Here is a 230,686-nt window from a genome sequence, read left to right on the forward strand (position 1 = left end):
CGTGCTGACCCAGGCCCGGCGCCTGCAGGGCCAGCCGCTGCTCGACGGCCCGCCGTTGCGGGCGCTCTACCTGGGCGGCGGTACACCGACGATCCTCTCGGCCCCGGATCTTCATCGCCTGGTCAGCGAACTGCGTGGGCTGCTGCCGCTGGCCCCCGATTGCGAGATCACGCTGGAAGGTCGCATCCTCGCATTCACCGAGGACAAGATGCGCGCGGCCTTCGACGCCGGGGTGAACCGGGTCTCGCTCGGCGTCCAGACCTTCGATGAACCGATTCGCCGCAGCCTCGGACGCAAGGCGAGCAAGCAGGCGGTGATCGCCACGCTGGAGACGCTGGTCGCGTTCGACTCCGGTGCGATCGTGATCGATCTCATCTATGGGCTGCCGGGGCAGACCTTCGAGACCTGGGCGGAAGATCTGCGGTTGGTCGAGGCCATCGGCCTGGACGGCGTCGACCTCTATGGGCTTAACCTGATCCCGGGCACGCCGTTAATGACGGCCATCGACAAGCGCAAGCTCGATCCAGTGCCGCGCCAGGATCTCGGCGTGTTCTACGCCTCCGGTGCCGAGGCCATGGAGCAGGCCGGATGGGAGGCGATCTCCACTTCCCACTGGCGCAGCCCGGGCCTGCGCGAACGCTCGGTCTACAACTACCTCAGCAAGACCGGCGCCGAGTGCATCGCCTTGGGCGCCGGGGCGGGCGGAGCGCTGGGCGGCGTCGGCTACCGCCTGATTCCGACCGTCGAGGCCTATGCCAAACAGTTGGACCAGGGGCAGCTGCCCATCACGAGCATGTTCCGCGCACGGCAGGATGCCCCCCTGATCAACGTGATCCGGGCCGGCATGGAGCGCGGCAGGCTCGATTCGACGCAGGTGCGCGCCGTCCCCGGCGGCGACGCCGTCATGGACGACCTGGAGCCGCTCTTGGCCCACTGGTCGCGGGCCGGGCTGCTCGCGCCCCGCCAGAGGTTTTTCGATCTGACTGTCGCCGGCCGTTTCTGGCAGGTGGCGATGACCCAGCGAATTATCGGATTCCTGGACCACCCGCAGCGCCGGCCCATGGCGGCACTGCTACGCGAAGAGGGCGCCAAATGAACGACGTTATCCCGGCCCGCCGCATCGAGGCCACCCTGGCCGAATCGCCAACCGCTCCACTCGAAACCATCGCCGAGCGAGCCGGTGTCACGGTCGCCGACGTGGTTCGGCGCCTGCCCGCCGGGGAGGCCGTTTGCGTCGATGGCGAGCACTTCGTCGAGGTCATGAAAGAACTCACCCACTGGGGCGAGATCACGTTTATCGTCAACACCGGCGACGTGATTCTCGAGGCCCGTGGCGAGGTGCCCGAGGGGAGCGTCGGGCGCGGTTTCTACAACCTCAACGGCAAGCCGATCGGGGGGCATCTGAAGGCGGATGCCTGCGGGATGATCGCCTTCGTCTCGCGCCAGCTGTTCGGCTCGCCCACGCGCTCGATCCAGTTCTACGGCCACGCCGGCCACTGCCTGTTCAAAGTCTATCTCGGGCGGGACGAGGAGCGGCAGATCAAGGCCGACCAGGTCGAGAAATTCGTCGCGCTGCGTGAACAGCTGGCCTGCTGAGGAATGGCGGCAATGAATCCCGACGATGCGAAACCTGGCGAGTTGCCGCGACGGCTCGCGGACCGTCATCTGTTCTGTTTCGGCTGCGGCTACAGTGCCGGGCGCCTGGCCCGGGAACTCCTTGCGGCAGGCGCCCGGGTTTCCGGCACGAGCCGGACCCCGTCAGGCGCGGACCGGCTCGACAAGCTCGGCATCACCGCCCACGTCTTCGACGGCTCCAAGCCGCTCCCCGCAGCGGCGTTCGACGGGGTCACCGACGTCCTGTCCTCGATCCCGCCCGGCGAGGACGGGGATGACGGCGTGCTGACGGGCCACGGCAGAATCCTTGCCGGCCTGCCGACGCTGGGCTGGACGGCGCTCTTGTCTACCACCGGGGTGTATGGCGATACGCGCGGGACGTGGATCGACGAAAGCGCGCCCACCGACCCCCGCACGCCCGGCAACGAGCGGCGCGTCGCCTGCGAGGAACGCTGGCTGGCCTGGGGCTGCGCCCACGGCAGGCCGGTGCAGATCTTCAGGCTGCCCGGCATCTACGGCCCGCACCGCTCGCCATTCGCCCGGCTGCGTACCGGGGAGGCCCGCCGGATCGTCAAGCCGGGCCAGGTGTTCAACCGCATTCACGTGGACGACATTGTCGCTGCGCTGCTGCTGGCCATGCGGGCGCCGAGAGCCGGGCCGGTATTCCACCTGGCCGATGACGAGCCGGCACCCGCGGACGAAGTACTGACCCATGCCGCCGCGCTCCTCGGGCTGCCCCCGCCGCCCGCGGTGCCGTATGACGCCGCGGACCTGCCGCCCATGGCCCGGCACTTCTACGAGGAATGCAAGCGCCTGTCCAACGGCCGGGTGCGGCAGGAACTCGGCTTTGTGCCCCGTTACCCCACCTACCGCGAGGGCCTGGCTGCGATTCTCGATGAGGAGATCTCCCGATGATACGTGTCCTTTTCTTGTTGATCGCCACCTTCGCTGCCGGTGGCGCGGCGATGGCGGCCGAGCGCGTGATCTCGATCGGCGGATCAGTCACCGAAATCGTCTACCTGCTGGAGCAGCAGGACCGGCTGGTCGGGCGCGACACCACGTCCAGCTTCCCCGCGGAAGCCGGGTCACTGCCAGATGTGGGTTACAAGCGCGCGTTGTCGCCGGAAGGCGTCCTGTCGCTCGATCCGGACCTCGTGCTGGCGGAAGAGGGCAGCGGTCCGCATGAAACGATTACCGTGCTGGAGAACGCTCGAGTCCGTTTCGTCACCGTGCCTACCGGTTATGGAGCGGAAGCGATCCGCACCAAGATCGAAATCGTGGGCGATGCCCTGGGCGTGCCGGACCAGGGCCGGCAGCTCGCCGACCGGATTGAGGCCGAGCTCGAAGCGGCGGTGGCGGCGGCCAGCACCGACCGCCCCGCGCGGGTCCTCTTCATCCTGTCGATGCAGGGGGGGCGGATCATGGCCGGCGGTCTCGACACCAGCGCGGACGGCATCATCCGGCTCGCCGGTGCCGAGAATGCGATGACCGGTTTCACCGGCTACAAACCACTGACCGACGAGGCCGTGATCGCCACCGCGCCGGACGTGATACTGATGATGGACCGCGCCATGGCCGGCGACGAGACAGGCGGCAACCACGGGGTAGAGAATGAGGTCTTGTTCAATCATCCCGGCCTGGCGGCAACCCCGGCTGCCGAAAGACAGGCGGTGGTGCGCATCGATGGGCTGCTGTTGCTCGGTTTCGGACCGCGCACCCCCGAGGCGGTACGCGCCCTGACCTCGGCGCTGGCGGATTTCGATGAAACCGGCTGATCACCCGTCGGTGCCCGTGTGAACGAGACGGTTATCAGCCCCGGATTGACCTGGCCCGGATCGAGCGGCGCCGGAGATCGACGGCGGCTCGCGGCGCGCACCAGCCTGGCGCTGATCGTTTTGCTGCTCCTCGTCAGCATAGTGAGCCTGGGTATCGGCGCGGCGGATGCTTCGTTCTGGCACAGCCTGGTCACCGTGGCCCGCGGCGATGAGCTGAGCGCGCTGGAGCGTGTCATCCTGTTCGACATCAGGCTGCCGCGCCTGGCGATGGGCTTGCTGGTCGGTGCCGCCCTGGCGGTCTCGGGTGCAGTGATGCAGGGCTTGTTCCGCAACCCGCTGGCCGATCCCGGGCTGGTCGGCGTCGGTGCAGGCGCCGGCCTGGGCGCGATCATTGCGATCGTGCTGGGCGCCTCGTTGCCTGCCGCCGTGAGCCTCGCGATCGGGCACTACATCGTGCCGGTGGCTGCATTCATCGGGGGATGGGTGGCGACCCTCGTCCTGTACCAGGTATCGACCTCACGGGGACGGACCTCGGTAGCGATGATGCTGCTGGCCGGGATCGCGCTGGGGGCGCTCGCTGCAGCGTTGTCCGGCATCCTGGTCTACCTGGCGAATGACGCGCAGCTGCGTGATTTGACCTTCTGGGGGCTCGGCTCGCTGGCCGGTGCGACCTGGGGCAAGCTGATGGCCGCCGCGCCGCTGATACTGCTGGCGATGGCCGCAGCGCCTTTCCTGGCGCGCAGCCTCAACGCCCTGGCGCTGGGTGAAGCTGCCGCGGCGCACCTCGGCATCCCGATCCAGCGCATGAAGATGCTGGCGGTGGTCGTCGTGGCGATGGCGACCGGGGCGGCCGTCGCGGTATCGGGCGGAATCGGTTTCATCGGCATCGTGGTGCCGCACCTGCTGCGCATCAGCGTCGGTCCGGACCACCGCTACCTGCTGCTCAACTCGGCGCTGCTCGGCGCCAGCCTGCTGGTGCTCGCCGATACCATCAGCCGCACCATTATCGCCCCGGCCGAGCTGCCGATCGGCATCCTGACCGCGGTCATCGGCGGGCCTGTCTTCATCTGGATACTGCTGCGAAATCGCGGCCTGCTGAACTTGTGAATCGTATATGCTGCATGCGACCCGACTCGAAGTTTCATTGAGCGAGCGTCCCATCCTCCGGGATGTGGAATTCCGCGCGCGACCCGGCCAACTGACCGCGATCGTCGGTCCCAACGGCTCCGGCAAGACCACGCTGCTGCGCGCGCTGACCGGCGAAACGCCGTTCACCGGGCGGGTCGAGCTGGACGGCGACGACATCACGGCGCTCAAGCCCTGGCAACTGGCCGCGCGCCGAGCGGTACTGCCGCAGGCCACTCGCCTGGCGTTCCCCTTCACGGTGCTCGAAGTCGTCCGGATCGGACTCTCCTGCGGCCGTGAAGGCGGGCGGGAAAGCCTCGCCGAAGCCGCCCTCGCGCGCGTCGGCCTCAGCGGCTTCGAGGGCCGCTTGTTCCATGAGCTCTCCGGCGGCGAACAGCAGCGCACCCAACTGGCGAGAGTGCTGGTGCAGGTGTGGAATCCGGTGGCCGACGGCCTGCCGTGCTGGCTGTTTCTCGACGAACCCGTAGCCAGCCTGGATATCGGGCAACAACTCGAGGTCATGCGCCTGGCACGCGACTTCGCCACGGCCGGCGGCGGCGTGATCGCCGTCATGCACGACCTCAACCTGACGGCGATGTTCGCCGACAGCGTGGCGGTTATGCGGGAGGGCCACCTGATGCAACAGGGCCCCCCGGGGGAGGTGCTCACGGATGGCTGCCTGAGCACGGCGTACGGCTGCCGTGTGCGAGTCAACGTCGCCCCGACTGCGGGTGCGCCATTCCTGTTACCGCATGCCTGCGCTGAAGCGCCTCGATTCGAACGATCGGCGCCCGGGCCTTGAGAGCCGAGCCTGCAGAGTTTTTCGCCATCGACCCACTCGAAAATGGAGAGCAATGACCATGTACATCGCAATGAACCGGTTTCACATTCGTCCGGGCGAGGAAGAGGCCTTCGAGACCATCTGGAAGCAGCGCGAAAGCCGCCTGCGTGAACTGCCTGGATTTCGCTCTTTCCGCTTGTTGCGTGGGGACAGCCAGGAGGGATTCACGCTCTTTGCCTCGCACACGATCTGGGATTCAGAGGCCGCGTTCCAGGCATGGACGAAATCCGAAGCATTTCGCCAGGCGCACAAGAATGCCGGCGACCACAACCACGTCTACCTGGGGCATCCCAAGTTCGAGGGATTCAAAGAGGTACCGGGTACGGCCGAGTCTGCGGAGTAGATGCCGGGCCGGGGAATCGCTCGGCGTCAGAAGCTCGCATCCCTGAGGGATTCGAGACAAATTGGATGCGAGGGGTTTGCAAGATCTGCGTGATCGGAGCAGTCATTCCGTTGATGGTCGCCGCCGGTGGCGGCCGGAAAGCGAGCCGCATCCCGCCCGGGGCGCTGTGTTCTTGTTAACTCTGGGGCGCGCCGGCCGCCGCGCGGAGAGAACGTCTGACCGCGGCCAGCCGTTGGTTTAGCGGCAAGGCCTTCAGGGTCTCCAGGGGCTTGTAGGGTGCCCCCTGGATCACTGCGCCTTGCGGGGAGCAGTTGTATACCTCTGCCCTGGCGGAAGAAATCAGGTTCTCGAGGCAGCGCTGAAAGGACAGAAACTCCTTCGTCGTCGGACGCTCGATGCCGTCGTTGCAGGCAAGCGCCCCGGCGGTGATGGCATCGGCAATATCTGAACCACCCGCAGCATGGGAATGATCCCCGATAAAGCAGAGGTCCTGCCCGATGAGATAGAGCGGCGCGCAGCCCAGATGCATGGCCAGATCCAGGGCGAAGGCCCCCACGGTCGTCTTGCCGGGCGCCAGCGCACGGGCGTCATCGCTGGAGTCGGCGGACCGAACCAGGAAACACCGGCCTTTGAAGTAGTCATGCACCAGGACGGAGGCCGAATCGAGTATCGCCAGGGGCGCCGCGGGGTCTGCATCCGAAAGCCGTTGCCAGATCTCTGGGCGGTTCTGCCCATCCATCTCGACCCAGAGGTCGGGGGCGATGCCCAGCTCCCTGAAGAAGGATCCGTTTCTGCCCGATGAGAAAAGCAGGCACCGGCCCCGGAGTTCCCGAAGCAGGGGGGCCGCCTCGCGCAGGGAGGGTCCGCCCATCAGGATCAGGCAGGGTATACCTTGTGCGATACCCGAGGCTTCGGCGAGCAGGTCCCGCAAGCCCAGGTCACGGTTGTGCCGCATATTGCTGGTCAGCTCGTCGCCCGTCGAGGCATTGTTCATGCGCACTTGCAGGTCTATCAGCCAGCGCCGCAGAAACGGCAACCCGTCTGGAATGGTATGGATCGAAGGCGGATACCAGCGAACGATCACGTGCGCGGGAAGGTCGGCCAGCACCCTTTGCACTCCATTTGCCGAGCGGGGCAGATGCAGGGAGAAGCGAGGGCCGAAGCGCTCCTCCAGGGCCTTTCGTGTCAGGACGTTTTCCGCATGCGCCATGACGCCGGGGGCACACTCGAGAACCGTCAGTGTCCTCACTTCGGTCTGCTCGAGAATGGCCTGGGCAAGGCGCATGTCGGGGAGTCCGTAAAGGAGATAGTCTCCTTCTTCTGCAAAATTCTGTTTAGCGAACAGCTCGTAGAAGACTGGTTCGCCGCACCGGCTCGTGAGTTGCCGCCGCACCCCGTCCCGCGTGAAAAAGACGGTGCCGTCTGAAACGGAAAAACCATCACTCATCGGGACCACCGGAGAGTTCTCTGTGCAGTATTTCAAGCAAGGGCTGCACATCGAGCAGCAGGATGTCGCAGAGCGCGACCGTATCTTCACGCTGCAAGGCAGTGAGCAGCGGGTCGAGTTGCGCGGCAAGAAGGGGAATGGGATAGATGCTCAGGAGCTCGGCGTACCCGTCGGTAAAGGTGGTGAGGGCACGATAGCCCTCACCCTCGCTGCCATTGGTATAGAGCAGGCGCACCACCTCCTCGGCGGCGCCATGAAGCGCGGCAATGGCTTCAAGATTCGGATTCACGGCGTTGTCTCGCAGGCGAGATTCGACCGCCGCAAGCCAACGAACAGACCGGTTGTTCTGCCTATACGCACCTTCGCCGGGCTGCCCTGTTTGCAAACATCGTCAGGACAGGGGCCGGATCATCACTTTGCGCCACTTGATGACGCCGCCCGGGATGCCGCCGGCGCCTGCCGCGTATTGAAGTGAGATCGGCCCTTCCTTGAAGTCGTCGTTCGCCATCCGGACGGTAACCTGGCCGTTGAGTTCGACGACCGCTTCGGAACCCTGGATCCGGATCTCGAACGTATTCCACTTCCCACCGGCCTTGGGAAAGGGTTCCTCAAGCGCGGCGAAGCCGACGATGGCGCCGGTGCTGTATTCCTGTACCGGGCGCTGGTCGAAGATATTGACTTCGTAGGCATTGGCGAAGCCGATCTGCTCAGGATTCTGGGCGCGGAGGAAGATGCCACTGTTCGTGGTGTGGTCGGCCCAGAACTCGGCATAAACCTCCACGTCTTGGTAGGCACTCTTGGTCACAAGGTGACCGCCCGCGCCGTGATCGGCCAGGATCGCGCCGTCCTCGGCGCGCCAGTTGGCATCGCCGATGCTGTTGAAGTTTTCCAGACCCTTCTCACCCTCGATCAGGGTAATCCAGTCATCCGCAATCGATGCGCTCGTGAATCCGCCCGCCAGCAGCGCACCGGCAGCAATCGCCGCCCTCAGCGACACCTTCATATCGCAACTCTCGTCGAGCTGGGCTCTCAAGTTAGACCTCATAGACCTCGTAGGGCAACGCTACCACGGGGAATTGAGAGCGCAAAGCCCGGCAAGTCAGGGCTGCACACAACGCACGCCGGCGAAGCCCCGGGAACAGTGAAATCGGTCAGAACAACGTGTAGATATCCGGCGCCACCGCAGAGCCCTGCGCGAGCGCGACCAACCCGCCGAGCAGCAACAGCACGACGATGATCGGCGCAAGCAGGTCGGCCTGGTCTGCGGGCGCATCTTCAAAGCCGCTGATGCCGACGCCGACGAGGCGCAGGGCCTGGCCCGGGGCGACCAAGAATGATAATCCCCAACCGGGATCGGTTGAGGTTGAGCTTCTGGTGGAGGCGGCGGGAAGGCTCGGCGGCTGCGCCGCCTCGTCCCTCGCTCTGCTCGGGACCGCCGTCGCTGCGCGACGACGTCCTGCGCTCGCCTGAGGCTCGCTGGTCGAACCCTGACGCGGGTTCTCATCCACACCGCCCCGCGAATCAAAGCAAGAAGGCCACCCTTTCGGAGTGGCCTTCTTGCTTTGATTGGTGGAGGCGGCGGGAATCGAACCCGCGTCCGCGAGCCCTCCGCCCGGAGGTCTACATGCTTATTCACGTCTATTGTTTTAACCGGCTGCTACCCGACGGACAGGGAAAACAGACGGCGATCCCTCGAGAGATTTAACCGCTCGGCCCCGGGCGGGCTTTGCGGCGATCTTGTGAGTTATGACGCCTGAAATCTGGTGCTCACAAGCACGCGTCCAGTCAGACGGCACCCTACCGGGTTTTAGGCGGCGAGTGCGTAGTTGTCGTCGTTGGCAACTAAAGTTTGCAAAGTGTTTTACGAGGTCCCTGCACCTCGGCATGCACCCCGGGTTTTGCGACACACGTCGAAGCCATGTCGCCCCCAGGTAATCGTCAGACCGGGATTCTACGCCGAAGGTTCCCGGGGGGCCAGCCAGCCCGTCGAATGCTGTAGCATCAGCAGCGCCAGGGTTCCGCTGGTTCCGCGGGGGCGAGGAGGGCGCGTGGTTCACGAACGGCGCTATCGGGCGTTCATCAGCTACAGCCACGCCGACAAGGCGGTGGCCAAGTGGCTCCACCGCGCGCTCGAGCGCTATCGGCTGCCGTCCCGGCTGGTCGGGGAACAAACCGAAACAGGTCCTGTGCCAGCCCGGCTGACCCCTATTTTTCGCGATCGTGACGAGATCTCGGCTGGGGCCGACCTGTCGGACACGCTGCGGCAGGCGTTAGCGGATTCAATGTTCCTCATCGTGGTCGCTTCGCCCGATGCCGCGGCTTCCCGCTGGGTGAACGAGGAAGTCCGCCTCTTCAAGAGCATGCACGGCGAAACGCGGGTGCTCGCTTTGATCGCGGCAGGTGATCCCGGCGAACGGGGCACCAGCGGGGTATTCCCCCCGGCGCTCCGCTTCAGGGTGGACCCGGAAGGCCAGGTGACCGACAACCCGACCGAGCCGGTCGCCGCCGATCTCCGTGCCGGCGCGGACGGCAGGCGCCTGGCCAAGCTGAAACTGGTCGCTGGCCTGACCGCGCTGCCGCTCGATGCGCTGGTCCAGCGCGAAAGTGCCCGGCGACAGCGGTGGCTGCTCGGACTCTCGAGCGCCTCGTTGGCGCTGGTGGCGGTCATGGTCGTGCTGACGGTGGCCGCGATCCAGGGACAAAGGGAGGCCGAGCGCCAGCGGGCCGAGGCGCAGGCCGAGGCCGCCAAGGTGCGGGCCGTGAACCAGTTCATGCGCGACACGCTGAGTGCGGCCAACCCGTGGGGAGCCGGCTACGACGTTTCGGTGGTCGAGGCGCTGGACCAGGCGTCGGACAAGATCGCCGCTGCATTCGTCGAGCAGCCCGAGGTCGAGGCCGAGGTGCGCCAAACCATCGGCAACGCCTACAACAATCTCGGGCGCTACGACCGCGCGAGGCCGCTGCTCGTGGCCGCCGCCGAGGCACGCATCCGGCTCCTCGGCGGGGATGACCCGGAGACCATCGAGACACTGGCGGCCCTGGCCCAGCTCGCCTGGCGGGAGTCGCGTTTCGACGAAGCCATTGAGCGCACCGACGAGCTGCTTGAGTTGCGCCGCGGGGTGTTCGGTGATCCGAGTCCGGAGGTGGGGACGACCCTGGATTTCCTCGGCCGGCTGCTGACCGACGCCGGACACTACGAGGCGGCGGACCGGGTGACGGAGGAGGCGCTGGCAATGAGCCTCGCGTTGCATGGCGAACAGTCGCTTGAGGTCGCCGCGTGCTACCAGACCAAGGCGGTCCTGGCGCAGATCGCGCATCAGGACTATGCCCTCGCCGAGGCGTTGAGCCGGCGGGAGATCGAGATCCGGCGGGCGGTGAGCGACACCGACACCATGGAGACCGCCTCCGCGCTCAACAACCTCGGCATTTTCGTCATGCTCCAGGGCCGGCTCGAGGAGGCGCAACCGATCCTTGAGGAGGCCGTTGCGCTCGATCGCCGGCTCGGCGGGGCGCAGCACCCCGAGCTCGCCAGGGCGCTCGAGAACCTCGGCAACGTCCACTACCGGCTCGGCAACATCGATCGCACGCTGGAGCTCCTCGCGGAGGTGATTGCGATTCGCCGGGAGGGTCTCGGCGACGACAACCCCGAGGTTGCCCGCACGCTGCACAATCGGGGGATGGTGCTGAGCAGGGCCGGGGACCTCGAGGGCGCCGAGGCGGCGCTGCGGGACGCGGTCGCCAGGATGGAACGGGCCTACGGTCCCGACCACCCGGACGTGGCTTCCGGTCACCGGAGCCTCAGCTACGTGCTGCAGCTCGGGGGCAAGCTCGACCTGGCCGAGGCCGAGTTGCGGACCGCCCTCGCCATCGCCGAGCGAGCCTTCGCCGCGGCGAGCCCCGGGCTTGCGGGCTACCGCCAGGCCCTGGGCGGGCTGCTGGTCACGCGGCAGCGCTACGAGGAGGCCGAGCCGCTCTTGCTGGCGGTGCACGCGTCGGCGCTCGCGTCCGACGGCGCGGGCAGCCAGCGAGCCGTGGCCACCGCCGGCGCGCTGGTGGCGCTCTACGAGGCCTGGGGCAAGCCGCAGCAGGCGGAGCCCTTCCGGCCCCGGTGACCTCTGCGGCCGGTGCCACGCCAGGCAAGCAAACGACCTGAATAAAACTCGGTAAATCCCTGTTATTAAAGACCTAACCCGAGTGTTTCATGATCCGCGCTTTCTGCCGCTGCCAGTCGCGGTCGCGCTCGGCGTGGCGCTTGTCATGCTGCTTCTTGCCCTTGGCCAGGCCGATCTCCAGCTTGGCGCGGCCTTTCTTCCAGTACAGCTTCAGCGGCACCATGGTGTAGCCGGCGCGTTCCACGGCGCCGATCAGCCGGTCGATCTCCCGCCGCTGGAGCAGGAGCTTCCGGCTGCGACCCGCATCGGCATGCACATGGGTCGAGGCGGAGGTCAGCGGCGTGATATTGGCGCCCACCAGCCAGATCTCGCCTCCGCGCACCACCACGTAGGCCTCGCTGACCTGGGCCCGGCCGGCCCGGAGGCTCTTCACTTCCCAGCCTTCGAGCACCAGCCCGGCTTCCTGGCTCTCCTCGATGAAGTAGTCGTGCCGCGCCTTCTTATTGAGCGCAATGGTCGAGCTGCCGTCGCCGGAGGCCGTCTTGTTCCTGGGTTTGTTCATCGATTCGTCTGGAGATCCTGTGCTGGCTCGCCGGGCCCCGGGATCCGGCGCGGTTGCCGGGGACGTGGATTTAATCCAAAATCGCCCGCCTTTGAAAGCGCAGGGTTTTCCGCCCCATGGCCAAGCGTACCTCGCTCCACGGCCTCTGGTCGTCCCGGCTGGCCTTTATCCTGGCGGTCAGCGGCTCGGCCGTGGGTCTCGGCAACATCTGGAAGTTTCCATATGTGGCCGGGGAGAACGGCGGCGGCGCCTTCGTCCTGTTCTATCTCCTGTGCGTGGCGCTGATCGGGCTGCCGATCATGATGGCCGAAATCCTGATCGGCCGCCGGGGCCGCCGCAATCCCGTCGCCACCATGCGCATCGTCGGCGAGGAGGAGGGCAGCCGCCCCAGCTGGGCCCTGGTCGGCATCATGGGGGTCGTGGCGGGCATCATCATCCTCTCTTTCTACAGCGTGATCGCCGGCTGGTCGCTCTCCTACATCGCACACGCCGCCCTGAACCGCTTCGACGGCGCCGACGCGGACCTGGTCAACGGCCTGTTTGGCGGCATGCTCGGCAACTGGAAGGTGCTGGCCCTGTGGCACACGCTGTTCATGATCATCACCGTCTGGGTGGTAGCGCGCGGCGTCGAGCGCGGGCTGGAGCGCGCGGTTCGCTTCCTGATGCCGTCCCTGGCAGTGCTGATGGTGGCGCTGCTCGGCTACGCCATTATCAATGGTGATTTCCGCGCCGGCGTGGCCTTCCTGCTCGAGCCCGATTTCTCCAAGCTCACCGGCGAGGGCATGCTGGCCGCGCTGGGGCAGGCCTTTTTCAGCCTGAGCATCGGCATGGGCGCGATCATGGCCTATGGCGCTTACCTGCCCGAAGGCACCTCCATCGCCAATACCTCGATCTCGGTGGTGCTGGCGGACACAGCCATGGCGCTCCTGGCGGGGCTGGCGATTTTCCCCATCGTGTTCGCTCACGCCATGGACCCGGCCGCGGGCCCGGGGCTGATTTTCCAGACCCTGCCGCTGGCCTTCGGCAACATGGTCGGCGGCCACCTGTTCGGCACCCTGTTCTTCGTGCTCCTGACTTTCGCCGCCTGGACCTCGTCCATCGGCCTGATCGAGCCGGCCGTGGCCTGGAGCGTCGAGACCCACGGGCGCAGCCGCGCCGTCTCGGCGACGGTGATCGGCGTCATCATCTGGGCCCTGGGCTTCCTGACCATCCTCAGCTTCAACGAGTGGGCCGACATCAAGCTCTTCGGGCGCAACCTGTTCGAGAATCTCGATCACCTGTCGAGCAATATCCTGCTGCCGCTCGGCGGGCTCTTCATCACGGTTTTCGCCGGCTGGGTGATGTGCAAGAACTCGACCGCGGAGGAGCTGGATCTCGGCACCGGCACAGCCTACCGGGCGTGGCGCTTCCTGGCCCGCTGGGTGGCGCCGGCGGCCGTGCTGCTGGTCTTCCTGCACGCCACGGGCCTGCTCCAGTTCCTCGGCGTCACGACTTCCTGAGGCCCGGGCATGGAGCCGCAGGAGACCATGGAGGTCGAAGTCGCCTACGCGCGTCCCGAGCGCCAGCTGATCCTCAGGGTCGAGGTGCCCGCGGGCACCACCGCGCTCGAAGCGGCGCGCCTCTCGGGCATCGAGGAGCAGTTCCCGGAGATCCGGCTGGACCAGAACCGGATGGGGATCTTCGGCAAGCTGTGCAAGGGGGATCGCGTGCTCAACCCCGGGGACCGGGTGGAGATCTACCGGCCCCTGCTGGCCGACCCCCGCGCTGCGCGGCGCGAGCTGGCGGCGGCGGGCAAGAGCATGGGGAAGGGCGGCCGGGACGGGGACGACTGAGGCTCAGGCGTCGAAATCGGTCGGCCGCCCGGATTCGTCGATCTCCTCCGGCCGTTCGATCCGCACCACCTTGCCTTCCTCGAACCAGACCGTCAGCCGGCTCTTCACCTCGTGGCGGGTGCGGCCCACCTTGAAATAGAAGACGTAATCCCAGCGCTCGGTATTGAAGGGGTCGGCGATCATCGGGGTCCCGATCAGGAAGCGCACCTGGCTCTGGGTCATCCCGACTTCGAGCTGGTCCACGGCCTCCGCCTCCAGGTAGTTGCCCTGCTGGATGTTCATCCGGTAGGGCCGCAGGGAGAAGCCTTGCAACGCGGTACAACCGCCCAGCATGGCGACGGCGAGGACCAGGGCGAGACGGCGAGTGGGCGTCATGTGAGAAACCACGATTGGGATGTTTTCACGGGGTGGGTGATAATAACGAAACTCAAGTGCAATTACCGCTGGAGCAGGTCATGGAGTCGAAGGAACTCAGGAAGGTCGGACTGAAGGTCACGCTGCCCCGACTGAAGATACTCGAGATCCTGGAGGCGCATCGCGAGCACCACATGAGTGCCGAGGACGTTTACAAGTACCTGCTCGAGTCGGAGGCCGACATCGGCCTGGCCACGGTCTATCGCGTCCTGACGCAGTTCGAGACAGCAGGGTTGGTCCGGCGCCACAACTTCGAGGGCGGCAGCGCCGTGTTCGAACTGGACGACGGCGCCCACCACGACCACATCATCTGCCAGCAGTGCGGCCACGTGGAGGAGTTCTTCGATCCCGTGATCGAGGAGCACCAGGACAAGGCGGCCGCCAAGTTCGGCTTCACCGTGGCGGACCACACGCTGGTGATCTACGGCACGTGCACCCGCGAGAACTGCCCGAACCTCGCCGACCGCGAGGCCCGCGAGGCCGGCCTCGGCGCCTGATCCGGACGCTCCCGGGATTCATTCCGCGCGGCCGGCCCGCTTGCGCATTTCCTGGGCGTGAGCGCGCGTGGTGGCGGTGATTTCAACCCCGCCGAGCATGCGCGCCAGCTCCTCGACCTTTTCCGCCTCGGTCAGTTTCTTCAGCGTCGTCCGGGTGACCTCGCCGTCGGTCAGCTTGACCACGCGCAGGTGATGGCTCGCCTGGCTCGCGACCTGGGGCAGGTGGGTCACGCACAGCACCTGGGCGCGCGCGCCCAGCTCCGCCAGCCGGCGCCCCACGATCTCGGCCACGCCGCCGCCCACGCCCGCATCCACCTCGTCGAAGACCATCACGGGGATCGGCCGCTCGGTCTTGGCCGCCACCTGGATCGCCAGGCTGATGCGGGACAGCTCGCCGCCGGAGGCGACCCTGGCGACTGCGGCAGGCGGCTGGCCCGGGTTCGCCGTCACCCGGAACTCGACTTCGTCTAGCCCGTGCGGCTGGCACGGTCCGTCCGCAGCATGTTCCACCGCGACCTCGAAGCGCCCGCCGGGCATCCCCAGCTGGTGCATCAGCGCCGTGACCCGGCTGGAAAAGTCCTCGGCGGCCTCGGCGCGGGCCCGCCCGAGCCCTGCCGCTTGCCGGCGGTAATCGGCCTCCGCCGCAGCCACCAGGCCGTCGGCCTGGCCCAGCCGGACTTCGGCCTGCTCCAGTTCCTCGATCTCCTGCTCCAGCGCATCCCGCCGGGCCGGCAGCGCGTCGGCTTCGACCTGGTGCTTATGGGCCAGGCTCTTGAGGCCTTCCAGGCGCTCCTGGACGGCATCGAGGCGAGCGGGATCCATTTCCAGGTCGCCGAGATAGCGCCGCAGCTCGGCCGCGGCCTCGGACAGCTGGATCTCGGCCTCGGCGAGCAGGCGATGCGGGCCTGCCAGCCGCGCATCCAGCCTGAGCAAGGGCTCCAGCGCCTCGGCGGCGCGGCTCACGGTTTCGTGCGCGGCGCCGGCATCGTTCTCGTAGGCCAGCTGCAGCGCGGCGCCGGCGCCCTCGGCCAGGCGCCCGGCGTTCGCGAGCTGGGAAAACTCGGTCTCGAGGCGGGCCCCCTCGCCGGCCTCGGGGGCGAAGGCGGCCAGCTCGCGGAACTGGTAGCGCAACAGGTCCAGGCGCTGGTCGCGGTCATGCCCGGCGGCCTCGAGCCGGTCACGCTCGGCCGCGGCGTCGCGCCAGCGGCGCCAGGCGGCATAGGTGGCCGCCGGCAGTCCGGGATCGGCCAGGCGCGCGTCCAGGAGCTCCCGCTGGACGGCCGGACGGCCCAGCGACTGGTGCTCGTGCTGCCCATGGATGTCCACCAGCATCTCGCCCAGCTCGCGCAGCGTCTGGAGAGTCGCGGGCGCGCCGTTGATCCAGGCGCGGGACCGGCCCTCGGCCCCGATGACCCGTCGCAGCACGCACTCGTCGTCGGCGTCCAGCTCGTGCCCGGCCAGCCAGGCGGACGCGTCCGGCAGCCCGGCAAGGTCGAAAGTGGCGGTGATCTCGGCCCGCTGGGCGCCATGGCGCACGGCGGCGGCGTCGGCCCGATCGCCCAGGACGAGGCCCAGCGCATCGACCAGGATGGACTTGCCGGCGCCGGTCTCGCCGGTGAGCACGGTCAGGCCGGGGCCGAGCTCCAGCGCGACCTCGTCGATGATGGCGAAATTGCGGACCGAGACGCTGGTCAGCATGGCTCAGCCGTCGGGCGCGCCGTCGAAACGGCTCTGGCTGCCCCGTCCCCAGTGGAGCTTGGAGCGCAGCAGCCGGAAGTAATCGTGCCCGCGCGGGTGGATCAGCACCACCCGCTCCTCGGCGGCGCCCACCGACAGCCGTTCGCCGGCCGCCAGGTCCCCGAGCGCGATGCCGTCGCAGGACACCTCGGCCCGCGTGTCCGGCCGCGGCAGCACCCGGACCTCGATGCGAGCGTCCGCACGCACCACGATCGGGCGGTCCGAGAGGGTATGGGGGCAGATCGGGACCAGCGTGATGGCTTCCAGGCTGGGATGGACGATCGGACCGCCACCGGACAAGGCATAGGCCGTGGAGCCGGTCGGCGTGGCAATCACCAGGCCGTCGCCGCCGTGGGTGTTCACGTAGACGCCGTCGATCCAGTTCTCGAAGTCCAGCATCCGGCCGGTGTCGCGCTTCTGCAGCACCACGTCGTTGAGCGCCAGCGCCCGGCGGGGCGGGCCGCCGTTGTCGATCACGGCCTCGAGCATCAGCCGGCGCTCTTCTTCGTAGTCGCCGGCCAGGACCTCGTCGAGGCGCCGGACCATCTCGCCGGGCGTGATGTCCGCCAGGAAGCCCAGCCGGCCCCGGTTGATGCCGAGCAACGGCACGTCGCGCCCGGCCACCAGGCGCGAGGCGTAGAGCATGGTTCCGTCGCCGCCCACCGCGATCACCAGGTCGGCGGCCGCGCCGAGTTCCAGCTCGCTCACCGGCTCCACGGCAACGTCGGGGAAGTCCATCTTGATGGCCGGGTCGAGCAGGATCCGCACGCCCGCCGCGCCGAGATGGCGGGCCAGGATGAGCATCGAATCGCCGACCCGGGGGTCGCGGTACTTCCCGGTCAGGGCGATGGTCTTGAAGCTGCGGCTCATGCGGGTTCCGAGGGGTTCACGCGGCGGTTTCTTGTAGCATGAAGCGCCGGGTGCGGGCCAGCGGCGAAAGCGCGCCTTGACGCGGTAAATTTTGCGTTGCTAACTTGCCTTGATGTCCACCCGAACCCTCGACGCCGATCTGTCGGACCGCGCCAGGCACCTGCTCAAGGTGCTGGTGGAGCGTTATATCCGCGAGGGCCAGCCCGTCGGCTCACGCACTTTGTCGCGGGACTCGGGTCTCGATCTCTCTCCCGCCACCATCCGCAACGTCATGGCCGACCTCGAGGAAATGGGGCTGGTGGTTGCGCCGCACACCTCGGCCGGCCGCGTGCCCACGCCGAAGGGTATCCGGTTGTTCGTGGACGCGCTGCTGAAAGTGCAGCCCATGAGCGACGCCGACATCCGGCGGCTGCAGGCCGAAATGGAGGCCGTGCGGACCGGCGACGGCGACATCGTGGGCTCGGCCTCCAGCATCCTTTCGGCGCTGACCCGCATGGCCGGCGTGGTGACGATGCCGCGCCGCAGCCAGGCGGCCCTGCGCCAGGTGGAGTTCCTGCCGCTGTCGGACAAGCGCATCCTGGCGATCCTGGTGATCGACGAAAAAGAGGTGCAGAACCGGATCCTCCACATGGACCGCGACTATGGCGCCGACGAACTCAGGCTCGCCGCCAACTACCTGAACGAGCAGTTTGGCGGCCAGTCGCTGGCCTCCGTCCGGGACAAGCTGCTCGAAGAGCTCGCCGATACGCGCGAGACCATGAACAGCATGATGCAGGAAGCGATCAGCATGGCGCGCCAGGCTTTCCAGACGGTGGACGAGCCCGGCCAGGGTTTCGTGCTGGCGGGCGAGACCAACCTCATGCAGTTCGCCGAGCTTTCCAACGTGGAGCGGCTGCGCAGCCTGTTCGAGGCCTTTGCCCGCCAGCGCGACATCCTGCACCTGCTCGACAAGTGCCTGGCGGCCGAGAGCCTGCAGATCTTCATCGGGGAGGAGTCGGGCTACCGGATGCTGGAGTCGGTGAGCGTCGTGGCCAGCCCGTATTCGGTGGAAGGCGAGGTGGTCGGCGTGCTCGGCGTGATCGGCCCGACGCGCATGGCCTACGACCGGATCATCCCGATCGTGGACATCACGGCCCGCCTCCTGGGCTCGGCCCTCAACTCCCGCGACTAGCGCCCCAAAAGGAGACGGCGCCCGCAGGCGCCGTCCGGTAGTGGTCATGGCAAGCGCGGCTCAGCCCTGCGGCAGGATGACCTGGTCGATCACGTGGATCACGCCGTTGCTGGCCATGACGTCGGCCTGGACGACGGTGGCGCCGTCGACCTTCACCTGGCCGTCGGCGACGGCGATGCTGACCTTGGCGCCGTTGACGGTGGCGGCCTCGGTGATCTTGACGACCTCGCTCGCCGGCACGTTGCCGGGGACGACGTGATAAGTCAGGACGGCAACCAGCTGGTCGCGATTCTCGGGCTTGAGCAGCGATTCGACGGTACCCTCGGGCAGCGCTGCGAAGGCCGCGTCAGTCGGCGCGAAAACGGTGAAGGGGCCTTCGCCTTTCAGCGTCTCGACCAGGCCTGCGGCCTGGATCGCGGCGACCAGCGTGGTGAAAGACCCGGCCGCGACGGCGGTGTCGACGATGTCGGCCTTCTTGCCGTAGTTCGGATAGGCGTTGGCGCTCAGGCTTCCGACGGCGAGCAGGGCCGCAGAGGCAAGCAGGGCGGTGAACTTGGTCATGATTGAAGCTCCTGGATAGGGTCGAGAGGGTCGTGGATAATTGCGAGTGCTCGGGTGGGGCTTTCGCCAGGTGGCTGCCGCCCGGATTCAGCGCCGCGCCGGACCAGACCCCCCCGCAGGCAGCCGTGGCGGGCCCGGGCGACTTGATTTCTCGCGTCGCGGCCCAAGATTGGACTGGGGAACAAGATATCGTTGCTGACGCCGGCCGCTCCAGGGGAGCGCTGCCGGGCGAGCGAGCATGGAGACCAGGCGATGAGCGACCACGACAAGGACCTGCAGGCGGAAGAGATCACGGGCGGCGGCAGGGGCGCGGGCGAGAGCGCCGCCGCCGGCGATCACGCCGCGCGGGCGGACCAGGCGGAGCAGGCGGCAGTGGACCTGCGCGAGCAGCTGCTGCGCGCTGCCGCGGAGCTGGAGAACGTCCGGCGCCGGGCCGCCAGGGACGTCGAGAGCGCCCACCGTTATGGCATCGAGCGCTTCGCGCGCGAGCTGCTGGCGGTGGTCGACAGCCTCGAGATGGGGCGTGACGCGGCCCGTGCCGCCGGCGAGGGCGGGGCGGTCGCCGAAGGCATGGACGCGACGCTGCGGCTGCTGCTGCAGGTGCTCGAGAAGTTCGGCGTCACGGCCGTCGAGGCGGCCGGCCGGCCTTTCGATCCCGAGGTCCACGAGGCCATCATGACCCAGCCGAGCGCCGAGGCCGCGCCGGACACCGTGCTCGCCGTGGTCCAGTCCGGCTACCGCATCCACGACCGGCTGCTGCGGCCGGCCCGGGTGATCGTGGCCCGGCCCCCGGAGGCCTGAACATCTCGAATAACCTCGAATAACCCCTTGAAAGTCGTGATCGGGCCCCCATTACCTGAACAGGCGGGCCGCACGGCCAGACGCAAGCATTGCAACCGGAGACTTTGACATGGGCAAGGTGATTGGAATCGACCTCGGGACCACGAACTCCTGCGTGGCCATCATGGAGGGCAAGACCCCCAAGGTCATCGAAAACAGCGAGGGTGACCGGACGACACCGTCGACCGTGGCCTTCACCAAGGACGGCGAGGTGCTCGTCGGCCAGCCGGCCAAACGCCAGGCGGTCACCAATCCCCAGAACACGCTGTTCGCGGTGAAGCGGCTGATCGGCCGCCGCTTCGACGACCCGGTCGTGGCCAAGGACCGCGACATGGTGCCCTACAAGATCATCGAGGCCGACAACGGCGATGCCTGGGTGGCGGCGGGCGACAAGAAGATGGCCCCGCCGGAAGTGTCGGCCCGCGTGCTGATGAAGATGAAGAAGACCGCCGAGGACTACCTGGGCGAGCCGGTCACCGAGGCCGTGATCACGGTGCCGGCGTATTTCAACGACTCCCAGCGCCAGGCGACCAAGGACGCGGGCAAGATCGCCGGTCTCGAGGTCAAGCGCATCATCAATGAGCCGACCGCGGCGGCGCTGGCGTACGGGCTGGACAAGCAGCGCGGCGACCGCAAGGTGGCGGTGTACGACCTCGGCGGCGGCACCTTCGACATCTCGATCATCGAGATCGCGGAGGTCGACGGCGAGCACCAGTTCGAGGTGCTGGCGACCAACGGCGACACCTTCCTCGGCGGCGAGGACTTCGACCTGAAGGTCATCCAGTACCTGGCCGACAGCTTCGAGAAGGAGAGCGGCATCGACATCCGCAAGGATGCCCTGGCCATGCAGCGGCTCAAGGAAGCGGCCGAGAAGGCCAAGATAGAGCTGTCCTCCTCACAGCAGACCGAGGTCAACCTGCCGTACATCACCGCCGACGCCAGCGGGCCGAAGCACCTCAACATCAAGCTGACCCGGGCCAAGCTGGAGTCGCTGGTCGAAGACCTGGTGCGGCGGACCATCGAGCCCTGCAAGGTGGCGCTGAAGGATGCCGGGCTCAAGGTCGGCGACGTGGACGACATCATCCTGGTGGGCGGCCAGAGCCGCATGCCCAAGGTGCAGGAAGCGGTGAAGGACTTCTTCGGCAAGGAGCCGAAGAAGGACGTCAACCCCGACGAGGCCGTGGCCATCGGCGCCGCCATCCAGGCCGGCGTGCTCTCCGGCGAGGTCAAGGACGTGCTGCTGCTAGACGTGACCCCGCTGTCGCTGGGCATCGAGACGCTGGGCGGCGTGATGACCAAGCTGATCGAGAAGAACACCACTATCCCGACGAAGGCGCACCAGGTGTTCTCGACCGCCGAGGACAACCAGACGGCCGTGACCATCCACGTGCTGCAGGGCGAGCGCGAGCGGTCCGTGGACAACAAGTCGCTGGGTCGCTTCGACCTGACCGACCTGCCGGTGGCCCCGCGCGGGGTGCCGCAGATCGAGGTCACCTTCGACATCGACGCCAACGGCATCCTCAACGTGTCGGCCAAGGACAAGGCGACCGGCAAGGAGCAGAAGATCGTCATCAAGGCCTCCAGCGGCCTGAGCGACGAGGAAATCGAACAGATGGTCAAGGACGCCGAGGCGCATGCGGCCGAGGACAAGAAGTTCCGCGAGCTGGTCGACACGCGCAACCAGGCCGAGGCCCTGATCCACTCCAGCGAGAAATCGCTCAAGGACCTGGGCGAGAAGGTGCAGGCCGAGGAGCGGGCCAGGATCGAGTCCGCCCTGTCCGACCTCAAGGACGCGGTCAAGTCGGACGACAAGGCGCGGATCGACGCCAAGGCGCAGGCCCTGGCCGAGGCCTCGGCCGGCGTGATGCAGCGGGTCTACGCCGAAGAAGCCCAGGCGGGTGCGGCCGAAGGCGCCGCGGGCGAGCAGCCCGAGGGCGCGCGGCCGGCGGACGAGGACGTGGTCGATGCCGAGTTCGAGGAAGTCAAGGAAGACGACAAGAAGTAGGATGCAATGATCACCGGCACGCTCCCGGCCAGCCGGGGGCGTGCCGTTGCCTGGTTCAACCACGGAGCGCCGGATGGCGAAGCGCGACTACTACGAGGCCCTGGGGCTGGCCCGGAACGCCACCGAGGCCGAGCTCAAGAAGGCCTACCGGCGCCTGGCGATGAAGTACCACCCGGACCGCAACCCGGACGACCCGGAGGCGGAAGCGGCCTTCAAGGAAGTGAAGGAGGCATGGGAGGTGCTCAAGGATCCGCGCAAGCGCGCGGCCTACGACCAGTTCGGGCATGCGGGCGTCAGCGGCGCGGGGGGCGGTCCCGGCGGCTTCGAGCCCGGTGATGCCTTCAGCGACATTTTCGGCGAAGTCTTCGGCGACATCTTCGGCGGGGGACGCCGCGGCGGCGGCCGGGCGCGCGTGTTCCGTGGCGCCGACCTGCGTTACGAGCTGGAACTCGAGCTCGAACAGGCCGTCTTCGGCGACACCGTGACCATCAGCCTGCCGCTGGCGGCCGAGTGCGGCACCTGCCACGGCACCGGCGCGCGGGCAGGTTCTTCGCCCGTCGGCTGCCGCACTTGTGGCGGACGCGGTTCCGTCCGGCTGCAGCAGGGCTTCTTCGCGGTCGAACAGACCTGCCCGGCCTGCCGGGGGCAGGGCACCGTCATCGAGGATCCCTGCCCGGACTGCCAGGGCGAGGGCCGGGTGCCGGAGACCAAGACGCTGTCGGTCAAGATTCCGCCCGGCGTGGACAGCGGTGACCGGATCCGGCTCGGCGGCGAAGGCGAGGCCGGCCGGAACGGCGGGCCGCCCGGTGACCTGTACGTGGAAGTGCTGGCCCGGCCGCATCCCATCTTCGAGCGCCGCGGCGCCGACCTGGCCTGCGAGGTGCCGATCGGCTACGCGGTCGCCGCGCTGGGCGGCGAGGTCGAGGTGCCGGCACTGGGCGAGGAGTCGGCGGTGAAGGTCAAGATCCCCGAAGGGACGCAAAGCGGCCGGGTGCTGCGCCTGCGGGGCCGCGGCGTGCGGCCCGTGCGCGGCGGGCCCCAGGGCGACCTGATGGTGCACGTGGTGGTGGAGACGCCCGTGGGCCTGAACAAGCGCCAGAAAGAGCTGCTGCAGGCCTTCGAGGCGAGCCTGCGCGACAGCGGCCGCAGCCACAGCCCGCGGGAACAGGGCTGGATGGACAAGGTTCGCGGCTTCTTCGACCGGTTGAGCTCATGAGCAAGACGATCCCGATCGCGATCCTGGGGGCGAGCGGCCGCATGGGCGCCACGCTGCTCCGTTGCCTCGCCGACTACCCGCAGCTGGTCCTGGTCGGCGCCTCGACTGCGCCCGATTCCGGGCTGGCCGGGCGCGACGCAGGCGAAGCCGCCGGCCTGCCGGCCGCGGGGGTCCGGCTCGTAGACCAGGCCCGGGACGCGCTTCCCGGCGCTGCGGTGGCCATCGATTTCACGCTGGCTGCGGCCGTGGCCGGCAACGCCGCGGCCTGCAAGGCGGCTGGAACCGGGCTGGTTTGCGGCGTCACGGGGCTGGACGAGGCGGCGCGTGCCGCGCTGACGGACGCGGCCGGCGCCGTACCCGTCTTGTGGGCCCCGAACATGAGCGCCGGCGTGGCCGTCCTCGAGCGACTGGCCGCCCTGGCGGCCGCGGCCCTGGGCGATTTCGACGCCGGCGTGCACGAGGTGCACCACGCGGCGAAGCGCGACGCGCCCTCGGGGACCGCGTTGGCGCTCGGCCGTGCCGTGGTGGCCGGCCGGGGGCGGCCGGCGGCCGATGCGGAACCGGACGGGCAGCTCAGGGCGCCGGGGCTGGCCTATGCGGCCGAGCGGCTGGGCGACGTGGTCGGCGAGCATACCGTGACCCTGGCGGGGCCGGGCGAGCGGGTCGAACTGGTGCATCGCGCGACCGACCGGGCGATCTTCGCCCGGGGCGCCCTACGGGCCGCAGCGTGGCTGGCCGGCCGCCCCGCCGGCCGGTACGAGCTGGGCGAGGTCCTGGGGCTCGGACGCGTGGACACTCTGGCAAGCGGTCAGTAAACTATCGTCTTCAGGCGTTGGCCTGATCTCACCCGAAGCGAACTTGGTCCCGCCGCCAGCAGGGCCGGGCCTCCTCCGGGTCAAGAGCGGGAAGGGACCAGCGCGGGCCCGACCCGCTTTTTAGCATGCGCGCGAGAAAAAAACCGGGAGATGAAGTGACGCAGCCGGCAGTCCTGGGACTAGAAGACGGCACGGTCTTTCGCGGCCGCTCGATCGGCGCGCCCGGCGAGACCGTCGGGGAGGTCGTGTTCAACACCGCCATGTCGGGGTACCAGGAGATCCTCACCGATCCCTCCTACGCCCGCCAGATCGTCACGCTCACGTACCCCCATATCGGCAACACCGGCACCAACCCCGAGGACTACGAGTCCGACCGGGTCTACGCCGCGGGCCTGATCATCCGCGACCTGCCCCCCCTGGCCAGCAGCTACCGGCGCAACGAGTCCCTGCCCGAGTTCCTGCAGCGCGAAGGCGTGGTGGCCATCTCCGATCTCGATACCCGCCGGCTGACGCGGCTGATCCGCGAACGGGGCGCGCAGGGCGGCTGCATCCTCGCCGGCAGCGACGATGCCGACCTGGCCGTGGCCCGGGCAAGGGAATTCCCGGGGTTGAAGGGCATGGACCTGGCCCGGGTGGTGACCACCGGCGAGCCCTACGAATGGACCGAGAGCGTCTGGCGCCATGCCCAGGACGAGATCGCGGCCGCACCGCAGGCGGTGCATCGCGTAGTGGCCTGGGACTTCGGCATCAAGCGCAACATCCTGCGGCTGCTGGTGGATGCCCGCTGCCGGGTAACGGTGGTGCCGGCCATGACCCCGGCGGCCGAGGTGCTGGCGATGAAGCCCGACGGCGTGTTCCTGTCCAACGGTCCGGGCGACCCGGAGCCCTGCGACTATGCGATCGCGGCCACCCGCGCCTGCATGGAGGCCGGCGTGCCGGTCTTCGGCATCTGCCTCGGCCACCAGATTCTCGGCCTCGCCGGCGGGGCGCGCACGCTGAAGATGAAATTCGGCCATCACGGCGCCAACCACCCGGTGCAGGACCTCGACACCGGGCAGGTGCTGATCACCAGCCAGAACCACGGCTTCGCGGTGGACGAGGCGACGCTGCCGCCGAACCTGCGCCCGACCCATCGCTCGCTGTTCGACGGCACCCTGCAGGGAATCGAGCGCACCGACTGCCCGGCGTTTTCCTTCCAGGGCCACCCCGAGGCGAGCCCGGGTCCGCATGACCTGCGGCCGCTGTTCCGGAAATTCATCGCGATGATGGAGGGCGCGCGGCATGCCTAGGCGCACCGACCTCGAGAGCATCCTCATCATCGGCGCCGGTCCGATCGTCATCGGCCAGGCCTGCGAATTCGATTACTCCGGCGCCCAGGCCTGCAAGGCGCTGCGCGAAGAGGGATACCGGGTCATCCTGGTGAATTCCAACCCGGCCACCATCATGACGGACCCGGATACGGCCGACGCGGTGTACATCGAGCCGGTCGACTGGCGGGTGCTGGAGCGCATCATCGAGAAGGAACGGCCCGACGCGCTGCTGCCGACCATGGGCGGCCAGACGGCGCTGAACGCGGCCCTGGACCTGGTGGCCCACGGCGTGCTCGAGAAGTACGGCGTGGAGCTGATCGGCGCGTCGCGCGAGGCCATCGACACGGCCGAGGACCGCGACCTGTTCCGCAAGGCGATGATCGAGATCGGCCTCGAGGTGCCGAGCTCGGCCGTGGCGCACAACATGGACGAGGCGCGCGCCATCCAGGCCGAGATCGGCTTCCCGACCATTGTTCGCCCGAGTTTCACTCTCGGCGGCACCGGCGGCGGCATCGCCTACAACGCCGAGGAGTTCGAGACCATCGTCGAGCGCGGTCTCGACCTGTCGCCCACTAACGAGGTGCTGCTCGAGGAATCGGTGCTGGGCTGGAAAGAGTACGAGATGGAGGTGGTGCGCGACCGCAAGGACAACTGCATCATCATCTGCTCGATCGAGAACTTCGACCCGATGGGCGTGCACACCGGCGACTCGATCACGGTCGCGCCGGCGCAGACGCTGACCGACAAGGAATACCAGCGCATGCGCGACGCCTCGATCGCGGTGCTGCGCCGGATCGGCGTGGAGACGGGCGGCTCGAACGTGCAGTTCGCCGTCAATCCCGAGGACGGCCGCTTGATCGTCATCGAGATGAACCCGCGCGTGTCGCGCTCCTCGGCGCTGGCCTCGAAGGCGACGGGGTTCCCCATCGCCAAGGTGGCCGCCAAGCTGGCGGTCGGTTACACCCTGGACGAGCTGCAGAACGATATTACCGGCGGCGCCACGCCGGCTTCTTTCGAGCCCACCATCGACTACGTGGTCACCAAGATCCCGCGCTTCACCTTCGAGAAGTTCCCCGACGCGGACCCACTGCTCACCACCCAGATGAAATCGGTGGGCGAGGTGATGGCCATGGGCCGCACCTTCCAGGAATCCCTGCAGAAGGCGCTGCGCGGCCTGGAGACGGATTGCACCGGTCTCGACGAGCAGGTGGAGGCGCCCTGGGACGAGCCGACCATGCAGCGGATCGAGCGCGAGCTCCGGTTCCCCGGCGCGAACCGGATCCTGTACGTGGGCGACGCGTTCCGCGCCGGCTGCGATGTGGAGACGGTCTTCAACTGGTCGCATATCGACCCCTGGTTCCTGGCGCAGCTCGAGGAACTGGTGCGGGAGGAGGCCATGGTCCGGGCAGGCGGCATGGAAGGGCTCAGCCGCGAGCGGCTGTGGCGGCTGAAACGCATGGGCTTTTCGGATGCGCGGCTGGCGCGGCTGGTGGGCGAGAAGGAAGCGGCGGTGCGCGCGCGGCGCCTGGAGTTCGGGCTGCGGCCGGTCTTCAAGCGCGTCGACACCTGCGCCGCGGAGTTCGCCACGACCACGGCTTACATGTACTCGACCTACGAGGAAGAGTGCGAGGCCGCACCCGGCGACCGGCGCAAGATCATGATCCTCGGCGGCGGTCCGAACCGTATCGGGCAGGGCATCGAGTTCGACTACTGCTGCGTCCACGCCGCCCTGGCGCTCAGGGAAGCGGGCTTCGAGACCATCATGGTCAACTGCAACCCGGAAACGGTGAGCACCGACTACGACACCTCGGACCGGCTGTACTTCGAGCCGCTGACCTTCGAGGACGTGATGGAGATCGTCGAGCTGGAGAAGCCCGAGGGCATCATCGTCCAGTTCGGCGGCCAGACGCCGCTCAAGCTGGCCCGCAAGCTCGAGGCCGCGGGCGCGCCCATTATCGGCACCAGTCCCGACTCCATCGACCTGGCGGAGGACCGGGAACGTTTCCAGCACCTGGTGGAGGACCTGGAACTGCTGCAACCGGCCAACCGCACGGCGCGCAACGTCGAGGACGCCGTCCGGCTGGCGGAAGAGATCGGCTATCCGCTGGTGGTCCGGCCTTCCTATGTGCTCGGCGGGCGGGCCATGGAGGTGGTGTTCTCGGAGTCCGAGCTGCGCACCTACATGCAGTTCGCGGTCAAGGTTTCCGAGGACAGCCCGATCCTGCTCGATCGCTTCCTCGACCATGCGGTCGAGGTGGACATCGACATCGTCAGCGACGGCGAGACCGTGGTGATCGGCGGCATCATGGAGCATATCGAGCAGGCCGGCGTGCACTCGGGCGACTCCGGCTGCTGCCTGCCGCCGAACACGCTCGACCCTTCGCTGCAGGAGCAGCTGCGCGACCAGGTGCGGCGCCTGGCGCGGGCCCTCCAGGTCAAGGGCCTGATGAACACGCAGTTCGCCATCCAGAACGGCCGGATCTACCTGCTCGAAGTGAATCCGCGCGCCTCCCGGACCGTGCCGTTCGTGTCCAAGGCGACGGGCCGGCCGCTGGCCAAGATCGCGGCGCTGTGCATGGCCGGCATCAGCCTCAAGGACCAGGACGTGTCCGGCGAGCGCCGCCCGGACTATCTCTCCGTCAAGGCCTCGGTGTTCCCCTTCGCCAAGTTCCTCGGCGCGGACCCGATTCTCGGCCCGGAAATGAAGTCGACCGGCGAGGTCATGGGCACGGGCCGCTTCTTCGGCGAGGCCTACGCCAAGGCGCAGCTGGCGGCGGGCGTCAAGCTGCCGCGCGGCGGCACGGCGCTGATCAGCGTGCGCGACCAGGACAAGGACGGGGCGGTCGAGCTGGCGCGGATCCTGGTGGACCGGGGTTTCGAGCTGGTCGCGACTTCCGGGACGGCCAAGGCCATCCAGGACGCCGGCGTGGACTGCCGGGCCGTCAACAAGGTGCGCGAGGGCCGGCCCCACATCGTCGACATGATCAGGGACGGCGAGATCAGCCTCGTCGTCAACACCACCGACAATCGCCAGGCGATCCGCGAATCGCACTCTATCCGGCGCGAGGCCGTGCATCGGAAGGTGACTTACTACACGACCATCTCGGCGGCCAAGGCGACCTGTGTAGCCCTGGACCACCTCGACGCGACCGACGTGAACCGCCTGCAGGACCTCCACCTGGAGATCAGCCCATGACGAAGGTGCCAATGACGGCGGGCGGCGCCGCGCGGCTCCGGGAAGAGCTGACCCGCCTGAAGAACGTCGAGCGCCCGCGCATCAGCGCGGCGATCGGCGAGGCCCGGGCCCATGGCGACCTGCGCGAGAATGCCGAGTACCACGCGGCGAAGGAGCAGCAGGGCATGGTCGAGGCGCGCATCCGGGACCTGGAGTACAAGCTGTCCCATGCCGACATCATCGACCCGGCCGGCATCAACGCCGGCGGCCGGGTCGTGTTCGGCGCCACTGTGGAGCTGTTCTCGGAGGCCGAGGACGCGGAGCTGCGCTACCAGATCGTGGGCGAGGAGGAGGCCGATATCCGCGCGGGACGGATTTCCATCGCCTCGCCGATCGCGCGGGCCCTGATCGGCAAGAGCGAGGGCGACGAGGTGCAGGTCCAGGCGCCTGGCGGCGACCGGGTTTACGCCATCCTGAAGGTTGAATATATCTGATGGTGGGGACAGTCCCCGGGACTGTCCCCAGTCAGGCGAGCGGAATGCGCCGCTGTTCCGGGTTCGGCCGCCACAGCAGCGCCACGTGGCCGATGCGCTGGACCAGCTCGGCGCCGGATGCCTCGCACAGGGCCTCGATCATCGCGTCGCGATCCGCCCGCGCCGCGGCGCGCACCCGGACCTTCACCAGCTCATGGTGGGCGAGCGTAGTGTCGAGCTCGGCGAGCAAGCCGGGGGTGATCCCGGCGGCGCCGGTCAGGAGCACCGGCTCGAGCGCGTGCCCGAGACGTCGCAGGTGTTTTTTCTGTTTTTCAGTCAGCGACATATGTTGATTACTTCATGTGATCTATCAATGGGCGACCCGGGGCTGCCGGACGCTGCAGGCCGCGAACGGCTAGTCTAGCAGGCGGCGCCCGGCGGGAAGAGGTGAACCAGGCATGAGCGGACGGACCCGTCGGGGGCGGCGCTGGATGGATGAACACGTCGCCGACCCTTATGTGCAAAAGGCACAGCAGGAAGGGTGGCGCTCGCGGGCCGTGTACAAGCTGCAGGAGATCCAGGAGAAGGATCGCGTGCTGCGCCCGGGCCTCGCGGTCGTGGACCTGGGGGCGGCGCCAGGCGCCTGGAGCCAGTACGCCGCGCGCGAGGTGGGCCGACGGGGGCGAGTCATCGCGGTGGACCTCCTGCCGATGGATCCGGTGGCCGGCGTGGAGTTCATCCAGGGCGATTTCCGGGACCAGGCGACCCTCGACGCCCTGCAGACGGCGCTTGGGGCCGGCAAGGCCGACCTTGTATTGAGCGACATGGCCCCCAATATCAGTGGCATGGCCAGCGTCGACCAGCCGCGGGCCATGTATCTCGCGGAACTGGCGCTGGATTTCGCCCGCCAGCACCTCGCCCCGGGCGGCGGCGCGGTGATCAAGGTGTTCCAGGGCGAGGGCAGCGACGCGCTGGTGGCCGCAGCCAGGCGGATGTTCGAAACCGTCCGCCAGCGCAAGCCGAAAGCATCGAGGGACAGGAGCCGGGAATTCTACCTGGTGGCAGGAAACTACCGGGTCATGTAGTGTCTAACCGAAACGGGCCATGACCCCGTGCCGGGACTTGAGGAGCAGTTTCGTTGAATGACCTAGCCAAGAACATCGTCCTGTGGATCGTGATCGCCGTCGTGCTGTTGACCGTCTTCAACAGCTTCGGCAACGCGCCGCGCGTCGCTCAGGACATCCCATATTCCGCCTTCCTGGAACGCGTCGAGGACGGCTCGGTGTCCGACGTGGTGTTCGAAGGTGACAAGATCAACGGCACCTTCACCAGCGGCGAGCGGTTCACTACGTTCAGCCCGGAGACGGACAACCGCGCGCTGATCGGCGAGCTGAAGGCGGCCGGCGTGAGCTTCCGCTCGGCGCCGCCGCAGCGGCAGTCCTTCCTGATGCAGCTGTTCATCTCCTCGTTCCCGATCCTGTTGCTGATCGCCGTCTGGATCTACTTCATGCGCCAGATGCAGGGCGGGGGCGGCGGCCGCGGGGCCATGTCCTTCGGCAAGAGCCGGGCGCGCCTGCTGGGCGAGGACCAGGTCAACGTCACCTTCTCCGACGTCGCCGGCGTGGAGGAGGCCAAGGACGAAGTGAGCGAGATCGTCGATTTCCTCAAGGATCCGGCCAAGTTCCAGCGCCTCGGGGGCAAGATTCCCAAGGGCGTGCTGATGGTGGGTTCGCCCGGCACCGGCAAGACCCTGCTGGCGCGGGCCATCGCGGGGGAGGCCAAGGTGCCGTTCTTCACCATCTCGGGCTCCGACTTCGTCGAGATGTTCGTCGGCGTGGGCGCCTCGCGGGTCCGCGACATGTTCGAGCAGGCCAAGAAGCACGCCCCCTGCATCATCTTCATCGACGAGATCGACGCCGTCGGCCGCCATCGTGGCGCCGGCCTGGGCGGCGGTCACGACGAGCGCGAGCAGACGCTGAACCAGCTGCTGGTGGAGATGGACGGCTTCGAGGGCAACGAGGGCATCATCGTCATCGCCGCCACCAACCGGCCGGACGTGCTCGACCCCGCGCTGCTGCGCCCGGGGCGCTTCGACCGCCAGGTGGTCGTGCCGCTACCCGACGTGCGCGGCCGCGAGCAGATCCTGAAGGTGCACATGCGCAAGGTGCCGCTGGGCGACGACGTGCGCCCGGCCATCATTGCGCGCGGCACGCCGGGCTTTTCGGGCGCCGACCTGGCCAACCTCGTGAACGAGGCCGCCCTGTTCGCGGCGCGGGCCAATCGCCGCACCGTGACCATGGAGGAGTTCGAGAAAGCCAAGGACAAGATCATGATGGGCGCCGAGCGGCGTTCCATGGTCATGAGCGACGCCGAGAAAAAGCTCACTGCCTACCATGAAGCGGGCCACGCCATCGTGGGCCTGAACGTGCCGGATCACGACCCGGTTTACAAAGTGAGCATCATCCCGCGCGGCCGGGCCCTGGGCGTGACCATGTTCCTGCCGGAAGAGGACCGTTACAGCTTCAGCAAGCGGCGGCTCGAGAGCCAGATCGCCTCGCTGTTCGGCGGCCGCATCGCCGAGGAGCTGATTTTCGGCGCCGATGCCGTGACCACCGGTGCTTCCAACGACATCGAGCGGGCCACCGGGCTGGCGCGCAACATGGTCACCAAGTGGGGCCTGTCCGAACGCCTGGGCCCGCTGGCCTACAGCGAAGACGATGGCGAGATCTTCCTGGGGCGCTCGGTGACCCAGCACAAGCAGGTCTCGGACGTGACGGCGCATGCCATCGACGAGGAGATCCGGGCGATCATCGACAACAACTACCGCCGGGCGCACCAGATCCTCGAGGACCACATGGAGAAGCTGCACACCATGGCCGATGCCCTGGTGAAGTACGAGACCATCGACGAGCAGCAGATCAGGGACATCATGGCGGGCAAGGAACCGCGTCCGCCCAGCGACTGGACGGACAATCCGCCGCCGGTGCCGGAAGAGGAGCGGCCGGCGCAGCGGGACGACGACAAGGGTGCGACACCCATCGCCGGCCCCGCCAGCCAGCACTAGGCCGGACGACCAGCCAGGGCCGGGAGGGCTTGATGCCTTCCCGGCCCTTCTTTTTGCGACGTCCTATGCAGCTCGCCGGCGCTGCCGGGGCTATCATGCATCTCATGTCTTCCCGCACGCTGCAGCTCCGGACCCGGACCCTGGACCTTGCCAGCCCGGTCGTGATGGGGGTTCTCAACGTGACCCCGGACTCCTTCTCCGACGGCGGCCGTTTCAGCATGCCGGGGGCGGCCCGGGCGCACGCGCTGGCAATGGCCGCCGACGGGGCGGCGATCATCGATATTGGCGGCGAGTCCACGCGCCCCGGCGCCCGGCCGGTGTCGGCTGAAGACGAACTGGCCCGGGTGCTGCCGGTGCTGGAGGCGCTGGTCGCGGCCGCCGCGCCGCCGGTATCGGTCGATACCACCAAGCCCGGGGTGATGCGTGCTGCCGCTGCAGCCGGCGCCGAGCTCATCAACGACGTGAACGCGCTGCGAGCCCCCGGGGCGCTCGCGGCCGCAGCGGACAGCGGCTGCGCCATCTGCCTCATGCACATGCAGGGCAAGCCGCGCACCATGCAGGCAGCACCGCACTACGACGACGTGGTCGGCGAGGTCTACGATTTTCTTGCGCGGCGCGTCGAGGCGTGCATCGCGGCCGGCATCGAGAGCTCGCGGCTGGCGCTCGACCCCGGCTTCGGCTTCGGCAAGACGCTGGACCACAACCTGGCGCTGATGCGGCACCTGGGGCGCTTCACCGGCCTCGGCCTGCCGGTGCTGGTCGGCGTCTCGCGCAAGTCCATGATCGGCGCGGTCACGGGCCGGCCGGTCGACCAGCGCCTGGCCGGGGGGCTGGCGCTCGCCGCGCTCGCAGTCAGCGCCGGAGCCGCTATCATTCGCAGCCACGACGTGGCCGCGACGCGCGACGCGCTCGCCATGACGGCAGCCGTGCTGGCCGCCGATGACCAGGGAGAACAGGGATGAGCAGGAAATATTTCGGGACCGACGGCGTGCGCGGCACGGTCGGCGCGCCGCCCATGACGGTGGATTTCGCCCTGCGGCTGGCCAGCGCGGCCGCCCGGGTGCTGGCGCCGGAAGGCGGCACCGTCCTGATCGGCAAGGACACCCGCCTGTCGGGCTACATGTTCGAAGCGGCACTGGAAGCCGGCTTCACCGCAGCCGGGGTCAACGTGCTGCTGGCGGGACCGCTGCCGACCCCGGGCGTGGCGTACCTGTGCCGCGAGCTGGGCGCCGAGTTCGGGCTGGTGATCAGCGCCTCGCACAACCTCTACGACGACAACGGCATCAAGATTTTCGCAGCCGGCGGCGAGAAGCTGACGGACGAGCAGGAGCGCGCGATCGAGGCGCTGCTCGACGAGCCGCCGTTGACGCGGGAGTCGGCCGCGCTGGGCCGGGCCCGGCGGGTCGACCAGGCCCGCGTGGACTACCAGGAGTTCTGCAAGACCATGCTGCCGGCGGGCGCCGACCTGGCCGGCATCAAGCTGGTGGTCGACTGTGCTCATGGCGCGGCCTACAAGGTGGCGCCGCGGGTGCTCGCGGAGCTCGGCGCCGAGATCATCCCCATCGGCTGTTCGCCGAACGGGCGCAACATCAACCAGGGCTGCGGCTCGACCCAGCCGGAACTGCTGGCGACCACCGTCAAGGGCGTCGGGGCGCGGCTGGGCATCGCGCTCGACGGCGACGGCGACCGCTGCGTGCTGGTGGACGAGCGCGGCGAACTGGTGGACGGCGACCAGCTGCTCTACCTGCTGGCGCGCGATGCGGGCGCCCGGGGCGAGCTGCGCGGCCCGGTCGTAGGCACGGTGATGAGCAACCTCGGCCTGGAGCAGTCGCTCGGGCGGCTGGGCATTCCCTTCCGCCGCGCCGCGGTCGGCGACCGCTACGTGATGGCGCTGCTCAAGGAGGAGGGCGGCCAGCTCGGCGGGGAAACCTCGGGCCATATCATCAACCTGGCGCGGACCTCTACGGGCGACGGCCTGGCCACGGCCCTCCAGGTGCTCGAGGTGATGCGCCATACCGGCAGCCCGCTGTCCGAGCTGGTGGCCGGCATGCCGCGGCTGCCGCAGGTCATGATCAACGTGCGGGTGTCCCGCCGGATCGACCCGCGGGCGGCGTCCGGGGTGCCCGAGGCGCTGGCGGCCGCTGAGTCCGAGCTGGGCACCGACGGCCGCATCGTGCTGCGGGCTTCCGGCACCGAGCCGGTCATCCGCGTAATGATCGAGGCGGTGGACGCCATGCAGGCCCGCGGCCTTGCGGAACGTCTTGCCGAGGTCGTGCGGATCGCGGCCGAACATTGATTTCCCCGGGGGCTGCGGCTAAAGTGCCGCGCCTCCACGGCCCGGGAGTGACTGATGAGAAGGAAACTGGTCGCAGGTAACTGGAAGATGCACGGCTCGCGTGAGCTGACGCGGACGCTCGTGTCCGGCCTGGCCGCCGAGTTCGGCGCCGCGGCGCCCTGCGACATGGCCGTGTGCCCGCCTTACCCGTACCTCGAGGAAGCCGCCCGGGCCGCGGCCGGCAGCCCGGTGGCGGTCGGCGCCCAGGATGTTTCCGACCAGGACCAGGGGGCCTACACGGGCCAGGTGTCGGCCGCGATGCTGGCCGAGCTCGGCTGCCGCTACGCCATTGTCGGCCACTCCGAGCGCCGCACGCTGAATGGCGAGAGCGACGAACTGGTGGCCGCGAAGTTCAGGGCCGCCCAGGGACAGGGCCTGGTGCCCATCCTCTGCGTCGGCGAGAGCCTCGAAGAACGGGAGGCCGACGAGACTGAGGCGGTGGTCGGGCGGCAGCTGCGGGCCGTGCTTGCGGCGGCCGGGATCGGGGCCTTCGAGCAGGCGGTGATCGCGTATGAGCCCATCTGGGCCATCGGCACCGGGCGCACGGCTTCGCCGGAACAGGCGCAGGCGGTGCACGCATATATCCGTGGCTTACTCGCGGCGGAAAATGCTAAGATTGCGGACTTCGTGAAGGTGCTGTACGGCGGTAGCGTCAAGGCCGCCAATGCAGCCGATATTTTTGCCATGCCGGATGTCGACGGTGGGCTCGTGGGCGGCGCCTCGCTCGAGGTCGAGGGCTTCGCGGGCATCTGTCGCGCCGCCGGCTGAGTTACGGATACCAGGACCAGATGCTGCAGACCTTAGCTACCGTGAGCCATGTCTTCCTGGCCGTGGCCATTATCGTCCTCGTGCTGCTCCAGCGCGGCAAGGGCGCCGATGCCGGCGCGGCCTTCGGAGCGGGCGCGTCCGGGACCGTGTTCGGTTCCCGGGGCACGACGTCCTTCCTCAGCCGGACGACAGCCGTGCTTGCGACCCTGTTTTTCATTACGAGCCTCGGGCTCGCATACCTCGCCGGTCAGCGGACGGAGCCGGACAGCATTCTCGAGCGCGCGCCGGTGACGGCGCCGGCCTCGACTGAGATGCCCAGCGCCATCCCGACGCCGGCCCAGGACGGCGACTTGCCTGCCTTGCCGGCAGACGAGCCGCCGGCCAACGAGCAGGCGCCGCCGCCACAGTAAGCGGCGACGCCAGCGGGATCCTCGGTTTTTCGTGCGGATGTGGTGGAACTGGTAGACACGCTGTCTTGAGGGGGCAGTGGCGCAAGCCGTGTCGGTTCGAGTCCGACCATCCGCACCACCTACCAGGAACTTTCTCGAATTGAGGGGCTTATGAGCCTCTCGAGCCGATCCAGCGGCACCTTGCGGTGAGACCCAGGGGCGACAGGGCGCGCCCTGCAATAAAAGGTTCACCTTCTACCGGGACAATCCGGGTCCGATGAACGCTCTGCCCGGCGCCACCGACCTGATGCGCCTGTTTGCGTCCTCGGCGCTGACGTTCGGCTGGCTGAGCCTGTCGCTCCTGGCCCGCCAACTGGCCCATCTCAAGCTCGCCGCCTTCGCGCTCTCCATCCTGCTCTTGCCCCTTCTCGCCGGCCTGCAGCTGGTCCACTGGCTGTGTCTTCTGCTCGACGAGGTGTTCTGCCGGGGCTACCGCGAGGCGCGGGTGGAAAGCCCGGTGTTCGTGCTGGGCATTCCGCGCAGCGGCACGACCCTGGCGCACCGGGTGCTGGCCGAGGATCCGCAGTTCACCACCTTCACCACCTGGGAATGCGTGCTGGCGCCGGCGGTGATCCAGCGGCGGCTCCTGCGCTGGGCCGGGCGCGTGGACCGGCGGCTGGGAGGTCATGCCCGGCGGCTGCTCGACGGCATCATCGGCCGCATCGCCACCGGCCTGGACGGCATCCACCCGGTTGCGCTGGACGCGCCGGAAGAGGACTACCTGGCGCTGCTGCCGGCGCTGGGCTGTTTCCTGCAGGTCGTGCCGTTCCCGTTCTCGCGCCGGGGCTGGCGCCTGGGCCGCCTGGACCGGGACATGCCGTCCGCGGAACGCCAGCGCCTGCTGCGGTTCTACCGCGCCCTGGTCCAGCGCCACCTGTACGCGGCCCCGCCGGGCAAGCGTTTCCTGTCCAAGAACGCGGCGTTCGCCTCCTGGGCCGGGAGCCTGGCGGAAACCTTCCCGGATGCGCGCTTCATCGCCTGCCTGCGCGAGCCGCTGCAGGTCGTACCCTCCCAGCTGTCGGCCCTGGCCGGCGGCTGCAGACTGTTCGGACACCGCGCGGACGACCCGGTCTTTGTCGAGCGCCTGATGTCCACCCTGGAGCACGGCTATCACCATCTCATGGACTTCGCCGCGGACCGGCCGGGGCGGGCAGTCGTGGTGACGGAACCGGAGTTGCGTGAGCGCCTGGCGGCGACCTTCGAGGAGGCCTATCGGCAGCTGGGACTGGCGTGCTCGCCGGGATGGCAGGCTCGCCTGAGGCAGCGCGGCGGTGCGGCGCGTCGTTTTCGCTCGACCCACCGGCCGACACCCGCCTGCTTCGGGCTCTCCGCGGAGGGCATTTTGCGCCGGTTCCGCAGTGTCTACGGGCGGTCGGACACACCTTTCGGCCGGGAGGCAGCATGATGAGCGCACACGCCGACTACATCCGTCCCGTCCCTACGCCGCGCCTGCCGCTGAAGCTGGTGGTGGTCTCGGATGCCCTGCCCGAGCGCAACGGGGTTGGGACCTACTATCACGACCTCGTCGCAGCGCTCGCGGGGCGCATTGAGCATGCCGAGCTCATCTGTCCCGACCCCACGCGGGGCTGGCGGGGCAGATTCAGCCTTCCCCTCCCCGGGGACGCGACCCAGAGCGTCTGCCTGCCGCCGCGCCGCCGGCTGCTGGGCTATCTTGAATCGCTGCGTCCGGACGTCATCGTCGTGGCCACGCCGGGACCCTTCGGCACGACGGCGATCACTGCCGCCCGGCGACTCGGGGTGCCTGTCATCGGCGGCTACCACACGGACCTGGACCAGCTGGCCAACCTCTACTGGACCCGGCCCTGGAGCCGTTTGTTCGGCCGGGCCAGCCAGAGGGTGCTGGAGCGACGCAGCCGTTCGGTCTTCGCGGCCAGCCGCGTCGTGGTGGCCAACAGCGAGCCCATGGCCGCAGGGGCGCGACGCTTCGGTGCGGGCCGGGTTGCGGTCATGGGCACGCCGCTGGGCGGGCGGTTCCTGGCTGATCCGCCAGCGGCCGCCGGACACCGCCTCGACGAGGTGCTTTTCGCCGGCCGCCTGGCGCCGGAGAAGAACGTCGAGGCGGTCGTCGCCGCGGCGCGCCGGCATCCGCACATCCGGTTCCGGCTGGCCGGCGACGGCCCCCTGGCGGGCACGGCCCGCGCGGCCTGCGCAGAACTGCCCAACCTCCAGTGGCTTGGCTGGCAACCACGTTCCGCCCTCCCGCAGCTGATGGACGAGGCGGACGCCGTGGTGCTGCCTTCCCGGGTCGAAGGTTTTGGCACGGTGGCGCTGGAGGCCATGGTCCGGGGCCGGCTCGCGGTGGTCTCGTCGCGCTGCGGGATCCTCGACTGGGACGACCTCTCCCACGGTCTTTTCGCCATGGGCGCCGCGGAGTCTCTCGAGCACGCCCTAGGACGCCTGGAACGGATGCCGCCAGAGCTCCGGCTGGCCCTCGCCCGGCGTGGGCGAAAGGCCGCCGGCGCATTTTGCGATGCCATCATCCGGGACTGGGTGGCGCTGGTGGACGAGACCGTCCGTGGCTGAGTCGGCGCCGGCGCTGTTGTCCGTCCACGACGTGATGCCGGCGACGCTGGGGCAGGTCGAGGACCTGGTCGGGCTGGTACGGCGACGCCATGCGGGCCCGGTGACGCTGCTGGTGGTGCCTGGCGCCGGCTGGAGCGAAGGCAGCCTGTACCGCCTCAGGAGACTGACTGACGCCGGCTGCGAAGTGGCCGGGCACGGCTGGAGCCACCGGGCGGCCCGGGTTCGCGGCCTGCACCATCGGTTGCATGCGGCGCTGATCTCGCGGGGGGTGGCCGAACACCTGGCGCTGGACCGGGACGGCGCCCGCACCCTGGTCCAACGCTGTTACGACTGGTTCGCCGAGCAAGGCCTGCCGTCGCCGACGCTCTATGTGCCGCCGGCCTGGGCTCTCGGCCCCCTGGATCCGGCCCGGGACCGAGACCTGCCGTTCCAGCTATGGGAGGACCTCGGCGGGATCAGGTATGCCGGCCGCACTGGCCGGCGGTGGCTGCCCCTGGCGGGGTTCGAGGCGGACACCCGGCTGCGGGCAACGGTGGTACGGATGGTGAATCGACTCGGCTTCCAACTCGCCAAGGGGTCCAGGCCGCTGCGCTTCGCCATTCACCCCGGCGATCTCGACCTCATGCTGGCCGCCGAGCTCCGGGCGGGCCTCGACCGCATCGACGGCCTGCTTTCCTATCGCGACCTTCTGCCAGGCGGGGCCACAGCGCGCGCAGTTTACTGTACGCCGCCGACGCCTTCCTGACCTCCCTCGCGGGGAAACCGGCGCCGCCGGGACCGCGAACTTCATCTCCGAGGGGAATCATCCCGGCGCCGCTGCTGCGTCGCGGCGCAGGCTGGTAGAATAGTCCGCTCCCAGTGGCCGCGAGCCCGGCGGCGCGGCGTCGAACAGGAACCGGAATGCTCGAGAACTACCTCCCCATCCTTGTTTTCCTGGTCATCGCTTCGGTCCTCGGCGCGACTTTGCTCGCGGCCGGGTTCGTCCTTGGTCCGCGGCGGCCGGACGAGGCCAAGAACTCGCCCTACGAGTGCGGTTTCGAAGCCTTCGAGGACTCGCGCATGAAGTTCGACGTCCGCTATTACCTCGTCGCCATCCTGTTCATCATCTTCGACCTCGAAATCGCCTTTCTCTTCCCGTGGGCGGTCTCGCTCGACCAGGTCGGGGGCTTCGGCCTCCTGGCCATGGCGGTATTCCTGCTGATCCTCGTCGTCGGCTTCATCTACGAGTGGAAACGGGGGGCGCTGGAATGGGATTGAACGACCCCGTGCCCGCCGCCCTGGGCAAGAGCCAGAAGCCCGGCATCGTCACGACCACGGTCGATGCGGTGGTGAACTGGGCCCGCACCGGCTCCATGTGGCCGATGACCTTCGGGCTGGCCTGCTGTGCCGTGGAGATGATGCACGCCGGCGCAGCGCGCTATGACCTGGACCGTTTCGGCATCATCTTCCGGCCCAGCCCGCGCCAGTCCGACGTGATGATCGTGGCCGGCACGCTGGTCAACAAGATGGCGCCCGCGCTGCGCAAGGTCTACGACCAGATGTCGGAGCCGCGCTGGGTGATTTCGATGGGCAGTTGCGCCAACGGCGGCGGCTACTACCACTATTCCTATGCGGTGGTGCGCGGCTGCGACCGCATCGTGCCGGTGGACGTTTACGTGCCGGGCTGCCCGCCGACGGCCGAGGCGTTGCTGTACGGCATCCTGCAGCTGCAAAAGAAGATCAGGCGGACCAACACCATCGCGCGATGAGCAGGAAGACCGAGACACTGGCGGCGCGGCTGCGGGAGCAGCTCGGTGAGGAGTTCGAGCTCGAGCTCGGGCCCGGCATCGAGCTCGGCATCACCGTGCCGGCCGGGCGCCTGGTGGAAATCGCCACCATGCTGCGCGACGCGCCGGGGCTCGAGTTCGGCATGCTGGTGGACCTGGCGGGCGTCGATTACCTGACCTACGGCATGGAGGAGTGGAAGACGCTCCAGGCGACGGCCTCCGGCTTCAGCCGCGGTGTCCGGCGCGGGTCGCCGCCGGTCTCCCCGGATACGCCCCGGCGCTTTGCCGCCGTCTGCCAGCTGCTGTCGCTAACCCGCAACCACCGGCTGCGGCTGCGCTGCTACGCGCCGCCGGGCGACCCGCCGCGCCTGCCGACGCTCACCGAGGTCTGGCCCGCGGCGGACTGGTTCGAGCGCGAGGCCTTCGACCTGTTCGGCATCCTGTTCGACGGCCATCCGGACCTGCGCCGGATCCTGACCGACTACGGCTTCATCGGCCATCCCTTCCGCAAGGACTTCCCGCTCACCGGCCAGGTAGAGGTGCGGTACGACGCCGAGCAGCAGCGGGTGGTGTACGAGCCGGTGCAGATCGAGCCCCGTACCCTGGTGCCGCGCGTGATCCGGGACGATCATCGCTATGACCCGGCCATGAAGGACTGAGGTCATGGCCGAGATTCGCAACTTCACCCTGAACTTCGGCCCCCAGCACCCGGCCGCGCACGGGGTCCTGCGGCTGGTGCTGGAGATGGACGGGGAGGTCATCCAGAAAGCCGACCCGCATATCGGCCTGCTGCACCGGGCCACCGAGAAGCTGGCCGAGAGCAAGCCCTACAACCAGTCCATCGGCTACATGGACCGACTGGACTACGTCTCGATGATGTGCAACGAGCATGCCTACGTGCTGGCCATCGAGCGCCTGCTCGGGATTACGCCGCCGCCGCGCGCCCAGTACATCCGCGTCATGTTCGACGAGATCACCCGGATCCTGAACCACCTGATGTGGCTCGGGGCGCACGGGCTCGACATCGGCGCGATGACCATGTTCCTGTACTGCTTCCGGGAACGGGAAGACCTGATGGACTGCTACGAGGCCGTCTCGGGCACCCGCATGCACGCGACCTACTACCGGCCCGGCGGGGTCCATCGCGACCTGCCGCTGGAAATGCCGCGCTACCAGGAATCGAAGTTCCGGAGCAAGAAGGAAGTCGCGCGCCTGAACGAGGCGCGCTCGGGCTCGCTGCTGGATTTCATCGAGGACTTCACGGCGCGCTTCCCGGCCTGCGTGGACGAGTACGAGACCCTGCTGACCGACAACCGCATCTGGAAGCAGCGCACTGTCAACATCGGCGTGGTAGCGCCCGAGCGGGCGGTCGCCCTCGGCTTCACCGGGCCGATGCTGCGCGGTTCCGGCGTCGAATGGGACCTGCGCAAGAAGCAGCCCTACGAGGTCTACGACCAGCTCGATTTCGACATCCCGGTGGGCGTGAACGGGGACTGCTACGACCGTTACCTGGTCCGCATCGAGGAGCTCCGCCAGTCCAATCGCATCGTGCGCCAGTGCGTGCAGTGGCTGCGCGAGAACCCCGGCCCGATCTCGGTCGACAACCACAAGGTCGTGCCGCCAAGGCGGGTGGAGATGAAGGGCGACATGGAATCGCTGATCCACCATTTCAAGCTCTATACCGAGGGCTATTGCGTGCCCGCGGGCGAGGTCTACGCGGCCGTCGAGGCGCCGAAGGGCGAGTTCGGCTGCTATCTCGTGTCGGACGGCGCCAACAAGCCCTACCGGGTGAAGCTGCGCGCGCCGGGCTTCGTGCACATGGCGGCGCTGGACGAGATGGTGCGCGGCCACATGCTGGCCGACGTAGTGGCGATGATCGGCACGATCGACGTGGTATTCGGGGAGGTGGACCGGTGAGCGAGGCCGGCGTGCTGTCCGCGCACGTGCGCGAGGAGATCGATCGCTGGGTGGCGCGCTTCCCGGAGGGGCGGCAGCGTTCCGCGGTGCTGGCCGCGTTGCGGGCGGCCCAGCATGAGAACGACGGCTACCTGACACCGGAGCTGATGGACGGGATCGCCGCCTATCTCGAGCTGCCCCCGGTGCAGGTCTACGAGGTGGCAACTTTCTACTCGATGTTCGAGACCGAGCCCTGCGGGCGGCACCACGTGTCCGTCTGCACCAATGTCTCCTGCATGCTGCGCGGCGCCGACGAGCTGCTGCGCCATGTGGAGAGCCGGCTGGGCATCAAGGTGGGCGAGAGCACGCCGGACGGGCGGGTTTTCCTGAAGCGGGAAGAAGAGTGCCTGGCGGCCTGCTGCGGAGCGCCCATGATGATGGTGGACCATGTCTACCACGAGAACCTGACGCCCCGGAAGATCGACGAAATCCTGGAGGGACTCGACTGATGGAGCGGCCGCTCAACCAGGTCTGTTTTGCGCCGCTGGCCCGGGAGGGCTCGTGGACGCTGCCGGTCTATGAGGCGCTCGGCGGCTACCAGGCATGGCGCCAGATTCTCGCCGAGCGTCCGGCGCCGGCGATGATCATCGAGGAGATCAAGGCTTCCGGCCTGCGCGGCCGCGGCGGCGCAGGGTTCCCGACCGGGTTGAAGTGGAGTTTCATGCCCAAGGACCCGGACCTGCAGAAATACGTGGTCTGCAACTCGGACGAGAGCGAGCCCGGCACCTGCAGCGACCGCGACATCCTGCGCTACAACCCGCACGCGGTGGTGGAGGGCATGGCCATCGCCGGCTACGCCATGGGCGCGACCGTCGGCTACAACTACATCCGGGGCGAGTTCCTCGCCGAGCCGGTGCCGCGTTTCGAGGCGGCCGTACGGGAGGCGTACGAGGCGGGGCTGCTCGGCAAGGACATCCTCGGCTCGGGCGTGGACTTCGACCTGTATGCCTTCGTCGGCGCGGGCGCCTACATCTGCGGCGAGGAAACTGCGCTGCTGGAGTCGCTGGAGGGCAAGCAGGGCAAGCCGCGCTTCAAGCCGCCGTTCCCGGCCAACAAGGGCCTGTACGGCAAGCCCACGACCATCAACAACACCCAGACCTTCGCCTCGGTGCCGGCCATCATGCGCCAGGGGGCCGCCTGGTTCTCGGAGCTGGGCGTGGAAGGGTCGGGCGGCACGGCGATCTTCTCCGTTTCCGGCCACGTCGAGCGGCCGGGGAATTTCGAGGTGGGGCTGGGGATTCCCTTCGCCGAGCTGCTCGAACTGGCCGGCGGCGTCTGGCGCGGCCGCAAGCTCAAGGCGGTGATCCCGGGCGGGTCTTCTGCGCCGGTGCTGCCGGCCGAGCTGATCATGGGCGCCAGCATGGACTTCGATTCCATCAAGAAGGCCGGCTCCATGCTGGGCTCGGGCGCCGTCATGGTGATGGACGAGACCACCTGCATGGTGCGGACGCTCGAGCGCATCTGCCGCTTCTACCACATGGAATCCTGTGGCCAGTGCACGCCCTGCCGCGAGGGCACCGGCTGGATGCACCGGGTGGTGCAGCGCATCCTGGCCGGCCAGGGGCGCAGCGAGGACCTCGACCTGCTCGACGGCGTCTCGCGCCGCATCGAGGGTCACACCATCTGCGCCTTCGGCGACGCCGCGGCGTGGCCGGTGCAGAGCTTCATCCGGCATTTCCGGCCGGAGTTCGAGTACATGATCCAGCACCGGGGCCGCAGCATCCTCGAGGGCGCCGCCGGGACGCAGGCCGCCTGATGAGCGACGACATCATCAATATCGAGGTCGACGGCGTGCCGGTGCAGGCACGGCGCGGCCAGATGATCATCGAAGTGACGGACGCCCGGTCGGTCTACGTGCCGCGTTTCTGCTACCACCCGAAGCTGAGCATCGCCGCCAACTGCCGGATGTGCCTGGTCGAGGTGGAGAAGGCGCCCAAGCCGCTGCCGGCCTGCGCCACGCCGGTGATGGAGGGCATGAAGGTCTTCACCCGTTCCCCGCGCGCCATCGCGGCCCAGAAGGCCACCATGGAGTTCCTGCTGATCAACCACCCGCTGGACTGCCCGATCTGCGACCAGGGCGGGGAGTGCGAGCTGCAGGACCTGGCGATGGGCTTCGGCTCGGACGTGTCGCGCTTCACCGAGCGTAAGCGGATCGTCAAGGACAAGAACCTGGGCCCGCTGGTCTCCACCGACATGACGCGCTGCATCCACTGCACTCGCTGCGTCCGCTTCGGCCAGGAAATCGCCGGCATCCAGGAGCTCGGCACCATGGGCCGGGGCGAGGATACGGTCATCGGCACCTACATCGAGCACAGCGTCGATCACGAGCTGTCCGGCAACATCATCGACGTCTGTCCCGTCGGCGCGCTGAACAACAAGCCCTATCGCTATCGTGCGCGGGCCTGGGAAATGACCCAGCACGAGACAGTGTCGCCGCACGATTGCGTCGGCGCGCAGCTGTTCACCCACACCCTGCGCGGCAAGGTGATGCGCAACGTGCCGCGCGAGTGCGAGGACATCAACGAGACCTGGGCCGCCGACCGGGATCGCTTCGGCTGCCACGGCCTGTATGCCGAGGATCGCCTGGAGCGCCCCCAGTTGCGGAACGCGGCCGGGGAATGGGAGGAGGCCAGCTGGGAGGACGCCCTGCTGCGCGTCACCGAAAGCTTCAAGGGTCGCCGGCCGGAGCAGCTGGGCTTCCTGGCGGCGCCCGGCAGCACGCTCGAGGAGCACTTCCTGCTCGCGCGCCTGGCGCGCGGCCTGGGCAGCTCGAATGTCGACCACCGGCTGCAGCGCCGTGATTTCTCCGGCCAGGCGCACGACCCGGTCGTCCCGGGTCTAGGGCTGCCGCTGGCCGAGGTCGATGCGCTCGCCGCCGTCCTGGTCATCGGCTCGGCCCTGCGGCAGGAGGCGCCGATCCTGGCGCACCGGCTGCGCAAGGCCGCGCTCGCCGGGGCGCAGGTAGGCTTTCTCAACGCCGAGGCGCTGGAATGGCGCTTCCCGGTCAGCGCCGAGATCGTCGCCCCCGCGGGGTCCCAGGCGCGGGCGCTGGCGGAAGTGCTTGCCGCGGCCTGCGGCGACGACTTCAGCGCCTTGCCGGCGGACCTGGCCGGGCAGCTGCGCGGGCTCGAGCCCGGCGAGGGGGCGCAACGGCTGGCCGCGGCGCTGCACGGCGAAGGGCGCCGGACGGTCTGGCTCGGCCTGCAGGCCCAGCGGCATCCTGCTTACGCTGAGCTGCAGGTACTGGCGGCCGCGCTCTGCGGCGTCACCGGCGCGACCCTGGGCTATCTCTCGGAGGGCGCCAACAGCGCCGGCGCCTGCCTGGCAGGAGCGCTGCCGCACCGGGACGTGGGCGGCGTGCCGGCGGCACAGCCCGGCCGGGATGCGGGCGCGCTGCTGGGCGGCGGCCTGGAAGCCGTCCTGCTCCTGGGCTGCGAACCGGAGCTCGACGCGGCCGCCGGCGAGGACGCACTGCCGGCGCTGGCGGAGACCGAGTTCGTCGCCTGCCTGACGCCGTTTGCGACTCCGGCCATGCGCCGTTATGCCGACGCGCTGCTGCCGGTCGGGACCGCCTACGAGACCTCGGGCACTTTCGTCAATTGCGAGGGCCGCTGGCAGAGCTTCACCGGCGCCGCGCGGCCGGTGGGCGAGGCCCGGCCCGCGTGGAAGGTGTTGCGGGTGCTTGGCACCCAGCTCGGGGTCGAAGGTTTCGACTACATGTCGTCCGAGGACGCGCGTGACGACCTGCGCGCGCGTCTCGAGGCCGCCACCGCGGGCACGCCCGAGCTGGGGCTGCGCGCGGTGCGACTGGAGCAGGCGGGCGCCTGGCGGGAGCCGAATCCCTACGCCACCGACCCGCTGCTGCGGCGCTCGCGCCCGTTGCAGGAGACCAGGATCGGCGCTGCCGGGGGGAGACGCTGGCCATGACGGACCTCTGGTACGGCCTGCCGGCGGAACTGCAGCGGACGCTGGTCGTCACGTCGCAGGTGCTGTTGCTCGTGGTGCCGCTGATCCTGAGCGTGGCCTATCTCACCCTGGCGGAGCGCAAGGTCATCGGCTGGATCCAGAACCGGATCGGCCCGAACCGCGTCGGGCCGAAGGGCCTGCTGCAGCCTTTTGCCGACGTGCTCAAGCTGCTGTTGAAAGAGATCGTGATCCCGGCGAAATCGAGCCGGTTCCTGTTCGTCATCGCGCCGCTCCTGGCGATCGTGCCGGCGTTCGCGACCTGGGCGGTGATCCCCGTGAGCCCGGAGTTCGTGCTGGCGGACATCAACGCCGGCGTGCTCTACGTGCTCGCGCTGACCTCGATGGGGGTCTACGGCATCATCCTCGCCGGCTGGGCCTCCAACTCCAAGTACGCCCTGCTCGGCGCGATGCGCTCCGCTGCCCAGATCGTCGCCTACGAGATCGCGATGGGCTTTGCGCTGGTCGGCGTCCTGATGGCCGGCGGCAGCCTCAACCTCGGGGAGATCGTGCGGGCCCAGGAAGGCAGTATCCTGCACTGGTTCTGGCTGCCGCTGCTGCCGCTGTTCGTGATTTATTTCATCTCGGGCGTCGCGGAGACCAATCGCGCGCCCTTCGACGTGGCCGAGGGCGAGTCCGAGATCGTCGCGGGCTTCCACGTCGAGTATTCCGGCATGGCCTTCGCGGTGTTCTTCCTGGCGGAGTACGCCAACATGATCCTGATCGCGGCGCTGTCCGCGACCTTCTTCCTCGGCGGCTGGCTGTCCCCGCTGCAGGGCATCCCGGGGCTCGACGGCACGTTCCTGGCGGCGCCGGGCTTCTTCTGGTTCGCCCTCAAGACGGCCCTGTTCCTGTTCCTTTTCCTCTGGTTCCGCGCCACCTTCCCGCGCTACCGCTACGACCAGATCATGCGGCTGGGCTGGAAGGTGTTCATACCCCTGACGATCGTCTGGCTGTTCGTCCTTGGTGCGCTGGTGTGGTTCCAGGTCGGCCCGTGGTTTGACTGATGAAGACTTTTCGCACCCTTGCCAAGACGCTGTTTTTGACCGAGCTCCTCGCCGGGCTCCGGGTCACGCTCCGGAACCTGTTCCGGCGCAAGGTCACCGTCCATTACCCCGAAGAGAAGGCGCCGCAGTCGCCGCGCTTTCGCGGGCTGCACGCGCTGCGCCGTTATTCGAACGGCGAGGAGCGCTGCATCGCCTGCAAGCTGTGCGAGGCGGTGTGCCCCGCGCTGGCCATCACCATCGAGAGCGATGTCGGCGAGAACGGGCTCAGGCGCACCACGCGCTATGACATCGATTTGTTCAAGTGCATCTATTGCGGCTTCTGCGAGGAGGCCTGCCCGGTGGACTCGATCGTCGAGACCCGGATCCACGAGTACCACATGGAGAAGCCGGGCGAGAACATCATGACCAAGGAAAAACTGCTGGCGATCGGCGACAAGTACGAGGCGATGATCGCCGCGGACAAGGCTGCCGACGCGGGCTATCGCTAGGACGCCACCGGTGATCGAAGCCGTCATCTTCTACTTCTTCGGCGCGGTGCTGCTGGGCGCCGCCATCGGGGTCATCGCCTCCCGCAATCCGGTGCATTCGGCGATGTTCCTGGTCCTGTCGTTCTTCACCAGCGCGTTCATCTGGCTGCTGCTGGAGGCCGAGTTCCTGGCGATCGTGCTGGTGCTGGTGTACGTCGGCGCGGTGATGGTGCTGTTCCTGTTCGTGGTGATGATGCTCGACGTCGCGCCGGATCGCCTGCAGGGCGGCTTCACCGCGTACGCGCCCCAGGCGCTGGTGATCGTGGCCCTGGTCGTGGCGATGCTCGGCGTCGTGCTCTGGGCCCAGCCCGGGCAGCTCAGCATGCTCGAGGCGCCGCCGCGGGCGCCGCCCGACGCGAGCAATACCGAGGCCCTGGGCGCCGTGCTCTACACCGAGTACGTCTACGCCTTCGAGCTGGCCGCCGTGCTGCTGCTGGTGGCGATCGTGGCGGCGATCGTGCTGACCATGCGCAAGCGTCCCGGCCTCAAGGCCCAGGACGTGCCGGCCCAGCTGGCGGTGCGGCGGGAGGAGCGGGTCCGCCTGGTGCGGATGAAGCCGGAGCGCGACGAATGATCGGCCTGTCGCACTACCTGACGCTCTCCGGGATCCTGTTCACCCTCGGTATCGCCGGGATCTTCATCAATCGCCGCAACCTGATCCTGCTCCTGATGTGCGTGGAACTGATGCTGCTGGCGGTGAATTTCAATTTCATCATCCTGTCGCGGTTTCTCGACGACATCGCGGGGCAGGTCTTCGTGTTCTTCATCCTCACCGTGGCGGCCGCGGAGGCCGCTATCGGGCTCGCCATCCTGGTGGTGCTGTTCCGCAGCAGGCCCAGTGTCCAGGTGGACGAGCTGGACTCGATGAAGGGCTGAGGCATGCAGAACGTCTATCTCGCCATCGTCCTCGCCCCCCTGCTCGCCGCCATCGTCGCCGGGCTGTTCGGCCGCCAGGTCGGGCGGGCCGGCGCGCACACGGTGACCATCCTCGGTGTCGCGATCTCCTTCGTCCTGTCGGCCTGGGTGCTGTGGGGGCTGCTGGCCGGCAGCATCCAGCCCTACAACGGCACAGTCTACGAGTGGGCGGTGGTGGACGGCGTGCGGCTCGAGGTCGGCTTCCTGGTCGACCGGCTGTCCGCCCTGATGATGACGGTGGTGACCTTCGTCTCGCTGTGCGTGCACGTCTACACCATCGGTTACATGCACGACGACCCCGGCTACCAGCGGTTCTTCAGCTATATCTCGCTGTTCACTTTCGCCATGCTGATGCTGGTCATGGCCAACAATTTCCTCCAGCTGTTTTTCGGCTGGGAGGCGGTCGGCCTGGTCAGCTACCTGCTGATCGGCTTCTGGTACAAGAAGCCCAGCGCGGTCCACGCCAACATGAAGGCCTTCCTGGTCAACCGCGTGGGGGATTTCGGCTTCCTGCTGGGCATTGCCGGCGTGCTGTTCTGGTTCGGCAGCCTGGATTACGCCACCGTGTTCGAGCGCGCGCCGGCAGTGGCCGGGACCCAGGTCTCGATCTTCGCCGGGTCCAGCTGGTCGGTGCTGACGCTGGTCTGCATCCTGTTGTTCATAGGCGCCATGGGCAAGTCGGCCCAGGTGCCGCTGCACGTCTGGTTGCCGGACTCGATGGAAGGCCCGACCCCGATTTCGGCCCTGATCCATGCCGCCACCATGGTCACCGCCGGCATCTTCATGGTGGCGCGCATGTCGCCGCTGTTCGAGCTCTCCACCACGGCCCTGTCCGTGGTGCTGGTGATCGGGGCGACCACGGCGTTCTTCATGGGCCTGCTCGGGCTGGTGCAGAACGACATCAAGCGCGTGGTGGCCTATTCGACCCTCTCCCAGCTCGGCTACATGACGGTGGCGCTGGGCGCCTCGGCCTACGCCGCCGGCATCTTCCACCTGGCGACGCATGCCTTCTTCAAGGCGCTGCTGTTCCTCGCCGCCGGCAGCGTGATCATCGCCATGCACCACGAGCAGGACATCCGCAAGATGGGCGGGCTCCGGCGCTACCTGCCGGTTACCTACTGGACCGCGCTTCTGGGGTCGCTCGCCCTGATCGGCTTTCCCGGCTTCTCCGGCTTCTTCTCCAAGGACGCCATCATCGAGGCCGTCCATCATGCCGAGCTTCCCGGCGCCGGGTACGCCTACGCCTGTGTGCTGGCCGGCGTGTTCGTCACCGCGCTGTACAGCTTCCGCATGTTCTTCCTGGTCTTCCACGGCGAGGAACGATTCGACGCGCCCACCCGCAGCCACCTGCATGAGCCCCCGCTGGTGGTCACCGGCCCGCTGGTGGCCCTGGCAGTGCCCTCTGTCGTGCTGGGCTGGCTGGCCATGGAGGCGGTGCTGTTCGGGGGGTTCTTCGGCGACGCCATCTTCGTGCTGCCGGAGAACGACACGCTCGCTGCGCTGGCCGGGACCGCGGGGACCGCGACGGCGATGCTGGCCCACAGCGTCGTGACGCCGACCCTGTGGCTGGCGCTGGCGGGCCTGGCGACGGCCTGGTTCCTGTACCTGAAGCGCCCGGACCTCCCGGGCCGGATCGCCGCGCGCCTGGCGACACCGCGGCAGGTGCTGGAGCAGAAGTACTATTTCGATGCCGTGAACGAGCACCTGCTGGCCCCGCTGGCCCGCGGCCTCGGCGGGCTCCTCTGGCGCACGGGCGACGGCGCCATCATCGACGGCGCGCTGGTCAATGGTTCCGCTCGCCTGGTGGGCTGGTTGTCGGGCGTGGTGCGGCGCCTGCAGAGCGGCTACCTCTACCACTATGCCTTCGGCATGTTCATCGGCCTCGGCCTGATCCTGGCCTGGCTCGTGCTCGGCATCGGGCGGGGGTAGGGCGATGTCCTCCAGCTTCCCCATCCTCAGCGTGCTGGTCTGGCTGCCGATCCTCGGCGGCCTCGCCGTGCTGGCCATCGGCGACCAGCGGGCAGCGCTGGCCCGGCCGGTGGCGCTGGCGATTGCGGTGCTCACCTTCCTGGCCAGCCTGCCGCTCTGGACCGGCTTCGACCGCGACACCGCGGCCATGCAGTTCACCGAGCGCGCGCCCTGGATCGCGGCCTTCGATGCCTGGTATCACCTCGGCGTGGACGGCATCTCCATGCCGCTGATCCTCCTGACCACTTTCATCACCGTGCTGGTGGTGATCGCGGGCTGGGAAGTGATCCGCACCCGGCCGGCCCAGTACCTGGCCTCCTTCCTGGTGCTCGAGGGCGTGATGATCGGCGTCTTCGCCGCGGTGGACGCGCTGCTGTTCTACGTCTTCTGGGAAGCCATGCTGATCCCGATGTTCATCATCATCGGCATCTGGGGCGGCGCGCGGCGCGTCTACGCGACCCTGAAGTTTTTCCTCTACACCTTCCTCGGCTCGGTCTTCATGCTGGTCGCCCTGATCTACCTGCGGATCGAGAGCGGCAGCTACGACATCCTGGCCATGCACCAGCAGCCGCTGGGCATGAACGCGCAGGTCCTGATCTTCCTGGCTTTCCTCGCCGCCTTTGCCGTGAAAGTGCCGATGTGGCCGGTGCACACCTGGCTGCCGGATGCGCACGTCGAGGCGCCGACCGGGGGCTCCGTGATCCTGGCCGCGATCATGCTGAAGATGGGCGGCTACGGCTTCCTGCGCTTCAGCCTGCCGATCACGCCGGATGCGTCCCAGTCGCTCGACTGGCTGCTGATCGGCCTGTCCCTGGTGGCGATCGTCTATATCGGCTTCGTGGCGCTGGTGCAGCAGGACATGAAGAAGCTCATCGCCTATTCGTCGATCGCGCACATGGGCTTCGTCACGCTCGGGTTCTTCCTCGCCTGGCGGATCATCGCCAACACCGGCGGAATGGACGGCATCGTGATGGGCCTGCAGGGCGGCATGGTGCAGATGATCTCCCACGGCCTGATTTCAGGGGCGCTGTTCCTGTGCGTGGGCGTGCTCTATGACCGCATGCACAGCCGCGACATCGCGGCCTACGGCGGCGTCGCCAATACCATGCCGGTGTTCGCCGCCTTCATGGTGCTGTTCGCCATGGCCAACGCCGGCCTGCCGGGGACTTCGGGCTTCGTCGGTGAGTTCCTCGTGATCCTCGCCAGCTTCAAGGCGAGTTTCTGGTACGCGCTGCTGGCCGGCACCACCCTCGTGCTCGGCGCGGCCTACACGCTGTGGATGGTCAAGCGCGTGCTGTACGGGGAAGTGGCCAACGAGCGGGTGGCGGCCCTGGCCGACGTCAACCGGCGCGAATTCCTGGTGCTGGCGGTGCTGGCGGTGGCGGTCCTGCTGCTCGGCGTGTGGCCCGCGCCGCTGATCGACGTCATGGCGACGACCCTCGAGGCCCTCGCCGACCACGTGGTGCAGTCGAAGCTATGAATGCCCTGAGCCAGTTTGCGCCCGCGAGCGCAGAGATCTTCCTGACCTTCGCCGCCTGCACGGTGCTGCTGGTGGACGTGTTCCTGCCGGACCGGTACCGCGTCTGGAGCTATTTCCTGGCGCTTGCGGCGGTGGCCGGCACCGCCCTGGTCCTCGTCGCCACCGCCCCGGCCGAGCCGGTCGTGACCCTCAGCGGCGCGTTCGTGGCCGATTCGCTGTCGCAATTGCTCAAGCTCTTCACCTGCGCCGTGGTGGCCGTGACCTTCCTCTACGCCAAGGACTACCTGCGGGCACGATCGCTGTTCCAGGGGGAGTACTACGTGCTCGGGCTGCTGGCCATGCTCGGCATTTTCGTGATGATCTCGGCCCACAGCATGCTCAGCCTGTATCTCGGCCTGGAGATCATGTCACTGTCGCTGTACGCGATGGTGGCCTTCAACCGGGAGAGCCCGCTGGCGGCCGAAGCGGCGATGAAGTATTTCATCCTCGGCGCCATCGCCACGGGCTGCTTCCTCTACGGCACCTCCATCCTCTACGGGGTCACCGGCTCGCTGGACCTGGGCGAGATCTCCCGCCGCGCGACGGCGCTGGACGGGCTCGACGTCCACCTGCTGGTGGCGCTGTCCTTCATCCTGGTCGGGGTGGCCTTCAAGTTCGGCGCGGTGCCGTTCCACATGTGGCTGCCCGATGTCTACCAGGGCGCGATCACGCCGGTGACGCTGTTCATCGGCACCGCGGCCAAGATCGCCTCGCTGGCAATGATTTTCCGGGTGCTGGTGGACGGCCTTGGGCCGATGCATGCCAGCTGGGCCGACATGCTGGCGGTACTGGCCGTGCTGTCGATGGCCGTGGGCAACGTGGTCGCCATTGCCCAGACCAACATCAAGCGCATGCTGGCTTACTCGACGATCTCCCATGTCGGCTTCATCCTGCTCGGCGTGCTCGCGGGCACGACGTCCGGTTACCAGGCCGCTGTGTACTACACGCTCGCCTACGTCATCATGGCGGCGGCAGCTTTCGGCATGATCATCCTGCTCAGCCGGGCCGGCTTCGAGGCGGAGGCGCTGGAAGACTTCCGGGGCCTCAATGCGCGCAGTCCCTGGTTCGCCGCCATCATGTTGATCGTCATGTTCAGCATGGCGGGGGTCCCGCCGCTGCTCGGCTTCTACGCGAAGTTCTCGGTGCTGGCGGCGGTGATCGAGGTCGGCCGGACCTGGCTGGCGATCGCCGGCGTGGTGTTCTCGGTGATCGGGGCTTTCTATTACCTGCGCGTCGTCAAGCTGATGTATTTCGACGAGCCGGTGGAGCACGCGCCGCTGGTCGCGGGCAGCGACCTGCGCCTGGTGCTGAGCGTGAATGGGCTGCTGGTGCTCGCGCTCGGCATCTTCCCGCAGGCGCTGCTCGCGATCACCGCGGTGGTGCGCTAGGCCGGCTTCACCCGGTCCCCTTGCACTGCCGCAAAGCCTTCCCTAGAATACCGGGTCTGCGGATGCGGGGTGGAGCAGTCTGGCAGCTCGTCGGGCTCATAACCCGAAGGTCGCAGGTTCGAATCCTGCCCCCGCTACCAAGCTTTTCGGCGGAAAAGGCCCCCTTGGGGCTTTTTCTTTATCCGGGCCCCGGTAAAGGGCCCGGAACCGGCCCCGAAGGCGGGGCGTACAGGTGGGCCGCAGGGCCCATTTTTTGTTTGTAAGACATTGATGCTGAAAGATAAGTTGCTTGAGTTGCTGGCGCCCGAGGTGGCGGCGCTGGGCTACGAGCTGGTGGAGCTGGACGCTCCGGGGACCGGCGGCTCGGGCACGCTGAGAATTTATATCGACCGTGAGGGCGGCATCACCGTCGACGACTGCGAGCGAGTCAGCCATCGGATCAGCGGCGTGCTGGACGTGGAGGACCCGATCCCCGGGCATTACGTGCTCGAGGTGTCGTCGCCGGGGCTGGACCGCCCGCTGCGGACCGAGACGCATTTCCGGCGGCAGCTGGGCCACGTGGCAAAAGTGGTGCTGGCGCCGGGGCGACCGGGGCGGCGGCGCTACAAGGGCCGGATCGCCGGGATCGAGGATGGTGTGCTGGCATTAGAGGTGGATGGCGAGCGGGTCGACCTGGCGCTGTCCGATATTGAATCCGCCCGGCTGGTGCCGGAGTTCTGACGCGGGAATCGGGTCAACAGAAATGAACAAGGAAATCCTGCAGGTTATCGAACAGGTGTCGGCCGAAAAGGAACTCGACAAAGAGATCATTTTCGAGGCCCTGGAGATGGCATTGGCGACGGCGGCGCGCAAGCAAGTCGGCGGCGAGGACATCGACACACGGGTGTCGATGGACCGAAAGTCGGGCGCGGTGCAGACCTTCCGGCGCTGGAAGGTCTTCGCCGACGATTCCACCGAGCTGGAGACTCCGAGCAAGGAGCTTCGCCTGGAAGACGCGCTCGAGATGGATCAGGCAGCCGAAATCGGCGGCTACGTGGAAGAGCCGCTCGACGTGACGCCCTCGGGCCGTATCCTCGCCCAGACGGCGAAGCAGGTCGTGGTGCAGAAGGTGCGCGAGGCCGAGCGGGCCCAGGTGGTGGAGGAGTTCCGGGAGCGCGTCGGCACGCTGATCGGCGGCATCGTCAAGCGCGTGGACCGCAACGGCGTGTTCGTGGACCTGGGCGGCAATGCCGAGGGCTTCATCGCGCGGGAGGAAATGATCCCGCGCGAAGCCGTGCGGACCCAGGACCGGATCAAGGGTTACCTGCGCGACGTTCGCTCCGAACCGCGCGGTCCACAGATCTTCCTGTCCCGGACCGCGCCGCAGTTCATCGTCGAGCTGTTCAAGCTCGAAGTGCCGGAAGTGGGCCAGGGCCTGATCAAGATCCTGGGCGCGGCCCGCGACCCCGGCCATCGCGCCAAGATCGCGGTGAAGAGCCTCGACCAGCGGATCGACCCGATCGGCGCCTGCGTCGGCATGCGGGGCTCCCGGGTGCAGGCGGTATCCAACGAGCTGGCCGGCGAGCGAGTGGACATCATCCCCTGGGACGACAACCCGGCCCAGTTCGTGATCAACGCCATGTCGCCGGCCGAGGTGGTCTCCATCGTCGTGGACGAGGAGGCGCACAGCATGGACGTAGCCGTCGAGGAGGAGAAGCTCTCCCAGGCCATCGGGCGCGGCGGGCAAAACGTGCGGCTCGCCAGCGAGCTCAGTGGCTGGGAGCTGAACGTGATGACCGCGGCCGAGGCCGAGGAAAAGAGCGAATCGGAGTCCCGCAGCCTGATCGACAATTTCAAGACCCAGCTGGACGTGGACGAGGAAGTCGCGGTGATCCTGGTGCAGGAGGGTTTCTCCAGCATCGAGGAGGTCGCCTATGTGCCGGCCGCGGAGCTCGTTGCCATCGAGGAGTTCGACGAGGACATCGTCGAAGAGCTGCGCAACCGGGCGCGCGACGTGCTGATCACCCAGGCGATCGTCAAGGAAGAGAAGCTCGACCAGTCCGAGCCGGCCGACGACCTGCTGGAGCTCGAGGGCATGGAAAAGGGCATCGCCTACGCCCTGGCCGCCCGCGGCATCCGCACCCGTGAGGAGCTGGCGGAGCAGGCGACGGACGACCTCGAGGAAATCGAGGGGCTGGACCCGGAACGCGCCGGCAAGCTGATCATGGCCGCCCGCGCGCATTGGTTCGAGAGCGCCGAAGAGAACGGTTGAACACGAGGTTCGAAAATATATGGCCGACGTCACTGTTGCCCAATTCGCTGAAGTCCTGAAAGTGCCCGTCGACCGGCTGCTCACGCAGCTGGAGGAAGCCGGCATTCCGGTGGAGGGCGCAGAGGACAAGATCAGCGACGAGGCCAAGCTCGAGCTGCTGACTTACCTGCGGGAAAGCCATGGCCGCGAGGCGCCGGCAGCCACGCCGCGGAAGATCACTCTCAAGCGCAAGACCCAGAGCGAGCTTCGCCAGCCGGTGGGCCAGGGTCGCGCCCGCACGGTGAACGTCGAGGTGCGGAAGAAGCGCACTTACATCAAGCGCGACGTGCTCGAGGAGCAGGCGCGCCAGCAGCAGGAAGAGCTCGATCGCCAGCGCCAGGCAGAGGAAGAGGCCAAGCGCAAGGCCGAGGAAGAGGCCCTGCGTTCCTCGGAGGAGGAGCGGCGCCAGCGCGAAGAAGAGCAGCAGCGCCTCGTGGCCGAGGAACAGGCCAAGCGCGAGGCCGAGGAAGAGGCGCGGCGGACCGCCGAGGCCGAGGCCCGGGCAGCCGCCGAGGCGGAGGCCCAGGCTGCCGCCGAGGCGCGCAAGCGCAGCGCCGAAGAGGACCGCAAGCGGCGCGAAGCCGAGCGCGCCGGCCCGCGGCGGGGCACCCAGGCCGACGAAAGCGCCACCCGTTATGGCCGCAAGGAACTGCATGTCGCGGGCGACAAGTCCGGGCGCCGCCGCAAGCGCGCCACCACCGGCCGTCGCGCCGGCGCCACGCAGATCGAGCGCCAGGGCTTCGAGCGCCCGACCGCGCCGGTCAAGCGCGAGGTCGCGATCCCCGAAACCATTACCGTCTCGGAGCTGGCGCAGAAAATGGCCGTCAAGGCGACCGAGGTGATCAAGACCATGATGGGCATGGGCGCCATGGTCACGATCAACCAGGTCATCGACCAGGACACGGCGTTGATCGTGGTCGAGGAAATGGGGCACACGCCGAAAGTCCTGAAAGAGAACCAGATCGAGGAAGTGGTTGAAGCGGCCTCCAGGAGCGCCGGCGACGTCGAGCCCCGCTGGCCCGTGGTCACCATCATGGGCCACGTCGATCACGGCAAGACGTCCCTGCTCGATTACATCCGCCGCAGCCGCGTGGCCGCCGGCGAGGCGGGCGGCATCACGCAGCACATCGGCGCCTACGTGGTCGAGTCCGCCAAGGGCCGCATCACCTTCCTCGACACTCCGGGCCACGCAGCCTTCACCGCCATGCGGGCGCGCGGCGCCCAGGCCACGGACGTGGTCATCCTGGTCGTGGCCGCGGACGACGGCGTGATGCCGCAGACCGTAGAAGCCATCCAGCATGCGCGCGCGGCTGGCGTGCCGATCGTGGTCGCGGTCAACAAGATCGACAAGCACGGCGCGGATCCCGAGCGCGTCAAGAGCGAACTGGCGCAGCAGGACGTCATCCCCGAGGACTGGGGCGGTGACACCCAGTTCGTCAACGTTTCCGCCCATACCGGCGAGGGCGTCGAGGCCCTGCTCGAGTCGGTCGCCCTGCAGGCCGAAGTGCTGGAGCTCAAGGCAGTCCCCACCGGCCCGGCCAAGGGCGTGGTGATCGAGTCGAGCCTCGAGAAAGGCCGTGGCGCCGTGGCCACGGTGCTGGTCCAGCAGGGCACCCTCAATCCGGGCGACGCAGTGCTCGCGGGCCGCGAATACGGCCGCGTGCGTGCGATGTTCAACGAGCTCGGCAAGCCGCTGAAGGAGGCCGGGCCTTCCACCCCGGTGCAGGTCCTGGGCCTGTCGGGCACTCCGATGGCCGGCGACGACGTCGTCGTCCTGCCGGACGAGCGCAAGGCGCGCGAGGTCGCGCTGCATCGCCAGGGCAAGTTCCGCGACGTCAAGCTGGCGAAGCAGCAGGCGGCGAAGCTCGAAGACGTGTTCACCCAGATGGAAGAGGGCGAGACCAACAGCGTCCAGCTGCTGATCAAGGCCGACGTCCAGGGCAGCGCCGAGGCGCTCCGCGACGCCATGACCCGTCTTTCCAGCGACGAGGTGAAGGTCAACGTCATCGGCAGCAACGTCGGTGGCATCACCGAGTCCGACGTCAACCTGGCAGCGGCCTCGAACGCCATCATCATCGGCTTCAATACGCGGGCCGATGGCGCGGCGCGAAACGCCATCAAGGAGACCGGCGTCGACGTCCGCTACTACAGCATCATTTACGAGGCCATCGACGACGTGAAACAGGCGATCACGGGCCTGCTGTCGCCGGAGATTCGCGAGCAGATCGTCGGCGTGGCCGAGGTGCGCGAGGTGTTCAGCTCGCCGAAGTTCGGCCAGGTGGCCGGTTGCCTGGTGACAGAGGGCGCCGTGCGGCGGAACAACCCGATCCGCGTCCTGCGCGACAACGTCGTGATTTTCGAAGGCCAGCTCGAATCGCTGCGCCGCTTCAAGGACGACGTCAACGAGGTCAAGTCCGGCACCGAATGCGGTATCGGCGTGAAAAACTACAACGACGTCCGCGTCGGCGACCAGATCGAGTGCTTCGAGCGGGTCGAGATCGCCCGGAGCATCTGAGGTCCAATGCCCAAGGAGTTCTCGCGCAGTCGCCGGGTCGGCGAGCAGATGCAGCGCCTGCTGGGCGAGGTGCTGCTGCGCGACGTCAAGGATCCGCGCGTGCAGGGCGTGAGCATCACTGCGGTCGACGTGTCGCGTGACCTCTCGCACGCCACGGTATGGTTCAGCCTGCTCGACCCGGAGGCGGATCCGGCGCCGGCTGGCGAGGCCCTGGCCCGGGCCGCGGGACTGATCCGCGGCAAGCTCGGGCGCGCCATGTACATTCGCCAGGTCCCGGCGCTGCATTTCCGCCATGACGAGAGTCTCGAGCGGGGCGCACGCTTGTCCCAGCTCATCGACCAGGCCGTGGCGACCGACAAGGACAGGCACGGCGACGATGAATGAGACCTGCGCGCCAGGACACGCGCGGCCGGTGGCTGCGCCGGACGGCGTGGTCCTGCTCGACAAGCCGGTCGGCTTGTCCTCGAATACCGCCTTGCAAAGAGTCAAGCGCCTGTTCGGCGCGCGCAAGGCAGGCCACACCGGCAGCCTCGACCCGCTGGCCAGCGGCCTGCTGCCGATCTGCCTGGGCCAGGCTACGCGTTTCTCGGGCTACCTGCTCGAGGCCGCAAAAGGCTACGAAGTGCGCGGCCAGCTGGGCGCGCGCACGGCCACCGGCGACGCCGAAGGCGAGGCCGTGGAATCGTGCGCCTGGGAGCACGTGGGCCAGGATGCCTTCGAGCGGGCCTTGGCCGCTTTTCGCGGCCCGATCCACCAGGTGCCGCCAATGTATTCCGCCCTCAAGCAGGGCGGCGAGCGGCTCTATCGCAAGGCCCGGCGCGGGGAAGAGGTCGAGCGCCCCGCGCGCCAGGTCGAAATCTACCGGCTGGAGCTGCATGACTGGCAGCCGCCCGGGTTCTCGTTCCGGGTGGACTGCTCGAAAGGCACCTACGTGCGGACGCTGGTGGAGGATATCGCCGCGGCAGCCGGCAGCTGCGGGCACGTCACGGCCTTGCGTCGCGTACGCGCAGGCCCGTTCGACGCCGCCGGGATGCGGACCTTCGAGGAACTGGATGAACTCGCCGCACGCGGCCCCGCGGCGCTGGCGGCCGTCGTGCTCGCCCCGGACGCGGCCTTGCCCGACCTCCCCGCGCTGGCGCTGCCCGCCGGTGACGTGCACCGGCTGCGGTGCGGCCAGGAGCTCGAAGGCGTTGCCGGTGAGCGGCCCGGGCCGGTGCGGGCATACGGCCCGGAGGGCTTCATCGGCGTGGCGGAGCGCGATGCCGCCGGCAAGGTCCGGGCGCGACGGCTGCTGAGCACGGCGGACGAGCAGCTAAGGTGACGAAGATAAAGGGTTTTTACATCTCGCAGGCTTGTTCCATACCGTGCTGACGGGATAGAATGGCCTGCTTTTCATACGGTCAATAGCAGAGAAGGTTTTCAGGAGATAGCAGATGCCTCTGTCGGTCGAGCAGAAGAAGGAAATCATCAAGGAGTACGGTCGCGGCAACGCCGACACTGGCTCTCCGGAAGTGCAGGTCGCCCTGCTGTCCGCGCGGATCAGCGAGCTCACTGAGCATTTCAGCACTCACAAGAAGGACCACCATTCGCGGCGTGGTCTGCTCAAGCTGGTCAACCAGCGGCGCCAGCTGCTGGACTACCTGAAGCGGAAGGACATCGGCCGCTACCAGGACCTTATTTCCCGTCTCGGCCTGCGTCGCTGAGTATCTTCCAAGCCCGGTCGTGGGGACCGGCAGAAAACAGGCGAAGAAAGTGAATCTGACTCCTATCAAGAAAACCTTCCAGTACGGTGCCCATACGGTCACTATCGAAACCGGAGAAATCGCGCGCCAGGCCGATGCTGCGGTCATGGTCAACATGGGCGACACCGTGGTGCTCGTCACGGCGGTGGGCCGCAAGCAGGCGGCGGAGAACCAGAAGTTCTTCCCCCTGACCTGCAACTACCAGGAAAAGACCTATGCCGCGGGGCGTATCCCCGGCGGGTTCTTCAAGCGCGAAGGGCGGCCGACGGAAAAAGAGACGTTGACTTCCCGCCTGATGGATCGGCCGGTCCGTCCTCTGTTCCCGAAGGGCTTTCTGAACGAAGTCCAGGTGATCTCGACCGTGATGTCGGCCAATCCCGACATCGATCCGGACATCCCGTCCTTGATCGGCGCCTCCGCGGCCCTCTCGCTGTCCGGCCTGCCGTTCGGCGGCCCGATCGGGGCGGCCCGGGTGGGGTATATCGATGGCGAGTACGTGCTCAATCCGACCAACACCCAGCTGGCCGAGTCGAAGCTCGATCTCGTGGTCGCGGGTACCGCCCATGCGGTGCTGATGGTCGAGTCCGAAGCCAAGGTGCTGCCCGAGGACGTGATGCTCGGGTCCGTGGTGTTCGGGCACGAGCAGATGCAGGTGGTGATCAATGCCATTAACGAGCTGAAGGCCGAGGCAGGCAAGCCGGCCTGGGACTGGACGCCGCCGGCCAGCAACGATGACCTTGCCGCGGCCGTGGCCGCCGAGGCCGAGGCGGCGCTGAACGACGCCTACCTGATCACCGTCAAGCAGGACCGCTACGCCAGGGTCGACGAGATCAAGACCGCGGTGAAGGAAAAGCTCTGCGGCGGCGACGAGCCGGCCTGGACCCCCGAGGAGGTCAAGGACGCGCTCAACAGCCTCGAAAGCCGCATCGTGCGCGGCCGCGTCATCCGCGGTGAGCCGCGCATCGACGGGCGCGACACGCGCACCGTGCGCCCGATCCAGGTCCGCACCGGCGTGCTGCCGCGTACCCACGGTTCCGCGCTGTTCACGCGCGGCGAGACCCAGGCGCTGGTGGTCACCACGCTCGGCACCGGCCGGGATGCCCAGATCATCGACGCCTTGTCGGGCGAGTTCCGCGAGCCGTTCATGCTGCATTACAACTTCCCGCCGTTCTGTGTCGGCGAGACCAGCTTCATGCTGGGGCCGAAGCGCCGCGAGATCGGCCACGGCAAGCTGGCCCGCCGTGCGGTGCAGGCCGTTTTGCCCGACATGGAGGACTTCCCCTACGTGCTCCGCGTCGTATCCGAGGTGACCGAGTCCAACGGCTCCAGCTCCATGGCCAGCGTCTGCGGCGCCAGCCTGGCGCTGATGGACGCCGGCGTCCCCGTCGCGGCCCCGGTGGCCGGCGTGGCCATGGGCCTGGTCAAGGAGGGCGACAGCTACGCCGTGCTGACCGATATCCTGGGCGACGAGGACCATCTCGGCGACATGGACTTCAAGGTGGCGGGCACCTCGGACGGTGTTACCGCCCTGCAGATGGATATCAAGATCGACGGCATCACCAGCGAGATCATGTCCAACGCGCTGGCCCAGGCCCGCGACGCGCGCCTGCACATCCTCGGTGAAATGAACAAGGTCATCGACAAGCCGCGCGAGAAGATGTCCGACTGGGCGCCCACCATCATCGCCTTCAAGATCGACCCCGAGAAGATTCGCGAGGTCATCGGCAAGGGCGGCTCGGTCATCCGCCAGATCACCGAGGAGACCGGCGCCACGATCGATATCGACAACGACGGCACCGTCCGAATCGCGTCGGTGGACGGCGAGTCGGGCCGCGAGGCACGCCGCCGCATCGACCTGATTACCGCCGACGTCGAGGTCGGCCAGGTGTACGAGGGCAAGGTCGCCCGCCTGATGGATTTCGGCGCTTTCGTCACCATCCTGCCCGGCAAGGACGGGCTGGTGCACATCTCCCAGATCTCCGACGAGCGGGTCGAGCGCGTCAGCGACAAGCTGAAGGAAGGCGACGCCGTGCGCGTGAAGGTGCTCGAGGTGGATCGGCAGGGCCGCATCCGCCTGAGCATGCGCAACGTCGACTGAGTCTAAAAAAAGCCCCCGTCGTTGCCGGCGGGGGCTTTAAAACGGACGCTTGGAAGCGACCAAATGGAGGAGTCGTCAGAGATGATGCGTCGCATCAATTGACGCGATGCACAATATCAACCCCTCCAGGCGCTGTCAACACTCCCCGCGACGCGGATTCAGCGCTTCCCGCCCCGACCCGATGAGCCCGGGCGGTCGTCGTCGTCGTCCCGCGACGAGGCGAAGTTGCGGAAGATCTCCTCCTGGAGGGCCTTCCAGCGCTGGAAGTTCTTCTGGGCGATACCCGCGACCATCCCCACCGGATCCAGTCCGACCACTTCCTTGACCCGGTCGCGCAACTGCTGCTGCTGGCTCATGAAGAGCCGCAGGCTCTGGTCCAGGTAGCCGCCGACCATGCCCTGCATGGCGCTGCCGTAGGAGCGGATGATCTGGGAGAGAAAGTCCCGGCTCATGATCGGTTCGCCGCTCTGCTCCTGCTCGCTGATGACCTGGAGCATGATGCTGCGGGTGATGTCCTTGCCGGTCTTTTTCTCCACCACCACGAAGTCGACCTTCTCGACGACCAGCCGCTTGATGTCGGACAGGGTGATGTACCTGCTTTCTTCCGTGTCGTAGAGACGGCGGTTGGGATACTTCTTGATGATCCTGGGCTCGCTCATGAGGGCTCCGTAATATGCGGCCGTAGGCTGGCCGGTGGCGGGCTGCTGACTCCTAAAGATAATCCATTTTGCAGTGCAGCTAAAGCTTTGCAGGCGCCGGTATGCTGCGGCGCCCGGCCAGATGCTGCGGGTCCCAGCGGCCCACGGCCCAGGACCACTGCTCCGCCGGGGGCGCGCCGCGCAGCGCGTCGGGCGGCGCGAGCCCGAGACTGTCGAGCGCCAGCCACGCCAGTTCACCGGCGCGGCGCAGGTCCAGGGCCGCGGCGCCTGTCTGCTTGCTGAGCTTTTCGCCCGTCGGCGTGACGATCACCGGCAGGTGCATGTAGCGTGGCCTGGGCAAGCCCAGCAGCTGCTGCAGCCACAGCTGGCGGGGCGTGGAGTCGAGCAGGTCGATGCCCCGCACGATGTCGGTGATGCCGGCGTCTGCATCGTCCACCACCACCGCGAGCTGGTAGGCGATCAGGCCGTCCCGGCGGCGCACCACGAAGTCCCCGGTTTCGGTTTCGAGCTGCTGGCTGAACCAGCCCTGCAGGCGGTCGTCGATCCCGAGCTCGTCAGCCGCGGTCCGGACCCGCAGCACCGGGGCGCGATCGGTCCCGAGGCCGAGTTCCCGGCAGGTGCCCGGATACCGCCGGTCTTCCGGGCGCCCACGGCCTGCGTTGGCCGCGGCGATGTCGGCCCGGCTGCACTCGCAGGCATAGGCCCAGCCGCTCTCGTGCAGACGCGTGAGGGCGGCGTTGAAGGCCTCCTGCCGGCAGCCCTGGAAGGCCACGGGGCCGTCCCAGTGCAGCCCGAGAATATCCAGGGCGCGCAGGATGGCCTCGGTGGCGCCGGGCTGTTCACGCGGCGGATCGATGTCCTCGATGCGCAGCAGCCATTCCCCGCCGGCCGCGCGGGCGTCCAGCCAGCTGGCGGCGGCCGCCAGCAGGGAACCGAAATGCAGGGGGCCGGTCGGGGAGGGGGCGAAACGCCCGCGGTAGGCGCCGACAGGCGGCTCCGCGGGGCTTGGCTGGCCGGTGGGAAGCTCAGCGCTCGTCGCGGTCGCGATACTGCTTTTCGGCGAGCTCACGGCGCTCCTGGGCTTCGACCGTGAGCGTCGCCACGGGACGGGCTTCCAGGCGGCGCAGGCCGATCTCTTCGCCGGTCTCCGAGCAGAAACCGTACGTGCCGTCCTCGATGCGCTGCAGGGCCTGCTCGATCTTCTTCAGCAGCTTGCGTTCCCGGTCGCGGGTGCGGAGTTCGAGGCCGAATTCGGATTCCTGGGTCGCGCGATCATTCGGATCGGGGAAATTAGCCGCCTCATCCTTCATGTGATGGACCGTGCGGTCGACTTCCTCCATCAGTTCCTGCTTCCAGGCGTCCAGGATCTGGCGGAAGTGCTCCAGCATCCGGTCGCTCATGTAGTCCTCGCCCGGGGCGGGCTGGTAGGGCTTGAACGACTTCAGCGGACCGGAGAATGCAAAGCTCGGTTCCGGGCGCTCGGGGTTGATGGCCAGCGGCTTCTTGGCGCGACTGCGGCCGGGGGCTCTCTTCTGTGCCGGCGCCTTCTTGGCGGCAGGCTTTCTCCTGCTCACCGGCTTCTTGGCCGCAACCTTCTTCGCCACCACCTTCTTGGTCGCCGGCTTCTTGGCTGCGGCTTTCTTCGCCACCACCTTCTTGGTCGCGGACTTCTTCTTGCTCACCGGCTTCTTGGCTGCAGGCTTCTTGGCTGCAGGCTTCTTGGCCGCGGCCTTCTTTGCCGCAGGTTTCTTGGCAGCAGGCTTCTTCGCCGCCGGCTTGCTGGCCGCGGTTTTCTTCTTGCTGGGAGCCTTTTTGGCCGCGGTCTTCTTCTTGCTCGCGGCCTTCCTGGCGGGGGCCTTGCTGGCGGCAGCCTTGCGGGCGGCGGGCTTCCTGGCAGAGGTCTTCTTCACTGAAGTTGTCTTCTTCGCAGCAGGCGCCTTCTTGGTCGCCGTCTTCTTCTTGCTGCTCTTTCTCGCGGGCATCATGGCCTCCCGGCGGATGGCGAAATCTGGTGCTGTGGGTTGGACCCGACGCGCGGTATCTGGCGCGCCCGGGTCAGCGATACAAACTGCGCTTTTTAGCCCGTTTCGCGTCCGGAGTCCAGCCCCGGGGGGGATCAGGGCAGCTCCACCCGGACAGGCGGGGCCCAGCCGTCCTGGCGGTGCTCGGCGACCACGGTGGTGTAAAGTCCACCGCGCACGTTGAAGATCGCCGTGACCCGCATGAAGCGCGGCGCCAGCCGGTCGCAGAAGTCCTGGAGCATCCGGTTAGTGACGGCTTCGTGGAACGCGCCTTCATCGCGGAAGCTCCACATGTAGAGCTTCAGTGACTTGAGCTCGACACAGCGCTCGTCCGGGACGTATTCGACGAGAATCTCGGCGAAGTCGGGCTGGCCCGTCTTGGGACAGAGACAGGTGAATTCCGGGATCCGGATCCGGATGGTGTAGTCCCGTTCCGGGGAAGGGTTGGGGAAGGTCTCGAGGTCCCGGTTGGGCATGGCGTCAGCGCCCAGGGCGCGCAATTCAGACACGATGGAACTCCTTTTGCGGGGGCCGCCCGGAGGCCGGCGCCAGGCCCGCAGCGACTGGAATTGAATGCGAATTACTTTACACTAGCCCGGTTGTGTCAATCACGCGGCGCGAACCGCCTGGAATCTCCCCTGCATGCGTCTCAGCAAGATCAAGCTGGCTGGCTTCAAGTCTTTCGTCGACCCCACCACGATCCATTTCCCGAGTAACCTCGTGGGGGTCGTCGGGCCCAATGGCTGCGGCAAGTCCAACGTGATCGACGCCGTGCGCTGGGTGATGGGCGAGAGCTCGGCGAAGCACCTGCGCGGCGACGCGATGACCGACGTGATCTTCAATGGCTCGACCGGGCGCAAGCCGGTCGGCACGGCATCCATCGAGCTCCTCTTCGACAACTCCGACGGCGCGGCGGGCGGCCAGTACGCCGGTTTCGGCGAGATCTCGGCCCGGCGCGTGCTGTCGCGCGACGGCACCTCGACCTATTTTCTCAACGGCGCCCGCTGCCGCCGCAAGGACATCACCAACCTGTTTCTCGGCACCGGTCTCGGCCCGCGCAGTTACGCCATCATCGAACAGGGCATGATCTCGCGGCTGATCGAGGCGAAGCCCGAGGAGTTGCGGACCTACCTCGAGGAAGCGGCGGGGATTTCCAAGTACAAGGAGCGGCGGCGCGAGACGGAGACGCGGATCCGCCACACCCGGGAGAACCTGGAGCGGCTGAACGACCTGCGCGAGGAGGTCGAGAAACAGATCCGCCACCTCCAGCGCCAGGCGCGGACCGCCGAGCGCTACCGCGAGATGAAGGCGGGTGAGCGGCGCCTGGAAGCCGAGCTGCTGGCGCTGCGGCTGGGTGGGCTGGAGGCGGAAGCGTCCCGGCACCGGGCGCTGCTGGCAGAGGGCGAGAACCGGCTGCAGGAAGCGGTAGCGGCGTTGCGCCGGGTGGAAGCCGAGCTCGAGGCGGCGCGGGAACGCCATCGCGAGGACAGCGAGGCGCTCAACGTGGTCCAGGGCGACTACTACCGCGTCGGCGCCGAGATCGCGCGGGCCGAGCAGTCCATCCAGCATGCCCGGGACTTGCGCCACCGGCAGGGGCAGGAACTGGAGCAGGCCGAGCAGGGGTTGCTCGAGATTCACCAGCACATCAACCGGGACCAGGACACGCTCGCAGAGCTGAACCGTGTCCTGGGAGAGCTCGGCCCGGAACTGGAGTCTGCGCGGAGCAGGGAAGCTGCCTCCGCCGAGGCGTTGCGCAGTGCCGAGCAGGCCATGCAGGACTGGCAGGCCGGCTGGGACGAGTTCAATCGCGAGGCGGCCAACGCCCGCGAGGTCGTGGAGGTGGAACGGGCTCGAATCGAGCAGCTCGACGGCCAGCTCGCACGGTTCGCGGATCGCCGGCGCCGCTTGCAGGAAGAGCACGGGCGGCTGCAGGGGGAGACCGGCGAGGTCGATCTCGAGGCCATGGACCGGGAGCTCCAGCAGGCGCGGGAGCGCGAACAGGCGGCCCAGCAGCAGGACGAGGCCGTCCGGGACGAAATCCTCGCGCTGCGCGAGGAGGACGCCACCCTGGTCACGCAGCTCGACGAGGGGCGCAATGCGCTGCAGACGCTGCGCGGCACACTGGCTTCCCTGGAAGCGCTGCAACAGGCGGCCCTGGGGCGCGACGGCGGCAAGCTGATCGAGTGGCTGGACGGACAGGGCCTGGCCGGGCGCCCGCGCCTGGCCGAGAAGCTGGCGGTCGAGCCGGGCTGGGAGCGTGCCGTCGAGACCGTGCTGGGCGATTACCTCGAAGCGGTATGCGTGGAAGGCCTGGACGAGATCACCGGGGCACTGGACCAGCTGACCCAGGGCGCGGCGAGCTTCGTGGAGTTCAATGCGGGCGCCGGCGAGGCGGTCGGCGAGGACCTGCTCGCCCACAAGGTCCAGGGCGGCGCCGGCGCCCGGAGCCTGTTACGGGGCGTGCGGGCCGTCGAGGACCTTGGCGCCGCGCTCGCCCTGCGCAGCGACCTGCGGCCCGGTGAGTCCGTGATCACCCGGGACGGGATCTGGCTCGGGGCGAACTGGCTCCGGGTCAACCGGGCCGAGGATCCGCATGCAGGCGTGCTGGCGCGGGAGCAGGAGATTCGCGAGTTGCGCGCCTCGCTCGGCGGCACGGCCTACGAAGTCGAAGAACTTGTGGCCCGGCATGAGGAAGTCCAGGCCCGCCTGGCCATGCTCGAGTCCTCCCGCGAAGAAGTCCGCCAGCGGGCGGCGGAGGCCCACCGCAGCGCCGCCGGCCTGCAGGCGGGGCTCGACACGGCCCGGTCGCGCATGGAGCAGGCCGGCAACCGTCTCCAGGCGCTGGCCCAGGAGCTGGGGGAGATCGAAACCCAGCAGGCGGAAATGGAGGAGAGTGTCCGCCAGAGCCGGGCGCGGCTGCAGCAGGGTATCGACTCCATGAGCGATTTCGAGGCCCGCCGGCTCGCGCTGGAGGAGGAACGCGCCCAGCTCAGGGCGACCCTGGAGTCGGCACGCGACCAGTCCCGCGCGGACCGGGCTGCGGCACAGGAGATCGCCATCCGGGTCGAGTCACGGCGCTCCAGCCTCGATTCGGCCAGCGTCAGCATGCAGCGCTTCCAGGAGCAGGTGGCACGCTTCAGCGCCCGCAAGCAGGAGCTCGAGCGGCAGCTCGACGCTGGGGTCGAGCCGCTCGCCGAGCAGGAGGCCAGGCTAGCGAGCATGCTGGCGGACCGGGTCCAGAGCGAAGAGCGACTCGCCGCGGCCCGTCGCAAGGTCCAGGAGGTGGAGGCGACGCTACGCGAGCAGCAGGACAACCGCAGCGTGCGGGATACGACCGTGGCCGAGGCGCGGGAAAGCGTCGAGGCCGCACGACTGGCGGCGAACGAGAACCGCGTGCGGCTGCAGACCGCCGTCGAGCAGTTCACGGCCACCGGCTTCGAGCTCGAGACGCTGCGGGCCGAACTGCCCGAGGATGCAGCCATCCCGGACTGGGAAGAGCGCCTGGCGCAGCTGGCGACAAAAATCGAACGGCTCGGCCCGATCAACCTGGCATCGATCGACGAGCTCCAGGAGCAGACCGAGCGCAAGAGTTACCTGGACGCCCAGCTGGCGGACCTGAACGACGCCCTCACCACGCTGGAGAACGCGATCCGCAGGATCGACCGGGAGACCCGGGCCCGTTTCAAGGACACCTTCGACGAGGTCAATGCCGGAATCCAGGAGATTTTCCCGCGCCTGTTCGGCGGCGGGCATGCCTACCTGCAACTCGAGTCGGACGACCTGCTGGAAGCGGGGGTCACCGTGATGGCGCGGCCGCCTGGGAAGCGGATCAGCACGATTCACCTGATGTCGGGCGGGGAGAAGGCGCTCACCGCTGTCGCGCTGGTGTTCGCGATCTTCCAGCTCAATCCTGCGCCCTTCTGCATGCTGGACGAGGTGGACGCGCCGCTCGATGACGCGAACGTGGGCCGCTTCTGCGATATAGTCCGATCGATGTCCGAAAAGGTGCAGTTCATTATCATCACGCACAACAAGACCACCATGGAGATGGTGAGCCAGTTGACGGGCGTGACCATGCACGAGCCGGGCGTGTCGCGCCTGGTGGCCGTCGATATCGAGGAAGCCGTGCGGATGGCGACCGCCTGAGGCGGGATGGAGGAGGCAGGTGCCTGAGCTTCGCTGGATACTCACTGCGGTCGGCGTTGTCGTCATCGTGGGCGTCTACCTCTGGAGCCGGCGCCAACGCGACGACGAGGACGACGCGCCGGGGCGGCGCGAACCGCGGCTCGGCGACCAGGAGGCACCGTGGGACCCGCTGGAAGGTCCGGCGGAGCAGCCTGAAGCGGAGTTCGACAAGCCCGCGCGGCAGCGTCGCGCTGCGGCGGAAGCGGACCCTGACGGCTCTCCCGGGGCGGCCGAAGGCGGGGACCAGCTGATCGTGGCGCTCCGGTTGCGGGCGCGGCAGCCCGAGGGTTTCGACGGCTCGGACCTGGTCAAGGCCTTCTCCGCCGAGGGCCTGGAGTACGGCAAGTTCGGCGCCTTTCACGCCCTGGACGAACGGCGCCGCAGCCGCTTCCTGGTGGCCAGCCTGGTGGAACCGGGCAGCTTTGAAATCGAAAAGATGCACGAGCTCCGCTGTCCCGGCGTATCCATGTTCATGGTGCTGCCAGGAACGCGCGAGCCGCTCTCGGCGCTGGATGCAATGTTCGGCTGTGCCCGCCGACTGGCCGACCGGCTGGACGGCGAAGTCCTGGACGACAAGGGCAACGCCCTGACCATGCAGCAGGCCGGCTGGCTGCGCGAGAAGGTCGTCGAGTTCCATCGACGCAGCAAGCTGGCCGGCGATACTCCCCCAGACCCGGTCACGTGAGCGAGCCGGGCGGACAGGCCGCCGCCCGCGCCGCGGAGCTGCGGGAGCGCCTGGACTATCACAATTATCGCTACTACGTCCTGGACGACCCGGAAATCCCGGACGTCGAGTACGACCGGATGTTTCGTGAGCTCGAGGCGCTGGAAGCCGAGCACCCCGAGCTCCGCACGCCGGACTCCCCGACGCAAAGGGTGGGCGGGGCCCCCGTCGAGGGTTTCGGCGAGGTCCGGCACCTGGTGCCGATGCTGTCGCTGGAGAACGCCTTCACCGCGGACGAGCTGCAGGCCTTCGACCGGCGGGTGCGGGAACGGCTGGAGACGGATGACCAGATCAGCTACGCGGCCGAAACCAAGCTGGACGGCATGGCCATCAGCCTGCTCTACGAGGACGGCCACCTGGTTCGCGGCGCGACCCGCGGAGACGGGCAGACCGGCGAGGACGTCACCCATAACGTCCGCACAGTCGAGTCCATTCCCTTGCGCCTGCGCGGGAAGGGCCATCCGCCCAGGCTCGAGGTCCGCGGCGAGATCTACATGCCGAAGGCGGGTTTCGCTTGCCTGAACGAACGGCTGGCGGCAAGCGGGAGCAAGACCTTCGTCAATCCGCGCAACGCGGCGGCCGGCACGCTGCGGCAGCTGGACCCGAGGGTCGCAGCCCAGCGCCCGTTGGAGTTCTTTGCCTACGGTGTCGGCTACTGCGAGGGCGCCGAGCTGCCGGAGCGCCACAGCGAAGTGCTGGAGATGCTGAAGGGCTGGGGCGTGCGGGTCTCTCCGCTGAACCGTGTCGTCCAGGGGGCGGCGGGATGCCAGGCGTACTACGACCAGATGCTGGGGGAACGTGACGAGCTGCCCTACGAAATCGATGGTGTCGTATTCAAGGTCGACAAACGCACCCAGCAGCAGGCGCTCGGGTTCGTTTCGCGGGCGCCGCGCTGGGCCGTAGCCTTCAAGTTCCCGGCCCAGGAAGTCACCACCGTGGTGCGGGGCGTCGACTTCCAGGTCGGGCGGACGGGCGCGCTGACACCGGTTGCGCGGCTCGAGCCGGTGTTCGTCGGCGGCGTCACCGTCAGCAATGCGACGCTGCACAACATGGACGAGATCGAGCGCAAGGATGTCCGGATCGGCGATACCGTTATCGTCCGGCGCGCCGGTGACGTGATTCCCGAAGTCGTCCGGGTGCTGCACGAACGGCGCGAGGGGCATCCTGAGCCCGTGGAGTTGCCCGCGAAGTGCCCGGTGTGCGGGTCCGACGTGGTTCGTCCGGAGGGCCAGGCCGCGGCGCGTTGCTCCGGCGGGCTTTTCTGTGCCGCTCAACGCAAGGAAAAGCTGAGACACTTCGCTTCCCGCCGGGCCATGGACATCGAGGGCCTCGGCGCCCGCATCATCGAGCAGCTGGTCGAGGAGGGCGTGGACGGCAGGGAGGTTCAGACCCCGGCCGACATCTATGCCCTGACGACAGATGAACTCGCCGGCCTCGAGCGGATGGGCGAGAAATCGGCAGCGAATCTCGTTGCCTCCATCAGCCGCAGCAAGGACACGACCTTCGCGCGGTTCCTGTTCGCACTGGGCATCCCAGAGGTAGGCGAAGTCACCGCAGCGAGCCTGGCGCGGCATTTCGGCAGCATCGACCGGCTGGCCGAGGCTGAAACGGACGACCTGGAAGCCGTGCCGGATGTCGGCCCCGTTATTGCGCAGCATGTGCATGAGTTTTTTCGGCAGCCGCATAACCTTGATGTGATAGCGGCACTTCGAGCGCGTGGTGTAAACTGGCCCGCGATCGATTACGAGCCCGACGTGCTCCCGCTTGCGGGCAAGAGTTTCGTCTTGACTGGGGCGCTCGAAACGATGACCAGAGACGAAGCCAGGGACAGGATCCAGGCCGCCGGTGGCAAGGTTACCGGCAGCGTGTCCGGCAAGACGGATTACGTAGTCGCTGGAAAGGACCCTGGCTCCAAATTGGACAAGGCGGAGCAACTGGGCGTCACCGTCCTGAATGAATCCGAATTGTTGGAGTTATTACCCGACGCTTAATGCGGCTTGCGTCGGGCTCATCGACCTTACCGGACACTCGCAAGAATGCCATACGCCATAAAACAGGCAGTTTTGACTGCGTGCCACCAGTTGCTAAAGCCGGTAGCGCGCATGCTGATTAGGCACGGGGTCGGATATCGGGAATTTTCTGAGGTCGCGAAAGCCACATTCGTCGAGGTGGCGAGTGATGATTATGGTATTCGGGGTAGAAAGACGAACATGTCGAGAGTCGCCGTTATGACGGGGCTCTCGCGAAAAGAGATCAAGCGTATCCGGGATGCCCGTTCCTCTGGCGAGTTGACGTCAATAACGAATGCAATGCGCGCCCGTAGACCAGAGCAGATCTTAACTATCTGGCATACCGATCCTGATTTTCAGGACCGCGATGGGCGACCGAAACCCATACCTCTCGATGGCGCCAATGCTTCGTTCATGGCTCTTGTAAGTCGCGTTGGCGGAGACATACCCCCGAAAGCGATGCTAAACGAGCTATTGCGCGCCGGTTCAATCGCACAGGAAGGCGAACGCTTTCGGGTACTTTCAGAGTCATACGTCCCGGAACCTCATGATCCAGAAGCGATCCTCTTAGGAGGAGGGGCTCTCCGCCACTTGGCAACAACTATTAACTACAACCTTGGAAGCGAAGATCCAGAGAGGCGTTTCTTTGAGCGCCGAGTCTATTCCGACCGGTTAGCGGATGGGCAAAGAGCAAAGTTCAAGAAACTTGCTCGAGAGAAGTCTGATCTACTCCTACGAGATTTCCATGCATGGCTTACCGAGCGCGAGAGCGCGCCCGAAGATCTTGAAATTGGGGACTCGAATTCAGTGATTGGTGTTGGCGTATACTTCTTCGACGACGCGGTTGAGCCTGATGATTCAAGCGAGTTGAGATAATTTGCGTAGAAAGAAAAAAACGGGGCGCCGAAGCGCCCCGTTTTATTGCCTGAGGTTTCTTTAACCTCGATTTCTATCGTGGATGTACCAAAGACGCTTTATCTAGCGTTGTCCAGATCCGTCAATCCCAAAAATGGCAACGCCTGAACCATCAATACCCCTGATGGTGACCCAGGCACCTGAGCCATCGATCCCGCGCTGACCGGAGCCATCGATGCCGCGCTGGCCCGAACCGTCGATGCCAAAGGTCGCGACGCCGGAACCATCGATGCCGCGCTGGCCCGAACCGTCGATGCCAAAGGTCGCGACGCCGGAACCATCGATGCCGCGCTGGCCCGAACCGTCGATGCCAAAGGTGGCGACGCCGGAACCATCGATGCCGCGCTGACCGGAGCCATCGATGCCAAAGGTCGCGACGCCGGAACCATCGATGCCGCGCTGACCGGAGCCATCGATGCCAAAGGTCGCGACGCCGGAGCCATCGATGCCGCGCTGGCCCGAACCGTCGATGCCAAAGGTGGCGACGCCGGAACCATCGATGCCGCGCTGGCCCGAACCGTCGATGCCAAAGGTGGCGACGCCGGAACCATCGATGCCGCGCTGGCCCGAACCGTCGATGCCAAAGGTGGCGACGCCCGAACCATCGATGCCGCGCTGACCGGAGCCATCAATCCCTCTTACCAGGAAGGTCATGTCGCCCGAGAAAGTCGCAACCCCATCGATAACCAGCGCGGATCCCGACGTGGGCTGGGTACCGACAACGACGGCGAGTTTGCCTCGGCTAAGTCGGGACCAATCTGCAAATCGGTGGTGATGACCTGCGTCCAGCTTCAGTTTGCCAAGTTTGGTGCCGGACTTTGCTGCCCCACTAGAATTCAGAATACCGCTAGCGATCACGATCGAACTGCCCGGAGCGTAGACGCGGGCAAGCTTGGCGACGCGTGATACGCGTAGTCCTCCATCGCTGGACAGAGAGCCAAAGACCGCGACGTAATCAGATGGAAGCAAACCTACTTGCCGAGACGAGATCTCAATCCACGTGCCGAGGATGCTGATTCGGCGGCCGTTCGCGCTTATCCGCTCGACGGGCCCAGCGAACAGGAGGCCACGGAGTGTAGTGCCCTGAGTGACTTTCGAGGAAACCTGCGGCTTGCCGCCGTGGCTCGAGTTTGACGCTTGGGCGTGGTGTGGCATTGCAAAACCGATAGCGCCAACCGCAAAGACCGCTGCGGCAAGACTAACTGCCTTGCCCAGCCAGATTCGTTTCGATATCTCAATCATTGCTAATTTTCCTCGGGATAGTTGGTGTCTTTTTCGAACCAATACACGCCAATGCCAACGTGCTTGGCATCTGGAGATTCATTGAAAGGCTTATAGGTCTCGCCTGATTGACGTCGTCGTTTGCGGATCTCTTTGAGCTGTTCATTGAGCCAGCTATCAAGACGGGCAAGGAACGACTGTCCTTCCTCCTTGGCTAGTTCCCTAAAACCGTCAAGGAGAGGCCCCGATAGGGGCTCATGGGTATACATTCGGCGTTCGAAATGGGGCGGTCCGATTCGATTCGGATTCAGGTTGAAATCCAACGTTTCAGCTAGGTCATGAAGCACCCAACTCATACGTTCGATGCTCTCAGGCCTGAGGCGCCCCGTGATGTAGGGTCGATTAGTAAGCTTGGCGCGCCCAGAGGAAGTGATGTCTACGACGCCGACTCGCTTTAATTCCTCCAGCGCTTCGTCGGGAGGCGTCTTTACTGCAAATCTTCGTACGAGGTCGGGGAAGGTCTGCTCACCCGGCGTCAGCGGCAATTCCTTGGGGACACCATAGGGACCGGCAAAGTCTCGTTGCCAGCCAGCGATCAGGCGGCCAATTAACGTCAGTTTGCTCAGCTCTTCCGCGGCTCCGACGGCCAGAGTCGCCTTGATCCGTTCGGCCTGATCTCTGGGAAGTCCGCTAAGAATGGCCAATTGCGAGGCGGAATTCGTCGCAGCGGGGTGCAGATCCTTGGCGCATTCGGCGATGGCGCGCCGGAGTGCATCATGAAGGTCTTCATATGCCAGCCCATGTCGCAGCGCCATTCGCACGATGGGGAGCATCAGGTTCCGGAAGCCAGCGAGGTAGACCGCACGAAAGTTATTGCTCGCGGAAGCGGCGAAGCGATCGAACCTCGATTGGGCGTTAGGGCTCTGCATACGAATGACGAACGTCCTGAGCGCTTGCGGGGAACGGCAAGAAAACCGGGGCGCCTTTGGCAGCCGGATTTGACTATAACCAGCCATCTTTTCTGGTCAAATATTCAACATATTGCAGCTGTGATCCCGGCTGGATTACTGGCAGGGCGGTTTCGATAAAGCGGACTTGTCAAGAGAAAAAACGCGAGTATTCAGGAGATAAGAGTAAGTACTTGCGAAGGTGGTGAAGTACGCTCAGGGCGTGATTGGAACGCGATTATGTCAAATACCGGCTCAGAGGGCCTTGAAGGGTGAGGAACGGGGTTAAGCTCGAAATCGAGGCTCACCCGGCAGCACCTGCTCGCGATGCCGGAATCTGCGCCGAATCCCAAGGATTTCCGTAAGCGGCGACGACCAGACCCAAGATCGAGGGATCAGGGCATCGGATCTTCGAGCCTTGGAACCCGGGCACCCAGGGCGCCCATAGGTGGCTCACGCGCTTGGCGTGGTACACGTCGCTCCGGGCAGGGCGTTGCGCTATACCCGCAGCAGGTTATGTAAAACTGTGAACGAGCTCACGGTTTCGAGTGCAAGAGTTTGGATTTAGTCACACTTTTGGCACGCACTCTCGTCTTGGCGCCGACCAGCCCGGCGGGTTCATGACGAGATGGTGCGCTGCAGCACAGGAAATTGCGCGGAGGACTCAGAGCTCGTCCGGGCTGAACGCCTGGACCGCGAGGGCATGGATGTCGGTTTCCATCAGTTCCCCCATGGCGTCGAACACGAGGCGGTGCCGGGCGATCCGGGAAAGGCCCTGGAACGCGGGCGAAACGATCATCACGCGGAAATGGCCCCGACCGTCGCGGGCGCCCGCATGACCAGCGTGTAGCCGACTTTCATCCTCGATCTCCAGGAGCTCCGGCTGCAGCTGTGTTTCGAGGCGTTGGCGAATCTTCTCCACGCGGTCCTGAGTCATCGAGAAATACCTCATTGGCGGCGGCCTTCCCGGCTAGAATGTGCGCCATGGCCGATTTGATAGAGATCCACCCGCAAAACCCCCAGGCGCGTCTCGTTCGCGAGGTCGCGGACATGATCGAGTCCGGGGGTATTGTGGCGTACCCGACGGACTCTTCCTACGCCTTCGGCTGGGCCATGGGCAACAAGAGTGCACAGGAGCGCATTCGGCGCCTGAAGCACCTGGACAAGCACCACCATTTCACCCTCGTATGCGAGGGCCTGTCGGAGCTGGCCAGTTACGCCCGGGTGGATAACCAGGCCTATCGCCTGTTGCGCGCGCTGACGCCGGGGCCGTACACCTTCATCCTGCCGGCGACCCGCCAGGTGCCCAACCGGCTCCAGCACCCGAAGCGCAAGACCATCGGGATCCGCGTGCCGGCCAACCCCATTGCGCTGGCCCTGCTGCGCGAGCTGCCCGAGCCTTTGCTCAGCACGACCCTGCAGCTGCCCGAGCAGGACGAGCCGATGAACGAGCCGTGGGAAATCCGGGAACTGCTCGACCACGAGCTCGCCGCGGTCGTCGACGGCGGGCCCTGCGCCCTGGACTCGACTTCGGTGGTCGACCTCACCGGGCCGGTCCCGGTCGTCGCCCGGGTTGGCCTCGGCGATGTGAGCCACCTGGAAACGGCCTGACTCAGGGCGTGATCGCTTCTCTATAATAGGCCGATGCAACAGCTTTCCCTGCTCCAGATCCTCGCGGTCGCGGCCATCCCGGTGCTCTTCGCCATCACCCTGCACGAGGTGGCGCACGGGTGGGTGGCGCGGCGCTTCGGCGACCGTACTGCGGAGATGCTCGGCCGCCTGACGATCAATCCTCTCAAGCACATCGACCCGATCGGCACGGTCGTCGTCCCGGCGCTGGCGCTGGCGACGACCGGGTTCCTGTTCGGCTGGGCCAAGCCGGTGCCGGTGGCCATGCGCAACCTGCGCAATCCGCGGCGCGACATGATGTTCGTTGCCGCCGCGGGGCCCGGCGCCAACCTGGTGATGGCGCTGTTCTGGGCCTTCTTCACCAAGCTGGTCGCGATCAGCGGGCTCGAAGGGATGAGCGCGCAGTTCTTCCTCACCATGGGCCAGATCGGCGTGTTCATCAACGTGATCCTGGCGGTGTTCAACATGCTGCCGATCCCGCCGCTCGACGGCGGGCGGGTGCTGAGCGGACTGCTGCCGCCGCGCGCCTCGAGCCGGCTCGATGCGATCGAGCCTTACGGGCTGATCATCGTGCTCGCCTTCATCTTCTTCGCCTGGGGCTACTTGCGTCCCGTGATTGCATCGGTTACCAACTTTTTCATGTCTATCGCAGGCTTGGGCTGACAGGCCGGCACGGAGCACACAGTGAGCAATATTACCGGGCCGAACCGGCGCGTCTTGTCTGGCATGAGGCCTACCGGCCCGCTGCACCTGGGGCACCTGCATGGCGCGCTCAAGAACTGGTTGCGCCTGCAGTACGAGTACGAGTGCTTCTTTTTCGTGGCCGACTGGCATGCCCTGACGACGCATTACGAAGACCCGTCCGGCATCGGCCCCAGCGTGCGCCAGATGCTGGTCGAGTGGCTCGCCGTCGGCATCAACCCGGCAGCGGCCACCGTGTTCGTCCAGTCCGATGTGCCGGAACACGCCGAGCTGCACCTGCTGCTGTCGATGATTACGCCGCTGGGCTGGCTGGAGCGGGTGCCGACCTACAAGGACCAGCAGGAGAAGCTCAAGGAGCGCGACCTCGGCACTTACGGCTTCCTGGGCTATCCCTTGCTCCAGAGCGCCGACATCCTGATCTACGGCGCCGGGCACGTGCCGGTGGGCGAGGACCAGGTGGCCCACGTGGAGATCACGCGGGAGATCGCCCGCCGCTTTAACCACCTCTATGGCCGGGAAGCCGATTTCGAGCAGCGGGCCGAGCGTGCCGTCCGGCACCTCGGCGGCAAGCAGGGGAAGCTCTACCTCGAGTTCCGCAAGAGCTACCAGGAACGCGGCGACGAAGCGGCGCTCGAGTCCGGCCGTGGCCTGGTCGAGAACCATCCGCGCCTGACCCTGGCTGACCGTGAGCGGCTGCTGGGCTACCTGGAGGGGGTGGGGCGGACCATCCTGGTGGAGCCGGAGGCCTTGCTGACACCGACGCCGCGGGTGCCCGGGCTCGATGGCCAGAAGATGTCGAAGTCCTACGGCAACACCATTGGCCTGGCCGAGGATCCGGACGCCGTCGAGAAAAAGCTGCGGACCATGCAGACGGATCCGGCGCGGGTCCGCCGCACCGATCCCGGGGATCCCGACAAATGCCCCGTGTGGCAGTTTCATCGCATGTATTCGGACGAGTCGACGCAGGCCTGGGTCCAGCAGGGCTGCCGCAGCGCCGGGATCGGCTGTGTCGAGTGCAAGCAGCCGGTCATCGACGCCGTGCAGGCCGAGCTCAGTCCCATCCGTGAGAAAATCGGCGAGTACAACGCAAACCCCGATACCGTGGACATCATCCTCGCGGAAGGCCGCGAACGGGCCCGGGACGCGGCCCGGGAGACCATGGAAGAGGTCCGCGAAGCGATGGGTCTGGAGTACCGATGAACGAAGATCCAATCGAGCCCGAGGCCATGGGCGCCGGCCAGGCGGAAATGCCGTTTGCTATCGTCGAGGGCGAGCCGCTGACGCAGCTGCCGATGGATCTCTACATCCCTCCGCATGCGCTGGAGGTGATCCTCGACGCCTTCGAGGGCCCGCTGGATCTCCTGCTCTACCTGATCAAGCGCCAGAACATCGACATCCTCAATATCCCGATCGCCAGGATCACGCACCAGTACATGCAGTACATCGAGCTGATGCAGGATCTGCAGCTGGAGCTGGCCGCCGAGTATCTCGTCATGGCGGCGATGCTGGCCGAGATCAAGTCGCGCATGCTGCTGCCGCGACCGGCGGCGCAGGAAGAAGAGGGCGAAGACCCGCGGGCTGAGCTGGTGCGCCGGCTGCAGGAGTACGAGCGTTACCGGCAGGCGGCCCAGGACGTCGACGCCCTGCCACGGCTCGAGCGGGACGTGTTTCAGGCCGGCGCCGAGATGTGCGAGCGCAAGGTGGTCGAGATCCAGCCGGACGTCAGCCTGCGTGAGCTGCTGTTGAGTTTCCAGGAAGTGCTCGTCCGGGCGGACATGTTTGCGCACCACCAGGTGCAGCGGGAGCCGCTCTCGGTCCGCCAGCGCATGTCCGACGTGCTGTCGCGCGTACAGGGCGGGCAGTTCGTGGCGTTCACCAGCCTGTTCACGCCCGAGGAGGGGCGCATGGGCGTGGTGGTCACCTTCCTGTCGATCCTGGAGCTGATGCGCGAGAGCCTGCTGGACCTCGTCCAGGCCGAGCCCTTCGCGCCCATCCACATCAAGGCCCGCGGCACGGCTGAGCCGGCCGCGGGCGCGGCCCGGCAGCCAGCGACCGGCGCCTGAGGAACCAGCATGGAGCAACAGCAGCTGAAGAATATCGTCGAGGCCGCCCTGCTGGCCGCCGGCCGTCCCATGAGCATCGAACAGCTCCTGGGCCTGTTCGGCGACAGTGAGCGTCCCGAGCGCGCCGACCTGCGCGCGGCCCTGGACGCCCTGCAGGAGGATTACGCGGAGCGCGGCATCCAGCTCAAGGAGGTCGCCAGCGGCTGGCGGATCCAGGTGCGCGAGGAGCTGTCGAACTGGCTTTCGCGCCTGTGGCAGGACCGCCCGGCGCGCTATTCTCGCGCCCTGCTCGAGACGCTGGCCCTGATCGCCTACCGCCAGCCGATCACGCGCGGCGAGATCGAGGACATCCGCGGCGTCTCGGTCAGCTCGAACATCATGCGCACCCTGATGGAACGCGGCTGGGTCCGGATCGTGGGACATCGCGACGTGCCCGGCCGGCCGGGCATGTACGCCACCACCCGCGAATTCCTGGACTATTTCGGGCTCAAGCGACTCGAGGACCTGCCGCCGCTGGCGGAAATCCGCGATCTCGACAGCATCAACGTGGAGCTCGACCTCGGTCTCGCGGAACCGGCGTCCGAGCTCCCGCAGGAGGAGGTCGCCGAGGATGAAGAAGAGGCCCACGCTGAGCCGGCGGAAGACGCCGACCGCGCCTGAGCCGGAACCGGTCCGGATCCACAAGCTGCTCGCCGACGCGGGCCTCGGTTCACGGCGCGAGATCGAGCGCTGGATCGCCGAAGGCCGGGTGATGGTGGAGGGGCGCCCAGCGGAAGTCGGGGAGCGCCTGACCGGCCGCGAGCGGATCGCCATCGACGGCCGGCCGTTAAGGCTCACGGAACCGTCGCGGCATCGCTATCTCGCTTATCACAAGCCGGCCGACGAGGTCTGTACCCGGCGCGACCCGGACGGCCGGCGGACGGTCTTCGATGCGCTGCCGCGGCTGCGGGGCCAGCGCTGGATCGCGGTCGGCCGGCTCGACGTGAGCACGACCGGCCTGCTGCTGTTCACCACGGACGGCGCCCTCGCCAATGCGCTCATGCACCCCTCCAGCGAGGTGCTGCGCGAGTACGCGGTCCGCGTGCTGGGCGAGCCGGACGAAGAAATCCTGGCGCGCTTGCGCGACGGGATCGAGCTGGAGGACGGACGGGCCGCCTTTGAGTCCGTCGCCGCCGCCGGTGGCGAGGGCCGCAACCGCTGGTACCGGGTCACGCTGCGCGAGGGGCGCAACCGCGAGGTGCGGCGGCTGTGGGAGGCCGTGGGCCTGACCGTGAGCCGGCTGACCCGGGTGGCCTACGGCCCCGTCGCGCTCGACCGCCAGCTGCGGCGCGGGCGATTTCGCGACCTCGAGCCGGCGGAAGTGCGCGCGCTGTATGCCTGCGTGGGGCTGGAGGCACCGGCCCTGCCGGTGCCCGAAAAACGCGCCATGAAGCCGCGGCGCAAGCGCTACACCTCGGCCCCCAAGCAATAGGGCGAGGCTTACTGGGCGTCGAAGCTGCGCCCGGTGACGCCGTGGCTGTCGGCGCCCAGGAGGTAGAGATAGACCCCGATGATCTCTTCCGGGGTCTTCAGCCGCGCCGGGTCCTCGGCAGGATAGGCCGCGGCGCGCATGGCGGTGCGCGTCGGTCCCGGGTTGACGGCGTTGACCCGAATCGCCGGCTTGCTGGCCATTTCCTCGGCCAGCACCTGGTTCAGGCCCTCGACCCCGAACTTGGAGACGGCATAGGCGCCCCAGAACGCCTTGCCAGTACGGCCCACGCCGCTGGAAGTGAAAATCACCGAGGCGTCATCGGACGCGAGCAGCAGCGGCAGCAGGCAGCGGCACAGGATGAACGGCGCAGTCAGGTTGACGTGGAGCACGCGCTGCCATTCGGCCACGTCGTGATGCTGGATGGGAGTTCTTGAGCCGAGGATGCCGGCGTTGTTGACCAGTCCGTCGAGGCGTCCCCATTGCTCCTCGATGGCGCCGCTGAGACGGTCGTAGTCCTCCCCCGTGGCGCGGACGAGATCGAGCGGAAAGATCGCGGGCTCCGGATCGCCGGCGGCGCAGATCTCGTCGTACAGCGCCTCGAGCCGCGGCACCGCCCGGCCGTGCAGGATCACGGTGGCGCCGAGCGACGCCGCCCGGCGGGCCAGCGCGCGGCCGATGCCCGTGCCGGCGCCGGTGACGAGAATGACACGATCCCGGAGCAGGTCCGCGGGGGGGTCGTAGTGCTTCATGGTGTCCACATGCATCAGCGAATCCGTGTTTCAGGGGCCAGTGCGGCGGGACCGGCGTGCCGCGCGCCAGCAGGTCCAGAGGTTATCGAGATTGCCCGGCGCGGCCTCCGGATCGAAGCCGGCGCGATGCAAGCGGTCGAGATGGCGACGATAGAGCGCCGCCAGCACCAGGCCGGTGCGCTGCCGGGGTCGTTCGATGCCCGGCAACAAGCCCTCGGCCTCGTCGAGCGCCACGCGGGCTTCGCCGGCCAGCCGGTCGACGCAGGCCGCCAGGGCCGGGTTCATGGGCGTGGCGACGAACTCCTCCCGGGCGCCGGTTTCCTCGATCCAGTCCCGCGGCAGCAGGCGGCGCCCTGCGGCCAGGTCGGCACGGAGGTTGGCGATCAGCTCTACCAGTCGTGCCCCGGTGCCGAGGCGCTGCGCGTAGCGCCGCACGGCGCGCTCGTTGGCGGTGTCAGCCAGCCCCAGGACGCCCGCGATCATCTCCTGCAGCACGCCGCCGCTGCGATAGCAGTACAGGGACAGCTCGGCATAGTTGCGGCACGGCCCGGGGCCCAGTTCGCTGTCGAAGGCGTCGACCAGCTCGAGCAGGTATTCCGGCTGCACCGCCCCCCCCGGGCTGGTGTCGCGCAGCCGGCGCAGGACGGGGTGCTGCGCCCGTCCCTGGCCGAAAGCCGCCAGCTCGGCCCGCCACCAGTCGAGCCGGGCACGGGCCACGGCCGGCTCGCTGGGTCCGCGGGCGGAACCCATGATCTCGGCGCGGAGTTCCACCAGCGCCGCCACCGCGGGCCGGCGTTCCTCCGGCGTGAACAGCAGGGCGTACCAGTCGGGCGAGCCCGGCGGCGCGCCCTTGCCGCCGGCGGGATCCACCGGCGTCACGCGTCCGGCCCCCGGGGCGGATCGTCGCCGCCATCGGCTGCGGCCGGCGGGGTGTTCGAGTCCTCGGCGGCTTCGCCCCGCGGCGTACGGGCGATGAGATCGATCTCGGGCACGGATTCGAGCGGCTTCTGGGCCTGCACCCCGAGCTCGGTGAACTTGCGCGCCCCCGGCAGCACCTGGCGCTCCAGCGATCCGACCGCGCTGTTGTAGGCGTCGACGCTGCTGGAGAGGGTCCGGCCGACGCGGGCCAGGTGACTGGTGAAAGTCGCGAGGCGGCGATGCAGTTCCGCCGCGAGGTCGCGGATCTGCCGGGCGTTCTCGGCCAGGGCGACCTGGCGCCAGCCGTAGGCCACGGCCTTGAGCAGCGCCACCAGGCTGGTCGGCGTGGCCAGGATGACATGCTGGTTGAGGGCCTCGTCCAGCAGTCCGGGGTCGCGCGCCAGCGCGGCACTGAGGAACTGGTCGCCGGGAATGAACAGGATGACGAACTCCGGGCTGCGCTCGAATTGCGCCCAGTAGCGCTTGGCCGCCAGCTCGCGGACCCGCTCGCGCACCTTGCGCGTGTGGCGCTCGAGTGCCGCCTCGCGCGTCACGTCGTCGGTGGCTTCGACCGCCGCCAGGTAGGCGTCCAGCGGGGTCTTCACATCGACCACGAGCTGCCGGCCTTCGGCCAGGTGCACGATCATGTCCGGCCGCAGCACGCCGTCGGCGGAGACGGTGTGCTCCTGCTCGGTGAAATCGCAGTGCTCCACCATGCCCGCGAGCTCGACCAGCCGCCGCAGCGTCATCTCGCCCCACTGGCCGCGCACCTCGGGTCGGCGCAGGGCGGTGACCAGGTTGCGCGTCTCGGCGCTCAGCGCCTGCTGGCTGGCGTTGACCGATTCGAGCAGGCCCCGGATGCTGCCGAAGGCCTGGTTGCGCTCACGCTCGATCTCGGCGATCTGCTTCTCGGTTTTCTCCAGCGCCTGGCGGATCGGCGCGACCAGCTGCTCGACCGCCTGCTCGCGGGCCTGCAGGTCGCCCTGGGCCCGCGTGCGGTGCACCTCGAGGTTCTGCTGCGCCAGCTCGAGGAACTGGCGGCTGGTGTCCTGCAGCGAGCGCCGTGACAGGTCGTCGAAGATTCGCGCCAGGCGCTGCTCCAGCACGTTGATGGACGCATTGAGCTCGTCCTCGGTGCGCACCTGCGCCGCGAGGCGGCTCTCGGCCACCGCCAGCTGCGCCCGCAGCCGGGTGGTTCGCGGTTGCAGCGCGAGCAAGGCGATGACGACACCGGCCAGCAGCCCGCCGGAGAAAAGCAGGTACGGCGTCAGCTGGGCGAGGTCGATGGCGTTCATGCCACGCCAGCCAGCGCCCCGGGCGCGGCGAGCCAGGCGCCGAGCGCACGCGGATCGGCCAGCAGGGTGTCGGCCTGCCAGGCTGCGGGGTCATCATCGGCGGGGATGTAGCCCCAGGCGGCAGCCACGGTATGCATGCCCGCCGCCCGGCCGGCCTCGATGTCCCGGATGTTGTCCCCGACATAGGCGCAATGCGTCGCTGCCACCGCGAGCTCGCGGGCGGCATGCAGGAGGGGCAGGGGATGGGGCTTGGCGTAGGGCAGGGTGTCGCCGCTGATCACCGTGGCGGCGCGGCCGCCGAGTCCCAGCGCGCCGAGCAGCGGCTCGGTGAGCCAGCCAGGCTTGTTCGTGACGATGCCCCAGGGCACGCCCGCGTCCTCGAGCGCCGTGAGCACCTCCGGAATGCCGGGAAACAGCCGCGAGTCGCGGCACAGGCCGGCCTCGTAGCAGGCCAGGAAGCGGCCCCGCAGGACCTGCAGCGTGGCCGCCTCGAGCTGCTCGCCATAGCCGACCCGGATGAGCCGCATCGCCCCCCACGAGACCCAGGGGCGCAGCTGCGCGAAGGGCAGTGGCGCCCGGCCGTCCTCTACCAGCATCTGGTTCAATGCCGCCGCCAGGTCAGGCGCCGTGTCGGCCAGGGTGCCGTCGAGGTCGAACAGGATCGCCGCGTGGCGCTTCATGCCTGCTCCGGCCGGCGCCCGTGGGCAAGATAATTCACGTCCACGTTGCCGCCCAGGGTGCAGGACCGCGTGAAGGGGTTGTAGTGCATGCCGGTGAACTCGTTGAGCTCCAGTCCCGCCGCGCGCATCCAGTCGGCCAGTTCGGAGGGCCGCACCAGCTTGCCATATTCGTGGGTGCCGCGCGGCAGCAGCCGCAGGACGTACTCGGCGCCGAAGATCGCCATCACCCAGGCCTTGGGATTACGGTTGATGGTCGAGAAGAAGACCTGGCCGCCCGGCCTGACCAGCGCGTGGCAGGCCGCGACCACCAGCGAAGGATCCGGGACGTGCTCGATCATCTCCAGGCAGGTGACCACGTCGTAGGCGGCCGGTCGGGCGGTTGCATGCTCCTCCGCGGTGCACTTGAGGTACTCCAGCTCGAGCCCGGATTCGCGGCCGTGGATGCGCGCCACGGCCAGGGGAGCCTCGGCCATGTCGATGGCGGTGACGGTCGCGCCCTTGCGAGCCATGGATTCGGCCAGGATCCCGCCGCCGCAGCCGATGTCGAGCACGCGCTTGCCGGCCAGGGCGACCCGTTCGTCGATGTATTCGAGTCGCGCGGGGTTGATGTCGTGCAAGGGCTTGAAGTCGCCTTCGGGGTCCCACCAGCGGTCGGCGAGCGCCTCGAAGCGGGCGATCTCGGCGGCGTCGACATTGGCGGTGCTGGTCTCATTCATGCTGGTCTGCTCCTGCAATGCGGCTGCGCCAGTCCTCGGCCTGGCGCGCGATGGCGACGGGGTCGAGCCGGGTCAGGCGCCCCTCGGCGACCATCCTCCGGCCGGCAACCCACACGTCCGCAACCTGGTCGCGCGAGGCCGCGTAGACCAGCTGAGCTACGGGGTCGTACACCGGCCAGGTGCCCGGCCGGCCGAGGTCCACGCAGCACAGGTCGGCCCACTTGCCCGGCTCGATCGTGCCGGTTTCCTCGCCGAGCCCCAGGGCCCGGGCGCCGTTGCGGGTGGCCATGGCGAGCACTTGTTCCGCCGTGACGGCGTCGGCCCGGCCCGCCACGCCCTTGGCCAGCAGCGCCGCGGTCCGCATCTCGCCGAGCATGTCGAGATCGTTGTTGCTCGCCGCCCCGTCGGTGCCGAGGCACACGTTGACGCCGGCCTCGACCAGCCTGGCCACAGGAGAGAATCCGCTGGCGAGCTTCAGGTTGGATTCAGGACAGTGCACCACGCTGGCCCCGGTCGCCGCCAGCCGCTCGATCTCCGTCTCCTCCAGCTGGGTCATGTGCACGGCCATCAGCATCGGCGACACCAGCCCGAGCCGGTCCAGCCGGGCGAAGGGCCGTTCGCCCGAGTCGACCACGCTGGCCATGACTTCCTCCGCCGTCTCGTGCACATGGGTATGCACCGGGACTTCCAGCTCGTCCGCCAGGCGGCGGATTTTCACCAGGTACTCGTCGTCCACGGTATAGGGCGCGTGCGGGGCGAAGGCCGTGCTGACCAGCGGGTGACCCTTGTACTCGTCGCGCAGGGCCAGTCCCTTGCGCAGGTACTCGGCCATGTCGCCGGCCCAGACGGTCGGGAACTTGATGAGGATCATCCCGACGCAAGCCCGCATGCCGATCCGGGCCGAGGCGCGCGCAACGACCTCCGGAAAAAAATACATGTCGTTGAAGGTGGTGGTGCCGCCGAGCAGCATCTCGGCCATCGCCAGCTCGCTCCCGTGCTCGACGAATTCGGCGCTCATCCAGCGCTGTTCGGCCGGCCAGATGTGCTCCTGCAGCCACTGCATCAGGGGGATGTCGTCCGCCAGGCCGCGCAGCAGGGTCATCGCCGCGTGCGTATGCGCATTGACCAGGCCCGGGATCAGCAGGTGCGCCGGCCGGTCCAGCACCTCGTCCGCCGTATAGCGGGCCACGGCCTCGGCTGCCGGCAGCAGGTCGACGATCCGGCCCTGGCGCAGCGCCACGGCGTGCTGCTCCAGCACGCCGGGGCAAGCGACGGGCGCAACCCAGCGGGCCTTGATCAGGGTGTCGACTTTCTCCATGCTCGATTACTCGGCGGCGACCGCCCGCGAGGCGGATGCGGCCAAATTCGTACATTCTATCGTTCCCGGCCCACACGAACGAGCGTAACAGCATGACCGGACCTCTCCCCACGCCGCCCGAGCCGACCGATCCGACCGGGATCAACGCGGTGCTGTGGCGCGACGGCAAGGTCGACCTGCTCGACCAGCGGCGCCTGCCCCGCGATGTGCGCCGCGTGGTCTGCGAGGACGTGGACGCCGTGACGCTCTCGATTCGGGAAATGGTCGTGCGGGGGGCGCCCGCGATCGGCGTCACCGCCGCCTACGGCGCCGTGCTGGCCGCCCGCGACCGGGCCCGTTCCGACGGCCCGGACTGGCAGGCGAAGTTCCAAGAGGACCTCGAGCGGCTGCGTGCGGCGCGGCCGACGGCCGTCAACCTGGGCTGGGCGGTGGACCGGATGCTGGCGGCTGCCGCAACGGCCGGGGCGGAGCCGGAGGCCGCCATGCTGGCCGAAGCGCGGCGGATCCATGCGGAAGACATCGCCATGAACCAGGCCATGGCGCGCCTCGGCGCCGGGCTCATCGAACAGCAGGGCGCGGTGATCACCCATTGCAATGCCGGCGCGCTGGCCACCGGCGGGCTGGGCACGGCGCTGGGGGTGATCCGGGAGGCCTGGCGGCAGGGCAAGATCACCCGGGTCTGGGTCGATGAAACCCGACCCTGGCTCCAGGGCGCGCGGCTGACAGCCTGGGAACTGGCGAGGGACGGTATTCCGGCGACGGTCATCACCGATTCGGCGGCGGCCCAGCTCATGCGCCGGGAGCCGCCGACCTGGGCGATCGTCGGCGCCGACCGCGTGGCGGCCAACGGCGACGTGGTGAACAAGATCGGCACCTACAGCCTGGCCGTCGCGGCCCGCTATCACGGCGTGCGCTTCATGGTCGTCGCCCCGACTTCGACGCTGGATGCGGGGACTCCGACCGGCGACACGGTGACCATCGAGGAACGCGATGCGGCGGAGCTCTGGCAGGCCGCCGGGGGCGCCCCGGACGGCGCCTCCGCCGCCAACCCTTCCTTCGACGTGACCCCGGCCGAACTGGTCGACGCGCTGGTCACGGAGCGGGGCATAGCGGCCCCGCCGGGCCCCGCCGCGCTGGCACGCCTGCTGCCGCCCTGACCCCCTCCGCGGCGGGGCTCGAAGGAGCCCGCTGTGGTAACATAACCAGCTTGTACACAGCCTCCATGACGCGCCGCATCACGAGCGCGGCGGCTGCATTCAAGTTCATGAAAAGAAACGGCAAATCGCTCCATGACTGAAGTCGCCAAAGAGATCCTCCAGGTCAACCTGGAAGACGAGATGAAGCAGTCCTACCTCGATTACGCCATGAGCGTGATCGTGGGCCGCGCACTGCCCGACGTGCGAGACGGCCTGAAGCCGGTTCATCGCCGCGTGCTGTACGCCATGCGGGAACTCGGCAACGACTGGAACAAGGCGTACAAGAAGTCCGCGCGCGTCGTCGGCGACGTCATCGGCAAATACCACCCGCACGGCGATACGGCCGTGTACGACACCATCGTCCGGATGGCCCAGCCCTTCTCCATGCGCTACGTGCTGGTGGACGGGCAGGGCAACTTCGGCTCGGTCGACGGCGATTCGCCCGCGGCCATGCGGTACACCGAGGTCCGCATGGCCAAGCTGGCCCACGAACTGCTGGCCGACATCGACAAGGAAACGGTCGATCTCGTCCCGAATTACGACGAGTCGGAGCACGAGCCGGCGGTGCTGCCGACGCGGGTGCCCAACCTGCTGGTCAACGGCTCGGCCGGCATTGCCGTCGGCATGGCGACCAACATCCCCCCGCATAACCTGGCGGAAGTGATCAGCGCCTGCGTCGCGTTGATCGACGATGCCGAGCTGAGCGTCGAAGCGCTGATGGAGTTCGTGCCGGGACCGGACTTCCCGACAGCGGGGCTGATCAACGGGGCGGCCGGGATCGTGGAGGCCTACCGGACCGGGCGTGGCCGGGTCCATATCCGGGCCCGCAGCCATTTCGAGGACATCCGTGAAGGCGGGCGCCAGGCCATTATCGTCACCGAGCTGCCCTACCAGGTGAACAAGGCGCGGCTGGTGGAAAAGATCGCCGAACTGGTGCGCGAGAAGAAGCTCGAAGGCATCAGCGAATTGCGCGACGAATCCGACAAGGACGGCCTGCGGGTGGTGATCGAGCTCAAGCGGGGCGAGAACGCCGACGTCGTCCTCAACAACCTCTACAAGCACACCCCGCTGCAGACGGTCTTCGGTATCAACATGGTCGCCCTGGTCGACGGGCAGCCGCGACTGCTGACGCTCAAGGAAATGCTGCAGGCCTTCCTGCGCCACCGGCGCGAGGTCGTCACGCGGCGGACCATCTACGAGTTGCGCAAGGCGCGCGAGCGGGCCCACGTGCTGGAAGGCCTCGCGGTGGCCCTGGCCAACATCGACGAGGTCATCGCCCTGATCAAGGCCTCGCCCTCGCCGGCAGAAGCGCGCGCCGCGCTGACCAGCCGCAACTGGGCCCCGGGGGTGGTGACCGGCCTGCTCGAACGCGCCGGCGCCGAGGCCACGCGGCCGGCGGGGCTGGACGCCAGCCTCGGGCTGGTCGCGGGTGCCTACCAGCTGTCGGACGCCCAGTCACAGGCGATCCTCGACTTGCGCCTGCATCGCCTGACCGGCCTTGAGCAAGATAAAATCATTAATGAATACGAAGAGATAATCGAGAAAATTAAAGATTATTCTCTGATCCTGGAAAGCCCGGACCGGCTGGCAGAAGTGATTCGCGAAGAACTCCTGGCGATTCGCGAGGAGTATGGCGACGAGCGCCGCACCGAGATCCTCCGCACCCATCTCGACCTGTCGATGGAAGACCTGATCAGCGAGGAGGACGTCATCGTGACCCTCTCGCACGGCGGCTACGCCAAGGCGCAGCCCGTCACCGACTACCAGGCCCAGCGGCGCGGCGGGCGCGGCCGCGCCGCCACCAAGGTCAAGGAAGAGGACTTCGTCGACAAGCTGTTCATCGCGAATACCCACGACTGGCTGTTGTGCTTCTCCAGCCGGGGCAAGGTCTACTGGCTGAAGGTCTACGAACTGCCGGTCGCCGGCCGCGGCTCGCGCGGCAAGCCGATCGTCAACCTGCTGCCGCTGGAGGCGGACGAGCGGATCAACGCCGTCCTGCCGATCCGCGAGTTCATCGAGGGTCCTTTCGTGTTCATGGCGACCAGCCGGGGCACCGTTAAGAAGACGCCGCTGGTGGCCTTCTCGCGGCCCCGCCGGGACGGCATCATCGCCATCGACCTGCGCGACGACGACTACCTGATCGACGTCGGCATCACCGACGGGCGCCAGGGAATCGTCATGTGTGCCTCGAACGGCAAGGGCATCCGCTTCAGCGAAGCGGGCGTGCGCCCGATGGGACGGACCGCGGCGGGCGTGCGGGGCATCCGCCTGGCCGATGACCAGCGGGTAATCGCCCTGATCATCGCCGACCAGGGCCACCTGCTGCTGGCCACCGAGCATGGCTACGGCAAGATCACCGAGATCAGCGATTTTCCCGTGCACCGGCGCGGCGGCCAGGGCGTGATCGCGATCCAGACCAGTGAGCGCAATGGCGACATGGTCGGCGCGCTGCTGGTGCAGCCGGACGACCAGGTGATGATGATTTCCAGCACGGGGGTCCTGGTCAGGACGGCGATCGAGGGCATCCCCGTGCTGTCGCGCAACACCCAGGGCGTCCGGCTGATCAAGCTCGACGAGGGCGGGCGGCTGGTCGGCATGGGCCGCGTGGCGGCCGAACAGGGCGAGGAAGGCGGCGAGGCGGACGAGGACGCCGGGGCCGAAAGCGAATAAGGCAACTATCCGAGGGGGCATCACGATGGATCGGGTCTATAACTTCAGCGCAGGGCCGGCGGCGATTCCCCTGCCAGTGCTGGAGCGGGCGCGCGACGAGCTGGTCGACTGGCGCGGCTGCGGCATGTCCGTGATGGAACTCTCTCACCGCGGCAAGGAATTCATGTCCATCGCGGAGCGCGCCGAAGCGGACCTGCGCCGCCTGCTCGACATCCCCAACGGTTACCGCGTGCTGTTCCTGCAGGGCGGCGCCACCGCCCAGTTCGGCAACATCCCGTTCAACCTGGCGCGGGCCGAAGACAAGGCCGACTACGTGGTCACCGGCTCCTGGTCGAAAAAGGCCCTGGCGGAGGGGCGCCGGTTTCTCAATGCCCAGGTGGCGGCCGACTCGGCGCCCAACCGCCATACCGAGATCCCCGATCCCGCGACCTGGGAACTCAGCCCGGACGCGGCCTACCTCCACTACTGCCCCAACGAGACCATCGGCGGGGTGGAATTCCATTTCGTTCCGGAGAGCCCGGCGCCGCTGGTCGCCGACATGTCCTCGACGATCCTGTCGCGTCCGCTGGACGTCGAGCGCTTCGGGCTCATCTACGCCGGCGCGCAGAAGAACATCGGCCCGGCGGGCCTGGCGATCGTCATCGCGCGGGAGGAGCTCCTCGGGCGGGCGCGGGAAGGGACCCCGGTGATGATGGACTACGCCCAGCAGGCGGAAGCCGGGTCGATGCTGAACACGCCGCCGACCTGGGGCTGGTACATCGCCGGCCTGGTGTTCGAGTGGCTGCTGGAGCAGGGCGGGCTTGCCGCCATGGAAGCGCGCAACCGGCGCAAGGCCGAGACGCTGTACGCGGCGATCGACGGCTCCGGCTTCTACGCCAACCCGGTGGCGCCGCATTGCCGCTCCTGGATGAACATCCCGTTCACGCTGGCTGATCCGGCCCTCGACGGGCCCTTCCTCGAACAGGCCCGGGCCGCGGGGCTGCTGACCCTCAAGGGCCATCGCTCGGTCGGCGGCATGCGGGCGAGCCTCTACAACGCCATGCCGCAGGAGGGCGTGGACGCCCTGGTCGCCTTCATGCAGGAGTTCGAGCGGCGTCACGGCTAGCCCTGGTGTTGCAATGCCGCATCAATCTGCCACTATCGTCGGGTTGACGCCCCGCCGTTGGAGATTGCCATGACTTTCAAGGTCCTCACCCTCAACAACATCGCCCTGGCCGGCCTCGAACGGCTGCCGCGGGACCGCTACGAGGTCGCGTCGGAAATCGGCCATCCGGATGCGGTGCTGGTCCGTTCGGCCGACATGCACAAGGTCGAGCTCCCGGCCAGCATCAAGGCCATCGGCCGCGCGGGCGCAGGCGTCAACAACATCCCGGTCGAGGAGATGAGCCGGCGCGGCGTGCCGGTCTTCAATGCGCCCGGCGCCAACGCCAATGCGGTCAAGGAACTGGTGCTCGGCGGCATCCTGCTGGCGGCGCGCAACCTGTGCGAGGCCTGGGATTACGTGCGGACGCTGGAGGGCAGCGAGGAGGAACTGCACCGGGCCGTGGAGAGCGGCAAGAAGCGTTTCGTCGGCTTGGAGCTGCCGGGGCGGAGCCTCGGCGTCGTCGGCCTCGGCGCCATCGGTGTCGAGGTCGCGAACGCGGCGCTGTCGCTGGGCATGCAGGTCATCGGCTTCGACCCCAGGATCACGGTGGAGCGGGCCTGGCAGCTGAGCTCGGGCGTGCGCCAGGCGACCAGCCTGGACGACCTGTTCAGCCGCGCGCAGATGGTCACCGTGCATGTGCCGCTGGGCGAGGGCACCCGCGCGCTGGTCAACGCCGACCGCCTGGCGCTGATGAAGCCGGGCGGCGTGGTGCTGAATTTCGCCCGCGGCGGGGTCGTCGACGAAGCCGCGGTGCTGGCGGCCCTGGACGAAGGCAGCCTCGGGCGCTACGTGACGGACTTCCCCAGCGCGGCGAACAAAGGGCATCCGAAAGTGATCGCCCTGCCGCACCTCGGCGCCTCGACGCGCGAAGCGGAGGAGAACTGCGCGATCATGGTGGCGGAGAACGTGCGCGACTTCCTCGAGCACGGCAACATCCGGCACTCCGTGAATTTCCCCGAGTCGGTGCTGCCCCGGGTCGCCGGCGGCACCCGCCTGGCGATCGCCAACGCCAACGTGCCGAACATGGTCGGCCAGATCTCGACCGCGCTGGCCGCCGCCCAGCTGAACATCTCCGACCTGCTGAACAAGTCGCGCGGCGAGCTCGCGTACACGCTGGTGGACGTCGACGGGCAGGTGCCGGAGGACGTCGCCGCCCGGATCGGCTCGATCCAGGGCGTGCTGTCGCTGCGGATGATTCCCGCCGCGGCCTGAGACGGAGATGAGCGCCACCGGAGACGACGATCGGCTGGCCGGCATCCGCCGCCGGATCGATGCCATCGACGAACAGCTGCAGCAGCTGATCAGCGAGCGGGCACGCCTCGCACTCGAGGTGGGCGCGACCAAGTACCCGGAGCCGGTCGGCCTGTCCCGGACCCCGCGGGACTACTACCGGCCGGAGCGCGAGGCGGAGATCCTGCGCCTGGCCGTGGCGCGCAACGAGGGCCCGCTCAGGGACGCCGAGATCGTCCGCCTGTTCCGCGAGATCATGTCCGCCTGCCTGGCGCAGCAGGAGCCGATGAAGGTGGCTTTCCTCGGCCCGGAAGGCACTTTCTCCCAGGCCGCCGTCCTGAAGCAGTTCGGGCATTCGGTGCGGACGCTCGCGCTGCCGTCGATCGAAGAGGTCTTCCACGACGTGGAGGCCGGCGTGGCGGATTTCGGCGTGGTGCCGGTGGAGAACTCGACCGAGGGCACCGTCGGCACCACCCTCGACATGCTGATGAACACGCCGTTGCACATCAGCGGGGAGGTCGAGCTGCGGATCCGCCAGCATCTGCTGGGCCGGATGAGCGGCCTGGATGGCGTGGCCAGGGTGTATTCCCACCAGCAGTCCCTGGCCCAGTGTCGTGCCTGGCTCGATCAGCGCCTGCCCGGCGTGGAACGCGTGGTGGTGGCCTCGAATGCGGTGGCGGCGCGGCTGGCGGCAGAGGAGGAGGGGGCGGCGGCGATCGCCGGCGACACCGCGGCCGAGGTCTACGGGCTCGGGATCCTGATGGCCAGTATCGAGGACCGTCCCGACAACACCACGCGTTTTTTGGTCATCGGCCGCGAACGGCCCGGGCCGAGCGGCCAGGACAAGACCTCGCTGCTGCTGTCCTCGCGCCATCACGCGGGCGCCCTGCAGGAATTGCTGCATCCGCTGTCGCGGCACGACGTCAGCATGACCCGGATCGAATCCCGGCCGTCGCGGCGCCGCAAGTGGGACTACGTCTTTTTTGTCGATATCGAGGGCCACTACGCGGACGCCAACGTGGCCGCGGCGCTGGCGGAGCTGGAGCAGGCAGCCGCCTGGCTGCGGGTGCTGGGCTCCTACCCGGCGGCGATCCTGTAAACTGCCGGCCTCCCTGGGGAGGTGTCATGAGCAACAAGTTCCTCGACCTGGCCGTGCCGGGAGTGCAGGGCCTGCAGCCCTATCAACCCGGCAAGCCGATCGCCGAACTCGAACGCGAGTACGGCCTGAGCGATATCGTCAAGCTGGCCTCGAACGAGAATCCGCTGGGCCCCAGCCCCGCAGTCGCGGCGGCCCTCGCCGCGGGGGTCCCCGAACTGGCGCGCTATCCCGATGCCAACGGCTTCGACCTCAAGGCGGCGCTGGCCGCCCGGCACGACGTGGCGCCGGAATGCATCACGCTGGGCAACGGCTCCAACGACATCCTGGTGCTGCTCGCCGAGAGCTTCCTGGCGCCGGGGCTCGAGGCGGTCTACTCGCGGTATGCCTTCGCTGTATACCCGCTGGCGGTCCAGGCCACCGGCGCGGACCACCGCGTGGCCGAGGCGTTCCCCGCGTTCCACCCCGACCAGCCGCTGGGCCACGACCTGGCAGCGATGGCGGCACTCGTCGGGCCGCGCACGCGCCTGGTGTTCATCGCCAATCCCAACAACCCGACGGGCAGCTGGGTCGACGCCGCCACGCTGGAGTATTTCCTCACCGGCCTGCCGGGCCACGTGATTGCCGTGGTGGACGAGGCCTATTTCGAGTACGTGCGCGAGCCGGAATATCCCGACGCGAGCCGGTGGCTGGAGCGCTTTCCGAATCTCGTCGTCACCCGCACCTTTTCCAAGGCCTACGGCCTGGCGGGGCTGCGCATGGGCTACGCCCTGAGCGATCCGGGGATCGCCGACGTGCTGAACCGGGTGCGGCAGCCGTTCAACACCAGCCTGGCCGCGCAGCTCGGGGCGCTCGCGGCCCTCGGCGACCAGGCACACCTGGCGCAGGGCGTGACGCTGAACAACCGGGAACGGGCACGCGTCAGCGCCGGCTGCACCGCGCTGGGTCTCGAGGTCGTCCCGTCGGTGGGGAATTTCATCCTGGTGGACATGGGCGCGCCGGCCGGTCCGCTGTTCGAGGCCCTGCTGAGGCGCGGCGTGATCGTCCGCCCGGTGGGGAATTACGGGTTGCCGCAGCACCTGCGGATCAGCATCGGGACCACCGCCGAGAACGACCGGCTGCTGGCGGCGCTGGCGGAGGTGGTCGGGCAGTGAGCGCCGCAGCATGGATCGCGCGGCCTTCGGGCCCGCTGCGCGGCCTGGTGGCGGTCCCGGGCGACAAGTCAGTTTCGCATCGCGTGATGCTGCTCGGTGCCGTCGCGTCCGAGCCGCTGGAAGCCGCCGGGTTCCTGCGCAGCGCCGACTGCCTGGCGACGCGGCGGGCGGTCGAGCTGCTCGGCGCCGAGGTGGAGGACCTGCCGGACGGGCGGGTGCGGGTGACGCCGCCGAAGGCCTTGCGTGACCCGCCTGCGCCGCTCGATTTCGGCAATTCCGGGACCGGCCTGCGGCTGATGACCGGCCTGCTCGCCGGGCGCCGCATCGAGGCCGAGCTCACCGGCGATGCTTCGCTCTGCCGCCGCCCGATGGAGCGCGTGGCGGCACCATTGCGCCTGATGGGCGCCGTGCTGGACACCACCGATGGGCGCCCCCCGGTGAGGATCGGGCGGGCGGGGCCGCTGCAGGCCCTCGAGTACGACCTGTCGGTCGCCAGCGCCCAGGTGAAGTCGGCCCTGCTGCTGGCGGGCCTGTCGGCCGGCGGCCGGACCCTGGTGCGCCAGCCTGCGATCACGCGCGATCATACGGAGCGGATGCTGGCTGCCCTCGGGTGCCCGGTCGAAATGGGGCCCTGGGGCGCGGCCGTCACCGGTCCGTGCCGGCCGCGGGGCGGCAGTGTCGTGGTGCCGGGCGACTTCTCTTCGGCCGCCTTCTTCATCGTGGCCGGGCTGCTCGCGGCCGGCGACGACCCGCTGGTCGTAAGCGGGGTCGGACTCAATCCCACCCGCACGGGCCTGCTGGAGATCCTGCGCCTGATGGGCGCGCGGATCGAGGTGCGCAACCGCCGCGAGACCTGTGGCGAGGAAGTGGCCGACCTGGGCGTCTGGCGCAGCGAGCTGCGGGGCATCGATGTGCCGGCCGAGCTGGTGCCGCTGGCCATCGACGAGTTCCCGGTCCTGTTCGTGGCGGCCGCGCTGGCGCGCGGCACAACCCGTGTACGGGGCGCCGAGGAGCTCCGGGTCAAGGAATCGGACCGGCTCGGCGTCATGGCGCGGGCCCTGGCGGCGACCGGCATCACCGTCGCCGAGCATCCCGACGGCCTGGACATCGAGGGCGGCGTCCTGCGCGGCGGGACTGTCGACAGCGCCGGCGACCACCGGGTCGCGATGGCCTTCGCCGTGGCCGCCGCCCGCGCCGCCGCCCCGATCCGGATCCTGGATGTCGCCAACGTGGCCACGTCCTACCCGGGTTTCGCCGCGGACGCGACCCGCCTCGGGATCGGCCTCGAGGCCCAGCGCCAGCAGGGGGCCGCATGAAGACGGCACCGGTACTGGCGGTCGACGGCCCCGGCGGGGCCGGCAAGGGAACGATTTGCCGGGCTGTGGCGGCACGGCTCGACTGGCACCTGCTGGACAGCGGAGCGCTGTACCGGCTGGTTGCCGCCGCGGCAGCCCGCGCCGGGGTGGCGCTGGACGACGAGGCCGGCCTGGCCGGCCTGGCGCGGGACTTGCCGGTACGTTTCGAAGGCGAACAGGTCTGGCTGGGGGACGAGGAGGTGAGCGAGGAAATCCGCAGCGAGGCCTGCGGCGATCGCGCTTCGCAAGTGGCGGCGCTGCCGGGCGTACGGACCGCCCTGGTCGGCCTGCAACGCGAGTTTCGGCGGGCACCCGGCCTGGTCGCGGACGGTCGCGACATGGGGACCGTGATCTTCCCCGACGCGGAGCTGAAGGTCTTCCTCACCGCCTCGGCCGAAGAGCGCGCGAGGCGCCGTTATAAGCAGTTGAAGGAAAAGGGGTTTGATGTTAACCTTCCGGCCCTTTCGGCTGAGGTGGCGGCCCGTGACCGCCGGGATGCGGAACGTGCCGTGGCGCCGTTGCGCCCGGCAGTGGACGCGGTGGTGGTCGACAGCACGGCGCTGGACATCGAGGCGGTGATCGAGCGCGTACTGCAGGAATTGAAGCGTCGCGGCCTCGCGCCGGACGCCTGAGCAAGCGTGGCTCCCAGGGAAACGGGAGCTTTTTATATTGCATACCCGGTGCGGCAGGGACGTGTCGCCGGATCAACTACAGGTCGGCCTGCGGGCCGTTGGATCATTCAACCATGTCAGAAAGTTTTGCCGAGCTCTTTGAGCAGAGTTTTGCCAGCCAGCAGATTCGTCCCGGCGCCATCCTCAAGGGGAAGGTGGTCGAGATCAACGACGATGTCGTCATCGTCTCCGCCGGGCTGAAGTCCGAGTCGGTCATCCCGGCCGAGCAGTTCAAGAACGAGAAGGGTGAGTTCGAGGTCGCCGTCGGCGACGAGGTCGAAGTCGCGCTCGATGCCGTCGAGGACGGCTTCGGCGAGACTCGCCTGTCCCGCGACAAGGCCAAGCGCGCCCGCACCTGGACCGTCCTCGAGGAAGCCTTCGAGCAGGAAGAGGTCGTCCAGGGCATGATCACCGGCCGGGTCAAGGGCGGCTTTACCGTCGAACTCGAGCTGGTGCGGGCCTTCCTGCCCGGTTCGCTGGTGGACGTGCGCCCCGTGCGCGATCCCAGCTACCTCGAGGGCAAGATGCTCGAATTCAAGGTCATCAAGCTGGACCGCAAGCGCAACAATGTCGTCGTCTCCCGCCGTGCGGTGGTCGAGGCCGAGCACAGCGTCGAGCGCGAGGAGCTGCTGAAGAACCTGACCGAGGGCGCGGTGCTCCCGGGTATCGTCAAGAACCTGACCGACTACGGCGCCTTCGTCGACCTCGGCGGCATCGACGGCCTGCTGCACATCACTGACATGGCGTGGCGCCGGGTCAAGAACCCCTCCGAGGTCGTGAACGTCGGCGACGAGATCCAGGTCAAGGTGCTGAAGTTCGACCGCGAGCGCAATCGTGTCTCCCTCGGCCTGAAGCAGCTCGGCGAGGACCCGTGGCAGGACATCGCGCGGCGCTACCCCGCCGGTTCGCGGCTGTTCGGGCGGGTCACCAACCTGGCCGATTACGGCGCCTTCGTGGAAATCGAGGATGGCGTCGAGGGCCTGGTGCACGTGTCCGAGATGGACTGGACCAACAAGAACGTCAATCCGTCCAAGGTGGTGCAGATCGGCGACGAGATCGAGGTCATGGTGCTGGAGATCGACGAGGAGCGCCGTCGCGTGTCGCTCGGCATCAAGCAGTGCATGCCCAACCCGTGGAACGAGTTCGCCGCGACCTTCAACAAGGGCGACCGCGTGCGCGGCGTGATCAAGTCGATCACCGACTTCGGCATCTTCATCGGCCTGGACGGCGGCATCGACGGCCTGGTGCACCTGTCCGACCTCTCCTGGGAGCTGGCGGGCGAGGAGGCCGTGCGCAACTACCGCAAGGGCGAGGAACTCGAGGCGGTGGTGCTTTCCATCGACCCGGAGCGCGAGCGGATTTCCCTCGGCATCAAGCAGCTCGACCGCGACCCGATGTCCGCCTGGCTGGCGGACCACCCCAAGGGCAGCATCGTGCGCGGCACGGTGACCGAGGTGGACGCCAAGGGCGCCACGGTGGACGTGGACGGCCTCGAGGCCTACCTGCGCGCCTCCGAGCTGTCCCGCGAGCGAGTCGAGGATGCCCGCTCGGTGCTCAAGCCGGGCGAGGAGATCGAGGCCCGGTTCATCGGGCTGGATCGAAAGAGCCGCCAGATCTCGCTCTCCATCAAGGCGAAGGAGGCCTGGGAAGAGGCCGAGGCAATGCAGAGCTACAAGAAATCGGATAGCAGCACCGGGACCAGCCTGGGCGACCTGCTCAAGGAGCAGATTTCCAGCCAGGAAAACTCCTGACCGGAGCCATGGCGGGCCGCCTGCGGGCGGCCCGTCCTTTCCGCCGGGTCCCGGGGTCGTGAGGGCGAAAGGGGACGGATCGAAACCATGACAAAGTCTGAACTGATCGAAGCCATCTCCCGGCGGCAGAGCCATCTCAACGCCAAGGACGTCGAACTGGCGGTCAAGCATCTCATCGAGGTGATGAGCAACAGCCTGGCCAACGGCGAGCGCATCGAGATTCGCGGCTTCGGGAGTTTCTCACTCCATTTCCGGCCGCCACGCATCGGGCGGAACCCGAAGACCGGCGAAGCGGTGGCGCTGTCCGGCAAGTACGTGCCGCATTTCAAGCCCGGCAAGGACCTTCGCGAGCGGGTCAACGAAGGGCGGCACAACCCCATCAAGGCCTGACCCGGTCCGGCCCGCGCGTTGCCGCGCGCCGGCGCGCCCGCTGATACAATCCCGCCTGTAACGCGCCGCGGCGCGCCTCGGGCGAGTTGTCATGTTCAAGCGGGTCCTCACAGCCGTCGTCTTCGTCGCGGCCCTTGCGGTGGCCGTCCTGTTTACCGCCATGAACCCCGGCGAGGTGGATCTCGAACTGGGCTTTGCCCTGTGGCAGGTGCCGCTGGGACTCGCCTTCATCCTGGCCATCGCACTGGGCTGGGTACTCGGACTGCTGTCGATGCTGCCGCGAATGCTGCGCCTGGCGAACCAGAAGCGGCGGCTGCGCCACGAGGCGCAGAAGACGGGCGGCGGCCTGGCGGTAGATGAGCGCGGCTGACAGTCTCCTGCTGCTGCTGCTGTTCGCGGCCGCCGCCGGCCTTGGCTGGTATTTCGCCCGCCGCAGCCTGCGCGCGCCTGCCCCCGCCGGCCGGGCCCAGGTCTCGGCCGAGTATTTCCAGGGCCTCAACTACCTGCTCAACGAGGAACCGGACAAGGCCCTCGAGGTGTTCATCCGCATGGTCGACCTGGATGCGGACACCGTGGACACGCATTTCGCGCTCGGGGCGCTGTTCCGCAAGCGGGGCGAGACCGAGCGGGCGATCAAGGTGCACCAGAACCTGGTTGCGCGCCCCGACCTCCCGCGCGAGGCCCGGGCCCGGGCCTTGAACGAGCTCGCCGAGGATTATTTCAAGGCCGGCCTGTTCGACCGGGCCGAGCAGGTCTACGGCCAGCTCGCCCGAGGGGCCGTGCGGCGTGAACTCGGCCTGCTCGGGCTGGTGCGGATTTACGAATTGCAGCGCGACTGGGAACAGGCCATCGGGGCGATGGACCAGCTGGCGTCGACGTCGGGCCGGGCCGGCGGCGAAACGGTGGCGCATTACTGTTGCGAGCTGGCGCAGGAGGCCGTGGGCCGCGGCGACCTGCTCGCAGCGCGCCACTGGCTGAAGCGGGCGCAGGGGGCCGACCGCCAGGGCGTGCGCGGTGCCATGATGCGGGCCCAGGTCGCGCAGCTCGAAGGCGACCACCGCCTGGCCGTGCGCCTGTACGAGCAGGCGCTCGAGCGGGACGGCGGTTTCCTCGTCGATGTCCTGCCCGAGCTGCGCCGCAGCTATGCCGAGCTGGGCAAGGCCGGCGAGTTCGGGCATTGGCTGGAAGCCGCGCTGGCGAAACACCCGGAGTGGCGGCCCGGCGTCGCCTTTGCAGCAATTGCCGACGGCGGCTTCGACGACCCGACCACGCGCCAGTGCATCGTCGACTTCGTCGCCAGCAACCCGATCCTGACCGAGATCCTGGAGATGCTGCGGCCGACCCTCGCGAGCGACGGCGGCCGTGACGCCGCCATCCGCCGCATCAGCCGGGCCATGCAGCGGATCGCCAGGGCCAGCCCGCGCTATCGCTGCAATGTCTGCGGCTTCTCCGGCAATACGCTGTACTGGCAGTGTCCCAGCTGCCGCACCTGGGGCGCCACGCGGCCGGTGACGAAGTTCCGCTTCGAGGCCATGCTGGATCCACGCGCCGTGCCCCGCGAATCCGGCCCCAACCGCTGAATTATCCCTCTCGTGTCGGGCGCCGCCCGGGGCGAACATGATGGCCGTGGCCGGTGTGGCCGCATCCACAAGCCAAGGAGGGATTACCGATGATTCGTCATGCTGTGAAGCTGCTGGCCAGCCTGGCCCTGTTGCCCATGCTCGCCTGGGCGGGCCCAGTGGACCTCAACGAGGCCGATGCCGAGACGCTGGCGCGCGAACTGAAGGGTATCGGCCCGGCGCGCGCCGAGGCCATCGTCGCCTGGCGGGAGGCGAACGGGCCGTTCAGGTCGGCCGACGATCTCGTGCTGGTCAAGGGCATCAGCGAGCGAGTGCTGGAAGACAATCGAGAGCTGATCACGGTGTCCGCCCCGGATCGGCCGGAGTAGGCGGGCGGCCGGGTGGCGGTGGCCCGGAAACCGCCACCCGGTTCATTGCATGGCGCGTGGCCCTGTGCAAGCATGCCGGCGGTTCCAAGGACCGCACATCGCAGGAGGCCCCGCTTGAGCGCAAAGATCCGCTACGCCGTCTTTCCGGTAGCCGGCAAGGGCACCCGTTTCCTTCCCGCCACCAAGGCGAGCCCGAAGGAAATGCTCCCTGTCGTCGACAAGCCGCTGATCCAGTACGCCGTCGAAGAGGCCATTGCCGCGGGGGCGACCAACCTCGTCTTCATCACCGGGCGCAACAAGCGGGCCATCGAGGACCATTTCGACGTCGATCCGGAGTTGGAGCTGCTCCTGGCCAGCAAGGACAAGGACGAGCTGCTCGATATGGTACGCAACACGGTCCCGCCGCACGTGAACTGCATTTACGTCCGCCAGGGCGAACCGCTGGGCCTGGGGCATGCCGTGCTCTGCGCCCGCCCGGTGGTGGGCAACCAGCCGTTCTTCGTGCACCTGGCCGACGACCTGATCGACGCGGAGGAAAGCTGCCTCGGGCAGATGGCGCGCGTCTTCGAGGCCGAGGGCGGCAGCGTGCTCGGCGTCGAAGAGGTACCGCGCACCCAGACCCGGCAATACGGCATCATCGACGCCGAGCCCGTGGCCGAGGGACTGCGGCGGCTGCGGGGAATCGTGGAGAAGCCGAAGCCGGAAGACGCCCCGTCGAACCTCGCCGTCGTGGGGCGCTATATCCTGACGCCGCGGATCTTCGAGCTCCTGGCCGACACCGGCGCCGGCGCCGGGGGCGAGATCCAGCTCACCGACGCGATCGCCCGGCTGCTCGCGGAGGAGCCGGTTTTCGGGCATGAATTCAATGGCTTGCGCTTTGATTGCGGGAGCAAGCTCGGCTACCTGGAGGCGACCGTGCATTACGGGCTGAAGCATCCCGAGCTCGGGCCTGAGTTCCGCCAGCACCTGCGCGACATGGCGTTCTAGCGCCCGGCCAGGATCGCGCGTCTTTTTTCCTGCAGGGGCAAAGCTTTACGTAGATTCACGAATAGCTGTCCCCTGGCCCCTGGGGTGCAATGCAGGTCAGGCGCAGAATCCCGCGCGGTACGGTGCCGCGCGGGATCGACGCCTGACAGTCGCGACCTTCGGGGGACTATCCCAATGACCAAGACTCGAACTTTCCGCCGGGCCGGCATCGCCACGCTCACCGCGCTGGCCTGCCTTTCCCTCGTGCTTGCCGGTTGCAGCGGAGATGACGGCCCGCCGGGTCCGACGGGTCCGGAGGGGCCGCCGGGAGCTGGCGGACCGCCGGGACCCGAAGGCCCGCCCGGACCGCCCGCGACGGCCGTCGTGATCATCGGCAGCGGCGACCTCAGCGCCGAACAGGCGGCCGAGATCGGCACCCTGGTGGTGGACATCACCGATGTCGTCATCGCCAGCCCGCCGACGATCACCTTCAGCGTCACGGCGGCCGACGGCCGGCCGGCGCTGCAGATCGCGCCTGAACTGCTGAACTTCACGCTCAACAAGCTGCAACCGGCCGTGGACGGGATTCCTGCGGCCTGGGTCAGCTACATCAACCGGCTCGAGGTGGCCAACGCCGCCGCTACCCCGAACGTGCTGGAGCAATCGCTGCAGGCCACCACCGAGAACGGCAGCGCCGGCACGCTGCTCGAGCTGGGCGAGGGCGTGTACGAGTACACCTACGCCACCGATCCCGCCAACGTCACCGACCCGGTGGCCGTGGCCTATGAGCCCGAGCTGGTGCATCGGGTGGGCCTCGAGATTCGCGGCGGGGGCGGCAGCGCTTTGCGCGACATCGCGCCCGACAACCCGGTGATGGATTTCATTCCCGCGACCGGCGCGATCGTGGCGCTGGAGCGGCAGATCGCCGGGACGGTCGACTGCAACGCCTGTCATGAGCGGCTGTCGTTCCACGGCGGCCCGCGCTTCACCATGGAATACTGCGTGACCTGCCACAACCCGGACACCATCGACCAGGATACCGGCGAGTCCCTCGACATGGCCTACATGGCGCACTCCATTCACATGGGGCCGAACCGCGCCGAGGAATACGTAGTCTACGGCTTTGGCGATCGCCGGCACGCCTACGGCGGGGTCACCTACCCGCAGGACATCCTGTTCTGCGAGAGCTGCCACGAGGCGTCGCCGGAAACGCCTGCGGGCGACGCGTTCGACGCGACCGTCACCGCGACTACCTGCGGCGGCTGCCATGTCGAAGGGCTGGTACTCGGCGTGCCGGACGCGGTCACGGGCCGGCCGATCTACAGCTATGCGCACCAGACCACACCCATCGGCACCTTCCAGACCGGCGTCTGCACGCAGTGCCACAACGGCACCATCGTGGCTTCCGCCGGCGTGATCCACGCCAACATCACCGACTCTGCGCGCCAGCGCACGACCCAGGGCGAGGACTTCACCTACGAGATCCTCAGCGTGGTGAACACGGCGCCCGGCGACACGCCGACCGTGACGTTCCGCATCCTGGGCGCCGACGGCACGCCGCTCGACGTCATCGACGGCCCGACCTTCAACACCAGCGGCACTCGCCTGCGCATCAACATCGGCTGGTCGGCCGACGAGGTGTACAACGGCTTTCCCCTGCCGGACGGCAGCCAGGCGAACGAGCAGGGCCAGCCGGACAGCTACGACCTGATCGCGCGCAAGGCCGACATCACCGACAACGGCGACGGCACCTTCAGTTTCACGGCCGACGCGCTGCCGCTCGCTTATCCCGGCGACCTGGTGGTGCATCTGGAAGGGCGTCGCGTGCTCGAGGACGGCACCCGCGCCTATCCGGACAATGCAGTGTTCTTCCCGGGCCAGCAGCGTGCTCGCATCGTTACCCAGGAGGCCTGCGAGGCCTGCCACGTCCAGGTCGTCTACCACGGCAGCGCCCGGGCGGGTGATCCGGAGACTTGTGCTGTCTGCCACAACGCGGACGCGGCCTATGTGAACCTGGGCCTTACGACCATCGCCCTCGGCCCGATGCTGCACGAGATCCATGCCGCGGTGTACCCGGGCTTCGAAGGCGTCACCTATCCACACAGCGTTGCGAACTGCCAGGGCTGCCATGCGGAAGGGACCTTCTACGCCGCCCGCGACACGGCGCGCCCGGTGTCTTACGACGAGGGTGCGGATCCTCTGAGCTGGGCGGACGACATCGCGACATCCGCGACCACCGCGGCCTGCGTCAGCTGCCACAGCAGCAACGCGGCGAAGTCCCATATGGAGAGCAGCGGCGGCGTCATCGACGGCGTGAAGGGCGACATGCCCATTCCCTCATCGCTGACGGAGAGCTGCCTGCTCTGTCATGGCCCGGGTCGGGTCGCGGACACGGCAGCCGCCCACGGCCAGTTGTAGGCATTGCGGGGAACTGCTGGCGGGGGCCGGGGCAAACCCGGCCCCCGTTTTCTTTCCGGGGTGCCTGGCGCGAATCCGGAGTGCTTAATTTTCCGTGGCTTAGGTATAAGTCCTGATTCTTGGGAGGGGTGTTCTCCCGTGAAATGAACGCTGTAATTCCAGTAGTTTCGCGGCCCTTGAGAGTCCCGGCGGCTCTCGCGGCCGCAAGCAGGGGACAGGGTAGGCCAATGACCGTGATTTCCGGACGCTTTATCGGGCTCAAGGCATTGCTGGCGGCGGGAATTCTTTCCCTTGCGCTGGCCGGTTGCGACGGGGACAACGGGCCCGCCGGACCCTCCGGCCCCTCCGGGGACCCGGGCCCCGTCGGCCCGCCCGGCGGCGAAGGCCCGCCCGGACCGCTCGGCGACATCGTCATCGGCAACGGCGGCGGGCTGAGCGAGCGCCAGCTCGAGCTCATCGGCCGGATCCAGGCGGAAATCACCGGCGTCGCGCTGAACGGAACGCCGGTCGTCGAGTTCACGCTCACCACCCAGGGGGGTGACGCCATCCTCGGTCTCGATCCGGGCGTGATCAGTTTCACGCTGGCCAAGCTCGCTCCCCCCGGCAACGGGCTGGCGCCGCAATGGCAGAGCTACATCAATCGCATCCAGACCGCCTCTGCGGGGCCCCAGGCGCTGCCCCGGGCCGTCCAGGCCACCACCGAGTCGGGACGCGACGGCGTGCTCTCCGAGCTCGGCGACGGTGCCTACAGCTACACCTTCGCCACCGATCCCGCCAACGTGACCAGCCCGCTGGCCGTCAGCTTCGAGCCCGACGTGGTGCACCGGGTCGGCTTCGAGCTCAGGATGCAGGCGCCGGGCAACCAGGTGTTCCCGGACAATCCGGTGTTCGATTTCATCCCGGCCACCGGCGCGGCCGTGCCGCTGGCCCGTACCATCGCGGCCAACGAGAACTGCAGCAATTGCCATGAGCGGCTGGAACTGCACGGCGGTCCGCGGGTGACGGTCGAGTATTGCGTCACCTGCCATAACCCGGCCACCATCGATCCCGATTCGGGCGAGTCGGTGGACATGGCCTACATGACGCACGCGATCCACCTCGGCACCGAGCGCACCGAGCCCTACGTGGTGTACGGCTTTGGCGGCAGCCGCCACGACTACTCGAACGTGACCTACCCGCAGTCGCCGCTGTTCTGCGAGAACTGCCACGAGGCGAGCGCCGCGGCGCCCGAGGGCGACAACTGGAAGTCGGCGGCGAGCTCCACGGTATGCGCCGGCTGCCACATCGAGGGTCTCGCCATCGCCCAGCCGGACCCGGCGACCGGCCTGTCGCAATACGCCTATGAACATGACTTCGGGCCGGCGGCTGAGGGCACCTGCGTCAGCTGCCACGCGCCGGGCAGCTCTGCGGGCGGCAACGAAGCGAATCACCTGAGAGGGATCAAGGAAGCGACGCTGATCGGCCGCGAGCAGTTCGACTATGAAATCCTGGCCGTGGAGAACGCCGTGGCCGGGTCGCAGCCGGTCATCACTTTTGCGGTCACCAATCCGGCCGACGGCACGCGTTACGACATCACCACGGACGCGCCCTTCAACCAGGGCTCGGCCAGCCTGACGCTGGATATCGCCTGGAACACCTCGGATTACTCCAACGAGGGCAGCGGCAGCGCCACTGTCGACACCGGGGCGCCCGCGCAGCCGGCGACCATCGGGCTCGCAGCCCTGAAGACGGACGCCGTCCGCAACGCCGACGGCAGCTACACCGTCACGGCGCCCAATCCGCTCCCGGCGGCTGCGACGGGCGGCGTCGCCGTGGCGCTCGAGGGCCGCCCGATCGTGGCCTCGCCCTCGACCGGGTCCCTGATCAGCATCCCGGTCGAGGGCGACGTGTTCTTCGCCGGCGAGCCCCGGCGGGAAATCGTGTCGCTCGAGAGCTGCAACGCCTGCCACGAGTCGCTGGCCCTCCACGGCAACAATCGTGCCGATAACATCCAGCTGTGCGCGACCTGCCACAACCCTGACGCCACCGACGTCCGCCGGCGGGACGGGGCCGGCTTCAGCTGGGCCACGCCGTCGCCGCTCGACGGTAAAGGCGAGGAGAGCGTGGACATGCGGTTCATGATCCATGCAATCCATGCGCAGCAGAACGTGGTCTACGGCTTCGGCAACACGCCGCACGATTACCGCGACATCACCTATCCCCAGGCGCTGGCCAACTGCAACGCCTGCCACTTGGAAGGCACTTACTACCCGCCGGCCGAGCAGACGCGCTCGGTGACCATCAACACCGGCGCGGACCGGGCCGACTGGCGCGACGACGTGGCGATCACGCCCACGGCAGCAGCCTGCTGGTCCTGCCACCAGGGCGCGCCGACTTCTATCGCCAACCTGGCGCGGCTGCACATCATGCAGAACGGCGGCTACCTGCCGTCTGCGACCGATACCAGCGTGACCAAGGAAACGCTCGAGGCGCAGTCCGTCTCCGCGTTCATCGAGAGCTGCGGCATCTGCCACGGTCCCGGCGCCATCGCCGACGTCGAAGTGATGCACGGGCTGCGCTAGGCAAGCGGAAGGAAAGCACCATGCTGTTGAGATCAAGCGTACTGTTCATGGCCCTGCTGGCTTGCGGCCTCCTGGGTGGCGTCCCGGCGACCGTGCAGGCCCAGGAAGAAGAAGTGGTGGCCTACAGCGATCGCGGCGCCGACGGATGTATCGGCTGTCACCGCCGGTGGGAGATCCCGCTGATGGGGATCTTCGAGACCCCGCACGGCAACCCCCATGATCCGCGCTCGCCCTTCGGCGAGAAGCAGCTCCAGTGCGAGGCCTGCCACGGTCCCGGCGGGGCGCACGGCGGCCGCGTGCCGCGCGGCGAGCCACGGCCCTACATCATCAACTTCGGCTCGGACGCCAAGACCCCCATCCCGGAGCAGAACGCGATGTGCCTGCAGTGCCATGAAGGCCATGTCGGCGAGCAGTGGGCGGGCAGCGCGCATGACGTCAACAGCGTCGCCTGCGCCGATTGCCACAGCTCGCACCAGCCCCGCGACCCGGTGCTCGACAAGCGCACCGAGGCCGAGGCCTGCTACGCCTGCCACGCCAACGTCGAGGCGCATTTCCTCAAGCCGTCCGCGCACCCGGTGCGCCAGGGCCAGGTAACGTGCACCGACTGTCACAAGCCCCACGGCAGCAACGCCGAGGGCCTGCTGATCCGCGCCACACTGAACGAGACCTGCTTCGAATGCCACGCGGAAAAGCGCGGCCCGATGGTATGGGAGCATGCGCCGGTGGTGGAGGACTGCAGCAACTGTCATGACCCGCATGGCGCCGTCCATCCCGCGATGCTCACACGGCGGCCGCCGATGCTGTGCCAGTCCTGTCACACGCCGGCGGGCCATCCCTCCGTGCCCTATGGCAGCGGCGACCTGGCCGACGGGTCCGCGTCGGCGTACCTGCTGGGCGGCAACTGCCTCAGTTGCCACGCGCAGGTCCACGGATCCAACCATCCGTCCGGCAAGGCGCTGATGCGCTGAGCGACGCAGGAGACGCCAGAGATGAACCGGAAGACCAACCTCAAGCTGCTCGTCGCGACCCTGCTCGGCACGATCGCCCTGCACGGCGGCGCCGCGAGCGCCCAGGAAATGCCCGACTTCGAGCGCTGGGAGTGCAAGCGCTGTCCCTTCCCTGACAAGGGGCTCGAGGGCGACGCCGGGGCCGCCGCGCTCAATGTCTCGGACGACTCGGCCCGCTTTGGCGACTACACCGGGCTGGACGAGAGCGGGGCCTACCTCAATGCCGACGCCGACCTGCTGTACCGGGCCGAGGGCGGCTACGCCGTCTCGTTGCTGGCGCAGGACCTCGGGCTGGATTCCCGGAGCCTCGCGCTGCAGGCCGGCCGGCGCGGGCACTGGGTGGTGGACCTGTCGTGGGACGAGATCCCGCGGCGGCTGGACGACTCCGTGCAGACGGTGTTCGGCGGGCTCGGCAGCAGCCGGCTGACGCTGCCGTCGTCGTGGGTCCGCGGCAACTTCACCTCCGATATGGCGGCACTCGACGCCAACCTCAGGGATTTCACGCTCGGCTGGGACCGCAAGACGCTGGGTCTCGGCTTCGAGTTCGTGCAGTCCGAGCGACTGCGCTACGAGGTGGACGCCAGCTCAGAGACGAAGGAAGGGCGCGGCCTGACCTGGGGCAGCTTCATCGGCACGGCCGCCGACCTGGTCGAGCCGCTCGATTACCAGACCGACCGGGTCGATGCGGCGCTGATCTACAGCGGCGAGACATGGAACGTCCGCGTCGGCTACTACGGCTCCTTCTTCAGCAACCAGGACACTTCCCTGGCCTGGGACAATCCCTTCAACGGGCCGGACCAGGGCCGCATGGCGATGGCGCCCGACAACCTGTACCACCAGGGGATGATTTCGGGCGGCTACCGCTTCGTCACCTGGGACACCACGCTCAACGCCAGCTATGCGCGCGGCCGGATGGAAAACAGCGACTCGCTGCTGCCGTATACCATCAACCCCGCGATCCCGGCCCAGGCGCTGCCGGCGGCCGAGTTCGACGGCCAGGCCGACACCACCAACGCCAACCTGCGGCTCAGCGCCCGGCCGAACAGCCGGCTGCGCCTGACCGGCGAGTACCGCTCGAGCGAGCGCGACAACAAGTCGCCCCAGTACGACTGGGCGCCGGTGCAGGCTGACGCGTTCCAGACCCTGTCGGCGGTCAACCCGGTCTACAGCTACGAGACGCGCGACCTGGCCTTCGCCGCTGACTACCGTTACAGCCGGGCCATCCAGGTCGGCGCCGGGTGGGGCAGCAAGGTGCGCGACCGGGACTTCCAGGACGTGAGGCGAACCGAGGAAGACGGCACCTGGGCCCGGGCGCGGTTCCGTCCCATCGACCAGCTGGGCCTCGCCCTGCGGGCCGAGAGCACCACGCGGGACGCACGTGAAGCACTGGCCCCGCCGGTGGTCGGCGCCGGCAGCGCGCAGAACCCGTTGCTGCGCAAGTACCATACGGCTGACCGGGACCGGGACCTGGTGCAGGCCGAGGCCGACTTCACGCCTGCCGGTCGCTTCAGCCTGGCGATGCGCTTCGAAACCGCGCGTGACAGCTATGACCAGAGCGAGGTCGGCCTGGTGTCGGCCGATTACGACCAGTACAGCGCCGAGGCAAGCGTGCGCGTGGGCGAGAAACTGGGGGTCACCGGCTACTTCAGCCGCGAGAATTACGACTCGCGGACCATCGGGGCCGCCAGTTTCGTGGCGCCGAACACCGCTCCGCCCAACTGGGCCGGCACCAGCGAGGACCGCCATGACGTGTACGGCGTGGCGCTCAACTGGCCGGGACTGGCCGACGGCAAACTGGACCTGACCGCCGACTTCACGCGCGCGGACACGCGGGGAGAGTTCCGCATCGAGGACCCGCTGGGCGGGGCCCAGGATACGTTCCCGCCGCTGGAGTCCAAGCTGACCGGGGTCCAGCTGATGGCCGACTGGCGGCTGAACGAACGCTGGAGCCTCAATGCGGGCTGGCGCTGGGAGGATTTCGAGGCCGACGACTGGGCCAAGGACGGTGTGGGTCCGGCGACCATCGCCAATGTCCTCACCTTCGGCGCCGATACCCTCGACTACGACGTCAACGTCTTCCTGCTGGGCTTCACCTACCGCTTCCTCAACGCGGAAGAAGACGAATAGGCCCGGCTGCGGGCCGGTTCCGGTCGAAGGGGCGCCATTCGGCGCCCCTTTTTGCTGTGGCAGCGCAGCATGCAGCGTCCAGGGGTCGGCTGGCACCTGCGTGGCGCCCCATGAGATACTTTCGCGATCGCTTAATTGGGAGTACCGCGTGGAGTCCAGACTCGCGACAACGAAGACCCCGACCCCTGGCGGCGGATCGCTGGAAGACCGCCGCGGACGGCCGCTGCGCGACTTGCGCATTTCGGTCATGGACCGCTGCAACTTCCGCTGCCCGTACTGCATGCCGGAAGACCAGTACCATCGCGACTTCCAGTTCCTGCATTCTGACGAGCGCCTGTCGTTTCCCGAGATCACGCGCCTGGCGCGGCTGTTCGTGGAGCGCGGCGTCACCAAGCTGCGGCTGACCGGCGGCGAGCCGCTCCTCCGGCCCGGGCTGGTGGACCTGGTGGGCGAGCTCAGCCTGATCGAAGGCGTGCAGGACCTGGCCCTGACCACCAACGGCATCCTGCTCGCGCAGCATGCGGCGGCCCTGAAAGCGGCCGGCCTCGACCGGGTCACGGTCAGCCTGGATGCGCTGGATGAAGGGACGTTCCGCCGCATGAGCGGCGGGCGGGGCACGCCCGAGCGCGTACTCGAGGGGATCGACGCCGCGATCGAGGCCGGGCTCGCGCCGATCAAGGTGAATACCGTCGTGCAGCGCGGGATCAACGAGCGCGGCATCTACGCCCTGCTGGAGCGCTTCCGGAACACCGGCGTGGTCGTGCGCTTCATCGAGTACATGGACGTGGGCACGCTGAACGGCTGGGACGAAAAGGAACTCATTCCCTCATCTGAGCTGGTCAAGCGGATCGCCGAGCGCTGGCCGATCCGGCCGGTCGAGGCGGGTTACCGCGGCGAGGTGGCGGAGCGCTGGCAGTTCGAGGACGGGGCCGGCGAGATCGGCTTCATCAGCTCGGTCACCCAGCCCTTCTGCGGCGACTGCACCCGCGCGCGCCTGTCCTCGGACGGCGGTCTCTATACCTGCCTGTTCGCCGCCCGCGGCACCGATCTGCGCGGCCCGCTCCGGGCCGGCGCGGACGACGCCGAGATGGGCCGGATCATCGACCGGGTGTGGACGGTGCGGGCCGATCGCTACAGCGAGCTGCGCGCCGAAGGCGGGCGCGAGGCCCGGGTCGAAAAGATCGAGATGTACTACATCGGCGGATGAGCAAAGTGGCGGACGACAAGCTGACTCACGTCGACGCGGCCGGTCGGCCGCGCATGGTCGATGTCGGCGGCAAGGCCGTGACCCGGCGCACCGCCCACGCCCGGATGCGCGTCGGCTTCCCGCCCGAGGCGGCCCGAGCCCTGGCGGCGAAGGACTTCGCGACCGCCAAGGGCCCGGTGTTCCATACCGCCATTGTCGCCGGCGTCCTGGCCGCCAAGCGTACGCACGAGCTGATCCCGTTCTGCCATCCGCTCGGGCTCGAGGACTGCGCCATCGAGATCGCGATGGACGGCGATGACGCCGTGATCGATTGTCGCGTCAGCCTGCACGGCCGCACCGGCGTCGAGATGGAAGCCCTGACCGGCGCGACGGTGGCCGGGCTGACGGTCTACGACATGTGCAAGTCGCTCTCCAAGGGGCTGGTGCTGCGCGACGCGCGGCTGCTGGAGAAGACGGGCGGCAAGAGCGGCGACTGGAGGGCCGCGGGCTGATGCAGGTCCAGGTCAACTATTTCGCGTGGCTGCGGGAAAAAGCGGGTTGCGAAGGGGAAACCCTGGAGACCTCGGCCGCCACCCCCGCGCAGTTGTGGACGGAACTGGACGCGCGTCACGACTTCGCCACCGAGCGGCGCCACCTGCGCGTCGCGGTCAATGACGCGTTCGCGGACTGGGATGTGGCCCTGCAGCCGGGCGACCGGGTCGTGTTCATTCCGCCAGTGTCGGGAGGTTAGCGGTGAAATTCGAAATCAGTGCCCGGGACGTCGACGTCGCCGCGCTGCGGCAGGAACTGATGAGCCCCGGTTGCGGCGGCTACACTGCCTTCGAAGGCTGGGTGCGCGATCACCACCAGGGCCGGGCGGTTTCCGGGCTGCACTACGAGGCGTACGAGGACCTGGCGCGCGCGGAGGGGATGCAGATCCTCGCCGAAGCCGAGGCGCGCTTCGGCCCGGTCCGGCTGGCCTGCGTGCACCGTATCGGCGACCTGGCGGTAGGGGACCTCGCGGTCTGGGTCGGCGCCGCCGCACCGCATCGCGACGAGGCATTCAAGGCCTGCCGCTACGTCATCGACGAACTCAAGCAGCGGCTGCCGATCTGGAAGAAAGAGCACTACCTCGAAGGGGAATCGGCCTGGGTGGACTGCGAGCGCTGCCGTGCCGCGGGCCACGGCAAGCACCATCACGACCACGCGCACGAGGGCGCGGCCGCCGGCGAGACCGAGGGACTCGCGAGCGCCGACTGAGGCTCAGCCGCCGCGGGCCCAGTCCGGGAGCACACCCGGCTCGATGGTGAACACCGCCAGCATCAGGGTATAGGCGGCGGCGAGAATCAGGCCGATGAACACGGCGTTCAGCCAGGCGCCGGCCCGCATCATCATCGGGATCGTGAGCAGCTTGCTGCCGTAGACGATCGCGTTGGGCGGCGTCGCCACCGGCAGCATGAAGGCGCAGGATGCCGCCAGCGCCGCGGGAATCGCGAACAGCAGGGGGTTCTCCCCGACGCCCACCGCGGCCGCGCCCAGCACCGGGAGAAAGGCGGCCGCCGTGGCGGTGTTGCTGGTCATCTCGGTCAGCAGCAGGACGACCACGACCACGAAAGCGAGCAGCAGCAGCGTCGGCCAGGCCTCGAATCCCGTGACCAGCGTGCCGATATAGGCGTCGACGCCGTTGCGGGTCACGGCGGAGGCAAGGCTCAGGCCGCCGCCGAAGAGCACCAGGATGCCCCACGGCAGCTTGCGGGCGTCCTCCCAGTCGAGCAGGAACTGGCCGCGCGCGAGGTTGGAGGGCACCAGGAACAGCGCCAGGCCGGCGGCGATCGCGATGCCGGCGTCGCTCAGGCCGGGCACGAGGGGCTGCAGCAGCGGGCGGAACATCCACAGCGCAGCCGTGGCCGCGAAGACCACCGCCACCATGATCTCCTCGCGCGAGACCGGGCCCAGCTGTTCCCGCTCGCGATGGATCAGGTCGTGCCCGCCGGGCAACTGGTCCAGATGCAGGGGGAAACTCAGGCGGGTCAGGATCACGTAGGCGAGCGCGATACCGACCACGACCATGGGAACGCCGAGGAGCATCCATTGCGCGAAGCCGATCTCGATACCGTAGCTTTCCAGCACGAAGGCCGCCAGCAATGCATTCGGCGGCGTGCCGATGAGCGTGCCGAGCCCGCCGATATTGCAGGCATAGGCAATGCTGAGCACCAGCACGATGCCGAAATTCTTGAGGTCGCGTTGCTCGGCCTCGGTGGTGGAGGGCAGTTGCCGCGCAAGGTGGATGATGGACATGCCGATCGGCAGCATCATCAGGGCCGTGGCGGTGTTGCTCACCCAGAGGCTGAGGAAGGCCGAGGCGATCATGAAGCCGAGGACGATCGAGTTCGGCCGCGTGCCCACCCGGTCGATGATGCCCAGCGCGATACGCTTGTGGAGGTTCCAGCGCTGCATGGCGATCGCCAGCAGGAAGCCGCCCATGAAGAGATAGATCAGGGGATTGGCGAAGGGCGCGGTGGCCTGCCCCACGGTGCCGACATCCAGCAGCGGAAACAGCGGGATGGGGAGCAGGGCGGTTGCCGGGATCGGGACTGCCTCGGAGACCCACCAGATCGCCATCAGGGCGCCCACTGCGGCCGTGGACCAGCCGGCGGCCGTCATTCCCTCCGGCGCCGGCAGCAACAGCATCAGCGCGAAGAACGCCGGGCCCAGGAAGAGGCCGAGGCGTTGTCCGCGCGAGTACGCGTCCGCGGAACTCACGCCGCCCCCGGAATGAAAAGGGGCTGCGACCAACGTCGCAGCCCCTGCCGGTGTCTGGCTCCCCGGGCCGGACTCGAACCAGCGACCAACGGATTAACAGTCCGTCGCTCTACCAACTGAGCTACCGGGGAATAAACGGTCCCGGGCCAGGCCCGGGAAAGCGCGCAATTTTCAAGTACGGTGCCGGCCACTGTCAAGGCGAGGACTCAGAGCACGGCCCGGATGCGCTCGACCGCACGCTCCAGTGTCTCCAGTGAACAGGCGAATGACAGCCGTTCGTGCCCGGGGGCGCCGAAAGCCGCGCCGGGAACGACGGCGACGCCGGCATGCTCGAGCAGGAAAGCGGCGAAGGCGGTGTCGTCAGCGACGCCGTCCAGCCCGCCAATGGCCTCGCTGACGTCCGGGAAGGCATAAAAGGCGCCGTCGGCCGGCAGGCAGCGGAAGCCCGGCAGGCTGTTCAGGGCCTCGAGCAGCCAGTCATGGCGCTGGCGGAAGGCCACGTTCATCTCGGCGATGCAGGCCTGGTCCCCGCTCAGCGCGGCCAGGGAGGCGTACTGCGCGATGGAGTTGGGGTTGGAAGTGCTCTGGCCCTGGAGCTTCTTCATCGCTCCGATGAGCTTGCGCGGCCCGGCGGCGTAGCCGATGCGCCAGCCCGTCATGGCATAGACCTTGGATACGCCGTTGATGGTCACCACCTGTTCATGCAGGTCCGGGGCCGCCGTCAGCAAGGTGCAGAACGGCTCGCGGCCCCAGTAGATGTGCTCGTAGATGTCGTCGGTGGCGACGATCACCGCGGGATGGCGGCGGACGACCTCGGCCAGGGCGGCGAGCTCCGCGCGGCTGTAGGCCACGCCCGTCGGATTGCTCGGGCTGTTCAGTATCAGCAGGCGTGTCCGCGGGGTGATGGCCGCCTCGAGCTGCGCCGGCGTGATCTTGAAGTGCTGTTCGGGGCCCGCGGCCACGATCACCGGGGTGGCGTCGGCCAGCAGCACCATGTCGGGATACGAGACCCAGTACGGCGCCGGAATGATCGCCTCGTCCCCCGGGCCCAGCAGGGCCATGCAGAGGTTGTAGATGCTCTGCTTGGCGCCGCTGGAAACCAGCACCTGGTCCGGCTGGTACTCGATATGGTTATCGCGGCGGAATTTCTCGCAAATGGCTTCCCGCAACTCCAGGATGCCCTCGACGGCCGTGTACCGGGTGCGGCCCGCGCGGATCGCTTCGATCGCCGCCTCGCGGATGTGGGCCGGGGTGTCGAAGTCGGGCTCGCCGGCGCCCAGCCCGATGATGTCCTTGCCCGCCCGTTTCAGCTCGGCGGCCTTGGCGGTGACCGCCATGGTGGGTGACGGCTTGACGCGCGTGATGCGCTCGGACAGGCGAAAATCCACGGTTGACCCCCTGGTGCATAATGGGTGGCAGGCGGCATCGGCCAGCCTCGCCGGAGCGAAGTACAGGCCGTGGCCGACATGTTGAAAGGAAAGCCGGCCGCCGTCCAGTCAGGGATTCCCGCGAAATGAACCACGATCCGCATACCGCAGCGCCCGACGCCCGGCCCTTCGAGCTGGTCTCCGACTATGCGCCGGCCGGCGACCAGCCGGAGGCCATCCTTGGCCTCGTCAACGGCCTGGAGGCCGGACTGGCGTCGCAGACGCTGCTGGGCGTCACGGGCTCAGGCAAGACCTACACCATCGCCAACGTGATCCAGGAGCTGCAGCGCCCGACGCTGGTGCTGGCCCACAACAAGACCCTGGCCGCCCAGCTGTACGGCGAGTTCCGCGAGTTCTTTCCCGGCAACGCGGTGGAGTATTTCGTTTCCTATTACGACTACTACCAGCCCGAAGCCTACGTGCCGTCCTCCGACACCTATATCGAGAAGGACGCCTCGGTGAACCAGCACATCGAGCAGATGCGGCTCTCCGCCACCAAGGCGCTGCTGTCGCGCCCGGACAGCATCATCGTGGCCACGGTTTCCTCGATTTACGGTCTCGGCGACCCCGCCGCCTACCTGCAGATGGTGCTGCACCTGGACCGCGGGGACCGGATGCCCCAGCGCACCATCCTGCGCCGGCTCGCCGACATGCAGTACCAGCGCAACGAGATGGACCTGCGCCAGGGCACCTACCGGGTCCGCGGCGACGTGATCGACGTGTTCCCCGCCGAGTCCGAGCGGGAGGCCCTGCGGGTGCAGCTGTTCGACGACGAGATCGAGTCGTTGAGCTGGTTCGACCCGCTGACGGGGGAGCTGCGGCGGAAGGTGCCCCGCGTCACCATTTTCCCGAAGACCCACTACGTCACGCCGCGCGACCGCCTGCTGGCCGCCATCGACGAGATCAAGGCCGAGCTCCGGGAGCGGCTCGAGGTGCTGCGCCAGGCCGACAAGCTGGTGGAAGCCCAGCGGCTCGAACAGCGCACGATGTTCGACCTGGAGATGATCCAGGAACTGGGCTACTGCCAGGGCATCGAGAACTACTCCCGCTATCTCTCGGGGCGCGAGCCCGGCGAACCGCCGCCCTGCCTGTTCGACTACCTGCCGGCGAACGCGCTGCTGGTGGTCGACGAGTCCCACGTGACCATCCCGCAGCTCGGGGGCATGTACAAGGGCGATCGCAGCCGCAAGGAAACGCTGGTCGAGTACGGCTTTCGGCTGCCCTCGGCGCTGGACAACCGGCCGCTGCGCTTCGACGAGTTCGAGGCCCTCTCGCCCCAGACCATCTACGTCTCCGCCACGCCGCGAAGCTACGAGCTGGACCGCTCGGGCCAGGTGATCGAGCAGGTGGTGCGGCCGACCGGGCTGGTCGATCCGGAAGTAGAGGTGCGGCCCGTGCGGCACCAGGTGGACGACGTGCTGTCGGAGATCCGGCTGCGCGTGGCGCGCCGGGAGCGCGTGCTCATCACCACGCTGACCAAGCGCATGGCCGAGGACCTGACCGAGTACCTGGCCGAGCACGAAGTCCGGGTGCGGTACCTGCATTCCGACATCGACACCGTCGAGCGCAGCGAGATCATCCGCGACCTGCGCCGTGGCGAGTTCGACGTGCTGGTGGGCATCAACCTGCTGCGCGAAGGCCTCGACATGCCCGAGGTGTCGCTGGTGGCGATCCTGGACGCCGACAAGGAAGGCTTCCTGCGCTCCGAGGGTTCCCTGATCCAGACGATCGGGCGGGCCGCCCGTAACATCCACGGCAAGGCCATCCTTTATGCCGACCGCGAGACCGGCTCCATGCAGCGGGCGATCGACGAAACCAACCGGCGGCGGGCCAAGCAGATCGCTTTCAACGAGGAGCACGGCATCACGCCACAGACCATCGTCAAGCGTGTCGCCGATGTGATGGAGGGGGCCAGGGAGGCGGGCGCCCGGCCCGGCCCGGCAGCGGGCCGCCGCAAGGTGGCCGAGCCGCGACTGGCCTACGAGAAGCTGAGCCCCGAAGAAGTGATGAAGCGGATTCGCAAGCTCGAGGCGGAGATGTACCGGCATGCCCGGGAACTGGAATTCGAGCGTGCGGCCGAGTTGCGCGACGAGATCGAGCGTCTCCGGGAGGAGGGGCTGGGGCTGCCCTCGCACCTTGCCGGCTGAGGCCCCGAGGCCTTGCCCGGCGGGCACTTCGCCGGTATCCTTCCGCGTCTTGAACCAGGCGCGTAGCTCAGTGGTAGAGCACTACGTTGACATCGTAGGGGTCGGCGGTTCAAACCCGCCCGCGCCTACCAATTCCGCGATCGGCACGCCCCCGGCAGGGATTCTCCGGATGAACTTCCCGGGGCGTGCGGTCCGAATCTGAGCAAGCAGAGTTCCCATGCCGGTCATTACCCTCCCTGACGGAAGTCAGCGCCGCTTCGATGCGCCCATCACCGTGGCGGAGCTGGCCGCCGACATCGGCCCCGGCCTCGCCAAGGCCGCGGTGGCCGGCCGCGTGGACGGCCGCCTGGTGGACACCGCCTACCGCATCGAGCGCGATGCGCAGGCCGCGATCGTCACGGGCCGGGACGAAGAGGGCCTGGAGATCATCCGCCACTCCACCGCGCACCTGCTGGCCCAGGCCGTCAAGCAGCTGTTCCCCAGCGCCCAGGTGACCATCGGGCCGGTGATCGAGGACGGCTTCTACTACGACTTCGCCTTCGAGCGGGCCTTCACGCCCGAGGACCTGGCGGCGATCGAGCAGCGCATGGCAGAGCTGGCCGAGGCGGACCAGCCGGTGCAGCGCGAAGTCATGGGCCGCGACGAGGCCGTGGCCTTCTTCCGCGGCATCGGCGAGGAATACAAGGCCCGGATCATCGAGGACATCCCCGCCGACGAGACCCTCAGCATTTACGGCCAGGGCGACTTCAGGGACCTGTGCCGCGGCCCCCACGTGCCCCGTACCGGGCTCCTGAAGGCCTTCAAGCTGACCAAGGTGGCAGGCGCCTACTGGCGCGGCGATGCGCGCAACGAGCAGCTGCAGCGGATCTACGGCACGGCCTGGCCGGACGCCAAGCAGCTCAAGGCTTACCTGCGACGTCTCGAAGAGGCCGAGAAGCGGGACCACCGCCGCATCGGCCGGGAACTGGACCTGTTCAGTATCCAGGACGACGCCGGCGGCGGCCTGGTGTTCTGGCACCCGCGCGGGGCCCGGATCCGGCGCGTGATCGAGGACTACTGGCGCGACCAGCACAGCAGGCACGGCTACGAGCTGCTGTTTACGCCTCATATCGCGCTGGAAGACCTCTGGCACACCTCCGGCCACACCGACTTCTACCGGGAGTCGATGTACAAGCCGATGGAGGAGGACGGGCAGGAATACCAGCTGAAGCCGATGAACTGCCCCTTCCACGTGCTGGTGTACAAGGATCGCCTGCGCTCCTACCGCGACCTGCCGATGCGGTGGGCCGAGCTCGGCACCGTGTATCGCCATGAGATGTCCGGCGCGCTCCACGGGCTGATGCGCGTCCGCGGCTTCACCCAGGATGATGCCCACGTCTTCTGCCGCGAGGAGCAGATCGAGGAAGAGGTCCTGCGCGTCCTCGACCTGACGCTGGAGATGCTGGGCGACTTCGGCTTCACCCAGTACGAGGTGAACCTCTCGACCCGCCCGGAGAAGGCGGTCGGCTCGCAGGAGATCTGGGACAAGGCGACCGTCGCGCTGCAGGGTGCGCTGGAGCGCAAGGGCCTCGAGTACATCCTCGACGAAGGCGGCGGCGCCTTCTACGGCCCGAAAATCGATTTGAAGATCGAGGACGCCATCGGCCGCAAGTGGCAGTGCTCGACCGTCCAGCTGGATTTCAACCTGCCCGAGCGCTTCGACATGGAGTACGTGGCGGCCAGCGGGGACCGCCGCCGGCCGATCATGATCCACCGCGCGCTGCTGGGTTCGCTGGAGCGTTTCTTCGGCATTCTCATCGAACATTACGAGGGCCGCTTCCCCGCCTGGCTGGCCCCGGTGCAGGCCGTGGCGATGAATATCACCGACCGCCAGGCCGAATATGTGGATTCTGCCGTGAAAACCCTCGCCAATCAGGGGTTTCGGGTGGAATCGGACTTGAGAAATGAGAAGATCGGCTTTAAAATCCGTGAGCATACTTTGCAAAAGGTGCCTTTCCTCCTGGTCGCTGGCGACCGCGAGGTAGAGGCTGGTTTGCTGGCCGTGCGTTCGCGCAGCGGCGAGGACCTCGGGTCGATGAGCATCGACCAGGCAGGTGAATTCCTCGCGGCTGAGGTAGCGAAGCGCGGCCGGTCTGTTATGGAGGATTGACGCATCACGGCGTCCAAACGTGTCAGGCGCAACGAGGACATCGGCGCGCCGCAATTGAGGATTATCGGCTCGGACGGCGAGCAGCTCGGCATCATGCAACGCGAGGACGCCCTGCGTCTCGCAGCGGACGAAGGGCTGGACCTGGTCGAGGTGGCGCCCACGGCGGAGCCCCCGGTCTGCAAGGTGATGGACTACGGCAAGTTCGTCTTCGAGCAGAACAAGAAGAACCAGGTCGCGAAGAAGAAGCAGCGCCAGATCCAGGTCAAGGAAGTCAAGTTCCGGCCGGGGACGGAAGAGGGTGACTACCAGGTGAAGATGAGAAACCTGGTGCGCTTCCTCTCGGCGGGAGACAAGGCCAAGGTAACCCTGCGGTTCCGCGGCCGGGAGATGGCGCACAAGGACCTCGGCGCCAAGCTCCTCGAAAGGGTGCGGGACGACCTCGCCGAGCTGGCCTCGGTGGAGCAGTTCCCGCAAATGGAAGGGCGCCAGATGACCATGGTGCTGACGCCCAAGAAAAAGTGAGCTGCGGGCCGAAGGCGGAAGCCGGAGGCCGCATCTACGCCTGCAGGGACTCGAGCCCGACCAGGCCATAAAACGGAGAACGACATGCCCAAGATGAAAAGCAATCGCGGGGCCGCGAAGCGGTTCCGTGCCACGGGCGGCGGCGGCTTCAAGCGCGGCCAGTCCCACACCAGCCATATCCTCACCAAGAAGAGCACCAAGCGGAAGCGTCATCTGCGGTCCACCGAGATGGTGGCCGAGGCCGACGTCAAGGCCGTCCGCAAGATGCTCCCGTACGCCTGAGGAGGTGACCCGTGGCTAGAGTGAAGCGTGGCGTCATCGCCCGTGCCAAGCACAAGAAGATCCTGAAGAAGGCGAAGGGCCATTACGGCCAGCGCCGCAAGAGTTTCCGCGTCGCCAAGCAGTCGGTGACCAAGGCCGGGCAGTACGCCTATCGTGACCGGAAGGCGCGCAAGCGCGATTTCCGGGCGCTGTGGATCGTGCGCATCAACGCCGGCGCGCGGGTGCACGGCCTGTCCTACAGCCGCCTGATCGACGGCCTGAAGAAGGCCGGCATCGAGCTGGACCGCAAGGTCCTGGCGGACATGGCGGTGCACGAGCCCGAGGCCTTTGGCGCAGTCGCCGCCCAGGCCAAGGCCGCACTCGCCGCCTGAGCCCCGGCTCAGGACTATCCGTTCAGGCCGCGCCGGGCGCGGCCACGGCGCAAAGGGGAGAGGCCGTGCGGGGCCTTTCCCCTTTTCCGTTGCAAGGGGGAATAGCGTGCAAGACGCCGCAAAGCTGCTGGAACAGGGCCGCGAGGAAATCGCGGCCTGCGAGGACCTTGCCGGCCTGGACGAAGTCCGGGTCCGCTATCTCGGCAAAAAGGGGCTGCTGACGGGCCTGCTGAAGTCCCTGGGCGGACTTTCGGCCGAGGAGCGGCCCGTGGCCGGGCAGGTCATCAACGAGGCCAAGCAGGCGCTGCAGGAGGCGCTGAACGCACGCAAGGAATACCTTGCGGCCCGGCGCGAGGCCGCCGCGATCGAGGCCGAGCGGGTCGATGTCACGCTGCCGGGCCGCGGCGAGGCCGTCGGGGGGCTCCACCCGGTGACCCGCACCATGCGGCGCATGGAGACCATTTTCCGCCAGGCCGGCTTCGAGGTGCACACCGGGCCCGAGGTCGAGGACGAGTTCCACAACTTCGAAGCCCTCAACATCCCCGAGCATCATCCGGCGCGGGCGATGCACGACACCTTCTATTTCGGCGACGGACGCCTGCTGCGCACCCACACCTCGCCGGTCCAGATCCGCTCGATGCGGCGCCAGGGCGCGCCGCTTCGCCTGATCGCGCCGGGCCGGGTCTATCGCTGCGACTCGGACCAGACCCACTCGCCCATGTTCCACCAGGTGGAGGGGCTGGTGGTCGACCGTGGCGTCAGCTTCGCCCACCTCAAGGCGGTGCTGCACGAGTTTCTCGAGCGCTTCTTCGAGCGCAAGGTCCGGCTGCGCTTCCGGCCGTCGTACTTCCCCTTCACCGAGCCCTCGGCCGAGGTGGATGTGGCATGGGGCGACGGCTGGCTCGAGGTGCTGGGCTGCGGCATGGTGCATCCGCGGGTGCTGGAGTTCGGCGGTATCGATCCCGAGGAATTCACCGGTTATGCCTTCGGCATGGGCGTCGAGCGGCTCGCCATGCTGCGCTACGGCGTGCGTGACCTGCGGCTGTTCTTCGACCACGACCTGCGTTTCCTGCGCCAGTTCAACCAGGGAGCCGTGCGATGAAGTTCAGCGAGCGCTGGTTGCGGGAGTGGGTGGATCCGCCGGTCGATACCGACGGCCTCGTGCACCAGCTGACCATGGCCGGGCTGGAAGTGGACTCGGTGACCCCGGCGGCCCCGGCATTCGCGTCAGTGGTGATCGGGGCCGTGACCGCGGTCGAACCGCATCCGGACGCCGACAAGCTGAAGGTCTGCCAGGTCGATATCGGCGGGGCCGACCGGCTGAACATCGTCTGCGGCGCGCCGAACGTCTATGCCGGCATGAAGGCCCCCGTCGCCCTGGTCGGGGGCGAACTGCCGGGCGACATGAAGATCCGGCGGGCGAAGCTGCGCGGCGTGGAGAGCCAGGGGATGCTGTGCTCCGTCCGCGAACTGGGTCTCGGCGAGAGCCACGAGGGACTGTGGGACCTGCCGGCCGACGCGCCCGTCGGGACCGACCTGCGGGCCTGGCTCGCACTCGACGACGCCGTGATCGACGTCGACCTGACGCCCAATCGGGGCGACTGCTTCAGCATGCTCGGCATCGCGCGGGAAGTCGCGCTGATGAACGGGATGGCGCTGGCCGGACCGGAGCTGGGCGCCGTGCGGCCCACGGGCGAGCATGCGTTCCCGGTCGAGGTGCGCGCTCCCGACGCCTGCCCGCGGTTCGTAGGACGCGTCATCCGCGGCATCCGGCCCGATGCTGCGACGCCGCTCTGGATGACGGAAAAGCTGCGCCGGGCCGGGTTGCGGCCGATCCATCCGGTCGTCGACGTGACCAACCTCGTCATGCTGGAGCTCGGCCAGCCCATGCACGGCTTCGACCTGGCCACGCTGCGTGACGGGATCATCGTCCGCCACGCCGCGCCGGGCGAGCGGATCGTGCTGCTCGATGGCCGCGAGGTCGCCCTGGACGACGACATGCTGGTGATCGCCGACCACGGCGGGCCGCGGGCGGTCGCCGGCATCATGGGCGGGGAAGACTCTGGCGTGCGCGAGGGGACCCGCGACGTGTTCTTCGAAGTCGCTTTTTTCGCGCCGCTGGCGATCGCCGGGCGCGCGCGGCGGCTCGGCCTGCACACCGATGCGTCGCAGCGGTTCGAGCGGGGCGTCGACCCGGCGCACCAGCGGCGCGCCATTGAACGCGCCACCGCCCTCCTGCTGGAGATCGCCGGCGGCGAGCCCGGCCCGGTGATAGAACGGGCGAGCGAGGCGCACTTGCCGACCCGTAAGCCGGTCCGGCTTCGCCGGGACCGGCTCGCCCTCCTGCTGGGACACGCGGTGCCGGACGACGAGGTCCTGCGCGTGCTGGAAGGTCTCCGCATGCGGCCCGAAGCGACTGCTGACGGCTGGCTGGCGACGCCGCCCTCGCACCGTTTCGATATCGCGCTCGAGGTAGACCTGATCGAGGAAGTGGCCCGCATCTACGGCTACGACCGGCTGCCCGAGATGGCGGGGGCAGGCGCGGCGGTGCTGGGGGAAGCCAGCGAGGGCAGGGTGCCGGCGTCGAGGCTGGCCGACGTCCTCGTTGCGCGGGGGTACCAGGAAGTGGTGACCTACAGCTTTGTCGATCCGGCCCTGCAGGCGCGGCTGTTCCCGGGCACCGAAGCCCTCCCGCTGGCCAACCCGATCTCCTCGGAACTCGGGGTCATGCGGGTGTCGCTGTGGCCGGGTCTCGTGCATGCCCTGAAGCGCAATCTCAGCCGCCGGCAGGAGCACATCAAGATATTTGAGCAGGGATTGAGGTTTGTCCTGCAAGGCAATGAATTAGAACAGTTAAACGTCATCGGTGGTCTGGTAGCCGGGCGCCGCTTTCCGGAGCAGTGGGGCGTTCCGGGCGTCCGGGTCGATTTCCACGACGCCAAGGGCGACGTCGAGGCGCTGCTGGGGCTGACGGGGGCGGAATTCACCTTTGAGGCCGCCGAGCATCCCGCCCTGCATCCCGGCCAGGCGGCGAGAATCTGCCGGGACGGCCGGGCCGTGGGCTGGGTGGGCGCCCTGCACCCACGCCTGGTACGGGAGCTGGACCTCGAACTGGCGCCGTTGCTCTGGGAAGTGGACCAGGGACTCAGCCTGGCCGCGGAACTGCCGGTCTTCTCCGGGCTATCCCGGTTTCCTGCCATCCGTCGCGACCTCGCCGTACTGGTGGACAGGAGCGTCTCGGCGGAGGCACTCTGGACGGCGGTCAAGGCCGCCGGCGGGGCGCTTTTAACAGAATCCCGGGTTTTCGACGTGTACCAGGGCGAGCGGATAGATTCGAGTCTAAAAAGTGTGGCTTTTGGCTTGATTTTACAGGATTCTTCGCGCACTCTTACCGACGATGAGGCAGACGCAGTCGTGGCGTCCGTGATGGCGCGACTGGAGTCTGAGTTTGGGGCCAGGATAAGAGACTGATATGGCGCTGACGAAGGCGGAAATGGCGGAAGCGTTGTTCCAGGACATGGGCCTGAACAAGCGCGAGGCGCGGGAACTCGTCGAAATGTTCTTCGAGGAACTGCGGACTGCCCTGGCAAACGGGGAACAGGTCAAGCTGTCGGGCTTCGGCAACTTCGACCTGAGAGACAAGAACCGCCGGCCCGGCCGCAATCCCAAGACCGGCGAGGAAATCCCCATCACGGCGCGGCGGGTAGTGACGTTCCGCCCGGGCCAGAAGCTCAAGACGCGGGTGGAAGCCTATGCTGGAACCGGGGAATAACGACGAACTCCCGGTTATCCCCGGGAAACGTTACTTCACCATCGGCGAAGTCAGCGAGCTCTGCGGTGTCAAGCCGCACGTGCTGCGTTACTGGGAGCAGGAATTCCCGCAGCTGAAGCCGGTCAAGCGACGTGGCAACCGCCGCTACTACCAGCGCCGGGACGTGCTCCTGATCCGCCAGATCCGCAGCCTGTTGTACGAGGAGGGCTTCACCATCGGCGGGGCCCGCCAGCGACTGACGGGCGACGACGCGAAGGAAGACCTCACCCAGAGCGTGCAGATCGTGCGGCAGATCCGCACGGAGCTCGAGGAAATCCTCAAGATCCTGCGGAGCAAATAGGCCGCGGCAGTTTGTCCCGGCGGCGCCATCGGGTATGATGCCGCCCTCCTCACGGCGAATGGCCGTCTTCTCTCTCGGTCGGGGCGTGGCGCAGCCTGGTAGCGCACCTGCATGGGGTGCAGGGGGTCGGAGGTTCAAATCCTCTCGCCCCGACCATCTAACTTCCGGAATATCAAGCATAAAGCGCGCATCTGGGCTTTACTGCTGCGAATTCGGTACAAACGTTGATCGCGGCGGTGATGTCGGCAGCATCATTATCAGGGCAAAATCCGCAAGCGCCCCCGAACCCGGCACCCTCGCGCTTCTCGACCTCGGCCTGGCCGGTATGGGCCAGGCCCGGCGCAGGAAGCAGCCTAGCTAGCCTCCGAACACGAAGCCACCTCGGATTAGCGTCCGGGGTGGCTTTCTTCTTGGGTGGCGTTGATTGAACGCGCCTGCGGGTCCCGATCAGGCTGCAGAGGTTGGCACGGATATGGCCCCCGGCGACAGCGTCGCAGAAAAGGAAGCTCTTCCGGCCGAGAAGTTGGTCCCATTTTGCTGCAGGACTTGGATGAAGTCGCTCAGCGCCAGGACCACCGGATCAGGCCCAGATCACCCCTTGAACTCTGATTCCCTGAGGTCTTTGGGGTCGTGGTCCTGAAGGATTTTCCGGACCTGGGTTTCTGTCGCCCCGGTGGTCATGACCTTGATCTCTTTTCTCTCCTTATCGGCCAGAATCTTTTCCCGCGGAAACCCGGCTATGGTCGCGGTGGTGAGATCATACTGCGCGGCTTTCAGGGCCTCTTCGGTGTCGAAGGATGCGGTCAGAATCTTGTTCATGTGATTTCCTCCCGAGGATTCAAATGACTCCGAACTTGCCTTCAAAGTCTAGCAGGCGCCAAGCCATACCGAATGCTTTGTCGAGGAGACCGTCTATGCTGACCTCACGGCGCGCCAGTGCTCATGGGATTTTCCAGGGCAAGACTCGTGAGCTCAAGTGCCCGATCTCGGTCGCTAAGCCTGGCAAGGTTCTCGGCACCTGCCATTTGGCGGCGGCGATACCCAAGATACCCGCCGCGTATATTTCGTCGTTGCCGAGAGGTTCCTGAGCTGGCCCAAGGGCCCATGAGAAAATGCAAAAAAATGCAAGAGAAAGAGTAAGTTAAGTAAAAGCCGAATTCTTGCACATTCTCTGTCTTTCCTGGCCCGGACTTGCATGGGGTGCGGGGGCCTGAGGTTCGAATCCTCTGATTCGCCCCCAGAGGCGAAGCCAGGCCGCGAAGGCAGTCAAGTCCGTATGGAATTCCAGTCGGGCTGTCCTAGATTGTTTTATATGGGCGCCAACAGGACAGCTGACATGAAAAGCGGTGGCAAAACATTACTCATCGTTGTCGCACTGGTTCTGGGTGGTCATGCAAGCCAGACACTTGCATCCGAGACGCCGCCGGCAACCTTGGATTATCTTGATGATTGCGTTGTCGATGAGGAGACGGATTGTGCTCAGAGGTGCCTTACCGAGCACAACTGCTGCATCAAGAGCTGCAACTGGGTAGAACAAAGAGCCAAGTCGAAATGCAAAAAGCGCTGCGAGTCCATCCTGAAAAAATGCTACCAGGAATGTGACCACAAACCGGCCGTAGACAAGGCAGGCAGTACCTCTGGCGGAACCGAGCCCGATCCGGCTGAGTGATTTATGATTGCCCCGTCGGCCCGCTCGCATGGCGAAGCCGCTCGAGCAATTCCTGCGCGCGGGCGCGAGCCTCTTCCCGGCGGGCCGGATCCCGGACCATTTCCTCGAGGTCCTGCAGGATCACGTCCATGCCCTTGGTTTCTGCGGCCGGTTTCTCCGGCCCCGCCGCCCCGAACAGGTTGATCCACATTTCGGTGCGGCGGCCATACCGGACTACCGCATAGAACCGCCTGCCGCCGTCGTCGCCCGGCACCAGCAGGTCGACCAGGGCCGCCAGCAGCGAAACCGGACTGATCAGCAGGTCCCGCAGCCCGTCGACGAACAGTTTGAACTGGAACACGATCACGTCGCGCAAGACTGGGAATCGACTGGTCATGGGCGCTCCCGTATCTGCTGGCAGCAGCTGCATAACCTTATTCTACGCGCTAAAGACTTCCCGCCGTCCGCCGACATAGCGAGAAGGGTGTTCGTCGTCGCCCCCGGCGGCATCCTGCATCGCTGGGCGGGGTCGAGGAGACGAGAGCGGATGACCGAGGGAGAAACCGCGGGCGCGCCGGTGCCTCTGGCCCGGGGCCGCAGGGCCGCGGGCGCAGCGTGGCGGCGGGCGGTGCCGGCCGCACTCGCCTGCGCGAGCCTGGTGGTGGTCGCGGGCTGCGGCTCCTCGGCGCCCGATGCCGCCGGCCACGCCGGGCCGGCGCGCGAGCGACTGGTGTTCTTGAGCTGGGCCGACGACCTGCCGCCTTCCGTCATCGAGGCCTTCGAGGCCGAGTTCGGCGTCGAGCTGATCTACGAAAGCTACGAGAGCACGGAGGAGGCCGTCGAGCGCCTGCGTGCCGGGCGGGAGTACGACATCGCGGTCATCGACGGCCCGTATGTCCCCGGCCTTGCCGCCGATGGACTGCTCGCGGAAATCGACTACCGCAAGGTCCCCAACTTCCGTCATGTCTCGGCCAATTTCCGGGACCTGGCGTTCGATCCGGGGAATCGCCACAGCGTCACCTACAACTGGGGCCTGGCCGGGCTGATCGTGCGCACGGACCTGGTCGACCGGCCGGTGCTGGCGTGGCAAGACCTGTGGGACCCGGCGTTCGCAGGCCGGGTGCTGGCCTGGGACGACCGGGACATCCTCATCGGCATCACCCTCCGGTCCCTCGGCTACTCGATCAACACGGACTCGCCCGAACAGCTCGAGCAGGCGCTGCAGAAACTGCTGCAGCTGCGCGCCAGCGCGATGACTTCCGGCTACTCGCCGGACATCGCCATGGAAGCCCTGGCCAGCGGCGAGGCCGTGCTCATGTTCGGCTGGTCGGCTGACGCCCTGCGGGCGCGGGAAGAGGGTCTCGAGGTCGCGTTCGTGCTGCCCGAGGAGGGCAGCATCCAGTGGATCGACAACTTCGTCATTCCCGCCAGCTCCGGGCGCAAGGCGCTGGCGGAGGCGTTCATCGATTTCATGCTGCGGCCGGAGATCAGCGCCCAGGTAGTCAACGAGCACTATTACCCGACTGCGAACGACAGCGCCTATCCGTACATCCTGCCCGAGATTCTCGGCGACCCGCTGATCGTGCCGCCCGCGTCCAAGGTCGCGAACGCCGAAGTGCATGCGCCCGCCAGCTCCCGCACGCGGGAGCTGCACGAGCAGATCTGGTCGGCCTATCTCGCGGCGGGCCAGCAGGCGGGGGCCGGACCCTAGCATGCGCCAGGGACTGGCCCGACAGGCAGGCCGACTCTGGCCCCGCTTCTGGCGGCAGAGCCTCCGGCACCAGTTGCTGGGCGTTTTCAGCATCGCCATGCTGGCGCTGCTGGCGGGCGGCGCTGGCGCGATCATCGTGCTGGTGAGCAAGGCCGAGCGCGATGCCTGGGAGGGCCGCCAGCGCGAGGCGACCCAGCGCGTGGCCGCGACGGTGGACGGCTTCCTCGAGCGGCAGCAGGACCTGCTGAAGGTGCTCGATTCGATCGGGCATGCCGGCGCCAGGGGCAGTTCGGCCGAGATCGATGAGCTGGTCCGGACCCAGCCCGCCTTGCACGAGGTCGTCTACCTCAGCCCGTCCGGCCGGATTCTCGCCCATGCGCCGACCGAGGAACGCGGCCTGGCCGGGCTGTTCACGATCAGGCAATCGAACTGGTTCATGGCCGCGCGGGGTGGCGAACGCTACATCAGCGACGTGCAGGTATCGGCGAACGAAGAGCCCTACCTGATCATCGCAGTGCCGGCGGCGAGTGGCACGGTAGTGGCCGGGCGGGTCCGCATGGAGGGACTGTCCGAGGTCATCGCCGGCATCCAGCTGGGTGAGTCCGGCGTCGGCTACCTGGTGAACCAGAACGGGCGCGTGATCGCCCACGCCGATTCGACGGTCGTCCGGCGCCAGACCCACGTCGCGGACCGGTTGCATGCGCGGATCGGTGAGGTTTCCGGGTCCTGGGCCGGCTTGTACCAGGATTTCGACGGCAACACGGTGCTGGGCACCATGATCCCGGTACCGGGAACCCCCTGGTTGGCCGTGACCGAGGTGCCGTTGCACAAGGTCTACCAGGCGAGCCGCCAGGCCCTGGTGATGATGGCATCCCTGGGCCTGTTCTTCGGGATGCTGGTGATCGGGGTCGGTTCGCGGCTGCTCGACCAGCATTTCGTGAGCCCGATCAAGCGCCTGGAGGACGGCGCCCGGCGCATCGGCCGGGGCGATCTCGCGCATCGCATCTCGCTGGAGGATGCCGGGGAGATCAGTCGGGTCGGCGCGGCCTTCAACGAGATGGCCGCCCGCCTGCGCCAGCGCGAACAGGAGATCATCGAGCAGAAAGAGGCGTTGGAGCGGGCCAAGGACGCCGCCGAGGTCGCCAACCAGGCCAAGTCCGAGTTCCTGGCCAGGATGAGCCACGAGATCCGGACGCCAATGAACGGCGTGCTCGGGATGACCGAGCTGCTGCTGGACTCCGAACTCGACGCCACCCGGCGGCGCCAGGTCGAGCTGGTCCGGCATTCCGGGCAGCACCTGCTGGAGCTGATCAACGACATCCTCGACTTCTCGCGGGGCGAGTCCGGCCGGATCGAGCTGGAGCAGTCCGGGATCGACCTGGCGCGGTTCATCGGCGAGACGGTCGAGATGTTCCGCGCCCAGGCCCAGGTCAAGGGGCTCGAACTGCGCTTCAGGCAGCCGAGCCTCGCCGCGCCGCTGTGGGTGAAGGGCGATCCCTTCAGGCTGCGGCAGCTGCTCATGAACCTGGTCGGGAACGCCATCAAGTTCACCGCCTCCGGCGAGGTCCGCATCGAATGCGTCATGGCGCCGACGGGCGATGGCCGCTGGACCGCCTGGATCAATGTCCGGGACACGGGCATCGGGATTCCACGGGATTCGCTGGCCCGGATTTTCGAGCCCTTCCGGCAAGCCGACAGCTCGACTACCCGCCGGTTCGGCGGCACCGGCCTCGGACTCGCCATTTGCCGCCAGTTAGTGGAGCTGATGGGCGGCAGGATCGGCGTCGAAAGCAAGACCGCCATCGGGTCCAATTTCTGGCTGGAGCTGGAATTCGAGACTGCGGCACCCCCTGTGGCCGAGGAGGCCGAGCGAGCCGCGGACGAGCTGCCGCCGATGCCCGTCCTCGAACCGCCGGTCGAGCGGAATAGCTTCGCCGGGGCGGCTGGTGCGCGCGGGCGGGTGCTGCTGGCCGAGGACAACCTGGTCAACGAGACGCTGGCCTGCGCGATGCTGGACCGGCTGGGGATGAGGGTGACGGTGGCGCGAAGCGGCGAACAGGCGGTGGCGCTGGCAACCGGGCGGGACTTTGACCTGATCCTGATGGACTTGCAAATGCCGGTGCTGGATGGCTTCGAGGCGACCTCGGCGATCCGGGCCGAGACTGAGGCAGCCGGCCGGCGCGTGCCGATCGTGGCATTGACTGCGAACGCGCTCGCAGGAGACCGGGAGCGTTGCCTGGCGGCCGGGATGGACGACTACCTGGCGAAGCCGTTCACGCGGGCGCAGCTCGAGGGCGTGCTGCGCCAGTGGGTCGCGCCCCGGGTCGAAGACGCGGATTCGGCCCGGGATTCCGCGGCGGAGTCGAACCCCCACAATGAGTTCATCGATACCGCGGTGCTCCGCCAGTACGAGGAGCTGGACGCCAGCGGCGAGGGCGCGTTGGCTGCGCGCCTGATCCAGGCCTACCTCGAGACGGCGGGCACGATCATCCAGGATATGCGCAGCGCCATCGGGACGCCCGACCTGAACGCGGTGCGGCAGCATGCCCACAAGCTGAAGTCCGGCGCGGCCAACGTGGGAGCGCGGCGCCTTGCGGAGCTCGCGGCCAGGCTGGAGACGACCGCTCGTGAGGGCAACGCGGCCGAGGCCCGGGGCATGCTGCAGCTGGTCGAGAACGAAAACACGATGGTCTGCGCGGCCTTGCGCGGCTGGTTGCCGGAGGCCGCATGAAGAACCCGAGCATGCGCGTGCTGTATGCCGACGACGACGCTACCGCGCGCGTCCTGATGGGCGCGGCACTGGAGCGCAGCGGCTTCGAAGTCGGGCTCGCAGTGGACGGCGACGACGCGCTGGCCAGGTTTCGCGAGGACGACTACGACCTGGTGCTGCTGGACGTGGAGATGCCCGGGCGAAACGGCTTCGAAGTCTGCCGCCTGCTCAGGACCGAAACCGGGGAGGAGTTGCCGATCGTCATGGTCACCGGGCATGACGACGTCAGCGTCGTCGAGCAGGCCTTCGACCTGGGCGCAACGGACTTCATCTCCAAGCCTATCAACTGGGGCCTGATCGGCCACCGCCTGCGCTACCTGCTGCGCGGCCGGGAGCTGCTCCAGGATCTCTGGCGAAACGAGCGCCAGCTGGAAGAGGCGCAACGGATCGCCCGGATCGGCAGCTGGGAGCTCGATCCGGTGGTCGGCAAGGTGAGCTGTTCCGGGGCGATGCTCGCAATTTTCGAGCTTCCTGCAGACGAAACCGAACTGCCGCTGGACCAGTTGCTGGAGCGGGTCGACCCCGCAGACCGGGCCGGCGTGCGCGCCGCCTTCCTCGACCGCGACGGCGGCGAGAGCGGCGGCGCCGGCATCACCTACCGCCTCCAGTTTCCAGGCGGACGCGTGAAATACCTGCGCCAGGAGGCTGCGCCGAGAGGCGACCTGGACAGGAACATGCCGGGCGTCGTGGGCACGGTGCAGGACATCACCGACCAGCACCTGGTACGCAGCGCTCTCGAGGCCCTGGCGACGAGGCTGGCGGCCCTGTCGGGCGAATCGTTCCACGCTGCGGTCAGTCGCTGCCTGGTCGAGGAGTTGAACCTCGATGTCGCCTTCGTGGGGCGACTCGATCCCGAGCGCCTCAGCGTCCAGGTGATCGCAGGCTGGCAAGCCGACGGCCCGCTCGAGCCGTTCGTGTACGAGCTTGCCGGGACCCCCTGCGCCGACGTGTTTACGCGCGGCCACCAGGTCCATCCCAGCGACATCCAGGCGCACTTTCCAGCCGACGACCTGCTACAGGAGCTCGGGCTCGAGTCCTATGCGGGCGTGCCGCTGTTCGACAAGAACAATGCGCCGATCGGCATCCTGGTGGCCGTGGGCCGGCGCCGGCTGGATCGCCCCCTGCTGGTAGGGCGGCTGCTCGACATTTTCGCCGGCCCCGTCGGGACGGAGATCATGCGGTCCGACGCCGAGGCGGCGGCGATGCGGCTCGCCGACTATCGCCAGATGATCCTCGAGCTCTCCTCGGGATTCATCCGTACCCGGCCGCACGAGATCGACGACTCGATCGACCAGGCGCTCGGCCGGATGGCCGAGTTCTTTCGGGCCGATCGCGCGTATATCTTCAGCTACGACTTCGCCGCGGGGACGACCAGCAACACGCACGAATGGTGCGGACCGGGGGTCTCGAGCCAGATCGACAACCTGCAGCAACTGCCTCTCGAGACGGTCCGGGAGATGGTCGAAACGCATCGCAGCGGGCAGCCGATGGTCATCCCCGACGTCACGGGGCTACCTCCCGGCGACCTGCGCGGCATGCTGGAGCCGCAGGACATCAAGAGCCTGATCACGTTCCCGATGGTCTACGAGGAGGAATGCCTCGGCTTCGTCGGCTTCGACGCGGTGCACGAGCACGTGGACTATGGCGCCGACGAGAGCGAATTGCTGGGGCTGTTGGCGGGCCTCCTGGTCAATGTCGAAACGCGCCGCCGGGCGGAGCAGGCCGTGCGCGACAGCGAGCGCCTGCTGCAGCAGGCCCAGGCGGTGGCCCACCTCGGCAGCTGGCTGTACGACCTGGCCACGGACGAGCTGCACTGGTCGGACGAGACTTACCGGATCTTCGGCCTGGCGCGCGGCACGCCGATGAACTACGCCCGCATCATGGCCCTGGTCCACCCGCAAGACCGGGAGGCGGTCGAAAGCGCCTGGCGGGCCGCCCTCGAACACGGGGATCTCTTCATCGAGCACCGGATCTCCGTCGAGCACGAGGTGCGCTGGGTGGCCGAGCGCGCGCAGATCACGCGCGACGCGGCGGGCAACCCGGTGGCCGGCATCGGCACGGTCCAGGACGTCACCGACCGGAAACGGCACGAACTCGCCATGGTGGAGGCCACCAACAAGCTCCGCGACACGCTCGGGGCGATCCCCGACCTGCTGCTCGAAGTGGCCGCGTCCGACCGGATCATGGATCTCCACGTGCCGGAGGCGACCGGGCTGACCCTGCACGGCGCGGTCGGCAAGACGCTGGCAGAAGTGTTCCACGAGGAGGCGGCCGCAACCTTCAAGGCCGCCCTGCAGGAAGCCCGCGAGCAGGGCGCCTCGCTGGGGATGATTGCCGAGCTCGAGACCATGCAGGGTCCCCGCTGGTTCGAGCTGTCTGCCTCGCGCAAGGAAGGCGCGGAGCCGGAAGCCGCCAGTTTCGTCGTGCTGGCGCGCGACGTCACCTCGCGCCGGGAGGCGGAGCAGAAGGTCTACCGGCTGGCGTACTTCGACCCCCTGACAGGCCTGCCGAACCGCCTGTCCTTCAGTGAACAGCTCGAGCGCGAGATCTACCGGGCCCGGCGCGCCGGGTGCAAACTCGGGGTGCTGTTCCTTGATCTCGACGGCTTCAAGAACATCAACGACACCATGGGCCACGGTACGGGGGACCTGCTGCTGCAGTGGGTTTCGGACCGCCTCCGGCACAGCGTGCGGCCGGCGGACCTGGTCGCGAGGATCGACTCCTCGGAACAGGAGATCGCCCTGGCGCGGCTCGGCGGCGACGAGTTCACGGTGATGGTTCCCAATCTCCAGGATGCGGAGGACGTGCTCGGCGTGGCGCACCGCATCCATGAACAGATGCGCCGGCCCTTCCTGCTCGAAGGACGCGAGGTCGTACTGACGGCCAGCATCGGGATCTCCGTGTTCCCGGAAGACGGCGAGGACAGCTCGAGCCTGCTCAAGCATGCCGACACTGCGATGTACCACGCCAAGGACCAGGGCCGCGACAACTGCCAGTTCTACAGCGCGTCCCTGACCGAACGGGCGCTGCGGCGGCTCGACCTGGAAAACAGCCTGCGGCGCGCGCTCGAACGGGACGAGTTCTTCCTGGTCTACCAGCCGCAGCTCGACGTTGCCACCGGGCGCGTCAAGTCGGTCGAAGCGCTGTTGCGCTGGCAGCACCCGGAGCGCGGCCTGATTCCCCCGCTGGATTTCATCCCCGCAGCCGAAGAGAACGGCCTGATCGTCCCGATCGGTGAGTGGGTCATGAAAACGGCCTGCGCGGACGCCATGCGGTGGACCGCGCAGGGGCTGGACCTCCGCGTCGCGGTCAACCTGTCGGCGCGGCAGTTCCGCGACCCGGCCCTGTCCGAGCGCATCGCTGCCATTCTCGCCGACTCGGGGCTGGCTGCCGACCGGCTCGAGCTGGAGGTGACCGAAGGTTCCTTGATGGAGGACACCGACGCGACGCTGGCCACCCTCAACCGGCTCACCAGCATCGGGCTGCGCCTGTCGCTGGACGATTTCGGCACCGGCTACTCCTCCCTGAGCTACCTGAAGCGACTGCCACTCGACAACCTCAAGGTCGACCGCAGTTTCGTCCGCGGGCTGCCGTTCGACCACGACAACATGGCGATCGTGCGGGCGATCGTGTCGCTGGCACGGAACCTCGGCTACAGCGTGACGGCGGAGGGCGTGGAGACCGTGGCCCAGGCGAGCTGCCTGCGCACCCTGGCCTGCGACCTGCTGCAGGGCTATTTCATCGGCCGGCCGGTCGGCGCCGAGGAAATCCCCGACCTGATCCGGAATTTCGGCGCCCGCGCCGAGGACCAGGGGCTGGTCCCGGGCCGCGGCGACAGCGGCTCCACGGAATCGACCCTCACGGCACTCGGCTTGCGCTGAAACGCCTGGCCGTCAGCACGGTGAGCCGGCCCGATCATAGCTCCCGGAAGGCGCCTCGGCTTTACAGCCAAGGCCATGGCTACCAAACTGCACCTAGTCCGGCTTCACTCGCTGGCGAGGCAATTGGATAGCGAAGCACTGGAAATCCGGCAGCACCTGGCGCGTTTTCCCCCGTTCGAGGGCCTGACGGACGCGCTGCTCGACCTGGTCGCCGAGAGCGTCGACGTCGCCTATTTCAAGGCCGGCAGCGAGATCCTCGAGCGCGAGCAGACGATCGATGCGCTGTATTACATTCGCAGCGGCGCGGTCGAGGTCTACCGGCGCGGCGGGGCCCTGCTCAACCGCCTCGAAGAGGGCGACATTTTCGGGCATTTCAGCCTGCTCCGGAATCATCGGGTCCACTTCCCGGTCAAGGCCATCGAAGACACGCTGGTCTACCTCGTGCCCGACGAGATATTCCGGCGCCTGGGGACCGAGGACGAACAGTTCGCCGACTTCGTGGAACTCGACCGGCCGCGGCTACAGTCAGCGGTCGAGAAGCGGGGCGGCGACGCGGGACTGGCGACCACGCGCGTCCGCAAGCTGATCAGCCGGCCGCCCGTGATGGTCGACGCGAGTGTCACCGTCCGGGACGCCGCCACCCGCATGACCGCCAGCCACGCTACCTCGGTGCTGGTGCTTGGTGAAGAAGATGGCAATCCCCGCTATGCCGTGACTGCGCCGGAGGGCACGCAGGCCTGCCTGCTTGGCGTGCTCACGGACGCCGATTTTCGCAGCCGGGTGGTGGCCGAGGGCAAGCCGCCGGAGACTCCGGTGAGCGAGATCGTGCAGGGACCGCCGACCACCATCCAGTCCGACGAAACCCTGCAGGAAGCGATGCTGTGCATGCTGCGGAACAACCTGCAGCACCTGCCGGTGCTCCACCGCCGCACGCCGGTGGGCGTGCTGCATATTTCCGACATCATCCGCCACCAGACCCACACCAGCCTGTACCTGGTGGAGCGCATTTTCAGCCAGGGCAGCCCGCAGGCGCTGGCCCGGCTGCTGCCGGACGTGCGTGAGGCCTTTGTCCGCATGGTGGAGGAAGGCGCTGATTCCCAGGTGATCGGCAGTGCCCTGTCCACCATCGGCCGCAGCTTCACCCGCCGCCTGCTGGAGCTCGGCGAGGCGGAGCTGGGTCCGCCGCCGGTGCCGTACTGCTTCATGGCGCTCGGCTCGATGGCACGCAACGAGCAGACCATCGTGACCGACCAGGACAATGCGCTGGTGCTGGACGACAGCTTCGATCCGGCCCGGCATGACGAGTACTTCGCCGCCCTGGGCCAGTTCGTGAGCGACGGCCTCGCGGCCTGTGGCTACAGCTATTGCACGGGCGGGATCATGGCCACCAACCGGGAATGGCGCCAGCCGTTGCGCGTCTGGCGCGAGTACTTCATCGACTGGATCGGCCAGCCGACCCCCGAGCGACTGCTCCACAGCTCGATCTTCTTCGACCTCGACAGCGTGAGCGGCGAGGAGGCTTTCGTCGTGGCGCTGCAGGACCTGGTGGCCGAGCGCGCACCGCGCAGCCCGCTGTTCCTCGCGGCGATGGCCCGCAACGCGGGCAACCGCACGCCGCCGCTCGGCTTCTTCCGCAATTTCGTGATGGAGAAGGACGGCAAGCAGAACAACACCATCAATGTGAAGCGTCGCGGCACCGCGCCCATGACGGACCTGATCCGGGTCCACGCGCTGGCCTGCGGCTCCACCGCCCAGAACTCCTTCGACCGGCTCAACGATATCGCCCGCACCGACCTGTTGCCCAGCGGCGTCAGCGACCGCATTCGCTATGCGCTGGAGTTGATCTCCATGCTGCGCATCCGTCACCAGGCCATCGACCTCCAGCGCGACCACCCGCCGACCAACAGCATCGAGCCGGAGAACATTTCACCCGCCGAGCGGCATAACCTGAAAGACGCCTTCCAGCTGCTCAGCGACGCCCAGAAGTTCCTCCAGTTCCGCTACCCGATCCCGGCCCGGCGGAGCTGATGCCGGCCGGCCCGCCGACAGGATGAGCGCCGCGCAATCCCCCGACTGGCTCGCCCGCATGCAACGCCAGGCAGCTGCAGCGCGGGATCCGCGGCTGCGGCGCTTCTACGAAGCCTGGCAGCTGCCAGGGAGCACGCCGCTGCGGGACGTGCCGCTGGCGGCGCTGGACCTCGAGACCACCGGGATGGACCCGCGGCGCCATTCCATCGTCAGTATCGGCATCGTGCCCTTCGACCTGGGCCGAATCCGGTTCTCGCAACGCCGCCACTGGATCGTGCGTCCGCGCTTTCCCCTGCAGGCGCTCTCGGTGACGCTGCACCACATCACGCACTCCGACCTGGCCGCGGCCCCGGATCTCGGCGAGGTGCTGGGAGACGTTCTCGACGCGCTCGCGGGGCGACTGCCGGTCGTGCACTACTATCCCATCGAGCGCGCCTTCCTCGATTCGGCGCTGCGCTTTCGCCTGGACGAGGGCATCGAGTTCCCGGTCATCGACACCATGCAACTGGAGGCCCGCTGGTACCGCCAGTCGCTGGGGGCGCGGTTGCGACACTGGCTGGGACGCCGGCCGGTGTCGATCCGCCTGCATGAGAGCCGGCTGCGCTACGGCCTTCCGGCCTACCAGCCGCACCATGCGGCGCTCGACGCGCTCGCCACGGCCGAGCTGCTCCAGGCCCAGGTGGCGGCGCGGTTCAGCCCGGATACGCCGGTCGAGGCCTTGTGGTGCTAGGGCGAACAGGGGGCGGCGCCGCGGCCGCCCCCGCCGCCTTCACCCCCGTGGCTCGCTCATCAATCCCTTGATGATGGCGTAGCAGCCCACCAGCAGCACGATCGTGAACGGCAGCCCGGTGGAGACCGCCATCGCCTGCAGCGCAACCAGCCCGCCACCCAGCAGCAGGGCGACGGCGATGCCGCCCTCGATGAAGGCCCAGAACACGCGCTGTGCCTTGGGCGCATCCACCTTGCCGCCGGCGGTGATGGTGTCGATCACCAGGGACCCGGAGTCCGAGGAGGTGATGAAGAACACGATCACCAGCACGATGCCGACGAAGGAGGTGATCTGGGTGAGCGGCAACTCGCTCAGCATCACGAACAGCTTGACCTCCAGGGCGGCTTCCTTCACACCCTCGAAACCGTAACTGATGAACTGGTCGATGGCGGTGCCGCCGAAGGCCGTCATCCACAGCACCGAGACCAACGAGGGCACGAGCAGGACGGCAATGAGGAACTCCCGCACCGTGCGCCCGCGGCTGACCCGGGCGATGAACATGCCGACGAAGGGCGACCAGCTGATCCACCAGGCCCAGTAGAAGGCCGTCCAGCCCTGGCTGAAGTTCGCGTCCTCCCGGCCGAAGGGATTGGACAGCGCAGGCAGGTTGGCGACATAGGCCCACAGGTTCCCGAAGAACCCGCTGAGGATAGCCAGCGTCGGGCCGACAATGAGCACGAACAGCAGCAGCACGAACGCCAGCACCATGTTGACTTCGGACAGCCTCTTCACGCCCTTGTCGACGCCGGCCACGATCGACAGGGTGGCGACCAGGGTGATGCCGAGAATCAGCAGCACCATGGTGACGTTGCCCCCGGGGAGCCCGAACAGGTAGCCCAGCCCGGCCGCCGCCTGCGAAGCGCCGATACCCAGCGAGGTCGCCAGCCCGAACAGCGTGGCGAACACGGCCAGCATATCGATGACGTGGCCCGGCCAGCCCCACACCCGCTCGCCCAGGATGGGATAGAAGATGGAGCGGATCGTCAGCGGGAGCCCCTTGTTGAAAGAAAACAAGGCGAGCGCCAGCGCGACCACCGCGTAAATGGCCCAGGGATGCAGGCCCCAATGGAAGATCGTGGCAGCCATGCCGAGCCGGCGCGCCGCTTCGGTGTCCCCGGCGGCGGCGCCCAGGGGCGCCCAGTCGGTACGGACACCGTTCTCCATGGTGACGCCTGCCAGTGCGGACTCGAAATGCGACATGGGCTCCGAGACGCCGTAGAACATCAGGCCGATGCCCATGCCCGCGGCGAACAGCATCGAGAACCAGCCGACGTAAGAGAAGTCCGGCGTGGCCTCGGTGCCGCCGATGCGCACCTTGCCCAGCGGGGAGAAGATGAGCCCCAGGCACAACACCACGAAGATGTTGCCGGCGAGGATGAAAAACCAGGCGAGGTTCCCAGTGAGCCAGTTCCGCATGGCGCCGAACAGCGGCTCGACCTCGTTCTGCAGGGCCAGGGTGAGAATCACGAAGAACAGCGTGACAAAGGCCGAGATCGCGAATACCTTGCCGTGAATGTCAAGCGTGATGCCGAGCGGCGACGCAGTGTAGTTGTCCTGGCCGATTACGTAATCGGTATCGATCAGCGTGGACTCGCCCTCGGGCGCGGGTACGCCTTCGCTGACCTCGGTCGGTTCGGGTGCTCCCTTGTGGTCGTTTTTCTCCACGGGGCCAACCTCCTTTTTTTAACTGTTGTGCGGCGGCCGCACGAGGAACACGGAAACGTCGGAGTGCTTGGCGACCTTGTCGCCATGCGAGGGCATGATGGCGTCTACCTTGTGGGGCAGGTGGGTAGCCATCAGCACCAGGTCAGCGCCGATCTCATCGGCGGTCTTGACCAGGATCTGCTCCAGGTCCGCCGTCGGATCGTGGCTGACGAGCACGCGGGAGCTGGCAGGCTGGCCATGGCGGCGGGCCTGCTCAGCGGCGAACGCGGCGAGCTTCTGCTCGTACTCCGCCGGGGTCCGGGCTACCGGGCCCGGCGTGTTGGCGGTGACGCTGACGTAACAGACTTCTGCATCGTAGTGCCGCGCCATGTCGGCTGCGACCTGGAGCGAGCGCTCGAGCGCATCCAGGTGAGCCAGGTCAACGGGAACCATGATCTTGCTGTACATGCCCGTGTACCTCCCTTTGGCTTTTTTTTGCTTGAAGATTTGGCGGCGCAGGGGACGCGCGCGACGGCACGCGAGAGATTGGGCTGCGCCTTTTCACCCTAACATCCTTGGCGCGCGACTGCGAATCGCCGGCTTGCCACGCTGGCCTGCGGGGGCATCCGGGGCCGATAATGCAGCCATTCGTTCACGCACACCGTCCCACGAGGAGCATTCTCACGGTGGCCAGCCACAGCACAGATGCCTTCGCCGGACTGGCCGTCGTGACCGCCCTGGCAACGGTGGCAACGCTGGTGCCGGGCATCCTGGCGCTGCTGCCGGCATTCGCCGGCGTCCCGCTGAGTCCGGTGCTCGTGGCCATCGTGCTCGGCCTGGCCTGCGCGGGCGCGGCGCGGACCCGGCCTTCGTGGGCGCCCGGCCTGCAACTGGCAGCGGGCCCGCTGCTCAAGTTTGCCGTCATGCTGATCGGGCTGCGGCTGTCGCTGGCGCAGCTGGGCGTACTGGGATTGCAGGCACTGCCGCTGGTGCTCGGCGCACTGGTCACGGGGCTGGGCCTCGCCCTGTGGCTTGGCCGCATGCTGGGTGTCGGCCGCAAGCTGACGGCGCTGGTGGCCGTTGGGTCTGCCATCTGCGGCGCTTCGGCGATTGCGGCCACGGCCCCGGCGCTCAGGCCCAGGCCGGAAGAGACAGCCTACGCGCTGGCCTGCGTGGCACTGTTCGGCCTGGCCGCGACGATCCTGTATCCCTGGCTCCTGCAGGCCTGGCTCGGCGACGCGCGGCTGGTCGGGCTGGTGCTCGGGGCGGCGGTGCACGACACGGCCCAGGTGACCGCGGCGGCAGTCCTGCACGAGCAGACTTTCGGCGCCGGCGAGACCGTGGCCGCGGCCACCGTCACCAAGCTGCTGCGCAACCTGACCATGATGATCGTGATTCCCTGGATCGTCTGGTGGGGCCTGCGGGGCGAAAAGCGAGACGGCGCCGAAACGCACTTCCCGCTCTTCGTGCTGGGTTTCATCGGCTTTGCCGCCCTGCGCAGCACCGGTGACTGGCTGGTGCCCGACGCCCCCTGGTGGCAATGGGTCATCAGCCTGGGTGGCGACGCCAGCGCTTTCCTTTTCGCCATGGCGATGGCCGCCATCGGCATGCAGATTCGCCTCGCCGCGCTGCGGGCGCTGGGCCCCAGGCCGGCACTGATCGCCTTGTTGACGGCGCTCGGTATGGGCGCGGTCGCGCTCGGCCTGGTGCGGCTGCTCGCCTGATGCCCCGACCGCCTACCAGGCGCCGGGCACGCCGGCAGTGGCCTGGTAACCGTAGTGGGCGCTGACGTAGCAGCTGTTGCCGGTAGGGAACCAGCGGGCGACAAGCACGACCGGGCCGGTCTCGACCAGGTGTTCGCGTGAAACCGGCTTGTGCTCGGCGCGTGCTCCGCCAGGCGGGCCGTAGTGGGCGATGAAGGGCGCGCCGAACCTGTCCCGCAGGGCGATGCAGGCCGCCTCGCCGGTGGCCTGCAACGGAGCATCGAGCGTGACCTCGATCTCGGCGATCCGGCCGGCGATAGCCATCCCCATGGCGCTCACCGGCAGGTCGGCGAGCCGGGCGCTGAAGCGCACCTCGTCCAGCCCGTTGCACCCCAGGCCGGCGAAAGCGGTTTCCGGCGCCGCAGCCATCGTGGCGGCCACGGTTTCCTGGTAGTCGCGGTCGAGGCGGAGCGGACCGATGCCCTCCGGGCCCATGGCCAGCAGCGGCTCGGGCTGCCGTGCACAGCCGCAAAGAAGAACGCTCGCCGCTGCCAGAGCGACGAGCGTTCGCAGGGGGACCCCGGGGCCCCGTCCCGTCACTTGGCCTTGATGACGCCGCAGGCGATCCGCGGGCCCGCGCCGCCGATCGGCTGCGTGATGTGATCGTCGCGGTTGATATGGATGACCAGCGCCGCGCCGTCCTCGTCGAGGATGGTCGCCCTGCCTTCGGCGCCGCCGAGCGAGGCCAGCGGCGTGAACATCTCGACCTTCACGCTGCCGTCATCGAGGACGATCAGGTTCGGCAGGTCGCCGGCGTCCGGGCCCTTGGGGTTCATCAGGCCATGTTCCTTGCCGTCGGGGTTGAGATGCCCCTTGGAGGCGACGAAGCCGGCGTCCGGATCCTCGCAGGTACCGACGCTATGGATGTGAATGGCCTTGGGCCCCGGCGGCAGCCCGTTCAGGTCCAGGTAAATGGCGACCCCGTTCGGGCCCTCGGTGAGCGAGGCGGTGCCAACCGACTTGCTCTCCTTGTCGATGAACGCCGCGGTGGCCTCCTTGACGCCGTGATTGTCAGCGCCGGCGGCCATGGCGAAGGTGGCACCCAAAGCCAGTAGTGAAAACCTGGTGAATCTCCTCATAGTCGCATCCTCGCGCTGTTATTGGTTTAGCAGAAACTGTTACAGGCTAATCCTTTCCGCGGCCGCTTGACAATAACCGGGGATTCGCCCGCCGCCCGCATCCGCTTATACTCCGGCGCTGGCCGTGCCGGGACCGGGGAGTGGAAATGAGCCAGCAGCAGCCGAGCAGGGGACAGTCCTTCACGCAATTCGTCGAGCGTGTCGGCCACAAGATCCCGGATCCTGTGATCATCTTCATGGCCTTCTATCCCTTGGCTTTTCTCGCCACGATCCTGCTGGGCGGCCATACCTTCGAGACCATCGGCGCCGGCGGCGAGCCGGTCGGCTACCAGATCCTGCCCATGTACCAGGCGGAGCATGTGCGCTGGATCTTCGACAACGCGCTGCTGCAGAACTGGCTGGCCTTCGGCAACGGCGTCCTCGCCGTGATCATGGTAGTGATGCTCGCGATCGGCGTGGCCGAGAACTCGGGCCTGTTCGCGGCGCTGATCAAGCGGGCCGGCACCCACATTCCGCAGCAATGGCTGCCGCTGCTGTTGATGTTTCTCGGCATCACCAGTTCGGTGGCGACCGACGCCGGCTACCTGGTGCTCATCCCGCTGGCAGGGCTGTTGTACGCCGGACTCGGCAAGAACCCGCTCATCGGCATGGCGGCCGCCTTCGCCGGCGTCTCCGCCGGCTTCAGCGCCAACCTGATTCCAGGCACGCCGATCGACGTGATCATCGGCATGAACGCCCAGGTCTTCGCCGAGTCGCAGGGCATCCCGTTCACCACTGCCGATGGTGCCCCGCTGCGCCCGGCGACCATGCACTACTGGTTCATCGCGACCTCGACCGTGGTGCTGGCGTTTACCGGCGCCTGGGTTACCCGGCGTTTCGTCGAGCCCAAGCTCGAGCATGCGCCCTTCGAGGTGCCGCCCGACATCAACCCGGGCGAGTTCGAGGTGGGGGAGGCCGAGCGGCGCGGGCTCAAGGCCGCCGGCTGGGGGCTCCTGGTCGCCGCCGCAGCCATTGGCGGACTTATCCTCGGTCCGCTCGGCGCTTACACCGACGAGTCCGGCCAGGAAGTGCTGCCGTTCCTCAACAACATCATCCTGCTGATCTCGCTGTTCTTCATCATCGAGGGGGTGTTCTTCGGCTACGCCTCGGGCAACTTCCGCGGCGTCGCGGACGTGGTCAAGGCGATGGTGAAGCAGATGAACACCATGGGCTACATCCTGGTGCTCACCTTCTTCAGCTACAACTTCCTCGGCCTGCTGCGCTACAGCGGGCTCGGTTCCTACATCACCTACCTTGGCGCCGAGGCGCTGGTGGGCTTGGGCCTGCAGGAATTCCCGGTGCTGCTGCTGATCGGCTTCGTCCTTACGACAGCCTTGATCAACCTGTTCATCGGCGGGCTGACTTCGAAATGGATGCTGCTCGGCCCGATCTTCGTGCCCATGCTGTATTTCGTGAATCCGGCGATGACGCCGGACCTGGTCGCCGCAGCCTTCCGCGTTGCGGACTCGGCGACCAACATCATCACCCCCATGATGGTGTATTCGGGCGTCATCCTTTCTTTCATGCGCAAGTACCGGCCGGGACTGGGCTTCGGCGACATGCTGCTGATCATGCTGCCGTATTCCGTGGTGTTCCTGGTGGTGTGGACAGCGTTGCTGGTGGCCTTTTTCGTCGTCGGCATTCCGCTGGGCTTCTGAGCGGCCCGGCATACGCAGGAGCCAGATCCGATTCACTCTGCAAGGAGACTGTGAAACATGCTTGGAGGACTGTCGCGAACGGCCTCGTTCACGCTCGGGACCATCGCCGTGATCGTCGCCACGGCAGCCATCGCGCTGCTCGGCAAGTCGATGATCGACGGTTCCAATCCCGAGGAACTGGATTTCTGGCACGCCGGTTACTACCGGGACGCCTCCATGGATCGCGTGTTCACCATCGGCTTCAATCCCGCGATCGGCAAGGCAGAGGTCTACGATTACGCGGGGCAGCTGATGCATAGCGCGGGGCATGTGACGACGGCCTATTTCTACCCTGCCGACAGCCGCATCCCCACCGGTGTCCTGGCGGGCGCCACCAGCATGGCGGAAGCGCGCCGGGCGATTGACCCCGCAACCGGGGCCAGCCCATGGCGTTACGCGGCGCGCAAGGACGAAAACCGGCAGCTGCGGGTGGTGGACTGCGAAGCGGAACCCGACGAGAGCCTGTGCGCCCCCTGAGCCCGCCCTCAGGGATTTAGTGCATCCGCGGCAACCTGCCTACTGCCAGCCGATCATCACGGCAACGACCAGCGTCACCGAGCCGGCCAGCATCAGCTTCAGCAGCAGCGGCAGGACGAACCGCAGCCAGCGGTCGTAGGGAATCCCGGCGATGCCGAGGATGCCCATCAGGACCGGGTTGGTCGGCACGATCATGTTGGCGAAGCCGTCGCCGAACTGGAAAGCCAGCACCGCGGTTTGCCGCGTGACGCCGACCAGGTCGCCGATGGGCGCCATCAGCGGCATGGTCACATAGGCCTGGCCCGAGCCCGACGGGATGAAGACGTTGATCACCGTCTGGATCAGCAGCATGCCGATCGCGGCGAATTCGGCGCCGAGCAGCTGCAGAGGGGCGGCGAGGGCGTTGACGATGGTGTGCAGGACCTGCCCGTCCTCGAGGATCAGCGCGATCGAGCGGGCGAAGCCGATCAGCAGCGCGGTGCCGGCCAGCTCGGCTGCGCCCTCAGCGAAGCGGCGGGCGGTGCCGTCGGCACCGAGACCCCCGACCAGGCCCGCAACCAGGGCCAGGCCGAGGAAGATGGCACTCAGCTCGAGGATGTACCACTTGGGCACTGCAATGCCGTAGACCATGAGCGCAAGTGTCGCCAGCGTCAGGACCGCGACCAGCTTGTGCCGGGCATCCAGGCCCGCGGGCAGTTCGACCGCGGCGTGCTGGGCAGTCTCGATGTCGTGGACGAGACTGTTGGCCGGATCCGCCTGCACCCGCCGTGCATAGGACCAGACATGGTGGACCCCGATTGCCAGGAAAGGCAGGAACAGCGCCAGGCGAAAGCCGAGCCCGGACGCGGGCGGCAGGCCGGCGACGTTCTGCGCCACCAGCACCGTAAAGGGGTTCAGCGCCGCCACGCCGTAGCCGATGCCATAACCGCAGACCATGATGCCGATCGCCGTGACCGTGTCCATGCGCATGGCGACGCACAGCGCGATCAGCACCAGCGTCAACGGGATGTACTCTTCCGCCACGCCGAGCGTTGCGGAGCCGGCGGCGAACACCGCCATGCCGGTCGCGATCAGCAGCCCGGGACGGCCGCCCACCCGGCGCAGCACGGCGCCCAGCAGGGCGTCGATGGTCCCGGTGGCGCGCAGCACGCTGATGGCGCCGCCGACGATGAGCACGAAGAAAATGATGTCCTGGGCGTCCGCGAGTGCACGCGGGACGACGGTGAGCAACTCCCAGGGCATCAGCGGACGCGCGTCGGGAATGACGGCAAAGGTCCCGGGGACCACGACTTCCCGCCCGGCCTCGTTAGTCGCGGTCTGGAACTGGCCGGCCGGCAGCAGCCAGGTTGCAACCAGGGCCAGCACCATCATGCCGAACAGCAGGACCAGGGTATGCGGAACGCGGATACTGCGCGGCATCTGGTTTCCTCGGGGATCGCGTAATCGGCGGCAGATGCTGACTTATTCGCGGTCCCAAGGCAACGCCGCCGGCGCGGCGACGGCGGCGGGGTCCCGGCTGACCCGCTGCGGGGGCCGCACGACGCGGCCGACGCGGCTATACTGCCGCCTTCGCGCAGAGGAGGCAGTTGATGAGCAGCCCGGAACCCGCACCAGAAAACGCGACCGTCAATCCCCGCATCGCGCGCATCCTCGACTGGATCGAGCGCGCCGGCAACAAGCTGCCCGACCCCGCGGTGCTGTTCCTGCTGGCGCTGGTAATCACCTGGGTCATTTCCGCCTTGCTGGCGCCGGTGTCGTTCTCTGCCATCGATCCCCGCAGCGGCGAGCCGGTGGTGATCCGGAACCTGCTCGCGGGGCAGGATTTCGTCGGCTTCCTGGCGCAGATGGTGCAGGTATTCGTGGCCTTCCCCCCGCTGGGCGTGGTGCTGGTGGCGATGCTGGGTATCGGCGTCGCGGAACATTCCGGCTTCATCAATGCCGCGCTGCGCGGGCTGCTGTCCTTCACCAGGCGCGGGCTACTGACGCCGATGGTGATCACGGTCGGCATCATCAGCCACACCGCGGTGGACGCCGGCTACGTGCTCGTGGTGCCGCTGGGCGGCGTGATTTTCTATGCCGCGGGGCGGCATCCCCTGGCCGGCATCGCCGCGGCCTTCGCCGGCGTGTCCGGCGGGTTCTCGGCCAATTTCGTGCCCTCGAGCGTGGATCCCATGCTCGCCGGCATCACCCAGGCCGGCGTCCAGGTCCTGGATTCGGAGCTGCTGATCAACCCGCTGAACAACTATTTCTTTACCGCAGTGTCGTCGCTGCTGATCATCGCTCTTGGCTGGTTCATCACCGACAAGGTGGTGGAGCCGCGCCTGCAGAATACGGAGCTCGACGGCGATCTCAGCGACCTGCCGAAGATGGAGTCTCTGGAGGCGGCGGAGCGCCGCGCGCTGCGCTGGGCGCTGGCTTCCATGGGACTGATGATCCTCGTGCTGGTGCTGACGTCGCTGCCGGCGGACTCGGTGTGGCGCAACGCCGAGGGCAAGCTCGCCGGATCAGGGTCGCCGCTGATGGGCTCGATCGTGCCGCTGATCTTCCTGTTGTTCGTCATCCCCGGCATCGTCTTCGGCTACGCCTCCGGCAAGTTCAAGAGCCATCGCGACGTCGTCCACGGCATGACCAAGGCCATGAGCGACATGGGTTACTACATGGTGATGGCGTTCTTCGCGGCCCAGTTCATCTATGCCTTCGGCCAGTCGAACCTGGGCCCGCTCATCGCCATCGAGGGCGCGAACTTCATTCGCGCCATGGGCATGCCCGCGCAGGTGACCCTGGTCGGGATCGTGCTGGTGACCGGTGTGGTCAACCTGCTGGTGGGCTCGGCCTCGGCCAAGTGGGCGCTGCTGGCGCCGATCCTGGTACCGATGCTGATGAGCCTCGGGATTTCCCCCGACCTGACGCAGGCCGCCTACCGTGTCGGCGACTCCACCACCAACATCATCACGCCGCTGATGCCGTATTTCCCGCTCATCGTGGTGTTCTGCCAACGCTACGTGACCAATGCCGGCATCGGCACGCTGGTCGCCATGATGCTGCCGTACTCGGTGGTGTTCCTGGTCGCCTGGACGGCGTTCCTGCTGATTTACTGGGCGCTGGGTATCCCGTTGGGCTTCCAGGCCTCCTATACCTACTGATCGCGGCCAGGGCCCGGTGGCTGCGCCACCGGGCTCACTCGGCCGGGCACCAGGCCCGGTTGAGCAGGTAGGCACTGCGGACGCCGGCCTGGGCGAGGCGCATCGCCGTCAGCTGGCGGCCGGTCTCGGCATAGCGGCGCGAAATGCCCGGCACGGTGCGCCGGTGATCGAAGTCGTAGACCCAGGGTCGCAGGCGCCTGGACTCGTCGGCCCAGCCCTCCAGCGTGCCGGCAGCCCACTCAGCCTCGCCCAGCAGGGCGAGCGGCTCGAGGCTCCGGGCGTAGTCCTCCGTCCGGAGGCCCGCGCTGCGCAGCAGCCGCCCGTCCCAAAGCTGGTGCAGGTTGGTTTCGCGGCCGTCGAACTGGACCCGGATCTCGTTGCCGCCCCGGTCCGCGGCGCGGCCCACGTGCAGGGGCTGGTGCAGGTCGACGACCAGGTGCAGCACGAAGGCCAGGGCCTCACGTCGCTCCGTCGGCTCGACCTGGCCGGCCTCGAGCCGGCCCAACTGCTCCCGCAGCGCCGCCAGGATGCGGCCGCCCTCGACCGGCGCATCCGGCGTGACCGGCACGTCGTCGCCAATGTTCATGTAATGCCAGTCGCGCGTGTGGGCCCAGCGGTCTTCCCCGCGGATGCGGTCGGGCCACACGACCGCCGCCTCGAGGGTCCAATCGCCCAGTACCGCGCGCAGCTCGGCCTGCGCCGCCGGGCACAGCCGGTCCACCATCACCGCCGCCGCCGCCCGGTGCGCTTCCGGGCCCCAGGCCCTCGCGAGGCCGGGCAGCGCCAGCGCCATCAGCAGGGCCGCGGCCGCGAGGCCGTGGCCGCGCCTCACACCGACTCCAGCGCCAGCAGGCAGCGTCCCGCCGCAGTCGCGCGGCGCTCAGGAGGGGGGAGCTTGCCCGGCGCCGTCGCCTCGAGCGACTCGATGACGCGCTCGAGCCCGCGGCGCGCGATCTGCTCGGCGTAAACCCGGCGCAGGCTCAGGAGAAAGGACTGGCCTTCCCAGCGGGCGTCGTGGACCACCCAGCGACCACCGCGGGCGCGCAGGTGCAGGAAGACCGGGAGCGGCCGGGCGAGCCCGGCATCGACCTCCAGTTGCACCGCGACCGTACCGTCACGCTGGGTCTCGCTCCCCGGCAGGACACGGACGTTATCGGCCGTCAGCAACAACAGCCCGCTCGCGTAGCGGGCGACTAGGGTCCCGAACAGCGCTTCGGCGAAGCGCCGCCGCTGCACCGGCGAGGCGTCCTGCCAATGGCGGCCCAGCACCACCTGGGCCCCGTGGAGCACGTCGGCCTCGGGTCGCAACTCCCGCGCCACGAGGCTGCGCAGCGCCACGGCGTCGGCAGCCAGCGGCAGGCGACAGGCGGCGACGATGCCGGCCAGCCGCCCGAGCTGCGCGCGCACCGCGGTCTCCGCGTCGTCCGCCGGCTCGGCGGCGGCCCCGGCCGGCAACACAAGCAACGCCGTGAGCACTAGAATTCGCCTCATGAAGCCAAGTATCGGGGCAGTCGCCGTTCCAGGCCAATCCCGCCGGTCCGGCCGTTCGGGTCCCGGCCGACGCCTCTGCTATGCTCGCCCGCGGCGCAGTCAGCGCTGTCATCCGGCCAGGAGGCCCGGCAGCCAGTGAATATCCCCAAGCTACCCCTGCCCGAGCCCCTTGGCTTCGACGCCGACAGCCTGCGCCAGGACGCCTTGCGAGAACTGCTCTACGGGGTCGGCAAGGATACCGGCAATGCGACGCTGCACGACTTGTACAGCGCGGTCGCGCTGACCCTGCGCGATCGCCTGTTGGGCCGCTGGCACGAAACCCAGCGCCGCATCCGGGCCCATGCGCCGCGCAAGGTCTATTACCTGTCGCTGGAGTTCCTCACCGGGCGGACGCTGCTGAATGCAGCCGTCAACATGGAGCTCGACGACAGCGCCCGCGTCTTGCTGCAGGAGATCGGCGTGCGGCTGGAGCGCCTGGTCGAGGAAGAGCAGGATGCGGGGCTCGGGAATGGCGGCCTGGGTCGGCTGGCTGCCTGTTTCCTCGACTCCATGGCCACGCTCGACCTGGCGGGCTTCGGTTACGGCATCCGCTACGACTACGGCCTGTTCGAGCAGCGCATCGGCCCGCAGGGCGAGCAGCTCGAGTTTCCCAACACCTGGCTGCGCCTGCGCAACCTGTGGGAGCTGCAGCGGGAGGACGTGCGCTACGAAGTCTGTATCGGCGACCAGGTCCTCGAGGCGGTCGCCTACGACACGCCCATCCCGGGCAACAACGGGCGCACGGTCAATCACCTGCGGCTCTGGGGCGCGCGCGACCCGCGGGAAATCGACCTGGCGCTGTTCAACCAGGGCGACTACGAGGGTGCGGTCCACGCCAAGAACGAGGCCGAGAACATCTCCCGCGTCCTGTACCCGGACGACTCGACGGAGGAGGGCAAGGAACTCCGCGTGAAGCAGGAGTACTTTTTCGTCTGCGCCAGCCTGCAGGACATCCTGCAGGAGCACCTGGGCGCCGGCTTCGCGCTCGAGGCGCTGCCCGAGCGAATCGCCATCCAGCTGAACGACACCCACCCCGCGCTGGCGATCCCCGAGCTCATGCGGCTGCTGGTCGACCTGCACGGGCTGGCGTGGGACCAGGCCTGGGACATCTGCCGCGGCGTGTTCTGCTATACCAACCACACGCTGCTGCCCGAGGCGCTGGAATCCTGGCCGGTGCGCATGCTGGAAAAGCTGCTGCCGCGCCACCTCGAGATCATCTACCGGCTCAATCGCGACTTCCTGGACGAGATCTGGGAGCGCTACCCCGGGGACCATGAGCGCCGCCGGCGCATGTCGCTCGTGGACGAGAACGGCCACGGCGGCCGCCACATCCGGATGGCCTGGCTCGCCGTGATCGGCTCGCAGAAAGTCAACGGCGTCGCCGAGCTGCACTCCAGGCTGGTGCGCGAGACCCTGTTTCCCGATTTCGATGCGCATTTTCCCGGGCGCTTCGTCAACGTGACCAACGGCGTCACGCCGCGCCGCTGGCTGCGGGCCGCCAACCCCGGCCTCAGCACCCTGCTCGACGAGCGCCTCGGGCGCGGCTGGGAGAACGACCTGCAGCGCCTCGGCGAGCTGCTGCCCCTCGCCGAGGATGCCGCTTTCCTGGAACAGTTCCGGGCGGTCAAGCACGACAACAAGCGGCGCCTCGCGCGCGAGGTGCGTCGCCGGCTCGGCATCGCGCTGGACCCGGAGGCCATGTTCGACGTCCAGATCAAGCGCATCCACGAGTACAAGCGCCAGCTGCTCAACGTGCTGCACGTGATCACCCGGTATCACCGGATTCGCCAGGACCCGGAGCGCGACTGGGTTCCCCGGGCCGTGATCTTCTCGGGCAAGGCCGCACCTGGTTACGCGATGGCCAAGCGCATCATCCAGCTGATCAACAACGTGGCGGACGTGGTGAACGCCGACCCCGACGTCGGCGACCGGCTCAAGGTGGTGTTCCTGCCCAACTACAGCGTTTCGCTGGCGGAGCTCATCATCCCGGCCGCAGACCTGTCCGAACAGATCTCGACCGCGGGCATGGAGGCTTCCGGCACGGGCAACATGAAGCTCGCCATGAACGGGGCGCTGACCATCGGCACGCTGGACGGCGCCAACATCGAGATTCGCGACGCCGTGGGCCCCGACAATATTTTCATCTTCGGCCTGACGGCCGGGGAGGCGGCGGCGCGCCGCGCGCAGGGTTACTACCCGATCGAGCTGGTGCGCCACAACGCCGAACTCGCCGAGGTGTTGCGCCAGCTGCGCGACGGCTTGTACTCGCCGCAGGAGCTGCGGCGTTTCGCACCGCTCGTGGACGCCCTGACGGCCGACGGCGAGCATTTCCTCTGCCTGGCGGATTACGAGGACTATGTCGATGCCCAGGCCGACGTCGACGCTCTCTATCGCGATCCGGCGGAGTGGTCGCGGCGCGCGGTACGCAATGCCTTCAGCATGGGACGGTTCTCCTCGGACCGGGCCATCCGGGAGTACGCCGAAGGCATCTGGCGCGCCGGGCCGATCGGGGCATGACCGGACGCGCTCCCGGCGTGACCTTCAGCAACGCGCTGGCCGCCATGGCGGCCGGCGACCGGAACCGGCTGCACCTCCATTTCGGCGCCCGCGCGCTGCGGCTGCGCGACGATGCCGGCCGGGAGCACGACGGCGTGTGCTTCATCGTCCATGCCCCGCATGCCGGCCGCGTCAGCGTGGTGGGCGACTGGAACCAGTGGGACGGGCGCCAGGCGCCGATGCGGCGCGCGGATAGCGGGGAATGGCGGCTGTTCATCCCCGGGCTGGGCCCCGGCGCCCTGTACAAGTACGAGCTCGAGGGCCCGGACGGCCATCTGCTGCCGCTCAAGACCGATCCTTTCGCGCACTACTGCGAACAGGCGCCGGGCAACGCCGCCATCGTCCCGGACCCGGCGGGGTTCGCCTGGACGGATGCCGAGTGGCTCGAGGCGCGGCGCAATGCAGGCTATCGCAATGACCAGCCGCTGGCGGTGTACGAGCTCCATGCCGGTTCCTGGCGCTACCGCGACGGGCGGCCGCTCAGCTACCGGGAGCTCGCCGATGAGCTGGTGCCGTACCTGGTCGAACTGGGCTTCACCCATGTCGAGTTCATGCCGCTCGCCGAGCATCCCTTCGCCGCGTCCTGGGGCTACCAGCCCACCGGGATGTTCGCCGTGACCAGCCGCTTCGGGCCGCCGGAAGACTTCTGCCTGCTGGTCGACCGGCTGCATGCCGCCGGCATCGGCGTAATCATGGACTGGGTGCCGGGGCATTTCCCGACCGACGCCCACGGGCTCGCGCGCTTCGACGGCACGCCCCTGTATGAAGACCCCGACCCGCGCCGGGGCTGGCATCCGGACTGGCAGACACTGGTATACGACTACGGCAGCGAATGGGTGCGCGACTTTCTCATCTCGAGCGCCCTGTGCTGGATCGAGCAGTTCCACGTCGACGCGCTGCGGGTCGACGCCGTCGCCTCGATGCTGTATCTCGACTACTCGCGCGAGCCGGGTCAGTGGGCGCCCAACGTCTACGGCGGCCGCGAGAATCTCGAGGCGATCGGCTTTCTCAAGCGCTTCAACGAGGTCATCCACGGGGCGCATCCGGGCGTCATGACCATGGCCGAGGAGTCCACCGCCTGGCCCGGCGTGTCCCGTCCCACCTACGACGGCGGCCTCGGCTTCGGCTTCAAGTGGAACATGGGCTGGATGAACGACACCCTGCGCCACCTGGCCCGCGAGCCGGTGCATCGGCGCTACCACCAGGACGAGCTGACCTTCGGGCTGCTCTACGCCTGGAACGAAAACTTCGTGCTGCCGCTGTCGCACGACGAAGTGGTGCACGGGAAGGGGTCGCTGCTCGGCAAGATGCCGGGCGACCGCTGGCAGCAACTGGCGAACCTGCGTCTTTACCTGGCCTTCATGTATGCCCACCCGGGCAAAAAACTCTTGTTCATGGGCACGGAGCTGGCCCAGGAACGGGAGTGGAACCACGACGCCGAGCTCGACTGGGGCCTGCTGGCGGAATCCGGGCACGCCGGGATGCAGCGCCTGCTGCAGGACCTCAACCGTTGCTACCGCGCCACCCCGGCGCTGTGGGAAGCGGACGCGAGCTCGAAGGGCTTCGAGTGGCTCGAATGCCGGGATCCCGCCCGCGGGGTGCTGGCCTTCGCGCGGCGCGACGGCGCCGGGCGGGTCGGGCTGCTGGCCATCATGAACTTCACGCCCGTGGTGCGCGCGGATTACCGGCTCGGCGTGCCGCAGCCGGGCGACTGGCGCGAGGTGCTGAACACGGATGCGAAGCTTTACGGGGGGAGCAACGTCGGCAACCAGGGCCTGGTCCGCGGCTCGGGCCTGCCGAGCCACGGCCGGAACGACTCCGTGGCCGTGACGCTGCCGCCGCTCGGCGCGGTCTACCTGGTGCCGGCGCCGTGAAGGGGACGATCATGCCGGGCCGGCCGCGGCCGCTCGGGGCCGCCTGGGACGGGGCCGGCGTCAATTTTGCGCTGCGCTCCTCGCACGCCGAGGCCGTGGAGCTCTGCCTGTTCGACGCCGACGGCCGCCGGGAGCTGGCGCGCCTGCGCCTGCCCGAGCGCTCCGGCGACACCTGGCACGGCTACCTGCCGGGCGCCGGGCCCGGGCTCGTCTACGGCTACCGGGTGCACGGGCGCTATGCCCCGCGCCAGGGCCATCGCTTCAACAAGCACAAGCTGTTGCTCGACCCCTACGCCCGGGCGCTGTCGGGGACGCTCGCCTACGAACCCGCGGTCTACGGCCACAGCCAGGGGGCCGCCGAGCCATGGCGGCAGGATCTCAGCGACAGCGCAGGCTGTGTGCCCAAGGCGCGCGTGACCGATCCCCACGCTTTCGACTGGCAGGGCGACCGCCGGCCCGCCGTCCCGCTCGAGCAGAGTATCGTCTACGAGCTGCACGTGAAGGGCTTCACCCGCCAGCATCCCGGCGTGCCGCAGCACCTGCGCGGCACCTACCTGGGCCTCGCCCAGCCGGCAGTGCTGGATTACCTGGTCGGCCTCGGGATCACCGCCGTGGAGCTCATGCCGGTGCAGCACTTCGTCACCGAGCCCCACCTGCGCGAGCGGGGTCTCGAGAACTACTGGGGCTACAACACCCTGGCCTTCTTCGCGCCGCACCCCGGCTACGCGCTGGCCGACCCGCTGCGCGAGTTCCGCGAAATGGTGCGCGCCCTGCATGACGCCGGCCTGGAGGTGATCCTCGACGTGGTGTTCAACCACACCGCGGAGGGCGGCGAGCACGGTCCCACGCTGTCCTTCCGCGGTATCGACAACCTTGGCTATTACCGGCTGGAAGCGGGCGACCTGCGCCGCAACGTCAACTGGACCGGCTGCGGCAATACGCTGGATTTCGGCCAGCCCGCCGTGCAGGAGCTGGTGCTGGACTGCCTCCGGTACTGGGCCGTCGAGATGCACGTGGACGGCTTCCGCTTCGACCTGGCGACCACGCTGGGGCGGGAAGCAGCGGACTTCGATCCCGACAGCGCCTTTTTCCGGGCGGTGCGGGGCGACCCCGTGCTGGCCGGGCTCAAGCTGATCGCCGAGCCGTGGGACCTCGGCCCCGACGGTTACCGGCTGGGCGGTTTTCCCCGGCACTGGGGCGAATGGAACGATCGCTTCCGCGACACTGCGCGGGCGTTCTGGCGCGGCGACGCCGGCCAGGTGCCGCGCCTGGCCGAGCGGCTGGCCGGCTCCAGCGACCTGTTCGGCGCCGATGGCCGCGGCCCCCAGCACAGCGTGAACTACGTCGCCTGTCATGACGGTTTCACCCTCGCGGACGTCGTCAGCTACGCCCGCAAGCACAACGAGGACAACGGCGAGGGCAACCGTGACGGTGACAGCCACGCCGTCAGCTGGAACCATGGAGTGGAAGGACCGACCGAGGACGAGGACGTGTTGCGCCGGCGGGCGCGCCAGCGCCGCAACCTGCTGGCCACGCTGTTCCTGTCCCAGGGCGTGCCGATGCTCCAGGCCGGGGACGAGTTCGGGCGGACCCAGCGCGGCAACAACAACGCCTACTGCCAGGACAATGAGCTCGCCTGGGTCAACTGGCGCCCGGCGCGGGACGGCGCCGCGCTGCAAGAGTTCACGCGCCGCCTGGTGCGGCTGCGCCGCGACCATGCCGTGTTCCGGCGCCAGGCCTTCCTCGCCGGCGTGCAGCAGCGTGCCGGGCGGTTCAAGGACGTGGTGTGGCTGCGGGCGGACGGACTGGAGCTGGAGCAGGAGGACTGGCTCGAGCCCGAGCTGCGCGTCTTCGGGATGCTCCTGGACGGCACCGGACTGCCGCCGGCCCAGGCAGGGGAGAAACCGGCCTGCAACTTCCTGGTGTTGTTCAACGCGGGCGCCGCAGCGACCGAATTCATGCTCCCGGCGCCGATTTCCGGCAGCACCTGGGAAGTCACGCTCGACACCGGCCAGGACAGCCTGACCGTGCCGGCCGGCAGCTACCGCAAGGGGCACATCTACCTGCTGGAGGCCGAGACCCTCGCCGTGCTTGCTGATCATGAGTGAGTTTTCCCGCGAACTGGAGCGCCTGGCCGGGCTCGCCGGCATCGAGCCGGGCTTCACGGATTACCGCGGCCGTCGGCACGCGCTGGGTGAAGCTGAGCTCGCCGGCCTGCTCGAGGCCTGCGGCCACGACACGACGACCGCCGCCGCCGTGCGCGCCGCTGCCGACCGGCTCGAAGCCGAGGAATGGATCCGCGTGCTGCCGCCGGTCGTGGCGCTCCAGGCGGGTCGTCCCGCGGAGGCTGACACCGTCATGATCGCGCCCATGTTGCCGCTCGTGCACTGGGAGATCGCCTGCGAGGACGGCGGCCGGCTGGCGGGCAGTGGCGAACCTGGGGCCTGGCCGCTGGCGGGCGAGCGGGAGCTGGGCGGCCTCTGGTACCAGCGGCGGCGCCTCAGCCTGCCGGCGCTGCCCGCCGGGTATCACCGGCTCCGGCTGAGCCGGGCTGACGGCGGCGCGCTCGGTTCGACACTGCTGGTGGTAGCGCCCGAACGCTGTCACCTGCCGCCGTTCCTGGCCGCGGGCGAGCGCTGCTGGGGCCTCTCGGTGCAGCTCTACGGGCTGCGCTCCGGGCGCAACTGGGGCATCGGCGATTTCACGGACCTGGCGGGCCTCGCGGCGGCCGCCGCCGGCCTGGGCGCCGACCTGGTCGGCCTCAACCCGCTGCATGCCCTGTTCCCCGAGGAGCCCGGCCGCTGCTCGCCCTACAGCCCCTCGAGCCGCCTGTTCCTGAACCCCATGTACATCGACCCTGAGGCGGTGCCGGAATTCGCCACCGCGACCCCGGTCCGGCGAAGCGTCGCGGCCCCGGGCTTCCAGCGCCAGCTGCAGGCGCTGCGCGCCACGCCGCGGGTCGAGTACGCCGCGGTGGCGGCCGGCAAGTTCAGCATCCTGCGAGCGCTGTACGACTGGTTCCTGGCCGAGGCGTCGGCCGCAAGGCGGCAGGCCTTCGAGGACTTCCGGACGGAGGGCGGCGAGGCGCTGGAGCGCTTCGCCCGGCAACCCGGCAGCGGCAGCGCCCCGCCGCGCCCCGGGGAGGCCCGCTGGCACGCCTGGCTCCAGTGGGTGGCCCGCGACCAGCTCGCCGCGGCTGCAGCCGCGGCACGTGCCGCCGGCATGCGCATCGGGCTCTATCTCGACCTCGCCGTCGGGCCCGATCCCGGTGGCGCCGAAGTGCGCGCCGAGCCAGATGTATTCGTGACCGCGGCCGGCGTCGGGGCGCCGCCCGATCCGCTGGCGCCGCAGGGCCAGGACTGGGGTATTCCGCCCAGCCATCCGCGGCGGCTGCGCGAGCGGGAGTACGCCCCTTTCATCCGCCTGTTGCGCGCCAATATGCCGGCCGGCGGCGCGCTGCGTATCGATCACGTCATGGCCCTGCTGCGGCTGTGGTGGGTGCCGCGCGGCCGATCCTCCGGAGCGGGCGGTTACGTGCGCTACCGCCTCGACGAGCTGATGGCCATCGTCGCGCTCGAGAGTACCCGCCGGCAGTGCCTGGTCGTCGGCGAGGACCTGGGCACGGTGCCCGACGAGGTCCGGGCCGCCATGGCGAAGTTCGGCATGCTGAGCTACCGCGTGCTGATGTTCGAGCGCGAGGCCGACGGCAGCTTTCGCCCCCCGGCGGCGTATCCGTTCCAGAGCCTGGTGACGCCGACCACCCACGACCTGCCGACGCTGGCCGGCTACTGGGAAGGCAAGGACCTGGCACTGCGGGCCGCGCTCGGACTGTATCCGGATTCGGCAGTGCCCCCCGAGGAACTGGCGGCACGGGAAGAGGCGCGACAGGCCCTGCTGCAAGCCATGGGCGAGGAAGGCCTGCTCGAAGCCGGCAGCCTCGCCCCGGAAGCCGTTCCGACCGCGGCCTTCGCGGCATCCGCCCAGTTGTTCGCGGCCCGCAGCCACGCGGCGATTCTCATGCTCCAGGCCGAAGACTGGCTCGGCGAGACCACGCCGGTGAATGTGCCGGGCACCCACGCCAGTTACCCTAACTGGCGGCGGAAGCTGGGCGCGCCCTGGCCGGAATTCATGGCAGCGCCCGGGCTGCACACCCTGGCCGCCCGGGTCAACGCTGCCCGCGCCGGGAACGGGCCCGACGGGAACCTGGAAACGTAATCAACTAAGACTCATAGCCCATTGTTTTTATTAATTTAGTGCCCATGGACCAACCGGAGATCAGTCGCGCGGAGTTGCCCGGGATGCTGGCCCGGGGCGCCTGGGTAGTCACGGCGACGCGCCGACTCGCCCGGGCGCTGCACCTCGAATACGCCCGTCACTCCTCCCGGGAGAGCTGGCCGACCCCCCGCATCCTCCCGTGGTCAGCCTGGATCCAGCACCAGTACCGGGAACTGCGCGACTTCGGGCGCCTTAGCGAGCCGCAACGCTGCCTCGACGAGACCCAGTCGGCCGCCTTGTGGGAACAGGTGCTCGCCCGGGACGAAACGGCAAGCCGCTTGCTGCTGTCCGCCGGTGTCGCCGAGGGCTTCAGGGACGCGTGGCGACTGGTACACGAGTGGCGGCTGCCCTGGGGCGAGCTGCACGCCCGGGCCCACGAGGATTGCCGCGTGTTCCTGCGCGTCGCCCGGGCCTACCAGCGCGAACTGGACCAGCGCCAGGCACTCGATGGCGCCCAGCTGGCAGGGGTCGTCGCGGCCGGGCTGGCCGGCACGGCCGGAGACCCGGTCGTGCTCGCCGGCTTCGATCGTTTCACGCCGGCGCAGCAGGCAATGGTGAGCTCGCTCGGCGCGCGCGCGCACCGGCTGGCAGCGGCCGGGCACCGGCCGGTCCCGCAGGTGCTCGCGTTCGGCGACGCCCGCGCCGAACTGGCCGCCGCCGCGGCGTGGGCCCGGCAGCAACTGGAAGCCGATCCCGGCGCCCGGATCGGTATCGTGGTGCCCGAACTCGAGGCCCACGCGCCGGTGCTGGAACAGCTGCTCGACGATGCGGTCGCGCCGGCGCGGCTCTGGCCCGGGCACGGCGACGATCCCCGGCCGTGGAATATCTCGCTGGCCCGGCCGCTCGGGGCAACGCCGCTCGCTGCCGCCGCGCTGGAACTGCTGGCTTTTGCCCAGGGGCCGATGAGCCTGGCGACCGTGAGCCGCGCGCTGCGCACGCCCTTCACCGCGGCCGCGCTCACGGAGGGGCCGGACCGGGCGCGGCTCGAAGCATGGCTGCGCGAGCATAGCTCCGAGCCGATCATGCCGGACGCGCTGCTGCGCGGCCTGCGCGGCGAGGGGCGGGCGCCGGGCTGCCCGGTCCTGGCCGCAGCGCTCACCGAGGCCCTCGAGCTGCTGGCGGAGACTCCGCGCCGGCGCCCGGCCAGCCGCTGGGCGGCCGATTTCAGCCGGGCCCTGCGCGTGCTGGGCTGGCCCGGCGAGGCCACGCTCGACAGCGCCGAATGGCAGACGCTGCAGGCCTGGTCGGAGGCCCTCGACGCGCTGGCCGGGCTGGACGCGGTCGCCGGCGGACTCACGCTGGCCGAGGCACTGACGCGGCTGCGCCGGGTTCTCGCCGAGCGACGCTTCCAGCCGGAAAGCCCGGAGGTCCCCATCCAGGTCCTCGGGATGCCCGAGACCGCGGGGCTGGAATTCGATGCCCTGTGGGTGACCGGCCTGCACGACGGCATATTGCCGGCGGCGCTGCGGCCCTCGGCGCTGCTGCCGGCCGCGCTCCAGCGCGAGCGCGCCATGCCGCGCGCCTGCCCGGACACGGAGCGGGCGCTGGCCGGGCGGCTGGTGGCCCGCCTGGCAGCGTCAGCCGGCCAGGTCGGGTTCAGCTACCCGCTGCTGGAAGGCGATGAGCCGCTGCGGCCCAGCCCCGCGCTGGCGCCTCTGGGAGTGCCCGGGGCAGGAGCGTCGGGGCGCCCCGGCGTCGCGGAAATCCTGTTCGCGGCGCGGCGCCTAGAGGAGCTCACGGACCAGCACGCGCCCCCGCTCGGCGGCGCGGTGCGCGGCGGCAGCGCGCTGCTCGGCGACCAGTCCGCGTGCCCGTTCCGGGCCTTCGCACTGCACCGCCTGCGCGCGCATCCGCTCGAGTCGGCCCGCGCCGGGGTCGACCCGCGCCAGCGGGGTTCATTTCTCCACGATGCGCTGCGACGACTGTGGGAGACCTGGGGCAGCCAGGCGACAGCGGCCGGCCTCGAACCGCACGCCCGGACGGCCGCGGTTCGGGCCGCGGCGCGACCGGCCGCCGCGCAGCACCTGGCCGGCGTGCCGCGGGGGCTGGTCGAGATCGAGCTCGAGGCCGGAGTCCAGGTGATCGAACAACTCGTGGCCGCGGACCTCGAGCGGCCGCCGTTCGCCATCGCCGGGTGTGAGCGCCCGTTCGAGCTGGAACTCGGGCTCCTGCGCATCCGCGGCCGCATGGACCGGATCGACCGCGTGGGCGAGGCGCTGGTCGTCATCGACTACAAGACCGGGGCGGCCGCGCCGGCAGACTGGGACGGCGAACGGCCGGGCCAGCCGCAGATGCCGCTGTATGCCCTCGCGCAGGCGGAGGCCGTGGCCGCACTGGCCTACGGCTCCCTGAAGCCCGGCGAGGTCGGTTACCGCGGCCGCCAGCGCGCGGGCGACGACGACCCGCTGCTGCTGCCAGGGAAGCAAACCGTGGCTGTCGCCGCGCCGGAGTGGGAAGAAATGCTGGCGCAGTGGCGCCGGGTGCTGGCGGGCCTGGCGCAGGATTTCGCCGCCGGGCGGGCGCCCGTCGACCCGCTTCGCCCGCAGCAGCGCGACGGGAGTTGCGCGCACTGCCCCTTGCCGGTGCTGTGCCGGCGCGACGAATTGCTGCGCGCGGGAGCCATCGGCGATGAGTGAGCGACGGCCGGCGGACCAGCCCGCGCGCGATGCCGCCCTCGATCCCGGGCGCAGCTTCATCGTGCAAGCGCCCGCCGGCTCCGGCAAGACCGAGCTGCTGACCCAGCGTTTCCTGCGATTGCTCGCCGTAGTCGACCGGCCCGAGGAAATCGTGGCGATCACCTTCACGCGCAAGGCCGCCGGCGAGATGCGCAACCGCATTCTCGGGGCGCTGGAGCGCGGCGCCGATCCGACACCGCCCGCCGGCGCCTACGAGCGAAGGGCCTGGACGCTGGCCCGCGATGCGCTGGCCCGCGATACGGCGCTGGACTGGGGCCTGCGGGACAATCCGCGGCGCCTGCGCATCGAGACCATCGACGCCCTCAACGCGTGGCTCGCGCGCCAGCTGCCGGTGTCCTCGCGCCTGGGCGCCGCACCGGTCATCAGCGACGATCCCGAGCCCGCCTGCCGGCAGGCAGCCCGCGACGTCCTGCTCGCGGCGGGCACCACCGAGCCGCACGGCTCGCATGCCGCCGCTTTGCTGCAACACCTGGGCGGGCGCTTCGGCCAGGCGGAAAACCTGCTGGTCGCCTTGCTGCGGTCGCGTGATCACTGGCTGGGGCGGATCGTCGGCCCGGGCCGGATGGAACCCGGGGCGCTCCGCGCCAGGCTCGATCGCGCCCTGCGTCATTTCGTCGAAGACGAGCTGCAGCGGGCCCGCGCCAGCCTCCCGGAGGAACTGCTCGAGGAGCTCGCCGCAATCCTGGCCGGCGCAGCTGAACACTCGCCGGAGCTCGACTGGCTCGCCCCCTGGCGCGGCCGGGCCGACGTGCCTGCGGCGCTCGCTGCGGACCTGCCGCGGTGGCGTGCACTGGCACGGGTGCTGCTGACCGGCGAGCGCGCCTGGCGCAAGCAGCTCACCAAGCGCGAAGGCTTCCCGACCACCGACCGGGACAACAAAGCCCGCATGCAGGACCTGCTCGAGCAGCTGTCGGCCACCGGTGAACCGGCAGCGGTGCAGCGGCTGCCGGACCTGCCGGACCCGGCCTATGACGATGCGCGCTGGCGCATCCTGGCGCACCTGCTGGCGCTGTTGCCGATCGCCGCGGCCATGCTCGAAGTCGAATTCGCCGCGCGGGGCGAGAGCGACTACGTCGGCGTGGCCCGGGCCGCCCTCGATGCGCTCGGCGCGCAGGAAGAGCCCACGGACCTGGCCATGGCCCTCGACGCGCGCATCAGGCACTTGCTGGTGGACGAGTTCCAGGACACCTCCCAGGCGCAGGTCGAGCTGCTCGAGCGGCTGACCGCGGGCTGGGTGCCGGGAGACGGCCACAGCCTGTTCTGCGTCGGCGACCCGATGCAGTCGATCTACCGCTTCCGCGAAGCCGACGTCGGCCGCTTCATCCGCGCCCGCCGTCATGGCATCGGCAGCCTGCCGCTCGAGCCGCTGCAGCTGAGCGTGAATTTCCGCAGCCAGGCCGCCCTGGTCGACTGGGTGTCGCAGGTCTTTCCGGCGATCTTCCCGCGCCAGGACGACATGGCGCTCGGCGCCGTCACGTTCGCCCCGTCCACTGCCTGGCAACCGGCGCTGGGGGTGCCGCCGGTCTGCTGCCACGCGGTACCCGCCCGGGACTTCGAGGCCGAGGCGGCGACGGTCTGCCGCATCGTCCAATCCTTGCGCGCAGCCGGGGACGCGGGACGCATCGCCGTGCTGGTCCGCAGCCGGCGCCACCTGGCGCAGGTCTATCCGGCGCTCCGCGCCGCCGGCATCCCCTGTCGCGCCATCGAGATCGAGCCGCTCGCCGGCTCCCCGGCCATCCGTGACCTCGAGGCGCTCACCCGCGCCCTGTGCCACCGGGCCGACCGCACCGCCTGGCTCGCCGCGCTGCGCGCCCCGTGGTGCGGGCTCGGGCTCACCGACTTATTACAGCTGGCGGGGGACAAGGAAGACGACGTCTGGCTGCGCCTGCAGGATCCGGCGGTCCTCGAGAGCCTGTCGCCCGGGGGACGCAACCGCGCCCTCCGGGTCGCGGCCGCGCTCCGGCCCGCATTGCGCGAGCGCGGCCGGCGTTCCCTGCGCCGGGCAGTGCAGGGCGCCTGGCTCGCCCTCGGCGGACCCGCCACCGTGGAGCGCGCCTCGGAGCTGACCGATGCCCAGAATTTTTTCGACTTCCTCGAGCGGGCAGCCCGCCACGGCGACCTGGACGACCCCCTGGAACTGGGCGCACAGCTGGCGGACCTGTACGCCGCGCCCGAGACAGCGGCCGACGACGCCGTCGAGCTGCTGACCATCCACAAGGCCAAGGGCCTGGAGTTCGATCACGTCGTGCTCCCGGCGCTCGACCGGACTACCGGGGCCAACGAGAAGCAACTGTTGCGCTGGCTCGAGCAGACGCGGGAGGAAGGGCCCGAACTCATTCTCGCTCCCATCGAGGCGCTCGGAGACGAGCGGGACGACCTGCACCGGGCCCTGCAGCAACTGGAGTCGCGACGCGAGCAGCTGGAGCTCGACCGCCTGCTGTACGTGGCGGCCACGCGCCCCATCCGCCAGCTCCACCTCGTCGCAGGCATTGGTTCCGACGAGCCGGACGGCGGGAAAGTCTTCAGACCGCAGGCCGGGAGCCTCCTGGCCCGCCTGTGGCCGGCCTGCGGCGAGGCTTTCCGTGTTGCTTTGGCTGCGGCCCGCCCACCGGCCGCAGCGCCCGGCGCGGCCGCACCAGCAGTGCTGCGCCGACTGGCAGACGGCTGGGCCGCCCCGGCGCCGCCGCCTGCCGTGGGGTGGACCATGGTCGAGGAACCGCCGGCGGAGCGGACCGCCGGCATCGAGTACGACTGGTCCGGTCGCCAGGCGCGGGCCGTCGGCGTGGCAGTGCACCGCCTGCTGCAGGTCATCGCGGAGGAAGGGCCTGGCCAGTGGCCCGAGCCGCGACTGGCGGCCCGGCGCGCGCTGCTGGCCGCGCTGCTGCAGGAGGCGGGCCTGGGACCGCAGGAGCTGCCCACGGCCCTCGAACAGTGCCTGGCGGCATTGCGCGGCACGCTCGCAGATGAGCGGGGACGCTGGCTGCTCGATCCGGGCCACGCGCAGGCCCGCAGCGAGCTGGCCGTCAGCGGCTGGCTGGAGGGCCGGCTGGTCAGCGGCATCGTGGACCGCAGTTTCATCGACGAGGCGGGCGTGCTCTGGATCGTGGATTACAAGGCGGGGCGCCACGAGGGTGGGAACCTGGAGGCGTTCCTCGACCGCGAACAGGAACGCTACCGGGCACAGCTGGAGCGCTACGCCCGCCTGCTGGCGCCGTGGCGCGAGGGGCCGATCCGGCTCGGGCTCTACTTCCCGCAACACGCCGGGTGGCGCAGTTGGGCGCCCGGCGCGGGCTAGGCCTTACTGGGGCTCGCTGCCGAGCTCGAGCCGCCGGCGTCCGTCGCCGAGGTCCTCGCCGACGAACTTGAGCCCGTCGATGAGCTCCCGGGGCGGATCCTCGCCCGGCGCCAGCTCGGCGCTGAAACGCCACTGGCGGGGCGCGGGCAACTCGATCCGCCCATCGACGGCCAGGGGCCCGCCGAGGGACGTGATCCGGCCGACCGGCGGGCCTTCCTGCGGCTCGAAACGGAACTCGAACGGCCCCAGCGCCAGGATCACGCCCGGCAACTCCAGCTCGCTCACGGTGGCCCAGCCGACGACTTCCACGGGCCAGCCGTCACGGAGCGCGAGGCGCTCGAGCTCGATACGCGCCTGGCCGGCAGTGCCCTCGGGCACCACCATGCGGGGGAGGGTGCCCAGCTCCAGCGCCGCGCGGAAATCTTCCAGGCCGAGACGGCCGCCGAGCAGGCCCACCTGGATGCGCCCCTCGGCGAAGCCATCCGGGCGCCGGAGCCCGAAGTCCCAGGCCGGTTGCAGCGCCAGCGCCGACAGCAGGCTGGCGTCCCAGCTGAGAGCGCCGAGTTCCTGGCCCTGCAGCACGAGGCCGGCGGCGCGCCCGGACCAGATGCTGCCCTCGATGCCCCAGGGCTTGACTGCCGGGGGTGCGAACCAGGCCGCAGCCACGCGGGCAGGAAAATGCGCCGCGGCGGCAATGAGCGCAGCCAGCAGGCCCGCGGCCACGAGCAGCACAAGGCGACGGCGGACAATCATTGCAGTCCCTGGCGCAGCACGAGAGAGGCGTTGACCCGGCCCTCGGCGGGCGTGCGGTCGAAACTCGCCGCTTCGATGCTCAAGCCGGCCGTGGCGCCCAGCGTCGCGAGCCAGCGCGCCACCGCGTCAAAGGACGCCTCGTCGAGCCGCACGCGAATGCCGTCCTCGCCCACCGGCTGGTTGCGCGTGAGCGCCGTCCCGAGGCCTGCCGCCCGGGCGGTACGATCCACGACCACGACCAGCGGCTGGCCGGCCAGCTCGGGCCCGGCGGCCGGCATGTTGCCGGCACCGGCCAGCTCCGCCGCGGCCGCTCGCAGGAAGGCCAGTGTTTCGAGCTTCGTCTCCACGCGTTCCGCCGTCGCGGCGCGGGACGCCTGCAGCGGGTTGATGACGAGGGCCCAGAGCAGCAACAGCAACACCGCCACGGCCCCGCCGCCGACGAAGACCCGCTCTCGCGGTTCGAGGCCGAGGAACCAGTCCTTCATGCGCCTTCCCCGGTCAACTGGATCCGGCCCTCGACGCCGTCGCCGCGCGGATCGGCCTGCTGGATGGTCGCGGCGTAGCGGCCGTCTCGGATCATTGCCTGGCGAAAAGCTTCCAGCGCCTCCACGCTCGGCGCCACAAGTTTCAGGTCCAGCACGCCGCTGCGATAGCTGACCGACTCGATGCTCAGGCCCTGGTTCCCGGCCAGCGCGCCGCCCACCGTTTCGATCGCCTCAAGGAAACCGGCGTCACCGGCACCGGCCGTCCCCCGCAGGGCCGCCAGCCGGCGCTCGACCTGGAAGCGCGGGTCCTCCATGCGCGCCCCTGGCAGCGCTTGCTGGAAGGCGGCGGCAATCGCCGCATCCAGGCGCGCTTCCTCGCGCTGCAGCTGCATGAGCTCCAGGCCCTGGCGCGCCAGCACCACCACGGCCAGCACGGCCAACAGTGCCGCTGCGGCCTGCCAGGGTCGCCACAGCCGATCGACCTGGGTCCGGGGTGCGAACGGGCCCTGCAGCAGGTTGATGGGCGCGCGGGCCACGATGCCCGCCGCCAGGTGCGGCAGGACCCCGTCCGGCAGCAAGCGAATCTCCACGGTCGCGACCTGCTCGCGCAGGGCCTCGAGGGCCGCGCCATGGCGCTCCATGGCGGCCGGAGTGACGTAGACCGACAGGTGGCGGGCTTGCTCCGCATCGCCCGGGAATCCGGGACCGTAACGCAACGCGTCCTCGACCGCCGCCACCTCGACCAGCAGCGGGATGCCGTCGCCGCTACGGGCCAGGCAGCGATGCTCGTCGAGCAGCCAGTTCAGGTGATTGGGAGCTGCCGGGCAACCCTCGGCCTCCGAGCACACGAGCTGGGGCTCCAGCCCCGCCGCTTGCACCGCCGCCAGCCAGCCCTCGAGCTGCTCCCGGTCGACTGCTGCGGCCGGCACTGTGCGGCCCTGCAGCCGCCCCGCCGCGAAATGCAGGGCCTCGATGTCCTCGGCGATCTGCTCCTCCAGCGCGAATGGCAGGGCCTTGAGAATCTTGCCGGCGCCGCGCACCGGCAACTCCGCGCGCGTGAGGAGCACGTCCTCGGCGGGCACCAGCACCGCGACGCGACGGCCCGCAGCCGCCGCGGCGGCGTCGGCCAGGGCCCCGGCGCCGGGCGCCCCGATGCGGCGCCCCTCGGCATCCACCGCCACCCAGGAGCCACGCTCCTGGTCGGCGGGATCGAGGCGTATGACTAGGGTCTCGGTCATGGCGCTGGGGCCTTCATTCGTCGGCGAAGCTGCGGAGCACGGTGGTCACGCTGCCGCCCGGATTTCGGTGCAGCAGACTGTACATGGTGAACCGCTGGGTGCCAACATCGACGCGCACCGACAGGCGGAACCATTGACTGGCGACGTCCAGCGCGGCGCGTGCGTCCTCGGGAATCATCTCGCCCAGTTGCTCCAGGTCCTGCCAGCCGTCCTCGGGCTGATCCAGGAAAATCCGCTCGGCTTCCGTGAAGCCGAAACTCTCGGAAGTGGCCATCAGCACCTCCGGCAGGGCGGTGTTGATGTTGATCAGCGTGCCCCGCGGCAGTGCGGTGATGTAAGGCCGCAGGCGGGCATACCCCCCGGCGCCCAGCTCGGGGAATACCAGCAGGACCTCCGAGGGGCTGGTGACGGGACGGTTGGCGGCCCGGAAGGGCGGCTGCCGGGACAGGTACTCCCCGTCCTCGGCGCCGTCCGGGAAATTCGGCTCCAGGTCGCGGTCGATCCAGTCCGCCATGCGGTCGGCGAGGCGCACGTCGAGCTCGAGGGCCTGCAACAGGCGCCGGAAGGCATCCAGGGCCACGGGATCCGTCGCGCCTTGCGCATCGACCAGGTTGTTCAGGTTGAAGCGCCCGTTCAAATCCTCGATCCGGCCCTGGATCTGGCCGCCTTCGATCGGCAGCGGCGTGATCTGCAGGCCCCAGGGCTCGCGCGGGTGATCCACCTGGTTGTCCTCGGCGTCGTCCTGCAGCACCTGGCTGGCCCAGGCCTCGGCGCCCAGGCTGTACATCAGGCCCTGGTCCACGGTGATGCGGCCCTGGGCGCGGCGCTGGTCGAGGAACAGGTCCCAGGTCAGCGACGTGGCAATGGCGGTCGCCAGCGCCACGACCAGCACGGCCGTGATCAGGGCCACCCCCCGCTGTCGCGCGACCGGCCTCATTGCGGCACCTCGACCAGCCGCCGAATCTCGCCCCAGTCCTCGAGCTCCAGCACCACTTCGACCGCCAGGGGACGATTCGCCGGATCGCCGCCGGCCTGGCTCGGCCATTGCTCGAGCCATCCGCCCGGGCCGTAGAACCGCAGGCGCACGTCGCGCACGCCGGTGAGCAGCTCGCGCTCCACCGGGTCCTCGCCGAGAGTCTGGTCGGGGACGAACCAGTGGCGGCGCAGCAGCCGGTCCTCCTCGAGCTCGTAGGCGACCCGCTGGACGGCCGCGCGCGGCTGGCCGAGGGGATTGGTCCAGCCGCCGCGCGTAAACTCGAGCAGGACCTCGGCGCGCGGATCGGAGTAGATCGCGGAGCGGTAACCGTCGCCCAGCGGCTCGCGCACCGGCCGCGGATTGAGCTGGGCCAGATCGCGAGTCAGCTGCTGCACGGCGAACTGCAGCTCGCGGAAGCGGTCGGCATTCTCGCGGGCGATGACCCGTTGCGCCATCACCGCCTGCAAGCCGCCGTAGGCGCCCATGCCGACGATGGCAAAGACCGCCACGGCGACCAGGACTTCCAGCAGGGTGAAGCCGGCGACGCGCTTCATCCGTCCTCCCCGGGCGGCTCCGGCTCGGGCTCGGGCTCGATCGTCGGCTCGGCCGGGGCTTCATCGTCCGCCGGCTCTTCGTCCTCGTCCGGCGTCTCGTCCGGCGGCCCGGCATCGGCGCCCCACCAGTCGACCGGCGGGGGCGCGGGCTGGCCGGCCGCGCGGCCGATAAAGCCGGTCATCAGGGTCACGGGCCGGTCCGGTGAATCGAGGTAAGCGACGGCGATCTCCACGCGGCGCAGGCCGTCGACGCCCGTCTCCGCCACCGCGGCATCCCAGCGCCACTCGCGCCCGGCAAATTCCACGTCGCCGTCAAAGCGGCCGACCTCGGGAAACTCGCCGCCGACGCGCAGCTCGGCGAGCTGGTTCATGGCGATCCAGTCGGCGAAGGCCCGCTCCCGCAGCGTGGTCGTGGAGTGGGCCATCTGGATCACGCCGTTGTACGCCGCGATCAGCCCGATGGCCACGATGAACATTGCCACCATGACCTCCAGCAGCGTGAACCCGCGGGCGCGTCTCACCGGCCCCTCCCCGGGCCGGCCAGCTCCACTTCGCCGTTGACCAGGCCGCGGATTTGCCAGGCATCGGCGACGTAGTCGCCGACCACGAACAGCTCGAAAGGGGTCAGCTCACCGCTGGAAAAGATCGCCACCTGCGGCACGAGCTCGTCCGCCGGGCGATCGCGCCGCTGCTGTTCCAGCACGACCTCGCGGCCGTCGATGGCGAGCGCGAACTCGAGGTCGGCCGGGAGCTCGCGCGCCCGCAACGCGGCCTCGTCGTCGATCACCGACCACAGGCGCGTGTCGGGGTCCCAGGACAGGAAGCGATAAGTGCCGGGAGCAAATTCCACGCCGAAATCCCGGCCCTGGATCAGGGCCTCCTCCGCGATGAAGCGCATCAGCGCCACCAGCCGGCGCGCCTCGGTCTCGACCGGGTCGTCGGCGCGCAGCGTGCCGGTGGAGAGCACCACGCTGGCAGCGGCGATCGCCAGCACGACGATCACCACCAGCAGCTCGATCAGCGAGAAGCCCGCTTCGCGGCGGGCCGCAGGCCCGGGCTCAGTAGACAGACCAGTTCCCGATTTCCGCATTGATGCCTTCGCCGCCCGGCTCCCCGTCGGCCCCGTACGTAAAGACATCGAATTCACTGTTGCGGCCCGGGTAGAGGTACCGGTAGGTGTTGTTCCAGGGATCGCGCGGGAGCTTGTCGAGATACGGCCCGCGCCAGTTGCGGAGCGAGGGGTCGTTCGGCCGCGTCGTCAGGGCCTCCAGGCCCTGGTCGGTGGTCGGATAGCGCGAATTGTCCATGTAATAGAGCTTCAGGGCGCTCTCGATGCCCCGGATATCCTGCTTGGCACGATTGATCGACGCGTCGTCGATACGGCTGATGACGTTGGGCGCGACGATTGCGGCGAGGATCCCGAGGATCACCACGACCACCATGATCTCGATGAGGGTGAAACCGGACTGGCGCAGGGGCGCGGGCCCCGTGTGCACCATGGCGACGATTCGGTTGCGAAACATGTCTTGGCCTCGACTCAGTGGCGCCCGTGGCACGGGCCCGGGCGCAGAATATTAGCTGGTGCGATGATATCAGATGGCTGCCGCGGGCTCCCCCGTGGCAGGCCGCATGCCGGCGCCGGCTCTGACTATAATGACCGCCCCGGGGGAGAGGAGTTGCAACCGATGGCCATTGCCGCCGTGTTCCCAGGCCAGGGCTCGCAGTCCGTGGGCATGCTGGCCGAACTGCTGGCGGCCGAGCCGGCCGCCGCCGCTGCGTTCGAGGAAGCCGGCGAGGCCCTCGGCTATGACCTGGCTGCGCTGGTGCAGGATGGCCCGGCCGAGCGCCTGAACCTGACCGAAGTCACCCAGCCGGCCATGCTGGCGGCCGGCGTCGCGGCCTGGCGGGCCTGGGAGGCGCACGGCGGCCCGCGGCCGGCGGCGCTGGCAGGCCACAGCCTCGGCGAGTACACGGCCCTGGTCTGCGCGGGCAGCCTGGAGTTCGCCGCTGCGGTGCGCGTCGTGCGCCTGCGCGGGCAATGGATGCAACAGGCCGTGCCGGCAGGCGCAGGCGCGGTCGCCGCCGTGCTCGGACTGGACGACGCGGCCGTCGAGGCCGCTTGTGCCGCGGCGGCGGCCGAGGGCGGCGTGGTCGAGGCAGTGAATTTCAATGCGCCGGGCCAGGTCGTGATTGCCGGCGACCGGGCTGCCGTCGAGCGCGCCATCGAACTGGCCCGCGCGGCGGGGGCTCGCCGGGCAATGCCGCTGCCGGTCAGCGCGCCGGTGCATTGCGCCCTGATGAACCCCGTGGGCGCCCAGCTGGCGGCGGCCCTGGCCGAGCTGAAAATCACCGCGCCGGTCGCGCCCGTCTACCACAACATCGACGCCGCGCCCCGCGGCACCCCCGACGAGATCCGGGCGGCCCTGGCGCGCCAGGTGCACAGCCCGGTCCGCTGGGTCGGTTGCGTGCAGGCGATGCAGCAGGCCGGGGTCAGCCGGCTGTTCGAGTTCGGTCCGGGACGCGTCCTCTGCGGCCTGGCGAAGCGTATCGACCGGGGCCTCGCTGCGCTGCCGGTGGACGATCCCCAGACACTGGAGGCCGCGCTCGCCGCGGCGAAGGAGGCCTAGCATGCAGCAGCTGAATGACGAGATCGCGCTGGTCACCGGCGCCTCGCGGGGTATCGGGCGCGCGATCGCCGAGACGCTCGGCCGGGCCGGCGCCACCGTCGTCGGCACCGCGACCAGCGACGCCGGCGCCGCGAGCATCACGGAGGCGCTGGCCGCTGCCGGCGTCCGCGGTCGCGGCATCCGGCTCGACGTGAGCAGTGATGCCGGCGTCGAGCAGGCCATCGCCGGGATCGCAGCGAACGAAGGGGCCGTCACGCTGCTGGTCAACAATGCGGGCATCACCCGCGACGGGCTCCTGCTGCGCATGAAGATTGAGGACTGGCAGCAGGTCATCGACACCGACCTGACCTCGCTCTATCGCACCAGCCGTGCCTGCCTGCGCGGCATGATGAAGGCGCGCCGCGGGCGGATTGTGAACATCGGCTCCGTGGTCGGGCTGATGGGCAACCCGGGCCAGGCGAACTATTGCGCCGCCAAGGCCGGGCTGGTCGGCTTCACCCGCTCGCTGGCACGCGAGGTCGGTTCGCGCGGCATCACCGTCAACGCCGTGGCCCCGGGCTTCATCGAGACGGACATGACGGCCGCGCTGTCGGCGGAGCAGCGCAGCGCGCTGGTGCAGCAGATCCCGCTGGAGCGGCTGGGCGCGGTAGAGGACATCGCCCAGGCCGTGCTGTTCCTGTGCTCGCCGGCCGCCGGCTACATCACGGGCGAGGTGCTGAATATCAATGGCGGCATGTACATGGCTTGAGGGGCAGGCCGGCTCCGTGTAGAACGACCCGATACATTCCCCTACAATACGGCGCGCGGTGCAGTCCGGGTCATGGGGACGCCGGAATGGTCTCGCCGCCAGCAACGAGGATCATGACGAGATGAGCAGCATCGAGGAACAGGTAAAGAACATCGTCGCCGAGCAGCTTGGCGTCAAAGAAGAAGAAGTGACGAACGACGCCTCGTTCGTGGACGACCTGGGCGCGGACTCGCTGGATACCGTCGAACTCGTGATGGCGCTCGAAGAGGCCTTCGAGTGCGAGATTCCGGACGAGGAAGCCGAGAAGATCACGACCGTCCAGCAGGCCATCGACTACATCAAGGCCCGCTCGAACTGAGCCGGGCGGGCAGGCGCCCCGTGACGGGGCGCGGAATCCCTGTGGCCGTGCAGCAGCGCCGGAGTTGAGCCCATGAGCAGGCGTCGCGTCGTCGTCACCGGCCTGGGGGTCGTTTCGCCCGTGGGGAGCACCGTGGCCGCCGCCTGGGAAAACGTCCTGGCCGGCCGCAGCGGCATCGCCCCGATCACTCGCTTCGACGCCAGTCGCTTCACCACCCGCTTCGGCGGCGCCGTGGCGGATTTCGACGTGGAGGCCTACCTGCCGCCCAAAGAGGCGCGCAAGATGGACGCCTTCATGCACTACGGCTTCGCCGCGTCGCGCCAGGCGATCGAAGACGCCGGCCTCGAGGTGACGGCGGACAACGCGCACCGGATCGGCGTCGCCGTCGGCGCCGGCATCGGCGGCATCGAGACCATCGAGCGCAATTTCCGGGCCTTTCTCGACGCCGGCGAATCGCCCCGCAAGATCTCCCCCTTCTTCATCCCCGGCAGCATCATCAACATGATCTCCGGGCACGTCTCCATCCAGTACGGGATGACCGGCCCGAACCTGTCGCTGGTGACCGCCTGTACCACCGCCACGCACAGCATCGGCATGGCCGGGCGCTGCATCCAGTACGGCGACGCGGACGTGATGGTCGCCGGCGGCGCCGAGATGGCGACCACGGCGCTCGGGCTCGGCGGGTTTTGCGCCGCGCGCGCGCTGTCCACCCGCAACGACGAGCCCGAGCGCGCCAGCCGGCCCTGGGACCGCGAGCGCGACGGCTTCGTCCTCGGCGACGGGGCAGGGTGCGTGGTGCTCGAGGAACACGAGCACGCTCGGCGGCGCGGCGCGACCATCTACGGCGAGCTGGTCGGTTTCGGCATGAGCGCCGACGCCCATCACATCACGGCGCCGCCGGAAGACGGCGACGGCGCCCGGCGCTGCATGCTGAATGCGCTGCAGGATGCCGGCGTGAATCCGGACCAGGTCGACTATATCAACGCGCACGGCACCTCGACCCCGCTGGGCGACAAGGCCGAGACCACTGCCATCAAGCGGGCCTTCGGCGAGCACGCCCATCGCCTCGCCGTGAGCTCCACCAAGTCCATGACCGGCCACCTGCTGGGCGCCGCCGGCGGCGTCGAGGCGGTGTTCTGCCTGCTCGCGCTTCGCGACGGGGTGCTCCCGCCGACCATCAACCTCGAGCATCCGGACCCGGAGTGCGATCTCGACTATGTGCCGAACACGGCGCGCGAGCTGCCGTTGAAGCTGGCGCTGTCGAACTCCTTCGGGTTCGGCGGCACCAACGGCAGCCTCCTGTTCCGGGCGCTCGACTAGGCCTGTGGGCAGGCCCTAGCCGCACCCGGAAGCCCCATGTTCCCACTCGCGGACGACCGGCCGCAGGCCACGATAAGGCTGCCGGCGGATGCCGACCTGCTGAGCCTGCACCGGGTCGATCCCGGGCGTTATCCGTTCCTGCTGGAGAGCGCTGCCAGCGGCACGCCCCAGGGCGCCGACGACTTGTTGCTCGGCTGGCCGGGCGCGACCCTGCTGCTCGACCGTGACGGCGTACTGCGGGGACCAGGGAGCGGGCCAGGCAACGATTTCCTGCACGCGCTCGACCGGTGGTGGGGCGATGCGCGCACTACGGCGCCGGGCGGCTGGTTTCTCTACCTGGGCTATGAACTCGCGGGCCAGGTGGAGCCGACGCTCAGGCTGGACCCGCCCGTGCAGCTGCCCATCGCCTTCGCCACGCAGTGCGCCGTGGTCTTGCGGCGGAATCGCGCTGCCGGCAGCGTCACGGTAAGCGCGCCCGACGAGGCCACGCTGGCTGCCGTGCTGGCCGACTTCGAGCGCGCCGCCGGCCTGCCGGCGCCGGCCTGGAACGGCCGGATCGGCGCGGCGCAGGAAGAAGCGGCGGAGTATTTCATCGAGGCCGTCGAGCGCGCCCGCCGCCACATCATCCGCGGCGACATTTTCCAGGCCAACCTGTCGCGGGCCTGGCGGGTGCCGCTGCCGGCGCCGGTCGACCCGGCCGCCCTCTATGCCCGCCTGCGGCGCGCCAATCCCGGCTCCTTCGCGGGGCTGGTGCGGTGGGGCGACCAGGCAGTAATCAGTTCCTCGCCGGAACGCCTGCTGCAACTCTGCGACGGCTGGGCCCAGACCCGCCCGATCGCCGGCACGCGCCCGCGGGGCGAGAGCCCGGACCAGGACCTGGCGCTGGAGCGCGAGCTGCTCGCGCATCCCAAGGAACGCGCAGAGCACGTGATGCTCATCGACCTGGAACGCAACGACCTCGGCCGGATCTGCGTCCCCGGCACGGTGGAGGTCAACGAGATGATGGTGCTGGAGAGCTACGCCCACGTGCATCACATCGTCTCCAACGTGCGCGGCCGGCTCGAAGCCGGCATCGGCCCGGGCGCGGCCATTCGCGCGGTGTTTCCCGGCGGCACCATTACCGGCTGCCCCAAGGTCCGCTGCATGGAAATCATCCAGGCACTGGAGGCCGGGCCGCGCGGCGCCTACACGGGCTCGATCGGCTGGCTCGCGCCGGACGGCGCGCTGGACCTGAACATCCTCATCCGCACCATGGAGCTTGGCCCTGCCGAGCTGCGCTTCCGGGCCGGCGCCGGTATCGTCTACGACTCCGTGCCGGAACTCGAGCTGGCGGAGACCCGCGCCAAGGCCAAGGGACTGCTGCTCGCGCTGGAGGCCGAGGCGTGATGCTGGTGGACGGCCGGCCGGCCGGCAGCGTGCCGTTGACCGACCGCGGGCTGAATTACGGTGACGGACTGTTCGAGACCCTGCGCTTGCACCGGGGCGCCGCGCCGCTGCTGGACCGGCACCTGGCCCGGCTCCAGGCCGGTTGCGAACGGCTCGGCCTGGGATGGCCGGGCCGGGCGCTGCTCGAGCCGGAAGCCCTGGCGGTGGCCGCGGCCGCGCCAGGCGAGGCGGTCCTGAAGATCGTGCTGACCCGCGGCGACGGTGGCCGCGGGTATGCGCCGGGCCCGGTTGCCCCGGCCCGCCGGATCATCTCGGCGCATCCCTTGCCGCCCGGGCTCGGGACGCCCCTGGAAGTGGGCGTGTGCCGGACCCGGCTCGGCAGCTCGCCGGCGCTGCAGGGCCTGAAGCACCTCGGCCGCCTGGAACAGGTCCTGGCGGCCAGCGAGACCGCCGCAGCGGGCTGGGACGAGGGGCTGATGCTGGACGCCGCCGGCCGCGTGATCGAAGGCACGCGCCACCACGTGTTTTTCCTCCGCGGGGACCGCCTGTTCACCCCGCCGCTGGCCGGGCTGGCGGTGGCCGGCATCATGCGGGCCATGCTCCTCGAGGCCCTGCCGGCGCTCGGCCTGGACGGCGGGGAGGCCGAGCTCCGCTATGATGCCCTCCATGAAGTGGATGCCATGTATCTCGGTAACGCGGTGGCGGGCGTGCGCGCGGTGAGCCGGCTGGATGGCCGTCCGCTGCCGGAACCGGGCCTGCTCGACCGCCTGCACCGGGCATTGTCGTCGCTGGGGGTGACGTGGCTCGCCTGATCGCTCTGTGCGGCGCGCTGGTCCTGGCGGCCGGGCTGGCCGTCGCCGGCGCGGCCTGGTGGGCCTGGCGTGCGCTGGACGCTCCCGGGCCGGCACCCGCGCCAGTGGTCGTGGAGGTCCCGGCCGGCGCGCCGCTGGCGCGCATTGCCGCGCGGCTGGAGGACGCCGGCGTAGTGGAACACGCCGCGCTGCTCGAGTGGTACGGCCGGCTGACCGGGCTGGCCGGCCAGGTGCGCGCCGGCGAGTACCGCTTCCCGGCCGGGAGCACCCCGCGGCAAGTCATGTCCCGGCTGGTTTCCGGCGAGGTCGTACTGCATGCGCTCACCATCGTCGAGGGCTGGACCTTCAGGCAGCTGCGGGAGGCCATCGAGACCCATCCCGCGATCGGCGACAAGCTCCCGGCGGCGCCGGACGAGGCGCTGATGAGCAGGCTGGGCATGCCTGACATGGCGCCGGAGGGCTGGTTCCTGCCGGAGACGTACCGGTTCCCGCGCGGCACGACCGAACTGGAGCTCCTGGCGATGGCCCACCGGGCGATGGTGGCGGCACTCGACGAGGCCTGGGCCGGCCGCGCCGAGGGCATCCCGCTGGAAACGGCGTACGAGGCGCTGATTCTCGCCTCGATCATCGAGAAGGAGACCGGCGTGGCCGACGAGCGGCGCGAGATCGCGGGCGTCTTCGCCCGCCGCCTGGAGCGCGGCATGCGGCTGCAGACCGACCCCACGGTGATCTACGGCCTCGGCGAAGCCTTCGACGGCAACCTGCGCCGGGCCGACCTGCGGACCGACACGCCCTATAACACCTATACGCGCAGCGGCCTGCCGCCCACGCCGATCGCCCTGCCGGGCCGCGCGGCACTCGAGGCAGCAGTGGATCCCGCGCCGGGCAAGGCGTTGTATTTCGTCGCCACCGGGAACCCAGACGGCACGCACTACTTCTCCGAGACGCTGGCCGAGCACAACCGGGCCGTGGCACGGTATCTTGCCACCCTGCGGGAACGGCGGCAGGCGCAATGAAGCAGCCTGTCGCGGACCACGCCCGGGGCCGTTTCATCACGCTGGAAGGCGGCGAGGGCGTCGGCAAGAGCACGAATCTCGGCTTCGTTGCCGGGCTGCTGACAGCGGCCGGCCTGGACGTCCAGCTGACCCGCGAACCGGGCGGCACGCCGCTGGCGGAGCGGGTCAGGCAGCTTATCGTCGCGCCCTCCGGCGAGCAGGTCCCGCCGATCGCCGAGCTGCTGTTGATCTTCGCCGCCCGGTCACTGCATCTCGAGGGCCTGATCCGGCCGGCGCTCGCCGCCGGGCGGTGGGTCCTGTGCGACCGCTTCACCGACGCCAGCTATGCCTACCAGGGCAGGGCGCGCGGGCTCGGTGACGAGACGGTGGCCTGGCTCGAGGCCCGCGTCCAGGGCGAGCTGCGCCCGGACCTCACCCTGCTGCTCGACGCCGATCCGGCCGTGGGGCTGGCCCGCGCCGGTGCCCGCGGCGCCGCAGACCGCTTCGAGCAGGAGCGGCTGGAATTCTTCACCCGGGTGCGTGAAGGCTACCTGGCCCGGGCGGCTGCCGAGCCGGCGCGCTTTCGCCTCGTGGATGCCTCGCGCCCGCTCGAGGACGTGCAACAGCAATTGAGAAATCACATTCAAGAGTTCCTTCAAGTTAATGGAAAAATTTAGTTTTCCTTGGCATGAAACCGCCTGGCGTGAATTCGAGGCGGCGCTCGAGCGCGACCGCCTGTCGCACGCCTACCTGGTCGAGGGCCCGCAGGGCCTGGGCAAGCTGCACCTGGCCTTCCGCAAGGCCGCCCGCCTGCTGGACGCGCCCTGGCCGGCGGCGGACCCGCCGATCCCGCTGCCGCATCCCGACCTCTTGTGGCTCACGCTGGAGGTCGATGACGAGGGCAAGCAGAAGAAGCAGATCGGGATCCAGCAAGTCAGGGACGCCTGCGCCGGACTGGCCATGACCAGCCACGCCGGCGGCTGGAAGGTCGCCGTCATCTGGCCGGCGGAGCAACTCAACCCGCATTCCGCCAATGCGCTGCTGAAGACGCTGGAGGAGCCGGCGCCGCGTACGCTGCTGCTGCTGGTGCGGAGCCGGCTGGATACGCTCCCGGCGACCATCGCGAGCCGTTGCCAGCGCATCCGTATCGCGCCGCCGCCGCTGCCCGAGGCATTGCGCTGGCTCGAAGCCCGTGGCGGCCGGGCCGACTGGGAACGGCTGTTGTCGCTGGCGGGCGGGGCGCCGCTGATGGCGCTCCTGCTGCACGAGGAGGGCGCCCTCGAGTTCGATGCCGAGTGCCGGGAGGACCTGCTCGGCATCCTCGGCGGCGGCCGCGAACCGGTGGAAGTCGCCGCGACGTGGGCCCGGCGCCCGCTGCCCGTGAGCCTGCGCTGGCTGGACATCTGGACCGCCGAGCTGGTGCGCTGCAAGGCCGCCGGCGCGCCGCCGCCGGTGGCTGCCGCCGGGCGCCGGACTTTGCAAACCGCGCTCGAGCGAATACCCTTGCAACGCCTGTTCCGCTATCGAGACGAGCTCAGGTCGGCCATGGTGCGCAGCGACGGGGCGTTCAGCCCGCAACACGTGATGGAGCAACTGCTCCTGCCCTGGGCCGACAATCTGGCGACGATCCACGGCGACGCAGCGCAGGGCTTCCTGGGCGACCGGTGACAAATAACTGATGACGACGAGCAAACCCGGACTGCTGACGCTGACGATCAAGGACAAGAGCGCCTTGTACCTGGCGTACATGCCCTATGTGAAGAACGGCGGGCTGTTCATTCCCACCGGCAGCAGCTACCGGCTCGGCGACGAGGTCTTCATGCTGCTGAACCTGATGGGCGAAGACGAGAAGATCCCCGTCGCGGGCCGCGTCATCTGGGTCACGCCCAAGGGCGCCCAGGGCAAGCGGACCGCCGGGATCGGCGTGCAGTTCAGCGAACAGGATCGCGGCAGCACCCAGCGCCGCATCGAAACCTATCTCGCCGGGGCACTCGGCGGGGACAAGCCCACGCACACCATGTAGGCCGGCCTGGCCGGCGCCTATCCCAGCGGCTCGTCGGCCGGCTTCGCCCCGGCGAGCTTGAAGCGGGCGTTGAAGGCCACCGTGATGCGGATATCGTCGCCGTCGTAGGGCATGACCTCGTGCAGCAGCCACGACGGGAAAATGATCAGCTGTCCTGCCTGGAGACGGATCTTGCGGTGACCGCCGCCGAAGGGGGGCTTCATCTTCGCTGTCGCCATGTCGATGTACATGGTGTTGGTGGCGAAGGGGTTGATGAACGTCAGCTTGCCGCTGTCGCTCTCGGGGTCATCCCCGTCGTGGCAGACGCAGTACACGCCCGACCAGCTGTGCAACGGATGGTTGTGGGCGCCAAAGAACCCGCCGCGCCGGGTGAGGTGGTACCAGGCCTCGTGCGCGACCTGCAGCCGGGCCAGGAACGCCTGGTCGTAGCCGTTGAGTTCCCCGATGGTCCGGTAGAGCGCGCCCATGCAGAAATCGCGCAGCTTGCGGATGCAGTCGTGCGGCCAGTCGAACAGGCGGAAATTGCTCTCGAACAGGGCCTCGTTGCGATCGACGAAGGGCGTCGTGTTGCGGTACTTCTCGCCTTCGGCCGCGCGCGCGACGAAGAGCTCGCGCAGCTCGCGGTTCAGCGCCTCGCAGTCTTGCATCTGGGCGGAAATCAGGGGTGCCGCAAAGGCGGGGATCATCTGGATCACGGGCGCGCTTCCAGGCGGTCGATTCGGGTCAGCGGCTCTCGATGTCCGCCATCGTGAGGCCGCCCCGCAGGACGTGGGCGTCGAAGCCGCGCTCGCTCAGGATGTAGGCGGCAGCACTGCTGCGGCGGCCGGTGTCGCAGCAGACCACATAGGGCTTGGCGGGATCGAGCGTCTTCAGCTTCAGGCGGATGAAGTACAGCGGGATGTTGATCGCGCCTTCCTGGTGAAAGCTCTCGAACTCCGAAGGGAGGCGCACGTCGATCCACTGGCCGCCGCTGGCCACGATGCGGGACGCCTGTTCGAAATCCACCCACTGCAGCATGGGCTCGTTCATCAGGGTGTTGAAATCTTCCTGCCCCAGCCGCATCAGGGAGCCGTCGCTCACCATGGTCACCGTGGCGTTGCGCTTGGCGTGGGAAATCAGCGCCTCCTCGCCGAACGTGTCGCCCGGGCCGAGGTCGGCCAGCTTGATACCTTCCTTGTTCAGGGGCGTCTCGCGGGTGACGGCGCAGCGGCCGTCGGTGATGACGTAGAAATAGTCGCCCTCGTCACCCTGCTTGATGACCACGTCGCCGGCCTTGAAGTTGACCTGCTGCATGCGCATGAAGATGGCCTGGATGTTGGCCGCCGGAATGCGATGGAACGCCTTCGTCTGCAGCAGGGTAGTCATCCAGTCGTCGCTCTCCGGCAGGTTGCCGGCGCGCAGCTCGCTCACCTCGTAGGTGCCGGTCTGGTCCCAGGTGAGCATCACGTCCAAAAGGTCGGAATCGATCGCGACGAACTCGACCCGGCTCCGCGCCCGGGCACTGGCCCGGCGGGGCAGGCCCGGCGACAGCGGGCTGCGGGCGTCCGGCGTGCCGCCTTCGATCACCGACAACAGCCGGTCGCCGTCGCGCAGTTCGACCTCGCCGGAGACCAGGTAGATGGTGCGCCGGTCCGTGTCGCCCTTGCGGAAGAGGAAGCGCCCGCCGGGAATCTCCTGCACCGAGGTCTTCTCGGACAGGGCACGCAGGTTTTCCGCCTTCAGGCCGTTGAGGGGCGAGAAAGCCTTGAGTGCTTCGATGTCGAGGGACTTGCCGGGCATAGCGGGTTGGGCGCTCCCTGTTGTTCTGGATTATGCTCCTGCGCGACCCGGGCCACGCGAGGAGTGCGGCGCGGCCGGAACCGCGCCGAAGGCAAGAATATCACACCAGTCGGCTCCCAAACGGGGTCCGGTCCGCAGTCCCCCCGGCGCTAGCGGGGCAGCTCCTCCCAGCCCGGATCGGGGGCGAAGCGCTCGCCGTAGCGGTCCTGGAGACGCTGCAGCGACTCGACCACGTCGGCCACGCCCCGGGCGCGGGCGAAGTGAATCGGCCCGCCCCGGAAGGGCGCGAAGCCGGTGCCGAAAATCACCCCCGCGTCGAGCAGGTCGAGGTCGGTAACAACCCGGTCCCGCCAGACCGCCACCGCCTCGTTGACCATCGGCAACACGAGCCGGTCGGCCAGGTCCTGGGGCGGCGTCGCGTCCTTGACCTCGGGCTTGACGGGCTTGCCGTCTTTCCACTCGTAGAAACCGCGCCCGGTCTTCCGCCCGAGGCGCTTTTTCTCGACCATCTCGACCAGCCGGTCGGGCACGGGCACCCCGTAGGCGGCACCGAGGATCCGCGCCACGTGCAACGCCACGTCGAGGCCCACGGTGTCGGCGAGCTCGACCGGGCCCATGGGCATGCCGAAGCGCTTGGCCGCCGAATCGATGAGAGGCATCGGCACGCCGTCCTCGCCGGCCAGGAGCGCTTCCATCATGTAGGGCATCAGGACGCGGTTGACCACGAAGCCCGGCGAACTGAGGCAGGGCAGGGGCAGCTTGTCGATCTTGCGGGTGAAAGCGACCCCCTTGTCGATCTCGGCCTGCGGTGTGTCTTCGGTATGGATGACCTCGACCAGCGGCATCATCGCCACCGGGTTGAAGAAGTGCAGGCCGATCAGCCGCTCCGGCTTCGCCAGCACGTCACGCAGGTCTTCGAGCCGGATGCTCGAGGTATTGGTTGCCAGGATCGCGTCGGGCTTCATCCGCGGCTCGAGTTCGCGGAACAGCTTCTGCTTGGCCTCCGCGTCCTCGAAGATCGCCTCGATCACGACGTCCGCCTGCTCCACGCCCCGGCCTTCGACGTCCGGCATGAGCCGGTCCAGGGCGGCCTGGACCAGGCGCGGGTCCCGCAGTTTCTTCTGGTACAGCTTGGCGGCGCGCTTGACCACCGGGGCGATGTACTTCGGCTCCCGGTCCTGGAGCGTCACGTTCAGGCCGCGCAGCGCGCACCAGGCGGCGATATCGCCCCCCATGACGCCGGCGCCGACCACGTGGACGTGGCGAAACTCGTAGCGCTGCTTGCCACCAAGGGCCTTCAGCTTGTCCTGCAGCAGGAACACCCGCACCAGGTTGCGCGAGGTGTCGGTGCAGAACAGCCGGGCGATGGAACGCGCCTCTTTCTCCATCATCAGCGCCGGCTTGTCGCCGTAACGCTGCCACAGGTCGATGATCGCGTACGGCGCCGGGTAATGGTCCCGCCGCGCCTTCTTGGCCACCTGCTTCTCCAGCACGCCGGCCAGCACCTTGCGCGCCGGACCGACGTTCATCAGGCGGTCCTGCAGCGGCAGCTGGCGGGGCTTCGGCGGCTTCAGCGCCAGCATCCGGGCCGCCCGCTCCAGGTGGCGCGCGGGCACGACCTGGTCCACCAGTCCCATCGCCTTGGCCTGCTTGGGACGGATGTTCTTGCCCGTCAGCATCATGTCCATGGCCTTCAGGGGGCCGGCCAGCCGGACCGAGCGCACCGTGCCGCCGAAACCGGGATGGATCCCCAGCTTGACCTCGGGCAGGCCAATGACGGTCTTGGGGTCGTCGTTGATGATGCGGTAGCGGCAGGCCAGCGCCAGCTCCAGGCCGCCGCCCAGGGCAAAGCCGTTGAGCAGGGCGATGGTCGGGCACTTGAGTCCCTCGAGCCGGTCCAGCACCTGCTGGCCGGCCCGCACCATTTCATAGGCCTGCTCGGCGTCCTCGAGGCCGGTGAACTCCTTGATATCGGCCCCGGCAATGAAGCCGGACTTCTTGCCGGAGGTGACCACCAGCGCCTTCGGCAGGTCCTTCTCGACCTGTTCCAGCACGGTGTTCAGTTCGGTCATCACGTCCCGCGACAGGACGTTGGTGGAGGCGTCGGCCTTGTCGAAGCAGAGCCAGGCGATGCCGTCGTCGTCCCGCTTGAGGGACCAGTGCTTGAGCGTATCGTTCATGGGGCTACTCCGGCTTGCTCTGCAGCAGCATGGCGCCGCCCTGGCCGCCGCCGATGCAAAGGGTGGCGACGGCAGTGCCGCCGCCCTGGCGCTCCAGCACTTTCAGGGCATGAAGCACGATGCGGGCGCCGCTGGCGCCCACGGGATGGCCGGTAGCGATAGCGCCCCCGTCCAGGTTGAGCTTGTCCTCGTCGATCCGGCCGACGGCGCCTTCGAGGCCCAGCACGTTGCGGCAGTAGTCCTCGTCATCCAGCGCCGCGAGACAGGCGAGCACCTGGCCCGCGAAGGCCTCGTTGATCTCCCAGTAGTCGATGTCGTCGAGGCCGAGCCCGTGGCGCGCCAGCAGGGGCGCCGAGGCGTGCGCCGGGCCCAGGCCCATCTCGGCCGGGTCCAGCGCGGCCCACTCGCAATCCTCGATCACGCCGAGCACCTCGAGCTTGTGCGCCTTCACGGCGGCCTCGCTGGCGAGCAGCAGCACGGCCGCGCCGTCGGTGATCTGGGAACTGTTGCCGGCGGTGACCTGGCCGACCTTGCGATCGAAGAAAGGCTTCAGCGTCGCCAGCTTCTCCTCGGTGGAGTCGCGGCGCAGGCCGTCGTCCTCCTCGTGGGCCCGGCCCGCGTCGTCATAGACCGCGACGACCTCGTCCATGCGGCCCTCGTCGAAAGCCGCTGCCAGGCGCCGGTGACTGCGCGCGGCGAAGCGGTCCATTTCCTTGCGGCTGATGCCGAAGCGATGCGCGATCACCTCGCAGGTCTGGCCCATGTTCATGCCCACGATGGGGTCGGTCAGCCCCTTGATGAGCGCGATCACCGGGGAGAAATGCCTGGGCCGCAGGCGGCTGACCTGGACGGCCTTGTCGAGCGGCGACTTGGCCCGCGCGAGGTCGGCCAGCCAGTTGACCATGTCCTCGTTGAACAGCACGGGCGCCCGGCTCATCGCCTCGGTGCCGCCGGCGAGGACGAGGTCGGCACGCCCCAGCCAGATATTGCGCGCGGCGGTATCGAGCGCCTGCATCGCCGAGGCGCAGTTCCGCATTACGGTGAAGCCGGGAACCTTGTTGCCGCAGCCGAGCCGCAGCGCGGCAATCCGCCCGATGTTGGGCTCGTCCGGGCTCGGCATGGCGCAACCCAGGATGACTTCGTCGAGTGCCTCCGGCGCGACCGGCTGGCGGGCGAGCAGGGCCCGGCCCGCCGCCACGACGAGATCCGAGGCGCTGAACGGCCCGGGGCGGCCGCGAGCCTTGAGAAAGGGCGTCCGGGCGCCGTCCACCACGTAGGCGCGGCTCGCGTGGGACGCGGATCGGGTCTTGGCCATGTTCTACTCCTGGCGTTTCCTGGGGGTTGTCGCGCGCGCCGGCGGCCGGCGCCGACGCGGCTTGGCATGGGAGACGGGGGCGCGGAAGCCCGCCGTGACGAAAGGCAGCAGCCGATGGACCACCTGGCTGACGTTGTCCGGGCTCATGGACTCGCCCGAAACGAGTTCCACCAGCTGGCGCTCGGCCACGGGATAGGTCAGGGCACCCACCAGGAACTGGAGCCGCCAGCGGACGTCTGCCGGAGGAATCTCCGGCAGCACGCGGCACAGCGCGGCGTGGTAGCGATCCAGCACCCGCTTGTATTCGCCGGCGAAGTACGACTTGTAGGGCGCCTCGGCCTCCGCGTGGGTCTGGCCCAGCAGGCGCATCACCGTCGGCCCGCCCTGGGCCGGATCCCGCGCCAGGCTGGCCACGGGGCTCATGAATGCCTCGAGGATCTCTTCCAGGCTGGGTTTGCGGCGGCGGCGCTGGAGCTGCTCGAGATTGGCCAGGCGGGCGCGATTGAGCGGCTCCAGCCGCCGCCGGTACACCTCTTCGACCAGGCCTTCCTTGGAGCCGAAGTGGTAATTGACCGCTGCCAGGTTGACCCGGGCCAGGGCCGTGATGGCCCGCAGCGAAGTGCGCGCCACGCCGGTGCGGGCGAAGAGCTCTTCGGCAGCTGCCAGGATGCGGTCCTTGGTGGAGTCGATGAGGCTGGTCACGCGAGGGGCCCCGGGATTAAAACAATCGTTTAATGGTAGGCGCAGCCCCGGATGACCGCAACACGACGCGCCGGTACCGGGCCGCCTGGACCCGGCTCAGCGCGGCTCGAATTCACAGATCAGCGGCAGGTGATCGGAATAGCGGACCGCCGGAATGTCGAAGCCGCGCGGGCGGAGGCCGGGGCCGTAAAGGATGAAATCGAGTTCCTTGCGGGGCGCGTGGCTCGGGTAGGACGGGCGGCGCTCCTCGTTGGCGCTCTGCAGGCCGGCCGCCTGCATGAACAGGTACATCTCGTTCTCGCCCCAGAAGGTGTTGAAGTCGCCCGCGACGATCACCGGCTTGGTGGCCGCTTTCACCAGGTCGTGCAGGTGCCGCAGCTGCCAGGCGCGGTGGCGGTACTTGAGGGAGAGGTGGACCAGGAAGATGGCCACGTCTTCCAGTTCCAGCTCGATGATCAGGCGCTTGATGCCGGTGTCGAAGTAGTGAAACCGCTCCCCGTGCACCCGGGGCGCCGCCAGGAAAGCGTTGGCCTGCTTGCGGACGATCGGCAGGCGGGTGTTCAGCGAGCTTTCGCCGTACTTGCACTGGTAGGTGCTGTAGTGGCCCAGTTGCTGCGCGATGGCCTCCGCCTGGTTGACCATCCCGGTCCGGATGGAACCCGTGTCGACCTCGACCAGCCCGATCACGTCCGGGTTGTGTTCCTTGATGAACTCGATGATCGCCTGGAGGTTGCCCTGGTTGCCGCGGAGGTAGCCCGCCCCGGGCAGGGGCAGGTGGAAACCGGCCCCGGTCCCGGCGGCGTAACGGATGTTGTAAAGGAGGAATTTCACGCGGGGGATGCAGTTCGCGTCGGCATTGACCCGCCGATTCTAGCCAACCCCGGCGCGCGGCGCTCGGCCGGCCAGGCTCCGCGCAGCCGGGCGCCCTGGGTTAGAATCGCAGCGTGAGCCGCCAGCAGAGGAGGGCGCCATGTCAGAACAGGATCCCATCAGGCTCTATGCCGTGCACGGCTGGACGCGTGACGAGGACTATGCGCGGCTGTTCGAGTTCATCCAGAGCGCCGAGAACTTCTATTACCGTGCCGTTTCCGACCCGGATTCGCATCCGGACCAGGGCGACGGCGTGGCCGCCCGGCGCACGGCGATCGGCGAAGCGCTGAAGGAAGCCGAGTGCGTGGTGTGCGCTGCCGGCACCTGGGAGCGATTCAACGACTGGGCGCGCTATACCATCGAGTCGGCCCGCGCCCTGGACCTGCCGGTCGTGGCGGTCGAACATTTCGGCCCGAAAAACATGGATCCCCGGCTGAAAGGTTACGCGTCGGAGGTCGTCGGGTGGGATTCCCGCAGCATCGTCGATGCCGTCCGGCGGCAGGCCCGGCACGAGGACACCACGCGGTTCGACACGATCGAGTTCGACCTGTAGCGACCGGCGGCCTACCAGGACTTCAGCGCCCGCAGGCGCGGGGTCTTCTTTTCCAGGTGCTCGCCCATCCGGACGAACAACCCGTCGAGGCACCGCAGCGCCTCGACCACGTGCGGGCCCTTGTTCAGCATCACGCACTCCGCCCGGGCCGACATGGCAGCATCCGTCATTTCTCCGCGGCTGGCCTGGCCGTCCTTGATCAGCCCGTGCAGCACCCCCGTGGCCCAGATCACCGGCACGTGCGCTGCTTCGCACAGCCACAGGATCTCTTCCTGGATCTCGGCCAGCCGCGCGAAGCCGATTTCCACCCCGAGGTCGCCGCGCGCGATCATGACGGCGAAGGGCTGCCGGCCCGCGCCCTGGACGATGATCTCGGGCAGGTTGCGGACCGCGCGGGCCGTCTCGATCTTGGCGACGATGCCGATCCGCTGCGCGCGGACAGCGCCCACGCGCGCGTCGAGCTCGTCCTGCAGCCGGGCGATGTCAGCGGCGTCCTGGACGAAGGAATAGCCGACCAGGTCGGCCTCGCGGGCGACAAAGTCGAGGTCGGCCAGGTCTTTCTCCGTCAGGGCGGGCACGCCGAGGTCGGTGCCGGGAAAATTGAGCCCCTTGTCCGGCTTCAGCCGCAACCCGCGGGGCGGGGCGGTTTCCACCTGGACCAGCGCGCCTTCCTCCAGCACGGCCGTCACGCTGCCGCCGACCCGGCCTTCGTCGAGCCAGACCGGGGCGCCGCAGCCCAGGCTCTCGAAGACGCTCGGCAGCGTGCACTGCGCCTGCGCCGGAAACTGCTCCGCGGGGGCAAAGCCGGACTTCAGGAGCAGGAGCTCGTCGCCCACGCGGAGCCGCTTATGGCCCTTGGCGACGCGGACCGCGCTGGTACGGCATTTCGGCCCGGCCAGGTCCATGAGAATTCGCACGTCACGTTGCGCCTCGCGCGCGGCGCGACGCACGTTGCCGATCATCGCCAGCCACAACTCCGGTTCGCCGTGGGCACAGTTGATCCGCACCAGGTCCGCGCCGCTGTCGAGCAGCTCAGCCGCCAGCGTCGCACTGTCCGCCACCTCGAGGGGCAAGGTGACCATCAGCCGGACGCGACGCGGACCCGCGGCCGGGCCGAGCGCGATCTCGGCATTGATGCGGGTCAGCTCCCGCCCCTGGATCATCTCGGTCGCCGGGGGGAAAGGCTCCGGGTGAGGATCCCGCACGATGGCGGCCAGTGCCGCCGTCACCGCGTCGAGGCTCGGCAACACGCGCCCCTCGAGCCGTCCCATGGAGGACAGGCCGAGCAACATCAGCTCTTCCTGCAGCGGCCGGAGCTCACGCCGGCGCAGCACGATGTAGTGGGCGAGGTTGAGCGCGCGCTCGCGGAAACCGCTGCGGCGGATGCGGGTTTCCCAGCCGGCCAGGATGCCGGCGCCCTCCGCCTGAACTTCGGCCCTGAGCTCACGGAGCTGGGCCAGGACCTGCACCTGCCTCGCAGCAGGCGGCGTTTCCCGGGCGGTCGTCTCGGCGGCATCGGGGAAAGGGATCATGCGCGCATGCTCGGACCAGAATATTGCAGCTGTATTGCAGCTGGGTAACTACGACGCAGCGCAGCAGGCCATGTATGATCTCGGCTTCTCTAGGGAGGAGCCGACATGGGGCGATTACTGGCAATCTCGGGCAGCCTGCGCGCCCGCTCGTTCAACACCGCCCTGGCGCATGCCGCCCAGGCACTCGTAGCGCCGGGGATCGAAATCGAGGTCGCGACGCTGCACGGCATTCCGCTGTACGACGGCGACCTGGAGGAGGGCGAGGGCATTCCCCCGGCCGTGGAGGCGCTCAAGGACCGTATTCGCAGCTCTGCCGGCCTGATCCTGGTCACACCCGAGTACAACAGCAGCATCCCGGGCGTGTTCAAGAACGCCGTGGACTGGCTGTCCCGGCCCGGCTCGGGCATCAAGGAACTGTTCGGGGACAAACCCTGCGTGGTCATCGGCGCCACGCCCGGCGGCTTCGGCACCATCATGTCACAGGCGGCCTGGCTCCCCGTGCTTCGGGCCCTCGGGGTCCGCTACTGGAGCGGCGGCCGGCTGCTGGTGTCGCGCGCATCCAGCGCCTTTGACGAACAAGGCGGCCTGGCCGACGAAATGACTCGTCAGCTGCTCGAGGATTTCATCCGCGGGTTCCACGCCTTCTCGCTGCGCTGATTCTGGCAATCACCGGCTCGTCTGCTATACCCAAGCTAGGGCCCGGTTGAGACCGGCTGCCTTCTTCGACGACTCCCGCCGTCCAGGCACTGGTTAACGCCGGCCTGCGCTGCATCCACAGCCGGGAGATGAGCCATGAACCCCCCCCGCGCGCTCGCGCTCGCTTTCTTCCTTCTCGCGGTTGCGGCCGCCGGCGCCCACCAGGCCCAGGTGACCACGCCCGAACCGGGCTTTCGGCCCGGGAGCCCGGCTGGCGCCCAGTTCGTCGCCGACCTGGGCTCAGCGACGTTCGCGGTTTATCCCACGATAATCCGACGCGCCGAGCGGACGGCGCACTCCTTCGTGTCCCAGGAACAACTGATCACGTTCCTGCACGAGGCGGGGATCGGCCAGGCGATCGCCGCGCCCAAGCGGATCGACCGGGGGCGCATGATGCCGGATTCCCAGTGGAACATTTTCCGAGGCGGCCTGGCAGCTGTTGCCGATGCGTTCGCGCAATCGCCGGTCGCGGCGGATTACGCTGTCGTGCTCGAAATCCTGGTCCCGGACGAGGACCTGGTGTTCGGCATCCAGTGCTACATCGTGAACGCGGCCGGGGAGAACGCTTTTTCGTTCCTGCTCAACGAGCACCACCAGCTATTCGCCGAGGCCGGGCTGGTCGCCGACGAGTCGCAGGCGGCCAGGGATGCGATGATCCGGCACGCCACGCACGTGGCCCTGCAGGCACTCGAGCAGCAAGTCGCGAAGGCGCGACCGTGTGCCGCAGCGGAGGCGGGCAAGGCGCCGATCCCGCCCGCCTCGGACCTGGTGGATGGTTTCGAGACGCGACTTCCCGGCGGCGCCGACCCCAACGGCATCCCGCTCGGCTTCTCCACGTTCAACGGCGAGCGCAGCATGGCGCGCATCGGCATCACCACGGATCATCCTCCCGTGCCCGGCGAGACGCCGGGCAACGCCGTGTTGCAGCTCGAGCTGGGCGTCGACACCTGGGCGGGCGTACTGCACCGCTTTGCCGATGAATCAGGCGATCAATGGCGCGGCTATGACTGGACCGGGGCACAGGAGCTCAGTTTCTGGCTGTACGGCCGCAACAGCGGCACGACGCTCGTCGTCGACGTGCTCGACAACCGGCACCCTTGCTCGGTCACGGACGACGCTGAGCGCTACTCATACCAGTTCACGGACAATTTCTCAGGCTGGAGACTGTTCTCGATCCCGTTCGAGGTCATGGTCCGCAAGGAGGTCTGGAACGGGGCGCCCAATGACGGGCTGGGCCTCGCTCCGGTCCATGGCTGGGCCCTGGCGTCGCTGCGTACTGACGGCAAGGTCATTTACTACGTCGACGAGGTACGCCTGCGGCGCGAACCGCTGATGCAGAACGTGCCGGCGGGCCTGTCCCGCGAGACCGATATCTGGGTCCCGGTCAATGAACTGCCGATGTTCGGCGGGTACGCGCCGACGGCATGGCAGGAAAAGGCGAACCAGGCGTTCCTGGCAACGGCGCTGGCCGGGTTCCCGGGCGACCGGGAGGCGGCAGCCGAGAATTTTGCCCGCGCCGGCTGGAATTTCTATTACCAGGGCAACAAATCAACCGCGATCAAGCGCTTCAACCAGGCCTGGCTGCTCGATGCCGACAATCAACATGCCTTGTGGGGCTTCGCCGTGATTTCACGGGAGCGCGGGAAGGCCGACGCAGCGCTCCATTTCTACCGGAAGGCGCTGGAGGCGGGGCCAGCCGATCCGCGGCTGACACAGGAGTATGAAAGACTGAAGCGTACGGCGCCGCACTGATTCAGCGCGGGCCGCCGTCGGTCCGCCGCCGCCCGCGGATGTCAGGGGTGCGTCGATCCCGCTGTTCCTGCTCGATTTCCAGCTTCGCGCCCTGCAGTCCGCCGGAACGGCGCGACCCTGCGCGCCGGTCGCGATGGCGCCGGTAGCCGCACTCGCAATGCGGCTTGTCGCAATCGGGCAATGGCAGCTTGGGCAGTTCCCGGCTCAGGAAGCGCTTGCCGGCGATAGCCAGCACGGCCGGGCATGCGCCATAAGCCGCAGGGACGACTTCCACCGCGTCGTAGCGCGGCACGGGCTTCGGCTTGGCTGCAACGGTGTTGCTCCAAGACGTGTTCTGCTTGTTCTTGGACCTTCTAAACGGCCACACGGATCTTCCCCCCATATTCGACGCGCCAAGCCTAACCAGTGAGCCCGCGGGGGAAAGTGTGCGGAGTCGCATTTTTGGCGCCAATTCCATGGCACCGGGGCGAATGTAGCCCCGGACCCGGCCCTGACTGCGCCTGCTGGATAGCAAGGGCTAGTGCCGCGGAGCACTTCCGATTCATAATATCAATAACTTAGCACTAGGCAGAGTAGTGACAATAGTCGGTGACGACCCAGCCTCCGTAGGAGATCCGAGCAATGTTCCGGGAAAGACGTCGACAACGTCGCAGACCAGTGACTCCACCCAAGGAAACCATCTTAAGCAACGTTCTGGGTGAGTTCCTTGAGCCGATCGATGCGCTCTTCACGATTTTCTACAGCGTTTTGTTTGCGCTGATCTTCACGCTTTCCTATAGCGTCTTGATCTATCACGGTGTCATCTCGTCCTCATTTGCAGGCGGATACGGACAGGAGTTGTTTGTGGCCATCCTGGGCGCTGTCACGGCCTGGGGGATCATCGATGGGGTGGTGTATGTTCTGGGGGAACATCTCCCACGGCGTGAGCGCTATCGGTTGCTCCGTTACGTTCAGAGCACAGCCAGTGAAGAAGAGGCCGCTGCCGCCATTGCCTATGAGCTGGATTTCATCCTTGCGCCGATAACCAGCGACGAGCAGCGACGTTCTCTTTATCACGAAATCAATGGCTATCTGAGCCAGGCTGAACCGCAGGCAATTGGAATACAACGTCAAGACCTGGTTGGCGCAGCGGCGACAGCGCTGCTATCCGTCGTGGCCGTGTTGCCGTCGCTGCTGCCGTTGCTGCTGCTGCCTGATGACACCGCGCTGGCAATACGCATCTCGAACGTTGTGTCGTTCGCCGTTATGTTCGCTGCGGGCTACGGTTGGGGACTCCACACCGATACGAATCCGTGGAAGATCGGCTTGCTGCTCTCATCTGTTGGCCTGGCCATGGTTCTGGTGGCTATGCTGTTAGGAGGCTAGCGCGCTCATGTTGCCGCGACTCAGTGGCGTAGCGGGCTCGCTCGATGATCTGCGAACGCCGCCGGGAGTTTGACTCCACGCGTTGGCGGATGATGGAAAGGCCACCATCGATTTCGACCCTTGATCAGCTCCGAGGTGATCTCAGAGGCGATCTCACCAACTGCGCATAATGTATATTATGTTAACTATGATGTGGGCCACGGGATGGGGTGCCTCGCCATGCGCGCCCAGGGAGCTCCGCCTTCTCCTTATGCCATTCAGAGGGTTATGGTGCTTAATTAAGGCCCGCTCTCGCCGTGGAACACGCCAGGCCCGGGAGCGCTCTCAGGTGGCCGGCTTCGCCCTCCTGCTGAGGATGCCGGTAAGAGACTTGCGCCGCAGGTAGGCATACACCTCGCGCAGCGGCAACTCTTTCGGGCAGACGTCCTGGCAGGCCATCAGTCCCAGGCAACCGAACACGCCTTCGTCGCTGGCAAAGACCTCGAACCAGTCGCCCGTCTTGCGCCGGTCCCGCGGGTCCATCATGAAGCGCGCGATCCGGTTCAGCCCCGCCGGGGCCACGAACGCCGGCCGCGTGTTCGCGACCGCGCAGGACGCCACGCAGCAGCCGCACTCGATACACCGCTCGCGCTCGTAGATGGCCCGCGCGACCTCGTCGTCCATCCGTTCCTCGACCGCATCGGGGTCGAATGGCGCCTTGGCCTCGATCCAGCCCTGGACGCGCTCGGTCATGCCCCTGAACCAGCTGCCGGTATCGACCGCCAGGTCCCCGACCAGGCGAAACGCCGGCAAGGGATGCAGCCGAATCGTCCGCTCGAGCTGCGAGGTCAGCGTCTTGCACGCCAGCGCCGGGCGGCCGTTCACCATCATGCCGCAGGAGCCGCAGACAGCGGAGCGGCAAACGAAGTCAAACTGGAGGGTTGGGTCTTGTTCTTCACGTAACTTATTAAGTGCGATGAAGAGCGACATGAAAGGGGTTTCCTGCAGCTCGAAGGCCTGCATGTGCGGCTTCGAGGCAGGATCTTCCGGGTTGTAGCGAAAGATTTCGAATTTCAGGGTCCGCTGCGCAGCCTGGGACATCACCCCTCCTCCTCAGTTCGGGGCGCTGAAGGCGCCGCGCCAGGCGCCGGGGCGCAGGCTGGAGCCGACGGGCTCGGCCGTCTCCAGGCAGCCCTCGGCCGATTGCGCCGCCGCGACGCGCTGGTTGTAGGCCTCGAGGCTCACATCGAGGTCGACGTAGCCCGAGGCGCCGTAGCCGCGGTGGCCGGGCGGCAGGTCGAGCAGGCCCACGGGCTCGTAGCTGAGCCGGGGTCCCTCGGCGCCGGGCAGCCAGCGGGCCAGCGTCCGGTTCAGCCATTCGGCGTCGTTGCGCTGCGGGTAGTCGATCCGGTGATGGGCCCCGCGGCTTTCCCGGCGCGCCAGCGCGCCCTCCGCCGTCACCAGCGCCAGCCGGAGCATGCCGGGCAGGCGCAGCGCATAAGTCAGCTCGGGATTTGGCCCCGGCGCCGTGGCGCGCAGGCCGATGCTGCCGGCCTCCTGCAGCAGGCGTTTAAGGTCTCGTACGGCGGCCTCGATCTCCTCCCCGGTCCGGAATACGCCGAGACGGTTCATCATGATCTCGCCCATCTCGTCGCGCAGCTGGTAGAGGCTGCGCCCGCCCGCAGGCCGCTGCGCCAGGTCGCGGAGCCGTTGCTCCTGCGCCTTCAGCTCGGCGGAACCCAGCGCGGCGTCGGGCCCAGGTCCGGCTCGCGTGACGAAGTCCGCGATCCGCGCGCCGACTATCCGGCCCGCGACGATAGTCTCGGCCAGGCTGTTGCCGCCGAGGCGGTTGAAGCCGTGCATGTCCCAGCATGCCGCCTCGCCGACGGCGAACAGGCCGGCGAGGCCGTAGGCCTGCCCGTCCTTGTTCACCCGGACGCCGCCCATGGAGTAATGCTGCGTCGGGCGGACCGGGACCAGGTCTTCCCAGGGCTTGATGCCGAGGAAGTCGTGGCAGATCTCGTAGATCTCGCGCAGGCGCGTGGTCAGGTGTTCCTCGCCCAGATGACGCAGGTCGAGCCACAGGTGCGGCCCGTTGGGGCTGTCCACGCCGCGCCCGGCCAGGATCTCGTTCATCATGTGGCGCGACACCACGTCCCGGCTCGCCAGCTCCTGCTTTTCGGGCTCGAGCGCGACCAGGAACCGTTCCCCGGCGGCGTTCAGCAGGTAGCCGCCGTCGCCCCGGCAGCCCTCGGTGACCAGGATGCCGGCCGGCCACAGGCCGGTGGGATGGAACTGCACCGCCTCCATGTTGCCCAGCGGCACGATGCCCGTGTCCAGCGCCAGCACCGCCCCCATGCCCTCGTTGATGACGGCGTTACTGGTGTAGCCGCCGTAAATCCGGCCGTAGCCGCCGGTGGCGATGACCGTGGCCCGGGCGAGGATGGTCTCCAGCCGCCCGGTGCGCAGGCAGCGGACGACCGCGCCGTGGCAGCGCTCCCCGTCGTGCACCAGGGCGATCGCCTCCATGCGGTCGAGCACGTCGATACCGAGTCGCACGACCTGGCTGTCGACGGCATAGAGCGTCGCGTGGCCGGTGCCGGCAGCCGCGTAGCACGCGCGCCACTTGGCGGTGCCGCCGAAATCGCGATGCATGATGAGCCCGGCCTTGTCCGTCGGCTCGTCGACGTCCACCTGCTCACCCTTGATGTGGTAGCGATTGATGCCGGGGCGGAGTCGCGTCCAGGGCACGCCGAAATGCGCCAGCTCGCGGACCGCGAGCGGCGCAGTGTCGGCGAAAATCCGCGCGACCTCCTGGTCGGCGCCCCAGTCGGAGCCGCGCACGGTGTCCAGGAAATGGACGTCGGGGCTGTCGCCCTCGGCCTTGGCGCAATTGCCCAGGGCCGCCTGCATGCCGCCCTGGGCGGCGCAACTGTGGCTGCGCCGCGGCGGCACCAGCGACAGGATCAGCACCGAGTGCCCGGCGGCGGCAGCCTCGATGGCGCAACGCTCGCCCGCCAGCCCGGCGCCTATCACGAGTACATCGGTGATCTTCAACTCAGGACCCCAGCAGGAAGGCGAACGGCGGCGGCAGCCAGCCGGCCATGACGGCCAGCACGAAAATCCCGGCGGCGAGGAACGCGATCCCGAAGATCCGGGCGAAGCGCTTCAGGGCCGGGCGCGAGCGGCCGGCGGCCACCCCCCACTTGAGCGCCAGGCGGTACACGCCGACCGAGGCATGAATGGCCAGCAGCACCAGCAGGACCAGGTAGAACCAGGACAGCCCGGCCGCGACCCGCTCCATGGTGGTGGCCGCCTCCATGCCATGGCGCTCGCCCCACACGGCGGTAAACGTGTCGATGATCATCAGCCCGACATGGAAGCTGCCCAGCACCAGGATCAGCATGCCGGTCCGCAGCTGCCAGACCCAGAGACGGGAGTCCTCGTGCGGCCGCTCCGCCCCCTCCCCGGCGCGCCAGCGCTGGTCCGCGCCGGCCAGCTCGCGCGCCAGGCGGTTGAAGCGGCGCCGCTCGCGCGCGCGGGCGGGAATCTTGCGCGCGGCGGCCACGGCATGCGCCAGGAACAGCAGCGTCACCAGGATCACTACGGGCTGGGCGATGTAGAAACCCTCGAGGAACTCGGCCAGCCGGTCGAAGCCTTCGGGCCCGAACAGCAGCGAGCCGACGTCGAAGACATGGACCCAGATATAGACCGTGAGCAGGAAGCCGCTGCCGCCGCTGAGGATCTCCCAGTAGAGCTCGCGGCGGGCCGCAGCCCGGTCCGCGGGGCCCGCGGGAGTCCCGCAGGCGACGCGCTCGGCGTCGATGACGTCAAGTGGCTGGCGCATGGCGCTCCTCGTTCACTCTCGCCGCGGAGTCTATGTGCAGCACAGGCTTGCGGCGTACTGTGGATTGCCGCAAGCGTGGGTTTTCCGTCGCCGCGGTATATACTTACGCGCCTGTGCGACGGTATCGGCGCCGCGGCGTCCCGGTACCCGGTTTTCTGGCGGGCAGTCACCCTCCCCGCCCGCAATTTCTGACGGAGGCCAAACGGATGGCAGCTCGGTTTTCCCTGGAACAGTACGGCATCGGCGTCGAGGAAATTCACCGCAACCTTCCCGCAGCCGTGCTCTATGAGCACGCGCTGGAGTGGGATCGGGGCTCGGCGATCTCGTCCTCCGGCGCGCTGATCGCCATGTCCGGCGTGAAGACCGGCCGCAGCCCCACCGACAAGCGGATCATCGACGATCCCAACGTCGCCGAGGACGTCTGGTGGGGCAAGGTCAACATGAAGCTCGAACAGCACGCCTTCGAGATCAACCGGACCCAGGCCATCGACTTTTTGAACACCCGCGACCGGCTGTACGTGGTCGACGCCTTTGCCGGCTGGGATCCGAAGTACCGGATCAAGGTCCGGGTCATCTGCGCCCGCCCCTATCATGCGCTGTTCATGCGCAACATGCTGATCCGGCCGACGGCGGAGCAGCTGGCCGATTTCGGCGAGCCCGACTACGTGATTTTCAACGCCGGCAGCTTCCCCGCGAACCGCAACGTGCCCGGCATGACTTCGGGCACCAGCATCAACCTGCAGTTCGGCCACCGCGAAATGGTGATCCTCGGCACCGAATACGCCGGCGAGATGAAGAAAGGCGTATTCACGATCATGAACTACCTGATGCCGGCCCAGGGCGTGCTGTCCATGCACTGCTCGGCCACCGAGGGCGAGGACGGCGACACCTCGATCCTGTTCGGCCTCTCGGGCACCGGCAAGACCACGCTGTCGGCCGACCCCAAGCGCCGCCTGATCGGCGACGACGAGCATTGCTGGAGCGACGACGGCATTTTCAACATCGAGGGCGGCTGCTACGCCAAGGTCATCGACCTGTCCGAGGAGGCCGAGCCCGACATTTACCGGGCCCTGCGCTTTGGTTCCGTGCTCGAGAACGTCGTCTACGACGAGGACACGCGCGCGGTGGACTACGAGGACACGTCCATCACCGCCAACACGCGGGGTTCCTACCCGATCGAGTACATCGACAACGTCAAGATTCCCTGCATGGGCGGGCATCCGAAGAACATCATCTTCCTCACCTGCGACGCCTTCGGCGTGCTGCCGCCCGTCAGCCGCCTGACCCCCGAACAGGCGATGTACCACTTCATCAGCGGCTACACGGCCAAGGTGGCCGGGACCGAGGTGGGCGTGACCGAGCCCGAGGCGACCTTCTCGCCCTGCTTCGGCGGCCCCTTCCTCGTCTGGCACCCGGCCAAGTACGCCGAGCTGCTCGCCGAGCACATCCGCAAGCACGACGCCAACGTCTGGCTGGTCAATACCGGCTGGTCGGGCGGAGCCTACGGCACCGGCAAGCGCATGAAGCTGGCCTTCACGCGCGCGATCATCGACGCCGTCCACTCGGGCGAACTCGCCCGGCAGCCGACCGCGGCCGACCCGATCTTCGGGCTCGCCATCCCGCAGTCCTGCCCGGGCGTGCCGGACGAGATTCTCACCCCGCGCAACACCTGGACCGACAAGGCCGACTACGACGCCACGGCGCACAAGCTGGCCCGGCTGTTCGCCGACAACTTCGCGCACTACGAGGACGTCGCCGGCCGCGCCATCAGCGAGGCGGGCCCGCGGGTCAAGGCGGCCTGAGGATCACCGGCCGGGCTGAGCGGCCGCCAGGCGCGGCATGAGAGACACCCGCCGTGCCGCGCGGCGCTTCCTCGAGGCCGTCGAGTTCGACGACCTGGGCGCCCTGCTGCGGGTTCTCGGCTCCCTGGCCGTCGCGGCGCTGCTGGCCTTCCTGCCGGACTGGCAGGGCCTGGATCCTGCGTCGCGCCGGGCGCTGTTCATCCTCGTGTTTGCTGCGGGACTCTGGGCCACCGAAGCGATCCCCGCCTTCGCGGTCTCGCTGCTGATCATCGGGCTGTGCATCCTGCTGCTGGGGCGGCCCGACGGCGTGTTCGTCGCTGCGGACGAGCCGGAGCGCTGGCAGATTTTCATTGCCCCCATGGCGAGCCCGCTGATCTGGCTGTTCCTCGCAGGCTTCATCCTGGCCGAAGCGGCAGCGCGGACGGGACTCGACCGGACCCTGGCCGGGCTGGTGTTCCGGGCCGCAGGCGACCGCGCCTCCATGGTGCTGCTGGCGGCCATGCTAGCCACCTTCGTGTTCTCCATGTTCATGTCGAACACCGCCACCGCGGCCATGATGATTGCGGTCGTCATGCCCCTGTTGCGGACGCTGCCGGCGGGCCACGGCTTCCGCCCCGCCCTGCCGCTGGGAATCGCGGTGGCCGCCAATCTCGGCGGCATGGGGACGCTGGTGGGGACGCCGCCCAACGCCATCGCTGCCGGCTTTCTCCGCAGCGCAGGGCACGAGCTGTCCTTTCTCGAGTGGATGCTGCTCGGCCTGCCGCCGGCCATGCTGATGGCGACCGGCCTGTTCGCCTTCCTGCTGTACCGCTACCGGCCGGCCGGCCTGCAGCTCGATCGCTCGGCCCTGGCCGCAGTCCACGACAGCGGGCCGCGTGCGCCGCGCTGGCAGCGCGCCGTGGTCGTGCTGGTGTTCACCGTCACGCTGACGCTGTGGATGTTCGGCCCGGCGCCGGCCGCCGTGGTGGCCTTCGTGCCCATCACCGTTCTGTCGGTCACCGGCGTGATCGGCGTCCAGGAGATCCGGCAGCTGCGCTGGGACGTGCTGATCCTGATGGCCGGCGGGCTGGTGCTCGGCGTGGCGGTGACCGAAACGGGCCTGGCCGCCTGGCTCGTCGGAGGCCTGCCCGGTTCGGACTCCGGCCTCCTGGGCGCCGCGCTGGCCTTCGCCCTGCTCACCACGGTGCTCTCCAATTTCATGAGCAACACGGCGACGGCCAATATCCTGGTGCCGCTGGGCGCGGCCGTGGGCATGAGCTTTTCCGGCGACGCCGGCATCCTCCCGGTGGTGATCGCGCTCTCGGCATCGACGGCCATGTGCCTGCCGATCGCAACCCCGCCGAACGCCATCGCCTTCTCCACCGGGGAGCTGCACACCCGCTCGTTCCTGGCCCCGGGCCTGGCGCTGGCCGTGGCCACCCCGCTGGTGACGGTGGCGTGGGTGAGCTGGCTGCTGCCGCGGCTCGGCTGAGGGAATGCCGGGGGCGGCTCAGTGACCGCCGGGCCGCCAGCTGCCCTTCAGGTGCGGACTCCCGTCGACCGCCGAAACCAGCCAGTACTCCCGCGCCCCCGCCGCGTCCTCTTCCGCCACGCGCAACTCGACCCGCCCGGGCAACAGCAGCGGCTTGAGAAACCGGGCCTCGAGCCGCGTGCCCGGCCCCGGCGGCGCAGGCGCCAGCCCGCCGAGGCAGCGCGCCAGCGACCACATGCCGTGCGCGATCGCCCGGGGAAAGCCGAACGGCCGGGCCGCGAGCCCCGCCAGGTGTATGGGGTTCCAGTCGCCGGAGACGCGCGCATAGCGCCGCCCCGTGTCGGCGGGCACGTCCCAGGCAGCCGCCACCGGCGGCAGGTCCGGCGCTTCCGGCTGCCGGCGCCGGCCCTTGCGCGGGGCCGGCACGAGAAAGCGCATGGTCTCTCGCCACGCCAGCGCGCCCTGGTGGCGCGCCTCGGTGACGAGCTGGAACTCGTCGCCGCGCGCCTTGCTGCGCCCGCTCGCCAGGCGGCAGTCGAGCGCGAGCTCGGCCTCCACCGGCAGGACATCGAACAGCTCGATGTCGTTGGCCAGGTGCACCAGGCCGAGGAGCCGCACCGGGAACGCCGGCTCCAGCAGCATGGCCATGTGCACGCCGCCGGCCATGATGTGTGGATAGGTGAGCGGCAGGCCGGACGCGTCCGGCAGGCCGCAGACTCGCCGGTAAGCCGCCAGGGCGGCAGGATCCGCCTGGAGCCCGCTGATCTCGGCCTCGATGGCTACGGCGTCGCCGGCAGGCAGGCGCCGCGGGCGCCGGTCCAATGCGGCCCGCAGGTAGCAGCCCGCGATCGAGGGCGGCGCGTCGAAGCGGAGCCGGGCGCCCAAGCGTTCAGGCGCCGAGCGCGCGCACCTTGTCGATGTAGCGCTGCATGGCGTCCTTGGCGGAGGTGCCCTGCAGTCCCTCCCAGGCCTCGTACTTGGCCCGCGCCACGAAATTGAACATGCCGGGCTTGTCGCCGCTCGCGTCGCCTTCCGTCGCCTGCTTGTACAGGGCATAGAGATCCAGCAGGTCATTGTCGCTGGGTCGCTGCTCGAGGCTCTTTACGTCCACCACGGCCTGCTCGAAGCGGGCCTTGAGATCATCCGCCATGCCGTTCCCTCCGTGCCTTAATCGGCCACGCGGTCGATCCGGAGGTTTACCGGACCGCCGTCACCGCCCGAGTACTTTACCGCACCGTAGAGGTCGCCGGGGGCCTCGGCGGGGCCGCCGGAAAGGGACACGCGCGCCACCAGGTCGAGTTCGGGCTGGTCGAGGATAGTCACGCCCTCCATCATGGCGTTTGCATCGGTCAAGGTGACCGAGACCGGCAGCTCGGTGGAACGGGCGCGCACCACGGCCAGCGGCGGGCCGCCGGCGGGCAGGCGCGCGATGATGAACACCGGGGCCGACCGGTTGATGCGCGCCGCCAGGGCCGGGTCGATCGACACCTCGAGCCGGATGCCCTCGCCGGCCGCAACCGCCGGAGCTGCGGCCGGGGCCGCCGCCTCAGGCGCCGGGTTCGGGGGCGCCGTCTCCGCAGCCGGCCCCGCCGCCGCCGCCATGGGGCCGCCGCCGGCGCCATGGGACCTGGCGGAAGCGATGCGCTCCTCGATCAGGGGCACCAGGGTCTCCGGCGGATTCAGCGTCATCAGCTTTTCGAGACGCTCGATGGCGAGCTCCCAGTTGGCGTTCTCGTAGGCGTTCAGGCCCCCGTACCAGAGCGCTTTCGGACTGGCCGGCTGGACCATCAGCACGCGCTCGAAGATCGCGCCTGCCTCGCCCTGCAGGCCTTCGGGCTGCGAGAGCGCGAGCGCCTCCCCGAGATCGGCCAGGATATTGGGGGACTGGTTGCCGTCGAGGCTGGCCGCTCGGCGGAAGGCGCTGGCGGCATCCTCGAAGCGCCGCAGCGACATGTAGGTGCGGCCGAGCAACTGCCAGCTCTCGAGCTCGTCGGGATTCTGCACGAGCCTCTGTTCCAGCGCCCGCAAGGCCTGGTCCATCTCGTGCATCTCGTCGCCGCCCTGGGCCATGTTCGGGCTCTGGCCCCAGTTCCAGGTGGACCAGTGCGAATACATGATGATGCCGACGACCGGGACGGCAAACGCCACGAGGATCCCGGTGCCGAGCGTGGCGGAGCTGCGCCCCTCGCCTTCCTGCACCCAGGCGCGAATCACGGGCACGAGCACCATCGCCGCGGCCACCAGCCCGAGGGCCAGGGCCGCGATCCAGAATTGAGTCATGTGTTCTCTCCCATCCCGTCGGGCTCCTCACCCGACTCGTGCGAGCGCCGGCCGACGACGGTCACCATCACGGCGGCGCCGACCAGCAGGAGGATGACCGGAGCGCCCCACAGCAGGTAGGTGATCGGCTTGAGAGGCGGGTCGTACAACACGAAGTCGCCATAGCGATCCGTCATGAACGCCTTGATCTCCTCGTCAGTCTTCCCTTCGAGGATCATGTCGCGGGTGATTCGGCGCAGGTCGCGCGCCAGGTCGACGTTGGACTCGGCGACGCTCTGGTTCTGGCACACCACGCAACGGAATTCGTTGATCAGACGCTCATAGCGCACCAGCTGCTCAGGCGTGGCGAAGGTGTCCTCCGGATTCATCGCCAGCACGCCCTCCTCCGCGAACACCGGCGACGAGGCCAGCACGACGGCCGCCGCCAGCGCCAGCCACAGGCCGCGCCTCACGGCCGTGCTCCCTGCATCTGGGCGATGCGCGGCAGGAACTCCTCCTGCCATACCCCCGGGGTCATCGGGCCCAGGTGCTTGTAGACAATCGTCCCGGCCGGATCGATCAGGAAGGTCTCCGGGGAACCGTAGACGCCCCAGTCGAGGCTGACCATGCCGTCCGGATCGAAGGCCACGCGCTCATAGGGATCCCCCAGGCGCCGCAGCCAGTCGAGGGCCTTGTCGCGCTCGTCCCGGTAGTTCATGCCGTACAGGGGGACGCCGCTGGACCGCGCCAGCTGCATCAGGAAGGGATGCTCCTGGCGGCAGCCCGAGCACCAGGTCGCCCAGACATTGAGCACGGCCGGCCGGCCGAGCATGTCCGACTGTGCGAACGTCGCCTCCGGCTGGCGCAGGTCCTGGAGCTGGAACTGGGGCGCCGGCTTGCCGATCAGCGGCGAGGGCACCGTGCGCGGATCGAGGAACAGGCCCTTGTAGAAGAACCCGGCCAGTACCACGAAGGCGATGACCGGCAACAGGTACTTGAGCGTCTTCATCAGGCCATGCCCTCCTGGAGCTTGCCGGACGCCTGCTTGCCGGCCGGCGCGGTCTCGCTCTGCCGGGCCGTACGGTAGCGCTTGTCGGTGACGCCGAAGAACGCTGCCAGCGCCATGATCAGGGCGGCGAGCCAGATGAAGCGGATATAGGGCTTGTACTGGATGCGCATGCTCCAGGCGCCCTGCCCCAGCGGCTCGCCCATGGCGACGAAGATGTCGCGATGGAGGCGCGGATGAATGTCCGCCTCGGTCATGGGGTTCTGCTGCACCAGGTAAGTGCGCTTCTCCGGATAGAGCACCGTCACCTGCTCGCCGTTCTTCTCGACGATCACCTCGCCGCGGACGGCAGTGTAATTCGGGCCCTGCACGTTGCGGGTGCCGGCCAGGGTGAAGGAATAGTCGTCGACCTGCACGGTGTCGCCCGGCTTCATGCCGATGTCACGGGCGATGCCGTAGGTCTCGACCATGGTGACGCCGATCACGAACATGCCGACCGCGAAGTGCGACACCGCCATGGAGATCATGGTGCGCGAATAGCCCCGGAACGAGCGCTTGCGCAGCAGGTACCTGATCGGGTCGATCAGCGCTACCGACATCACCCATACCCCGAGCACGATGCCGACGAACTTCATCACGCTCAGCTGCCCGTAGACGATCAACGGGACGATGATCGAAAACAGCACGGTGAACAGGGCGAAGGGCCACAGCTTGCCCTTCAGCTGGGACCAGTCCGTCTTCTTCCAGGCCATGTGCATGCCGATGCCCATCAAGAGCACGGCCGGGATGGCCGGGATGATGAACACCGTATTGAAGTACGGCGGCCCGACCGAGATCTTGCCCAGCCCGAGCCCGTCGAGGAACAGCGGGTAGAGGGTGCCGAACAGGATCAACAGGGTCGCGACCACGAACAGCATGTTGTTGGCGAGCAGGAAGGTCTCGCGCGAGAACGGCGCGAAGCCGCCCTTCTGCGCCAGCTGCGGCGCGCGCCAGGCGTAGAGCGCCAGCGCCCCGCCAATGAAGAACACCAGCATCGCCAGGATGAACATGCCGCGACCGGGGTCGGTGGCGAACGCGTGCACCGACACCAGCACGCCCGAACGCACCAGGAAGGTGCCGAGCAGGCTGAGTGAGAACGCGGAGACGGCCAGCAGCAGGGTCCAGCCCTTGAACAGGCCCCGCCGCTCGGTCACGGCCAGCGAGTGCAGCAGCGCAGTGCCGACCAGCCACGGCATGAAGGAGGCGTTTTCCACCGGGTCCCAGAACCACCAGCCGCCCCAGCCCAGCTCGTAGTAGGCCCACCAGCTGCCGAGCGCAATGCCGATGGTGAGGAAGGCCCAGGCCGCTGCCGTCCAGGGACGGATCCAGCGGGCCCACTGCTGGTCGAGCTTGCCCTCGATCATCGCGGCGATGGCGAAGGCGAAGGCGACCGCGAAGCCGACGTAGCCCATGTAGAGCATCGGCGGGTGGATCGCCAGGCCGGGGTCCTGCAGCAGCGGGTTGAGATCGCGGCCGTCCAGCGGGGCCGGGATCATGCGGTCGAAGGGATTCGACGTTGCCAGCATGAAGAGCAGGAAAGCGGAACTGACCAGGCCCATGATGGCCAGCACCTTGGCCAGCGTCGGCGTGGGGATGCTGCGCGAGAACACGCCGACCAGGGCGCCCCAGGCGGCGAGCATCAGCGCCCACAACAGCATCGATCCCTCGTGGCCGCCCCAGACGCCCGAGACCTTGTAGAGCATGGGCAGCTGGGAGTTCGAGTGGTTGGCCACGTAGGCCACCGAGAAGTCGCTCACCACGTGAGCGTAAGTCAGGGCCGCGTACGCGATGGCGACGAACACGAAATGCCCCAGGGTGATCGACTTGGTGGCCGCACTCCAGGAGGGCTTGTTGAAGATCGGGCCCGCGAGGCCGAAGAAGGCCTGCGCGAGAGTGAGGCAAAGCGCCAGCGCCAGCGCTACGTGGCCGAGTTCAGGAATCACTTAGTAGCCTCCGGTCGTCTGCTGCTGGCCGGTGCGCTTGTGCGTCTCTTCCAGCGAGGCCGCGACTTCCGGCGGCATGTAGTTCTCGTCATGCTTGGCGAGGATCTCGTCGGCCACGAACTGCCCGCCGTCGAGCCGGCCGTGGGCGATGATCCCCTGCCCCTCGCGGAACAGGTCGGGCAGGATGCCGGTGTAGAGGACCGGCAGGACATGGGCCTCGTCGGTCAGCGTGAAGCGCACCTCCATGGTGCCTTCCTTGCGGACGATCGAGTCCTCGACCACCAGGCCGCCGACCCGGAAACGACGATCCTCCGGCGCTTCGCCCGCTTCCATCTGCGTGGGGCTGTAGTAATAGAGGATGTTCTGGTTCATTGCCTTCAGCAGGAAGGTCGCGCCCAGGCCCACGCCTGCGATGACCAGACCCACGGCAAGAAGACGCTGGTTACGAGCTTTCATTCAGACCTCCTCTGCGGCCAGCCGACGGCGGGCCGTTTCCATGCGCGAACGGAGCAGACGCCGGGCCATCCAGACGTTGGCGCCGAGCACTACAAAAGACAGGATGACGCTGGACCAGACGTACCATGTGTATTTTCCGAAGGTCAGGAATTCCATTGTCAACCTCTACCGATGACCTCGCGAAGCCACTTTTTGTTCCGCTCCCGGGCGATCAGCTCCGCCCGGGTGCGCACCATCAGCACCGCGAAAAAGAAGAAAGTGAAGCCCAGCCACATCACCAGGAGCGGCACCAGCATTTCCGGATCCATCGACGGCTTGCCGATCTTGGAGATGGTGGCGGGCTGGTGCAGGGTGTTCCACCACTCCACCGAGTACTTGATGATCGGGATGTTGATCACGCCGATGATCGCCAGGAGCGCGCTGGCACGGTCGGCGCGGTTCTCGTCGTCGATTGCCGCCCGCAGGGCCATGTAGCCGAAGTACAGGAACAGCAGCACCAGCGTCGAGGTCAGGCGCGCGTCCCAGACCCACCAGGTGCCCCACATCGGCTTGCCCCAGATCGACCCGGTGGCCAGCGCCACCACGGTGAACGAAGCCCCGATCGGCGCGCACGCGGCCGCGACCGCATGTGCCAGCTTGATGCGCCAGATCAGCCCGACCGCCGCCGCCGCCGCCATCACGACGTAGCCGAACTGGGACAGCCAGGCGCTCGGCACGTGGAAATAGATGATGCGGAACGCGTCGAGCTGCTGGTAGTCGGGCGGCGCTACCCAGAGGCCGCCGACGGTACCGACGGCAATGAGCACGACGGCGAACCAGCTGAACCACGGCACCATGGTGCCGGACAAGCGCCAGAAATGCGGTGGCGAACCGAGCTTATGAATGAATGCAAACATGGGCGGCTATTTAACAACCAAGTAGAACGAGTCTCAATTGCGAGCAATACGAATGCGGACCGGGGAACTTTTTCGTCGGGGCCCGCTACACGCGACCAATGATCGCTTGATTATCGATGATTACGCCGGCCGCCGCGAGTCCCGCGGTGGTCAGTCGAGGCTGATCCGCATGGCCGCCGCCATGCCGGCCGGAGCCAGGCTGACGGCCAGCAACAGGATTGCCGCGAGCAAATACATCACGCCGCCCACGTCGAGCCCCTGCATTGCCATGTCCGTCGCGCGCGCCCCGAAGATCAGCACCGGCATCACGATCGGCAGGATCAGCAGGGAGAGCAGTCCCCCGCCCCGCCGCAGGCCCACTGTGAGCGCGGCCATGACCGCGCCGGCCAGGCTGAGCACCGGAGTGGCCAGCAGCAGCGCCAGCATCGTTTCCGGCACGGCGTCGCCGGGCAGGAACAGGGCGTGGCCCACGATGGGCGCCATCAGCACCAGCGGTAATCCCGTCATCAGCCAGTGGGCCGTGGTCTTGGCGAGCAGCAGCAGGGACAGCGGCTGGGGCGACAGCGCCAGCTGCTCCATGGTGCCGTCCTCCACGTCCTGGCGGAACAGGCTCTCCGCGGCCAGCAGCGAGGCCAGCAGCGCCGAGACCCAGATCACCCCCGGGGCGATGGCCTGCAGCAACTCCGGCGCCGGGCTGAGCGCCAGCGGGAACAGCGTGGTGACCATGACGAAGAACATCAGCGGATTCGCCGCCTGGCCGATGTGGCGGAAAGCCAGCCGGAGGTCGCGCGTCAGCTGCAGCCAGAAAGCGGTGCCGAGTCCGGGCCATTCATTCATCAGCCCAGCTCCAGTCGTCGGGTCACGCCGGCGGCCACGCCATGGGCCTGGTGCGCAACCAGCAGCACCAGGCCGTCCCGGGCAAGATGCTCGCTCATCATCTGGTCGACCAGCTCCCGCCCGGCCACGTCCAGGTTGGTATAGGGCTCGTCCAGGACCCAGAGCCTGGCCCCGCTGGCGAGCGCCTTGGCCAGCGACACCCGGCGTTTCTGGCCGGCCGAGAGGCTGCGCGCCGGCACGTGCCGGCGCTTGGTGAGCCCGACCTTGTCGAGCGCCGCGTGGAGGTCCGCCTTGCTCAGCCAGGCCCGCAGGCCCAGCTGGAAGACCAGGTTCTCCTCGGCGGTCAGGTCGGCCTTCAGGCTCTCCCGGTGGCCGAGGTAGCAGAGGCTGGCGTGAAAATCGGCCCGGTTGCGGGAGATCTTGCGCTCGCGCCAGTACACGTCGCCCGTCTCGGGCAGCGTCAGTCCGCACAGCACGCGCAACAGGCTGGTCTTGCCGCAGCCATTGGGCCCGACGATGTGGAGCAGCTCGCCGGCGCGCAACTCGAAGGAGACTTTAGTGAACAGGCGCGTCTCGCCCCGCCACAGCTCGAGGTCGCGACCCTCCAGCAATACCGGGCCTGCGGCGGTGGCCGTCATGGCCGCCCTCTCCCAGCGCCGGCGGGCGCTGCGCTGATCCTGCGTGGCAAGGCACTCCCCTCTGTCTTTTCTCGGCCGCCCGTCCTGCATCGCAGCACCGTTCCGCGCAGGCGACCGGCGGGCGCCGCGCAGTATACACTCCCCGGAAACCGACAAGGCATCAGTGGCGTCCGCAACCAGGCGGCGTCGCTCGGGCCGGCAGCAAGGGGGACGACCATGGGATATGCGGAGACTTACCGGCGCTCGATCGAATCACCGGAGGATTTCTGGGCCGAAGCGGCCGCGGCCATCGACTGGGACAGCGCCTGGGAACGCGTGCTGGACGACAGCCAGGCCCCGCTCTACCGCTGGTTTTCCGGGGCCCGGCTCAATACCTGCTACAACGCTCTGGACCGCCATATCGAACAGGGCCGCGGCGACCAGCCGGCGCTGATTTACGACAGTCCCGTGACCGCGACCAAGGCCGAGCTCAGCTACAGCGAGCTCCGCGACCGCGTGGCGCGCCTCGCCGGCGGGCTCAAGGCGCTCGGCGTGGCGCAAGGCGACCGCGTGATCCTGTACATGCCCATGATCCCCGAAGCGGTGATCGGCATGCTGGCCTGCGCGCGCATCGGCGCGATCCACTCGGTGGTGTTCGGCGGCTTCGCCGCGCGCGAGCTCGCCACCCGCATCGACGACGCCCGGCCCAAGGTCATTCTCTCCGCCTCCTGCGGCATCGAGGTCAATCGCGTCATTCCTTACAAGCCGCTGCTCGACGAGGCGATTCGCAGCGCGGCCTTCCCGCCGGCCCACTGCGTCATCCTCGCGCGGCCCGAGGCGGCATCCGACCTGAAGGACGGGCGGGACCTCGACTGGCTGGAGCTGGAGGCCGAAAGCGAACCGGCGGACTGCGTCCCGGTCGCCGCGACCGACCCGCTGTACATCCTCTATACCTCCGGCACTACCGGCATGCCCAAGGGCGTGGTGCGCGACCACGGCGGCCACGCCGTCGCGCTGGCGTGGAGCATGAAGCACGTGTACGGGGTCGAGCCGGGCGAGGTCTTCTGGGCCGCCTCCGACGTCGGCTGGGTGGTCGGGCACAGCTATATCGTTTACGGCCCGCTGATCCATGGCTGCACCACGGTGCTGTACGAGGGCAAGCCGGTCGGCACGCCGGACGCCGGCGCCTTCTGGCGCGTGATCGCCGAATACGGCGTGAGCGTGATGTTCACCGCGCCGACGGCTTTCCGCGCCATCAAGCGCGACGACCCGCGCGGCGAGTTCATCGGCCGCTACGACCTGTCGCAGCTCCGCGCCCTGTTCCTGGCCGGTGAGCGCTGTGATCCCGACACCCTCAACTGGGCCAGCGAGAAGCTGCAGATTCCGGTCATCGACCACTGGTGGCAAACCGAGACCGGCTGGCCGATCGCGGCGAACTGCCTCGGCATCGAGCAGCTGCCCGTCAAGCCCGGCTCGCCGACGCGGGCCGTGCCCGGCTACGACGTCAGGGTGCTCGCCGAGGACGGCCAGGAAGTGCCGGACGGCGAGATCGGCAGCATCATGATCCGCCTGCCGCTGCCCCCGGGCACCCTGCCCACGCTGTGGGGCAACGACCAGCGCTACATCGACGCTTACCTGAGCGCGCAGCCGGGCTGGTACCTCACGGGCGACGCGGGCTATCGCGACGAGGACGGCTACCTGTGGATCATGAGTCGCATCGACGACATCATCAACACGGCCGGCCACCGGCTCTCGACCGGCGCCATGGAGGAGGTGCTGGCTTCGCACCAGGACGTCGCCGAGGCGGCCGTGATCGGCGCCCACGACGACCTGAAGGGCGAATTGCCGGTGGGCCTGGTGGTCCTCAAGTCTGGCGTGGACCGCCCCGAGGACGAGATCAAGGCCGAACTGGTGCAGATGGTGCGCGACAAGATCGGGCCGGTGGCCGCGTTCAAGAAAGTCGCGATCGTGGACCGGCTGCCGAAGACCCGCTCCGGCAAGGTCCTGCGCGCGACCATGCGCAAGATCGCCGACGGCAAGGACTACACGGTGCCGGCGACCATCGACGACCCGGTGATCCTGGACGAGGTCACGGACGCCCTGCGCTCGATCGGCTACGGCAAGGGCTGAGCGCCGGGGCCGGCGCGGGGCGATGGCCCGCGCCGGCCTCGCAGACATTCATTCCGCGCCCAGCTCGCCCTCGAACAGCCGCTTGAAGAACAGCACGGTCGCCGCCTGGAAATAATCCCGGTTCGGCTTCTTGGCGAAGCCGTGACCCTCGTCCATGGCCAGCAGGTACCAGACCGGCACCCCGTTGTCGCGCACCGCGGCGACGATCTGTTCCGACTCGGTGTACGGCACGCGCGGGTCGTTGTAGCCCTGGGCCACGAACAGCGGCGAGCGGATCTTGTCCGCGTTGTTGAGCGGGGAAATGCGCTCCATGATGGCGCGCATGCCGGGATCGCGCTCGTCGCCGTACTCGGCGCGCCGCAGATCGCGGCGATACGACTCGGTGTTCTCGAGAAAGGTGGCGAAGCTGCTGATGCCCACGATGCTCACCCCGCCGAGCAGCCGCTCGTCGAAATTCACCATCGAGGCCAGCACCATGTAGCCGCCGTAGGAGCCCCCGTAGACGATGACCCGGTCGGCGTCGAGATCGGGCCGCTGTTCGATCCAGTGCAGCAACGCGCCGATATCGAGCACCGAGTTCTCGCGCAGTGGGCCGTTGTCCAGCTTGAGGTAGGTCTTGCCATAGCCGCTGGAGCCGCGGACGTTCGGCCGGATCACCGCTGCCCCGAGCTCGTTCACCCAGTAGGCGTAAGTCGAGGAGAAGTTCGGTCGCGACTGGGCCTCGGGCCCGCCGTGAATCTGGATCACCACCGGATGCGGGCCCTCGCCCGGCGGCAGATACAGCCAGGCCGGTACTTCGAGCCCGTCGAAACTCTCGAAGCTGACCAGCCCCGGCACCGGGAACTCTGACGTATCGAGTCCACCAACCTCGCTCTCGGTCCAGCGCCGCAGCGTGCGCTCGGCGAGCTGGTAGACGAAGACATCGCTCGGCGACTGGGGGGTGTTCAACGTCATGGCGAGCGCGCTGCCGTCGGGATCGAAGGACAAGCTGCCGACGATCCCCACCGGGAGGTCGGGCGCCGGCAAGGGGCGATCGTCCTTGACGTCGCGGAGGTGGAGGCGGGACATCCCGCCCTCGTTGGTGGCGAAGGCCAGGCGCGTGCGGGCGCGGTTCAGCGTGAAGGACGACACGTCCCAGGGAATCTCTGCGGACAGCGGCGTGCTCTTGCCCGACTCGAGGTCGAGATGATGGAGCTGCTTGAATTCCGAGCCATGGTCGTGGACGACATAGACCCCGGTGCCTCGCCGGTCGAACGCGGCCCCGCCGAAGCCCACCGGCTCCTCCTGCGGATAGACCTGGGTCAGCTCGCCCGACTCCAGCTCCAGCTGGAAGACGCGGCTTTCGGTGATCGAACGGTAGTTGATGACCAGCAGCCGGTCGTCGGTCGGCGACCAGTCCATCGGCACCCACAAGCCTTCGCCTTCCAGCGCCAGGCGGTGGCCTTCGGGTCCCTGGCGCGGGTCGGCCAGGTAGATGTCGTAGTTGCGCCCGTCGCGCCGCGTGCTCGCGTAGGCGAAGCGATCGCCGCGATTGGACCAGGCGGGGCCGGTATTGCGCGACTTGCCGTCGGTCAGCAGCGTGCTCTCGCCGGTGGCGAAATCGAACCAGAAGAGCTGGTAGAACTCGTTGCCGCCGACGTCGCGGCTGTAGACGAAACCGTTGAGTTCCGGGTCGGGCGGCGCCGACGCGCTGGTGACCGGCTCGGGGAAGAAGGTCAGCTGGTGCCGCGCGCCCATCGGCTGGCTGACGCGATGGATCTGGCTGGTGTCGCCGAAGCGGGTGGAGATCAGGATGCTCCCGTCGTTCAGCCAGCTGGCGAAACCCGCCGAGCGCGTGTTCTGGTACTGCTCCAGTCGCTCAGTCACTTCGGCCGGAATCTCCGGCATGTTCTCCAGCACCAGGTTGCCGCGCTCGACCCGCTCCACGGCGCCCGCACTGGAGGCGAGGAGCAGCGACAGCAACAGGAGTGGCAGGACGATCAGCTTGCTTGGTGTCACGGAATACCTCCCAGCTTGTTGGTGCCCGGGGCCGGAGTCGAACCGGCATGGTCTTGCGACCGGGGGATTTTAAGTCCCCTGCGTCTACCAGTTTCGCCACCCGGGCGGCGAAACAGGAAAAGTAACACAGGCCAGTTCGGGTGCAGGCGCGCGGCAGCGCCGGGCACAGCCCCGTGCCTGCCTCAGCGCGGCTCGCCGGCCTGATCCTGCCCCGGCGCCAGCAAGCCGGCCCGCACCAGCCCGATGGTCTGCCGCCTGGCGGTCTCGGGCCATTCCCGGGAGATGGCTGTGAGGTATTGCCGGAAACCTTCCAGGTCGAACCGGGGGTTTGCGGCCCGGGCCCGGGCGCTGGACTCGGCCGCCGCAGCGGTGTCGCCGAGCGCACCCTGCGCGTTGGCGAGAGCCACCCAGCCGAGGCAGAAGCCCGGGTGGAACCCCACCGCGGTATGCGCGTGCTCCTGGGCCGGCTCGTACCGGCCTGCTTCCGTATAGCCCACGGCGAGGAAGTAATGCCAGAACGGCACCGAGGGGTGGTTGGGTGCTTCGTCCAGCAGGCGGTGGAGGATGGCCAGGCCCTCCTCGATCTCCTCCGGGCTGCCGCCCCAGACCAGGTTGCAGCCCACATAGCCCCAGGCCACCATGTTGAACGGGGCGATCGCCACGACACGGCGCGCGGTGTGCAGCGAGCGCTTGCGGAAGCCGCAGTTGAGCCACACCAGCGCGGCGTACTCCATCACCGTGGCGTCCCGCGGGGCCAGGCGCAGTGCCGCGTCCACCTCCGCCAGCGCGCGCCCGTTCTCGCCGAGGGGATCATCGGCGAAGGAATTGACGACCCGCTGGTTCAGCACGAACGCCAGCAGTACGTGCGCCATGGCGTTGTCCGGCTCCAGCTTCAGCGCCTGCTCCAGCCAGCCGATGGCGTCCGCCGACGCCTCCGCGGTGTAAGAGACGGTCCAGAACGTCAGCGCCTTGTGCGTGAGGCTCCAGGCCGACAGCCCCTGGGGCGGCTGCCGGCAAAGGTCTTCCGAGACGATGTTGAGGTACTGGGAGCCGGTCTCCACGGCGATCGCCTCGGCGACCTCCCGCTGCACCTTGAACAGGTCGTCCAGGTCATGCTCGTAGGAAGCGACCCAGGCTTCCGTCCCCGACTGGGCATCGGTGAGGCGCACGATGATGCGCACCCGGCCAGGGCTGCGCTGGAACGTGCCCGAGAGGATATAGCGCGCGTTGAGCGCCTTGGCGATGGCCGCGGCGGGCTGCCCCGCCAGCGGCGCCGACTGGGCGAAGGGCACGATGCGAAGATCCGGGACGCCGGAGAGCGCTCGCGTAATCTCCGCCGCGAAACCCTGTGCCAGTAGCGCGTCGTCCTCGCCCCGGGACAGGGACTCCAGCGGCATCACGGCGACGGATGCCTGCGCCGTGTCCGAGACCGGCAAGGGGCTTGCCGGCGCGGCGGGCGCCGCGACGCTGTGCCCGCCGAACGACCGGGGCCGGGGCGCCAACCACGCCAGCAACCCGGTCAGCACCAGCCCGCCAAAGGCAAGCTGGATATCGGTACCATGCAGCAGGAGCGCACGCTCGGGGTTCGAGACCCACTCGACCGTGGCCAGGAGCATCAGGGAAAAGACATAGGCGCCGACTGCGCGGCCCAGTCCCCGGTCACGGGCCTTCTCCGAAGCCTGCGACCACCTCCCTGCCAGCATTGTCATCGTCATTCCGTTTTCAATACGGCCAAATGCATTCTATGCTGTGCTTCGAGCCATCGGCAAACGACCGCAGCACGGGGTTTTTCGGAGACGGACTTGCAGGTAGCGGCGGACCCGGCGGGCGCACGAGCAGGAGCCTACCTGTTCGTGTGTTATGCCCACGACCAGCGGGACCTGGTCGTGCAGGAAATCGACTGGTTGCGGGAACAGGGCTTCGAAGTCTGGTTCGACGAGGCCATCGATGCGGGCCAGCGCTGGAGCGAGGACCTGGCCCTGGCGATCGAGGGCTGCGCGGCGATGCTCTTTTTCATGAGCCCCCGCTCCCTGTCCTCACGTTACTGCCTGGACGAAATTCACTTCGCCCTCGAGTGCGACCGGCCGATCGTTCCGGTGGAAGTCGAGCCGTCCGAGCTCACGCCGGGGCTGCGGCTGAGCCTGGGCGGCACCCACCGCATTTTCATGCACCGCATGGCGGCTGAGGATTTCCGGTCCAAGCTGGCCAGCGGCCTGCAGCGGGCCCTGGCCGGACTGCCGCCGCCAGCCCGGGGCGCGTCCGCTCCGGCCACGGCCAATGCGCCGCCGCCGGGCCCGCTGTTCTCCGCGCACTGGCGCCCGGTGGCACTCGGCGTCTTCGCCGCCCTGGTGGCCTTCATCGCCATGATGGCTGCAGGCCGCTAGGAAAAAGCTGGAGGCGCGGACCGGAATCGAACCGGTGTTCACGGCTTTGCAGGCCGCTGCGTAACCACTCCGCCACCGCGCCATGGGGTTCCCGCGAGGGGGGGAACCGGGGTCGAACTCTACCACAGCCGGCGGCCGTGGAGCCCAAAGAAAAGCCCGGCGCGGAGGCCGGGCTTTCGGCGTGTCTGGAGCGGGAAACGAGACTCGAACTCGCGACCCCAACCTTGGCAAGGTTGTGCTCTACCAACTGAGCTATTCCCGCTGGGGAGGCGCAATTCTAAGCCACGCGGGTGGCCTGTCAAGTCTGCGCGCCCTGCCCTGGCGCGGCCTCAATCCTCCCTGAGGTGCGGCCAGGCCGCCACCAGGTACTTCCACATCGACCACAGGGTCAGCACCGCCGCGGCCAGCAGGAAGCCGTAGCCGACCTGGTACATGGGGATGAACAGCAGCGGGTGCTCCCACAGCATCATGATCAGCGCCGTGATCTGGGCGGTGGTCTTGTACTTGCCGATCCCGGACACCGCGACGTGGTGGCGCCGGCCCAGCTCGGACATCCACTCGCGCAGCGCCGAGACCGCGATCTCCCGCCCGATGATGATCGCCGCCGGCAAAGCCACGGCGTAGCCCGGATGCTTCGACACCAGCAGCACGAGCGCCGTCGAGATCATCAGCTTGTCGGCCACCGGGTCGAGGAAGGCGCCGAAGTTCGACGCCTGGTTGAGCCTGCGGGCGAGGTAGCCGTCCAGCCAGTCGGTGATCCCCGCCAGCGAGAAAATGATGGCCGCGGTCGGTCCCGCCCAGTACGCCGGGATGAACTCCCAGTAGTGCGGCAGGTAGAAAACCAGCACGATCAGGGGGATCAGGACGATCCGGATCCAGGTCAACAGGTTGGGCAGGTTAAGGCTGGCTGACATGGTCCTCAGTCCGCCGGGTGCAGGGCGTCGTAAATGCGGTGCGCAAGGTCCCGGCTGATGCCCTGGACCCGCGCCAGGTCCTCGACTCCGGCGGCCAGCACCCCGTGCATGCCGCCGAGCTCGTTGAGCAGCTGCCGGCGGCGCTTCGGCCCCAGGCCCGGGATATCCTCGAGGGGACTGAGCCGGCGCGCCTTGGCGCGCCGCTGGCGGTGCCCCGCGATCGCAAAGCGGTGTGCCTCGTCGCGCACCTGTTGCACAAGGTGCAGCGCACCAGAGTCACGAGGCAGTATAAGTGCCTGCGGTTGGCCGGCCAAGAAGACTTTCTCCAGCCCGGGGCGCCGGCTCGGGCCCTTGGCCACGGCGGCCAGCTCGACCCCTTCCAGCTCGAGCTCGTTGAGCACCCCCTGGGCCTCGGCCAGCTGGGCCTTGCCGCCGTCCACCAGCAGCAGGTCGGGCAGCGGCGCCTCGCCGCGCTTGACCCGGCTGTAGCGTCGCAGCAGCGCCTGGCGCATGGCCGCATAATCGTCCCCCGCCGCAACCCCGGCGATGTTGAAGCGCCGGTAGTCCGACTTCAGCGGGCCCTCGGGCGTGAACACGACGCAGCTCGCCACGGTCGCCTCGCCGCCGGTGTGGCTGATGTCGAAGCATTCGACGCGCCGGGGTGTCCGGTCGAGGCCGAGCGCCTCGCCGAGGGCCTCCAGCTGGGCCGTGAACCCGGCGGTGCCGGCGATCTTCAGCTCGAGGGCCTGGCGCGCGTTCTCGGCCGCCATTTCCAGCCAGCGCGCCCGCGCCGCCCGCACGCGGTGGCGCACGGCGACCGGGCGCTGGACCTGGGCTGCGAGCGCTTCGGACAACAGGGCTTCATCCTCGAGGTCGATCGCGGTGAGAATTTCTGTCGGCGGATTGCCGCCCAGGTAGTGCTGCGCCACGAAGGCGCCTAGGACTTCGGCCGGCTCACTGCCCGGCGCGACGCGCGGAAACCAGCTGCGGCTGCCGAGCACACGGCCGCCACGGATGAACATCGCCGCGACGCAATACAGCCCGCCCTGCTCGTGGACCGCCAGCGCATCGGCCTCGACGGCGCCCGCTTCGCCGCCGACGGCAGTTTCCTGGATGGCGGCCAGGCGCGCGACCTGGTCGCGATAGCGGGCCGCTTCCTCGAAGGCCAGGCGACCCGCGGCGGCCTCCATGCGTTTCACCAGTTCACGGCGGATCTCGCTGCCGCGCCCTTCGAGGAACCGGATCGCGTGATCCAGGTCGCGAGCGTAATCCTCACGGGAGATCAGGCCGACACAGGGCGCCGAGCAGCGCTCGATCTGGTACTGCAGGCAGGGCCGGCTGCGGTGGGCAAAATAGCTGTCCTCGCAGGGCCGGATCCGGAACAGGCGCTGCAGGTCCCGCAGCGTCGCGCGCACGGCGGGCACGTTCGGGTAGGGGCCGAACAGCCGCCCGGGCACGTGCCGGGAACCGCGATAGAAGGCCAGGCGCGGAAACTCGTGGCTGGTGTCCAGCCGGATATAGGGAAAGCTCTTGTCGTCCTTCAGCAGGACGTTGAAGCGAGGCCGGTGCGCCTTGATCAGGTTGTTCTCGAGCACCAGGGCCTCGGCTTCGCTGCGCGTGACCGTAACCTCGATACCGCGCACCTGGCTGACGAGGAAGCCCGTTTTGCCCGGACGCGGGGTACCGCGAAAATAGCTCGACACCCGCTTTTTCAGGTCGCGTGACTTGCCGACGTAGAGGATTTCCCCGTCGCTGCCCAGCATGCGGTAGACCCCGGGGCGATGGCCCAGCCGCCGCAGGATCGGCCGCGGGTCGAACTTCTCCCGGCCCTTGCGCGTCATGTACGCTGCCCGACCCCGGCGGCTTCCGCCGCGCGCCCCACGACCTCCCGGAACATCGGCTCGGTCAGCCGCCGCGTCTGGGTGTTGTATCGGCTGCAGTGATAGGAGTCGAACAGCACCATGCCGCCGGGCAGGCGGTGCCGGGCCCCGTGGCTGAAACCCCAGCTCGCGCGCCGCAAGCCGAGCGCGCCGAGCGTCGCATCGTGGGCGATGCGTCCCAGCGCCAGCACGACCTGCGGACGACTCTCCGCCAGCTCCGGCGCCAGCCAGCGCCGGCATTCCCGCACCTCGGCCGGCAGCGGCTTGTTCGCGGGCGGCAGGCACTTCACCGCATTGGTGATCCGGCAACCGAGCAGTTCGAGCCCGTCGTCGGCGGCCACGGACTCCGGCGCCGTGGCCAGGCCGAGGTCGAACAGCGTGCGGTAGAGCAGGATGCCGGCATGGTCCCCGGTAAACGGCCGCCCGGTCCGGTTCGCGCCGTGCATGCCGGGCGCCAGGCCGACCAGGAGCAAGGGCGCATCGGCCGGGCCGAAGGGCGGCACCGGCGCGGCATGGTATTCCGGGTGCCTGGCCCGGACCTCGTCGAGACAGGCCGCCAACCGCGCACAGCGCCGGCAACCGTCGTCGAACCACGAGGCCGGGTATGTCTGCGCGGTTGCGACCTTGTTCTCCAAACTACTTTAAATAATTTACTTTAGATAATGTTTTTAATGATCATTTTTCATGTGGCGGATGACAGCATCACCGAATCCGCTGGTGCCGACCAGGGTCGCGCCGGGGACCAGCCGCTGGATTTCCTCTTCCACCGAGCCGCGGGCACCGTCACTCTTCGGCAGGCGGATGGCGCTCCGCAGGCGGGCCAGGTCGAACGTCAGCTCCTTGGCCGCGATCGTGCCGGCCACGCCCTGCAGGATCCGGTCGGCCGCCTCGCGCCAGCCGAGGTAGCGCAGCATCATCTCGGCGGACAGGATCAGCGAGCCCGGGTTGACGCGGTCCTTGCCCGCGAAGCCGGGCGCGGTGCCGTGCGTCGCCTCGAAAACCGCCACCGCGTCGCCGATGTTGGCCCCCGGCGCGATCCCGATGCCGCCGACCTGCGCCGCCAGTGCATCGGAGATGTAGTCGCCGTTCAGGTTGAGCGTGGCGATGACGTCGTAGTCCTCGGGACTCAGCAGGATCTGCTGCAGGAAGTTGTCCGCGATCACGTCCTTGATCACGATCTGGCGGCCGGTACGGGGATTGTCGAAGGCCAGCCAGGGGCCGTCGTCGAGTTCGGTCGCGCCGAATTCCTCCCGTGCAACCTGGTAGCCCCAGTTGCGGAACGCCCCCTCCGTGTACTTCATGATGTTGCCCTTGTGGACCAGCGTCACAGAGCTGCGATCCTCGTCCACGGCATAGTTGATGGCCTTGCGGATGAGCCGCTGCGAGCCCTCCTTGGAGACCGGCTTGATCCCCAGCCCGGAGCTCGACGGGAAGCGCACTGCGTGGACATTGAGCTCGTCCTGCAGGAACTTCATCAGTTTCTGCGCCTCGGGCGAGCCGGCCGGCCACTCGATCCCGGCGTAGATGTCCTCGGTGTTCTCGCGGAACACGGTCATCGACACCAGCTCCGATTCCTTCATCGGCGTCTGCACGCCGGGGAAATAGCGGATCGGGCGGACGCAGGCGTAAAGGTCGAGGCGCTGGCGGATGGACACGTTCAGCGAGCGGAAGCCGCCGCCGACCGGTGTCGCCAGGGGACCCTTGATGGAGACCACGAAGCGTTCCAGGGCATCGAGCGTCTCCTCCGGCAGGAACTGGCTGCCGCCGTACAGGCCGGTCGCCTTCTGGCCGGCATAGACCTCCATCCAGGCGATCGCCCGCTCGTGGCCATAGGCGGCCTCGACCGCGGCATCGACCACCTTGCGCGCGACCGGCGAGACATCGACCCCGATGCCGTCGCCCTCGATGAAGGGGATGACCGGCCGGTCGGGGACATTCAGGGTGAAATCAGGATTCACGGTGACGGGCTCGCCGTCCTCCGGAAGCCGGATGTGTTCATAACGCATGGAGTGTCGTTCCGCTTGGAAAGTCTGGCTGCAGGGCCGGCGCACCGGACAAGTTAAGTCGTCAATTATCGCTGCGCCCTCGACCTGACTCAACCGCGACCCCCGCTCCGCCGGCCGAAGCAGTGCATGTAGAGGGTGGGGATCAACACCAGCGTAAGCAGCGTCACGACCAGCACACCGCTGGCGAGGGTAAGCCCGAGAGGCCGCAGGGCCGGCTCGAACACCAACGCGCCACTGCCAAACATCACGGTACCGGCGGTGAGCAGTATCGGCCGCGTCCTCAGTGTTGCGGCCGCAATGAGTGCCTCGCGCACGTCCATCCCCTCCTCCAGCCGCTGTTGTGTGAAATCGACCAGCAGCACGGCGTTGCGAACCACAATGCCGGCGAGCGCGATGATGCCCAACACACCCATGCCGGCGAGATCGAGGCCTGTCGCCCAGTGCGCGGGGATGACGCCGATAAAGACCAGCGGGATCGGAACCATGATGAGCAGCGGCACCAGGTAGGAATTGAACCAGCCCGCGAGCATCGTATAGACGACGAGAACAACAACGATACCGGCCATCCCGAGGTCACGATAAACCTGCTGGGTCATCGCCCATTCGCCGCCCCAGTACAGGACCGTCCGAGTATCGCTCCGCGGCAGGCTAATCCAGCTTATAGCCGGCATCTCATCCGGGTGCTTTTCCATCTCCGCGACCAGGTCGCGCTGGACCGAGAGCGGCTGGCTGCGATCCCGGTTCACATCGGCCGCCACATAGACCACCGGGAGCTGGTTCTTGCGATGCCGGTTCGGCTCCCATTTCGTTTCGACCTGCTCGATCACATCCGTCAATGGCACCATCTGTCCGATCTCGCTGCGCAGGTATAGCGCGGCAAGCTGGTCGGGGCTCTCACGCTCATTTTCCCGCAGTCGCACGATCACGGGGACCGGCTCGCGCTCCGCGGGAAGGTCCAGCGTGGCCGCGGTCCGTCCAGCCAGCGCCATGTGCACTGCCGCGGCTACGTGCGCCGGTTGCACGCCCATCGCAGCGCTCCGCTCCAGGTCGGCCCTGACCAAGATCTCGGGGCCAACTGGCGCAGGGAAGCGCTCGATATTGGCGGCAGCAGGATGTGCCTCGAGCAGGCGTTCAAGGCGGTCCGCAAGCGCAAGTCGTGCCTCCCGTTCCGGCCCGAATATCTCGCCCTGGATCGGGTTCTCGCCCGACGGACCCGAAGGAATCCGGCGGATCATGGCGCGGCCGCCGAACGGTTCGAGCACCGGGCCGAGTCGGTCCAACAACTTGCGATCGATCTCGTAACTCAGGAGCTCGCGTCTGTCGTCGGGAGGCAACTGAACATAGATCGAGGCCCGGTGAGATGACGCGACCTCGATGTCCGGGGGGCCGGGCCGAGGTAACAGCACCGGGCCGGCTGTTCCCGCAAACGACGTATACGCATCAACTTCAGGGAAGTCGCGCAGCTCGCGTCCGATCGCTGCGCTGGCTTGGAGGGTTTGCTCGAGCGGGCCGCCGGGCGGCAGTTCCAGTTCGACGATGAAAATCTCGCGGTCGAGAAACGGCACCAAGGTGACCTGGACCGCCCGGGACAGGATCATTCCGGCACTGCCCGCCAGTAACAGTACGAGGACGAGATAGAACAGCCAACGCAGCCAGGCATGTTCGAACAGCGGCTCCAGCAACGCACGATAAGTTTTCTCGAGTCGCCCTCGGGTCGCTCCCTCCGGCGCATCCGGTTCGCCTCCCCCAGGTTGCCCGGCCTCGCGGGACGGGTTGGCGCGTAACAGGCGGAGTGCGACGTAGGGAGTCGCGGTAAGCGCGACGGTAAGGGAGAAAAGCAAGGCCCATGAAGCGCCCAACGGGATCGCGCGGATGTACTGCCCCATCTCGCCGCTGATAAACGCCGTCGGCAGCAGGGTGATAACAATCAGGAAGGCGGCAAGAATCGTCGGGTTGCCCACCTCATCTACCGCCTTGACGGCGAGTTCCCGGCTGCGCTCACCCGCGTTGCGGAAATGTCGCCCAATGTTCTCGATAATGATGATGTTGTCATCGGCAATGAGCCCGATGGCAAGGATCATCGCGGCGATGGAGATCGGGTTGAGTGTGAAACCCGTGAGCCAGTAGGCGAACGGCACGATGGCCATGCTCGCCGGGATCAGCAGGAAGACCCCCAGCGCGGCACGCCACCCGAGACCGAGCAGGATGATCACCACCACGATCGCGGTCGCGGTGGCGAAATTCTCCAGCACCCGTCTTACGGTTTCAGTGGCCGCCCGGCCCGCGTCGTAAGCGACGCGGACGTCGACTCCGGCGGGAACCAGGCTACCCTTGGCGGCATCCATCAGCGCCAATGCACGGTCCGTCACTGCGCTGACGTTGTAGTGCGGCACCGTGGTGAGCGCGAGACTGACCGCCGGCACCTCGCCGGGGCTGCCCCTCTCCCAGTGGACGGACTGCGAGTGGTATGGTGCCGGCCCGTCTACCACGTCGGCGACCTCGCGCAGCCTGATCACGCCGGCAGGTCCGGCACCCACCTGGATGCGCTCGAGTTCCTCAGCCGAAGCTGGGACATGGCCGACGCGAACTGACCATACCTGGTCTGACCGCATCGAATCGGCCGGCAGCAGGACGCTCGCCGCCTCGATGCCTTCGAGCACTTGGCTGATGTCGATACCGTGTGCCGCGAGATCGGCCGGCCTGGGCATTACGCGCAACTGGCGCGGCTGCCCGCCATGCACCACGACATCGCGGACCCCCTCGATTGCGGACAAGCGTGCACCGACCTCGGCGGCGAGCCGGCGCAGTTCGAAGCCGCTGAGCTCGGCGCTGGAAAGCGTCAGCATCAGGCTGGTCAGCATGTCATCCCCCAGCGTCCGAATCGTCTCGGCCCCGGCGCCCGGAGGCAGGCGATGCCGGTTGCTATGGAAAAGCTCGCTTAACGATCCCCAGGCCTCGGCGTCGCTGACTCCGGTAGCGAACTCCACTTCAATCAGTGCCGCGTCGGCCGCCGCTACCGTGCCGACCTCAATGACATTCTGCAGCTGGCTCGCCCACGCGCCCACGGGGCGTGCGATGAGTTCGTCGACGCGCTCCACTCCGCCGCCGGGAAATGGCACGAGGATCTGCGCGGTGGGCACCTCGACATCCGGGCGATCCTGCTGCGGTGTGACGAGCAAACTGTAGCCGCCGAGGAACAATGCGGTCATGACGAATAGCGGTACCAGCGCCGAATCGATCAGGCGCCCTGCGAGCCTGCCGGCAAAGCCCTTTTTATCCATCAGTCCTGCAATGTGACAGCCTGGCCATCAGTGAGCTTGCTGATGGCGCTGCCGTATGCCACTCGCTCGCCGGCTTCCAGCCCGCGCTGCACGTAGGCCCAGCCATCGTCTGGCGACGACGGGTCGAGAGAAACCCAGCGAAGTCTTGCGCGCCAGGGTATTTGGTCGCCCGGCTCGATCACGAACACTCCGGTGAGCTGCCCGCGCCGCACCACGGCGCCCGCCGGGACCCTGACCGAATGCGAGGCAGCCCCCGTCGACGGGACGCGCAATTCGACTACCATGCCCGGCACCAGCCCGGAAGGGGGGGTATCTACCAGCGCGCGCAGGCGCAACCCTGCCCCATTGCCTGCAAGCGCGGGTAGAACGGCCTGCAGCCTGCCCTCGGCAGGCTCACTGATCCCCTCTGCCACGACGGGCAAGCGAGCCCCCACAGACAGGCCCGCCGCTTTGGCCTGGTCAATCGCCGCTTCGACTTCCAGCCGGCCCCGATCCTCGAAAACCACCAACGGCATTCCGGGCATCACGAAACTCCCCGTCTCCGTCAGGATCTCGCTGACCACCCCGTCGAAAGGCGCGCGCAGACGCGCGTAATCCATGCTGACTTCGATGGCCGCCAATTCAGCCTCTGCCCGGCCGAGTGCGCTGGTGGCCCGCTCAGCCTGAAGCTCCGCCTCCTCGAGGCGCACTTTGGCCACAAGCCCTTGGTCGTACAGGCGACGAAACCGATCGCGATTCCGCAATGCCTGCTCATGCGCCTCGCGCGCCGAATCCCGCTGCAGGATAGCCGCCATGCGCGAAGCCTCCAGCTCGCGGGAATCGATTTGCAGGATCTCCTGGCCAGCTACCACGTGGTCACCCGCCCTCACCAGCACGGCTTCCACGGTGCCGGCCTGACGCGTGCCCAGCTGCGCGCGACGATATGGGCGCACTACGCCCGGGGCCGCCAAATATGCCGCGCCGCCGATCACTTCCGCCGGCGCGATGCTGACGCTGACGGTTGCGCCTTCAACGTCTTTCGCAGCGGTGCCTTCGACCTCATTGCTGCATGCAAGCGCCAACAATCCCAAGCCCGGCAACAGCCATCTCGCGAAGTTCGCGATGATTGGGCGCCGGCTCATGGCCACAACTCGCCCGGATTCCCGGCCCCACTGGCGAGACCGTAACGCTGGGCCGCGACGAGCACGTTGTATCGCGCGCTGGTCTCGCGGGTGAGCGCCGCCAGTTCCTCCGCCTGCGCACGCAATAACGCCGCCATATCATCCAGCCCCTCAGCGTAACGCCTTTCGGTCAGGGCGAGGGCCTCCTCCGCTGCGGCCACGCTGACCGCCGCGCTTCGCCACGCTTGCAGTTCCGCGCGCCACCAGGCATGGGTGTCCCGGACCTCACGCCGGGCGCGCTGGTGCAATCCGCGCAGTTCCGCCCGCCTTTCCTGCTCGGTTGCCCGAGCCTCGTCCAACGCTCCCTGTTGCCCGAAACCGGCAAACAAAGTCCAGCCGAAATTCACGCCCACGATCCAATCTGTCTCGTCGAAGCCAAAAGGCTGATTCATCTCGATCCGCTGATAGCGCGCAAAAATATTCAGATCGGGTAGATAGGCCGCACGTGCGCGATCGACACCAGCTTCTGCCGCCTTGACGGCCTCCTCCAGCGCGAGAAGGTCCTTCCGCTCCGCCGGCAGGAATTCTTCTTGCGGCAGCTGGCCCGCAGGTTCGGGCACAGGGTCAGTCAGCTCGAGCAAGCCATCACCGTCAAGACCGAGGACCTGGCGCAGCATGGCATGCGACGCGACTACGCGACGCTCCGCCAAGGCCAGCCGCGCTTCCATTTCGCCAACACGGGTGCGCGCATTGAGCACATCGAGCCTGGTAGCCAGGCCTTGATCGACAAAGGCTTCGGCCTGTCGCAACGCTCTCCTCGCCGCTGCCAGACCGCGGGCCTCGGCACTCAGCTGCCGCTGTGCCGTGCCAGCGCCGAAATAAGCCTCGATCGTCGCCACAGCGACTTCGTGCTCGGCCCGGTGAAGTCCCAGGCGCGCCGCACCTTCCGCGTGGCCGGCCTGTGTCCGTGCATGCCAGGCTCCTACATTGATCAGCGGCTGCACCAGCTGCATCCCCACCAGGTTGCCCTCCACGGGATTGAGCTCACCCACCCCAGGAACGGGGGGAACGACCAATGCCCCGCTGGAAACCCGGTCGAGCAAACCGACATCGGCGTTGAGATAAGTGGCGTCGAGGCTCACGGTCGGCAGGATCCCCTGCCGCGTCTTGACCCGCGTTGCCTCGGCGCGAGCCTTTTGGGCCCGGCTGATCAACAACTCGGGGTTATCTGCGCGGGCGAGCGCCAGCGCCTGTTGCAGCGACAGAGGTTGTGGAGACGTGGCGGTCACGCGCTCTCCGATCATCGCGGCGCTCGCGATCATGACCACCAGGACCGCGGCCAGGAGCCTCTTGGTCTGGTTCAATCGCTTCTGGACAGCCCGCCGTGGCACTGCAATCGGTCCTATAACCCGAACGGATAGGTGTCGGGCGCCCCCGGCCGCGGGTGCTGGTCTCCCAGCGGGGTCACGGCAGAGGTCTGGTCGAACCAGGCGAAAGCATCGTACTGGCGGGCCAGGATCGTCTCGGAATAGTGACTCAGGCGCTCGCTCTCGGGCCGGTAGATGACCCCGATGAAACGCTGCAGGCGCGGTTGCATGAGCGCGCGGCGTAACTGCTCGTTGACGCCCGGGCGCAGGTCCAGGAGAAAGCGCCCGATCGCGGCATCGTGGCACAGGCGTTCGCTGCTCTCCGCCAGGGACGGCCGGACGCGCTTGATCTCCACTTCGTCGTCCCAGTCGGTGGCAGCCGCCACCGTTCCCGCGTGGGTGCCGAAACCGACCAGCGCGACCTGGTCGCCCCAGCGCTGGCGACACAGCTGGCCGATATTCAGCTGGCCGCGAGCCGCGCCCATGTCGGTATAGCGGGCGTCGCCGATGTGCGAATTGTGCGCCCACACCACGGCCCTGGCTTGCGGCCCGCGCGCTTCCAGGAGATGGCCGAGGGTCTCGAACATGTGGGTATCACGCAGGTTCCAGGACTCGGCCCCGCCGTAGTACATGACGCGGTAGTAGCGCTCGGCGGCAGCCACCAGCCGGGCGTTCTGGGTGGCATCGAGAAAGCTGTCGCCGTCCTGCGCCACGTATTCGAGCCGGCGCTCCAGCAGGTCACGCAGCTGGTCGACGACCTCCCCTTCACATTTTCCGAAACCGGAAGCCAGCGCCGCCCGGCCGTATGTCGCCGGGTCGCTCTGCCAGGGCGTCAGGCAGCCATAGCGGGTTCGCGCCACGGCCGCCGCCGCCGGGTCCACGCGATCGAGGTACTGCAGCACCGCCGCGACGGAAGCGTTCATGTTGTAGATATCGAGGCCGTAGAAACCGGCGCGCGCGTCATGCTCGGCGAGCCGCCCGTTGTGGCGGCGCAACCACTCCATGAACGTCTCGAACTCCAGGTTGCGCCACATCCAGGTGGGGAAACGCTGGAACGGCGGTGGCGATCCGGCCTCGAAGGGGCGATGCCGTACATAGCGATCGATCGCGGCCGCATCGGGCCAGTCCGCCTCGGCGGCCACGATCGTGAAGCCGTGCGCCTCCACCAGCCGGCGCGTGATGGCGGCGCGGGCCTGGTAAAACTCGGCTGTGCCATGGCTCGATTCGCCCAGCAGTACGATCCGCCGGTCGGCAAACCGGTCGAACAACGGCCCGAATTCAGGGTCCTTCGGCTCGGGCAGCGGAATCGCGGCCGCGGCAATGAGGCCCGGCGTGTCGAACGGCGGCCGCCGCCAGCGCGCTTCCGTGCATAAGGCCCGCCGGCCCCTGCCGGGGTGGGCGACTCGATCCGTCATGGCTGGGGGGACTCCGTCTTTTCCCTGGGCCACTACTGCCTTTGGTATAGGAAAGATCCCGCAGCCCTGCAATGCGGCGCCCGCCCGCCACCAGCAAAAGGGCCCCGGCAGCAGCGCTGCCGGGGCCCGGTCGGCGGGCGATGCGCCAGGCCTCAGCCGTGGAACTGTTCCTCCTCGGTGGAACCGGCCAGCGCGCTGAGCGACGACTGGCCTGCCGTGACGACCTGGGTGACGGCGTCGAAGTAGCCGGCGCCGACTTCGCGCTGGTGCTTGGTGGCCGTGTAGCCGTCCTTCTCGCTGGCGAACTCCGCTTCCTGCAGCTCGACGTAGGCCTTCATCTGGCTTTCCTTGTAGCCCTTCGCCAGTGTGAACATGCTGTAGTTCAGCGCATGGAAGCCGGCCAGGGTGATGAACTGGAACTTGTAGCCCATGGCCGCGAGTTCCTTCTGGAACTTGGCGATGGTGGCGTCGTCGAGGTGCCGCTTCCAGTTGAACGACGGCGAGCAGTTGTAGGCCAGCATCTGGCCCGGGAACTCCTTGTGCATCGCCTCGGCAAACTTCTTCGCCATCGCGAGGTCGGGCACGGAAGTCTCGCACCAGATCAGGTCGGCCAGGGGCGCGTAGGCCAGCCCGCGGGCGATGGCCTGGTCGATACCGGCATTCACCCGGAAGAAGCCCTCGGAAGTGCGCTCACCGGTGATGAAGGGATGGTCGCGCTCGTCGATATCCGAGGTCAGCAGGTTGGCCGCGTCGGCGTCGGTGCGCGCCACCAGCAGGGTCGGCACGCCGCAGACGTCGGCCGCGAGACGCGCCGCCGCCAGCTTGCTGACGGCCTCGCTGGTCGGCACCAGCACCTTGCCGCCCATGTGCCCGCATTTCTTGGCGGACGACAGCTGGTCCTCGAAGTGCACGCCGGAGGCGCCGGCGTCGATCATGTCCTTCATCAGCTCGAAGGCGTTGAGCACGCCGCCGAAGCCGGCCTCGGCATCCGCGACGATGGGCTGGAGCCAGTCGATGCTGTCGTTGCCCTCGGCGTGGTAGATCTGGTCGGCCCGCAACAGCGTGCGGTTGATGCGGCGAACCACCGCCGGGACCGAGTTCGCCGGGTACAGCGACTGGTCCGGGTACATCTCGCCGGCGAGGTTGGCGTCGCCCGCCACCTGCCAGCCGGAAAGATAAATCGCGTTCAGGCCGGCCTTCACCTGCTGCATCGCCTGGTTGCCGGTGAGCGCGCCGAGGGCGTTCACGAAGGGCTTCTCGTGGAGGTACTTCCAGAGCTTCTCGGCGCCCTGGCGGGCCAGCGAGTACTCGATGTCCACGGTGCCGCGGAGCCTCACGACATCCTCGACGCCATAGGGCCGCGTAATGCCCTTCCAGCGCGGATTCTCTTCCCAGTCCTTCTTCAGTGCTTCTGCCGACAGGCGTGTCATCGCGTGTTCCTCTGTGTGATGTCCCGGTTAACCCCTAAAACCCCTCAGTCGATGGCCTCGTAGGCCACCAGCGTCAGGAAATCCATGCAGCGCTCCTCGACCGTGATTCGGTCGAGCAGCTTGGCGGCCTCGGCGTAGTGGCCCGAGGCGAATCGCTCCGCGCCCACTTCATCCCTGATCTTGGCCATCTCTTCGTCGCGCAGCTTTTCATACAGGGCAAAAGTCACCTTGCGCCCGTCGTCGAGCACGCCCTGCGGGTGCTTGATCCACTGCCAGATCTGCGCCCGCGCGATCTCTGCGGTCGCCGCGTCCTCCATCAGGTTGTACAGCGGGACGCAGCCGTTGCCGCCGAGCCACGCCGCCATGTACTGGATGCCGACCGAGATATTGCTGCGCAGTCCCGCCTCGGTGATCTCGCCCTCGGGCATCCGCAGCAGGTCGGCCGCCGTGACGTGCACGTCTTCCCGCAGCTTGTCCAGCTGGTTGGGTGCCGGCATGTGGCGGTCGAAGATCTCCATCGCCACCGGCACCAGCCCGGGGTGCGCCACCCAGGTGCCGTCGTGGCCGTCGCCGGCCTCGCGCTCCTTGTCGGCACGCACCTTGGCGAGCGCCTCCTCGTTCGCTTCGGGGTCGCCCTTGATCGGGATCTGGGCGGCCATGCCGCCGATTGCCAGGGCGCCGCGGCGATGGCAGGTCTTGATGACCAGCTGCGAATACGAGCGCAGGAAGTGTGTGGCCATGGTGACCTGGTGCCGGTCCGGCAGGGTGAACTCCGGGTATTCCTGGAATTTCTTGATGAAACTGAAGATGTAGTCCCAGCGGCCGCAGTTGAGGCCGACGATATGCTCGCGCAGCTCGTAGAGAATCTCGTCGATCTCGAACGCCGCCAGGATAGTCTCGATCAGCACGGTGCACTTGATGGTGCCCCGGGCCAGGCCGAGCGCGTCCTCGGCGTAACGGAACACCTCGGCCCAGAGCCGGGCCTCGAGGTGGCTTTCCAGCTTCGGCAGGTAGAAATACGGCCCCGACCCGATCTTCGCCGTGGCCGCCGCGTTATGGAACAGGTACAGCCCGAAATCGAACAGCCCGCCCGGCACCTGCCGGCCCGCGACTTCGACATGCTTCTCGTACAGGTGCCAGCCGCGCGGCCGCACGAACAGGGTCGCGACCTCGTCCTTGAGCTTGTATTCCTTGCCCTCGGGCGAGGTGAAAGAAATGGTGCGGGCCACGGCGTCGCGCAGGGCGATCTGGCCCGGCAGCAGGTTGTCCCAGGCGGGCGTCATGGAGTCTTCGAAGTCCGCCATGAAGACCTTCGCGCCGGAGTTCAGGGCGTTGATGATCATCTTGCGGTCGACGGGACCGGTGATCTCGACGCGGCGGTCCTGCAGGTCGGCCGGGATCTCGCCGACCCGCCAGTCGCCCATGCGGATGTCGGCGGTCTCGGGCAGGAAATCGGGCAGCTGGCCGCGGTCGATCTCGGCCTGGCGCGCGCTGCGCCGGGCCAGCAGCTCCTCGACGCGCGGCCCGAACCGGGCGGCGAGCTCGGCGAGGAAGGCCATGGCATCGGGCGAGAGAATGGCCTCGTAGCCGGGACGGACGGGGCCGAGGATCTGGTAGTCGGGGGCGGTCGTGGTCATGGCTGTCCTTCTGCTTCCAGGCCGTCGAGGACCGGGCCGCGCGATAGCGGCCCTCGTGGCGCCAGCAGATGCGCTGCCGCCAGATAATTTCTGCACTGCGTCATATTAGTTCGCGGCCACGGGCAATGCAAAAAAAGCAGCGCCGCCCCCTCGTCCCTGAACCCCGGCTGGATCAGCTGCCGGCGGCCGCCAGTTCGCGGCGCACGAACTCCAGTTGCCCGCGATAAGTCCCGAGGCTCGGGTGCTCCGGCCCGGCCGCGGCCACTGCCGAGGCGAAGGCCTGTTCCGCCTCGGCCAGGCGGCCCATGCGCCGCAACAGGCGGCCGTGCGCAGAGTGAAAGCGGGCTGCCTGTTCGGGGAACTCCTCGACCGCTGCCCGGGCGCGCGCCTCGGCGGGCACCAGCAGGGTGCCGGTCGGCTCGCGGAAAGCCAGGTAGAGGTACTGGGCCACCGTGTCCGCGTCCATGCTGCCGCCGTAAACCTCGCCGATGTAGGCTTGCGCCGCCGCCTGCTGGCCCGTGGCCAGCAGGGCCCAGGCCTTGGCGTACATGTAGTCCTGGCGCCCCGTGCCCGCCGGGTACTGCCCGGCCCACTCCGCCAGTTCGCGGAGCACCCGGGCATGGTCATTCTCGATCCGCTGGGTCGGCTGCAGGATCGCGCGCAGGGAAATCTCCAGCCGCTGCTCCGGCGAGAGCTCGTCACGCAGCAGCAGGCTCTGGAACACCCGGCGGGCCGGATCGGCCTGGCCGGCCGCCAGGTAGGCCTGGGCCAGAGTCTCGAGCGCCGCGACGTCATTCTGCTCGCGCACGGCCGCCTGGGCCGCCATGATCCCGTCATACCCCGCCGCCGCCTGCCGCAACCGGTCCTCGTAATCGTCCGGGTAGCCGACGATGGCCGCGACCTGGCGCGCGTCCCCGAGGCGCTGGTCACCCGGCGCGGGCCGCAGCAACAGCGTCGTGGGCGTGCCGAGGAAGCCCAGGCCCTGGGCGGCCAGGAAGCTCGCGTCCGGCTCGTCGTAGCCGAGGATTTCCAGCACCTGCCAGTCGGCCGTCAGCGCGGCAATCCCCGCAGCCTGCGGATTCCGCAGCAGCTCGTTGTCGAGCTGGATACAGCCGGGGCACCAGTCCGGCTGGGTGATGACCACCATGATGTAGCTGTCGGCCGCCGTCGCCCGGGCCATCACGGCGCCGATGGTCTCGGGCGTCCATTCGGCGAACCGCACGGCCGCCGTCGCGGTCACGGAGGCAGTCAGGAGCAGTGACAAAACAAGCGCGCGCAGCACGGCAATTCCTCTTTTCGTCGAGCCTGGGGGCATAGCTTGAAAGACCGCGCCCCGCTCATGGCAGTTCCCGGGCCGGAACGGCATGATGGCCGGGTCCGGCCAGTCACGGCCCCGCCAGCGCTGCATCATGCCAGATCGGAAACCGCCTGAAACCCGCCTGCTCCTGTTCAACAAGCCCTACCGGGTGCTGAGCCAGTTCAGCCCGTCGGGCCATAAGGCGACGCTGGCCGATTTCATCGACGTCCCGGCGGTCTATCCCGCCGGCCGGCTCGACTACGACAGCGAGGGGCTCCTGCTGCTGACCGACGACGGCGCGCTGCAGGCCTGGCTCAGCCAGCCGCGCCAGCGCCAGTGGAAGACCTACTGGGTCCAGGTGGAGGGGCTTCCGCAGGAAGACGCGCTCGAGGCCCTGCGCCGCGGGGTCGCGCTGGCTGACGGCCCGACCCTGCCGGCGCGCGTCCGGCGCTTGGCGCCGCCGGCACTCTGGCCGCGCGACCCGCCGATCCGGGCCCGGCGCCACATCCCCGACAGCTGGCTCGAGCTGGCGATCCGCGAGGGGCGCAACCGGCAGGTCCGGCGCATGACCGCCGCCGTCGGCCATCCGACCCTGCGGCTGGTGCGGGTGGGCGTGGGCCCGTTTGGGCTGGAGGGGCTCGAGCCGGGCCAGTGGCGCGAGGCGCAGCCGCCGCCGGACTGGCTCAGCGGCCGCGCAGCTCCGCGATCCGCATCGCGAGCTCGAGGGCCTGCTCGTAGTTCAGCCGCGGATCGACCTGCGACAGGTAGGCGCGCTCGAGGTCGGCCTCGTTGAGCCCGCGGGCGCCGCCGATGCACTCGGTGACGTCGTCGCCGGTCAGCTCGAAGTGCACGCCGCCCAGGTAGCTGCCCATTTCCTCGTGGATGCGGAAAGCTTGCTCGACCTCGGAGAGGATGCGGTCGAAGCTGCGGGTCTTGATGCCGCTGGCCGTGGTCTCGGTGTTGCCGTGCATCGGGTCGCAGACCCAGAGCACCGTGGCGCCCTTGGCCTGCACGGCCTCGATCATGCGCGGCAGGTGCTCGGCGATGCTGCCCGACCCGAAGCGATGGATCAGGGTCAGGCGACCGGGCTCGTCGCGGGGGTTCAAGGCGTCGATCAGCGCCTCGAGCCACTCGTTGCTCATGCCCGCGCTGATCTTCACCGCGACCGGGTTGGCGATGCCGCGGAAATACTCCACGTGCGCGCCGTCCACCTGGGCCGTGCGCATCCCGATCCAGGGAAAATGCGTGGACAGGTTGTACCAGCGGCCCCAGCGCTGGATGAAGCGCGTCTGGGCCTGCTCATAGAGCAGGTGCAGCCCCTCGTGGGAGGCGTAGAAATCGATGCGCCGGGTCCGGGAAACCGGCTGGCCCGAGATGAACTCGAAGAAGTCCATCGAGTCCGTGATGCTCTTGATGATGCGCTTGTAAGCCTGCTCGAAAGGCGTTGCCGTGGCGAAGCCGATGTCCCAGTACTCGGGGTGATGCAGGTCGGCAAAGCCGCCCTCGGCGAGCGCGCGCACGAAGTTGAGGGTCAGGGCCGCCCGGTGGTAGCCCTCGAGCATCAGCTCCGGGTCGGGCGTGCGGTCCTCCGGCGTGAAGCCGACCCGGTTCACCAGGTCGCCGCGGTAACTCGGCAGCGTGACGCCGTCGCGGGTCTCGGTGTCGGCCGAGCGCGGCTTGGCGTACTGCCCAGCCATGCGGCCCACCCGGATCACCGGCCGCTTCAGGCTGTGCAGCAACACGACGCTCACCTGGAGCAGGATCTTCAGCTTGCGCGCGATCTGGTCGGAATTGCAGTCGCCGAAATTCTCGGCGCAGTCGCCGCCCTGGAGCAGGAAGGCCTCACCCCGTTGCGCCCGGGCGATCTGTTTCTGCAGCGCCTCGACCTCCCATGACACCACCAGCGGCGGCAGGCGGGAGAGCCGCTCGACCACGACCCGCAGCGCGGCGGCGTCGGGATAGGCGGGCTGCTGGGTGGCGCGCATGCCCTGCCAGCTGTCGGGGCGCCATTCGGGCCTGGCTGGATCTGCAATCATGCGGCAATCCTAACGGTTTTATGTCGCAGTGCAAAAGCCTCTTTCGGCACGGTACGGCTGGCGCCCCGCAGGCTGAGCCGCGATAATTGGAAACCTGCGCGAGCCCGCGCCCTGCCGCGGGCTCATTCGACACCCGGGTCCGGCCACGGCCGGCCCAGTCTGGGAGCCATACATGCATCGAGTTCTCGTTCTCGGGGCCGGCAAGATCGGGGCCCTGATTTCCGGCCTGCTGGCCGAATCAGGGGATTACCACATCGACCTGGCGGACGTCGACGCCGCCGCCGCCGCCGCCGTGGTGAAGGCGCACGGCCTGCCCAACGTCCGCGCCTTCGGCCTCGACGCCACCGACCG

The 230,686-nt window shown here is 68.4% G+C and carries 204 protein-coding genes, 8 tRNA genes, 1 other RNA gene and 1 pseudogene (2 of these 214 only partly in view); 130 read left to right on the plus strand and 84 right to left on the minus strand.

Going from position 1 to position 230,686, the window contains the following annotated elements; all coding sequences use genetic code 11:
- The 7 genes in view from hutW to G6N75_RS13545 are tightly spaced (at most 58 nt apart) and all read left to right on the plus strand, a layout consistent with a single transcriptional unit that may run on beyond the window.
- On the plus strand, positions 1–1,096 hold the 3' portion of the coding sequence (gene hutW / locus G6N75_RS13515) for a heme anaerobic degradation radical SAM methyltransferase ChuW/HutW (protein ID WP_165348889.1). It extends 347 nt beyond the left edge of the window; the window shows 1,096 of its 1,443 coding nt (coding positions 348–1,443); its start codon lies beyond the left edge, outside the window; it ends in the stop codon at positions 1,094–1,096.
- Positions 1,093–1,596, plus strand: coding sequence for a heme utilization cystosolic carrier protein HutX (hutX, locus tag G6N75_RS13520; protein WP_165348890.1), 504 nt, complete (start codon positions 1,093–1,095; stop codon positions 1,594–1,596). Before hutW ends, hutX begins: the two co-directional genes overlap by 4 nt.
- A 12-nt stretch (positions 1,597–1,608) precedes the next feature.
- The gene (locus G6N75_RS13525) at positions 1,609–2,529 is read left to right on the plus strand and encodes an SDR family oxidoreductase (RefSeq protein WP_165348891.1); all 921 of its coding nucleotides are present in this window, start codon (positions 1,609–1,611) and stop codon (positions 2,527–2,529) included.
- A gap of 14 nt (positions 2,530–2,543) precedes the next feature.
- Entirely contained in the window at positions 2,544–3,389 is an 846-nt protein-coding gene (locus G6N75_RS13530; protein WP_206203129.1) for an ABC transporter substrate-binding protein, read from the plus strand.
- An 18-nt stretch (positions 3,390–3,407) separates the two neighbouring features.
- A complete protein-coding gene (locus G6N75_RS13535) occupies positions 3,408–4,496 on the plus strand; it encodes an iron ABC transporter permease (RefSeq protein ID WP_165348893.1) in 1,089 nt (362 codons plus the stop codon).
- Between the two features lie 7 nt (positions 4,497–4,503).
- Positions 4,504–5,316, plus strand: coding sequence for a heme ABC transporter ATP-binding protein (locus tag G6N75_RS13540; protein ID WP_165348894.1), 813 nt, complete (start codon positions 4,504–4,506; stop codon positions 5,314–5,316).
- Between the two features lie 58 nt (positions 5,317–5,374).
- Positions 5,375–5,698 (plus strand): antibiotic biosynthesis monooxygenase, encoded by a 324-nt coding sequence (locus G6N75_RS13545; RefSeq protein WP_165348895.1) that lies wholly within the window; start codon positions 5,375–5,377, stop codon positions 5,696–5,698.
- A 175-nt stretch (positions 5,699–5,873) separates the two neighbouring features.
- Here G6N75_RS13545 and G6N75_RS13550 read toward each other — a convergent pair whose 3' ends face one another.
- The 5 genes from G6N75_RS13550 to ssrA all read right to left on the minus strand — a co-directional run bounded on the left by G6N75_RS13550 (position 5,874) and on the right by ssrA (position 9,074).
- Positions 5,874–7,145 (minus strand): 6-hydroxymethylpterin diphosphokinase MptE-like protein, encoded by a 1,272-nt coding sequence (locus G6N75_RS13550; protein WP_165348896.1) that lies wholly within the window; start codon positions 7,143–7,145, stop codon positions 5,874–5,876.
- Positions 7,138–7,434: a hypothetical protein gene (locus G6N75_RS13555; protein WP_165348897.1), complete on the minus strand. Its 297-nt coding sequence runs from the start codon at positions 7,432–7,434 to the stop codon at positions 7,138–7,140. Before G6N75_RS13555 ends, G6N75_RS13550 begins: the two co-directional genes overlap by 8 nt.
- A gap of 102 nt (positions 7,435–7,536) precedes the next feature.
- Positions 7,537–8,148 (minus strand): DUF1080 domain-containing protein, encoded by a 612-nt coding sequence (locus G6N75_RS13560; protein ID WP_165348898.1) that lies wholly within the window; start codon positions 8,146–8,148, stop codon positions 7,537–7,539.
- Between the two features lie 148 nt (positions 8,149–8,296).
- Positions 8,297–8,476: a DUF5989 family protein gene (locus tag G6N75_RS13565; protein WP_165348658.1), complete on the minus strand. Its 180-nt coding sequence runs from the start codon at positions 8,474–8,476 to the stop codon at positions 8,297–8,299.
- 236 nt (positions 8,477–8,712) lie between these two features.
- Positions 8,713–9,074: a transfer-messenger RNA gene (gene ssrA, locus G6N75_RS13570) on the minus strand.
- Between the two features lie 119 nt (positions 9,075–9,193).
- Here ssrA and G6N75_RS13575 point away from each other — a divergent pair.
- The gene (locus tag G6N75_RS13575) at positions 9,194–11,257 is read left to right on the plus strand and encodes a toll/interleukin-1 receptor domain-containing protein (protein WP_165348899.1); all 2,064 of its coding nucleotides are present in this window, start codon (positions 9,194–9,196) and stop codon (positions 11,255–11,257) included.
- 73 nt (positions 11,258–11,330) lie between these two features.
- Here the strand turns inward: G6N75_RS13575 and smpB are convergent, their stop codons facing one another.
- Positions 11,331–11,819 (minus strand): SsrA-binding protein SmpB, encoded by a 489-nt coding sequence (smpB, locus tag G6N75_RS13580; protein ID WP_165348900.1) that lies wholly within the window; start codon positions 11,817–11,819, stop codon positions 11,331–11,333.
- A 116-nt stretch (positions 11,820–11,935) separates the two neighbouring features.
- On the opposite strand from smpB, the gene G6N75_RS13585 reads away from it, so the two are divergent.
- A complete protein-coding gene (locus G6N75_RS13585) occupies positions 11,936–13,318 on the plus strand; it encodes a sodium-dependent transporter (protein ID WP_165348901.1) in 1,383 nt (460 codons plus the stop codon).
- Positions 13,319–13,327: 9 nt separating this feature from the next.
- Positions 13,328–13,651 carry an RnfH family protein gene (locus tag G6N75_RS13590; RefSeq protein WP_165348902.1) on the plus strand — a complete coding sequence of 108 codons (324 nt, stop codon included), beginning with the start codon at positions 13,328–13,330 and terminating at the stop codon, positions 13,649–13,651.
- 3 nt (positions 13,652–13,654) lie between these two features.
- Here the strand turns inward: G6N75_RS13590 and bamE are convergent, their stop codons facing one another.
- The gene (gene bamE, locus G6N75_RS13595; protein ID WP_165348903.1) at positions 13,655–14,026 is read right to left on the minus strand and encodes an outer membrane protein assembly factor BamE; all 372 of its coding nucleotides are present in this window, start codon (positions 14,024–14,026) and stop codon (positions 13,655–13,657) included.
- An 80-nt stretch (positions 14,027–14,106) separates the two neighbouring features.
- On the opposite strand from bamE, the gene fur reads away from it, so the two are divergent.
- On the plus strand, positions 14,107–14,562 hold the full coding sequence (gene fur / locus G6N75_RS13600; RefSeq protein ID WP_165349175.1) for a ferric iron uptake transcriptional regulator: 456 nt from the start codon (positions 14,107–14,109) through the stop codon (positions 14,560–14,562).
- An 18-nt stretch (positions 14,563–14,580) separates the two neighbouring features.
- Here the strand turns inward: fur and recN are convergent, their stop codons facing one another.
- Both recN and G6N75_RS13610 read right to left on the minus strand, forming a co-directional pair.
- Positions 14,581–16,260, minus strand: a complete 1,680-nt coding sequence (recN, locus tag G6N75_RS13605; RefSeq protein WP_165348904.1) for a DNA repair protein RecN — start codon at positions 16,258–16,260, stop codon at positions 14,581–14,583.
- Positions 16,261–16,263: 3 nt separating this feature from the next.
- Positions 16,264–17,169: an NAD(+) kinase gene (locus G6N75_RS13610; protein WP_165348905.1), complete on the minus strand. Its 906-nt coding sequence runs from the start codon at positions 17,167–17,169 to the stop codon at positions 16,264–16,266.
- A gap of 112 nt (positions 17,170–17,281) precedes the next feature.
- Between G6N75_RS13610 and hrcA the strand changes: the two genes are divergently transcribed.
- Complete coding sequence (gene hrcA / locus G6N75_RS13615; protein WP_165348906.1) at positions 17,282–18,340, plus strand: heat-inducible transcriptional repressor HrcA; 1,059 nt, start codon at positions 17,282–17,284, stop codon at positions 18,338–18,340.
- A 60-nt stretch (positions 18,341–18,400) separates the two neighbouring features.
- Here the strand turns inward: hrcA and G6N75_RS13620 are convergent, their stop codons facing one another.
- On the minus strand, positions 18,401–18,901 hold the full coding sequence (locus G6N75_RS13620; RefSeq protein WP_165348907.1) for a fasciclin domain-containing protein: 501 nt from the start codon (positions 18,899–18,901) through the stop codon (positions 18,401–18,403).
- Between the two features lie 252 nt (positions 18,902–19,153).
- Here G6N75_RS13620 and grpE point away from each other — a divergent pair, with 252 nt between their 5' ends.
- The 7 genes from grpE to greA all read left to right on the plus strand — a co-directional run bounded on the left by grpE (position 19,154) and on the right by greA (position 28,756).
- Positions 19,154–19,702, plus strand: coding sequence for a nucleotide exchange factor GrpE (gene grpE / locus G6N75_RS13625; protein WP_165348908.1), 549 nt, complete (start codon positions 19,154–19,156; stop codon positions 19,700–19,702).
- A gap of 109 nt (positions 19,703–19,811) precedes the next feature.
- A complete protein-coding gene (gene dnaK / locus G6N75_RS13630) occupies positions 19,812–21,746 on the plus strand; it encodes a molecular chaperone DnaK (RefSeq protein WP_165348909.1) in 1,935 nt (644 codons plus the stop codon).
- Between the two features lie 73 nt (positions 21,747–21,819).
- Positions 21,820–22,962, plus strand: coding sequence for a molecular chaperone DnaJ (gene dnaJ, locus G6N75_RS13635; protein ID WP_165348910.1), 1,143 nt, complete (start codon positions 21,820–21,822; stop codon positions 22,960–22,962).
- Positions 22,959–23,777, plus strand: coding sequence for a 4-hydroxy-tetrahydrodipicolinate reductase (gene dapB / locus G6N75_RS13640; RefSeq protein WP_165348911.1), 819 nt, complete (start codon positions 22,959–22,961; stop codon positions 23,775–23,777). The genes dnaJ and dapB overlap by 4 nt, the downstream gene beginning before the upstream one ends.
- A 125-nt stretch (positions 23,778–23,902) precedes the next feature.
- Positions 23,903–25,066 carry a glutamine-hydrolyzing carbamoyl-phosphate synthase small subunit gene (gene carA, locus G6N75_RS13645; protein WP_206203130.1) on the plus strand — a complete coding sequence of 388 codons (1,164 nt, stop codon included), beginning with the start codon at positions 23,903–23,905 and terminating at the stop codon, positions 25,064–25,066.
- On the plus strand, positions 25,059–28,283 hold the full coding sequence (gene carB / locus G6N75_RS13650) for a carbamoyl-phosphate synthase large subunit (RefSeq protein WP_165348913.1): 3,225 nt from the start codon (positions 25,059–25,061) through the stop codon (positions 28,281–28,283). The genes carA and carB overlap by 8 nt, the downstream gene beginning before the upstream one ends.
- On the plus strand, positions 28,280–28,756 hold the full coding sequence (gene greA, locus G6N75_RS13655; protein WP_165348914.1) for a transcription elongation factor GreA: 477 nt from the start codon (positions 28,280–28,282) through the stop codon (positions 28,754–28,756). The genes carB and greA overlap by 4 nt, the downstream gene beginning before the upstream one ends.
- 31 nt (positions 28,757–28,787) lie before the next feature.
- On the opposite strand, the gene yhbY is transcribed toward greA, so the two are convergent.
- Entirely contained in the window at positions 28,788–29,081 is a 294-nt protein-coding gene (yhbY, locus tag G6N75_RS13660) for a ribosome assembly RNA-binding protein YhbY (RefSeq protein WP_165348915.1), read from the minus strand.
- A 112-nt stretch (positions 29,082–29,193) separates the two neighbouring features.
- On the opposite strand from yhbY, the gene rlmE reads away from it, so the two are divergent.
- The 32 genes from rlmE (at position 29,194) to pnp (ending at position 61,549) form a co-directional block, all read left to right on the plus strand.
- Positions 29,194–29,820 (plus strand): 23S rRNA (uridine(2552)-2'-O)-methyltransferase RlmE, encoded by a 627-nt coding sequence (rlmE, locus tag G6N75_RS13665; RefSeq protein WP_165348916.1) that lies wholly within the window; start codon positions 29,194–29,196, stop codon positions 29,818–29,820.
- Between the two features lie 53 nt (positions 29,821–29,873).
- Positions 29,874–31,799, plus strand: a complete 1,926-nt coding sequence (gene ftsH / locus G6N75_RS13670) for an ATP-dependent zinc metalloprotease FtsH (protein WP_165348917.1) — start codon at positions 29,874–29,876, stop codon at positions 31,797–31,799.
- 104 nt (positions 31,800–31,903) lie between these two features.
- Positions 31,904–32,761, plus strand: a complete 858-nt coding sequence (folP, locus tag G6N75_RS13675; RefSeq protein WP_165349176.1) for a dihydropteroate synthase — start codon at positions 31,904–31,906, stop codon at positions 32,759–32,761.
- Positions 32,758–34,095 carry a phosphoglucosamine mutase gene (gene glmM, locus G6N75_RS13680; protein WP_165348918.1) on the plus strand — a complete coding sequence of 446 codons (1,338 nt, stop codon included), beginning with the start codon at positions 32,758–32,760 and terminating at the stop codon, positions 34,093–34,095. The genes folP and glmM overlap by 4 nt, the downstream gene beginning before the upstream one ends.
- Positions 34,096–34,149: 54 nt before the next feature.
- Positions 34,150–34,902, plus strand: a complete 753-nt coding sequence (gene tpiA / locus G6N75_RS13685) for a triose-phosphate isomerase (protein WP_165348919.1) — start codon at positions 34,150–34,152, stop codon at positions 34,900–34,902.
- A gap of 20 nt (positions 34,903–34,922) precedes the next feature.
- A complete protein-coding gene (gene secG, locus G6N75_RS13690; RefSeq protein ID WP_165348920.1) occupies positions 34,923–35,312 on the plus strand; it encodes a preprotein translocase subunit SecG in 390 nt (129 codons plus the stop codon).
- Between the two features lie 33 nt (positions 35,313–35,345).
- Positions 35,346–35,430 (plus strand) — tRNA-Leu (locus G6N75_RS13695).
- Between the two features lie 138 nt (positions 35,431–35,568).
- Complete coding sequence (locus G6N75_RS13700) at positions 35,569–36,756, plus strand: sulfotransferase (protein ID WP_165348921.1); 1,188 nt, start codon at positions 35,569–35,571, stop codon at positions 36,754–36,756.
- Positions 36,756–37,895: a glycosyltransferase gene (locus tag G6N75_RS13705; RefSeq protein WP_165348922.1), complete on the plus strand. Its 1,140-nt coding sequence runs from the start codon at positions 36,756–36,758 to the stop codon at positions 37,893–37,895. The genes G6N75_RS13700 and G6N75_RS13705 overlap by 1 nt, the downstream gene beginning before the upstream one ends.
- Positions 37,888–38,640 (plus strand): polysaccharide deacetylase family protein, encoded by a 753-nt coding sequence (locus G6N75_RS13710; RefSeq protein WP_346765535.1) that lies wholly within the window; start codon positions 37,888–37,890, stop codon positions 38,638–38,640. The genes G6N75_RS13705 and G6N75_RS13710 overlap by 8 nt, the downstream gene beginning before the upstream one ends.
- A gap of 155 nt (positions 38,641–38,795) precedes the next feature.
- Positions 38,796–39,152 carry an NADH-quinone oxidoreductase subunit A gene (locus G6N75_RS13715; RefSeq protein WP_165348924.1) on the plus strand — a complete coding sequence of 119 codons (357 nt, stop codon included), beginning with the start codon at positions 38,796–38,798 and terminating at the stop codon, positions 39,150–39,152.
- A 20-nt stretch (positions 39,153–39,172) separates the two neighbouring features.
- The gene (locus G6N75_RS13720; protein WP_240901162.1) at positions 39,173–39,643 is read left to right on the plus strand and encodes an NADH-quinone oxidoreductase subunit B; all 471 of its coding nucleotides are present in this window, start codon (positions 39,173–39,175) and stop codon (positions 39,641–39,643) included.
- Positions 39,640–40,320: an NADH-quinone oxidoreductase subunit C gene (locus G6N75_RS13725; protein WP_165348926.1), complete on the plus strand. Its 681-nt coding sequence runs from the start codon at positions 39,640–39,642 to the stop codon at positions 40,318–40,320. Before G6N75_RS13720 ends, G6N75_RS13725 begins: the two co-directional genes overlap by 4 nt.
- Before the next feature lie 4 nt (positions 40,321–40,324).
- Entirely contained in the window at positions 40,325–41,578 is a 1,254-nt protein-coding gene (locus tag G6N75_RS13730) for an NADH-quinone oxidoreductase subunit D (protein ID WP_165348927.1), read from the plus strand.
- Entirely contained in the window at positions 41,575–42,066 is a 492-nt protein-coding gene (locus G6N75_RS13735; protein ID WP_165348928.1) for an NAD(P)H-dependent oxidoreductase subunit E, read from the plus strand. The genes G6N75_RS13730 and G6N75_RS13735 overlap by 4 nt, the downstream gene beginning before the upstream one ends.
- On the plus strand, positions 42,066–43,373 hold the full coding sequence (gene nuoF, locus G6N75_RS13740; RefSeq protein ID WP_165348929.1) for an NADH-quinone oxidoreductase subunit NuoF: 1,308 nt from the start codon (positions 42,066–42,068) through the stop codon (positions 43,371–43,373). The genes G6N75_RS13735 and nuoF overlap by 1 nt, the downstream gene beginning before the upstream one ends.
- Positions 43,373–45,544, plus strand: coding sequence for an NADH-quinone oxidoreductase subunit NuoG (nuoG, locus tag G6N75_RS13745; protein WP_165348930.1), 2,172 nt, complete (start codon positions 43,373–43,375; stop codon positions 45,542–45,544). Before nuoF ends, nuoG begins: the two co-directional genes overlap by 1 nt.
- Positions 45,541–46,587, plus strand: coding sequence for an NADH-quinone oxidoreductase subunit NuoH (gene nuoH, locus G6N75_RS13750; protein ID WP_165348931.1), 1,047 nt, complete (start codon positions 45,541–45,543; stop codon positions 46,585–46,587). The genes nuoG and nuoH overlap by 4 nt, the downstream gene beginning before the upstream one ends.
- A complete protein-coding gene (nuoI, locus tag G6N75_RS13755) occupies positions 46,587–47,075 on the plus strand; it encodes an NADH-quinone oxidoreductase subunit NuoI (RefSeq protein ID WP_165348932.1) in 489 nt (162 codons plus the stop codon). The genes nuoH and nuoI overlap by 1 nt, the downstream gene beginning before the upstream one ends.
- 10 nt (positions 47,076–47,085) lie before the next feature.
- The gene (locus G6N75_RS13760; protein ID WP_165348933.1) at positions 47,086–47,688 is read left to right on the plus strand and encodes an NADH-quinone oxidoreductase subunit J; all 603 of its coding nucleotides are present in this window, start codon (positions 47,086–47,088) and stop codon (positions 47,686–47,688) included.
- A complete protein-coding gene (gene nuoK / locus G6N75_RS13765) occupies positions 47,685–47,990 on the plus strand; it encodes an NADH-quinone oxidoreductase subunit NuoK (RefSeq protein WP_165348934.1) in 306 nt (101 codons plus the stop codon). The genes G6N75_RS13760 and nuoK overlap by 4 nt, the downstream gene beginning before the upstream one ends.
- A 3-nt stretch (positions 47,991–47,993) precedes the next feature.
- Positions 47,994–49,958: an NADH-quinone oxidoreductase subunit L gene (gene nuoL, locus G6N75_RS13770; RefSeq protein WP_165348935.1), complete on the plus strand. Its 1,965-nt coding sequence runs from the start codon at positions 47,994–47,996 to the stop codon at positions 49,956–49,958.
- Between the two features lie 4 nt (positions 49,959–49,962).
- Positions 49,963–51,477: an NADH-quinone oxidoreductase subunit M gene (locus G6N75_RS13775; RefSeq protein WP_165348936.1), complete on the plus strand. Its 1,515-nt coding sequence runs from the start codon at positions 49,963–49,965 to the stop codon at positions 51,475–51,477.
- Positions 51,474–52,904: an NADH-quinone oxidoreductase subunit NuoN gene (nuoN, locus tag G6N75_RS13780; protein WP_165348937.1), complete on the plus strand. Its 1,431-nt coding sequence runs from the start codon at positions 51,474–51,476 to the stop codon at positions 52,902–52,904. Before G6N75_RS13775 ends, nuoN begins: the two co-directional genes overlap by 4 nt.
- A gap of 63 nt (positions 52,905–52,967) precedes the next feature.
- Positions 52,968–53,044, plus strand: a tRNA-Met gene (locus G6N75_RS13785).
- 130 nt (positions 53,045–53,174) lie between these two features.
- Positions 53,175–53,624, plus strand: coding sequence for a ribosome maturation factor RimP (gene rimP / locus G6N75_RS13790; protein WP_165348938.1), 450 nt, complete (start codon positions 53,175–53,177; stop codon positions 53,622–53,624).
- Between the two features lie 22 nt (positions 53,625–53,646).
- Positions 53,647–55,155 carry a transcription termination factor NusA gene (gene nusA, locus G6N75_RS13795; RefSeq protein WP_165348939.1) on the plus strand — a complete coding sequence of 503 codons (1,509 nt, stop codon included), beginning with the start codon at positions 53,647–53,649 and terminating at the stop codon, positions 55,153–55,155.
- A 19-nt stretch (positions 55,156–55,174) separates the two neighbouring features.
- Positions 55,175–57,709 (plus strand): translation initiation factor IF-2, encoded by a 2,535-nt coding sequence (gene infB, locus G6N75_RS13800; RefSeq protein WP_165348940.1) that lies wholly within the window; start codon positions 55,175–55,177, stop codon positions 57,707–57,709.
- Positions 57,710–57,715: 6 nt separating this feature from the next.
- The gene (gene rbfA, locus G6N75_RS13805) at positions 57,716–58,093 is read left to right on the plus strand and encodes a 30S ribosome-binding factor RbfA (protein WP_165348941.1); all 378 of its coding nucleotides are present in this window, start codon (positions 57,716–57,718) and stop codon (positions 58,091–58,093) included.
- Entirely contained in the window at positions 58,086–59,030 is a 945-nt protein-coding gene (gene truB, locus G6N75_RS13810; RefSeq protein WP_165348942.1) for a tRNA pseudouridine(55) synthase TruB, read from the plus strand. Before rbfA ends, truB begins: the two co-directional genes overlap by 8 nt.
- A gap of 112 nt (positions 59,031–59,142) precedes the next feature.
- On the plus strand, positions 59,143–59,412 hold the full coding sequence (gene rpsO / locus G6N75_RS13815) for a 30S ribosomal protein S15 (protein WP_165348943.1): 270 nt from the start codon (positions 59,143–59,145) through the stop codon (positions 59,410–59,412).
- A 55-nt stretch (positions 59,413–59,467) separates the two neighbouring features.
- Complete coding sequence (gene pnp / locus G6N75_RS13820; protein ID WP_165349177.1) at positions 59,468–61,549, plus strand: polyribonucleotide nucleotidyltransferase; 2,082 nt, start codon at positions 59,468–59,470, stop codon at positions 61,547–61,549.
- Positions 61,550–61,707: 158 nt separating this feature from the next.
- Here pnp and phaR read toward each other — a convergent pair whose 3' ends face one another.
- From phaR to queF, 5 genes and pseudogenes are all read right to left on the minus strand, one after another.
- The gene (phaR, locus tag G6N75_RS13825; RefSeq protein WP_165348944.1) at positions 61,708–62,208 is read right to left on the minus strand and encodes a polyhydroxyalkanoate synthesis repressor PhaR; all 501 of its coding nucleotides are present in this window, start codon (positions 62,206–62,208) and stop codon (positions 61,708–61,710) included.
- Between the two features lie 79 nt (positions 62,209–62,287).
- Positions 62,288–63,277 carry a tRNA glutamyl-Q(34) synthetase GluQRS gene (gluQRS, locus tag G6N75_RS13830; protein WP_346765536.1) on the minus strand — a complete coding sequence of 330 codons (990 nt, stop codon included), beginning with the start codon at positions 63,275–63,277 and terminating at the stop codon, positions 62,288–62,290.
- Positions 63,234–63,653: an RNA polymerase-binding protein DksA gene (dksA, locus tag G6N75_RS15365; protein ID WP_240901164.1), complete on the minus strand. Its 420-nt coding sequence runs from the start codon at positions 63,651–63,653 to the stop codon at positions 63,234–63,236. The genes gluQRS and dksA overlap by 44 nt, the downstream gene beginning before the upstream one ends.
- A 57-nt stretch (positions 63,654–63,710) precedes the next feature.
- Positions 63,711–64,193, minus strand: a pseudogene (locus G6N75_RS15370) (histone H1-like repetitive region-containing protein); the annotation flags it as partial.
- Positions 64,194–64,324: 131 nt separating this feature from the next.
- Positions 64,325–64,705 (minus strand): preQ(1) synthase, encoded by a 381-nt coding sequence (queF, locus tag G6N75_RS13840; protein WP_165349179.1) that lies wholly within the window; start codon positions 64,703–64,705, stop codon positions 64,325–64,327.
- 166 nt (positions 64,706–64,871) lie between these two features.
- Between queF and smc the strand changes: the two genes are divergently transcribed.
- Genes smc through G6N75_RS13860 form a run of 4 tightly spaced genes read left to right on the plus strand, consistent with a single transcriptional unit; the run spans position 64,872 to position 72,023 of the window.
- Positions 64,872–68,375, plus strand: a complete 3,504-nt coding sequence (gene smc / locus G6N75_RS13845; protein ID WP_165348946.1) for a chromosome segregation protein SMC — start codon at positions 64,872–64,874, stop codon at positions 68,373–68,375.
- Between the two features lie 19 nt (positions 68,376–68,394).
- Positions 68,395–69,099 (plus strand): cell division protein ZipA C-terminal FtsZ-binding domain-containing protein, encoded by a 705-nt coding sequence (locus G6N75_RS15585; protein WP_165348947.1) that lies wholly within the window; start codon positions 68,395–68,397, stop codon positions 69,097–69,099.
- Entirely contained in the window at positions 69,096–71,129 is a 2,034-nt protein-coding gene (ligA, locus tag G6N75_RS13855) for an NAD-dependent DNA ligase LigA (RefSeq protein WP_165348948.1), read from the plus strand. Before G6N75_RS15585 ends, ligA begins: the two co-directional genes overlap by 4 nt.
- Positions 71,130–71,174: 45 nt before the next feature.
- A complete protein-coding gene (locus G6N75_RS13860) occupies positions 71,175–72,023 on the plus strand; it encodes a DUF6502 family protein (RefSeq protein WP_276611305.1) in 849 nt (282 codons plus the stop codon).
- Between the two features lie 102 nt (positions 72,024–72,125).
- Here G6N75_RS13860 and G6N75_RS15380 read toward each other — a convergent pair whose 3' ends face one another.
- The 3 genes from G6N75_RS15380 to G6N75_RS13880 all read right to left on the minus strand — a co-directional run bounded on the left by G6N75_RS15380 (position 72,126) and on the right by G6N75_RS13880 (position 75,167).
- Positions 72,126–73,304: a hypothetical protein gene (locus G6N75_RS15380; protein WP_240901138.1), complete on the minus strand. Its 1,179-nt coding sequence runs from the start codon at positions 73,302–73,304 to the stop codon at positions 72,126–72,128.
- A 2-nt stretch (positions 73,305–73,306) separates the two neighbouring features.
- Positions 73,307–74,299 carry a DUF6502 family protein gene (locus G6N75_RS13875; protein WP_346765537.1) on the minus strand — a complete coding sequence of 331 codons (993 nt, stop codon included), beginning with the start codon at positions 74,297–74,299 and terminating at the stop codon, positions 73,307–73,309.
- Positions 74,300–74,894: 595 nt separating this feature from the next.
- Complete coding sequence (locus G6N75_RS13880; RefSeq protein ID WP_165348953.1) at positions 74,895–75,167, minus strand: BolA family protein; 273 nt, start codon at positions 75,165–75,167, stop codon at positions 74,895–74,897.
- Positions 75,168–75,223: 56 nt separating this feature from the next.
- Here G6N75_RS13880 and G6N75_RS13885 point away from each other — a divergent pair, with 56 nt between their 5' ends.
- From G6N75_RS13885 to rluB, 6 genes are read left to right on the plus strand one after another with little or no spacing between them, the layout of a single operon-like run.
- Positions 75,224–75,841 (plus strand): L-threonylcarbamoyladenylate synthase, encoded by a 618-nt coding sequence (locus G6N75_RS13885; protein ID WP_206203162.1) that lies wholly within the window; start codon positions 75,224–75,226, stop codon positions 75,839–75,841.
- A gap of 33 nt (positions 75,842–75,874) precedes the next feature.
- On the plus strand, positions 75,875–76,522 hold the full coding sequence (locus G6N75_RS13890; protein ID WP_165348955.1) for a site-2 protease family protein: 648 nt from the start codon (positions 75,875–75,877) through the stop codon (positions 76,520–76,522).
- Between the two features lie 21 nt (positions 76,523–76,543).
- Positions 76,544–77,761, plus strand: coding sequence for a tryptophan--tRNA ligase (locus tag G6N75_RS13895; protein ID WP_165348956.1), 1,218 nt, complete (start codon positions 76,544–76,546; stop codon positions 77,759–77,761).
- Positions 77,758–78,624 (plus strand): ScpA family protein, encoded by an 867-nt coding sequence (locus G6N75_RS13900; RefSeq protein WP_206203134.1) that lies wholly within the window; start codon positions 77,758–77,760, stop codon positions 78,622–78,624. Before G6N75_RS13895 ends, G6N75_RS13900 begins: the two co-directional genes overlap by 4 nt.
- Positions 78,625–78,633: 9 nt before the next feature.
- Positions 78,634–79,284 carry an SMC-Scp complex subunit ScpB gene (scpB, locus tag G6N75_RS13905; protein ID WP_165348957.1) on the plus strand — a complete coding sequence of 217 codons (651 nt, stop codon included), beginning with the start codon at positions 78,634–78,636 and terminating at the stop codon, positions 79,282–79,284.
- Complete coding sequence (gene rluB, locus G6N75_RS13910) at positions 79,235–80,095, plus strand: 23S rRNA pseudouridine(2605) synthase RluB (RefSeq protein ID WP_165348958.1); 861 nt, start codon at positions 79,235–79,237, stop codon at positions 80,093–80,095. Before scpB ends, rluB begins: the two co-directional genes overlap by 50 nt.
- Before the next feature lie 8 nt (positions 80,096–80,103).
- Here rluB and G6N75_RS13915 read toward each other — a convergent pair whose 3' ends face one another.
- From G6N75_RS13915 to G6N75_RS13940, 6 genes are read right to left on the minus strand one after another with little or no spacing between them, the layout of a single operon-like run.
- A complete protein-coding gene (locus G6N75_RS13915; RefSeq protein ID WP_165349181.1) occupies positions 80,104–80,844 on the minus strand; it encodes a YciK family oxidoreductase in 741 nt (246 codons plus the stop codon).
- A 30-nt stretch (positions 80,845–80,874) separates the two neighbouring features.
- A complete protein-coding gene (locus G6N75_RS13920; RefSeq protein WP_165348959.1) occupies positions 80,875–81,723 on the minus strand; it encodes a squalene/phytoene synthase family protein in 849 nt (282 codons plus the stop codon).
- Positions 81,720–83,057, minus strand: coding sequence for a DNA recombination protein RmuC (gene rmuC, locus G6N75_RS13925; protein ID WP_165348960.1), 1,338 nt, complete (start codon positions 83,055–83,057; stop codon positions 81,720–81,722). The genes G6N75_RS13920 and rmuC overlap by 4 nt, the downstream gene beginning before the upstream one ends.
- Positions 83,054–83,737, minus strand: a complete 684-nt coding sequence (gph, locus tag G6N75_RS13930; RefSeq protein WP_165348961.1) for a phosphoglycolate phosphatase — start codon at positions 83,735–83,737, stop codon at positions 83,054–83,056. Before gph ends, rmuC begins: the two co-directional genes overlap by 4 nt.
- Positions 83,734–84,453 (minus strand): bifunctional 2-polyprenyl-6-hydroxyphenol methylase/3-demethylubiquinol 3-O-methyltransferase UbiG, encoded by a 720-nt coding sequence (gene ubiG / locus G6N75_RS13935; RefSeq protein ID WP_165348962.1) that lies wholly within the window; start codon positions 84,451–84,453, stop codon positions 83,734–83,736. The genes gph and ubiG overlap by 4 nt, the downstream gene beginning before the upstream one ends.
- Positions 84,446–85,771: a TRZ/ATZ family hydrolase gene (locus G6N75_RS13940; protein ID WP_165348963.1), complete on the minus strand. Its 1,326-nt coding sequence runs from the start codon at positions 85,769–85,771 to the stop codon at positions 84,446–84,448. The genes ubiG and G6N75_RS13940 overlap by 8 nt, the downstream gene beginning before the upstream one ends.
- Positions 85,772–85,863: 92 nt before the next feature.
- Between G6N75_RS13940 and mtnA the strand changes: the two genes are divergently transcribed.
- The 22 genes from mtnA (at position 85,864) to G6N75_RS14050 (ending at position 111,901) form a co-directional block, all read left to right on the plus strand.
- Positions 85,864–86,928 (plus strand): S-methyl-5-thioribose-1-phosphate isomerase, encoded by a 1,065-nt coding sequence (mtnA, locus tag G6N75_RS13945; protein ID WP_165348964.1) that lies wholly within the window; start codon positions 85,864–85,866, stop codon positions 86,926–86,928.
- A gap of 132 nt (positions 86,929–87,060) precedes the next feature.
- Positions 87,061–89,637, plus strand: a complete 2,577-nt coding sequence (gene gyrA / locus G6N75_RS13950) for a DNA gyrase subunit A (protein WP_165348965.1) — start codon at positions 87,061–87,063, stop codon at positions 89,635–89,637.
- Positions 89,638–89,662: 25 nt separating this feature from the next.
- Positions 89,663–90,742: a 3-phosphoserine/phosphohydroxythreonine transaminase gene (serC, locus tag G6N75_RS13955; RefSeq protein ID WP_165348966.1), complete on the plus strand. Its 1,080-nt coding sequence runs from the start codon at positions 89,663–89,665 to the stop codon at positions 90,740–90,742.
- Positions 90,743–90,811: 69 nt separating this feature from the next.
- Positions 90,812–91,993: a phosphoglycerate dehydrogenase gene (locus tag G6N75_RS13960; protein WP_165348967.1), complete on the plus strand. Its 1,182-nt coding sequence runs from the start codon at positions 90,812–90,814 to the stop codon at positions 91,991–91,993.
- A gap of 7 nt (positions 91,994–92,000) precedes the next feature.
- Entirely contained in the window at positions 92,001–93,110 is a 1,110-nt protein-coding gene (pheA, locus tag G6N75_RS13965) for a prephenate dehydratase (RefSeq protein ID WP_165348968.1), read from the plus strand.
- Positions 93,111–93,136: 26 nt separating this feature from the next.
- Positions 93,137–94,261: a histidinol-phosphate transaminase gene (gene hisC, locus G6N75_RS13970; RefSeq protein WP_165348969.1), complete on the plus strand. Its 1,125-nt coding sequence runs from the start codon at positions 93,137–93,139 to the stop codon at positions 94,259–94,261.
- Positions 94,258–95,577, plus strand: coding sequence for a 3-phosphoshikimate 1-carboxyvinyltransferase (gene aroA / locus G6N75_RS13975; protein WP_346765538.1), 1,320 nt, complete (start codon positions 94,258–94,260; stop codon positions 95,575–95,577). The genes hisC and aroA overlap by 4 nt, the downstream gene beginning before the upstream one ends.
- Positions 95,574–96,248 carry a (d)CMP kinase gene (gene cmk / locus G6N75_RS13980; RefSeq protein WP_165348970.1) on the plus strand — a complete coding sequence of 225 codons (675 nt, stop codon included), beginning with the start codon at positions 95,574–95,576 and terminating at the stop codon, positions 96,246–96,248. The genes aroA and cmk overlap by 4 nt, the downstream gene beginning before the upstream one ends.
- A 113-nt stretch (positions 96,249–96,361) precedes the next feature.
- The gene (gene rpsA / locus G6N75_RS13985; RefSeq protein ID WP_165348971.1) at positions 96,362–98,038 is read left to right on the plus strand and encodes a 30S ribosomal protein S1; all 1,677 of its coding nucleotides are present in this window, start codon (positions 96,362–96,364) and stop codon (positions 98,036–98,038) included.
- A gap of 87 nt (positions 98,039–98,125) precedes the next feature.
- The gene (locus G6N75_RS13990) at positions 98,126–98,428 is read left to right on the plus strand and encodes an integration host factor subunit beta (RefSeq protein WP_165348972.1); all 303 of its coding nucleotides are present in this window, start codon (positions 98,126–98,128) and stop codon (positions 98,426–98,428) included.
- A 91-nt stretch (positions 98,429–98,519) separates the two neighbouring features.
- A complete protein-coding gene (locus tag G6N75_RS13995; RefSeq protein ID WP_165348973.1) occupies positions 98,520–98,798 on the plus strand; it encodes a LapA family protein in 279 nt (92 codons plus the stop codon).
- Positions 98,785–100,008: a lipopolysaccharide assembly protein LapB gene (gene lapB / locus G6N75_RS14000; RefSeq protein ID WP_165348974.1), complete on the plus strand. Its 1,224-nt coding sequence runs from the start codon at positions 98,785–98,787 to the stop codon at positions 100,006–100,008. The genes G6N75_RS13995 and lapB overlap by 14 nt, the downstream gene beginning before the upstream one ends.
- Before the next feature lie 89 nt (positions 100,009–100,097).
- On the plus strand, positions 100,098–100,376 hold the full coding sequence (locus tag G6N75_RS14005; protein ID WP_165348975.1) for a ComEA family DNA-binding protein: 279 nt from the start codon (positions 100,098–100,100) through the stop codon (positions 100,374–100,376).
- Positions 100,377–100,490: 114 nt separating this feature from the next.
- A complete protein-coding gene (gene galU, locus G6N75_RS14010; RefSeq protein ID WP_240901139.1) occupies positions 100,491–101,363 on the plus strand; it encodes a UTP--glucose-1-phosphate uridylyltransferase GalU in 873 nt (290 codons plus the stop codon).
- 174 nt (positions 101,364–101,537) lie between these two features.
- The gene (locus G6N75_RS14015; protein WP_206203135.1) at positions 101,538–103,760 is read left to right on the plus strand and encodes an OmcA/MtrC family decaheme c-type cytochrome; all 2,223 of its coding nucleotides are present in this window, start codon (positions 101,538–101,540) and stop codon (positions 103,758–103,760) included.
- Positions 103,761–103,987: 227 nt separating this feature from the next.
- Positions 103,988–106,321: an OmcA/MtrC family decaheme c-type cytochrome gene (locus G6N75_RS14020; protein WP_165348978.1), complete on the plus strand. Its 2,334-nt coding sequence runs from the start codon at positions 103,988–103,990 to the stop codon at positions 106,319–106,321.
- Between the two features lie 20 nt (positions 106,322–106,341).
- Complete coding sequence (locus tag G6N75_RS14025) at positions 106,342–107,289, plus strand: DmsE family decaheme c-type cytochrome (protein WP_165348979.1); 948 nt, start codon at positions 106,342–106,344, stop codon at positions 107,287–107,289.
- A 21-nt stretch (positions 107,290–107,310) separates the two neighbouring features.
- Positions 107,311–109,455, plus strand: a complete 2,145-nt coding sequence (locus G6N75_RS14030) for an MtrB/PioB family decaheme-associated outer membrane protein (protein WP_165348980.1) — start codon at positions 107,311–107,313, stop codon at positions 109,453–109,455.
- Positions 109,456–109,603: 148 nt separating this feature from the next.
- Positions 109,604–110,662, plus strand: a complete 1,059-nt coding sequence (gene moaA, locus G6N75_RS14035) for a GTP 3',8-cyclase MoaA (protein WP_346765539.1) — start codon at positions 109,604–109,606, stop codon at positions 110,660–110,662.
- A complete protein-coding gene (gene moaC, locus G6N75_RS14040) occupies positions 110,659–111,153 on the plus strand; it encodes a cyclic pyranopterin monophosphate synthase MoaC (RefSeq protein WP_165348982.1) in 495 nt (164 codons plus the stop codon). Before moaA ends, moaC begins: the two co-directional genes overlap by 4 nt.
- On the plus strand, positions 111,153–111,392 hold the full coding sequence (gene moaD, locus G6N75_RS14045; RefSeq protein WP_165348983.1) for a molybdopterin converting factor subunit 1: 240 nt from the start codon (positions 111,153–111,155) through the stop codon (positions 111,390–111,392). The genes moaC and moaD overlap by 1 nt, the downstream gene beginning before the upstream one ends.
- Positions 111,393–111,394: 2 nt before the next feature.
- A complete protein-coding gene (locus G6N75_RS14050) occupies positions 111,395–111,901 on the plus strand; it encodes a molybdenum cofactor biosynthesis protein MoaE (protein WP_206203136.1) in 507 nt (168 codons plus the stop codon).
- 3 nt (positions 111,902–111,904) lie between these two features.
- On the opposite strand, the gene G6N75_RS14055 is transcribed toward G6N75_RS14050, so the two are convergent.
- From G6N75_RS14055 to G6N75_RS14065, 3 genes are all read right to left on the minus strand, one after another.
- The gene (locus G6N75_RS14055; RefSeq protein WP_346765540.1) at positions 111,905–113,404 is read right to left on the minus strand and encodes an SLC13 family permease; all 1,500 of its coding nucleotides are present in this window, start codon (positions 113,402–113,404) and stop codon (positions 111,905–111,907) included.
- Between the two features lie 55 nt (positions 113,405–113,459).
- Positions 113,460–113,535 (minus strand) — tRNA-Asn (locus G6N75_RS14060).
- Positions 113,536–113,610: 75 nt separating this feature from the next.
- Entirely contained in the window at positions 113,611–114,792 is a 1,182-nt protein-coding gene (locus G6N75_RS14065; RefSeq protein ID WP_165348984.1) for a pyridoxal phosphate-dependent aminotransferase, read from the minus strand.
- Positions 114,793–114,917: 125 nt separating this feature from the next.
- On the opposite strand from G6N75_RS14065, the gene uvrB reads away from it, so the two are divergent.
- From uvrB to G6N75_RS14120, 11 genes are all read left to right on the plus strand, one after another.
- Positions 114,918–116,978: an excinuclease ABC subunit UvrB gene (gene uvrB, locus G6N75_RS14070; RefSeq protein ID WP_165348985.1), complete on the plus strand. Its 2,061-nt coding sequence runs from the start codon at positions 114,918–114,920 to the stop codon at positions 116,976–116,978.
- 56 nt (positions 116,979–117,034) lie between these two features.
- Positions 117,035–117,109: transfer RNA gene (locus G6N75_RS14075), tRNA-Val, on the plus strand.
- Between the two features lie 86 nt (positions 117,110–117,195).
- The gene (gene thrS, locus G6N75_RS14080; protein WP_165348986.1) at positions 117,196–119,127 is read left to right on the plus strand and encodes a threonine--tRNA ligase; all 1,932 of its coding nucleotides are present in this window, start codon (positions 117,196–117,198) and stop codon (positions 119,125–119,127) included.
- A gap of 3 nt (positions 119,128–119,130) precedes the next feature.
- Positions 119,131–119,649, plus strand: coding sequence for a translation initiation factor IF-3 (gene infC, locus G6N75_RS14085; RefSeq protein ID WP_165349185.1), 519 nt, complete (start codon positions 119,131–119,133; stop codon positions 119,647–119,649).
- 84 nt (positions 119,650–119,733) lie between these two features.
- Positions 119,734–119,931: a 50S ribosomal protein L35 gene (rpmI, locus tag G6N75_RS14090; protein WP_165348987.1), complete on the plus strand. Its 198-nt coding sequence runs from the start codon at positions 119,734–119,736 to the stop codon at positions 119,929–119,931.
- An 11-nt stretch (positions 119,932–119,942) separates the two neighbouring features.
- Positions 119,943–120,302: a 50S ribosomal protein L20 gene (gene rplT, locus G6N75_RS14095; protein ID WP_165348988.1), complete on the plus strand. Its 360-nt coding sequence runs from the start codon at positions 119,943–119,945 to the stop codon at positions 120,300–120,302.
- A gap of 106 nt (positions 120,303–120,408) precedes the next feature.
- Positions 120,409–121,404 carry a phenylalanine--tRNA ligase subunit alpha gene (pheS, locus tag G6N75_RS14100; RefSeq protein ID WP_165348989.1) on the plus strand — a complete coding sequence of 332 codons (996 nt, stop codon included), beginning with the start codon at positions 120,409–120,411 and terminating at the stop codon, positions 121,402–121,404.
- Entirely contained in the window at positions 121,401–123,773 is a 2,373-nt protein-coding gene (gene pheT, locus G6N75_RS14105) for a phenylalanine--tRNA ligase subunit beta (RefSeq protein WP_165348990.1), read from the plus strand. The genes pheS and pheT overlap by 4 nt, the downstream gene beginning before the upstream one ends.
- A gap of 1 nt (position 123,774) precedes the next feature.
- Positions 123,775–124,074, plus strand: coding sequence for an integration host factor subunit alpha (ihfA, locus tag G6N75_RS14110; protein ID WP_165348991.1), 300 nt, complete (start codon positions 123,775–123,777; stop codon positions 124,072–124,074).
- A complete protein-coding gene (locus tag G6N75_RS14115; RefSeq protein ID WP_165348992.1) occupies positions 124,055–124,414 on the plus strand; it encodes a MerR family transcriptional regulator in 360 nt (119 codons plus the stop codon). Before ihfA ends, G6N75_RS14115 begins: the two co-directional genes overlap by 20 nt.
- 79 nt (positions 124,415–124,493) lie before the next feature.
- Positions 124,494–124,570: transfer RNA gene (locus tag G6N75_RS14120), tRNA-Pro, on the plus strand.
- Between the two features lie 435 nt (positions 124,571–125,005).
- Here the strand turns inward: G6N75_RS14120 and G6N75_RS14130 are convergent.
- Complete coding sequence (locus G6N75_RS14130; protein WP_165348993.1) at positions 125,006–125,233, minus strand: hypothetical protein; 228 nt, start codon at positions 125,231–125,233, stop codon at positions 125,006–125,008.
- A gap of 517 nt (positions 125,234–125,750) precedes the next feature.
- On the opposite strand from G6N75_RS14130, the gene G6N75_RS14135 reads away from it, so the two are divergent.
- Positions 125,751–126,083, plus strand: coding sequence for a hypothetical protein (locus G6N75_RS14135; RefSeq protein WP_165348994.1), 333 nt, complete (start codon positions 125,751–125,753; stop codon positions 126,081–126,083).
- 1 nt (position 126,084) lies between these two features.
- On the opposite strand, the gene G6N75_RS14140 is transcribed toward G6N75_RS14135, so the two are convergent.
- Positions 126,085–126,438: a hypothetical protein gene (locus tag G6N75_RS14140; protein WP_165348995.1), complete on the minus strand. Its 354-nt coding sequence runs from the start codon at positions 126,436–126,438 to the stop codon at positions 126,085–126,087.
- A 171-nt stretch (positions 126,439–126,609) separates the two neighbouring features.
- Between G6N75_RS14140 and G6N75_RS14145 the strand changes: the two genes are divergently transcribed.
- The 5 genes from G6N75_RS14145 to G6N75_RS14165 all read left to right on the plus strand — a co-directional run bounded on the left by G6N75_RS14145 (position 126,610) and on the right by G6N75_RS14165 (position 137,182).
- Complete coding sequence (locus G6N75_RS14145) at positions 126,610–127,773, plus strand: spermidine/putrescine ABC transporter substrate-binding protein (protein ID WP_165348996.1); 1,164 nt, start codon at positions 126,610–126,612, stop codon at positions 127,771–127,773.
- Position 127,774: 1 nt separating this feature from the next.
- On the plus strand, positions 127,775–130,504 hold the full coding sequence (locus G6N75_RS14150; protein ID WP_165348997.1) for a hybrid sensor histidine kinase/response regulator: 2,730 nt from the start codon (positions 127,775–127,777) through the stop codon (positions 130,502–130,504).
- A complete protein-coding gene (locus G6N75_RS15165) occupies positions 130,501–134,424 on the plus strand; it encodes an EAL domain-containing protein (RefSeq protein WP_165348998.1) in 3,924 nt (1,307 codons plus the stop codon). The genes G6N75_RS14150 and G6N75_RS15165 overlap by 4 nt, the downstream gene beginning before the upstream one ends.
- Positions 134,425–134,547: 123 nt before the next feature.
- Positions 134,548–136,452: a DUF294 nucleotidyltransferase-like domain-containing protein gene (locus G6N75_RS14160; RefSeq protein WP_165348999.1), complete on the plus strand. Its 1,905-nt coding sequence runs from the start codon at positions 134,548–134,550 to the stop codon at positions 136,450–136,452.
- A 22-nt stretch (positions 136,453–136,474) separates the two neighbouring features.
- The gene (locus G6N75_RS14165; protein ID WP_165349000.1) at positions 136,475–137,182 is read left to right on the plus strand and encodes a 3'-5' exonuclease; all 708 of its coding nucleotides are present in this window, start codon (positions 136,475–136,477) and stop codon (positions 137,180–137,182) included.
- Positions 137,183–137,221: 39 nt separating this feature from the next.
- Here G6N75_RS14165 and G6N75_RS14170 read toward each other — a convergent pair whose 3' ends face one another.
- Complete coding sequence (locus G6N75_RS14170; RefSeq protein ID WP_165349001.1) at positions 137,222–138,886, minus strand: BCCT family transporter; 1,665 nt, start codon at positions 138,884–138,886, stop codon at positions 137,222–137,224.
- Between the two features lie 18 nt (positions 138,887–138,904).
- Positions 138,905–139,333, minus strand: a complete 429-nt coding sequence (locus G6N75_RS14175; protein WP_165349002.1) for a universal stress protein — start codon at positions 139,331–139,333, stop codon at positions 138,905–138,907.
- A gap of 218 nt (positions 139,334–139,551) precedes the next feature.
- Here G6N75_RS14175 and G6N75_RS14180 point away from each other — a divergent pair, with 218 nt between their 5' ends.
- A complete protein-coding gene (locus tag G6N75_RS14180; RefSeq protein WP_165349003.1) occupies positions 139,552–140,589 on the plus strand; it encodes a putative sulfate exporter family transporter in 1,038 nt (345 codons plus the stop codon).
- 12 nt (positions 140,590–140,601) lie between these two features.
- On the opposite strand, the gene G6N75_RS14185 is transcribed toward G6N75_RS14180, so the two are convergent.
- Positions 140,602–141,063, minus strand: coding sequence for a hypothetical protein (locus G6N75_RS14185; protein WP_165349004.1), 462 nt, complete (start codon positions 141,061–141,063; stop codon positions 140,602–140,604).
- 101 nt (positions 141,064–141,164) lie between these two features.
- The gene (locus G6N75_RS14190) at positions 141,165–141,707 is read right to left on the minus strand and encodes a superoxide dismutase family protein (RefSeq protein WP_165349005.1); all 543 of its coding nucleotides are present in this window, start codon (positions 141,705–141,707) and stop codon (positions 141,165–141,167) included.
- A 146-nt stretch (positions 141,708–141,853) separates the two neighbouring features.
- Between G6N75_RS14190 and G6N75_RS14195 the strand changes: the two genes are divergently transcribed.
- Together G6N75_RS14195 and G6N75_RS14200 are read left to right on the plus strand one after the other, a co-directional pair.
- On the plus strand, positions 141,854–143,404 hold the full coding sequence (locus G6N75_RS14195) for an AbgT family transporter (protein ID WP_165349006.1): 1,551 nt from the start codon (positions 141,854–141,856) through the stop codon (positions 143,402–143,404).
- Between the two features lie 57 nt (positions 143,405–143,461).
- Complete coding sequence (locus G6N75_RS14200) at positions 143,462–143,920, plus strand: hypothetical protein (protein ID WP_165349007.1); 459 nt, start codon at positions 143,462–143,464, stop codon at positions 143,918–143,920.
- Between the two features lie 39 nt (positions 143,921–143,959).
- Here the strand turns inward: G6N75_RS14200 and G6N75_RS14205 are convergent, their stop codons facing one another.
- Positions 143,960–145,339 (minus strand): TIGR00366 family protein, encoded by a 1,380-nt coding sequence (locus G6N75_RS14205; RefSeq protein WP_165349008.1) that lies wholly within the window; start codon positions 145,337–145,339, stop codon positions 143,960–143,962.
- A 170-nt stretch (positions 145,340–145,509) separates the two neighbouring features.
- Between G6N75_RS14205 and G6N75_RS14210 the strand changes: the two genes are divergently transcribed.
- Complete coding sequence (locus G6N75_RS14210; protein ID WP_165349009.1) at positions 145,510–147,063, plus strand: AbgT family transporter; 1,554 nt, start codon at positions 145,510–145,512, stop codon at positions 147,061–147,063.
- Between the two features lie 34 nt (positions 147,064–147,097).
- Here the strand turns inward: G6N75_RS14210 and G6N75_RS14215 are convergent, their stop codons facing one another.
- Together G6N75_RS14215 and G6N75_RS14220 are read right to left on the minus strand one after the other, a co-directional pair.
- Entirely contained in the window at positions 147,098–147,895 is a 798-nt protein-coding gene (locus tag G6N75_RS14215) for a S1/P1 nuclease (RefSeq protein ID WP_165349010.1), read from the minus strand.
- Complete coding sequence (locus G6N75_RS14220; protein WP_165349011.1) at positions 147,892–148,554, minus strand: ABC transporter substrate-binding protein; 663 nt, start codon at positions 148,552–148,554, stop codon at positions 147,892–147,894. The genes G6N75_RS14215 and G6N75_RS14220 overlap by 4 nt, the downstream gene beginning before the upstream one ends.
- A gap of 135 nt (positions 148,555–148,689) precedes the next feature.
- Between G6N75_RS14220 and G6N75_RS14225 the strand changes: the two genes are divergently transcribed.
- From G6N75_RS14225 to G6N75_RS14250, 6 genes are read left to right on the plus strand one after another with little or no spacing between them, the layout of a single operon-like run.
- Positions 148,690–151,110 carry a glycogen/starch/alpha-glucan phosphorylase gene (locus G6N75_RS14225; protein ID WP_165349012.1) on the plus strand — a complete coding sequence of 807 codons (2,421 nt, stop codon included), beginning with the start codon at positions 148,690–148,692 and terminating at the stop codon, positions 151,108–151,110.
- Positions 151,107–153,023 carry a 1,4-alpha-glucan branching protein GlgB gene (glgB, locus tag G6N75_RS14230; protein ID WP_165349013.1) on the plus strand — a complete coding sequence of 639 codons (1,917 nt, stop codon included), beginning with the start codon at positions 151,107–151,109 and terminating at the stop codon, positions 153,021–153,023. The genes G6N75_RS14225 and glgB overlap by 4 nt, the downstream gene beginning before the upstream one ends.
- The gene (gene glgX / locus G6N75_RS14235) at positions 153,020–155,131 is read left to right on the plus strand and encodes a glycogen debranching protein GlgX (RefSeq protein WP_346765541.1); all 2,112 of its coding nucleotides are present in this window, start codon (positions 153,020–153,022) and stop codon (positions 155,129–155,131) included. Before glgB ends, glgX begins: the two co-directional genes overlap by 4 nt.
- Complete coding sequence (malQ, locus tag G6N75_RS14240) at positions 155,124–157,238, plus strand: 4-alpha-glucanotransferase (protein WP_165349014.1); 2,115 nt, start codon at positions 155,124–155,126, stop codon at positions 157,236–157,238. The genes glgX and malQ overlap by 8 nt, the downstream gene beginning before the upstream one ends.
- A 44-nt stretch (positions 157,239–157,282) precedes the next feature.
- Entirely contained in the window at positions 157,283–159,934 is a 2,652-nt protein-coding gene (locus tag G6N75_RS14245; RefSeq protein WP_165349015.1) for a PD-(D/E)XK nuclease family protein, read from the plus strand.
- Positions 159,927–163,289 carry a UvrD-helicase domain-containing protein gene (locus tag G6N75_RS14250; RefSeq protein WP_165349016.1) on the plus strand — a complete coding sequence of 1,121 codons (3,363 nt, stop codon included), beginning with the start codon at positions 159,927–159,929 and terminating at the stop codon, positions 163,287–163,289. Before G6N75_RS14245 ends, G6N75_RS14250 begins: the two co-directional genes overlap by 8 nt.
- 3 nt (positions 163,290–163,292) lie before the next feature.
- Here the strand turns inward: G6N75_RS14250 and G6N75_RS14255 are convergent, their stop codons facing one another.
- Genes G6N75_RS14255 through gspG form a run of 8 tightly spaced genes read right to left on the minus strand, consistent with a single transcriptional unit; the run spans position 163,293 to position 168,818 of the window.
- Positions 163,293–164,042, minus strand: a complete 750-nt coding sequence (locus G6N75_RS14255) for a type II secretion system protein N (protein ID WP_165349017.1) — start codon at positions 164,040–164,042, stop codon at positions 163,293–163,295.
- The gene (gspM, locus tag G6N75_RS14260; RefSeq protein ID WP_165349018.1) at positions 164,039–164,527 is read right to left on the minus strand and encodes a type II secretion system protein GspM; all 489 of its coding nucleotides are present in this window, start codon (positions 164,525–164,527) and stop codon (positions 164,039–164,041) included. Before gspM ends, G6N75_RS14255 begins: the two co-directional genes overlap by 4 nt.
- Positions 164,524–165,765 carry a type II secretion system protein GspL gene (gene gspL, locus G6N75_RS14265; RefSeq protein WP_165349019.1) on the minus strand — a complete coding sequence of 414 codons (1,242 nt, stop codon included), beginning with the start codon at positions 165,763–165,765 and terminating at the stop codon, positions 164,524–164,526. Before gspL ends, gspM begins: the two co-directional genes overlap by 4 nt.
- Positions 165,766–165,778: 13 nt before the next feature.
- Positions 165,779–166,702: a type II secretion system minor pseudopilin GspK gene (gene gspK, locus G6N75_RS14270; protein ID WP_165349020.1), complete on the minus strand. Its 924-nt coding sequence runs from the start codon at positions 166,700–166,702 to the stop codon at positions 165,779–165,781.
- Positions 166,699–167,295, minus strand: a complete 597-nt coding sequence (gspJ, locus tag G6N75_RS14275) for a type II secretion system minor pseudopilin GspJ (protein ID WP_165349021.1) — start codon at positions 167,293–167,295, stop codon at positions 166,699–166,701. The genes gspK and gspJ overlap by 4 nt, the downstream gene beginning before the upstream one ends.
- On the minus strand, positions 167,292–167,816 hold the full coding sequence (gene gspI / locus G6N75_RS14280) for a type II secretion system minor pseudopilin GspI (RefSeq protein ID WP_165349022.1): 525 nt from the start codon (positions 167,814–167,816) through the stop codon (positions 167,292–167,294). Before gspI ends, gspJ begins: the two co-directional genes overlap by 4 nt.
- On the minus strand, positions 167,813–168,385 hold the full coding sequence (gene gspH / locus G6N75_RS14285; RefSeq protein WP_165349023.1) for a type II secretion system minor pseudopilin GspH: 573 nt from the start codon (positions 168,383–168,385) through the stop codon (positions 167,813–167,815). Before gspH ends, gspI begins: the two co-directional genes overlap by 4 nt.
- Entirely contained in the window at positions 168,354–168,818 is a 465-nt protein-coding gene (gene gspG / locus G6N75_RS14290) for a type II secretion system major pseudopilin GspG (RefSeq protein WP_276611310.1), read from the minus strand. The genes gspH and gspG overlap by 32 nt, the downstream gene beginning before the upstream one ends.
- 162 nt (positions 168,819–168,980) lie before the next feature.
- On the opposite strand from gspG, the gene fabD reads away from it, so the two are divergent.
- The 10 genes from fabD to G6N75_RS14340 all read left to right on the plus strand — a co-directional run bounded on the left by fabD (position 168,981) and on the right by G6N75_RS14340 (position 177,564).
- Positions 168,981–169,922 (plus strand): ACP S-malonyltransferase, encoded by a 942-nt coding sequence (gene fabD, locus G6N75_RS14295; RefSeq protein ID WP_165349024.1) that lies wholly within the window; start codon positions 168,981–168,983, stop codon positions 169,920–169,922.
- Between the two features lies 1 nt (position 169,923).
- Positions 169,924–170,670 (plus strand): 3-oxoacyl-ACP reductase FabG, encoded by a 747-nt coding sequence (gene fabG / locus G6N75_RS14300; RefSeq protein WP_165349025.1) that lies wholly within the window; start codon positions 169,924–169,926, stop codon positions 170,668–170,670.
- A 121-nt stretch (positions 170,671–170,791) separates the two neighbouring features.
- On the plus strand, positions 170,792–171,028 hold the full coding sequence (gene acpP, locus G6N75_RS14305; RefSeq protein WP_165281833.1) for an acyl carrier protein: 237 nt from the start codon (positions 170,792–170,794) through the stop codon (positions 171,026–171,028).
- A 72-nt stretch (positions 171,029–171,100) separates the two neighbouring features.
- On the plus strand, positions 171,101–172,348 hold the full coding sequence (gene fabF / locus G6N75_RS14310) for a beta-ketoacyl-ACP synthase II (protein WP_165349026.1): 1,248 nt from the start codon (positions 171,101–171,103) through the stop codon (positions 172,346–172,348).
- Positions 172,349–172,384: 36 nt separating this feature from the next.
- Complete coding sequence (locus G6N75_RS14315) at positions 172,385–173,734, plus strand: aminodeoxychorismate synthase component I (RefSeq protein WP_165349027.1); 1,350 nt, start codon at positions 172,385–172,387, stop codon at positions 173,732–173,734.
- Positions 173,734–174,546: an aminodeoxychorismate lyase gene (pabC, locus tag G6N75_RS14320; protein WP_240901175.1), complete on the plus strand. Its 813-nt coding sequence runs from the start codon at positions 173,734–173,736 to the stop codon at positions 174,544–174,546. Before G6N75_RS14315 ends, pabC begins: the two co-directional genes overlap by 1 nt.
- Positions 174,534–175,562, plus strand: a complete 1,029-nt coding sequence (mltG, locus tag G6N75_RS14325) for an endolytic transglycosylase MltG (protein WP_165349029.1) — start codon at positions 174,534–174,536, stop codon at positions 175,560–175,562. Before pabC ends, mltG begins: the two co-directional genes overlap by 13 nt.
- Positions 175,559–176,218, plus strand: coding sequence for a dTMP kinase (gene tmk / locus G6N75_RS14330; protein WP_165349030.1), 660 nt, complete (start codon positions 175,559–175,561; stop codon positions 176,216–176,218). Before mltG ends, tmk begins: the two co-directional genes overlap by 4 nt.
- Complete coding sequence (locus G6N75_RS14335; protein WP_165349031.1) at positions 176,205–177,209, plus strand: hypothetical protein; 1,005 nt, start codon at positions 176,205–176,207, stop codon at positions 177,207–177,209. The genes tmk and G6N75_RS14335 overlap by 14 nt, the downstream gene beginning before the upstream one ends.
- Before the next feature lie 10 nt (positions 177,210–177,219).
- Positions 177,220–177,564, plus strand: coding sequence for a PilZ domain-containing protein (locus G6N75_RS14340; protein ID WP_165349032.1), 345 nt, complete (start codon positions 177,220–177,222; stop codon positions 177,562–177,564).
- Between the two features lie 17 nt (positions 177,565–177,581).
- Here the strand turns inward: G6N75_RS14340 and G6N75_RS14345 are convergent, their stop codons facing one another.
- The 6 genes from G6N75_RS14345 to G6N75_RS14370 form a co-directional block, all read right to left on the minus strand.
- Positions 177,582–178,250 (minus strand): putative 2OG-Fe(II) oxygenase, encoded by a 669-nt coding sequence (locus tag G6N75_RS14345; RefSeq protein WP_240901176.1) that lies wholly within the window; start codon positions 178,248–178,250, stop codon positions 177,582–177,584.
- 37 nt (positions 178,251–178,287) lie between these two features.
- The gene (locus G6N75_RS14350; protein ID WP_165349034.1) at positions 178,288–179,343 is read right to left on the minus strand and encodes a cyclic nucleotide-binding domain-containing protein; all 1,056 of its coding nucleotides are present in this window, start codon (positions 179,341–179,343) and stop codon (positions 178,288–178,290) included.
- 149 nt (positions 179,344–179,492) lie between these two features.
- On the minus strand, positions 179,493–181,523 hold the full coding sequence (locus G6N75_RS14355) for a 3-hydroxyacyl-CoA dehydrogenase NAD-binding domain-containing protein (protein WP_165349035.1): 2,031 nt from the start codon (positions 181,521–181,523) through the stop codon (positions 179,493–179,495).
- A gap of 4 nt (positions 181,524–181,527) precedes the next feature.
- A complete protein-coding gene (locus G6N75_RS14360) occupies positions 181,528–182,838 on the minus strand; it encodes an acetyl-CoA C-acetyltransferase (protein WP_165349036.1) in 1,311 nt (436 codons plus the stop codon).
- A 3-nt stretch (positions 182,839–182,841) separates the two neighbouring features.
- Entirely contained in the window at positions 182,842–183,540 is a 699-nt protein-coding gene (locus tag G6N75_RS14365; RefSeq protein ID WP_165349037.1) for a TetR/AcrR family transcriptional regulator, read from the minus strand.
- 96 nt (positions 183,541–183,636) lie between these two features.
- Positions 183,637–184,371 (minus strand): endonuclease/exonuclease/phosphatase family protein, encoded by a 735-nt coding sequence (locus tag G6N75_RS14370; protein WP_165349038.1) that lies wholly within the window; start codon positions 184,369–184,371, stop codon positions 183,637–183,639.
- Between the two features lie 139 nt (positions 184,372–184,510).
- Between G6N75_RS14370 and G6N75_RS14375 the strand changes: the two genes are divergently transcribed.
- A complete protein-coding gene (locus tag G6N75_RS14375; protein ID WP_165349039.1) occupies positions 184,511–184,963 on the plus strand; it encodes a hypothetical protein in 453 nt (150 codons plus the stop codon).
- An 11-nt stretch (positions 184,964–184,974) separates the two neighbouring features.
- On the opposite strand, the gene G6N75_RS14380 is transcribed toward G6N75_RS14375, so the two are convergent.
- The gene (locus G6N75_RS14380; RefSeq protein WP_165349040.1) at positions 184,975–186,495 is read right to left on the minus strand and encodes a pyruvate kinase; all 1,521 of its coding nucleotides are present in this window, start codon (positions 186,493–186,495) and stop codon (positions 184,975–184,977) included.
- Between the two features lie 105 nt (positions 186,496–186,600).
- Here G6N75_RS14380 and G6N75_RS14385 point away from each other — a divergent pair, with 105 nt between their 5' ends.
- Together G6N75_RS14385 and G6N75_RS14390 are read left to right on the plus strand one after the other, a co-directional pair.
- Entirely contained in the window at positions 186,601–187,152 is a 552-nt protein-coding gene (locus tag G6N75_RS14385; protein WP_165349041.1) for an NADPH-dependent FMN reductase, read from the plus strand.
- Positions 187,153–187,287: 135 nt separating this feature from the next.
- Complete coding sequence (locus G6N75_RS14390; protein WP_165349042.1) at positions 187,288–188,943, plus strand: carbohydrate binding domain-containing protein; 1,656 nt, start codon at positions 187,288–187,290, stop codon at positions 188,941–188,943.
- A gap of 1 nt (position 188,944) precedes the next feature.
- Here the strand turns inward: G6N75_RS14390 and G6N75_RS14395 are convergent, their stop codons facing one another.
- Positions 188,945–189,235, minus strand: coding sequence for a hypothetical protein (locus G6N75_RS14395; protein ID WP_165349043.1), 291 nt, complete (start codon positions 189,233–189,235; stop codon positions 188,945–188,947).
- Between the two features lie 329 nt (positions 189,236–189,564).
- Here G6N75_RS14395 and G6N75_RS14400 point away from each other — a divergent pair, with 329 nt between their 5' ends.
- Complete coding sequence (locus tag G6N75_RS14400; RefSeq protein ID WP_165349044.1) at positions 189,565–190,308, plus strand: hypothetical protein; 744 nt, start codon at positions 189,565–189,567, stop codon at positions 190,306–190,308.
- 324 nt (positions 190,309–190,632) lie between these two features.
- On the opposite strand, the gene G6N75_RS14405 is transcribed toward G6N75_RS14400, so the two are convergent.
- The 3 genes from G6N75_RS14405 to G6N75_RS14415 are packed head-to-tail and all read right to left on the minus strand — an operon-like array spanning position 190,633 to position 194,134.
- Positions 190,633–191,388, minus strand: coding sequence for a fumarate reductase iron-sulfur subunit (locus tag G6N75_RS14405; RefSeq protein WP_165349045.1), 756 nt, complete (start codon positions 191,386–191,388; stop codon positions 190,633–190,635).
- Between the two features lie 12 nt (positions 191,389–191,400).
- Positions 191,401–193,344: a fumarate reductase flavoprotein subunit gene (locus tag G6N75_RS14410; RefSeq protein WP_165349046.1), complete on the minus strand. Its 1,944-nt coding sequence runs from the start codon at positions 193,342–193,344 to the stop codon at positions 191,401–191,403.
- A gap of 1 nt (position 193,345) precedes the next feature.
- Positions 193,346–194,134 carry a hypothetical protein gene (locus G6N75_RS14415; RefSeq protein WP_165349047.1) on the minus strand — a complete coding sequence of 263 codons (789 nt, stop codon included), beginning with the start codon at positions 194,132–194,134 and terminating at the stop codon, positions 193,346–193,348.
- Between the two features lie 206 nt (positions 194,135–194,340).
- Between G6N75_RS14415 and pckA the strand changes: the two genes are divergently transcribed.
- Both pckA and G6N75_RS14425 read left to right on the plus strand, forming a co-directional pair.
- Positions 194,341–195,936 (plus strand): phosphoenolpyruvate carboxykinase (ATP), encoded by a 1,596-nt coding sequence (gene pckA, locus G6N75_RS14420; RefSeq protein ID WP_165349048.1) that lies wholly within the window; start codon positions 194,341–194,343, stop codon positions 195,934–195,936.
- Positions 195,937–195,973: 37 nt separating this feature from the next.
- Positions 195,974–197,407, plus strand: a complete 1,434-nt coding sequence (locus G6N75_RS14425; RefSeq protein WP_165349049.1) for a DASS family sodium-coupled anion symporter — start codon at positions 195,974–195,976, stop codon at positions 197,405–197,407.
- 18 nt (positions 197,408–197,425) lie between these two features.
- Here G6N75_RS14425 and G6N75_RS14430 read toward each other — a convergent pair whose 3' ends face one another.
- The 11 genes from G6N75_RS14430 to ccmA all read right to left on the minus strand — a co-directional run bounded on the left by G6N75_RS14430 (position 197,426) and on the right by ccmA (position 205,481).
- Complete coding sequence (locus tag G6N75_RS14430; protein WP_165349050.1) at positions 197,426–198,292, minus strand: MaoC/PaaZ C-terminal domain-containing protein; 867 nt, start codon at positions 198,290–198,292, stop codon at positions 197,426–197,428.
- A gap of 4 nt (positions 198,293–198,296) precedes the next feature.
- Entirely contained in the window at positions 198,297–198,557 is a 261-nt protein-coding gene (locus tag G6N75_RS14435; RefSeq protein ID WP_165349051.1) for an acyl-CoA-binding protein, read from the minus strand.
- Positions 198,558–198,574: 17 nt separating this feature from the next.
- Positions 198,575–199,687, minus strand: a complete 1,113-nt coding sequence (locus tag G6N75_RS14440; protein ID WP_165349052.1) for a hypothetical protein — start codon at positions 199,685–199,687, stop codon at positions 198,575–198,577.
- Positions 199,684–200,139 carry a cytochrome c-type biogenesis protein gene (locus tag G6N75_RS14445; protein WP_165349053.1) on the minus strand — a complete coding sequence of 152 codons (456 nt, stop codon included), beginning with the start codon at positions 200,137–200,139 and terminating at the stop codon, positions 199,684–199,686. Before G6N75_RS14445 ends, G6N75_RS14440 begins: the two co-directional genes overlap by 4 nt.
- Positions 200,136–200,675 carry a DsbE family thiol:disulfide interchange protein gene (locus G6N75_RS14450; protein WP_165349054.1) on the minus strand — a complete coding sequence of 180 codons (540 nt, stop codon included), beginning with the start codon at positions 200,673–200,675 and terminating at the stop codon, positions 200,136–200,138. The genes G6N75_RS14445 and G6N75_RS14450 overlap by 4 nt, the downstream gene beginning before the upstream one ends.
- Complete coding sequence (locus G6N75_RS14455; protein WP_165349055.1) at positions 200,675–202,654, minus strand: heme lyase CcmF/NrfE family subunit; 1,980 nt, start codon at positions 202,652–202,654, stop codon at positions 200,675–200,677. Before G6N75_RS14455 ends, G6N75_RS14450 begins: the two co-directional genes overlap by 1 nt.
- On the minus strand, positions 202,655–203,110 hold the full coding sequence (gene ccmE, locus G6N75_RS14460) for a cytochrome c maturation protein CcmE (protein ID WP_165349056.1): 456 nt from the start codon (positions 203,108–203,110) through the stop codon (positions 202,655–202,657). It lies immediately after the preceding gene.
- Positions 203,111–203,266 (minus strand): heme exporter protein CcmD, encoded by a 156-nt coding sequence (gene ccmD / locus G6N75_RS14465; RefSeq protein WP_165349057.1) that lies wholly within the window; start codon positions 203,264–203,266, stop codon positions 203,111–203,113.
- A 2-nt stretch (positions 203,267–203,268) separates the two neighbouring features.
- Positions 203,269–204,006 carry a heme ABC transporter permease CcmC gene (gene ccmC / locus G6N75_RS14470; RefSeq protein WP_165349058.1) on the minus strand — a complete coding sequence of 246 codons (738 nt, stop codon included), beginning with the start codon at positions 204,004–204,006 and terminating at the stop codon, positions 203,269–203,271.
- A 150-nt stretch (positions 204,007–204,156) separates the two neighbouring features.
- Positions 204,157–204,843 carry a heme exporter protein CcmB gene (gene ccmB, locus G6N75_RS14475; RefSeq protein ID WP_165349059.1) on the minus strand — a complete coding sequence of 229 codons (687 nt, stop codon included), beginning with the start codon at positions 204,841–204,843 and terminating at the stop codon, positions 204,157–204,159.
- Positions 204,843–205,481 (minus strand): cytochrome c biogenesis heme-transporting ATPase CcmA, encoded by a 639-nt coding sequence (gene ccmA, locus G6N75_RS14480; protein WP_165349060.1) that lies wholly within the window; start codon positions 205,479–205,481, stop codon positions 204,843–204,845. Before ccmA ends, ccmB begins: the two co-directional genes overlap by 1 nt.
- A 216-nt stretch (positions 205,482–205,697) precedes the next feature.
- Between ccmA and G6N75_RS14485 the strand changes: the two genes are divergently transcribed.
- Positions 205,698–207,590, plus strand: a complete 1,893-nt coding sequence (locus G6N75_RS14485; protein WP_165349061.1) for a propionyl-CoA synthetase — start codon at positions 205,698–205,700, stop codon at positions 207,588–207,590.
- Between the two features lie 48 nt (positions 207,591–207,638).
- On the opposite strand, the gene G6N75_RS15590 is transcribed toward G6N75_RS14485, so the two are convergent.
- The 3 genes from G6N75_RS15590 to G6N75_RS14500 form a co-directional block, all read right to left on the minus strand.
- Positions 207,639–209,588, minus strand: coding sequence for an alpha/beta fold hydrolase (locus G6N75_RS15590; protein WP_206203138.1), 1,950 nt, complete (start codon positions 209,586–209,588; stop codon positions 207,639–207,641).
- A 19-nt stretch (positions 209,589–209,607) separates the two neighbouring features.
- A tRNA-Leu gene (locus G6N75_RS14495) sits at positions 209,608–209,694 on the minus strand.
- Between the two features lie 76 nt (positions 209,695–209,770).
- Positions 209,771–211,303, minus strand: coding sequence for a hypothetical protein (locus G6N75_RS14500; RefSeq protein ID WP_165349062.1), 1,533 nt, complete (start codon positions 211,301–211,303; stop codon positions 209,771–209,773).
- A gap of 138 nt (positions 211,304–211,441) precedes the next feature.
- Here G6N75_RS14500 and G6N75_RS14505 point away from each other — a divergent pair, with 138 nt between their 5' ends.
- Entirely contained in the window at positions 211,442–211,972 is a 531-nt protein-coding gene (locus G6N75_RS14505) for a toll/interleukin-1 receptor domain-containing protein (protein ID WP_206203139.1), read from the plus strand.
- Between the two features lie 8 nt (positions 211,973–211,980).
- On the opposite strand, the gene G6N75_RS14510 is transcribed toward G6N75_RS14505, so the two are convergent.
- The 13 genes from G6N75_RS14510 to G6N75_RS14570 form a co-directional block, all read right to left on the minus strand.
- A tRNA-Cys gene (locus G6N75_RS14510) sits at positions 211,981–212,054 on the minus strand.
- A 104-nt stretch (positions 212,055–212,158) separates the two neighbouring features.
- Positions 212,159–212,234 (minus strand) — tRNA-Gly (locus G6N75_RS14515).
- Between the two features lie 67 nt (positions 212,235–212,301).
- Positions 212,302–212,886, minus strand: coding sequence for a CDP-diacylglycerol--glycerol-3-phosphate 3-phosphatidyltransferase (gene pgsA / locus G6N75_RS14520; RefSeq protein WP_165349064.1), 585 nt, complete (start codon positions 212,884–212,886; stop codon positions 212,302–212,304).
- A gap of 5 nt (positions 212,887–212,891) precedes the next feature.
- Positions 212,892–214,727: an excinuclease ABC subunit UvrC gene (uvrC, locus tag G6N75_RS14525; RefSeq protein ID WP_165349065.1), complete on the minus strand. Its 1,836-nt coding sequence runs from the start codon at positions 214,725–214,727 to the stop codon at positions 212,892–212,894.
- Positions 214,724–215,401: a uracil-DNA glycosylase gene (locus tag G6N75_RS14530; protein ID WP_165349066.1), complete on the minus strand. Its 678-nt coding sequence runs from the start codon at positions 215,399–215,401 to the stop codon at positions 214,724–214,726. Before G6N75_RS14530 ends, uvrC begins: the two co-directional genes overlap by 4 nt.
- Positions 215,402–215,434: 33 nt before the next feature.
- Positions 215,435–216,772, minus strand: a complete 1,338-nt coding sequence (gene icd / locus G6N75_RS14535) for an NADP-dependent isocitrate dehydrogenase (protein WP_165349067.1) — start codon at positions 216,770–216,772, stop codon at positions 215,435–215,437.
- Between the two features lie 89 nt (positions 216,773–216,861).
- A complete protein-coding gene (locus tag G6N75_RS14540; RefSeq protein WP_165349068.1) occupies positions 216,862–220,053 on the minus strand; it encodes an efflux RND transporter permease subunit in 3,192 nt (1,063 codons plus the stop codon).
- On the minus strand, positions 220,053–221,174 hold the full coding sequence (locus G6N75_RS14545; RefSeq protein WP_165349069.1) for an efflux RND transporter periplasmic adaptor subunit: 1,122 nt from the start codon (positions 221,172–221,174) through the stop codon (positions 220,053–220,055). Before G6N75_RS14545 ends, G6N75_RS14540 begins: the two co-directional genes overlap by 1 nt.
- Positions 221,171–222,517 carry a TolC family protein gene (locus G6N75_RS14550; protein ID WP_165349070.1) on the minus strand — a complete coding sequence of 449 codons (1,347 nt, stop codon included), beginning with the start codon at positions 222,515–222,517 and terminating at the stop codon, positions 221,171–221,173. Before G6N75_RS14550 ends, G6N75_RS14545 begins: the two co-directional genes overlap by 4 nt.
- A gap of 38 nt (positions 222,518–222,555) precedes the next feature.
- Complete coding sequence (locus G6N75_RS14555; RefSeq protein WP_165349071.1) at positions 222,556–223,935, minus strand: erythromycin esterase family protein; 1,380 nt, start codon at positions 223,933–223,935, stop codon at positions 222,556–222,558.
- A 152-nt stretch (positions 223,936–224,087) separates the two neighbouring features.
- Positions 224,088–225,365 (minus strand): isocitrate lyase, encoded by a 1,278-nt coding sequence (aceA, locus tag G6N75_RS14560; protein WP_165349072.1) that lies wholly within the window; start codon positions 225,363–225,365, stop codon positions 224,088–224,090.
- Between the two features lie 44 nt (positions 225,366–225,409).
- Complete coding sequence (gene aceB / locus G6N75_RS14565; protein WP_165349073.1) at positions 225,410–227,002, minus strand: malate synthase A; 1,593 nt, start codon at positions 227,000–227,002, stop codon at positions 225,410–225,412.
- A gap of 172 nt (positions 227,003–227,174) precedes the next feature.
- The gene (locus G6N75_RS14570; protein WP_165349074.1) at positions 227,175–228,284 is read right to left on the minus strand and encodes a hypothetical protein; all 1,110 of its coding nucleotides are present in this window, start codon (positions 228,282–228,284) and stop codon (positions 227,175–227,177) included.
- A 127-nt stretch (positions 228,285–228,411) separates the two neighbouring features.
- On the opposite strand from G6N75_RS14570, the gene G6N75_RS14575 reads away from it, so the two are divergent.
- Entirely contained in the window at positions 228,412–229,092 is a 681-nt protein-coding gene (locus G6N75_RS14575) for a pseudouridine synthase (protein ID WP_206203140.1), read from the plus strand.
- On the opposite strand, the gene G6N75_RS14580 is transcribed toward G6N75_RS14575, so the two are convergent.
- Entirely contained in the window at positions 228,983–230,335 is a 1,353-nt protein-coding gene (locus G6N75_RS14580; RefSeq protein ID WP_165349076.1) for a 3-deoxy-7-phosphoheptulonate synthase class II, read from the minus strand. The genes G6N75_RS14575 and G6N75_RS14580 overlap by 110 nt on opposite strands.
- Before the next feature lie 172 nt (positions 230,336–230,507).
- Here G6N75_RS14580 and G6N75_RS14585 point away from each other — a divergent pair, with 172 nt between their 5' ends.
- On the plus strand, positions 230,508–230,686 hold the start of the coding sequence (locus G6N75_RS14585) for a saccharopine dehydrogenase NADP-binding domain-containing protein (RefSeq protein ID WP_165349077.1). Its footprint extends 985 nt past the window's final position; only the first 179 of its 1,164 coding nucleotides appear in the window; its start codon is at positions 230,508–230,510; the stop codon falls past the right edge of the window.

The organism is Thioalkalivibrio sp. XN8, assembly GCF_011058255.1.
Taxonomy (GTDB): Bacteria; Pseudomonadota; Gammaproteobacteria; order Steroidobacterales; family XN24; genus XN24.

Coding starts and splice junctions, on each gene's coding strand:
- tmk (WP_165349030.1), top strand. CDS start 175,559: ATGAAGCAGCCTGTCGCGGACCACGCCCGGGGCCGTTTCATCACGCTG.
- pgsA (WP_165349064.1), bottom strand. CDS start 212,886: ATGTCAGCCAGCCTTAACCTGCCCAACCTGTTGACCTGGATCCGGATC.
- nusA (WP_165348939.1), top strand. CDS start 53,647: ATGAACAAGGAAATCCTGCAGGTTATCGAACAGGTGTCGGCCGAAAAG.
- nuoH (WP_165348931.1), top strand. CDS start 45,541: ATGACGGACCTCTGGTACGGCCTGCCGGCGGAACTGCAGCGGACGCTG.
- ccmB (WP_165349059.1), bottom strand. CDS start 204,843: ATGAATGAATGGCCCGGACTCGGCACCGCTTTCTGGCTGCAGCTGACG.
- hutX (WP_165348890.1), top strand. CDS start 1,093: ATGAACGACGTTATCCCGGCCCGCCGCATCGAGGCCACCCTGGCCGAA.
- G6N75_RS14200 (WP_165349007.1), top strand. CDS start 143,462: ATGCTTGGAGGACTGTCGCGAACGGCCTCGTTCACGCTCGGGACCATC.
- moaD (WP_165348983.1), top strand. CDS start 111,153: ATGCAGGTCCAGGTCAACTATTTCGCGTGGCTGCGGGAAAAAGCGGGT.
- malQ (WP_165349014.1), top strand. CDS start 155,124: ATGAGTGAGTTTTCCCGCGAACTGGAGCGCCTGGCCGGGCTCGCCGGC.
- G6N75_RS14545 (WP_165349069.1), bottom strand. CDS start 221,174: ATGAGCCGGCGCCCAATCATCGCGAACTTCGCGAGATGGCTGTTGCCG.
- G6N75_RS14255 (WP_165349017.1), bottom strand. CDS start 164,042: ATGATTGTCCGCCGTCGCCTTGTGCTGCTCGTGGCCGCGGGCCTGCTG.
- gspM (WP_165349018.1), bottom strand. CDS start 164,527: ATGAAGGACTGGTTCCTCGGCCTCGAACCGCGAGAGCGGGTCTTCGTC.
- icd (WP_165349067.1), bottom strand. CDS start 216,772: ATGCGTTATGAACACATCCGGCTTCCGGAGGACGGCGAGCCCGTCACC.
- G6N75_RS13730 (WP_165348927.1), top strand. CDS start 40,325: ATGGCCGAGATTCGCAACTTCACCCTGAACTTCGGCCCCCAGCACCCG.
- G6N75_RS14025 (WP_165348979.1), top strand. CDS start 106,342: ATGCTGTTGAGATCAAGCGTACTGTTCATGGCCCTGCTGGCTTGCGGC.
- G6N75_RS15165 (WP_165348998.1), top strand. CDS start 130,501: ATGAAGAACCCGAGCATGCGCGTGCTGTATGCCGACGACGACGCTACC.
- scpB (WP_165348957.1), top strand. CDS start 78,634: ATGGAGCAACAGCAGCTGAAGAATATCGTCGAGGCCGCCCTGCTGGCC.
- G6N75_RS14335 (WP_165349031.1), top strand. CDS start 176,205: ATGGAAAAATTTAGTTTTCCTTGGCATGAAACCGCCTGGCGTGAATTC.
- tpiA (WP_165348919.1), top strand. CDS start 34,150: ATGAGAAGGAAACTGGTCGCAGGTAACTGGAAGATGCACGGCTCGCGT.
- G6N75_RS14005 (WP_165348975.1), top strand. CDS start 100,098: ATGATTCGTCATGCTGTGAAGCTGCTGGCCAGCCTGGCCCTGTTGCCC.
- greA (WP_165348914.1), top strand. CDS start 28,280: ATGACGAAGGTGCCAATGACGGCGGGCGGCGCCGCGCGGCTCCGGGAA.
- G6N75_RS14400 (WP_165349044.1), top strand. CDS start 189,565: ATGTTCCGGGAAAGACGTCGACAACGTCGCAGACCAGTGACTCCACCC.
- G6N75_RS14390 (WP_165349042.1), top strand. CDS start 187,288: ATGAACCCCCCCCGCGCGCTCGCGCTCGCTTTCTTCCTTCTCGCGGTT.
- G6N75_RS14340 (WP_165349032.1), top strand. CDS start 177,220: ATGACGACGAGCAAACCCGGACTGCTGACGCTGACGATCAAGGACAAG.
- G6N75_RS14135 (WP_165348994.1), top strand. CDS start 125,751: ATGAAAAGCGGTGGCAAAACATTACTCATCGTTGTCGCACTGGTTCTG.
- G6N75_RS14250 (WP_165349016.1), top strand. CDS start 159,927: ATGAGTGAGCGACGGCCGGCGGACCAGCCCGCGCGCGATGCCGCCCTC.
- G6N75_RS13860 (WP_276611305.1), top strand. CDS start 71,175: ATGCCATACGCCATAAAACAGGCAGTTTTGACTGCGTGCCACCAGTTG.
- G6N75_RS14150 (WP_165348997.1), top strand. CDS start 127,775: ATGCGCCAGGGACTGGCCCGACAGGCAGGCCGACTCTGGCCCCGCTTC.
- smpB (WP_165348900.1), bottom strand. CDS start 11,819: ATGAACAAACCCAGGAACAAGACGGCCTCCGGCGACGGCAGCTCGACC.
- rpsA (WP_165348971.1), top strand. CDS start 96,362: ATGTCAGAAAGTTTTGCCGAGCTCTTTGAGCAGAGTTTTGCCAGCCAG.
- hrcA (WP_165348906.1), top strand. CDS start 17,282: ATGTCCACCCGAACCCTCGACGCCGATCTGTCGGACCGCGCCAGGCAC.
- infB (WP_165348940.1), top strand. CDS start 55,175: ATGGCCGACGTCACTGTTGCCCAATTCGCTGAAGTCCTGAAAGTGCCC.
- moaC (WP_165348982.1), top strand. CDS start 110,659: ATGAGCAAAGTGGCGGACGACAAGCTGACTCACGTCGACGCGGCCGGT.
- ccmE (WP_165349056.1), bottom strand. CDS start 203,110: ATGAAAGCTCGTAACCAGCGTCTTCTTGCCGTGGGTCTGGTCATCGCA.
- G6N75_RS14345 (WP_240901176.1), bottom strand. CDS start 178,250: ATGATCCCCGCCTTTGCGGCACCCCTGATTTCCGCCCAGATGCAAGAC.
- G6N75_RS14245 (WP_165349015.1), top strand. CDS start 157,283: ATGGACCAACCGGAGATCAGTCGCGCGGAGTTGCCCGGGATGCTGGCC.
- rmuC (WP_165348960.1), bottom strand. CDS start 83,057: ATGAACGCCATCGACCTCGCCCAGCTGACGCCGTACCTGCTTTTCTCC.
- uvrB (WP_165348985.1), top strand. CDS start 114,918: ATGAACCACGATCCGCATACCGCAGCGCCCGACGCCCGGCCCTTCGAG.
- nuoF (WP_165348929.1), top strand. CDS start 42,066: ATGGAGCGGCCGCTCAACCAGGTCTGTTTTGCGCCGCTGGCCCGGGAG.
- G6N75_RS13545 (WP_165348895.1), top strand. CDS start 5,375: ATGTACATCGCAATGAACCGGTTTCACATTCGTCCGGGCGAGGAAGAG.
- G6N75_RS14220 (WP_165349011.1), bottom strand. CDS start 148,554: ATGAGGCGAATTCTAGTGCTCACGGCGTTGCTTGTGTTGCCGGCCGGG.
- bamE (WP_165348903.1), bottom strand. CDS start 14,026: ATGACGCCCACTCGCCGTCTCGCCCTGGTCCTCGCCGTCGCCATGCTG.
- G6N75_RS13875 (WP_346765537.1), bottom strand. CDS start 74,299: ATGGCTGGTTATAGTCAAATCCGGCTGCCAAAGGCGCCCCGGTTTTCT.
- G6N75_RS13990 (WP_165348972.1), top strand. CDS start 98,126: ATGACAAAGTCTGAACTGATCGAAGCCATCTCCCGGCGGCAGAGCCAT.
- gspG (WP_276611310.1), bottom strand. CDS start 168,818: ATGTTTCGCAACCGAATCGTCGCCATGGTGCACACGGGGCCCGCGCCC.
- G6N75_RS13590 (WP_165348902.1), top strand. CDS start 13,328: ATGGAGCCGCAGGAGACCATGGAGGTCGAAGTCGCCTACGCGCGTCCC.
- dnaK (WP_165348909.1), top strand. CDS start 19,812: ATGGGCAAGGTGATTGGAATCGACCTCGGGACCACGAACTCCTGCGTG.
- G6N75_RS15380 (WP_240901138.1), bottom strand. CDS start 73,304: ATGATTGAGATATCGAAACGAATCTGGCTGGGCAAGGCAGTTAGTCTT.
- ccmD (WP_165349057.1), bottom strand. CDS start 203,266: ATGGAATTCCTGACCTTCGGAAAATACACATGGTACGTCTGGTCCAGC.
- G6N75_RS14425 (WP_165349049.1), top strand. CDS start 195,974: ATGAGAGACACCCGCCGTGCCGCGCGGCGCTTCCTCGAGGCCGTCGAG.
- G6N75_RS14375 (WP_165349039.1), top strand. CDS start 184,511: ATGTCAGAACAGGATCCCATCAGGCTCTATGCCGTGCACGGCTGGACG.
- nuoG (WP_165348930.1), top strand. CDS start 43,373: ATGAGCGACGACATCATCAATATCGAGGTCGACGGCGTGCCGGTGCAG.
- ccmC (WP_165349058.1), bottom strand. CDS start 204,006: ATGTTTGCATTCATTCATAAGCTCGGTTCGCCACCGCATTTCTGGCGC.
- G6N75_RS14030 (WP_165348980.1), top strand. CDS start 107,311: ATGAACCGGAAGACCAACCTCAAGCTGCTCGTCGCGACCCTGCTCGGC.
- G6N75_RS14315 (WP_165349027.1), top strand. CDS start 172,385: ATGTTCCCACTCGCGGACGACCGGCCGCAGGCCACGATAAGGCTGCCG.
- fur (WP_165349175.1), top strand. CDS start 14,107: ATGGAGTCGAAGGAACTCAGGAAGGTCGGACTGAAGGTCACGCTGCCC.
- glmM (WP_165348918.1), top strand. CDS start 32,758: ATGAGCAGGAAATATTTCGGGACCGACGGCGTGCGCGGCACGGTCGGC.
- G6N75_RS14450 (WP_165349054.1), bottom strand. CDS start 200,675: ATGAAGACGCTCAAGTACCTGTTGCCGGTCATCGCCTTCGTGGTACTG.
- G6N75_RS13775 (WP_165348936.1), top strand. CDS start 49,963: ATGTCCTCCAGCTTCCCCATCCTCAGCGTGCTGGTCTGGCTGCCGATC.
- G6N75_RS13620 (WP_165348907.1), bottom strand. CDS start 18,901: ATGACCAAGTTCACCGCCCTGCTTGCCTCTGCGGCCCTGCTCGCCGTC.
- gspL (WP_165349019.1), bottom strand. CDS start 165,765: ATGACCGAGACCCTAGTCATACGCCTCGATCCCGCCGACCAGGAGCGT.
- fabD (WP_165349024.1), top strand. CDS start 168,981: ATGGCCATTGCCGCCGTGTTCCCAGGCCAGGGCTCGCAGTCCGTGGGC.
- hisC (WP_165348969.1), top strand. CDS start 93,137: ATGAGCAACAAGTTCCTCGACCTGGCCGTGCCGGGAGTGCAGGGCCTG.
- G6N75_RS14350 (WP_165349034.1), bottom strand. CDS start 179,343: ATGCCCGGCAAGTCCCTCGACATCGAAGCACTCAAGGCTTTCTCGCCC.
- G6N75_RS14405 (WP_165349045.1), bottom strand. CDS start 191,388: ATGTCCCAGGCTGCGCAGCGGACCCTGAAATTCGAAATCTTTCGCTAC.
- rpmI (WP_165348987.1), top strand. CDS start 119,734: ATGCCCAAGATGAAAAGCAATCGCGGGGCCGCGAAGCGGTTCCGTGCC.
- gph (WP_165348961.1), bottom strand. CDS start 83,737: ATGAAGCGCCACGCGGCGATCCTGTTCGACCTCGACGGCACCCTGGCC.
- gspK (WP_165349020.1), bottom strand. CDS start 166,702: ATGAGGCCGGTCGCGCGACAGCGGGGGGTGGCCCTGATCACGGCCGTG.
- rimP (WP_165348938.1), top strand. CDS start 53,175: ATGCTGAAAGATAAGTTGCTTGAGTTGCTGGCGCCCGAGGTGGCGGCG.
- G6N75_RS13705 (WP_165348922.1), top strand. CDS start 36,756: ATGAGCGCACACGCCGACTACATCCGTCCCGTCCCTACGCCGCGCCTG.
- uvrC (WP_165349065.1), bottom strand. CDS start 214,727: ATGACGCGCAAGGGCCGGGAGAAGTTCGACCCGCGGCCGATCCTGCGG.
- G6N75_RS14500 (WP_165349062.1), bottom strand. CDS start 211,303: ATGACGATGACAATGCTGGCAGGGAGGTGGTCGCAGGCTTCGGAGAAG.
- G6N75_RS14440 (WP_165349052.1), bottom strand. CDS start 199,687: ATGACTCAATTCTGGATCGCGGCCCTGGCCCTCGGGCTGGTGGCCGCG.
- nuoN (WP_165348937.1), top strand. CDS start 51,474: ATGAATGCCCTGAGCCAGTTTGCGCCCGCGAGCGCAGAGATCTTCCTG.
- G6N75_RS14355 (WP_165349035.1), bottom strand. CDS start 181,523: ATGAACGATACGCTCAAGCACTGGTCCCTCAAGCGGGACGACGACGGC.
- G6N75_RS13715 (WP_165348924.1), top strand. CDS start 38,796: ATGCTCGAGAACTACCTCCCCATCCTTGTTTTCCTGGTCATCGCTTCG.
- secG (WP_165348920.1), top strand. CDS start 34,923: ATGCTGCAGACCTTAGCTACCGTGAGCCATGTCTTCCTGGCCGTGGCC.
- recN (WP_165348904.1), bottom strand. CDS start 16,260: ATGCTGACCAGCGTCTCGGTCCGCAATTTCGCCATCATCGACGAGGTC.
- G6N75_RS14415 (WP_165349047.1), bottom strand. CDS start 194,134: ATGCGCCAGCCACTTGACGTCATCGACGCCGAGCGCGTCGCCTGCGGG.
- gyrA (WP_165348965.1), top strand. CDS start 87,061: ATGACTGAAGTCGCCAAAGAGATCCTCCAGGTCAACCTGGAAGACGAG.
- G6N75_RS14185 (WP_165349004.1), bottom strand. CDS start 141,063: ATGGGCCCGGAGGGCATCGGTCCGCTCCGCCTCGACCGCGACTACCAG.
- G6N75_RS14165 (WP_165349000.1), top strand. CDS start 136,475: ATGAGCGCCGCGCAATCCCCCGACTGGCTCGCCCGCATGCAACGCCAG.
- folP (WP_165349176.1), top strand. CDS start 31,904: ATGTCTTCCCGCACGCTGCAGCTCCGGACCCGGACCCTGGACCTTGCC.
- rpsO (WP_165348943.1), top strand. CDS start 59,143: ATGCCTCTGTCGGTCGAGCAGAAGAAGGAAATCATCAAGGAGTACGGT.
- G6N75_RS13525 (WP_165348891.1), top strand. CDS start 1,609: ATGAATCCCGACGATGCGAAACCTGGCGAGTTGCCGCGACGGCTCGCG.
- ubiG (WP_165348962.1), bottom strand. CDS start 84,453: ATGAATGAGACCAGCACCGCCAATGTCGACGCCGCCGAGATCGCCCGC.
- grpE (WP_165348908.1), top strand. CDS start 19,154: ATGAGCGACCACGACAAGGACCTGCAGGCGGAAGAGATCACGGGCGGC.
- nuoK (WP_165348934.1), top strand. CDS start 47,685: ATGATCGGCCTGTCGCACTACCTGACGCTCTCCGGGATCCTGTTCACC.
- G6N75_RS14575 (WP_206203140.1), top strand. CDS start 228,412: ATGCCAGATCGGAAACCGCCTGAAACCCGCCTGCTCCTGTTCAACAAG.
- glgB (WP_165349013.1), top strand. CDS start 151,107: ATGACCGGACGCGCTCCCGGCGTGACCTTCAGCAACGCGCTGGCCGCC.
- rbfA (WP_165348941.1), top strand. CDS start 57,716: ATGCCCAAGGAGTTCTCGCGCAGTCGCCGGGTCGGCGAGCAGATGCAG.
- thrS (WP_165348986.1), top strand. CDS start 117,196: ATGCCGGTCATTACCCTCCCTGACGGAAGTCAGCGCCGCTTCGATGCG.
- G6N75_RS13915 (WP_165349181.1), bottom strand. CDS start 80,844: ATGAAGCACTACGACCCCCCCGCGGACCTGCTCCGGGATCGTGTCATT.
- rluB (WP_165348958.1), top strand. CDS start 79,235: ATGAAGAAGAGGCCCACGCTGAGCCGGCGGAAGACGCCGACCGCGCCT.
- G6N75_RS13700 (WP_165348921.1), top strand. CDS start 35,569: ATGAACGCTCTGCCCGGCGCCACCGACCTGATGCGCCTGTTTGCGTCC.
- serC (WP_165348966.1), top strand. CDS start 89,663: ATGGATCGGGTCTATAACTTCAGCGCAGGGCCGGCGGCGATTCCCCTG.
- G6N75_RS14540 (WP_165349068.1), bottom strand. CDS start 220,053: ATGGATAAAAAGGGCTTTGCCGGCAGGCTCGCAGGGCGCCTGATCGAT.
- G6N75_RS13560 (WP_165348898.1), bottom strand. CDS start 8,148: ATGAAGGTGTCGCTGAGGGCGGCGATTGCTGCCGGTGCGCTGCTGGCG.
- gspH (WP_165349023.1), bottom strand. CDS start 168,385: ATGCGGAAATCGGGAACTGGTCTGTCTACTGAGCCCGGGCCTGCGGCC.
- G6N75_RS14555 (WP_165349071.1), bottom strand. CDS start 223,935: ATGACGGATCGAGTCGCCCACCCCGGCAGGGGCCGGCGGGCCTTATGC.
- G6N75_RS13890 (WP_165348955.1), top strand. CDS start 75,875: ATGCAACAGCTTTCCCTGCTCCAGATCCTCGCGGTCGCGGCCATCCCG.
- G6N75_RS13585 (WP_165348901.1), top strand. CDS start 11,936: ATGGCCAAGCGTACCTCGCTCCACGGCCTCTGGTCGTCCCGGCTGGCC.
- G6N75_RS14580 (WP_165349076.1), bottom strand. CDS start 230,335: ATGATTGCAGATCCAGCCAGGCCCGAATGGCGCCCCGACAGCTGGCAG.
- G6N75_RS13540 (WP_165348894.1), top strand. CDS start 4,504: ATGCTGCATGCGACCCGACTCGAAGTTTCATTGAGCGAGCGTCCCATC.
- G6N75_RS14485 (WP_165349061.1), top strand. CDS start 205,698: ATGGGATATGCGGAGACTTACCGGCGCTCGATCGAATCACCGGAGGAT.
- G6N75_RS14145 (WP_165348996.1), top strand. CDS start 126,610: ATGACCGAGGGAGAAACCGCGGGCGCGCCGGTGCCTCTGGCCCGGGGC.
- lapB (WP_165348974.1), top strand. CDS start 98,785: ATGAGCGCGGCTGACAGTCTCCTGCTGCTGCTGCTGTTCGCGGCCGCC.
- pabC (WP_240901175.1), top strand. CDS start 173,734: ATGCTGGTGGACGGCCGGCCGGCCGGCAGCGTGCCGTTGACCGACCGC.
- G6N75_RS14435 (WP_165349051.1), bottom strand. CDS start 198,557: ATGGCGGATGATCTCAAGGCCCGCTTCGAGCAGGCCGTGGTGGACGTA.
- G6N75_RS13900 (WP_206203134.1), top strand. CDS start 77,758: ATGAACGAAGATCCAATCGAGCCCGAGGCCATGGGCGCCGGCCAGGCG.
- fabG (WP_165349025.1), top strand. CDS start 169,924: ATGCAGCAGCTGAATGACGAGATCGCGCTGGTCACCGGCGCCTCGCGG.
- phaR (WP_165348944.1), bottom strand. CDS start 62,208: ATGAGCGAGCCCAGGATCATCAAGAAGTATCCCAACCGCCGTCTCTAC.
- aceB (WP_165349073.1), bottom strand. CDS start 227,002: ATGACCACGACCGCCCCCGACTACCAGATCCTCGGCCCCGTCCGTCCC.
- G6N75_RS13725 (WP_165348926.1), top strand. CDS start 39,640: ATGAGCAGGAAGACCGAGACACTGGCGGCGCGGCTGCGGGAGCAGCTC.
- ihfA (WP_165348991.1), top strand. CDS start 123,775: ATGGCGCTGACGAAGGCGGAAATGGCGGAAGCGTTGTTCCAGGACATG.
- G6N75_RS14205 (WP_165349008.1), bottom strand. CDS start 145,339: ATGCCGCGCAGTATCCGCGTTCCGCATACCCTGGTCCTGCTGTTCGGC.
- G6N75_RS13550 (WP_165348896.1), bottom strand. CDS start 7,145: ATGAGTGATGGTTTTTCCGTTTCAGACGGCACCGTCTTTTTCACGCGG.
- queF (WP_165349179.1), bottom strand. CDS start 64,705: ATGCCCAACCGGGACCTCGAGACCTTCCCCAACCCTTCCCCGGAACGG.
- yhbY (WP_165348915.1), bottom strand. CDS start 29,081: ATGTCGCTGACTGAAAAACAGAAAAAACACCTGCGACGTCTCGGGCAC.
- acpP (WP_165281833.1), top strand. CDS start 170,792: ATGAGCAGCATCGAGGAACAGGTAAAGAACATCGTCGCCGAGCAGCTT.
- G6N75_RS14115 (WP_165348992.1), top strand. CDS start 124,055: ATGCTGGAACCGGGGAATAACGACGAACTCCCGGTTATCCCCGGGAAA.
- carA (WP_206203130.1), top strand. CDS start 23,903: ATGCGCGCGAGAAAAAAACCGGGAGATGAAGTGACGCAGCCGGCAGTC.
- G6N75_RS14195 (WP_165349006.1), top strand. CDS start 141,854: ATGAGCCAGCAGCAGCCGAGCAGGGGACAGTCCTTCACGCAATTCGTC.
- pckA (WP_165349048.1), top strand. CDS start 194,341: ATGGCAGCTCGGTTTTCCCTGGAACAGTACGGCATCGGCGTCGAGGAA.
- truB (WP_165348942.1), top strand. CDS start 58,086: ATGAATGAGACCTGCGCGCCAGGACACGCGCGGCCGGTGGCTGCGCCG.
- nuoL (WP_165348935.1), top strand. CDS start 47,994: ATGCAGAACGTCTATCTCGCCATCGTCCTCGCCCCCCTGCTCGCCGCC.
- G6N75_RS14190 (WP_165349005.1), bottom strand. CDS start 141,707: ATGAGGAGATTCACCAGGTTTTCACTACTGGCTTTGGGTGCCACCTTC.
- dnaJ (WP_165348910.1), top strand. CDS start 21,820: ATGGCGAAGCGCGACTACTACGAGGCCCTGGGGCTGGCCCGGAACGCC.
- G6N75_RS13610 (WP_165348905.1), bottom strand. CDS start 17,169: ATGAGCCGCAGCTTCAAGACCATCGCCCTGACCGGGAAGTACCGCGAC.
- G6N75_RS14175 (WP_165349002.1), bottom strand. CDS start 139,333: ATGTACAGCAAGATCATGGTTCCCGTTGACCTGGCTCACCTGGATGCG.
- G6N75_RS14385 (WP_165349041.1), top strand. CDS start 186,601: ATGGGGCGATTACTGGCAATCTCGGGCAGCCTGCGCGCCCGCTCGTTC.
- pheA (WP_165348968.1), top strand. CDS start 92,001: ATGAGCGCCACCGGAGACGACGATCGGCTGGCCGGCATCCGCCGCCGG.
- dapB (WP_165348911.1), top strand. CDS start 22,959: ATGAGCAAGACGATCCCGATCGCGATCCTGGGGGCGAGCGGCCGCATG.
- G6N75_RS13960 (WP_165348967.1), top strand. CDS start 90,812: ATGACTTTCAAGGTCCTCACCCTCAACAACATCGCCCTGGCCGGCCTC.
- nuoI (WP_165348932.1), top strand. CDS start 46,587: ATGAAGACTTTTCGCACCCTTGCCAAGACGCTGTTTTTGACCGAGCTC.
- G6N75_RS14015 (WP_206203135.1), top strand. CDS start 101,538: ATGACCAAGACTCGAACTTTCCGCCGGGCCGGCATCGCCACGCTCACC.
- G6N75_RS14210 (WP_165349009.1), top strand. CDS start 145,510: ATGAGCAGCCCGGAACCCGCACCAGAAAACGCGACCGTCAATCCCCGC.
- gspJ (WP_165349021.1), bottom strand. CDS start 167,295: ATGAAGCGCGTCGCCGGCTTCACCCTGCTGGAAGTCCTGGTCGCCGTG.
- G6N75_RS13880 (WP_165348953.1), bottom strand. CDS start 75,167: ATGACTCAGGACCGCGTGGAGAAGATTCGCCAACGCCTCGAAACACAG.
- mtnA (WP_165348964.1), top strand. CDS start 85,864: ATGACCGGACCTCTCCCCACGCCGCCCGAGCCGACCGATCCGACCGGG.
- cmk (WP_165348970.1), top strand. CDS start 95,574: ATGAAGACGGCACCGGTACTGGCGGTCGACGGCCCCGGCGGGGCCGGC.
- pheT (WP_165348990.1), top strand. CDS start 121,401: ATGAAGTTCAGCGAGCGCTGGTTGCGGGAGTGGGTGGATCCGCCGGTC.
- aceA (WP_165349072.1), bottom strand. CDS start 225,365: ATGACACGCCTGTCGGCAGAAGCACTGAAGAAGGACTGGGAAGAGAAT.
- G6N75_RS13995 (WP_165348973.1), top strand. CDS start 98,520: ATGTTCAAGCGGGTCCTCACAGCCGTCGTCTTCGTCGCGGCCCTTGCG.
- carB (WP_165348913.1), top strand. CDS start 25,059: ATGCCTAGGCGCACCGACCTCGAGAGCATCCTCATCATCGGCGCCGGT.
- G6N75_RS14130 (WP_165348993.1), bottom strand. CDS start 125,233: ATGAACAAGATTCTGACCGCATCCTTCGACACCGAAGAGGCCCTGAAA.
- rlmE (WP_165348916.1), top strand. CDS start 29,194: ATGAGCGGACGGACCCGTCGGGGGCGGCGCTGGATGGATGAACACGTC.
- G6N75_RS14020 (WP_165348978.1), top strand. CDS start 103,988: ATGACCGTGATTTCCGGACGCTTTATCGGGCTCAAGGCATTGCTGGCG.
- fabF (WP_165349026.1), top strand. CDS start 171,101: ATGAGCAGGCGTCGCGTCGTCGTCACCGGCCTGGGGGTCGTTTCGCCC.
- ccmA (WP_165349060.1), bottom strand. CDS start 205,481: ATGACGGCCACCGCCGCAGGCCCGGTATTGCTGGAGGGTCGCGACCTC.
- G6N75_RS14360 (WP_165349036.1), bottom strand. CDS start 182,838: ATGGCCAAGACCCGATCCGCGTCCCACGCGAGCCGCGCCTACGTGGTG.
- G6N75_RS14380 (WP_165349040.1), bottom strand. CDS start 186,495: ATGATCCCTTTCCCCGATGCCGCCGAGACGACCGCCCGGGAAACGCCG.
- smc (WP_165348946.1), top strand. CDS start 64,872: ATGCGTCTCAGCAAGATCAAGCTGGCTGGCTTCAAGTCTTTCGTCGAC.
- G6N75_RS13940 (WP_165348963.1), bottom strand. CDS start 85,771: ATGGAGAAAGTCGACACCCTGATCAAGGCCCGCTGGGTTGCGCCCGTC.